Here is a 230,686-nt window from a genome sequence, read left to right as displayed (position 1 = left end):
CGGTCATCATCGCTTCATCAACTGCCAGACGACCGGCGGTATCGATGATCACAACTGTATTACCATTCTGTTTAGCCTGTGCGATTGCATTCTGGGCGATCTTTACAGCGTCCTTGTTCTCAGGTTCGCTATATACCTCCACCCCAATTTGCTCACCCAGTACTTTCAGCTGATCGATCGCCGCAGGGCGGTAGATGTCAGCCGCCACCAACAGTGGCTTTTTACCCTTCTTAGATTTGAGGAAGTTGGCCAGCTTACCGGAGAAAGTGGTTTTACCAGAACCCTGTAAACCTGCGATCAGGATCACAGAAGGGTTAGCCTTGATATCCAGCTCCACTTCGGTACCACCCATCAGTTCTGCCAGCTCGTCTTTCACGATTTTCACCATGAGCTGACCAGGAGAAATGGCAGTAATTACCTTTTCACCCAGCGCCTTTTCCCTTACCCTGTCGGTAAAGTCTTTCGCGATCTTGTAGTTAACGTCCGCATCGACCAGCGCACGGCGGATCTCCTTTACGGTACTGGCAACATTTATTTCACTGATACGGCCTTCACCTTTCAACTGCTTGAAGGCGGAGTCGAGCCGCTCTGATAATGATTCAAACATCAGAAACCTGTTTTTAAATAAGCCGGGAAATAGCTTAAGGGTTGCAAAAATAATAAAAAGGTAGCGAAAAGAAATGGGTGTAAGCGCCCGGGCGGACGAAAATAGTCAATAAGCAGGCAATCTTACCGTTCCTACCAGCATGATCCGGCTATAACCGGTAGATAACCCGCAGATATCCCGCCTCTTTATAGATGCGGGTTATCTGCGGGTTATAGGCGGGATATCTGCGGGTTATCTGCGGAATATCCCCGAAGAAGCGCCGTAGTAGCGGTATAGCGCAGACGCCCCTGGGGATTCCAGGCCTGGTAAGGCTATAAACAGGCATAAAAAAAGGATAATACCAACCGGTATTATCCTTTTTCAATATGATAGTGGGTAAATGTTAGTTCCCCAGGTAGTTTCTCAGCAATTTGCTACGGCTGGTAGTTCTCAGCTTGGTGATCGCCTTATCCTTGATCTGGCGAACCCTTTCGCGGGTCAGACCGAACTTCTCTCCTATATCTTCCAGTGACATCGGATGCTCTACTGCGATACCGAAGTACAGCATGATCACATCTTTCTGGCGATCAGTGAGTGTAGATAAAGAGCGTTCTATTTCGCGGCGCAGTGAATCGTGGTGATCCAATTCTTCATCAGCGCTGCTTGCGTTTGGATTTTCCAGTACATCCAGCAGAGAGTTGTCTTCTCCGTCGATGAAAGGCGCATCCATTGATACGTGACGGGCTGCAACACCAAGGGTGGCTTCTACTTCCTCTGTATTAATTTCGAGAATAGTAGCCAGTTCATCCGGCGACGGTTCTCTTTCAAATTCCTGTTCGAGTTGAGAGTATGCTTTGCTGATCTTATTGCTCAGGCCAACCTTATTCAGCGGGAGACGAACGATGCGGCTTTGTTCTGCCAATGCCTGCAGAATAGATTGACGAATCCACCATACGGCATAAGAGATAAATTTAAAACCACGTGTTTCATCAAAACGCTGTGCAGCCTTGATAAGACCGAGGTTGCCCTCATTAATCAGATCACTCAGGGATAAACCCTGGTTCTGATATTGCTTGGCAACAGATACAACGAAGCGCAGGTTGGCTTTTGTAAGCTTCTCCAGTGCTCTCTGATCTCCTTGCTTAATGCGGATAGCCAGGTTCACTTCTTCCTCCGGCGTGATTAAGTCTACCTTCCCAATTTCCTGCAAGTATTTTTCCAGGGATTGAGACTCACGGTTAGTGATGGACTTAGTGATTTTGAGTTGGCGCATTGACATAAAGACTCGGAACAGTTACAGGTGAATAAAACGTTACCTTTTTGATGAATGCCAGACAAAAATAAGTTTTTTTAGATAGTAGCCAAAATAAATGTTTACTTGTTGAATCATTTTTAAGCAAAAACGTTTCACCATTCACAACGTACATGTGAGACGGCTGAAATGCTCATCTGACAATAAATTGCTGTGAAAGAAGTGCTGCGAAATGCTAATGTATCGTTAATTTTTATAATAGAATTGTTATTTATAAAGTGTGAAAAGATTTGAGTAATTATTAAAAAAAAATGCAAAATAATTTTGACAGAATAAATAATTTTCTATAATTGCAGCCAGATGATATTGATTTACTAATTACTTTGAGCGATGTCTAAGAAAGTGCAATATGAGTTGGAATACCCCGTACGGTGCTCACCCAGTATCCTATATGAATTCTTGTCTACACCTGCCGGATTACAGGAGTGGTTTGCGGATAAAGTAGATTACAGGGACAACGTATTTTCCTTCTCCTGGAATGGATCCGTGGAAGAAGCAGAAGTGCTGGAACAGGAAGAAGATGAATTTATTCGTTTACATTGGAAACATGCGCCCAAAGAAGAATTCTTTGAATTTCGCATTGCCATATCCGAAGTAACAAACGAAACCATCCTGGTTGTAAAGGATTTTGCAGAGAAAAAAGAAATAGCTGATCAGAGCCAACTCTGGGATTATCAGGTAAAAGACCTGTTCCATCGCATTGGCAACTAAACACCACCAACCGTTTCACAAGCCGCACAATAACTGTATAAGTAGTGTGTAATCTTCCACTACACCAGGTATTAGCCCTTCCCAGTTCTCCAGTGGCAAGGGCTTCGCGATCTTTATAAATGGAAGCCGGTGTATAAGCATTTCAAATTCTGATGCCGGCAAAGCTGCTATCAACCTGAAATTCCCGTTTTCAAAATCGTGATGCCAGGGATCGTCCTCTCTTACATAGATCTGAAACTGAGCGGCAGCTAACGCTTGCCTGCCAGCTATGATTGTCTGTGCATAACGCTGTTTCAACTCTCCACTGAGATGCAGCGTGGCGATAAAGTAATGCCCCCACCAGAACATGGTCCGGAACGCAAAAATGTCCCCGCGACTGAAATAACGTGGATAATCCAGCATGATATAAGGTAAATCCTTGTAACGCTCTCCTTTGCTTAGCTTACCTGTCCCATCTCCGGGAAAACTGATTTCCTGTAGTGGAAGTGCTGCCTGCAATGCAACATGCAGCTCCCCCAGCAGACTCATCACCTTCTGTAAAATGTTGTTCTTGAGATAAATCCAATCGGGATTTGTTATAAGTGCCTGTTCCTCAACAGTCAGGATTGCCTTGTTCATAGGTACAAAGATAAATTTAACCTTATTTTAAACGCCGATATTCGGCGCTATCGGAAATCATGTTAAATTTGCCAATTCTAAATGCCCGTTTGAAAGCTGTATGCCCTTGCATCGGCCCTGATTATGGTCATTTTTGCAGTGAAAAAAGGGTACTATCTTTCCCACTGACCGTGACACAAGATCGAACAACAGTACTAATAAACAGCACCTTAACGTTAGAGCAGGAGTGAAAAAACTGGATAAGCTAATTATAAAGACCTTTCTGGGCCCCTTCGTGGCTACCTTCTTTGTCACCTTGTTCGTATTGGTCATGCAGTTCCTCTGGAAGTACATTGATGACCTCGTCGGCAAGGGGCTGGATACTCCCGTGATCATCGAACTGATCACTTATACCAGCGCTAACCTGGTATCGCTGGCCCTCCCGCTGGCTGTACTCCTGTCTTCAATCATGACGTTCGGGAACCTGGGTGAAAGCTTCGAGCTCGTTGCCATCAAATCGTCAGGCATCTCCCTCCTCCGCTTTATGCGCCCCGTGCTATACTGCTGTGTTACAATCGCCGTGCTGGCTTTCCTCTTCAATAACTACGTGATGCCCGTAGCCAACCTGCGCGCCAAATCACTCCTCTACGATATTACGAACTCCAAACCAGCCTTCAATATCAAGGCCGGTGTGTTCTATACCGATATTCCTGACTATACCATCAAAGTTGCCAGCAAGGAAAAGGATAACAAAACCATTCACCAGGTAATGATCATCGATCATGGCCCGGGCGGCGGCGACAAGTTAATCCTCGCTAAAAAGGGCGAAATGGTATTGTCAAACGACAAACGCTTCCTATACTTTATCCTGGAAGATGGCTGGCGCTACGAAGAACGGGGTAACCGTAACTTTAACGAACCCGGCGATCTGATCAGGCTGGGTTTCAACCAGTACAAAAAAGCATTTGACCTGAGCTCTTTTGCCTTCAGCCGCCTGGATATGGGCCTTTTTGCTTCTAACCAGCAGATGCTGAATGTAAGGCAACTGGATAAAGCCATCGATTCTCTGAGGGACCAGGAAAAGCTCTTTACCCGCACTGTGAACGTGTATATCACCAGCCGCTATCCTTTCGGACAATGGAAAGATACCGGATGGCTGGCCACCGCCCCTCCTCCTCCCGGCAATCCGGCGCACTTCAGGGACATCATTCCTGAAGATGCCAGACGCTATGTAATGGAGAGGACCGAACAAAGCATCCGTGATGGACAGAGTAACCTGGAAGGCCCTTCCAAGGAGTTCGAAGACAAACACAATACACTGATCCTGCATAAGGTGGAATGGCAGCGTAAATTTACCCTTGCTGCCTCCTGTATCGTCATGTTCCTGATCGGTGCTCCGCTGGGTTCTATCATCCGTAAGGGTGGTCTGGGTACCCCGCTCATCTTTGCCGTGGCATTCTTTGTGATCTTCAATATATTCTTTATGACGGGCGAGAAAATGGCTCGTAAAGACGTAATGGCTACCTGGAGTGGCATGTGGTTGTCCAACATCGTGTTGATGCCCATTGCCATCTTCCTGATTGTAAAAGCCATGAACGATTCCAACCTGTTCAATAAAGAGTTCTATGTGAGGATTTTCAACAGTATTAAAAAGTTCTTTAAGAGATATTCATTCAAACCTACAACCTGAGTAGTTTCACTATTCAAAACTGCGAACTATAGGTATCCAATGCCAGCTGACAAGTTGAGCGTATGAACAACATATGCACTGCCTGCCTGGGGGGGATACCATGTCATGGTCACTCGCAGGACTATAATATTGGAACTGCAAAGTATACCTGCAACGTTAAAATTCAAATAAATTGAAAACGCTTGTTACACTGTTCGGCAAGAACGCATGGTTCTTTACTCCTTTCCTGTTATGGGTAATAACAGGAGCAGTTCTACAACTCTTCTTCTTCACGCATGAAGAGCTATTTCTGGCTATCAACAGCTTTCACGCGCCCTGGGCAGACGTAGTCATGTCCGGTCTCACCTATGTCGGCGATGGCATCACCTTTGCCATTATGCTCGTAGTGATCCTGGCGCTGCGCAAGTACCGCCTGTTCTTCAATGCGGGCTGCATCCTGCTATTGGTGACGATCCTGGTACAAACTGCCAAACATTACTTCAACGCTCCCAGACCTATTAGATACTTCGAAAATCCAGCCATCATCCATACCGTAAAATGGGTCACCGTTCACGGCGGATGCAGCTTCCCTTCCGGTCATACGACCACTGCCTTTGCCATGTTCTGCTTCCTCTCCCTGATCACCCGCAATAAGATGATGGGACTGGTGTTCGTCATGCTGGCATTTGCAGCTGCCTGGTCCAGGATTTACCTGGCGCAGCACTTCTTTGTTGATGTGTATGTAGGTAGTATTATCGGTACATGCAGCAGCGTATTGCTTTACATCGTATTCGATAAAACAAAGAGAAATAGACCTGCCGAAATTATTCCCGAAGCGGCTATTGGTCTTAGTTGATTTGTTATTTTTGTTGATTTGTTAACCAGGAAGAGTACAGGAGTCTTAACAGATCAATCTAAATTAACGGAATGAAATACCTGCTTATCGCCATCGCGGCTGCTATCCTATTCGTCCCTTTTCTGGGGCATGTGCACTTGTTTGACTGGGACGAGATCAACTTTGCGGAAGCAGCAAGGGAGATGCTGGTAACACACAATTACTCTCAGGTACAGATCGACTTTGCTCCTTTCTGGGAGAAGCCGCCATTGTTTATATGGATGCAAGCCTTTAGTATGGCCATTTTTGGCGTCAATGAGTTTGCCGCACGTTTTCCGAATGCCGTTGTTGGTATTGCTACGCTCGTGACGCTTTTCAGCATCGGGAAAAAACTGGTTGATGAAAAAATGGGATTATGGTGGGCACTGGCTTATGCCGGTTCCTGGTTACCTCATTTCTATTTCAAGTCAGGGATTATTGATCCTACTTTCAACTACTTTATTTTCTTAGCTATTTACTGTGTATTCCGGGTGCCCTATGCGGCCAGGCCGAACCGGGTCGCCATATTAGGTGGTATATGCCTGGGATTGGCGGTGCTTACAAAAGGACCTGTAGCGATATTGGTGAGCCTGCTGTCGTTTATCGTATACTGGATTGCAAAGAAAGGGAAAACAGGCATTAAACTGCCGCAACTGGGCCTGATCACGCTGTCTGCCTTTATCACAACAGCATTGTGGTTTGGGTACGAACTGATCGTCCATGGCTGGTGGTTTATGAATGAATTTGTGACGTATCAGATCCGTTTGCTTACGACCCCCGATGCAGGGCATGGAGGTAATTTCTTCTATCACTGGTTTGTATTGCTGGTGGGATGTTTTCCTGCAAGTATTTTCCTGTTCAGTTATCTCAGGGGAAGGAAGAACCGGTCGATATATAATGGCGCACAAGGCGCTGAGGTGAGGGATTTCAAAACATGGATGTGGGTATTGTTCTGGGTAGTGCTCATCCTGTTCTCTATCGTAGAAACGAAGATTGTGCATTACTCTTCATTGTGCTATTTCCCATTGAGCTTCCTGGCAGCCTGGCAGATTTATAGAATTGCAGAAGGCAAGGTGATACTGAGAGCCTGGAACATTGTGCTGATGTTGCTGATTGGGATGCTGATCGCTACGGCCATTACGCTATTGCCGGTAGTAGGTGTCTATAAGCAACAGTTGATATCAGCGATTGGAGATAAGCTTGCCAAAGCGAATCTGCAGGCAGATATACCTTTCTCTTTGTGGGAAAGTGCATATGGTGCCGTGTATCTGTTGCTTGTAATAGTGAGTGCAATTTTGTTGTTCAATAAGAAAGTGAAGGCCGGAATGGTGATGTTGTTTGTAAGTACAATCTGTGCAATACAGATTACGGTTGTGCATTTTACGCCGAAGATTGAAGGATTCTCACAGCGGGCTGCGATAGAGTTCTTCGAGTCATTTCAGGGGAAGGATGATTATGTGCAGGTGTTGAGTTACCATAGTTATGCCCATTTGTTTTACACGAAAAAATTGCCGGCAACTAATAAGAATTATTATAACCAGGAGTGGTTGGTGAACGGGCCGGTGGATAAGCCAACGTATTTTGTCTGCCGGGTTACGGACAGTGAAAAGTGGAGAGCGAATCCAAACCTGGAGGTGATCGGGGAGAAAAATGGGTTTGTCTTCTTCAAACGAAAATAAATAAGCAATAAAAAAGGGTCTGCCTGGGGCAGACCCTTTTTTATTGCTGTGAAAAATGAAAGCCGGCTTTCATTTTTCATTTGCTTGCTATTACAACTATTTTACTGCCGCAGCATACAATTTATCTACTTCATTCCAATTGATCACGTTCCAGAATGCACTGATGTAATCAGGACGCACATTATGATACTTCAGGTAATATGCATGCTCCCATACATCCAATGCAAGGATAGGTGTACCTGTCTCTTTCACGATCCCTTTCATTAACGGGTTATCCTGATTCGGCGTCGATATCACCTGCAGCTTTTTACCAGGTGTAACAATGAGCCATGCCCAGCCAGAACCGAATACTGTTTTTGCAGCCGTATTAAACGCATCCTGGAATTTTTCCCATGACCCGAAAGACGCTGTTACAGCCGCTTTCAGTTTGTCAGACGGAGTTGTTTTGGTAGGTGAAAGCAATGTCCAGAACAGTGAGTGGTTATAGTGTCCGCCACCATTGTTACGAACTGCTTTATCATCTGCTTTTACAGTCGCCAGTATTTCATCCAGCGTCAGGCTTTCATACTTCGTACCTTTTACAGCATCGTTCAGATTTTTCACATAGGCGCCATGATGTTTATCATGGTGAATTTCCATTGTTGTCTTGTCAATGTTTGGTTCAAGCGCATCAAAAGCATAAGGCAACGCAGGCACAGTAAAAGGAGCTTTTGGACTATTTCCGTTCGAATTGTTCTTTCCTTTCAATGAAGCAGCACTCACCATACCGGCAGGATTGCCCACAGCAGCGACAACGCTGGCAAGGCCGGCTAACTTAATAAATTCTCTTTTATTCATATACCAGGTATTAAAAATTATGATGAAGAATGTAGTTCAATTTACGACGACATTAGTGATGCCACAAATACTACACCAATTATTAAAAAAATTTAATTAATGACTACTCACAGGCACTTCGTATTTCACGGTTTATTCCTAAAATAACGCCTATAAATCACATTGTTTTGAAATTAATTGTTATTTTACCATAGCTTTCATGTGAAACTTTAGCAAATTTTTTTATTTGATCATTAAAACTATTTGTCCCGAAACTACATGATGACGAACTAATATATGTAGTACGCTAACTAACTAAGCCTTAAAAGGCTGCAACCTTATGCCGATACATATCTCTACACTTAGGGCGGGTGCTGATGCAATATTATTTTTTTTAACTATACAATTCATATTCCAATTTATACCGTTCATTGTTCATACATTTTTTTATGCCAGGCAAAATGAGAGAATTAGAAGAACATATTAAACAACAACGACAAGAAACAGATAATTATACACCGGTCTTTTACAGATTGGGAAAAGCCGAAGAATATAAAGCCCTTACCAGCTTATTAAGCAGCAACCCCCACATCCGCGTTTATGATCACATCGTATCACAGTTAAAAGAACTCATTAAGATCAGCCACCCAACGAAGCGTTTAACACCTGAAGAATATGACCAACATTTAGCCGCGTACGTTGGAGAAAAGGTACTTGAAGAAATTGGCGTATGGGTATATTATCCATGGGCAGACAGGGTCGTGCATATAGTAGATGAGGAAGATTTTATTGCATTGCGCACAAGCCGTAATCAACATAAGATCATGGCAGATGAAATTGCAAAACTGCGTACAAAAAAGATCGGCGTTATTGGCCTTTCGGTAGGTAGTAGTATCGCACTGACCCTTGCAATGGAACGTGTGTGTGGAGAACTGAGACTAGCTGATTTTGACAAAATAGAACTAACCAATATGAACCGTATTCGTACGGGAATACATAATATACAGGTATCTAAGGCTGTGGTGGCAGCCAGGGAAATAGCAGAACTGGATCCTTTTATCAAAGTAAAATGTTATCTGGATGGTGCTACTGAGCAGAACCTGGACGACTTTTTTACTGCTGAAGGGAACCTGGATGTGCTGGTAGAAGAATGTGATGGCATAGATATTAAGATATTGAGCCGGGTAAAGGCCAAAGCCTTGCAAATACCGGTAGTAATGGACACCAATGACAGAGGAATGGTGGATGTAGAACGTTTTGACCTTGAACCTGACAGGCCTCTGCTGCATGGTTTTATCCCTGCCGATCTGGACCTGGAACGCTTAAAGGGTTTAACTGACGCTGAGAAATTACCCATCTTCCGCCCGATGGTTGCCCTGGATGACATGTCTGCCAGGATGAAATATTCCCTAGGCGAAATTGGTAAAACGATTACCACCTGGCCCCAGCTGGCTTCCTCCGTTGTACTGGGAGGCGCAGCGGTGACAGACACCTGCAGGCGTATACTGCTGGATCAATACAAAAGTTCCGGCAGGTATTATGTAGACTTCGAGCAAATATTTGTTTAAATCAAGCTGGTTAGAACATGCTGCCATTACATTCTATGCAACCGAATGCAATGAGGGCATGTTTTCACTATGTTCCTATTACCGATGCTATTATTAAAGAGTACCCACATGCAAAATCATGATTACAGTAAGGGCATTTAGAGCACCAGACGATCCTGAAGCCTGCCTGAGGTTTTACAACGGCCATCTCCGGCTGTTGGAGATCTACTTTGGAATCGCCAAGATCACTTCCGGCAATGCGGACTGGATGCAACATGAAAATAGTATTGTAATTATTGTGGAAGATGAATCACGTACCAAAACGTATGGTGGTGCCAGAGTTCAGCTGGCAGACGGTGTCATTCCCCTTCCTATCGAAACAGCGATCGGTAAGTACGACAGCAAGATCTACGACATGGTCAGACCCGGCAGTGCTGAGATCTGTGCCATGTGGAATTCCAAAGAAGTAGCAGGTATGGGCATCGGTAGCCAGGTACTGGCCAGGGCAGGTGTTGTACTTGCCTCGCAGCTACCGATCGACAATTTCCACGTATTATGCGCTCCCATCACCACCCGTATCGGGAAAAGAGTAGGATTTATGATTGACGAATCCCTCGGCGATAAAGGCACCTTTTTCTATCCCAAAGACGACTTCGTGGCCACTGCCATGGTGATTAACGACGTCAACTCCCTGGAACATGCAGATCCCAAAGAACGTGAGCTCATCTATGATCTGAGGGAAACACTCATTCAAACCAAAACGGAAGTGGGGCCTAAAGGCTCATACGAGGTCAGCTATCATCTGGAAATACCCGATTATCAATATACCAAAGTGCAGAGTGAAAGGTGAATTTTCTATAAATTTATCGCATGTTCCGGATTATTACCTTATGGTTACTCGCCCTATTATGCTATGTGCATACACAGGCTGCCAGTCCCTTCGTATACGAAGATGGCATGCCCCTGACGCGCATAGGCAAGTACCTTGAATTATACACTGACAAATCTAACAAGCTTGGAATAGGGGAAATTCAACAGGTTTCCTTTACTTCACCGGGAGAAAATGTGCCTAACCTGCAGATCACTCCCTATACCCACTGGGCAAGATTCCGCATTGAAAATCCGGGAGCTGCCCGCAAGCTGCTCCTGGAAGTAGAATATCCCACTATCGACGATATTACCCTCTTTGAACTAATGCCCGACGGTAAATTCAAGGCCACCAGGCTGGGGGAATTCACCGAGTTTCACAACAGGATATTCGATCACCAGAACTATATATTCCCACTGGTATTCCAGGCACACAGTACGCATCTTTACTACCTGCGTATCAAAGCAGGAGAGCAACTACAGCTGCCTATCTATATTGGTACCAAGGAACAGATTACGACAAAAAACAGCTCCCGGGGCCTCATCTTCGGGTTGTATGTCGGGGTCATTCTCGCCATGTCGTTCTATAACCTCTTTATCTTCCTGTCTACCAAGGATAACAGTTACCTGACCTATGTAGCGTACAACATTTTTGTGGGGCTTACACAGGCAACCCTGCAGGGCTTTGCCTTCCGTTTTCTCTGGCCTTCATGGCCCTGGCTGGAAATGCATGCCTCTGTACTGGTTCCCATCTTCAACGGACTCACTGCGTTGCTGTTCGTACAGCAGTTCCTGCAAACGAAACAAAATTACAAGCGGGGCCACAATCTCATTAACTACCTCATCTATGCATACATGGTCACCTTTATTCCGGCATTGCTGGACTGGTATACCATTGCACAGATCTGGGTACAGCTGGTGGTATCAGTCGCTGCCGTGATCGTATTTATCGTACCGCTCAAAATGAGCCGGATGGGGTATAGCTCTGCCCGTTTCTTCCTGCTGGCCTGGTCAGTGTTCCTGCTTAGTGTGATCGTTTTCGTATTGCGCAACATGAATGTGCTGCCATATAACGACTTTACCTATTACGCCCTGCAGATAGGTTCAGGTATGGAAGCCCTGCTCCTTTCCTTCGCACTGGCACATAAGATCAATGTATTCAGGGCCGAAGCCCTGCAGGCATCCCAGGAAAATGAACGCCTGGTAAGAGAACAGAATATTATCCTGGAAGATAAAGTACATAAACGTACGGAAGAGTTGCAAACCACCAACGAAGAACTGAATGTAGCCATGAAAAACCTGAAGGACGCCCAGACACAACTGGTAGAAAGAGAGAAAATGGCGTCGCTGGGTCAGCTTACGGCAGGTATCGCCCATGAGATCAACAACCCGATCAACTTCGTTACCTCGAACATCAAGCCGCTAAAACTGGATATCGCAGATATCAGGACACTCCTTGACAAGTACGACGGACTGGCTACTGCAACCGATGTAAAAGCAGAACTACAGGACATTGCAACATTCAAACAGGAAATAGATATCGACTATATACACGAAGAAATAGCCTCCCTGATCAAAGGCATTGAAGATGGTGCTTCCCGTACGGCTGAGATTGTCAAAGGATTGCGTACCTTCAGCCGCCTGGACGAAAGTGACGTGAAGTCAGTAGACCTCCATGAAGGGCTGGATAGCACGCTGGTACTGCTTAAGAACAACATTCCACCGAATGTAAGGGTGGTGAAACACTATGGTACCCTACCCAAGATTGAATGCTATGCGGGCAAAATGAACCAGGTGTTCATGAACATTCTGACCAATGCCTTGAATGCGATTAAAACCCACTCAGATGGCAGGGAAGAAAGTGTAATCATCACCACCTGGCAGGAAGACGAAATGGCCGTGATCAGTATCAAAGATACCGGTCCGGGCATGACCGAAAAGGTAAAGGAAAAGATCTTCGACCCGTTCTTTACCACCAAAGATGTTGGGGAGGGTACAGGCCTGGGGCTTTCTATCGTATTTAGTATCATCGAAAAACATCAGGGACGGATATTGGTAAATACTGCTCCGGGGGAAGGTGCGGAATTTATTATATATTTACCAATGAAGATAGCCGTTATGGCCTAGTGCCATATTCCAATGGAGCCCCAGACAGGAATAGCCCTACAATCGAAACCTTATCGTTTTTTTATAAAACATTAGTGGATGAAAGAAAACCGTATTAGGATTCTCTACATTGACGACGAAGTACACAACCTAAATGCTTTTAAAGCCAGCTTCCGCCGCAGCTATGAAATCTATACTGCAAATTCCGCCCAGGAGGGTAAGCAGTTACTGAAAGGCATCGATGTTCACATTATCATCGCTGACCAGAAGATGCCCGTATCTACCGGTGTTGAATTCTTTAATGAAATCAAAGATACCCTGCCCGACCCCATGCGTATCCTGCTCACCGGCTATACCGATGTAGAAGACATTATCGATGCGATCAACAAAGGGCATATCTTCTCTTATATCAAGAAACCCTGGGATGAGCATGAACTGCACAAGACCATTCAGAATGCATACGAAATATATGCCACCCGCAAACAGCTGAAAGAAAAGATCATCGAACTGGAAAAAATTAATGATGAGCTCAATCGTTTTATATATTCCACTTCTCATGACCTTCGCTCTCCGCTCATGTCTGTATTGGGTATCATCAATCTGAGCAGGCTGGATAACTCTGTTACTGACCCCAATGGCTATCTGAATATGATCGAAGTCTGTATTCAGAAACTGGATGGTTTTATTCAAAAGATTATTGAATATTATCGCAACTCAAGGTTGGATGTGGAGTATGAGAAGATTAATTTTGATCATCTGCTACATGAATGTATCTCACAGTTCAAACATCAGAATACAGCAATAGAGTTCCAGGTAGCAGTAGACCAGCCGGTGGATTTCAAGGGTGATACTTTCCGTATCAGTGTGATCTTAAATAACCTTATTTCGAACGCTGTTAAATATCAGAAGCCGGATGAGGTGCACCCTAAAGTGAACCTGGCCGTAAAAGTAGAGCCACACAAAGCAACACTGGTGATATCAGATAATGGAATTGGTATATTGAGTGAACACCTGAACAACATCTTCAAGATGTTCTTCAGATCTAAAAATAACAACAAGCCGGGTAGCGGCATTGGCCTTTATATAGTGAAAGAAGCGCTGAATAAGATAGGCGGTACAATCAATGTAGAATCCAAGTATGGAGAAGGTACACAATTTGAAATAAGCATTCCGAACAGAAATGATTTCGATTCCTGATTTACGTGTGATTTTGATAGATGACAATGAAGTGGACCTTCTATTGCATGAAAAGCTGATTGCTATCCAGCAAATCAGCCGGACAGTGCTTGCTTTTAATAATGCCAATAAAGCGCTTGAGTTTCTGTCGTCGAATATAACTTTACCTCGTATCCCTCCTACTATCATATTGTTGGATATACAAATGCCGGAAATGGATGGGTTTGATTTTCTGGAGGCTTTTGATAGCTATCCCGCCAAGATCAAATCGCAGTGCCATGTGATCATGGTATCCTCTTCGCTTGATTATAGTGACATCAGCCGTACCTATGCGAACCCGATGGTGGTGAAACTACTGAAGAAACCTTTGCTGGCTAAAGAGTTGACCAGTGCAGTGGCAGAGATATTCAGGGACTTTTCGTAAGCCTACTTATCCATTATCAGTTTTCTATGTGCACGCCCCCAGTTGCCCAGTTCAGAGATCACGGCGAACAGTGATTCTCCATGGGGTGTGATCTTATATTCTACTACAGGCGGAAAGGCATCATATTCCGTTCGTGAAATCACTCTGTTGGCTTCGAGGCTTTTCAGCTCTTTAGAGAGGGTTCTGTCTGTAATGGGGCTCAGCTCTTTGGCAAGCTGACTGAAACGACGGGGACCAAAGGACAAATGAATGAGGAGCTGGAGTTTCCACCGGCCGCTGAGTACCTCAAGAGCATCTTTTACAGGGATGATGTGTTTATTGCATGTTTCTTTGGTTCGTACGCTCATGATACAAAAATACAACATATTACTATCCTGAAGGAAAGCGCTATCCGGGAATATAGTATCGCCAGCCGCACAGGTATTCTGGATAATTTCGGGTTAAAATTAAATGAAAGCATCATGAGAATATTACATTTGATCACCAGCCCGAGAAGGACCGAGTCGTATAGTGTACAATTAGGAAATGCCATTGTTGATAAACTGACAGCCGCACACCCCGGTAGTACTGTAGTGGTTCGTGACCTGGCAGCAGCACCTTTTCCTCACCTGGAAGAAGCGCATATTCAGTCTTTCTTTACCCCCGATGAAAACAGATCTGCTGAACAGGTACGTGCAATTGCACATTCTGACGAAGCGATTGCAGAACTGCAGGCCGCTGACGTTATTGTCATTGGCGCACCGATGTACAACTTCGGCATCACTTCTAACCTGAAATCATGGTTGGATCACATTGCAAGAAAAGGCAAGACTTTTAATTATGGAGCCAATGGTCCTGAAGGACTGATAAAAGGAAAGAAGGTATACCTGGCTATTTCTACAGGAGGAATTTACTCGGAAGGCGCCATGAAGATCTATGACTATACTGAAAATTACATGAGAGCTGTATTAGGCTTTATGGGCATGACAGATGTGACTGTCGTAAGAGCCGAAGGGCTGTCTGTACCCGGAGTACAGGATACGGCGATGGAAAAAGCATACGAAGCGATCACTGTATAAGACATTCTCCCATATATTCAGAAACGGCATCCGTTACCGGGTGCCGTTTTTATTTTTCAATCAAAATACGAAATACAGTAAATAATCACCCCACCCACATTTCCATAATCCACTATATTTCAACACATTAACTCCCGGCATACAGATTGGCTTCCCAGCGCAAAACATTCACAACATGAAACCATCTTCTAATCTACTTGCCCCGGAAAACCACGCACTTGTACTTATTGACTTTGAAGGGCAAATGGGCTTCGCCACCAAAAGCATCGCGCTGAGCGAACTGAGAACCAACGCCGCCATCGTAGCCGGCGCATCCAGGATTTTCAACGTTCCCACGATCGTTACCACGGTTGCAGAAAACTCCTTCTCCGGCCCTGTATTCCCTGAAATAGAACAATTCTATCCACAGGCTACCAGCGGCTACATTGACCGTACCAGTATGAATACCTGGGAAGATGCTGCCGCCTACAAAGCAATCAAAGCTACTAACCAGCAAAAGATCGTACTTGCCGGCCTCTGGACCAGCGTATGTATCGTAGGCCCGGCCCTTTCTGCGCTGGATGAGGGACATATTGTATACGTGATCACTGATGCCTGTGGCGATGTAAGCACCGAAGCACATGAACGCGCTGTGCAGCGAATGGTACATGCCGGTGTGAAACCTATCACTTCTATCCAATACCTGCTTGAACTGCAGCGCGACTGGGCAAGACAGGAAACTTACGGCCCGGTTACTGACCTCATGAAAAAATACGGTGGTGCATATGGCATCGGTATTCACTATGCCCACAACATGCTCCAACATCACTAAGATGCTACAGTTCCTGAAAGTTTGTATCACCGCTACCATTGCAGCCATCCTGCTGTTGCTTTCTACCCTTGCCTACGGGCAGGGGTTTAAGCTCATGCGCTTTGACGAAAAATACGATTCGTCCAGCAAGGGAATCAAGTATATCCCTCTTGGCCATGGTAACAGCTATCTTTCTTTCGGTGGCGAGGCCCGGGTTGAATACGTGGACTTTCACAACGAAGACTGGGGCCAGCAAAGCATTGGTCACAATTCGTTCTGGCTCCAGCGCTATGATGTACATGCAGACCTGCATCTTACTTCCTACCTCAGGTTATTCACACAGCTTCGCAGCGGCTGGGAAAACGGCCGTAAGAATGGTCCCCGTCCCATTGATGAGGATAAACTGAATGTGCAGAATCTTTTTGTCGATGTCATGCCGTTGAAAAATTTCACTATCCGCATTGGCCGGCAGGAGCTGGACTACGGTAGTGGCAGACTGATCTCTGTACGCGAAGGCCCTAACCTGCGGCAGTACTTTACAGGTGGAAAGATCATGTATGCAACTTCCCGGTTATCAGTAGATGCCTTCGTAATGGCTACAGATGTAGTGAATACAGGTGTGTTTGACAATACACTCAGCAAGCAGGTGAGCTTCTGGGGCGTATATGGTAAATACATTATTCCCCGTATGGGAAATGTAGATGCTTATTACCTGGGCATCCGCCGGGATTCTGCCCGGTTTGAAGAAGGCATTGGCAAAGAGATCAGGCATACGGTCGGTGGCCGTTTCTGGAAATATGGCGGTGGATTCATTTATAACCTGGAAGCAGCTTACCAGTTTGGCACATTTGGAACAGGTGACATCCGTGCATGGACTGCATCTGCAGACCTGGGGTATATGTTTGAATCAGTAAAGGGCCATCCAACGATCAACCTCCGCCACGATTACATATCGGGTGATCGCCGGCAGGGAGACGGGCAATTGCAAACCTTTAATCCACTCTTTCCCAAAGGCGGCTATTTTGGATTTAGTCCGCAGATAGGTCCTGTCAACCTGATTGATCTGCATCCTTACAGTAACATGTCTTTAGGCGAGCATTTCACTGTACAGGCAGATGCTGTATTTAACTGGCGCTACTCCTTACAGGATGGTATTTATCGCCCCAGTGGCAGTTATAAGATGGCAGGACTGCCAAGTAACAAAAGGTATATTGGTACTGCATGGCTGGCCAGCGTAGTGTACACACTCAATAAAAATTTCTCCATCAATACAGGGATTCAATATTTCAAAACCGGTGCGCTGGTGGAAGACCTCATTCCAGATCACAAGGATGGGATCTTTATCAATACACGTGTCGCATTCAAATTTTAATCAACATGAAACGCACAATAGTTGTAACCGCATTATTACTCGCACACATTTTTGTTCATGCACAGCAAACGACTGCTGTCGGCACTTCCAAAGTATGGGGCAAAGTAGATGGTGTAACCATCGAAGGATTGGTACAAGGCCCGTCTGCAGCTGTGGCTGACTTACAGATCGCCTGCGTATTTGAATATACAGAAGGCGATATTTTCAACGCGCCCCCTGCCCTGCCAGCAGCGCTCAATGGCATGGTACACCTGGATGAAGCTACCAATGGGCTTATTACCGAAATTCGTAAGTCCGGCCAGTTTGCAGGCCATGCCCTGGAAACAATTCTTATTACGCCACCAGCAGGCAAGATCAAAGCTAAAAAACTCCTGTTGATTGGTCTGGGCGATCGCAATCAGTTTTCTCCCGAACTGATGACGAAAGTGGGTAGTGTTGCTATGCGTGAAGCGCTGTCACTGAATGTAGCTTCGCTCTCTTTTGCAAGTGACCTGAAAGATGCAGGCATAGACTCTCCAACTGCCCTGGTAGCAGAAAATGTAACCAAGGGAATGCTCCAGGCCTACAAGGTAGCGGAATACCTGAAAGGCAAGCATTATGCAACTTTTAAACCACTGGGCAAAGTGATACTGCTGGCAGGGCCGGCATTTTTTACGGTAGCAGGACAAGGTATCCAGGATGCGATTCAATCATTCCAGTAATATGAAAGCAGACCTCATTTTATACAACGGGAAAATATATCCCGGCGACCATACCGCTGTCGCCATCCTGGATGGAAAGTTCGTAGCTGTAGGTAAGGATGCCGACATCCTGAATACTTATAGCGGCACTGCCATCAACCTGAAACAGAAGCGTGTAATTCCGGGCCTGATTGACTCTCACATTCACCTGATCAGAGGAGGGTTAAATTATAACCTTGAACTGAGATGGGATGGCGTTCCTTCACTTGCGGATGCGCTTCGCATGTTGAAACAACAGGTAGCGGTCACGCCAACCCCTCAATGGGTAAGAGTGGTAGGAGGATGGACCGAGCAACAGTTTGCAGAAAAAAGAATGCCTACACTGGCGGAGATCAATGCCATTGCGCCTGATACACCGGTTTTCATACTCCATTTATATGACCGTGCATTGCTGAATGCTGCGGCATTAAGAGCTGTGGGATTTACCAAAGACACCCAGGCTCCTCCCGGAGGCCAGATTGAAAAAGACAGCAACGGGAATCCTACAGGTATGATCCTCGCCACACCGAATGCGCTCATTCTTTATGCAACACTGGGCAAGGGGCCTAAGTTGTCATACGAGTACCAGGTGAACTCTACCCGTCACTTTATGACAGAGTTAAACCGTTTTGGCGTAACGAGTGTAATTGATGCAGGAGGTGGATCGCAGAACTATCCGGAGGACTACCAGGTGATAGAAGAACTACACCAGAAGGATCAGCTGACGGTACGCATTGCCTACAACCTGTTCACACAGCGGCCGGGCAGGGAGTACGAAGATTTTGAGCACTGGTCTGCATTGGTACAGCCACATCAGGGCGATAACATGTATCGTCATAATGGTGCCGGAGAAATGCTGGTATTCTCTGCTGCCGACTTTGAAAATTTCCTGGAGCCCAGGCCAACATTGCATGAGAACATGGAGGCGGAGCTGGAAAAGGTAGTACGGCTGCTGGTAGAAAAACGCTGGCCTTTCCGGATTCATGCTACATACAATGAGAGCATCACACGATTCCTGGATGTATTTGAGAAAGTAAACAGGGACATACCTTTTGACGGGTTGCCGTGGATATTTGACCATGCAGAGACCATTGATGTGAAAAACATCGCGCGGGTAAAAGCGCTGGGCGGTGGTATTGCCATTCAAAGCCGCATGGCATTCCAGGGGGAATATTTTGTAGATCGCTATGGTAAGGAAGCGGGTGCCCATACACCGCCTATCCGCAGGATGCTCGAAATGGAGGTACCTGTAGGTGCGGGTACAGATGCCACAAGAGTGAGCAGTTACAATCCATGGATAGCGCTGTATTGGTTAGTAACAGGAAATACAGTCGGTGGCTTACAGTTAAACGAAGGCCTGCCACGCGCTACTGCTATGGAGTTGTACACACGTGGTAGTGCATGGTTCAGCAGTGAGCAACAGATCAAAGGCAGTATACAGGCAGGCATGCTGGCAGATATAGCGGTGCTGGACCAGGACTTCTTCACCATTCCCGAAGCAGCTATCCGGCATATAGAGTCAGTGCTCACGATTGTAGGTGGCAGGATTGTGTATGCAAAGGATGATTTTGGCAGCCTGGCGCCGCCCCGGATTCCTGTATTGCCTGACTGGTCGCCGGTAAACACGTTTGGAGGATATGTAAAAAGCGATCTGCATGTCTGTGCAGGTAGCTGTAATGTACATGGTCATGACCACGACGTAGCCCGCCAGAGCCATGTACCTGTTGATAACTACACAGCATTCTGGGGAGTGCTGGGATGTTCCTGTTTTGCATTTTAAATCATTTATATGCTTCGCTATATATTATACTCAGATCTGGGCAGTACGCTCAATAATGCAGCTATGCTGGGTTTCCGGGTATTGCTTGCCCTGGAGCTGTTCAGGGTGCATGGCATGAAAAAGTTCAGGGTGGAAAACGGGCAGCGTGAGCATGTACCTAATCCGCTTGGACTGCCTGACAAATTAAACGGGTTGGTAGCCACTTTTGCAGATACAGTGGTTCCATTCTTACTGATGCTGGGTGTAGGTACCCGGTTGGTGATACTCCCTACGATCGGGGTGACTGCCATCGGTTATTTCGTTGTGCACAGAAAGGATAGCCTGGAGGTAAGAGATGTACCCTATGTATATACACTGTGCCTGTTATTCATCCTGCTGATAGGTGCCGGCCGTTTCTCCATTGACTATTTATTACTCTCAAAATTATAATTACATGAAAGCATCCATCGGGATCAAAGAAAATTATCTGGGTGAGGTAGCCCATTCATTAGGGAAGATCTTAGCTGATGAATTTGTACTGTATACAAAGACCCGCAAAGCACACTGGTGTGTAACCGGCGCTGATTTCCATAGCAAGCACCTCTTCTTCGAAGCGCAATACGGACAGCTGGAAGAGATCGTAGATGCAGTAGCAGAAAGGATCAGGAGTCTTGGTCATTTTCCACCTGCAACATTGAAAGAGTACCTGGCACTGACACACCTCACAGAGCAAAGCAGGGAGAAAAATGATAGTACTGGTTTTATCAAAGAACTGCTGGCAGATCATGAGAGCATTCTCATTCACCTGAGAGAAAACATCAATGGTTATGCACAGGCATTTCACGATGCCGGCACCAGTGATTATATCACAGGACTGATGGAAACACATGAGAAAATGGCCTGGATGCTGAGAGCACACCTAGAACAATAGTTGACTATGGAAGAACCAAAACATAATATCCACTGGGTTACATTTTTGCTGGCATGGGTAGCTGGTTTCTGTGACACGGTCACTTTCATATCAGGAGGATCGATCTTCTCGGCGCACGTGACCGGCAACTTTATCACGTTTGCTGCACAGATGGTGTCAACCGCCAGTAAGAGCAGTGACTGGCTGAAGCTCATTACCTTCCCTACATTTGTGGCAGCGGTGATGGCTGGTGGCTGGCTGGCCAGGGTACTGGACAGAAAGTACAGGATACTGCTGGTGGAAAGCCTGGTGCTGATAACAACAGGGGTAGCGGCCATGTTCCTGCCACTGATGGGTTCCTTTATGCTATATTTGCTGGTATTCATGGTAGTGCTGGCAATGGGCCTGCAGAATGCCTTTGGAAAACTCTTTGCCAAAGAAACGCATGGTCCGACCACGATGATGACAGGCAATGTGACACAGGCAGCCCTTGACCTGGGCAATCTGCTGCGCACGGGCTTTAACGAGCCTGCCGCCCTGCAAAGTCTGCGAAATGTCTCTATCTTAATAGGAGGCTTTTTGCTGGGTTGCCTGATGGGTGGCATTATGGCCAGGTACCTGGGCTTAACATCGATTATAGCGCCGGGAGTGGCCATTTGTATCTGTTATCTGATGAGGGAAGCCCTACCACGCAAACAGCTGGTATAATATGAGGCATGATCTTTACATAAAGGGAGTGGCCACTTTGGTGGCCCTCCTGTTTTTTATTACTTCCTTTGGACAGGACACCGCGAGAGTAGGTCAACTGTACCGGGAGGGGCAGCGCCTGCTGCTGAAAACGGGATATGAAAAAGAAGATATGGATTCTGCCTGGGTCATTGCCAGACAGATAGATGCCTATAGCCGTAGTACACACTACCAGATGGGGATAGGGATCGCGAAACTCCTGACCGCCAAGATACTCAACGAATCCCACAGAGATGACGGCCGTCGGGAAGTGAGCCAGGAGGCATTGGCTATCCTGAACCAATATGGCACCCCCACCTTACAGGCAGAAGCGCTGATTGAAGTGGGCGGTACTTACCACAATAAGCCTGCTGACATGGAGAAGAAGATATTTTACTACAAAGCAGGCGCACAACGGTACCTTGACATAAAAAATTATTTTTCAGCAGGGAGTATGCTGGAATACACGGGTGAGCTGTATACCATCAGCGGTGAATACAAACAGGCATTGAAGACGATGGATTCTGCACTGATATTGTATAAATTAACAGGGTATAAACGGCTGCATTATATATATAGCCTGATGGGCTCCGCGTATATGTTCATGAATGATTTCCCGAATGCACTCCGGTATAATATCATGGCAATAGAAACGGGAGAGAAACTCCACGAAACAAGCATCATCATGAGCCCTATTTACAACCGACTGGGCATGATTTATTTTTCCATTGACGATTATCCACCGGCAATGGACTACTTTAACCGCGGGCTCAAAATTGCGTATCTGAATCGTGATACACCAAGCATTCAGACGATACAAATGAACCTGGCCTATATTTACCGCAAGACGGGCAAGTATGATATAGCACTGGATACTATCCGTGCGGCGGAAAAGTTTTATACACATGCGGACAGCGATGACTCTTCGGAAGTTGCAACAAGATACCTGTATATCTACCTCGACAAACAAGATTATGAAGGTGCTGCCCCTTACTTTAAAAGATTGCTGTCGTTATACAACCGTCACCCCAACTCCCCTTCAGCCGCACAGTTCTCCCGGCTGGCCCTTGCTTCGTACCTGCAGCGTACAGGCCATGTGAAGGAAAGCATTCCTTATTTAGTGGCAGCCGAGGAAGAGACAAAGAAGCGGGAAGAGCAAATTACCAGAAAGGTAATGTTGTACCATTTATTCTATCGTGCAGACTCCGCCATGGGCAATGTACAGTCAGCACTGTTACATTTCAGGCAATATAAAGTATTCTCGGATTCGCTGACAAATATCCAGAAATCCAGGCAGCTGGCTAGTTTACAGCTGCAGTTTGAAGGTGCTAAAAAGGACCAGGACATCCAGTTGCTCAAGCAGAAAAGCGCCTTGCAGGAAGCATCGCTACAGAAGGAAAGGATCTTCAGGAATGTCATCTTTGCCGGAGTATGTACATTGTTGTTCATACTGGCACTGACTTATAACCGTAGCCGCCTGAAGCAACGCAGTAACCTGCAACTGCAACAAAAACAGGAGGAGATCAATCACCAGAACGAGTTGCTGAAAAAGCTGCTGGTAGAAAAGGAATGGCTGCTGAAAGAGATCCATCACCGGGTGAAGAATAACCTGCAGATAGTGATCAGTCTACTGAACTCGCAATCTATCTATCTCGATAACCAGGATGCCATAGATGCGATCAGGAACAGTCAGCACCGCATGCATGCCATGTCGCTGATTCACCAGAAGCTGTACCAGACGGATAACTTAGCGACGATTGATATGAGCTGGTATATCCGTGAACTGGTCGCATATATGAGGGAAAGTTTCCCGACAGAGACCGCCATTACCTTCAAGCTGCAAATAGCGCCATTAGAGCTGGATGTAGCCCAGGCTGTACCATTGGGACTCATATTGAACGAAGCGGTCAGCAATGCGATTAAATACGCCTTTAAAGGCCGGCAAGAGGGTATCATCAGTATTACCCTGATCACGATCGACGATCTACGCAGGGAACTGTGTATTTTTGATAATGGGAACGGATTACCCCCACAGTGGAATACAGAAGAAAACAGTACCCTGGGTATGAGCCTGATGCGGGGGCTGAGTGAGCAACTGGACGGTACTTTTGAAGTAAAGAGCCGGCAGGGGACCATCATCAGGGTAATTTTCCCTGCTGCGCAAAAAGAAATGATATGAAGATACTGATCGTAGAGGATGAGTTTATAGTGGCCAATGACCTGCGCCTGATGCTGCAGAAAGCGGGATATACGGTGGTGGGCATTGCCAGCAGCGTCGTACAGGCACGCAAGCTGATAGAGAGCAAACAACCTGACTGGATACTGATCGATATTATACTCAAAGGAGATCTGACAGGCATTGACCTGGCCAGGGAGCTGATGACACAACGCACACCTTTCCTGTTTATTTCGGCCAATACGAACCAGGAGATCCTGGAGGCTGCAAAGACTACCAATCCTTATGGGTTCCTGGTTAAGCCGTTCAGGGAAAAGGATCTGCTGGTGATGCTGGATATTGCTTTTTTCCGGCATGAAATGGAGGCAAAGCAGCAACAGCCGGCGATGTTACCGGATACCGGTATGGTAGGACGGAGTACGGCATTTGCGAATGTACTGGATCATATCAGCAAGGTAGCACCCGGCAATACTTCTGTGCTCATTACGGGTGAGAGTGGAACAGGGAAAGAGCGGGTGGCAGCCGCTATACACCGGGCATCTTCGCGGAGTCAACAGCCTATGGTGACAGTGAATTGTGCCGCATTGCCACTTTCGCTGGTAGAATCGGAGCTGTTTGGCTACGAGAGGGGCGCCTTTACAGGTGCCAATCAACAGCGGATCGGGAAGTTTGAACAGGCAAACGGAGGGACGGTCTTTCTCGATGAGATAGGCGAACTACCACTGGAAGCACAGGTAAAACTATTGCGGGTATTGCAACAACGGGAAGTGGAGCGGTTGGGTGGACAGGCCATCATTCCGATCGATGTACGGATCATTACAGCTACCAACAGGAATTTAGAGAAAGAAGTGGCGGAGGGCAGGTTCAGGCTGGACCTGTATTACAGGCTAAATGTATTCCCGATAGAAGTTCCCCCGCTGCGGGACAGGAAAGATGATATAGAACCGCTGGCTTATCACTTTTTAGAAAAGTTTGGAAAAACGGTGACTAAGATCAGCCCATCGGTAATGCGGCAGATGAAGGAGTATGCGTGGCCGGGGAATATCAGGGAACTGGAGCACCTGATAGAAAGACAGGTATTGCTGGCAGAGGGGCCGGAAATTACATCTATCGATCTGCGATCGCAGCCCGATATTACGCCGGTGGCTTCTTCGGAGACAATCAAGACGATGGAGGAAATGGAAAAGGAACATATCATCAGGGCGCTGAAGGCCAGCCAGGGAAAGGTAAGCGGTGCAGGAGGGGCGGCAGCAGCGTTGGGAATAGCTGCGCAGACCCTGTTTGCAAAAATGAAGAAATTTGGTATTAAGCAAACTTACCAATGATGATTATTCTACACCAGGGATGTATACTTTGCCGGTAGATAAATTCATGAATCCCTTTTTGCCATCAGGCATTACTACCTGTGCCATTTCCAAAGAGAGCATATGGCTGTTATAAATATTCACCTTATCTCCATTCGGCAATCCCATACCAATATTCTCCCTGACCACTTTTATATCAGCGAACATGGGTTTCTTAATTTCCTTCAGGCTATACCTGCTTATAAGCCCGGATAACTGTTTTTGTACGGTCTGGTAATACAGGGTACTCATCGCGCCAGGATCGTTCGTTGATGCAAAATTGATCTGATCGTAGGTGACCGGTACAAGTACTTTTCCGTCATAATTGATGATGCCACATCTATCCCCGTTCTTTGCCATCAGGTAATAGTCGCTGTACATGCTGCATAAATCTGAGTAGCCGGTGACAGCCACTTTCTTGTTATTCATTCCTTCGGGCCACACATTCCAGCACTGTTCTCCTGTTTTTTCAAATTTCAGCAGCCTGGCTTTTGTTTGTATTATACCCGCATCGATATCGGTTATTACACCCGGTACAGCTGCCAGCTGGTCAGGATGTTTCACCGCCATTGTATTTCCTTTGGTATCATAGCATTCATCTTTTCTATCCTTTGTGATCACTTTGATCACCGGTGTATTATAATCCCAGCACAGGTCCAGTTTAGTAAAACGGGCGGGGAGGATGAGCTTACCTGTCAGGCCGTTTACAAGTCCATACCCGGCATCTTCTGTATAAATTTTCAGTAGTGGCTGGGTGGTATCTTTCAGGAATTCGGCATCATCGTATTTGTAACCGAGCAGCATTTTACCATCCCGAACATGATATACGCCCGCTTTTTGCTGCGCATTCCTGACCACGATGAGCGGTTCCTTGCAGTAGCTGGCACCGTTTATCTGGCTGAAAGCAGGACTGGCTTTCCCGGAGCGCAGGCAGATAGCCTGGTCGTTCGTGACAGCAATATCGGGGTGAATAACGGTAAGGGAGTTGTATTTACAGGGGAGTACCTGCTTTCCTTTTGTGTTGGTGAGTCCCCATTTATCGCCTTTAGCCAGCGCGATATAAGGGTATAGGTTCAATTTGACGGAATCGTATTCGGGAGCGACCACGATTTCCTTTTTTTCATTGGTGACACCCCAGTGTTTATTGTAATAGCGAACCAGTGTTTGCTGTGCACTTGCACATGAACAGACGAGTAGGCACAGGAATAGCGTGAAAAATTGCATAGGGTGGTGGTATAGGATTATGCCGCGAAATTAGTGGTTTCCCGCTTTCATCTCATTATTTTATTTTATAATTCGTTCCTGGTTTTCATTTATCTTGTTTCGACTGATAATAAATGGTTTACAGCAGATGCCCCGCGTTATTTTTGTGTTAGTATGTGGCAGTGGACTTGTAAAAGCCCCTTTGAATCACTATATTTGTAACAGTAGAAATTGTGAATAATTTGAAAAGCAAATCGATAAAGGGGATAATAGGGTTACTGCTGATAACAGTGTTTACTGTTGGCGCAGGTGATTTCATTTTTAATTTGTACAAATATTACAAGTCCTATAATATCGAGAATGCCAGTGAAAACGCACCTTTCGGGGACTTTGGGGATACCTGTGTCAAAAAAGGCAGCAAAAAGCTTTTCTCTTATTATGAGGACGGACTGAGCTTTTATATTGTAACAAGAGCACTCCCCCTATCTGTACATTGGGGTACCTATAGCTTTAGTATTTTTAAAGAACCGCTGAGGGATGTGCTTACCCCTCCTCCTCTCCTGTTTTCCTGATAGAATCTGATCCAGCTTCGTTATCGTCATAACACACCAGTGTATATAGTAATACTACATCAACATCAATTCATTACTAGAATAAACTGTGTTTATGAAGAAGAAGAAGCATGCGGATGCTCCGTCGCCCTGGCAAAGGTTGGTGAGGTTACTATATCATGAAAGGACCTCCATTAATTACATTTTTGTCTATGCCATATTAATAGGCATTATTGGTCTCACGCTGCCGTTGGGGACTACAGCGGTCTATAACCTGTTGTCAAACGGGTCTATGTATAGTTCTACCTATATTTTGATAGGGGTAGTACTGACAGGTATTGTCATTGGTGGGGCTTTACTGATCGGGCAACTCACACTGGTTGAATTCCTGGAGCAGAAGATCTTCGCCAAAGCGGCTATGGAATTTGCATATCGCCTGCCGCGCATTAAACAAGAAGAATTAACAGGTGAACATCCACCGGAACTGGTGAATCGCTTTTTTGATATCCTGACTATTCAGAAAGGCCTGACCAAACTGCTGGTGGATATCGTAGCGGCGTCTGTCCAGATATTTTTCAGTGCGATTCTCCTATCCTTTTACCATCCCGTATTTATGGCGGTAGGGCTCTTTGCCATCTTCGCGATTGCGTTGGTGTTGGTACTTTATTTCAGGCATGGTGTGAATACCAGTATTGACGAATCGGGTTATAAATATGAGCTGGTGGCGCACCTGGAAGACGTTTCTGCTGATCTTGAGAAATACCGTGGCAAGCCGGAGATGATGGATAAGGTGTGTAAAACTACCGATGAGATCACCGCTAAATATCTCATGGCACGTAACGATCACTTTAGTGTACTGAAAAAATTCTTTATCAGTTCTGTCGCCCTGCGTACCATCCTGATGGGTGGCCTGCTGCTGATGGGTTCATTCTTCGTGGTGGAAAGACAAATGACCTTCGGCCAGTTTGTGGCTGCAGAAGTGATCGTAGTACAGATCAGTTATGCAATTGAAAAACTCATGACGAGTCTGAACACAGTATTTGATATGGTGACCGGCGCTGAAAAGCTGGCGGTAGTTACTGATCTTGAAATAGAGGAGGGCAAATAAAATGGGACATTCAACACACGACAAAGCACATCATAAGCACATAGAATCTTTCTCTCACCGGTCGCAGGATGAACTCATCAAGGTAAAAGGATCCCGCACACTGGGCAGGATCATGAGCGTATGCCTCATTATATTCTTTTTCATCCTGCTATTGCCCTGGCGGCAGACAATCCCAGGCAGAGGTACTGTAACAGCACTGACACCTGAAGACCGTCCGCAGACCGTGCAAAACCAGATTGGTGGCCGTATAGAACACTGGGCGGTACGTGAAGGTCAGGAAGTAAAAAAGGGGGATACGATCCTGGTGATTTCAGAAACCAGCCAATCGTACTTTGACCCGGAATTACCTGTACGACTGGAAGAACAACTGGAAGCTAAGAAGAATAGTGAAACCGCTGCTATCCAGAAGATGGAAGCGACAAATGCACAGATACAGGCAATGAACAAAGGATTGCAGTACCAGTTGTCCGCAGCAGAAAACAAAGTACGGCAGTCCGAAAACTATGTAAGGAGTGACAGTGCTGACCTGGTGGCTGTACAGAACTATTATGAAACATCGAAAGCACGGCTGGAACGTTATGAAGCGGGTTACAAGAATGGCCTCTTTTCGCTCACTGATATTGAAACCCGCCGTTTGAAACTGCAGGAAGACAATGCAAAGGTGATTGGGCAGCAAAACAAGCTGAATAACTCTAAACAGGCATTATTAAATGCACTGATTGACCTGGATAATATCAGGGCAAAGTACCAGGAGTCACTGGCTAAAGCACAGTCAGACATGAGTTCTGCGTTGTCAAGCAGGGCTAGTGTAAAGGGAGAAATTGCCAAACTGCGGAATGACATTTCGAATATTACCATACGCCGCGGGTTGTATGTAGTACGTGCGCCACAGGACGGATACGTGGTAAAAACGCTGAAAGCCGGTATTGGTGAGAATATCAAAGAAGGGGAATCTATTGCAACACTGCAGCCACTGCACCCGCAGGTAGCTGCTGAATTGTATGTGAATGCTATGGATGTACCGCTGATCCTCGATACAAGCGATGTAAGACTTCAGTTTGAAGGATGGCCTTCTGTACAGTTTTCCGGATGGCCTTCTGTAGCTGTGGGCACCTTTGCAGGTAAGGTATGGGCGATTGACAGGATCAGTAGTAATGGTGGAAAATACCGTTTGCTGATCAAGCCGACTATTCCCGTTCCTGTTAATGATGAAGCATGGCCGGTACAACTCAGACAGGGTTCTGGAGTATATGGTCGTATTATTCTCAGGTCTGTACCGCTGTGGTACGAGATCTGGCGCCAACTGAATGGTTTCCCGCCAAGTCTGGAGAAGGAGCCTTCTACCAAGGATTCAAATAGTAAGAAATGATGATGAAGAAATTAAGCTATTTTTTAATCGCCGGCCTGCTCCTGTTTCCGGGGCCCTGTGCTTTTGCACAAGCTGCTGATACAGCCAGGGTCTTTTCGCTGGGGGATCTGGAGGACCTGGTCTTCATGAATCATCCTATCGTAAAACAGGCGGCGTTATTAAGCGATGCGGCGAAGGCCAACGTGATGCAATCAAAAGGAGAGTTTGACCCTACATTGAAGTCTGCATTCGGGCGTAAATTATTTGGTGAGACGACCTACTATAATAACTGGCATAATGAGCTGAAAGTGCCTTTGTACATAGCCGGTGCAGATTTGAAAGTAGGATATGACCGCTATACAGGTGTGTATACCAATCCTGAAACCAGGACGACCGATGCGGGTTTGATGGCCGTAGGTCTGAACATTCCGATAGGTGCTGGACTGCTTATTGATGCAAGACGCAGTACCCTCTGGCAGGCGAAAGCGATGTTGAACTATGCGGAAGCGGACAAGGTGAAACAGATCAACAGCGTATGGTTTGGTGCGGTAAAAGATTACTGGAACTGGTATTATGCATACAGGGAATACACCCTTATCAAAGAAGGGGTAGACCTTGCCCTGAAGCGTTTCAAGGCCTTGACCAACCAGGCATTGCTGGGGGATAAACCAGGGCTGGATACGATTGAGGCCAGCATCACTGTGCAGGACAGGCAGATCCAGCTGGCGAAAAGTGAGATAGAAGTGAAGAATGCGATGCTGGTGCTTTCGAACCATTTATGGAATGAGAAAGGGACACCGCTTGAACTGCCTAAAGATGCGATTCCACAGGAAACCTCTCAGCAACTACAATTGCCGGACCGCATACTCCTCGATTCTTTGCTGGGTGTTGCGGATATGCATCCTGAAATGGTGAAGCTGCGTGCAAAGGGAGAACAACTGGATATAGAACGGAGGTTTGCACAGGAGAAACTGAAGCCGAAGATCAATATCAATGGTTCGTTGCTGAGCAGGCGTACTGATTTTGGTTCATATATACCGGATTATTACGACTTCAACTGGAGCAATTACAAGATCGGGGTTGACTTTGCCTTTCCGTTATTTCTACGTGCAGAGCGGGGGAAGCTGAAACAGGTAAAGTTCAAACAGCAGCAGGTGACTTACGATCTGATGCAGTCCGGCCGTGAGATCAACAATAACATTACCGCATCCTTTAATAGTCTGACAGCCTATCAATCGCAGCTGGCGGTGCAGATCCAAAGTATTAATAACCAGCAGGCATTACTTACCGGTGAATTGCAGAAGTTTGACCTGGGGGAGAGTACGCTATTCCTGATCAATAGCAGGGAGAGTAAGCTGATAGATATGAAGATCAAGCGGGAAAGTATTATATCGGGGTATCAGCAAAAACTGGCTGAATTATATTATAAGGCCGGAACAAGGCAACAACTATAAAGAAAAAAGACCGTCTCAATAAAGACGGTCTTTTTGTTTGTGGATGATTGAGATCATAATTGGTGGACGGAGCCGGGTGTACTTTTGGGCCAAATCCCGATACATGAAGTTTACACTTTGGGTGACACTGACAATCTTATTTTTTATTTATTCATGCTACGTTTATATCTGTAGCGGTGCTGAAAAATCACCTGTTCAGCCGTCTGCCAGTGCCCTTGCCGGGTGGCAGGTATGGCAAAACAAGAATTGCCACACCTGTCACCAGTTATATGGCCTTGGCGGATACATGGGACCTGACCTCACGAATATTGCATCCGACGCTGGTAAGGGAAGTGATGCTTACCTGAAGGCATTCATGAAGAATGGCACAGACAAAATGCCCAACCTGCATCTTACGGAGGAAGAAATGACCTGTTTGATATCGTTTCTACGATGGGTAGACAAAAGCGGCAAAAGCCGTGTAGCAAAGGAATCAGTACACTGGACAGGAACTTATATTTTTTAGCTGTTTATGATAGACTTACAACGATTATTTCTCCGGTTTGCGCTGGCGCTGCTGCTGCTCACCGTTATTGCCGGCGTGCTGGCGTCATTCGCATTCTTATTACCTGCATGCTTTAATACAATTTTACCTTTCCACGAACTGCGTCCTGTACATGCCTCAGCGGCTTTGTTCTGGATCATAACAGGTGCAGCCTGCTGTGTAAGTTACTTCAGTGGAAGGCATAGCAAGGCGTTTATGGTGTTGTGGATGGTGACCATTGTCGTGATCTTTGCGAATTACTGCTTTCATCATTACGGGGGGCGGGAGTACTGGGAGTTTCCTGCCTACCTGAACCTGCCGCTATTGGCAGCGTGGTTATGCTTTATGGCTGTGTTCCTGAAACGGCTGCCTGCGGGAGCGCCCGTTTACTACTGGATGTGGTCAACAGGCGTCTTCTTTTTCCTCCTCACTTTCCTGGAGCAGCAACTCTGGCATATATCATGGTTCCGGGTGTCATTTCTGAGAGAAGTCACTGTGCAATGGAAAGCGAATGGTGCGATGGTAGGTGCCTGGAACCAGATGATCAATGGATTATCAGTATACCTGTTGGTTGCGATCAGCGGTGATGCAGGACTGGCCCAAAAGAAAAAGACATGGTTCCTGTACTTCCTGGGATTATTTAACCTGATGTTCAACTGGGGGCACCATGTGTATAATGTGCCTAACAGCAACTGGATGCGTGGGGTAGCTTATGGGGTGAGTATGACGGAGTGGGTGATTATTATCCTGATCATCAGGGACTTCAGTAATTCTTTATCAACGGGGAGGAAGTTCCGGCATCTGGTGGTATACCGGTTTATAAGAACGGCCGAGTTGTGGGTAGCCGCTAATTTGCTATTGGCATTGCTGATGAGTATTCCGGCTATCAACAGGTACACCCATGGTACGCATATTACAGTTGCACATGCTATGGGGACAACTATCGGCATTAATACCATGCTATTGCTGGCTGCATTTGGATATATACTGGATGTGGATAGTTTGCCGGAGCGGACCCGCAGATGGTTGCGGGTGGCAATTAGTGTGAATACGGTGAGTCTGGCAGTATTCTGGGTGGCGCTGATTGTAGCTGGCCTGGTGAAGGGCTATCTCATGACAGATCATCCGGAGAATAGCTTTGCTGTGGTGATGATGGCGATACGCCCTTACCTGGAGGTATTTACGGTGGCGGGGGTCGGAGTGATGATTGCCCTGGGAGTAATATGTATTATTTTTTTAAAGTATTCCGGGCGGAGGCGGGAAGTGTAAAAGGGTAAATATCAATGGAATAACGTCTGTTTGTCCTCCATTAAAGTGTGATCTTCTTCAGATCACTGTGTAATATTATGGACATTAGTTACCTTTGTGCCTCGCATTTAAAAAGAAAATTGTTATGAGCCGTTATAATGAATATCTCAAGGAGATAGAAGAAAGAAAAGGTCTGGGACTACATCCGAAGCCGATAGATGGAGCCGAATTGCTGAGTGAAATCATCGCACAAATTAAAGATCTCGGAAATGTAAACAGAAAAGATTCTCTCAATTTCTTCATTTATAACGTGTTGCCGGGAACCACTCCCGCTGCTGGTGTGAAAGCTCAGTTTTTAAAGGAAATCGCCCTGGGTACCTCCAAAGTTGAAGAAATTACGCCTGCTTTTGCATTTGAGTTGTTGTCTCACATGAAGGGAGGACCTTCAATTGAAGTGTTGCTGGATCTGGCGCTGGGCGAGGATGCTGCCATCGCGAAAGCTGCAGCAGATGTATTGAAAACGCAGGTGTTCCTGTATGACGCTGACACAGACCGTCTGAAAGAAGCATTTAAAAACGAAAATCCAATTGCCAGGGATATTCTGGAAAGTTATGCTAAGGCTGAATTTTTCACCAAACTGGCTGACGTTCCGGAAGAAATCAAGATCGTTACTTTCATCGCTGGTGAAGGTGATATATCTACTGACTTACTCTCTCCGGGTAACCAGGCACACTCCAGGTCTGACCGTGAGCTGCATGGTTTATGTATGATCACACCTCAGGCACAGGCGGAGATCAAAGCGCTACAGGCACAACATCCTGACAAGAGCGTGATGCTGATTGCTGATAAAGGTACCATGGGTGTGGGTTCATCCAGAATGTCCGGTGTAAATAATGTGGCATTGTGGACAGGCAGACAGGCAAGTCCATATGTTCCATTTGTGAATATTGCGCCAATCGTAGGTGGTACAAACGGTATCTCACCTATCTTCCTCACAACTGTAGACGTAACCGGTGGTATCGGTATTGACCTGAAGAACTGGGTGAAGAAAGTAGATGCAAATGGTAAACTGGTTCGCAACGAAGCGGGTGAACACATCCTCGAGGAAGTGTATTCTGTTGCTACCGGTACTGTACTCACGATCAACACGAAGAAGAAGAAACTATATAATGGCGATAAAGAACTGATTGACATTTCCAAGGCGCTGACGCCTCAGAAAATGGAGTTCATTAAAGCCGGTGGATCTTATGCGATCGTATTCGGTAAGAAGATCCAGACGGTGGCTGCTAAGATCCTTGGTATTGAACCAACTCCTGTATTTGCACAGCCTAAAGAAATCTCTCACGAAGGTCAGGGTCTGACTGCGGTAGAAAAGATCTTTAACAAAAATGCAGTTGGTATCACTCCAGGCAAAGTATTACATGCTGGTTCAGATGTTCGCGTAGAAGTGAACATTGTAGGTTCTCAGGATACCACTGGTCTGATGACTGCGCAGGAACTGGAATCGATGGCGGCCACTACGATTTCTCCGATTGTAGATGGTGCTTACCAGTCTGGTTGTCACACCGCATCAGTATGGGATAAGAAAGCGCAGACAAACATTCCAAAGCTCATGAAGTTCATGAATGAATTTGGCTTGATCACAGCGCGTGACCCGAAAGGCGAATATCATTCCATGACGGATGTAATTCACAAGGTACTGAACGATATTACGGTAGATGAGTGGGCGATCATCATTGGTGGTGACTCTCACACAAGAATGTCCAAAGGTGTAGCGTTTGGTGCTGACTCAGGTACCGTGGCGCTGGCACTGGCTACCGGTGAGGCATCTATGCCGATTCCGGAATCAGTGAAAGTAACCTTCAAAGGTGAAATGAAGAGCTATATGGACTTCCGTGATGTAGTACATGCTACACAGGCACAGATGCTGCAGAAATTTGCCGGTGAGAATGTGTTCCAGGGTAGAGTGATTGAAGTACATATCGGTACCCTGCCAGCAGACCAGGCATTCACCTTTACCGACTGGACTGCAGAAATGAAAGCGAAAGCTTCCATCTGTATTTCAGAAGATGATACCCTGATCAAATCACTGGAAATTGCGAAGGGCAGGATCCAGATCATGATAGAAAAAGGTATGGATAACAGCAAGCAGGTATTGCAAGGTCTGATCAACAAGGCTGATAAGAGGATCGCTGAGATTAAATCCGGAGAGAAACCTGCTTTGGCTCCTGATGCAAATGCTAAATACTATGCGGAAGTAGTTGTAGACCTGGATGCAATCGCAGAACCGATGATTGCGGATCCGGATGTAAACAACGAAGATGTATCCAAGAGATATACACACGATACCATCCGCGGCCTGTCTTACTACGGTGACAGCAAGAAAGTGGATCTTGGTTTCGTGGGTTCATGTATGGTGCACAAGGGCGATTTAAAGATCGTGTCCCAGATGCTCCGTAACCTGGAAAAACAACAGGGTAAAGTTGAGTTCAATGCACCACTGGTAGTGGCAGCGCCTACCTACAATATCATCGATGAACTGAAGGCAGAAGGTGACTGGGAGATCCTGCAGAAGTATTCTGGTTTTGAGTTCAACGATGCGGCTCCGAAGGCAACAGCGCGTACAGAATATGAAAATATGATGTACCTGGAGCGTCCGGGTTGTAACCTGTGTATGGGTAACCAGGAGAAAGCGGCGAAGGGAGATACGGTGATGGCGACATCTACACGTTTGTTCCAGGGTAGAGTGGTGGAAGATTCTGATCGTAAAAAAGGCGAGTCATTGCTGGCGTCAACGCCGGTAGTAGTGTTGTCTTCTATATTAGGAAGGATTCCGAATATAGAAGAGTACAAGACTGCTGTGGAAGGTATTGATCTGACAAAGTTTGCGCCTCCTGTGAAGAATCTGGCGACAGTAGGTAAGGATAGTCTGGCTTACTAAGGAAATTAGATATATCATGAGAAAGGCTTCACAGGTAGTGAAGCCTTTCTCATATTGGGTAGTTTCCTGAGACTTTGTCCCTACTCCCGCGCGGCCAATAACCCTGTCACCTCGTCACTCATCCCCATGGCAGAGAATCCACCATCATGATAAAGGCATTGCATGGTGACTTTACGGGTGTAATCGGAAAAAAGTGTGATAATATAAGCGGCACATTCCTCTACTGAAGGGTTTCCAAGAGGAGACATTATATCAGAAAAATGGCTCAGCTGATCAAAACCAGGTACCCCCTTTGCTGCCGTGGAAGGCGTGGGCCCCTGGCATATTGTGTTCACCCGGGCAGCATGTGTTTTGCCCAACCGGTAACCGAAACTGCGTGCGATCGACTCCAGTACACTTTTGGCCTGCGCCATATCGCCATAATCCGGAAAGGTGCGCACAGACGCCATAAAAGTAATTGCCAGTAAGGATGCATAACGGTTGAGCACATCTTTTTTAACAGCTACCTGCATGATACGATGAAAAGAAAGTGCCGATATATCAATCGTGCGGATCAGGTCAGGATAGTTTAGATCATCATAGGCTCTCTTCTTCCGCATATTAGGACTCATGGCAATAGCATGCAATATAAAATCTACTTTGCCGCCCAATTGCGCCACACAATAATCGTACAGTGCTTCCAGATCGTCCGTGTTCGTTGCATCGGCAATACAAAAACCTGCACCAATAGAATCGGCCAGCTGGCGTACTGTGCCCATTTTGGTGGCAGCGGCCGTATTGGTCAATATCAACTGTGCGCCCGCCGCTTTTGCCTGCTGCGCTACCGCCCACGCTATAGATTGTTCATTCAGTACGCCGAAAATAATACCGTTTTTACCCGCCAATAGTTGATGCTGCATGCTGCCAGAATTTGTTACAATAAATATTAATACGCCCACTTCATATACAGTCCGCCCCAGGCAAAGCCCCCGCCAAAAGAAACGAAAAGTATCTTATCCCCTTTTTTGAGCTGCGATTCATATTCAAAAAGAGACAATGGCATAGACGCATTGGAGGTATTTCCATATTTATGAATGGTGAACATGAGTTTTTCTTCTGGTATCTGTAACCGCTCTGCAGTAGCCTGTATAATGCGTTTATTGGCCTGGTGCGATACTACCCAGTCAATATCAGCTACCGTCAGCCCGTTACGTTCCAGGATAATAGCACCCGCTTCTACCATTTTGTTCACTGCAAACTTGTATACAGGTACTCCATTCTGAAACATAAAATGCTTTTTGCCGGTCACTGTTTCGACGGAAGCGGGTAACATACTGCCGCCCGCAGGCACATGCAGATAATCTACGCCTTCACCATCAGAACGCATATAAGCATCCTGTATGCCATTGCCTTCTGCATTCGCTTCCAGTAAAACAACTCCGGCGCCATCGCCAAATAGTATACAGGTTTCACGATCGGTATAATCCACCAGGCTAGACATTTTATCTACCCCAACTAACAGCACCCGTTTATACTGGCCGCTCTCGATATACATGGCAGCGGTTTGCATTGAGAATAAAAAGCTGGAACAACCCGCCTGCAGATCCATCGCAAACGCGTTGACAGCACCGATCGCCTTGCTGATAATATTGGATGTACCGGGATAATGCACATAGTCTGGCGTTACCGTCGCCACAAGTACCATGTCAATACTCTGCGGATCAATACATGTCTTTTCCAGTAATCGCGCAGCAGCATGTATACCCATATAGGAGCAGCCAACACCAGGTTCTTTTAGTATCCGCCTTTCCTGTATGCCTGTCCGGGTAACGATCCATTCATTGGATGTATCTACCATCTTCTCCAGGTCGCTATTTGACAGTATAAAATCAGGTGTATAGCCTTCGACACCCACAATGGCTGCTTTAATTTTAGGGTTCATATATTATTTTAATTCAGTTAAAAACATTACATGTTGCGCCGGTACTCTCCGCCACAACGATACATTACCTCAGAAAGCTGACCGAGTGTACAAACATTACTAACGTCCATCAGGCACTCGAAAATGTTGCCATTCTCCTGTATGGTCTTTGCCAGCTTTGCCAGTGCAGCGGGTGCACGGTCTGCATGCGTGGCTATAAATGCCTTATTTTGCTGCACCACCTGCTCTTTCTCTTCACCGGTGATACGCACCACATCTTCCTGCGGGTAGGCGATCTGCCCTGCGGCATTCACAAAAGTGTTCACTCCAACAATCGGTAATGCACCATTATGTTTCAGCATTTCATAATGCATGGACTGCTCCTGTATACGACTACGCTGGTACATTGTTTCCATAGCAGATAAGACACCACCACGCCTGGCGATATGTTCCATTTCCTGGATGACCGCCTCCTCTACCTGGTTCGTCAGCTTTTCTATGATAAATGAACCCTGAAGAGGGTTCTGATTTTTACTTAGCCCAAATTCTTTATCGATGATCTTTTGAATGGCCAGTGCTTTACGGACAGTCGTTTCTGTAGGTAATGAGATGGCCTCGTCGTTGGCATTCGTATGCAGGGAATTACAGTTATCATTGATAGCATAGAGGGCCTGCAAAGTGGTTCTGATATCGTTAAAATCCACATCCTGTGACTGTAAAGAACGCCCCGAGGTCTGAATATGATATTTCAGTTTTTGCGAACGCTCACCGGCATTATACTTACACTTCAGCACCTTGGCCCAGATACGGCGGGCCACCCTTCCTAATACTGCGTACTCCGGATCAATCCCATTGGAAAAGAAAAAGGAGAAGTTAGGCGCAAAATCATCAATTTTCATCCCCCGTGAAAGATAGTACTCGATGTAGCTGAATGCATTTGCCAATGTAAACGCGATCTGTGTTACAGGATTCGCGCCGGCTTCCGCGATATGATAGCCGGAAACAGAAACAGAATAAAAATGTTTTACTTTTTGTTCAATGAAGTACGCCTGTATATCTGCCATTAATTTCAGGGAGTACTGTGTGGAAAAGATGCAGGTGTTCTGCGCCTGGTCTTCCTTCAGAATATCACATTGCACCGTTCCCCGTACCGACTTTAAAGTGTCCTGTTTTATCTGCGCATAGATCTCTGGCGGCAACACATCCTGACCACTTACACCTAGTAAAAGTAACCCCAACCCATCATTACCTGCCGGCAAAGCAGCATCGTATGCCGGCCGCGGATGTCCCGATGCCTTGTACATATTTGCAATCATTGCCGACACTTCTGCAGTCATACCCCTGCTACGAATATAAAGCTCACATTGCTGGTCTATTGCCGCATTCAGAAAGAATGCCAGGATCATCGGCGATGGACCATTGATCGTCAGGTTAACAGAAGTAGTGTGATAATTTGCCAGGTTAAAACCTGAATAGAGAATTTTGGTATCATCAATCGTCGATACACTCACCCCCGTACTGCCGATCTTTCCGAAAATATCCGGCCGGTGATCCGGATCACAACCATACAAGGTAACTGCATCATGTGCAGTAGACAGTCTTTTGCTTTCCATTCCCTGCGTGAGGTAATGGAAGCGCCGGTTGGATCTAACAGCACCTCCTTCTCCAGCCGTGAGCCGTGTAGGCTCCTCTCCCTCCCTCTTCATGGGAAATACACCAGCGGTAAAAGGGAAATAACCTGGCCGGTTTTCCTGCAGACTCCAGCGCACGATGTCGCCCCAATTGGTATAAGCTGGAAGTACTACCTTGGGTAAATGCAAATGACTTAAAGTGGTGACATACATCTGGTAGGACATCGTCTTACCACTGACCTCAAACTGTGCTTCTTCCTGTTGATACAACTTTACAAGCGAATGCCAGCTATCCAGTATCTCCCTGACAGATGGGTCCAGCTGCGATGAAATACGCGAAATGGTGGCTTCCAGTTGTTTCAGTACAATACTTTTTTCTTCACCTTCCTGTTGGATAAGTGCTGCGGCTCCCTGCAACTGAAATAACTGTTCTGCCACGCCTACCTGTGTATTCACCATATCGTTGTAATCGCGCAAAATATGTACGATCTCATCCAGATAAGCGCTACGAGCCGGTGGAATGATCTGCTGCTTCATGGCCCGCTGCGTCTGCAACCCATCATGGTGATCCACAAAAAAACCCGTTTTCCGGTGAACCAACTCCAGCAACAGCCGGTACAAATGCGTTACACCTTCATCATTGAACACCGCGGCATTGGTACTCACTACCGGCAACTGCTCATCTTCTACGTTTGTCAATTGATGATTATACCGATACTGCCTGCGTACCTGCATCAATGTATCCGTTATATTTCCTTTATCTGCTTTATTAATAGCAATAGCATCTGCATAATCAAGCATATTGATCTTTTCCAGTTGGGAAGAGGCCCCGAAGTCTGTCGTCATCACATAAAGGCTCACATCAACATAAGCAGTAATTCCCATATCTGCCTGTCCCATACCGGGCGTCTCGACTATAATGAGATCGAACCCCGCTGCCTTACATAGGGCTAACGTCAGCGGCAGACTTTCACTGAACGCCTGCTGTGCTCCGCGGGTGGCCAGCGACCGGATAAAGACCCGCTCACTGGCAGCCGTATTGATACGTATACGATCTCCCAACAATCCACCGCCTGTCTTTTTGCGGGATGGATCAACACATATTACGGCCACTTCTTTATCGGGGTATTGCTGCAGGAAACGACGTAACAACTCATCGATCAGTGAAGATTTACCGGCACCTCCTGTTCCGGTAATTCCTATTACAGGAGCAGTCTGGATGGTTCCTTTCAGGGATGCCTGTAAAGTATCATGTGTCGACTGCATATCAACGGCCAGTGTTAATACACTGCCGAGTACCCGGTCGTTTCGCTGCCCCACCATAGTCTCTATTTCCTTTGTTGACGGACAGCTCCGGTGTTGGCACCGGCCCAGCATATCCTGAATCATACCTTCCAACCCCATTGTTCTGCCATCCTCGGGAGAATACAGGCGGGCAATGCCATACTCATGTAACAATTCCATTTCAGCAGGCAGAATAGTGCCACCCCCTCCACCGAATATCCGGATATGACCGGCCTGCTGCTCCTGCAGCAGATCATACATATACTTGAAGAATTCAAGGTGCCCGCCCTGGTAAGAAGTGATTGCAATAGCCTGTGCATCCTCCTGGATGGCGCAACGCACTATTTCCTGTACACTCCGGCTGTGGCCAAGATGTATCACCTCCGCTCCGGCAGCCTGCAACAAGCGCCGGATCAGGTTGACAGCTACATCATGACCGTCAAACAAAGCAGTGGCAGTGACTACGCGGAACGGCGCAGTCAATCCTGTAACAGGTGCTGTAGGTAGTTCAAAGGAAGACGATAAGACAACTACTGTATCATCGCTATCCTGTTGGTTGACAAATCTTTCTGCGTTTGACATGGGGCATTTTTTTTCAAGGTGATGAACTTAACAATGATAAAGGCAGCCACCCAACTGATGGCCGGCACCTGCACTAAGTAGTAGTATGACAGCGCCTTCCGGGAGATGGCGTTCCAACAGACCGTCCAGTAATAAGGGGATAGACAAAGAAGCCATCAACAGGCTATCGTCGCCTCCCGGTATAATAACATGTGCAGGTACCTGGAGCATTTGCCGAAGGGATGCAATAAATGCGGCACCGGGAAATGGTGGAACAATGGCATACAGATCGCTGATGGCGATACCCTCCTGCTTCAGTAGTGCCATCACCAGGTTCTGTAAGGGTTGCAGCAAAAGTTCCTGCCTGTCTGCCTGCTCTTTCCTGAATACCTGGCTATGCTTTCCTTTCAACTTTACCCAGGTATAAACATCGTTTGCTAACACCGGGTCATTATGGAACATAAAAGCACCGAACCCTTTCCTGCTGCCTGCTACAGATTGTAATAAGACAGCGGCACCTCCTTCCTGCACGTTTAATAAAGGAGCTCCTTTCACCTCGGCATTATTCTCCATTTCTCCAGTGGTTAACAAGGCATAACTGGTTTTCCCTGTCTTCAAAAACTCAGTTGCCATAAAACAGGCTTGCAGCCATGCCAGGTCACTATTAAAAATATCGAAACAAAGTGTCCGGCTACCGTCTTTCACCTCGTTATTCATTGCATTGACAGACAGTGCTCCTGCAATTATTGTAGAAATAGCAGGTTCATACAAATGTTCATCCCGGTATATTCCTCCATAAATAAGCAGGCCTATATCACTTTTATTGAAATCCGTCTGTTGCTGCAAACACTGGTCCGCTGCCGCGGTAGCCATATTGATTGCTGATGCAGGTCCGATACCGGGTCGGGAAAGCGCTCTGCTGACGATTTGCACGCCACTACCTTCGGTGCGGAATACGGGAACAGCGGATACCGCTGCACGCTTGATCACCTTTTTACCGGTGTGCCAATAATCCCTTACCCGTTCAGGCAAGGTATCAAAACCATATAATGCCGTACCAATGTTCAATCCTGACCCGCTGATAAACAGTACAGCCCTGTCATCATTCTGAATTTTACCGTCCAGGATACTGTCTTGTATAGCCATCCAGTGAGTGGTTGTTGCTGTATTTCCCCTGTGCCGGATATTGTCTATCGTATTTTCTTTATTGGCGAAATCGTTGTTCAGCAAACGGTTCACCTGCCGCATCGTATTTGTAGTAGTAGTACTTGACGCCTGGTGCATGATCAGGAAATCTATTGTATCGGCTCCCCAGCCGTTACGTTGTAAAGTATTCCATGCATGCCTGGATGCTTCCAGATGCCCTGCCTCTGCCATACGAATGGCATTTGTCTTCAGTAACAAACCGCCATCTTCCTGCTCCGTACGTTTGACCACACACAGATCACTATACCCACCCATTGTAAACATATCAATGGCTGCGAAACCGGTACTACCGGCAGGAGCCGCCTCCAATATCATGGCAAGCCCTGAATCACCCACCGTAAGCGCAGAAATACTCAAATCCATATAATCTATGATCTCCTGCTGGGCAGTACTTGTAAGATGTGTCAGGTACTCACCGCTTACCAGCATTACCCGCTTTGCTGTATTATTCCGGATCAGCGTCTCTGCCATCAATATGGCTGTAAAAACACCGGCGCAGGCATTTGATATATCCATCGTCAGTGCCTGTCCGCACCCCATGCGCCGGGCCAGCCGTATCGCCATACCAGGTTCTACTACCAACTCGCGTGGATGATCCATACGAAATACATTGCAGGAGATCAGCACATCTATCTCTTCCGGTACATACCTCGACATATTGAAACAATGTTCCATCGCCTTTACAGCCATACCAAATGCACATTCATCCTCCACAGTCTCCCTGCGGGAATGAATGCCGGTGAGCCGCTGCATTGGAAAACGGATTGTATTTACACAACCATCCAATATCTCTGCAGTACTCACCACCTTCTCAGGCAGGAAACAGGCAAAACTTTCAATATGAACAGCTGCCTGCTTCATCTCCTGCACTTCGGCGGCCACACCATCCGACAGATCATTTACTGAAAGCACAAGATTGTCTGCAGGCATCGCTACAGCATGGACCCCTTGCATGACCGATACCTTCCGGGCCAGCTCACGGATCGTCGGGAACTCAAATAATTGTTCAGGCTTGATCAACATTGCATAAGCTGTGGCTTTCGTACACACATTGATACATTGTAAAGAAGCGCCACCCAGTTCAAAGAAATTATCGTTTACACCAATATGCGACAATCCCAAAACCTCCTGCCAGATGTCCTGTAGTATTGTTTCCTCCTGCGTTGCAGGCGGCTCGTATAGTTGCTCTGTTGCAGTTTCCAACTCACGTTCCTGCAAGGCCATCCGATCGGTTTTCCCATTCGGCGTTAGTGGAAAGGCAGTCACCACCGACCATTGTGTAGGCACCATATAAGCGGGCACGAGGCGCAGCAACGACTCTTTGATAGCAGCAGTCTCAATACCAGGACTGTTAAGGATCACATAAGCCCGTAAACGGTATAATCCTATCTGATCTTTCACGGCTACAACAACTGCTTCTTTCACACCTGCCACCTGGGAAAGATGGTACTCTATTTCTCCCGGCTCGATACGGTGTCCGTTCACCTTGATCTGGAAATCTGTCCTTCCGGCGAAAACGATGTTGCCGTCAGGTTGATATCGTGCCTTATCGCCGGTTTTGTACAACCGCTCACCGGGTAGAAAAGGATGAACAATAAATCGCTCAGCCGTCAGCTCCGGCCGATTGTAATAATCAATGGCCAATCCTTTGCCGCCTATATACAGTTCCCCGTTCACGCCAATGGGTACGGGCTGTAACGCCTCGTTAAAGATGTAACAGGTAGTATTCGCAATAGGCATTCCCAGCGGCACGGTCGTTGAATCGCCGGGCAGCACACGATATATCGTTGACCAGATGGTTGTTTCAGTAGGTCCATACATATTCCAGACCTCTGCAGCTTTGCCAGATAACCACCCGGCCAGTGAACGGGGGAAGGCTTCGCCCCCACACAGTGCTTTCAGCTGCCTGCTACCTTCCCATCCTGCATCCTGCAGAATACGCCAGGTAGCAGGTGTGGCCTGCATGATTGTAATCTCCTGCAACGTCAGACAGTCTATCAGCGAAGCGGCATTGTTCACTACCTCCCTTCCTGCAATCACCACCGTAGCGCCGGCCAGCAAAGGAGCGTATAGCTCAAGACCGGCAATATCAAATGAAAGAGAAGTGACCGCCAGCAATCGGTCTGATTGATTGATGCCCGGACAGGCAATTATACTATACAGGAAATTTACGAGCGCAGTATGCGCGATACGTACGCCCTTGGGCCGCCCGGTAGACCCGGAAGTATAGATCATATATACCGGATCTGTAGCATCTCCTGCCTGCACAGGCGCAGTAAGTGGCTGCTCCGCCAAACGGGCAGACTCGTTGTCAGGACTAATCAGCTGTATATGATCTTTACCGGCAAAAAGGTCTTCCAGCCGTTGCTGGGTGATGACATAGCGGATACCGGCATCTTCTAATAAATAGGCTCTCCTTTCTGCAGGATAAACAGGATCGATAGGTACATATACCCCACCGGCTTTCATCACCGCCAGCAAGGCCACTAACATATTGCCACTACGCTCCATACAAATGGCAACAGTGGTTCCACGCGAAATGCCATTGCTCAGTAAGAGGTGCGCCAGCCGGTTCGCATCCTGCTCCAATTGTGTGTAGGTCCAGGCACGCAAGGCATCTCTGACAGCGATCGCTTCAGGATGTAATAATACCTGCGATGCAAATAACTTGTCAAAGCGGCCTTCCGGCAATGCCTTAGCCGTATCATTCCATCCGAACAGCAGTTGCTGCCGGGCAGGTGCGTCCACAAGCTGAATATCCCGTAACAATATTACGGGAGTTGCACTTACCTGTTCCAGCACATAATTGAAATACTGCGACATCCGCTGTATGGTCTCGCGACGGAAAATGTCTGTATTATATTCCCACACGAGATGGAAATTGCCCTGATCTGCTTTAACAGATAAGGTAATGTCGAATTTGGAAAAGAATCCCTCTGTATCGTACATCTCCGTTTGAAGCCCCTCCCATTGAATGGACTCGTTACCAAAACTATGCAGACTGAACATCACCTGGAATAAGGGATGATGCCCGGCTACCCTGCTCTGTGGCAACACTTCCAGGATCTTCTCCAACGCCACATCCTGGTGCGCCATAGCTTCCTGCACCGTTCGTCCCGACGCAGCAACCAATGATCGGAAATCCATCTCCGGCAACAATTTTGACCGCAATGGTAAGGTGTTCACAAAAAGACCGATGATTCCTTCGAACTCCTGCCGCGACCTGTTTGCCATAGGGCTGCCCACTACGATGTCTGCCTGGCCGGTATAGTGATAAAGCAATACATTAAATGCTGACAGGAGTACCAGATAGGGTGTTGTATGCAGTTCGCCACATAATGCCATCAACTTTCCAGCCAGTGGGGCTGTAAGCGATATCCTTACAGCATCTCCTGAAAATGTCTGTACAACCGGGCGAATATGATCTACCGGTAACTCCAGCAAAGCGGGCGCCGTTTGTAACTGGCTTTCCCAATATGCCAGTTGTTGTAACAGGGTAGTATCAGCAATCTGCTGCTGCCACAGTACATAATCAGCATACTGTAGGGGAAGCTCCGCCAACACCGGCTTCTGCCCGTTAACAAAGGTTTGATACACCACAGATAATTCACGGATAAATATCTGCAACGACCACCCATCCGCGATAAGATGATGCATACAGAATAGCACATAGTGGTCGTTAGGTGCCACTGCCGCACAAGTGATACGGAACAGCGGAGGCACCTCCAGGTTGAAAGGACGCTGTATTTCCTCCTTCATCAGGGCCTGCAAAGCCTGGCTATCGCCGACAGGTAAGGTAGTAAAGGTAATGACAGGCACTACATCGGGATGCACGATCTGGAGTATCTCTTCTTCCTTCTCAAAGGCAGTGCGCAGGCTTTCATGCCTGGCAGCAAGAAAGTGAATACTCTTCCTGAATATATCCATCTGGAATATCCCTTTTATATGTAGTGTTCCCAGGATATTGTAGGCGGCACTGGCGCCCTGAAATTGCGATAATATCCATAGTCTCCGCTGCGCTCCAGATACCGGAAATGCAAAAACATCTTGTGCTGTTATAATATTTTCCATGAGTATAACTGAAATGGGTTCAATGTTTCTTAGTTAAGCTCCGTCTGAATTGCTCACGGTCTGCCCGCATTGGCGCAATGGTTCTTGCAACAGGCTGCTGCTCTGCAGACATTTGCTTTCGGTTTTCGATATATTGGCTGATGGCGTAGATCGTTGGGTTACGAATAAAATCGGGCAACAGAATATCCACGCCTGTGCTGGCGGTCAATTGCGCACAAAGCCGCCCTGCCATTAAAGAATGCCCCCCCCTGGCGAAGAAATTATCGTGTATACCGGAAGGAGCAGATAATAAACGCTCCCATGCTTCCGCCACCAGTTCCTGCATGGGCGTATGCGGTTGTGCATCCGTATGCGACAGTGCATCCTGCGCCTTTGCCAGGGCAGACAATGCAGCCAGATCTATCTTCCCATTCGTGTTTAGGGGCAATTCCTGCAAACAGTAGTAGCTGGCAGGTATCATATAATGGGGTAATGATAAAGAAAGAAAATCATGTAGTTCCATACCTGATAAGGAGGCATCAGCCGTTAGCACAAAAGCACGTAAACTGCTCACTCCTGCCTCGTCTGTAAACAACTGGACAGTACTATGCTGTACTTTGGGATGATCATTTAAGGCGGCAACAATCTCCCCGGGTTCAACACGATATCCCCGGAACTTAATCTGCTGATCCTTTCTACCCACAAAATGGATGTTACCATCCGGCCGCCAGCATGCGATATCACCGGTAGCATAAAGCATTTGCTGCCCGTTCCAGGGTGCAGCAATAAATGGTGTAGTTGTGAGGGTTTCGGCAGATAAATATCCAACACTCACCCCCAGGCCACCAATGTAAAGCTCTCCGCAAACACCAATGGGTACAGGCAGCAGGCAATCATCCAGCACGTACAGCTGCACGTTGGTCAGCGGCCGGCCGATAGGTAATTGCGACATATCTTTCCCACAACGATCTACCGGATAAAAGGTGGAGAAGGTTGTGCACTCTGTAGGACCATACACATGTACCATCGATCCCGGCCGCTTACAATAAGGGAAGGCCTTTTGTACATGTGCAAGTGAGACCGTTTCCCCACCGAAAAACAGATAATCAAAACCGGCTACAAAACCCGGATCATGATCAACCAGTTTATTGAAAAATGCTGTCGTCCAAAAAGCAATGTTGACGTGGTTTGTCCGGATAAATTCCTTGAAGGCGTCCACCTTAAATAACTCATCTTCTGTGGGGACAAACAATGCGGCGCCATTTAACAATGCGCCGAATATTTCAAAAGTACTGCCGTCAAATACATAATTGGAGGTTAACAGACACCGGTCTTCCGCAGTAATATCCACATAACGGTTACTCTTCACCAGGTTCACAATGCTCCTGTGTTTCACGAGCACGCCCTTGGGGCGTCCGGTAGAACCGGATGTATACATGATATAAGCCAGATCATCAGCGTCATTGCTCACAGGCGCAAGCACACCATCCAATGACCAGACCGCCGACTGCCGGCGTACGTCTATACAATCGATATGTTGCGCCACCACATTATCAGGCAATTCCACATCATGGATCAGCCAACGGCAATCTGCAGTTTGCAACATATACCGGATCCTGTCAACAGGAAATGCAGCATCTACCGGCACATAGGCAGCTCCCGCCTTCAATACTCCCAGTATACTGATGATCATCCCTGCATCCCGCTTCAGTAATAAACCTATACGCATGCCCCGGCGCACACCACATGTCTGCAAATGCGCCGCCAGTTGAGACGACCGTTTATCCAGTTCTTCATAAGTATAAGTATGCCCCCCAGCATATAAAACCACCCGCTCCTTACAGGCAGCAACATTAGCCTGGAATACACTGATCAGCGACCAGCTGCCGGCATAGGTGCCAGTGGTTTCATTCCACGTCTGCAATTTTTGCATTTCTGCAGGTAAGATGTGCTTAAGTTGGTCCAGTCTTAATTCCGGTAGTAGCACCGACTGCTCCAGATAGTATTGGAAGAGGTCACAGAGCGACTGTATAACATTCTGATCATATTTATGCGCCCTGTACTTACAGCATCCCAGCAGTTGTGTACCATCATCCCGCATTTCAAACGTAATATCAAAAGCATCTTCCTGCGAGGGCACATGATATTGGGAAAATGCCAGGCCTCCTGACTGCTGCTGTTGTAAGCGTTCAGGCAATGCTGCACTATGTGAAAGATAATTGAATACGACTGGCACCAGGCTATCAATGTCTCCCTTCTCTTTTGCTTCAGGTAGTGCTGCGATTGCAGCAAAAGGATAATCCTTATGCAGGTAAGCCTGCGAAAAAGTCTGCACAGAGCGCTTCAGATGTGCCGCAAAAGAAGCCGTATTATCGGTCTCCATACAGACAGGCAATAAGTTCACAAAATATCCAACTGTACCTGCATATGCTTTATTCTCCCTGCCGGATACGGGTATGCCGATCGTAGTACGACCTGCCCGGGTATATCGCGATACTGTAATCTGTAGTACTGCCAGTAACCAGGAAAAAACAGTTACGCCCTGTCTGCGGGCACTTTCTTTCAACAGCGGATATAGGGAAGCGGGAACATTACATCCCAGCTCCTGTGAAATGGATGTTCCTGTTGTTTGTATTGCATATCCAACCAGCGAAGGGATCTCCGGCATAGCTTCAACCTGGGATGCCCAAAAATGTCGTAACGTTTCTCCCTTCGGGCTGGTAAGCAACTGCCGCTCCTGCAGGGCATACAGACCAAACGGTGTGGGCGTTGTCATCCCTACCGGTAACCCAGCCTTCCCGGTAGCTTGCAGGTACGCCTGCAACAACTCGCTGAGAATAACACTGGTAGCACCATCATCGTAAATAATATGGTGGATGGAAAATAGAAAGATAGCGGTATCCGGAGCCAGGGTAAACAGACAACAGCGACTCACCACACCGCCCTCCAGGTCAAAAGGCTGACGATAGGCCGCTGTTACTATTTCATGTACTTCAGCAGCTGAAAAACCGTACAGTTCCTTTATTTCAAAAGCTGGTAAGATCACCCTGGGCCTGCACACCGGTTCACTCCCAGACAAAAAGAAGGTTGCACCCAATATGGGATGACGCTGATAGATCTTTTCCAACGCAGTTTGCAAAGCAGCAACATCCAGCGGAGTAGTGATATGTAGGGCAAAACCGGTATTATAGGCAGTAGCAGCCTTATTGATCTGATAGAGATACCAAAGTGCTGACTGCCCCATGGTAAGTGGCCAATCCTGTGAAGCCGCTGCCTCCCGCTGTTCCAGTAATGTCTTCAACAATGCCCTTTTTTCATCGGCAGACAGTGCTTCAATAGATGATTGAGATGGTACATTCATAATTTCCGTCTTATACAATTATCGTTGCTTAGTGTCCTAACATATTTTTTAGTAATGCTTCCACTTTATCGTCTGTTATGCCTTCCACGTCTCCGGCAGTGATATGCCCGATAGCAGCTACATCTATCGCTGGCTTCTCCAGTTGCTGACATAACGCTTTGGCAAGTACAACAAGAGAAGCACCCTGCAGCACCTCTGCAATGTGTATGGTACACCCTGTATCATCCGCCACCTGTTGTTGCAAACGTACGGCCATCAGGGAGTCTAATCCCTGCGATACCAGCGGCTGATCTGAGTACAACTGTGATGAAGAAAGCCCGGTGATGGCGACCATCTTTTCCCGCAGATATTGCAACATCCAATTATAAGCCGCCCGATGGTCTTCAAAGAACGGAAGCGCTATGCGCCGGCTGCCGGCAGATAGATTGGTATTGCCCACGCCTGCCTGCAACACCTTATTAAGCGCCTGCGTGTCAGCGGCAATTACCAATGGTGTTTTCATGGATGGATTTCGAAGTAAAGCTGCAAGCGCACTAAATGCCGCTTCAGGACTAATAATACCTACGCCGTTGGCAGCCAGTAACTGCTTATAGGCAGGTGACAGCCTGGTGGTCATCCCGATTTCCCATGGCCCCCAGCAGATGCTCAGTCCAGACAGGGACCTGGCCCGGCGGTACCGCACCAGTGCATCAAGTGCCGCATTAGCTGCGGCATAACTACCTTGTCCGGATATGCCAAGAGAAGAAGCAGAAGAAGAGAACATCACAAAATAATCCAATGCCAACGACTGGGTATGCTTGTGCAGATGCCAGGCAGCAGCAGCTTTGACAGCTAATACCGACTGGAACCGTGCAGCATCCTGCCGGTATAGCAGATCATCATCCGTTATACCAGCCACATGGAAAATACCTTTTAACACAGGCCCCTGAGATGTATGAAGTGATTGTAACAACCTGCAGACCTGGCCTTCATCGGAAACATCTGCCTGGTATACTGTTACAGCTACACCATTCTGCCGATATCGCTGTAATGATAGCTGCTGTTCCGGGGTAGTATAGCCATTCCGGCTCACCAACAATAGATGCCGGGCTCCCTGCGCTATCATCCATTCCAATAATTGCTGTCCGATAGCGCCACTGGCGCCCGTTACAAGGTACATTGCTGCGGCATCGAATAAGGCGGCATCACCTGCAGATGACAATACTGCAGGTACAAATACCGGTTGCCAGCAAGCCGATTCTTTTATCTGGATTTCAGTTTCTTTCGTATGTAAAATCGCATAGCCCCACTGCTCCCACTCTGCCGTACTTACAGTAACCGGCAAAGAGATATGCCGTACCTGGCACAATGCCAGTTCATGATTCATAACCCGGCAGATGGCGGCAGCCACAGCGCTTACCATATCACCACTACCCTCATCTCCGGAAGTGCAAAGCACCACTTCCAATTTGGGTATATCAAGTTCATTCAACTGTATAGTAAGGCTCTTCAAATATTGCGCGGTACTGGTAATACCATCATAACCATCCACCACACCCTGCAAATGCAAAAGGTTCATATCAATCAATCCTGTCACTTCTCCGAAGACTGTACTGATATCCTGCAACAATTCTTTCAGCTGTCCGGTCTTACCATCTTTCAGCTTATAAATGCTTTCCCCTGCAGGGCCCGGATGATAAGATACCTGTACAAAAGCAAGTCCCTGCGCAGATAAAGCAGCTGCAGCTGCACTATGCCCGCCTGGTTCAAGCAATACCCAGCATTGCTGTAGCAGGGTAGTCTTTGCCACCGGCATCTCAGGGACAACTGGTTCCCATTGTTTATCATAGACCGGTAATGCCGATACTTTTTCTTCCACGGGTACTGCCGGCCAGTAGCGTTGACGCTGAAATGAATATACAGGCATATCTTCCAGTACCGCGACAGGTACATGCTCATACACTGACTGCCAGTGGATAGGATATCCACATTCATACAAATGCCCGGTGAGGGACATTACCTCAGCAGCAGACCGCACAGGCCAGGCAGCAGCCGTTGCCGGCTGCTCCTGACCGATATTTATCCATAGTTGATCATTCGTAAGCGTGTGAGCAGAGATCTTTTCTTCCTGCGGGAAAGAGGGGGCCAGCCAGTAATCTGGCCGCTGCAATAGTGTGGTCAGTTCCCCTCCTATACCCCTAACAGGAAACAGTACTTCAGCAGATAGCTGTGAAGCCAGCCTGTCTATTAGTTCAGGGTTCACTGATCCATTGGTATGAGCGTCGATTATTTGTAATACCGCAGCAGGTGACAATATCCCGGCAACGGCCGCGGCGGTATAACGTCCATCATTTACCGCATAAATCTGTTCAGGTGTCAATCCCCAGGAGAGTAACAAATTTGCCAGTGCATATTCAAGTACAAAGGTGCTACGGCGATTGAATATAGTGGTAGCTACCGGCGACATATCAGGCAATGACTCATCGGGATGATCAACAAGCAACAAGGAGAAATACCTGTCTGCTAAAACCCTGAAAGCGGCCAGTTCGGCATATAACCTGCGATAATGGACCGCCTGCCTGCTGTCGTAGCCTGACAGTAATAGCACAGGCTGCCTTTTGACCGGCAATGGCGCAACAACTTCTTCTGCAAGGAATGCTGTTAGCTGCGACACAAACCCATCAGGCTGAGTGGCCGTAAATGCCTTGCGATACTCCCGGTCCGGATTAAGTCGCTGCAATGCTTTACCAAACACCGATATAGATACCTGCAGTGGCTGCTGTAGCCGTTCCAGGCATTGCTGTACCTGCTCTCTTAATGCCTCCGGCGTATGTGCGGAGAAGGTTAATAATGTGGAGACAGACTCCTCCTCACCGGGAGATGGTAACGCAACCGGAGGTACAGCCTCCAGGATGGCGTGTGCATTAGTACCGCTGAAGCCAAAGGAACTTACGGCAGCTAATCGGGCGTGCGCATTTTCTTCCCAGTCCTGCCGGCTTAAAGGCACTTCCATTGATCCTACAGACCAGGCAATATGAGGATTGGGATCATGGAGATGTAAATGCGCGGGAATAATACCATGTTTAAGGGTCAGCACCGTTTTGATGAGACCTGCAATACCCGCTGCGGCCTCAAGATGCCCTATGTTTGTTTTTACAGTACTTGTATACAGGGGTTTCTGCCGGCCGGGAGTGGTGCCATATACAGCAGCCATCGCTGACCACTCAATGGGATCTCCCAGGGAGGTGCCGGTGCCGTGTGCTTCGATATAACCGATATGAGCCGGATCAACCCCGGCATCAGCTATTGCAGCACGCATCAGTCTTTGCTGTGTAATACTGTCCGGCACGGTGAAGCCACTGCCACCACCATTGTGGTTAACGGCACTACCCAGCAATAAAGCATGTATACGATCATGATTGCGGATAGCATCTGATAAGGTTTTGATGATCACGGTGCCACATCCTTCTCCTCTACCATAACCGTCGGCCGAAGCATCAAAGGCTTTACATCTGCCATCTTTAGACAGCATCCGCGTTTGAGATACTGCTATCGTATTAAAGGGCAGCAACTGCAGGTTCACGCCACCCACCACGGCTTGCCTGCATTCTCCCTGCCGTACACTTTTACACGCCAGATGCAATGCAACCAGCGAAGAGGAACAAGCCGTGTCTACAGCCAGACAGGGGCCCTTAAATCCGAATTGATAGGCCACTCTGCCGGGAATAGCATTGAGCACATTCCCTGTGCTGAAATAAGGCAAAGTACGGGCGTCTGTAACTGCTGTTTTCAATAACTCTACATATTCGGTACCGGATACACCTACAAACACCCCTGTGTCCGGCGCTGATCCGGGCAAAAAACCGGCATCCTCAAAAGCCCGCCATGTTGTTTCCAGCATCAGGCGCTGCTGAGGATCCATCGCCAACGCCTCTACAGGAGAAATACCAAAAAAGGCAGCATCAAACAGATCTACATCTGCCAGGAAAGCACCTTCCATGGTATAGGTCTTACCGGGTGTACCAGGTATAGCATCATAGTAATCCTGCACACGCCAGCGTGCAGCAGGTACCTGGGTAACAGCGTCTGTGCCGGCAAGTAACTGCTGCCAGAAATCTTTCAGATTATGGCCACCCGGGAAACGAGCCGCCATTCCAACTATCGCCAGCGGCTCGAGCAGCCGCAATTCCGCCTCCCTGTACTGTTGTAATTGCTGCAATGCGGCCTTCAGCATAGATAGTGTTTCCTGCTCCATGTATTTTAATTTAGGGGCTGTTCTAAAATTTCAATCTTCGAACTGATCTGTGCAATCAACAGATCAACCGGATGATTGCTATTACGGATAGTCCGCAGCGCTGGCGGTTGGGGAGGTAGCTCTGCCAGCACCTGTTGAGGCACAGGCGCTGCTGCGCCAGTCTGTCTTACCTGCTGAAGCAGGTAAGTACTTAGTTTTGATAAAGTAGGCTGTTCAAAAATGCCGGTCACCTTTATTGGCACCCCTAACTGTTGCCTGATGCGATCTGCCAGCTGTATAGCCGACAGCGAATCCATGCCTATGTCAAAAAGGCTTTTGTGCAGGTCAGGTAATTGCCTATCCTGGTACACCAGCAGATTCGCCACTTCTTTTTGCAACAATTGTTGTAAAGCCGTTGTAGCGGCCGAAAGTGGCAGGGTTTTCAATTCGTGTATCAAAGGAGCCGGGGTCGCAGTGGTGCTCAGTTCACGGGGTTCATCCATTGGCAACAGGTCAAAAAGAGCGGCCTGTCCTGCTGAAGCAAACAATTCGCGTAAACGCGGCCATACAGCATTTACAACTAAAGGCATCATATGATTACTGCCCAGGATAGTATTAAGCACATGCATATCCTGCCAGGCAGGGAAAGCTGTGACGCCGATACTTTCCAATAGTGCAGCGTCTTCATTGGAGGTTAAACCACCACCAAACCAGGGTCCCCAACGCACACTGACTGCCTGACAACCTTGTGTGCGCCAGGAAAGCAGCAGTGCTTCCATCCATTGATTGGCGGCCGTATAATGAGATTGCCCACGCCCACCCCAGGCAGCGGCAATAGAAGAAAAAGCAATAAAAAAGTCGGGAGGAACCGCTTTCAGCTGTTCATACAACCACCAGGTACCGGCTATCTTTGGGCCACAGACCTCTTCCAGTGTAGATGCCTGCATGGCAGCAATAGTCGTCAACCCGCCGGCTCCGGCCGCATGCACGACGCCACTGATCCGCTTAACAGCAGCAAGTGTCTGAATCTCCTGTATCAGCGCAGTGACCTCCTCTCCTGATGTAACATCTGCTTTCACCACCCAGACATGTACACCCTGCTGTTGTAACAACGTCGCTAACGTGCGACCTTCATTACTCCAGGTTCCCTGACGGCTGCTGATGAATATCTTTCGCGCACCATTTTCTGCCAGCCATTTTACAGCCTTCAGTCCAAGATACCCCATACCGCCGGTTACCAGGTAGGCCCCTCCGGGATCCATTACTATAGATGTAGGCTGTGAAAGAGATTTGACCGCTTGTACCCTTGGTACCCACCAGCTGCTGTTGCGATATGCGATCAGGGGCTCCCCTGTGTCTGACAGGAACCGGGAAAGCACTGCCTGCCATTCGGGCTCTGGCAACACCTCATTCAGTTCCAGTATACCATGCAGCAGACCACGCTGCTCCAATGCCATACATTTACAGAAGCCTGTCACGCCGGCCTGATGCCAGGCGTCACCAGCTGCATCCGTAACAATTGCCAGCCGCACGTTGGTAGACGTACTGATCAACTCCTGCATCAATAATCGTAGTGTATGCAGCTGAAACATTGCAAACGCCGGTGTGGGCATCGCAGATTGCAACGCTGCAAAGTATTGGCCTGTACTGTGATATATCACCGATAATGGCTGACCGTTTACCATAAAAGCTGCCCTCAGTTGCTGCCAGTGAGCGTTGCTGGTGGGATTCATGGTATACACATTTTCCTCATGGCGCCAATCTTCGCCAAAGTAGACAAAGAAGTCCTCCCCGCCTGCCTGGGCAGATAACTTTTGCCACCGCAGCTGTAAAGCCACGTCCTGTAAGAAAATGATCCTTCTGGTGGCTGAGGGTTGCACCACTTTCTGCTCCTGCGCAAAAGGTATCCAGGTATAATCAAACAGGTACTTTTCCATTCTTTGATGATCAGCTGCGCCATTTCCGTTGTTCGCCACTTTTTTGTGACTTACTCCGGGCAGCATATCAATCCAGTAGCGTTGCCGTTTAAACGGCATGAGAGGCAACACGACTTTTTTATAATTACACCCGCTGTAAATAACCTGCCATGATAATGTGTCTCCCTTCACATAACGGCCGGCGAGCAATAACGCCTGCTTCTCCTGCTCTGCAGATGATATTTCCGGCCATTGCCGGAAGAAGATATCCGTTTGTATACCCGTAACAGTTCCTGCTGCCTGTATCATTTTTTCATTGTGCAGCTCAATGGCGGCGGCCGTAGAAAGGGAAGAGAGAAGATCCTGTAACGCTTGTAAGTTGCTGACCATACATACAGTACGGCACTGAAAGTGCTGACGTCCGGTATTAGAAGTGAAGGCAATATCGTGCAATAACAAATCTGTGTGAGCAATACAATGGTCCCTTAAATCCAGTATTTTTTGTAGTAAAGCAGTGATGTCCCTTGCGCTGATGGTGACCAGGTGAAATGCCAGATCAAGTGGAGTAGCGACAGTAGCCGCAGGAGCTTCTTCCAGCACCAGGTGGACGTTCGTACCACTGAGTCCGAATGCGCTGACACCAGCAGCCAATGGCGAGGGCCCATCCAGTGGGGTAGCCTGAACAGGTACTTTCAAAGCTGCATCAGACCAGTCAAACTGGGGGTTAGGCGCTGTAAAGTGTATATTCGGAGGCAATATCCGATGCTGCAGCGCCATCGAGGCTTTTATAAGACCAGTTACTCCTGCTGCGGCCTCCAGGTGCCCTATATTTGATTTCACAGCACCGATCCACAAGGGCTGATCATCAGCGGCCCTGCCGAATACGGCCTGCAATGCGTCTAATTCAATCGGATCTCCTAAAGGTGTACCTGTGCCGTGTGCCTCTATAAAGGAGATCTGCTCCGGCAGGACTGCGGCGGCCTGCAAAGCGTCACGCACCAGTTCTTCCTGCGCCAGGCCATTAGGCACCGTAATACCACTACTCTTACCATCATGGTTCACAGCTCCACCCCTGATTACCGCCATAATACGATCACCGTCTGCCAATGCAGCGTCCAGCTTCTTCAATACAACGATCCCCGTTCCTTCAGCCCGCACAAAACCATCTGCATCCGCACTGAAAGTGCGGCAAGAACCACTGGTGGATAAAGCGCCTGTTCGGGACAGGTAAATGCTCATTAACGGCGACAGCATTAGCTGTACACCTCCTGCCAGTGCCAGCTCACACTCCCCGTTACGCAAACTCTGGCATGCCATGTGTATGGCCAGCAGAGAAGAGGAGCAGGCAGTATCCATTGCAACAGAAGGCCCTCTCAGACCCAGCAGATGAGAAATGCGACCAGGTGTAAAACAATGCCCATTGCCTATTCCATAATAAGCATTTACATTATACAACCCAGTAAGCCCGGTGGTTAGATAAGCATAGTCATGCTGCCCCATCCCCATAAAAACACCTGTACGACGGGCAACAAGACTATCAGGGGCAATACCTGCATCCTCCAGCGCATGCCAGGCAGTTTGCAGGGCCAGGCGCTGTTGGGGGTCCATCATGATTGCCTCCAGGGGAGAGATATTGAAAAATTCATTGTCAAATTTGTCTACATCATGTACGAATCCTGCTTTGGTATTATACATTTTACCTGCCGCCGCAGGATTCGGGTCATATACCTCACGGCTATCCCAACGGGCATCACGGATCTCAGTCACGGCATCCTTCTTCTGCATCAACAGTTCCCACAGCGCAGCAGGATGTTCTACTCCTCCGGGCAAATGACAGCCCGCTCCGATAATAGCTATCGGCATACCAGTCGCTGCTTTCAACTGGCTGATCTCTGCTTCCAGCGTATAAATGGCCGTCAGGGCCCTTTTTACCAAAGAAGAATCTTTTTTGTCTGTACTATTTGCCATAGGATCAGATATTTTTTGCATGCAATAGGTCTTCTAATAAAATAAGTGCCTCCTCTTCAGACATGGCTTCCACCTCGTGAAGTTTCGGCACCTTTACAGTAAAGACAGGAGGATGAGGGGGACGCATACGCTTCGTAACGCGCTGCTCGGCTTTACCAGCAATGAAAGCAGCCAGTTTGCTGACTGTGTTATAATTGTAAACAGCTGCCACTGAGAAATTCACCTGCAATGACCGATGCAGCCGCTGTTGCAAACTGACGGTCATGACCGAATCCATACCCAACGCAAAGAAGGTGTCTTCCGTATTCACGGGATGCTGCGTATTGGTCACCAGTATCTCCTTCAGTTCGCGCAGGATGATCTGCCTGATCTTAGCTTCCAGCGCCTCCTCTGTATCCACCTGCAATCGCTCCATCAGTGTACCGGAAGGAGTCACAGCGGTTTTTCCCTGTTGTTGCCAACCTTCCTGCAGATATTGGAAGAACGGCGTTTTCGGCGCCCATTCGGCTGCCACTGCTGCATCAAAGTGAATCACTGCCGGATGAGGAATCTTTACCCCCAACGCCAGATCCAGCACTGAGTAGTTAAGTGCTGCAGAAGTTTTATGCAGTATTTCAACACCTCCCAATTTATGTACAGCGGCATTTTTGGCCATTCCCTCCCCTTCCCACGGTCCCCAGTTGACACTGATTGCCGGCCAGCCCTGCGCTATACGCCAGTCTGCAAATGCATCCATAAAAGCATTCGCACCTGCATAGTTCACCTGGTAGGGCGCTCCTAACAATGCCGCAAGAGAAGAGAAACATATAAAATATGCTGGCTGATGGTGCAGGCTCAATGCATGTAAATGCAGTGTACCAGTTATTTTGGGGGCAAATACCTGCTCCAGGTCATCAGGAGACAACTGGAACAACGGCATATCTTTTAGCATACCCGCCAGGTGCACAATGCCCTGCAAAGGTCTGCCTGTCTCACGTAAGTTCTGTTCTAATGTCTCCACCACGCCATGGCGGGTAATATCCGCACAACACCAACGCACACTGCCATCTGCCGTATGTATGAGCGCCTGCAGCTGCTCCAGCTGATCAGCAACGGGCATTCCGCGGCTTACCAGCAGAAAATGTCTTACACCGCAACTGGTTAACCAGGCAACCAGGTCTTTTATCAAACTACTATTCGCACCTGTGATCAACCAACATGCGTTCTTATCTCCTTTTACCCCGGGTGTCAATTGCACGGGCATTTTCTTTTGCCGTAAACGAGCCACCCAGCGTTCGCCATCTACATAAGCAACTTCGGTTTCAGCTGCAACCGTATCAGCCAGTTCCGTTGTGAAGATCTTTTCCCATGCTGGTACCTGTTCTACATTGATCATACAGTTGCGACAATGGATCTCCGGCAGCTCATGCTGGGCTGCCCGTAACATGCCATGCAGCACCGCCAGTGACGGGGATATGTTTAAACCCGGTTTTACCATTTCAACGAATGGAGTTACCAGCAATAGTCTTGTAGTATCTGCCTGAAAAGAACATTGACTGATGGCTGTCAGTAATTTTGATAAACGTAATGCGGCTAGCTGCAAAAAGCCATTAACTGCCGCCGGATCATCATCCATGACAGGGACAGCGTTCATGGCCACCAACAATGTACAGGGCACTTTTCCCGATCCTGTTAACTGCTGTAAAAATCCATTATATCCTTCTTTATCCAGCGTTTCCAGTGAATATAACTCATGGTCTGCCCCCTCTGATAAAGCCATCAGGGCGTCGGGTACCACCAGGCATACGCTATCGGCATCGATCCCACCCTGCTGTAACAGCTGCACCGGCAACGGCTGATCTGTGAAGATTATCAGCAACTGCTCCCGGTGTTTTGCCTTTGGAATGGCTGCCACCGGCGATAACTCCCAGGTCTTTGTAAAAAGCACTTCCCCTGCCTTTGCGACCGGCGCCTGTATAGCCGGCAATGATTGAGCGATAGCTCCCCTGTTGGTATCCAGCCAATGACGCACCTTCCGGAATGGATACACAGGCAATGCACACCGGTTAAAAGAACCCGGCGGATATAACTTTGTTTTGTCCAGGGGATACCCTGCGGCGTGAAGCTCACCTAAGCTGCGTAGCAGATCAATACGATTGTCTGACCCCTTGATGATGCCGGATAACAATAACAGCTGACCACCGGCGGGAGATTGCCGGGCAAGCGCGGTTAACACAGGATGCGGCCCGATTTCACAACATATATCAAAGGACCCGGCAATGCCTGCTATACCCTGTGAAAAAAGGACAGGCGCCAGGATGTGCTGCACCCAGTAATCAGGTGTGCATATATTTTCATCTGCCCACGTACCTGTCACGTTAGACAATAGGGGGATACGTGGCATATTAAATTTTATCTGGTTAATGCTTTCCCGGAATGGCGCCATCGCTGGCTGCATCAACGGAGAATGAAATGCATGGGAAACTTTTAGTTGTACAGTACGAATACCTTGCGCAGCCAGTAATCTCAGGGGTTCAGTCAGCGCCTGCTGATGTCCGGAAATAACCAGCTGCTGGGGTGCATTAAAACTTGCTACTGTTACTTCACCGGCAAATGGCTGCAGGATAGGTAACACAACGTCGGCGAGGGCTGATACGGCCCACATCTGTCCACCTGCCGGCAAAGCCTGCATGAAACGACCACGATAGGCAATCAACAACAAGGCGTCTTCCAGGCTAAACACACCGGCTATATGTGCGGCAGCGATCTCACCTACACTATGTCCCATCACTGCCTGTGGTACCACTCCCCGGGACGCCCATAATCGGGCAAGACTGATTTCGAAAGCCACCAGCAGAGGCTGTGTGATAGCGGTATGATGGATCCGTTCCTGGTCCTTTTCCTCATATAACAACTTTGTCAGTGACAAACCTATCATTGGTTCCAGCAAACGGCTGCATTGGTCAAATGAAAGCCGGAATACCTCTTCTGTTTCATATAACTGCCGCCCCATCTGTTCATACTGCGCTCCCTGCCCGGTAAACAGGAAACACAAACGGGGAACTGATGATGCCCATTTTTTGGATACAGGTGACTCTTCGGGAAGCTCCAGGTACTCCTGCAACTTTTCCTGCAATTCGGTAATATTGGTGGCAATAAATGTTCTACAATAAGCTAATCGTTCTCTTCCCTGCCATAACGATCCTGCCAGGTCCCTCAAACTTACCTTGGGTTGTTGCCGCAGGCAGGTTTGTAAAAGTTTAACCTGCTCCCGCAACACCTGCTGGTCTGCCGCACTTAGTACAACCAGGAGGGGTTCATTTTCATCTGCCGGCACAGCTACCGTGGGTAACCTTCCCTCCAATATAACATGTGCATTCGTGCCGCCAAAACCGAAAGAACTGACACCGGCATACAAGGGTTTGCCGGATGCAGGCAATGGAGTCAGCACCTGGGGTATCACACAGCGCTCTCCGGGATCGGTGATCTTGTGATTAAGTGCCTGTAAATGTAAATGAGGAACTGCGACCTGGTGACGTAAACACAATAAGGCTTTGAGCAACCCGGCAATTCCAGCCGCGGCTTCCAGGTGACCGATATTTGTTTTCACCGCGCCGGCATAAAAAGGATACTTTGGATCACGATCTGCAGTGTACACTTTCAGGAGTGTATTCATCTCAATAGGATCTCCCAGGGATGTGCCAGTGCCATGTGCTTCTACCAGATTTACCTGCAGGGGGGTAATGCCAGCATCAGCAAGTGCAGCCCTGATCACAGCTTCCTGTGCAGGACCGTTAGGTGCGGTAAGACCATTACTTCTGCCATCCTGGTTAATAGCCGTTCCACGAATAACACCATAGATCGTGTCTCCATCGCTGACGGCAGCAGAAAGTGGTTTCAATAACAAAACCGCCGCTCCTTCTCCACGTACGTAACCATTTGCACCATCATCAAATGTTTTACAAATACCATCAGGAGATAACATACCTGCCCGAGCAAATACAATTGAAAGATCGGGCGATGCCATAACATTTACACCCGCCGCCAATGCCAGTTTGCATTCGCCCTGCCGCAGGCTTTTGCAAGCCTGGTGGATGGCTACCAGCGAGGAAGAACAGGCTGTATCAATCGCAAGACTGGGCCCTCTGAAGTCATAGTAATAAGACAAACGGTTAGCAGCAATACTGCCTGCATTGCCAGTACCGTAATAACTGTCCAGGTCTTTGGTGCCTACATGCAGCCGGGAGTAGTCGGCAGCACTGATACCAACAAAAACACCGACCTGCTGACCTGCCAGAATGGATGGGATGATACCGGCATGCTCGAATGCCTGCCAGGATATTTCCAGTAACAATCTTTGCTGCGGGTCCATCTTTCTTGCCTCCGGATCTGTAATACCAAAGAAAGCTGCATCGAAATGAGTGATATCTTCCAGGAACCCGCCAACGCTCACCATCTCTCCTACTTCGCGCCGATCATCTTCCGATAGTAACCATCGCTCATCCGGCACTTTTGAAATTGCAGACCTTCCGTTCTGCAGCAACTCCCAGTAAGCGTCAATACCATCTGCGCCCGGCAGCCTGCAACCCATTCCTATAATAGCGACTGGCCCATCAGGAAGATGATCAGACAATGTGTCGGATACAGAAGCGGAATGAGTAAGTTCCATGCCAGCCAGCGCAGCTGCCAAAGCAGAAATGTTGGGATAGTCATACACCATCGTAGGTATCACAGCCAGTCCCGCACTTTGTTCCAGGGCAGCTGCAACCTGTACAGCACCCATAGAATCAAGACCAAGCTGTTCGAAAGTATCACGTTCCCCGATGTTCTGAATAGGTATGCCTGCGTATGCAGCGATCGCTTCTTTCAACAACTCTACAATGATGCTATAGCTGATCGTTGTTTCTTTTGCGGTCAGCGCAGGTTCAGGAGCAGCGACAGCATTTTTTATGCTCTTTCCTTCCCGCCATGCGGCCACTACCTCGAGGCCATTGTCAGATAGAAATGCCTGCCTGCAGGCATTGCGCTGTATTTTACCACTGGACGTTCTTAATAAAGCGCCCTTTCGTATCAACACGATGGCAGCGGGAGGAATATCAAAATGGGCAATAATGGCTGCCCGTACAGCCTGAATAGCAGGCGTCGTATCGGTATGGTTACTGAACTGCCTTTTCAGCTCATAAACAACAACGAGTTTTTCCACGCCGGCTTCCGTTACAGAAAACGCAGCACCTGACCCGGATTCCAGCATTTCGTGTGCATGACCTGCAACCCGCTCCACATCCTGCGGATATATATTCCTTCCACGGATGATGATCAGTTCTTTCTTACGACCGGTTACATATAAGGCCCCATCTTTCATAAACCCGAGATCGCCCGTTCGCAGGAATGGACCGCGGCCATCTTTTAAACATGCGTGAAAAGTAGCGGCAGTCATCTCTTCATTATTCCAATATCCACGGGCTACATGTGGGCCCTGTACCCATATCTCTCCCACCTGCTCTTCCGGCAATGTTTCTTCATCCTGAATGTGGGTGATTATCACTTCCTGAAATACCGGTCTGCCACAACTAACAAGTTGTACGCGCTGGGTGGTTTCCGCCGCAGGAGCTCTCAGAACATGTTTTTCCAGCAGCACAGCATCGGCAGTATAAAGTACGGGAGGGTTGGCAGGTTTAAGACCAGAGATGATCAGGGTAGCTTCCGCCATACCGTAACAGGGTTTGAATGCGGCCTTGTTGAATCCCACCGGACCAAAGGTATCTGCAAAACGCGCCAGGGTATCAGCGCTAAGCGTTTCAGCGCCATTGAAAGCCATTTGCCAGGAACTAAGATCCAGCTGCGCGAGCTGTTCCGGCAAAATTCGTTTCACACACTCTTCGTATGCAAAATTAGGTCCGCCGCTAAAATCGCCCTGGTAACGGGAAATAGCCTGCAGCCAGCGGAAAGGTTTTTGTAAAAAATCAAAAGGAGAAAGCAGATAGGCATTACCGCCTGCATAAAGGGCATATAACAGGTTCCCGATCAATCCCATATCATGATAAAGTGGCAACCAGTTGATCAATGTTGGTGCTGTCACTCGTCCGCAGAATTCGTGAATCATTTCTTCGTTGGCCAGCAATTGCTGATGTGTAAGGACAACACCTTTGGGCTGCCCTGTAGAACCGGAAGTATATTGCAGAAAGGCAATGTCATCTTCAGCAATGTCTGCCGGCTGCCATAATAAGTGTTGTTCCTTCTGCACAGTATCAGTTGCGATCCATCTGATTCCGCCGTATGCTGTATTCACAAACTGGCTTCTGGTATCTTCAGCAATCGCCGTTGTTGAAAGGATGACCGCCGGCTGCGCATCTTTAATGATGGCAGCGATACGATCAATTGAACGGTTCTTCCGCGGCGGATATAATGGCACAGCAATAACACCGGCGTACAGGCAGGCAAAAAAAGCAATCACATAATCGGCGCTGGTAGGGTAGAACAATAAAGCACGTTCTCCCTTCAGGGACTGCATTTTCAGTTGCGTGCCCAGCGCAATTACCCGCTGTATAAAGGCCTGGTAAGTAAATGATTCTTTCACATCACACGAAGCATCCAGGAAACTATACAACAGTTGGTCAGCGCAGTTTTCCGCTCGCCTGGACAGGAGATTCACTAGTGTTTTCAAAGCGTAACAATTTATTCCACTTTGGGAGTGTCAAACAATCATACTTCTGTAAATAAGACACGGGCATCTACAGAAAAGTATGTGATATCAAACAGTTATTTTTTTCAAGCAGCAGTGCGCAATACCGGTGGGACAGACAATCTTCTCAGATAACGAAAATGCGAACCGATCGCCCCCCATAAAGAAAATGATTTATAGGCCAGGCCATATTCCCTGGCGGTGGCACTTACAATACGGGTAATTGCCGGGTAATGACAGTGGCAAATACCGGGATACAGATGATGAGCTACGTGTGTATTAAAGCCACCAAAAAGATAGGTAGCCAATTTACTGTGTGGAGAGAAATCAATGGTAACCGCCAACTCGTGGTTCTTCTGGTAATCATGTATGTAGCCGTCTTCATCAAATTCGGGAAAAATTGATTCATCGATCTGGTGATTCAAAACCCCTATACAGGTAAAGAATATGCTACCGATCGCATGCATCAGCAGGAAGCCCAGTAATACCTCCCACCAGGCCACATCCAGTACAAGCATTGGGATTACCAACATATAAAACACATAAAACAGCTTATAAGCGTACAATGCCACAAAAGCTTTACGCGGATGATTTACCGGAAAGATATTTCCCATTCGCTGCCGTTTAAACAACTGAAAATCTCCTGAAAACACCAGGTTAATACTGAATAGCAGATAGAGGAATGGGGCATACCATACCTGGTAATAATGCATTCTACGATACGGTTGTTTCTCTGATAAGCGGATAAGGGAAAAATCATCCACGATGACATCTACCCCCTCAATACTGGTAAATGTATGATGCACTTTGTTATGCAGGTACTCAAAGATGTATGCATTCATGCCGATCAACTCCAAAGAGGTGAGCAGCCATTTGTTGACATGTTTATTCTTACTAAAAGCCTTGTGGGCAGCTGTATGCGCTATATTCAGAAAGATACTGGGAAAGGAAATACCCATTACTACCGTGAATAATAACATATATCCCCGGGAAAACTGATTACTGATAATAGCAGTATAGGCACCGAAGTACAACAACAAAAACAAAATGGTAACGATGATCAATTCCGGGTTTGCAAAAGGGGATAATTGGGTTTCGCGAAAATAGTTCTGCACGCGTTTATCCAATTCCTGACTGAAATCCGAATGGGTACCATAGAGAAAACGAATCTTCTTCATTAAGGCGCGTTATGGGGTATTGTAAAATGTTGTGTCTAATATTTGGGCTTTCGGGTTAAATTCATTCAGTGTTATGGAATACTGATCTCTTTCTGCGTTGATTCTAAAATTAGATTTTTAAAAAGTCATTTCCAAATTAAATATACCAGTAAATGATATGTGATAAGTAAAATTATTATCAGGATCATATTGCAAAAGAGGCAGCCGCTACACGGGGTACATCTAGTTTATTCAGCTGCAGCCATCTGTTCCAGCGTTGCGCCAGTTGTGCATATTGCTGCCTGAGTGTTGTCAGGTATGGTTCATATTTTTCATCAACAGCTGTGAACACTAATAGTACACCTTGCCGCTCATAGGGCAACCTGCTGTTTTGCGCTACAGCTATCGCGTCCATAGCTGCCAGATTGGTGATAATATCTTCAGCGATGTGACAGATATCCCATATTGTAGTCATCAACTTTACGTTATGAACAAAAGAAAGCCACCCAATGAAAGAATTATTATTCATATCTACTTTTACCGGACGAATATGTTGCTCATAAAAAAACCAGATATCTATATGGTCCGGGCTGGTTAACAAAGGCACACCGTCTCTGCCATTCAGCGCTTCCCCCTGGTAGGCATTGAACATCCGCAAAAGCAAAGCCCCCAGCGAATGACGATGTCTGTGTGGCATTGCTGCTAATAAAGTGTCGTCTCCCTGCTGTGCAGCAGTAAACAATTCTTTTGTAGCAAGGATCACACCCGCCTGCCGATGCCCCGCGTTTGAGCTGGCATAAAGCCGGTTAAGATAAATTCTGCCTATCAGGAAACTACTTATACTACTGCAGATTATAGCAGTTATTATGGTGGTCAACATGGAGATGAGGTTAATGGTTATATCATATTCGCATTCGTAGTCTAAAGTAAGCGTATTAATTTAATTCCAGATTATTTTTTTTATTTTAGTACACTAATAAGTTTAACCCTTAACTCCAAAAAAAGATACGTATATGGAAACCGCACTGGTAAAATGGGGATCTTTCATCCTTTCGCTTTCACTGTTAATCGTATTGCACGAGATGGGACACTTTGTACCTGCCAAAGCATTCAAGACAAGGGTGAGTAAATTTTATCTCTTCTTTGACTTTTTGTTCCCCGTATCAGGATGGCTTAAATTTTCCCTGCTGAAATTCAAAAGAGGGGAAACGGAATATGGCATTGGCTGGTTTCCTTTGGGAGGATATGTACAGATAGAAGGAATGGTGGATGAACAAATGAATACAGAACAGCTGCAACAACCGCCACAGCCCTGGGAATTCAGATCCAAACCTGCATGGCAGAGACTTATTATCATGGCCGGCGGAATCCTCGTTAATCTTTTGGTTGGCATATTGATCTATACTATGATCGCCTGGTACTGGGGGAAACAAACCCTTCCTGCACATCAGCTGACCTATGGCATTTCAGCAGGTACAATTGCCAGGGAATCTGGTCTTCGTGATGGAGATCAGATCATATCGCTGGATAAAGAACCGGTGCAGGACTTTAATACGATCACCAAAAGCATCATACTGGGAGAAGCGCATAGCATGCAGGTACTTCGTGACGGACAACAACTGGATATTGCCTTTTCTCCTTCTCTACCAAGGGAACTGATCCACGCAAAAGGGCAGAATTTTATAGCGCCCCGTATACCAGCGGTGACGGGGACAATAACTGCGAAAAGTATTGCGGAAAAAAGTGGCCTGCTTCCTGGCGATAAAATATTGTCCGTTAACGGCATTCCTGTCACCTACTATCATGAATTTCAGCAACAATTGCAAAACACCAAAGAAAAAACATTACAACTACAGGTATCAAGAAAGGGGCAATCCCGGGAGATCCGTATTCCTGTAGTAGCTGACCAGGATTATGGCATTTCTTCACCTAACCTGCAATCAATATTTACATACGACGTCAGGACCTATTCACTTTCAGCCGCCCTGGCAGAAGGCACCAGGATGGGGATCAATGCACTCAGTGACTACATCCGCCAAATAAAAATGATGTTCTCTGGTGATATTAAATTATCTGAGAGCCTGGGTGGATTTGGCTCCATTGCCAGCCTGTTTCCTTCCAGCTGGAATTGGCTGAGCTTTTGGCGCATTACTGCGTTTCTTTCTTTTATACTTGCCTTTATGAACTTACTTCCCATCCCTGGACTGGACGGTGGGCATATTATGTTCCTACTGTATGAAATGTTCTCCGGCCGGCAGCCACATATCAAAGTGATGGAATATTCCCAGCTCGCGGGTATGTTGTTAATCTTCGGCCTGCTTTTGTACTCAAATGGCCTGGACATTCTGCGTGCACTTAAAATCACATTCTGAGACTGCGGTCAAAAATCCATTCACTATGACATCCCCAGCACCACGCCATTACTATCTCGACTGGATTAAAATACTCTGCATATTATTGCTGGTGCCTTATCATGCAGCAATGATCTTTGGCCCGGCCCATTTTGGTATCAAGAATGATCTCATTTTTTCAGGCTACAACATCTTCAATGAACTAATAGGCATGTGGTATTTCTCTGTGCTGATGTTTATATCAGGGTCAGCAGCAACGTTTGCACTTCGATACCGCAGCGCGGGACAATATCTCCTGTCGCGCTTTACACGTCTGCTCTTACCACTAGTCTTCGGTATGCTCGTGGTCATTCCCCCACAAGTCTATGTAGAGCGATTACAAAAACACCAGATACAACCAGGTTATCTTGCATTTTATAAACACCTGGCAGATGGCATCTATCCTTCAGGCAATCTTACCTGGGCACAACTTTGGTACGTAGCTTACCTGTTCGTCATTTCCCTGCTCTTGCTGCCAGTTTGCCTCTATATCAGGAACCGGGCACATTTCGGAGAAAGGGTTTTCTGCTATATCAGCCATGCGCCTTATCTTTTAATTGGATGGGCCCTACCACTAATGCTGGTGGAATACTTTCTGAGGGCTTATTTCCCATTTGGCAATCAGAATCTCGTGAGTGACTGGGCCAATGTACTGCATCTTAGTATCGTATTCCTTTACGGATTTATTATCATGCGCTCTCCCCCACTACAGGCTGCGGTATTGCGCTGCCGTCAGCCAGCATTCATACTGGCAATAGCAGGCGTACTTAGTTATTATATCCCTTATATACTGGGATATTTCTCTCCGCATCAGCAATCTGCTGATGTTATACGCCTGCTGGACGTATGGAGAGGGTTCAATGCCTGGTGCTGGACACTGGCTATTATAGGATATGCCAGTACTTATCTGACTACCATCAATCCTACACTTCAATATGCTTCCAAAGCTTTTTTATCTGTATACATATTACATCAGACGATCCTGCTGAGTGCTGCCTATTTTGTAGTACAATGGACCTTACCGGCATTTTTCAAATTTATTATACTGACAATAGTGACCTACACAATTACCTTACTCATCTATCATTATCTGATCCTGCCGAGCAAATCAATACGCATGCTCTTCGGTGGTTGACCCGATGTAACAGTACCAAATAAATTTTTCTGCTATTGGTATATCCAGTATCTTTCAGAATTGACGTTGTCAACCCATCATTTTTATTCCTAGCGGGAATGATGTTACACTTCAACATTAATTTCGTATTCCAGTATGAACACTATTCAATCCTACGAGGATCTACAAAAAATTTATCAGGGCCGTTTAGATACCCTATTAAATAAGCAACGTCTAATCAGTTTTACCCGCCTGCTTTCAATCATTTTCAGCGGTGTAGCGCTTTATTACTACTTTAAAGAAGATCAGTACTGGCTGTTGGGTGCTGCTGGTATTTTTCTTGTGCTATTCTTTCTGCTTGTCAAACAATTTGGTAAGAATAAAGAACGTGTTGATCATCTGCGCCTGCTTATTAAGATCAACAAAGACGAAATTGCTTATGTAGAACAAGGCATACTGAACTTTGAAGCCGGTGAAGAATTCATTGACCCCGAACACGCTTACACATTCGACCTCGATGTCTTTGGCAGCAACTCTCTTTTCCAACATATGAACCGCACAGGTACGCTCATTGGGAAACAGGCGCTAGCCCAACGTTTCATTCATCAGCAGGTAACCGGTATTCACGAAGAACAGGCTGCTGTAGCAGAACTGGCAGATCATATTGAATGGCGCCAGCATTTTACGGCTTTCGGCAGACTGCATGTCTCCACAGAAAAAGACCGGCGGAGTTTTAATGATTGGTTGAATGCGCCGCAATTTTATCTAAAGAAAAAGATAAACGTTATTCTATTTTATCTACTGCCAGCTATCACACTGGCAACCCTCCTTATAATGCTCCTTACCACACACAAGGAATATTATTTCACCTTCCTCACATTTTTTCTACTGAACCTGCTACTCGTTGGCCTGAACCTGAAACGTTTTAAAAAAGAATATCTTGCTCTCGAAGGAGTAAGTAAAATATTCAATACTTATAGCCATCTTCTCAAAGCGATTGAAAGCGAATCATTCCAGTCTTCCCGTTTACAAGCATTGAGACAAAGTATTTTTACAGAACATACTTCTGCCGGGAAGGCCATTAGCCAGCTTGCCCGTGTATTGAGCAAGTTCGATTCCCAACAGAACATTTTTGGTAGTCTCCTGCTGAATGGCTTATTGCTGGATGCGTTGCATACTATGTTGTCTTTGGAAAAATGGCGTTCACGTTATGCACAAAATGTTCCGCTGTGGATGGAAGTGATTGCCACCTGGGATAGCCTGAACTCATTGGCCAATTTCTATTGCAACAACAGGTCTTTCGTATTTCCGCAACTGAGTAATAAACCCATGCTGGAAATAAAAGATGCCGGTCACCCGCTGATCCGGAAAGATAAGCGTGTTTACAATGATATAAGCTTCCAGGAAGGGAAGTTTACCATCCTCACCGGCTCGAATATGTCCGGCAAAAGCACCTTTCTGCGTACCATTGGCGTCAATCTGCTGCTGGCGAGGATGGGCGCACCATTATGTGCCAGCTCCTGTACCCTTTACCCTTTTGAAATATTTGTCAGCATGAAGATTAACGACTCGCTGCAGAACAGTGAATCGCTTTTCTTTGCAGAGCTCAGAAGGCTGAGACGTATTATAGACCAGGTAGAAACAAGACAACCCACTTTTGTAATCCTCGATGAAATATTACGCGGCACCAATTCAAACGATAAACACCGTGGCACAAGTAGCCTGATCCGCAAACTGGCTGCATTTAAAGTATATGGTATTATTGCCACACATGACCTTACAATCAGTGAAATGGTAATGGAATATCCTCTCTTTCTGCGCAATCAATGTTTTGAAGTAGAAATAGATGACAAACGCCTGCATTTCGACTATAAATTAAAAGATGGTATTTGCCAGAAAATGAGCGCTGTTTATCTCATGGAGCAAATGAACATCATATGAGGGGACACATTGTAAAATAGGAATCTTGCGATAAATGGCAGTCCTGGTAAATTGTAGTATGACTCCGGATCATATACACTATTGACGGGATATTCAAAGGAAATAAAAAAGGGACAAGCCTTACAATTTCAGACTTGTCCCATGAGTGGAGAATACCGGAGTCGAACCGGTGACCTCTTGCATGCCATGCAAGCGCTCTAGCCAACTGAGCTAATTCCCCTGCTATCGAGGTTGCAAATGTAAAATATTTCTGGAATCTGCCAACTTTTTTTTGTGATTACAGTTCCTGACCCGAAAAAACGTATGCTCATGTTGATTCTTATCTCCTACCGGCCCCAAAGCGAAGCAATCATGAAATTAAAAGGCTCAGTTCACAACCAGGGAGAAAAGATAGCCGCCATGCATGAATGGTGTACAAAATGGGATTCTTCTTTATATCCACCTTTTTTGTAAATGAATGTCAACTACCGGAAATATATAGTGTAGCAGATTTAAAATATTTCATTTTAAACCCGGGTAATAAAAGGAAGCAATCTAAAACGAAATAATTATGACACGAATCGCCCGGTGGATTTGTTTATGGCTGATGATATTTTTCATTAAAGATGCTGCAGGCCAGTTAAAATTTAGAATTAATGGACATATCAACAATTCAACAGACACTAAAACAAAAAACAGCAAATTTCTATAGTCGCATGATTGCCTCCAGGGAATCAAAAGTCAACGAACCATCATCGAAATACATGGCAGATAACATCTTCCCTGCCACTGTTGCTGTGGATACTTCACTCAAACAGGTAATGCCTGACAAAGCATTCTTTTAAAAGCAACAGTATACCCTTGTGGAATTCTGGGCCAGCTGGTGTGGCCCCTGCAGAAGAGTAAATGAACGCCTAAAAGGGATGACACCACTGCTGCAAAGGAAAGACGTGGCACTGGTCGGCTTTTCACTGGATCTGGCGGCGGAAGCATGGAAGATCGCCGTGATAAACGACAAAATGCCCTGGTTTCAGGTTAGTGATCTGAAAGGTACCAGCTCCCCGTTAGCTGAATTCCTGCAACTCAGTGCGATTCCTGCAAATGTGCTGGTAGACCGGGATGGAAAAATTGTACGTGTCAATATTTATGACAAAGAGCTGGACGATTTTCTGAAAAGCGTTCGCTGATAGTATGAAACCTGTTAGTGATATGGCATGACTGGTATATTACCAGCCAATGCCATAATCTTCTCCATGGTTGCTGCTACCGCCCCACAGACTACCATGGTCCCTATCAAGGAAAATAGCGTTTACAGGACCACTGGTACGTTCGCCGTAAGTAGGTTTGTACCCCATCTTAATAAGTGAGGTGCGCACGCTGTCAGGGGTATTTTTGTTAAGCAGGATCTCTCCCGGATGCGGCACACGATCTTTAACCTGGGTACCGCCCAGGGATAACCATAACTGGTTGGTATTGATATTTGCAGCTTCAGTAGCCTGCTGCACTGTCATGCCAAATTCTACAATATCCAGAAAGAACTGTAAGAGGTTCTGATCCTGTGTATCGCCACCCTGTACTGCAAAAGACAAAAATGGTTTGCCATCTTTCAGTGCCATACTAGGGGTGAGTGTTACACGTGGACGCTTGCCGGGCGCCACTACATTGAAAGGACATACCGCAGAATCCAACACAAAGGACTGCATACGCTGGCTCATACCTACCCCTGTATGCCCTGCGATACAAGCTGGTGTCCAACCACCGCTGGGCGTTACAGATACTACCCAGCCTTCTTCATCAGCTGCTTCCACGCTGGTGGTACCTCTCCATAACCTATCCATATAGGTGCTATCGTTCATTGCCATCATCTGGTCAGTAGCCGGGATATGCAGCAGCGCTGCTGCATCGTGTTTAGGCAGGAAACCCTGGTTGAGATGAATGGATGTATCCGTCAGTGCATTGTGTACGTTTAATAAGGCCGTAAATGGATTCTTTTTGCCTTCATAGGCATATGGATCACCCGGACTTAATCCAGGCTCATTTTGAGCCGGATTAATCAGTTTTGCCCTATCTTTTGCATATGCTTTACTCAGCAATCCATCCATGGGCAGGTTGTGTGAAAAAGCAGGGTCCCCATAATAGAAATCACGATCTGCAAATGCAAGGCTCATGGTCTGATAAAGCGTATTGATATATTGCGATGAATTGTAGCCCATGCTTTTAAGATCGAAGTTCTCCAGTATGTTCAGGCTTTGCAGCATGGCAGGGCCCTGTGTCCAGGCTTGTAATTTGTATACTTCTATACCGCGGTAATTCACATGCAACGGTTCTTCTTCCACAGGCTTCCATGTAGCCAGATCATTCATCGTGATCAAACCGCCCTGCTCCTGGCAACCTCTTACAAATTCCTTTGCAATGTCACCTTTATAAAAACGATCGTAAGCGGCCATAATAGCTTCTTTACGGCTTTTGTGATTGCGAAGTGCCTCTTGTTCTGCTTCTACCATTTTGGTCAATGTAGCCAGCAGGTCTTTCTGTACAAAGATCTCACCTGCATCCGGTGCTTCTCTCTTTTCACCGGGATGTGTCAGGAAAACGGCTTTGCTATATGGCCAGCCTTTGATCCTTTCTTTTGCACGTTCAATACTGTTGGCCGTCTGTGCTTCTATTGGATAACCTGCAGCCATTTCCATAGCAGGTGCCAGGACTTCTTTCAGACTGAGTTTACCATAGTTTGCCAGCATGAGGCAAAGTCCTCCTGGCGTACCTGGAGTAACAGCTGCCAGTGGGCCATATTCAGGCGGGAAGTTGTATCCCTTGCTTTTGAAGAATGCAGGGGTGGCACCGGTAGGCGCTACACCCAATGAATTGATGGCAATGACTTTCTTTGTTTTAGGATTATAGATGAGGGCTTGTGTTTCACCACCCCAACTCAATACATCCCACATGGTACAGGTAGCGGCCAGCATAGCACAGGCAGCATCTACTGCATTACCTCCCTTCTGAAAGATCATAGACCCTGCGGTAGCAGCCAATGGTTTGCCGGTAACAGCCATCCAATGTTTTCCATGTAAGGGGGGTTTTTGAGTTTGCTGTGCCATCATTGGCGAAGCCATAGCCAGGAGGCATACCAGGAGGTAGATTCGTTTCATAAGCAAATGCGATTTAGACAGTAGGATGCCAAGGTAATAAAAGAAAAAAAACGATCCTATTGCTTTTGGACCTGCGGTATAAAAGCAATAGGATCGGGCAGCAGCTGAAAAAGCCGTTAAAAGAAGAACTGTTCAGAAACGACCTTTCCGTCTTTCACTTCATAGACGCAGATCTCCGCCATATTCATTCTCCCCTGTCCTCTCATATCCACATCCATGTCGATCGTGAAGGAAATAGCATTTGCGACCACCAGTGGATCAGATACTTTGATACTATGTACCGCATCTAATCCATCCATAAAAAACTTAATCTTTTTCTGCAGCGCTGGCAGTCCTTTGGTTTCCTTTGCAAAATTGGGTGTAGCATAAGGTTCAATGCTCACCGCATCATCAGCATACAATTCAGTTTGTGCCTGCTCGAACTTTCCTTCAGCGCAATACGCTACCAGTTTGGTGGCAATCTCTTGTGTAGTCATAACGAATGGGGTTTAATGAATATAAAGCTAAGATAATAATATTACCCTTGTCATAAATGACCCGCTTGGCGGTTCTATTGGATAACAGGGCTATTGATATGCAATGCAGCCGCAGTGATATCCCTTAATTTGCTACAACTAACCCAAAATTTTTTCTCACAATCACACATTAAATACGATAACGATGTCCAACCAATATCCCCCTGGGCTGCACTTCGGGATCCCTGAAAAAATGCAGCCACATATCCGCATATCCACACATCTGCCGGAACAATTCAAGCAATATCTGCTATCACCTACCTCTGCTACCACTTATATAGAAGCACCTTTCGGCAGTTACATTACGCAGGAAATCAAGGGAGCAGACTGGCTAATCAGCTGGCAACAATGTTTTATCCGGGAAAAGGTACGGTTACGGCCCTCTACCCCCACGCCTATGCTGGCTATGTATTGCATTTTGAAAGGCAATATCTCCTGCCGGCTACAGGGACAGGGTAAAATAATGCTGATTGAAAAAGAGTTCGGGATATACTACGTCCCGTCTCACTCTCAGAACACTGCAGACCTGCGATCGGGTAATTATGAGATGATCTGCATTTCCTTTTCGCCTTCTTTTTTCAGCAGGTTCATTTCCCGGCATCCGTCATTTGATGAAATTTATCAGCAACAACAAAAACAGGCGCGCAGAGGTACAACACTTCCCGCTATCAGGATGGATGCAACGGATCTGAAATTACTGAACGACCTGCGGCGTTGCCCATTGGAGGAGTCAGAAAAAACGGCTTTTGTGGAAGAGAAGCTGGAAACACTGCTTACCCAGTATTTCAATGCCCTTACCCCTAAATACCTGCAGAATGGGGAACAGGCAGGTAAGCTGAAACAGGTATGCCTGTACATTCAGCATCACTATCACCAGCACCTGGCCATAGCAGATCTGAGCAAGAAGGCAGATATGCACATCAACACTTTTGAACGGGCTTTCAAAGAGCTATTAGGGGTTAGCCCCAGAGGGTATATCGAACACCTGCGGATGAAAAAAGCGGCTACGCTACTATCGCAGACTACACTTAGCATCAAAGAAATCAGTTATAACACCGGCTACAGAGGGGCGAACTACTTCACAGCGGTGTTCAGGAAACGGTATCGCTGCTCTCCAAGAGAATATCGTAAAAACCGCTTATCTTGAGGATACCTTAAGTAAAGTGGAATAAATGGACGAGCAATTATCAGCCAGACTTATACAGATCAGAAGACAGATTCATGCCAACCCGGAACTGGGTTATCAGGAGGAAAAGACATCTCAGCTGGTAAAGCAGGAGCTTGACCGGCTAGGCATATCTTATACTACAGGGGCAGCCCGTGGTACAGGTGTGATTGGCAGCCTGCGTAAAGGCGAGGGGCCTGTTGTAGCGATCCGTGCAGATATGGATGCCCTGCCTATGCAGGAAGAGACGGGATTACCTTTTGCCTCTGGCATTGCCGGTAAAATGCATTCCTGTGGACATGACCTGCATACGACTATGCTGATAGGTGCGGCAGCACTGTTAAAAGATACAGACTTCCAGGGTACGGTGAAGTTCCTGTTTCAGCCCTCAGAAGAAGGTCCTAATGGCGATCCGGAAGGCAAAACAGGCGCACACCGGCTGGTGGAAGAAGGATACCTGGACGATGTACAGGCAGCGCTGGGACTGCATGTGGACCCATCATTGCCCGTTGGTCAGATCACTTATGCACTGGGACCAGCACTGGCATGTACCGGTTTCTTCTCTATCAAGGTATTAGGCAAGGCAGCCCATGCAGGCGCAGCCCCACAACTGGGTGTAGATGCTGTAGCTGTAGCTGCTCAACTGATCACTTCTGCACAAATGATTGTAGCAAGACATACAGCGCCTACGGAAACGGCAGTATTGTCGTTTACCAAGATCAATGGTGGGGTGGCGCCCAATGTGATTGCTGACAGGGTGGTGCTGGAAGGTACCATCCGTTCACTGGACCTGGACACCTACAACGACATTATCAGCCGGCTCGATAAGATCATAACCGGCCTGATGGCTGCGTTTGATGCAAAGATCACGTTCGACCTTTATTATAACCTGCCAAGTGTGCTAAACGATGGGCAGGTACATAGCAAGCTGGTTCAAAGTCTGGATACCGTATTCGGTGCGGGCAACAGCAGGCAGGTAATTCCCCTGCTGGCGGGAGAAGACTTTGCACATTACTCCAGGAAAGTGCCGTCCATGTTTTACCTGTTGGGAGCACAGGATCCGGCCTGTGGTGGATACTACCTGCACCATCCAAAGGTCATTTTCAATGAAGGAGCTATTGCCTATGGGGCAAAATTCCTTGCGACGGGGGCAGTAGGATTATTGAATAATTACAGGTAATTATTGTCTTTTTAAATGACGGGCAAGCCGGGTGTTGAAATAGTATACCTAATTTTGCTCCTGCAATGGAACAAAAACACCTTGGAAAAGCAGACACCGCTTTCATGGCGGCCTGTACCGGATTGATCGTCGCCAATATATATTATTGCCAACCCCTGATCGTTTTGATCGCCAAAGAATGGGGACTAAAAGAAAGCGCCGCCGGGCGTGTCACCTACCTCACCCAGATCGGATATGCGCTGGGGTTATTGCTCCTGGTACCGCTGGGAGATATCCTTGAACGTAAGAAACAGATCCTGATTACCACCCTGGTGGCGATAGGTGCCTTATTGCTGGCGGCTACCGCACAGAACTTCTATGTATTACAGGCAGCGAGTCTGCTGATCGGCATATCATCTGTGGTACCTCAGTTGATATTACCGCTGGCGGCTCACCTTGCACCGGATCATAAACGGGGCAGCATCATTGGTGCCATCATGGGTGGTTTGCTGGTAGGCATTTTGGCTTCCCGTTCCGTGAGTGGTACGGTGGGTGCGTTATCCGGCTGGAGAGAAATGTATTATATCGCGGCCGGTATTTGTACAGTGCTGCTGGTGCTAATGTATTTCCGGTTCCCAGTAAGTCAGCCGACATTGAAGAGTAATTACGGAGAATTAATGCGTACCGTAGCCCATTATGCCCGTACACATCCCCGGTTGCGGGAGGCTTCGGTGATGAATGCTTTATCATTTGCGGTATTGAGTGCTTTCTGGGTAACGATGGTCTTATTCCTTTCCGATGCGCCTTTTAACTATACGTCGGCACAGATCGGCATGTTCGGAATAGCGGGGGCGGCAGGTGCGCTGGCGGCACCGCTGGTAGGGAAGCTGAGTGATGGCAGGGATCCGAGAAGGAATATCATCATTGGACTGGTACTGGAACTACTTAGTTTTGGTGCATTTTACTTTACTGGTAGCAATATAATATTACTTTTAGTCGGAATTGTGTTGGTAGATGTGGGGCATCAGTCTATCATGGTGACTAACCAGACCATTATATACGCATTAAAACCGGAGGCGAGGAACAGGTTTAACACGGTGTATATGACAACGACATTTATAGGAGGAGCCGGGGGGTCAGCGATTGGGTTATTCCTCTGGAACAATGGACAGTGGCCGTTAGTATGTGCGGGCTGTACAGGAATAGTAGTAATAAATATGATGTTGTTTTACCTGTTCAGACCGTCGTCAGTCAAAAAGGCACTGATTTAACTACAGACATTTTTTTTAAATTCATAAAAAACAATACCTTTGCCGTCCTTTCCACAGCATGTCAAGGCAGGGGAAAGTAGTTCTTAACACGTTAGAGTGTATGCGGGTGTGGTGAAATTGGTAGACACGCCAGACTTAGGATCTGGTGCTTCACGGCATGGGGGTTCGAGTCCCTCCACCCGCACTTTTTTTATACAATTCGGCATACAGCTTATAAAAAATATTGCCATTTAGGCACTAAGTCACAAAGTAACTCCCACATAGCTGCCATTCCTTCGTGCCTTCGTGACTTCATGGCAGAACTTTCAATTCAGGAATTATTATTGCTTCATACAAGAACATTTATTAAAATTAATTATGGCAACCGTTACCAGAGAAAACATCGGTTTATTGAATGATAAGATCACTGTGAAAGTGAGCCAGGAAGATTATCTTCCCAATTATGACAAAGCAGTAAAGCAGCTCAGCAAAACCGCCAATATACCTGGCTTCCGTAAAGGAATGGTGCCAGCAGGAATGGTGAAAAAAATGCACGGTCAGGCCATTTTCGCGGATGAAGTACTGAAAACTGTAGAGAAGGAACTCACTGGCTACCTGCAGAATGAGAAAGTTGAGATCTTCGCTCAGCCTTTGCCTCTGGAGAAGGAACCTAAAAATTTCGATCATAACAATCCTACCGAATATAACTTCGATTTTGAAATCGGCCTGAAACCTGCTTTTGAGGTAACTCCGCTGCAGGATGGTAAAACAACCCTGAGCCGTTATAAGATTAAAGTGACCAGCGAAATGCTGGACAAGGAAGTTGACAACCTGCTCGAAAGAGGTGGTAAGAATGTAGAAACTGATAAAGTATCTTCCGAAAATGATTTCCTGACTGTTAAGTTCGAAGAGAGCGATGAGGCAGGTAACGTACTGGAAGGCGGTATTCAGAAAGAAAATGCCATTAAATTAAAGCAGTTCTCTGCTCCTATTCAGGAACAGCTGAAGGGTAAAGGAAAGGGCGATAGCATCGTATTCTTCCTGGCTACTTCATTTGATGCAGCTGCTTTACATGATATTCTGCACGATCTGGGTTTCCATGGTCATAATGATGCAGACGCACAACGTTACTTCAAACTGACCCTGGAGAAAGTTGAAGTAATTGAAAAGAGGGAACTGAATGAAGAGTTCTTCAAAGAAGTATTCCCTAAGGATGAGGTAACCACAGAAGAAGCCTTCCGTGAGAAACTGAAATCCGAAATAGAAAAGTACTGGGATTCCGAGAGCCGTAACCACCTGCACAACGAACTGTTCGAGGTGCTGGTACACGAAACTCCTATTGAACTGCCCAAAGAATTTCTGAAACGCTGGCTGCAGCAGGGTGGCGAAAAGCCAAAGACTGCTGAAGAAGCCGAGAAAGAGTATCCTGGATTTGATCATCAGTTGCGCTGGACTTTGATCAGCGACAAACTGATCCGCGAAAATAAACTGGACGTATCCTTTGATGAACTGAAGGAAAGCGCCAAACAGAAAGTAATGGGCTATTTTGGTGGTGCGGCTGCTGCAGATGGTGCAGAATGGCTGGATAGCTACCTGGAGCGCCTGCTGCAGGATGAAAAATTCGTAGATCAGACTTATCGTGAGATGGTGACTCAAAAACTGTTTGATTGGGCAGAACAAAAGGTAAATGTGAAGGAAGAGGAAGTAACAGCCGAAGAATTTGCTAAATTACCTAATAAACATCACCATCATGAACATTAATAACGAATTCAGGAAATATGCCATCCAGCATAGAGGGATCAGTAGCCTGGTAGTAGATAGCTATACCCGTCACCAGATCAATGCCTTAACTCCCAATATCATCGAGGAGCGCCCGATGAACATGGCGATTATGGACGTGTTTTCCCGTTTGATGATGGACCGCATCATCTTCATGGGCGATCCGGTAAACGACTATGTAGCTAATATTATCACAGCACAATTGCTGTTCCTTGAGTCTACCGACCGTACCCGCGATATACAGATGTATATCAATAGTCCTGGTGGTAGCGTATATGCTGGCTTAGGTATCTATGACACCATGCAGATCATCGCTCCGGATGTAGCGACAATCTGTACAGGTATGGCTGCTTCTTTCGGAGCCGTACTGCTGGTGGCAGGAACCAAAGGCAAACGTACAGCGCTGAAACACGCACGTGTAATGATTCACCAGCCTCATGGCGGTGCAGAAGGACAGACCTCAGATATTGAGATCACTGCCCGCGAGTTCGTAAAGCTGAAAAAAGAGCTGAACGAGATCATTGCCGGCCATTGCGGTCAGCCTGTAAAGAAAGTTGAAAAGGATTCTGATCGTGACTACTGGATGACTGCCGATGAAGCAAAAGAATACGGTATCATCGATGACGTACTCACCAGAAACCCTAGAAAGCAACAGCTGCTCGACGGTACTACGCCTCAGTAATTAGTTTTAAATTCTAATAAGAAGCAAAATTTAGAAAGAGAAACCGTGCTTCACTGTCGGTTTTTCTTTTTAACTTTTGCTTCTCTATTTAAATGCTACCCTTTCCCCCTTTTAATTGTACCTTTGTAAGCTATGAAAGAGTCCAAAATACGTTGTTCATTCTGTAACCGTTCCAAAGACGAAGTACAGATTTTGATAGCTGGTGCAGATGGCCATATTTGTGAGAACTGTGTGGCAAACGCACAGGAAATCATAGAACAGGAATTGTTTCAACAACAGGGGAAAAAAGCCCCCTCCCACTTTGTTCCTAAAGTGGCCAAACCCCAGGAGATCAAGAAATTCCTCGATGAATATGTGATCGGACAGGATGATGCAAAAAAAATACTGGCAGTAGCTGTTTATAACCACTATAAAAGGCTAAACCAACAGGTAGGGGACGACGATGTGGAAATTGAGAAGTCGAATATCATTATGGTAGGTGAGACCGGTACGGGTAAAACCCTGCTGGCTAAATCTATCGCCCGCCTGCTGAATGTTCCGTTCACCATCGTGGATGCAACCGTATTTACCGAAGCCGGGTATGTAGGGGAAGATGTGGAAAGCATCCTGACCCGCCTGCTGCAGGTATGTAACTACGATGTAGAGGCTGCAGAAAGAGGAATTGTCTATATTGACGAGATCGACAAAATTGCCCGTAAGAGCGATAATCCTTCCATCACCCGCGACGTGAGTGGTGAAGGTGTGCAGCAGGGTCTGCTGAAACTGCTGGAAGGAACCGAAGCATTAGTACCTCCACAAGGTGGTCGTAAACACCCTGAGCAGAAGCTGATCAAAGTGAATACACAGAATATCCTGTTCATTTGTGGTGGTGCCTTTGACGGTGTTGATAAAATCATCAGCCGCAGGGTGCAGACTCATTCCATCGGGTTTACTGTGAATAAAGAGAAAGAGGAAGAGAACAAGAAACATATACTCCGTTACATCAACTCCCAGGACTTAAAGGCCTTTGGCCTGATTCCTGAATTGCTGGGACGCTTGCCAGTGGTAACTTATCTGAACTCTCTGGACAATGAAGCACTGAAAGCGATCCTGACAGAGCCTAAAAATGCACTGGTGAAACAATACAAGAAACTGTTCAAAGTAGAAGGTATTGACCTGATCATTGAAGATGATGCAGTGGATTATATCGTCGAAAAGGCAATGGAGTATAAATTAGGTGCCCGTGGCCTTCGTTCTATCTGCGAGGTGGTATTAAGCGATGCAATGTTTAACCTGCCTTCTTCGAATGAAAGTTCTTTCATACTCACAAGAGCTTATGCAGAAGAAAAACTGGATAAATCAACATTGGTGCAATTGAAAGTTGCCTAATTGAAAATAATAAAGCAAGATCCCTTCTGCCAGTGGTAGAAGGGATTTTGCTTTATGGAAGGTTCCCCCCGGGAGGTGCGGATTTTTCATTACCTTTAAACAAATAGCAATAAATGGACCTCTTAAAAGAACTGAAAGAAAGAGCCGGTCTTACCAACGAACAGGCCATTAAGACCTTTGAGATACTGAAAGAGTATGTAGGTGGTAAGGTGCCCGTATTCCTGGCAGGTACTGTCGAGAAATGGTTTAATGACATCGAAAAGAAAGCCGAAGCAGCTGGTAAAGAAGAAAAAGACAACGACTTCCTGGAACACTAAGCAACAGACATTGGCACAATAAAAAAGGCTTCCTCTAAGAGGAAGCCTTTTTCTTTTGGTTGCGTAAAAGTTGTTTCGATTGTCTTTTCTTTTTGTAGGAGGTTGATAAATTGGTAAAGAGTGATGAATTAACCCAAATTTAACGTTCTTAATTCAAAAATCCAGCACCTTATTTAGCTTTTACTCACTTTTTTATCAAAAAGTTTAGACAGTATCAATACATTAAAATTTTAGCACATAGTTAAAAACCTTACAAATAATATTCTAACTCAAAAACAGCACTGATAGAATCTTGTTTAAAAGATATATTTTGTTGACAAAAAGTTTGAACTCTGTTCACTTACGATCTCATTTAAGAGGTTTTTGTTCTCTTCCGTCTGTTTTGTAGCTACCATTGTACGAATAGAGAATGCTCTCAAAGCATCCGGAACACTCAATGTTCCTTCAGCAGAATCCTTCCTTCCTGTGAATGGGAAAATATCTGGTCCGCGCTGACATTGACAATTCAGATTTACCCTGCTTACCTGGTTTACCAGCGGATCGATCAGCGAAGCCAGTTCGTCGGCATCATTGCTGAAGAGACTTACCTGCTGCCCATGATCTGATGCTATCAGGTAGTCGATCGGTGTTTCTATGTCGTCAAACGGCAGGATTGGAATGACTGGGCCGAATTGTTCTTCCCTGTACAGCTTCATTTTATCATTTACCGGGTATAACACTGCCGGATATACAAAAGATTCGAATGTAGTACCTCCGTTTTCGTTCATCACCTTTGCACCATTCGCTATTGCATCTGCAATGCATTCCTGCAGATAAGCGGGTTTCTGTGGCTCAGGGAGGGGCGTAAGGAAAACGTCTTTCTCCCATGGCATCCCGATTTTGAGTTTACTTACTGCGGCACTGAATTTCTCAATGAATGCATCGGCGACCTGCTTATGTACATAAATGATCTTTATAGCCGTACAGCGCTGCCCGTTAAAAGAAAGTGAGCCTAACACACATTCTTTTACAGCGAGGTCTAAATCCGCCTTATCTGTGATTATAGCAGCATTCTTTGCATCCAGCCCCAGGATCGCACGCAGGCGGTTTACTTTCGGGTGCATCTTCTTCAGCTGATTTGCCACTTTACTGCTACCGATCAGGGTGAGTACGTTGATCTTGCCGGACTCCATGAGCGGCGCTATGATCACATTTCCACGGCCATAAATAGTATTAACTACCCCTTTGGGGAAACAGTCTGCAAAGGCTTCCAGCAATGGATAGTGCAATAAAGTACCATGCTTGGGAGGTTTGAACAGCAGGGTATTGCCCATGATCAGTGCGGGAATCAGGGTCGTGAAGGTCTCATTCAGCGGATAGTTGAATGGTCCCATACACAATACCACGCCTAATGGAGAACGGCGTATCTGGCCTATAATGCCCTGTTCAATTTCAAAGCGGCTGGAATTGCGGTCAAGATCTTTCAGCGCATCGATCGTGGCATTGATGTACTCGATGGTACGGTCAAATTCCTTTACAGAGTCTGCAAAGGACTTCCCGATTTCCCACATGATCAGTTTTACAATCTCATCTTTCCTGGCGATCATTTTGCCTGTGAACTTATCCATGCAGGCAATTCTTTCGGAAACAGGCATGGTTGGCCATTCTCCACGGCCATCATTGTACGCGAGTACGGCTGCATCAAGGGCTGCAAGGGCTTCCGCCTGGCCGCACAGCGGATAGGAGCCAATTACTTTTCTTTTGAGGCCTTCTGGGGTCTGCACAGCTACCGGGGAAAGAACGGTATGGACATCGCCGTTCCAGGGTTTCATTTCACCGCCGGAGAGGTATTCACGCTGATGAATCTCTTCCGGTAGCAGGAAATTCGCCGGGATGGCGTCTGCCGTCGGGAACATCTGATGTAAGTGTTCTTCAAAGGTCATGACATAATGGTTTATATAGATGAAAGATAATAAATAGGTTATAAAAAAAAGACTGATCGCACTTCACCAGTGGATCAGTCTTATACTGCTTTTGTATGCTGAAAGTAGCCAGGACAGGAAAGGTCCGCCTGTGGCCGGCCTTCAGGAGTGATACGATTACTTTACTTCAGGGCTTCACGGGCAATGACGAGCTTCTGGATTTCGGAAGTTCCCTCTCCTATTGTACATAACTTCGCATCTCTGTAAAACTTCTCTACAGGAAAGTCTTTGGTATATCCATAGCCACCGAATACCTGCACTGCTTCGTTGGCCGTTTTTACGGCTACCTCCGAGGCATAGTATTTGGCCATGGCGGCATGCTGTGTTACCTTCTGGCCTTTGCTTTTGCCCGAGGCAGCCTGCATGGTGAGCAGTTCAGCTGCCATGATCTCTGTAGCCATATCAGCCAGTTTGAAGGAGATACCCTGGAAGCTGGCAATAGGCTTATCGAACTGATGGCGTTCCTGTGCGTACTGAAGGGCTGCTTCGTACGCGCCTTTGGCGATACCCAGGGAAAGTGCGGCAATGGAGATACGTCCTCCATCCAGTACTTTCATAGACTGAATGAATCCTTCTCCCTCATTGCCCAGCATATTTGCGGCTGGAATACGGCAATTGTCGAAGATCATTTCTGCGGTTTCCGAGGCACGCATGCCCAGTTTGTTTTCTTTTTTACCACCGCTGAAGCCTGGTGTACCTCTTTCTACAATAAAGGCCGTCATACCATGGCTATCCCGCACATTGCCGGTACGGGCAATGACTACGGCCACGTCTCCACTTTTACCATGTGTGATCCAGCATTTGGTGCCATTCAGTACCCATTCGTCTCCATCTTTCTTTGCTACGCACTTCATGTTCATGGCATCGGAGCCGGTATTGGGCTCAGTGAGGCCCCAGGCGCCCAGCCATTCGCCGCTGGCCAGTTTTGGGAGGTAGTGTTTCTTTTGTTCTTCAGATCCAAATTGTAAAATATGGCCGGTGCAAAGGGAGTTGTGCGCGGCTACACTCAGGCCGATGGCGCCGCAGAAGCGACTGATTTCGCTGACTACGGTAACGTACTCGAGGTATCCGAGGCCACTGCCGCCGTATTCCTGTGGTACTAATACCCCCATTAAGCCTAATTCGCCAAGTTGTTTAAAAAGTGGGGTCGGGAAAGTTTGGGTTTCATCCCATTCCATAACGTGCGGTTGAATGTGCGCTTTTCCGAAATCCCGGATCACCTGCGTGATCTGCTGCTGCATTTCTGTTGGTTCGAAGTTCATATCGGGGGTTTTGCTGTTTTGATGTAATGTTCAATTTTACGATAAATACTATCATCCACCAATGGTATGCCAAGAAGGTCAGATGGCTGGCTAAAAGGCCCGTTGTTATTGCGATACAGCACAATTAACCGCGCCAGTTTGTACCTTATGTAAGGATGTTGGGCCAAAGTTTGTTCATCTGCGGTGTTGAGGTCCAGTTTTTTTAGAGAAACTGCATTCAATCGCAGGTAAGGTTGAATTTTGTTAAATGTGCTGTCTGGGAGGCCGTAAGTTTCCCTGATCTGGGCGATGGCATAAAAACCACCTAATTTATCTCTAAAGCGGATAATTCGTGCAGCCAGCACAGGTCCTATTCCTTTCAATGACTCCCAGGCGGCAGAATCAGCCTTGTTTATGTCGATGGTGATCACTGATTGCCGCGGGCGCGAAAAAGTAATATGTTGCTTAGACGTATGTTGCTTAGGCGTATCTTTCTTTAATGCGGCCTGAAAATCGGCAATGTCCCGTGCGAAGCAGGTATCTGTTCCTGTTTTTAGCGGGAAATAATGGTTGACGATAGCCGGGGTATACATACTGATTATCGTAAGGAGCATCAACACGATGATGCCTCTTCGTTCAAGCGCTGTAAAGTGCGAGAATGGGTGTTTCATAGGTTAACAAACTTGCTATCCCAATTTAAACGAAAAAAACGCCTTTACCTATAGCAAAAGCGTTTTTTCAACTGCGACCTGCAGCCGGTATCAGAGATCGATCTCCAGGCCGTCGTATGCCAGTGCCATCCCGGCAGGAAGCTCTTGTGATACTTCGGCATGCAATCCCATCTGGTGACTGATATGCGTAAAGTATACCTGGGGTATTTTTAATTCCTGGGCGAGGGCAATCGCCTCTTCCAGCGTGAAATGAGAGATATGTTTCTCCTTACGCAGGGCATTAACTACCATAATGCGGGAACCAATGATCTTTTCTTTTTCTTCAGGTGCAATGAAATTCGCATCAGTTATGTATGTGAAGTCGCCAAAACGGAAACCCAGCACGGGCATCTTATGGTGCATGACGTTGATAGGAATAAATGTCAACCCATTTACATCAAATGGCTCACTACCGATGGTGCGAAGGTTCAGTTCCGGAATGCCCGGATACTTATGCTCTGCAAATGCGTATGCAAATTCACGTATGATACCTTCCTGCGTTAATGAAGTTGCAAAAATATCGATCGCTCTCTGCTGAAAATAATTAAAGGCACGGATGTCGTCCATACCGGCTATATGATCTTTGTGAGAGTGGGTTACCAATACAGCTTCCAGGTGTTTTACTTCTGCTCTCAGCATCTGGTAGCGGAAGTCAGGGGTGGTATCGATAACGATATTGCCTGCGGGTGTATCAGATATGAGAATACTACTGCGCAGTCGCTTATCATGCTTATCGGTGGAAGTACATACCCGACAGCCACAAGCAATGACGGGTACGCCCTGAGAGGTGCCTGTTCCTAAGAAAGTTACTTTCAATTCTCTGATGGTTGTTCTGGTGAAGTAGGAGTGGATTCTTCGTCGGCCGCATCAGCAGCGGTATTCCTGTTTTCCACAATCTGTTTGTAGAGCTTGAGGGATTCAGGGGTTAGCACACTTTCATCCAGTTCCATCGAACCCAGGATATCCAGCAGCGTATTGATACGGCCTTCCAGGTTCAGAAATTTATTAACCACCACGACCTTTTTATGTTCGAGTACACAATAGCCTGAGTTGAACGTTCCTTTTTCAAAACGTAACTCATACTTAGCCTCTCCAAAGATCTTTTCGAGACGGGTCAGGTTATTGGGTGTCACTTTGAAGTTCATGGTACAAAAATAAGATTATTTACTCACCAACCTTGCCAGTGGTACAATGACCTCCTCCAGCGAAATACCACCGTGCTGAAAGGTGTTGCGATAGAAGTTTACAAAGTAGTTGTAATTATTAGGATAGCAGAGGTAGCCGTCTTCTTTGGCAAAGATGTACGAGGAGTTGACATTCGGTTTGGGTAAGCCTGCTTCGCGGGGATCTCTGAAGGCCAGCACGTCTCTGGCGTCATAGTTCAGATTACGGCCATGTTTATAGCGCAGGTTCGTTGTAGTTTGCTTATCTCCGATCACTTTTACCGGTGTTTTTACCCTCACGTTGCCATGGTCTGTCGCGATGATAAGGTTAATCTTACGGTCTGCCACTTTGCGCAGCGCCTGGTGCAATGGTGAATGTTCGAACCAGCTGGCAGTAATAGAGCGATAAGAAGTTTCATCACCAGCCAGTTCTTTCAGCACTTCCATTTCAGTACGTGCATGGCTGAGCATATCCACAAAGTTATATACAATCACATTCAGCGGATAGGCCAACAGGTTGTGAATGTTATTCACCAGGTGCTGACCATCATTATGAGTGGTCACCTTGGTATAGGAGAAACGGGTATCCAGTTTCAGGCGTTTCAGCTGATCGGCAAAGAATTCTTCTTCGTGCAGGTTCTTCCCTCCGTCTTCATCATCGTTTTTCCATTGCTGTGGAAAACGGCTTTCAATATCGATGGGTAGCAGCCCTGCAAAGATGGCATTACGGCTATATTGAGTAGAGGTAGGGAGTATACTGTAAAAGGTATCTTCGGTGACCAGCCTGAAGGAATCCAGGAAGATGGGAAGAATGGCTTTCCACTGATCCAGGCGCAGGTTATCTATGATAATGAAGAAGTTAGGCACTTCATTATCAAGCTGCGGCACCACTTTCTCTTTAAATACAGAGTGCGACATAACCGGGGCATCCTTGGCTTTGGGGCTTACCCAACTGGCATAGTTGCGGGAGATGAACTTGGCAAATTCTGTATTTGCTTCAGCCTTTTGTGTATTTAAGACCTCCATCATCTCAGGATTGTTGGTCTTAGCCATTTCCATTTCCCAGTAAACCAGCTTTTTATAAAGGTCCATCCACTCATTATAATCCGGTCCCGAGTTCAGGGCCATGAATAAAGAGCGGAAGTCCTGCTGGTAGGCGATCGTGGTTTTCTCGGCCACAAGTCGCTTATTATCAATTATTTTTTTTAGCGAGAGGAGTACCTGGTTGGGATTCACTGGTTTAATGAGGTAGTCGGTGATCTGGGAGCCGATGGCTTCGTCCATAACATTTTCCGCCTCATTTTTGGTGATCATGACTACAGGTATCTGTTGATCTATCTCCTTTATCCTGGCGAGGGTTTCGAGTCCGGTAATACCGGGCATAGACTCATCCAGCAACACGACATCGATCACCTGTTCCTTCAGGAATTCCAGGGCATCGTACCCATTGGTAAGGGCAGACACTTTGTATCCTTTATTTTCCAGGAACATGATTTGTGATTTCAGTAATTCTATTTCGTCATCTACCCAGAGTATATTTATTTGACTCATGCAAGTAATAGTTAGGAGTAAGATAAATTAGTTTCAGCCGGCAACTATTTAGCCAATATACCATTCTCTACTGTCAAAAAATGTTCCCTATGTGGGATATTGGCACAATAAATTGTTAAATAACAGTTGATTTGGTGATAGTTGTCCAAATATTATCAATTTTTGCAATAAAAATAGGAAAATCGAAGAAGATATAGGGGAAGGAGGATCGGAAGGCGTCTTATACATTAGAAAAAGTTAAAGATAATAATTCCTTAACGTAGCTTTGCCCAAGCTAAAGGGTAACGGTAAAAATGGCAGAACGCAAGAGAAAAATTGTAAATGATCCGGTGTATGGCTTCATCACGATAGATCATCCGCTGATCTTTGCCTTGATTTCCCATCCTTATTACCAGCGTTTGCGCCGTATTCATCAGATGGCGCTGGCACATCTGGTCTATCCGGGAGCAATGCATACCCGTTTTCATCACAGTATGGGCGCTTATCACCTGATGAGTTGTGCATTGTCTGAGTTGAAGGGGAAAGGGGTAGAAATTACGGATGAAGAGGAGATTGCTGCTAAGATGGCTATTCTTCTGCATGATATAGGTCACGGGCCTTATTCTCATGCCCTGGAAAACGGAATTATTGAAGGGGTTTCCCACGAGAAAATCAGCCAGTGGCTGATGGAGGAATTGAATAAGGAGCTGAACGGAGCTTTGAGTCTGACAATAGAAATCTTCAACGGACGTTATCATAAAACGTTTCTGCATCAACTGGTGTCGAGCCAGCTGGATGTGGATAGGATGGATTACCTGAACCGCGACAGCTTTTATACGGGTGTTTCTGAGGGAGTAATTGGTTATGACCGTATTATAAAGATGCTGACTGTGCAACGGAATGAGCTGATGGTGGAAGAAAAGGGAATTTATTCTATAGAGAAGTTCATTGTGGCGCGGCGGTTGATGTATTGGCAGGTTTATCTGCACAAGACAGTACTGAGTGCAGAGAATATGCTGGTCAAAATACTGAAGCGAGCTAAGGAACTGGCACTTAAGGGAGTATCATTATATGCCTCACCGGCATTAACATATTTCCTGTACCATACTATCACGGCTGCCAACTTCGAACAGGAGCCAGCCTGCCTGCAACAGTTTTGTCTGCTGGATGACTATGATATTTTAAGCGCGATTAAGGTATGGTCCACGCATACGGATCCTGTCCTTTCCTTGTTATGTAAATGGTTGACAAACAGGAATTTATTTAAATGCCTGCTCAGCAATGAGGCTTTTGATACCTCGGCCATAACTTTATTGAAAACACAGGTACAAGAAAGATATGGCATTTCTGGCCATGATCTAGATTACTTTGTCTTCACAGGAACAGCCAGTTTAAGCGCGTACAACATTAATAATGAGAGGATTAACATCCTTTTTAAGGACGGGACAGTCAAAGATATTTCGTCTATAGATAATGCATTGGTTAGTCATACACTGGCTATACCCGTAAAAAAATTCTACATTTGTCATCCAAAAATCTAAGCAACACAGGATTATGAATGATAGATTGTAGATAATGTATAACTAAATGGCTGTCAACTAAATCATAAAACTGGTACCGCCTGGATAACTATATTAATTATTAACTATGCAGTTTAGCGCATTACAATTGGCTACCATGTTAGATGGTAAGCTGGAAGGCAACCCGGACGTAAAAGTGAATAACATCGCCAAAATCGAAGAGGCTGGTGAAGGGATGCTCAGTTTTATAGCCAATCCCAAATATGAAGAATTCATCTACACGACCAATGCTTCCATACTCATTGTGAACGAGAGCCTGGTTACAGAGCGTCCGGTAAAGTCTACCCTGATCAGGGTAAAAGATGCCTACAGTGCTTTCGCCCAGCTTCTGGAACAATATAAGCAGCTGGTAGGTAACAAAACCGGTATTCAACAGCCATCTTTTGTGCCTGCTTCTGTAAAAACAGGTAGTAATGTATTTATTGGTGCATTTGCCTATCTGGGTGAAAATGTCGTACTGGGCAATAACGTGAAGATCTATCCGGGTGTATACCTGGGTGATAACGTGGTTGTAGGCGATGACACTGTAATATTCCCGGGTGTGAAGGTGTACGAGAACTGTGTGTTAGGCAAGCGGGTCATCCTGCATGCAAACTGCGTACTCGGTGGCGACGGCTTCGGCTTTGCACCTCAGCCTGATGGTAAATACAAAAAAGTACCTCAGATCGGTAACGTCGTGATTCATGACGATGTAGAGATCGGTGCGAATACGACTATCGACAGAGCGACCATGGGATCTACAATTATCCGCCAGGGGGTAAAACTGGATAACCTGATCCAGATCGCTCACAACGTGGATATCGATACAAATACTGTAATCGCAGCACAGACCGGTATCTCTGGTAGTACCAAGATCGGAAAGAACTGCGTGATCGGTGGTCAGGTAGGGCTGGTAGGTCATATCCAACTGGCAGATGGCACCAAGATCAATGCCCAGAGCGGTCTCTCCAAATCTATCACAGAGTCTAATACAGCTCTGATGGGATCTCCTGCTTTTGACTACAAAAGTTCATTAAAAAGTCAGGCAATTTTTAGAAATTTGCCGGACCTTGAAAAACGGGTTAAAGAGCTGGAAGACATGGTAAAACAATTACTTTCTGTAAGAGAAGGTGTTTAATATTCCTGTAATTACCTGCACCACACACAATTGCAGACCATTCCAGCGAGAAGACAAAAGATAAATTAGTTAATTAACATGATGGATAATCAACAGTCGTCCAATCAACACACGATAAAAAGTCCTGTTACTATATCGGGTGTAGGTTTGCACACAGGTGCCAGCGTAAATATGACCCTCAAACCTGGCAATCCTGGATCGGGTATTAAGTTCAGACGTATTGATCTGCCCAACCAGCCTGTAGTAAAGGCGGATGTAGATTATGTAGTAGATACTTCCAGAAGCACCACCCTGGAACACAATGGCGCAAGAGTAAATACAATCGAACATATTATGGCAGCACTGGTAGGTACCGGTGTTGACAACGTTGAAATAGATATTGATGGTCCTGAAGTACCTATCATGGACGGTAGCGCTATGCCTTTTATCGAGATCATCGAACAGGCAGGTGTAGCTGAACAGGATGCGAAGAAGGTATATTATACAATCGATACCAACATTACCTACTACGACGACAAGAAGAACGTGGAAATGGTAGCACTGCCTGCAGTGGATTACCGTGTCACCTGTATGATCGACTTCAATTCTCCTGTACTGGGTACACAGCATGCGAACCTGAACAGCCTCGCTGATTTCAGATCTGAAATCGCTTCCTGCCGTACTTTTGTTTTCCTGCATGAGCTGGAGTACCTGATCAACAATAACCTGATTAAAGGTGGTGATATCAATAACGCAATCGTAATCGTTGATAAACCTGTAAGTGAAGAGGAACTGGCACGCCTGGCAACCGTATTCCAACGCAAGAATATCAGTGTAGAACAGCGTGAAGGTATCCTGAATAATATCAAGCTGCGTTTCCCTAATGAACCTGCACGTCACAAACTGCTGGACATCCTGGGCGACCTGGCACTGGTGGGATATCCTATCAAGGCGCATATCATCGCCAACCGTCCGGGCCATGCTTCTAACGTCGAGTTCGCCCGCCGTCTGAAACAATACATTAAGAAGAACAAGCACATTAAAGATGTGCCTGTATATGATCCTAATAAACCGGCTATATTTGATCTTCCACGTATAGAGCGGACCCTGCCACATCGCTTCCCCATGCTATTGGTAGACAAGATCATTGATCTGACTGATACACAGGTAGTGGGTATCAAGAACGTAACTTTCAACGAGCCTTTCTTCCAGGGCCACTTCCCGAACAATCCGGTAATGCCGGGTGTATTACAGGTAGAGGCATTGGCACAATGTGGAGGTATCCTCGCCCTGAATACAGTTCCTGATCCTGAAAACTACGACACATATTTTATCAAGATCGACAACTGTAAGTTCAAGCAAAAGGTTGTTCCGGGTGATACGATGATCCTGAAAATGGAGCTGCTCAGCCCTATCAGAAGAGGTATCGTAGAAATGCGGGGAACTGTGTTTGTAGGAAATAAGATCGTTACAGAAGGCGATCTGACTGCTCAAATCATTAAAACTAGAGACGCCAAAAAATAGCAATGATCCATCCGCTTACTTACATCCACCCCGACGCGAAGGTGGCACCAAATGTTAAAATTGATCCTTTCACCGTTATCCACAAAAATGTAGAGATCGGTGATGGCACCTGGATCGGGTCGAATGTCACTATCATGGAAGGGGCAAGGATTGGAAAGAACTGCCGTATCTTCCCAGGCTCCGTTATATCCGCTATACCACAGGACCTCAAATTTGACGGAGAAGACACCACCACCATTATTGGAGATAATACCACTATCCGTGAGTACGTAACCATCAACAGAGGTACCAAAGACAAATGGAAAACCGTGATCGGTTCCAACTGTCTGATCATGGCATACAGCCATATCGCCCACGACTGTGAGGTAGGTAACTACTGTGTATTTTCCAACAATACAACCCTGGCCGGTCACATCACTGTCGGTGATCACGTAGTACTGGCAGGTATGGTGGCAGTGCAGCAGTTCTGTAAGATCGGTGCACATGCTTTCGTTACCGGTGGTTCACTGGTAAGAAAAGATGTACCTCCTTATGTAAAAGCCGCTCGTGAGCCATTGTCTTATGTTGGTGTGAACTCTATCGGTTTAAAAAGAAGAGGTTTCTCCCTGGAGAAGATCAACCATATCCTGGACCTTTACCGCGTGATCTTCGTGAAAGGCTACAAGCTGTCAAAAGCTGTAAGCATCATCGAAGCTGAATATCCTGCCACGGATGAAAGGGATGAAATCCTTTCCTTTATCCGTGAGTCCGGCCGTGGTATCATGAAGGGCTATACCTCTCTCTCCAGTGACGAATGAAAATAAATTTTTATGGGCAATACCATATGTGCAAAGCATATGGTATTGCCTTTTCTATAAATAACGAGGACGAATGAAAATAACGCTGGACCAGACCGGAAAACGCTTTAACTACGATTGGATCTTTCGTCGGGTCAATGCTACCTTTGAAGCTGGACAACGTTACGCCATTCTTGGACCTAACGGTTCAGGTAAGTCTACATTATTACAGGTTGTGAGCGGGCACCTGCTGCACAACGAAGGCACCGTCACTTACCAATATTCCAATGCCCCATTACCCCCTGATCAGTTTTTCAACTACTGCGCCATCGCAGCTCCATACCTGGAACTGATCGAAGAATTTACCCTCGCAGAAAGCATCAGTTTCCACTTACAATTTAAGCAGTTCATACCGGGTATCACACCGCAAAAAGCAGCGGAAACAGTAGGTCTGGCTACTTCTATGCGTAAACAGGTCAAGCACTTTTCTTCAGGGATGAAGCAAAGACTGAAACTGGCGCTGGCTATCTTCTCGGATGTGCCTGTATTATTGCTGGATGAACCCTGCACCAACCTGGATGCAGCCGGCGTAAAACTCTACCAGGACCTGATTACAACATATGCAAATAATCGTATGATCATTGTCAGCTCCAATGATGAGCAGGAGTATTTTATGTGTGAACAGCGCATGAGTATCTTGGACTACAAATGATGTGGGGATTAGTGCTTTAATCGTATATTGAACCCCATAATACGAGATGCATATGCAAAAGACTGCCAGTAAGAAAGTAATTAACGGGTGGGCCATGTATGACTGGGCTAACTCTGTTTACAATCTGGTAATTACAACTACCTTTTTCCCTATCTATTTTACAAGCGCCACAAAAGCTGCCTTTGGCAGTGACCGCATTCCTTTCTTCGGAAAATACTTTATCAACTCTGCCCTATATGACTACGCCATGGCAGCAGCATTTCTGATTGCTGCGATCGCCTCCCCTATATTGTCTTCTATTGCAGACACCCGGGGGAATAAAAAGCGTTATCTCATGATGTTCACCTGGCTGGGAGGCATCAGCTGTAGTGCGCTGTACCTGTTCAGAGGTGGCAACGTAGAATACGGGGTTATATTCTTTATTCTCGCGACCCTCGGCTATTGCGGCGGGTTAGTGTTCTATAACTCCTATCTGCCTGAGATCGCAGCAGAAGAAGACCGCGACCGGGTAAGTGCCAAAGGCTTCGCCATGGGCTATATCGGCAGCGTACTGTTGCAACTGATCGGTTTTGCCCTCGTAACAATCAAGCCATTTGGTATCTCTGATGGTCAGGCAGTACTCATCACTTTCCTGCTGGTAGGTGTATGGTGGATAGGTTTTGCACAGATCACCTTTATACGGCTGCCCGCATCTAAAGGCACCATTAGTAACCATAGTGCAGGAGCACTGACAGAAGGTTTTACCGAGCTGCGTAAAGTGTATGCCCAGGTAAAAACAATGCCGGTACTGAAGCGTTTTCTGAGGGCATTTTTCTTTTACAGCATGGGAGTGCAGACAGTGATGATGGCAGCGACGATCTTTGGTTCACAGGAACTTCACCTGGAATCATCTGTCCTTATCAGTGTCGTGGTCGTTATTCAGGTCGTAGCGATCGCAGGTGCTTCAGGTATGGCATGGCTTTCAGGCAAGTTTGGTAACCTCCCTGTATTAATTGGGGTCATATTCGTATGGATAGGCATTTGCTTTGCGGGTTACCGTATGCAGACAGCTACTGATTTCTATATACTGGCCACAGCTGTAGGCCTGGTCATGGGAGGCGTTCAGTCCCTGAGTCGCTCCACCTACGCCAAGCTGATGCCTGAAACAGAAGATACCGCGTCATTCTTCAGTTACTATGATGTGACAGAAAAGCTTTCTATCGTGATTGGTATGATCACCTTCGGGGTCATCCACGAGGCAACAGGTAGTATGCGTAATTCGGTGATTGCACTGGCTGTTTTCTTTTTGATTGGCCTCGCATGGCTGTTTTCCGCACGGAGAAAGCAAAAGGAACTGCAATAGAAATTTCAATTGTATGAAACTATATACCGTAGACACAGGCTATTTTAAACTGGATGGGGGAGCTATGTTCGGCGTAGTTCCCAAGAGTATCTGGCATAAACTAAATGCACCAGACGAAAACAATTTATGCACCTGGGCAATGCGCTGCCTGCTCATTGAAGACGGCAAGCGCCTGATCCTCGTAGATACGGGTATTGGTGACAAACAGGATGCGAAATGGTTCGGCCATTACCACCTGCATGGCGACGCAACCCTGGATAGCTCCCTGGCCAAACTGGGTTTCCATAAAGACGATATCACAGATGTGTTCATGACCCATCTGCACTTTGACCATTGCGGAGGTTCCATCATCAGGCAAGGCGACAAGCTGTTGCCAGCATTCAAAAATGCAACCTACTGGAGCAATGAAGATCACTGGAAATGGGCCACTGAACCCAACGACAGGGAGAAAGCTTCATTCCTGAAAGAGAATATCCTGCCAATGCAGGAAAGCGGTCAGCTGAAATTTGTAGAAGTAAAAGATGGTGTATCCTTTACCGACAATATCAACATCCGTTTTGTAAACGGACATACGGATGCACAGATGCTACCACAGATCAAATACAAGGACCAAACCATCCTCTATATGGCGGACCTGCTTCCCAGCATCGGACACATTCCGCTGCCATACGTAATGGCATACGACATGTTCCCGCTGACAACCCTTCAGGAAAAGAAAACCTACCTGACAGAGGCACTGGAGCAGCAATATGTATTGTATTTAGAGCACGATCCGGCTGTAGAATGCGTAGTGCTGCAACAAACCGAGAAAGGTATCAGGGCAGGTGAGACCTTCCCCCTGTCTGCCCTGTAGTATATGTCATCTTGGCACAATATGGACCTGCTGCATACATTTTGTATTGTATAGACCATGGCAACACACCTGACAATAGATAATAAATTGAAAAAGCTGATTGTTGTAGGCGACAGGGTACTGGTAAAACCATTGACCCCTAACGAACGCACAGAAAGCGGGCTTTATTTGCCCCCCGGCATGCAGGAAAAGGAAAAGGTACAATCTGGATATGTGATCAAAACCGGTCCTGGTTATGCCATTCCATTGCCCTCTGAGGAAGATGATGCCTGGAAAGGAGAGGAAGAGAAAGTGAAGTATATTCCTTTGCAGGCAAAGGAAGGTGATCTGGCTATCTTCCTGCTCAATGGTTCTACAGAAGTGTCCTACCAGGGCGAAAAATATTTCATCGTACCGCAGAGCGCGATACTGATGCTCGAAAGAGAAGAAGACCTTTAAATGCTTTTTTTTCATAAATTTTAAAGGGGCCTGTATCAGAATTGATACAGGCCCCTTTTTTTATACTCATCTTCAAATTCCCGCTTTTATGCATGTTTATCCGGGAGCCTGCCGGAAACAGCTACCTTTATCCTATTTTTAAGGACGTAGTTTATTTAAACCAGATCCTGACGTATGTGATATTCCCGACATTATTTTACCATTGATACAACCTGTTTTTCTATCTTCAGAGAAATTTTATACCCCATGGCTGATAAAGAAGCATTCCTGTCGCAAATCCAAAACGGATACACCTTCAAGGGTGAACGATTTAAACTCGGTTGTGCCATGCTGAATGGCGATGTCGTAAGTGGAGCGGATGTATTCCTGCCATTAAAAACGATGAACAGACATGGATTGATAGCCGGCGCCACGGGTACGGGGAAAACCAAAACCCTGCAGGTAATTGCAGAAGGGCTGAGTGATGCCAGCGTACCCGTACTGCTCATGGATATCAAAGGTGACCTGAGTGGCGTAGCGGCTGCCGGCACCAACAGTGAGAGAATTAAAGAACGTTATGAGAAAATCGGGGGCAGCTGGTCGCCTGCCGGGTATCCGGTAGAACTGTTGTCGCTTAGTAATGAAAAAGGCGCGCGCCTGAGAGCCACGGTAAGTGAATTTGGTCCTATTCTTCTCTCCAGAATCCTTGAATTAAATGATACGCAGGAAGGACTGGTGTCCATGATTTTTAAATATTGTGATGATAGCAAACTGCCTCTGCTGGACCTGAAAGATTTCAAGAAAGTATTGCAGTATGTGAGCGATGAAGGTAAGGCTGAACTCGAAAAAGATTATGGTAAGATCTCTACCACTTCAGCAGGCACCATCCTGAGAAAAGTAATCGCATTAGAGCAACAGGGCGCCGACAAGTTCTTTGGAGAAATCTCTTTTGAAGTAGATGACCTGTTGCGCATCAGCGACGATGGCAGAGGTGTGATCTCTATCGTAAGAGTCGCAGATATTCAGGATAAGCCGAAATTGTTTTCCACATTTATGCTTAGCCTGCTGGCAGAACTCTATGCTACACTGCCGGAAGAAGGAGATCTGGAAAAACCTAAACTGGTACTGTTCATAGACGAGGCACACCTGGTATTCCAGGAAGCGAGTGCTGCACTGTTACAACAGATTGAAACGATCATTAAACTGATCCGTTCAAAAGGAGTTGGTATCTTCTTCTGCACCCAAAACCCCATGGATGTGCCTCCTGCTATACTGGGACAATTGGGTATGAAAGTACAGCACGCATTACGTGCATTTACTGCCAACGACCGTAAGACGATCAAACAAACAGCTGAAAACTATCCGCTGTCTGATTTCTATAAAACAGATGAATTGCTCACACAGATTGGCATTGGTGAAGCATTATTTACCTGTCTGAATGAGAAGGGTATTCCAACTCCACTGGCGGCAACAATGCTGGTAACACCCCGCTCCCGGATGGATGTACTCTCCGATGCGGAGATGGATGCATTGGTAAGCAGCAGCAAGATCGCCAGGAAGTACAATCAGGAAATCGATAATGAAAGTGCATACGAGATCCTGACTGCCAAACTGCAGGAGGCGGCAGATAAGAGTGTGCCTGCTGCTACCAGAACAAACGGCAATAAAAAACAACCGGAAGAAAAGAGTATGTTGGATAGTGTGTTAAGCAGTCCTGTGGCCAAACAGGTAGGTCGTACCGTGATGACTGAGATCACCAGAGGGTTACTGGGTGCATTAGGCTTAGGCGGAAAAAGTAGCAAAAAAAGAAGTAGCTGGTTTTAATTAAAATCTAGGATATGGAGAAAATTATCAAAGCAGGGATCTGTTCCTATGGTATGTCCGGACATATCTTTCATGCGCCATTTATTCACACACATCCGGGGTTTACCTTGTATGCTGTAGTGGAAAGAAGTAAACACCTCGCAAGACAGCGCTATCCTGATGTGAAAGTATATACCAGTGTAGAAGATATGATCAGGGACCCCGAACTGGAGCTGATCGTAGTCAATACACCGAACTATACACATTATGATTACACGAAAGCCGCACTGGAAGCAGGGAAGAATGTGATAGTAGAAAAGCCATTTACCGTGCATGCGGCTGAAGGACAAGCATTGGCGGACCTGGCAGCATCTAAAGGATTGCTGCTGAGCGTGTATCATAACAGACGCTTTGATAGTGACTTTAAGATTGTAAAACAGGTACTGGACAGTGGTGATCTGGGGGATGTGCTGGAAGCAGAGATTCATTATGATCGCTACAGGGAAGAACTGAGTTATAAAAAACACAAGGAAGAGAAACTGCCAGGAACAGGTGGACTGTATGATCTAGGTTCACACCTGGTAGATCAGTCGCTGCTGCTGTTTGGTATGCCGGATGCTATCTGGGCAGATATCAGGACGATCAGGAAAGATTCACTGGTAGATGATTACTTTGAACTGGTGTATTTCTATGAGCACCTGCGCGTACGATTGAAGTGCAGCTATATTACCAGAGAGCCGATTCCTTCTTACCAGTTTCACGGGCGTAAAGGCTCTTTTATTAAGACAAAAGCCGATACGCAGGAGACCATGTTACAACAGGGACTAATGCCTGGCGCACCAGGATGGGGTATAGAGGGCATCCATGAGTGGGGATTGCTGCATACTGAGCGGAATGGCAAAGTGGTGAGGGAGTATCTTCCGTCTCCTAAAGGCGATTACACCGAGTATTACGATGGGATATATAATGCGCTGATCAGTAAAGGACCTAATCCTGTACCTGCAGCCGATGCAGTGAATGTGATAAAAATCATTGAAGCAGCGTTTGAGAGCAGTCATGCAAAGAAAGTTATATCACTTAAGTAGTAAATAAGAACGCTTTTACTTCAGGTAAAAGCGTTCTTATTTATCTGAAAGCAGGCCTTACTACTTTGTGCGTAAACGGCCTTCTTCATCCCGTATAATTATTTCTTCACTGATCAGGTATTGGGTCACCTCCATTAATTCTGCTTCATCCACCTCTTTTAGCTTATCCTGGACCACTTCCCATTCAACTGGCATACTTGTCAGCGCTGCTAATAATAATCCCGAAATCGCCTTAAAATCCACCGGCTTTTTCTTCTGCTCAATACACACATCACAAATTCCGCAGGGTGGCGCATTTTTTTCTCCAAAATATGCTACCAGCAACTGCGTACGGCACTGCTTTTTATTCTTCACATACTCCAGCATTGCGTCCAGCCTGTCCTGATATGCTTTCATTCTTGCCTTTACTCTTTCCGTATCTATCCTTAAATGCTGTGTAGACACCCGCTGCTCTACAAATGATAACTGTGGTACCGTTTTACGCTGCTTGTACCTGATAATTCCCCGTTGATGCAGCTGCTGCAATCCCTGTATTACTTCGGGTTCCTTCAAACGCAGTATGCGCATGAGCTGCTTTTCATATACAGGCACCGGATTATCAAAGACCCCTTCGTAAGTACGTAATAATGTTTGTACAAGTCCCGACAACGCCGGTTGTGCGGCATCAAATGCGAACAACGTCTGCCTGTTTACAATGAATTCCACCATAGATGGCATAAACACGCTTTCACTCAGCTGCAAAATACCCTCCTGCTCAAGAATGCGCAAGGCACTATAGGCAATCGTTATATTCAGTTCAAATTTCTGTACGAAGTCATTGATGTCAAAATCAAAATATACCCCCTCTCCTCCTCCTACCGGCACCTGCAAATAATTCACTAGCGCCTGATAAACACCCTTCACCTGATCCAGCCCCGGAAACTGCAGGTTCACCATTTCCTTCATCCTATCCAGCTCAGAAGAATGATAGAGCAGCACGGCATACGCTTTCTGTTCATCTCTTCCTCCTCTACCCGCTTCCTGATAATATGCCTCCAGGCTTTCAGGTGCATCTGCATGAATCACCACCCGCACATCCGGTTTATCGATGCCCATCCCGAATGCATTGGTACATACCATTACCCTGATCCTGCCCTGAATCCACAATTCCTGGCGGGCCGTACGCTCTTCTCCTGTCAATCCCGCATGATAATAGCTGGCAGAAATTCCATGCTGCTCCAACATATCCGCCAGTTCACGGGTCCCCTTTCTGTTGCGGCAATAGATAATCGCACTACCGGGTACGCGCTGTAATATGTGTAATAACTTTGGTTGCTTATCGCCTTCTTCAATTACGGTATAGGAAAGATTACTGCGTACAAAGCTCTTGCTGAAGATAGCTGGCTTTCGCATGCGCAGCTTTTCACAGATATCCTGCTGTACTTTTGGCGTAGCCGATGCAGTAAGTGCTAATACCGGTACTCCCGGAAACTGTGTTCTGATCTCCGCAATTTCCAGATAAGCCGGGCGAAAGTCGTATCCCCACTGTGAAATACAGTGCGCCTCATCTATCGCCAGCAAGGTTACTGGCAGTCCATCACAATACTCCAGGAAACGACGACTTTGCAACCGCTCAGGAGAAACATAAAGAAATTTATAAGCACCGCGACGCGCTTCTTCCAATAGCTTCTCTACATCCTGATAATACATACCTGCATAGATAGCCGCGGCAGGAATATTACGGCTACGCAGATTCGCTACCTGGTCTTTCATCAATGCAATGAGCGGCGTTACCACCAGGCAGAGCCCTTCTTTCATCAATGCCGGTACCTGAAAGCAGACAGACTTTCCGCCCCCCGTAGGCATCAGCGCAAGCGTATCCTGCCCATTGCAGACGGACTGAATAATGTCTTCCTGCAAAGGACGGAATTGCGCATAGCCCCAGTATGTTTTCAGTATTTCTGTAGGAGTCGTCACGCTGTAAATGTAACTATATTACTCTCTTGTATCGCAGACGTACAGAATTAGCGGCCAGTACGATATCAGATATCGCCATCACACCTGCGCCGGATATAGGGCTCAGTACCCCAAAGGCCGCAAAAGGAATGGCGATCACATTGTACAGGAATGCCCAGAAAAGATTCTGCTGTATAGTGAGGAAGGTATGTTTACCCAACCCTAACGCCAGTGGCAGGGAAGATAATTGACTATTCAATAAGATCACATTTGCACTCTGCATAGCAATGTGTGTAGCATCGCTCAATGAAATACCAATGGTAGCCCTGGCCAGTGCCGGCGCATCATTGATACCATCACCTACCATGGCCACCGGTGCCTCTTTCATGAGACTATCGATCTTCTCCAGTTTCTGTTCCGGTGTCTGACTGGAAAAAACTTCTTTGATACCCGTCAACGCTGCCAGTTCACGACATTTCCGTTCTGTATCACCACTCAGCAGTACCGGGGTAATGCCTCTGCTTTGCAGCATAGATACCATCCGGGCAGCATCAGGTCTTACTTCATCTATCAGGTCTATCCAGCCGGCCAACTGACCATTCTTTAACAGGTACAGGTTGTGGCTGTCATCAGCAGTAGTATGTTTTGCCATTTCAAATGACCCTAGCTGCCATTCATTGCCAGCCATATCTTTTGCCTGCATACCACGCCCTTTGATTTCCCTGATCTGTGTCAACTTCACTTCTCCTTCCTTTTTCCAGATACTGACCAATGAACGCGCAATGGGGTGAGAAGAGAACTTTTCAAGGCTGTACACCGTCTGGGCGAATTCCTTTTCGGACATGCCTTCGTAGTGGTAGTTGCCAAGTTTCAGTTTGCCGGTAGTGAGGGTGCCTGTCTTATCCAGCACCACATATTTTATATCCTTAAAAGCTTCCAGTGTCTGAGCACCTTTGATGAGAATACCATTTTTCGCAGCCCTGCCCAGGCCGACCATTACCGCTGCCGGTGTAGCAAGGCCCATGGCACATGGACAGGCGATCACCAGTACCGCAATACTTCTCATAATCGCAGCACCGATGGTGATATGACCAAATATCGCCCATCCTGCGAAAGTCAACACCGCAATCCCTAATACCAGTGGTACAAAGACGGCGCTGATCTTATCGGCTAGTTTCTGCATGGGAGGTTTATTGCCCTGTGCCTGTTTTACAAGGTCGATTATATAGGAGAGTACGGTATCTTTCCCGGTAGCAGTGATGAACATTTTAATACTCCCTTCTTCCAGAATGGTACCACCAATGGCTTTATCTTTTTCACCTTTACGTACCGGTGTGCTTTCACCAGTGATCATAGACTCGTTGATGAGGCCACTACCCCAGAAGATAGTTCCATCCATAGGGATCATATCACCTGTATTCACGAGTACTTTGTCTCCGGTACGCAGCGCCTGGTTATCCACAATATGAACATGCTCGTGATCATCATGTTCTTCAATACGACGCGCAGTTGTTACCTGCATTTTTGCAAGGGCTGTAATAGCAGTGGTGGTCTGTTTTACAGAACGCTCTTCCAGCAGGTTGCCCAGAAATACCAGGGTGATGATGGCCGCCGCCGTTTCGTAAAACATATAGTCAGGTCCCAGATGCAGAATGGTGCCTGTGAGGCTATAACCATAAGCGGCAATAGCACCGAGTGCAATCAGTACGTCCATGTTCGCCATTCCATTGGTCAGCGAGCGAATAGCGCTCCGGCCAAAATGCCACATTCCGACCAGAAAAACAGGTGTAGACAGGCACAGCTGAACAACAGGATCATGAAGCCATGCCCAGTGTACCCACATATGTAATAACAGGGGAGCAGTAAAGACGGCGCAGAAAATAAACTTAAACGATAGTGAACGCAGAAAAGCTGTTTTTGGCTGAGGTTGATCAGGCAATACCACCTGGTAGCCCAGCTGGTCAATGCCCGAGAGGATGTCTTTGGTGTTCGTATTCACTCCTTCCGGCAGGGTAAAACTCAATTCCTCTGTGGCAAAACTTACATTCACATCCTGCATACCCTTGTGCTGAAGATATTTGGATACCGTCAAAGCACAACTGGTACAGTTCATTCCTTTAACTTTACAACTGATCGTTTCCATTAGTGACTGATTAACGTTACAAAGGTATCTACCGTCGATTCATGCGAATAAAATATTAATGCAACGGAGTGGCACGGCAATATGAAAGTAACAGAAAATCAATTATTTCTGCAAGTCTTTTATTAATGCAACGCAGTATCAACCAATAGATTACAGTTATTTAATTACATTTACGGGATGGAATGGACCTTTACTATAGCGGAGCTACCTGAAGTAGCCCAAAGTTTCTGGGCAGCATACGGCGGGCAACAGATTTTTACCCTCACGGGTGCCATGGGGGCCGGCAAAACTACTTTTGTAAAGGCACTCTGTGCTGCGAAAGGCGTGGAGGATACGACTGCCAGTCCCACCTTCTCCATTATCAACCAGTACACCTACCGTACTAATGACGGTGCAACACGTAATATTTACCACCTGGACTTGTATCGGCTGCGGGATGAGGAAGAGGCCATAGGCGCGGGAGTAGAGGATACCCTCTATCAGGATGGGGCTATTTGCTTTGTCGAATGGCCGGATATCATAGAGAACCTGCTACCGGAAGATACCATTCGATTGCAACTGACTGTGCTGCCTGATCAGCGGAGACAGTTGCGGGTAGGGTAAGCAATCGTTTTTCATTTAAAGTTGCTTTGAACAAATAACGTATCTTTGGTTACAAGGAAAAATTCACCCGGATCAATTTTGACAACTATATGGAGCAAAGGCAAAAACCTGTTGTGAGTGCTGGCTTTACATATTCACCGCTGGAAGAAACGTTGGATATTCCGCAGAAAAATTCCCGTTTATTTATAGGTATTCCAAAAGAGACGTCCTTCCAGGAAAACCGCATAGCCCTGACACCGGATGCGGTAAGTATACTGGCCAGCAATGGTCATCATATCGTGGTAGAACATAAAGCAGGCGATGGCTCTCATTTTTATGACACAGATTTTTCAGAAGCCGGCGCCGAAATATTATACGACAAGAAAGAAGTATACAAAGCGGAGATCATTGTAAAATCAGCCCCACTCAACGATGAGGAAATAGAGCTGCTGCATCCTCACCAGATCGTGATCTCTCCCATCCACCTGGCCGCCCTCAAAATAGAGCAGGTACAGAAGATGATGGAGAAACGGATTACCCTGCTCTCGTTCGAGAATCTCAAAGACGATGCGGGTACCTACCCTATTGTAAGGGCAATGAGCGAAATAGCCGGAGGTGCAGTCATGCTGCTGGCCAGCCAGTACCTGAGCAATAGCAATAAAGGTAAAGGTATCCTGCTCGGTGGCGTCACAGGCATCCCTCCTACCAAAGTGGTGATTATCGGGGCTGGCATCGTGGGCGAATTTGCTGCCCGCACAGCTATGGCCCTGGGTTCCTCTGTAAAAGTATTCGACAATAATATCTACAAACTGAAACGCCTGCAGAACAACATCGGCGTACGGGTATTTACCTCCGTTATACAACCTAAAGTACTGGCAGAACAACTGCGGAATGCAGATGTTGCCGTCGGCGCATTATCTTCCCAGAATGGCCGTACACCTATTGTAGTAACGGAATCTATGGTAAGCAATATGAAAGCCGGGTCAGTCATTGTGGATGTAAGTATAGACAGGGGTGGTTGTTTTGAAACCTCTGAAATCACCAGCCATGAGAATCCCGTGTTCAAAAAGTATGATGTAGTACACTATTGTGTGCCTAATATTCCATCGGGTTTTGCACGTACCGCCTCAGAAGCAATCAGTAATGTGCTGATGCCGCTACTGCTGGAAGCTGCAGATGACGGTGGATTTGAGAACCTGGTGTGGATAAAGAGAGGAGTAAGGAATGGGATTTATCTATATAAAGGAGCACTGACCAATTATCACCTGAGTGAAAAGTTCAAACTAAAATATACTGACCTGGAATTGCTACTGGCAGTGAAGGGGTAACATAAAAAAGCTTCTGCAGTGGCAGAAGCTTTTTTATTTATTGTAATCTTTCATGAATTGATACCCGGCCCTTGTTAGGCAACCCTCCTGCTTCAAACCAAAAACACAGCCCCGTATCGGAAACTTATCCTACGGTGAGATTATATCCCATAAACATAGCAGCCAGGATAGCTCCGCCTACCAGTATACGATATACCCCCCAAACACGGAATCCGTATTTTTTCAGTACGCCGATAAAAAATTTGATAGCCAACAAGGCTACAATGAAAGCAATGACAAATCCGATAGCCAGCAGCTGGAAGTTGCCGGTATTGCTTGCCAGTATATCTTTACTCTTATACAGATCATAACACGTAGCTGCGAACATAGTCGGTACTGCCAGGAAGAACGAGAATTCAGCGGCAGCATTGCGGGTCAGTTTCTGCTGCATACCCCCAATAATGGAAGCAGCACTGCGGCTCACACCAGGGATCAGTGCCAGGCATTGGAAAAACCCGATGCGGATGGCCCTGAAGTTGCTCACCTGCTCGTCCTTATCAATGGTGGGGTTGGTAAACCAGTTGTCTACAAACAACAATACAATCCCTCCCAGGAACAAGCTGGCTGCTACGACCATCGGAGAACCCATCAGGTCCTTGATCTTGTGGTGAAACAGGAAGCCCAGAATCAGCGCAGGAATGGTGGCCAGTATCAGTTTAATATAAAAAGGGATGCGGTTCCTGTCGAATACAAAGAATTTCTTCCAATACAAAACAACGACAGCTAATATTGCCCCCAGCTGTATAACGATCTCAAACAGTTTCGTGAAGTCATCGTCTCCAATACCCAGTATAGCACTGGTAATAACCATGTGGCCGGTAGACGAAATAGGTAAGAATTCGGTTAGTCCTTCAACGATGGCAATGATAATGGCATCCAGAATGCTCATGGGAATAGCAGATTTATCCGTTTTAAATAAAAAAAAAGCGATGAATTAGTATCATCGCCTGAATTATAAAGAGTTGCAGGTATTATTGCTTTGGTCTACGCATTATTGCATAAATCTCTACCGCCAGGCCCAGCAAAATTACGATAGGCGCCAGCGTAATGCGCTGAAAACTATACACTTCCTCTGGTTTGAACTTGGTAGCATCGTTATTGTAACCACCTGTCATCAGCAGGAAGCCGATCACAGTAATCACCAGGCCCGCTATCATGAACTTATAGTTATCTTTTGCGAAAACAGGACGGCTATCAATCACTGCTTTGTCAGCTTGTTTTGTTTCTTTAATCATATGATGTAGAAAATTATCAATCAATATAAATCATCCAGTTTCAGCTTCAGGTATTTCATTACCGAGCGATGTGTGCTCACCAGTGAGATAAAGATCCCTATTACAATCATACCTATAAACAGGACAGATGTCATAAAGTAGTCTCTCATTGTACTGAGCTCTGGAAGTAACTGGTCTGCAAAATAGAGAATCCCAATCAAACCGGCAATAGCCAATATGGCACTCAAGGCACCATTGATTATACTGCGGAGGTCGAAAGGCTTGGCAATGAACCACCGGGTAGCCCCTACCATCTGCATCGTTTTGATCAGGAAGCGGTTGCTGAACATAGCCAGACGTATTGTATTGTCTATCAGCACGATCACTACAATTGCCAGCATTACGGAGATCCCCAGGATCACAAACCCGATCTTACGAACATTCTCATTCAGCTTGGATACGAGTCCTCTCTGGTAAGAGATCTCCCTCACTATGGGCTGCTGCCCCAGATTTGCCTCTATCACTGACAGGCTGTCCGGATTTACATACCGGGCATTGCCTTTTACATTTATGCTGGCATATAATGGGTTATATTGCAGCAAGGTGATAAAATCTTCCCCGAACTCCTTTTTAAAGCGCTCAGCCGCCATATCTTTAGATACGTACTCGATCGACTTTACATAAGGCCTGCCGGCAATTGAATCACGAAGGGCGATTGCCTGCTCTTCCTTTACATTGTCCCTAAGGATCACCTGAATTTCAATGCTTTCTTTAAAATATTCACTGAGCTTGTTGGCATGGATGACTATAAGCCCCAAAGTTCCCAGCAGGAACAGTACCAGTGCCACTCCAATGATGGAATACAGATAAGAAGGTTTGGATTTTCTAGATGATGATTTCCCGGGTTGCTGCGCCATTAAACTACCGTTTATAGGCGAAAATAATAAAAATTAGCAGTTATGTTTACTTTTGTCATCCTTTAACGTTATTTTAAGTCAACAGGGCGTAGCGTTACGTCCGGTTAATTCAACAATTATATGGAATATAATTTTAGGGCTATTGAGAAAAAGTGGCAGGATTCCTGGAGCAATTCGAAAGCTTACAGGGTTAGCATCAATAGCCAAAAGCCCAAGTGCTATGTGCTTGATATGTTTCCTTATCCGTCAGGAGCAGGCCTCCATGTAGGCCATCCGCTAGGGTATATTTCGTCTGACATCTATGCTCGTTATAAAAGACTAAAAGGCTTTAATGTACTACATCCCATGGGTTGGGACGCCTTTGGTCTGCCAGCAGAACAGTATGCCCTGGAAACAGGTCAGCACCCTGCTGTAACTACTGCCGTAAATATCGCTTCCTTCCGTAAACAACTGGATAACATCGGTTTCTGCTTCGACTGGGAAAGAGAAGTGAATACCAGCAGTGCTGATTACTATAAATGGACACAATGGCTTTTCCTGCAACTGTTCGACAGTTGGTTTGACCGTAGTGCCCAGAAAGCTAAACGTATACCGGAACTGATCGCCATCTTCGAAAAAGAAGGGAACGAAAAACATGAATGCCCCGGCGATCGTGCCCTCTCCTTCTCTGCTGAAGACTGGAAAGGTTATGATGAAGCCCATCAACGTGAGATCCTCATGCACTACCGTATCGCCTTCCTCGCTTATGCAGAGGTGAACTGGTGTGCAGCACTGGGTACTGTACTGGCAAACGATGAGGTAGTGAATGGTGTGAGTGAACGTGGTGGCCACCCGGTAGTAAAGAAGAAAATGCGCCAGTGGTTCCTCCGTATCACAGAGTACGCTAACCGCCTGCTCGAAGGCCTGGAAACCGTAAACTATAGCGAAGCCATGAAGGAAATGCAGCGTAACTGGATCGGTAAGAGCCAGGGTGCTGAGATCACCTTCAAATTCGACGGCAACGACAGTCAGGGCTTAAGAGTCTATACCACACGGCCTGATACCATCTTTGGAGTTGACTTTATGGTAGTGGCTCCTGAACACGAGCTGGTAGCGCAGATAACTACACCTGAAAACAAAGCTGCAGTAGATAAATACCTGGATTACGTACAGAGCCGCTCCGAGCGTGAGCGTATGGCCGAAGTGAAACAAATCACAGGTTGCTTTACAGGTGCTTATGTACTGAACCCATTCAATGGCAAAAAGATCCCGGTATGGATCTCGGAATACGTGCTGGCAGGTTATGGTACAGGTGCAATTATGGCGGTACCTTGTGGCGACCAGCGCGACTTTGGCTTTGCCAAGCATTTTAATATTCCTATCACAAATATCATCGGCGAAGCTTTCAACGGTGCAGAAGCAAATCCAACCAAGGATGCCGTATTACAGAACAGCGATTTCCTCAATGGCGTGCCAATGAGAGAAGCAATGGAGCTGGTGGCTGATAAGGTAGAAGCAATGGGTATCGGTAAAAAGCAGACTAACTTCAGAATGCGCGATGCAGGTTTTAGCCGTCAGCGTTACTGGGGTGAACCATTCCCGATCGTTTACAAAAATGGTATCCCATACGCTGTAGACGAGAGCGAACTGCCTGTTGAACTCCCACATGTAGACACGTATAAACCAGGCGAAGATGGTGAAGGCCCGCTGGCTAACATCACTGACTGGGTGAATATAGATGCAAACACCAGGCGTGAAACCAATACCATGCCCGGTTATGCAGGCAGTAGCTGGTACTTCCTGCGCTATGCTGATCCTTCCAATAAAGAAGAATTTGCAAGTCGCGTAGCTACAGACTACTGGAACCAGGTGGATGTATACATCGGTGGTACAGAGCATGCAGTAGGTCACCTGCTGTATTCCCGCCTGTGGACGAAAGTATTGTTTGATCTGGGTTATATTGGTTTTGATGAGCCTTACAGGAAGCTGATCAACCAGGGTATGATTCAGGGTTCCTCAAGATTCGTAAAACGCTTACGGTTTATCCACAGCGATCACCATGTAGGTGCTGATGAAATTGAACCAATCACACTGCCGGATAACAAACAGGTGTATATCTCCAGCAGCTACGGCGATCTCAAGATCAGGGAGATCATTGAACTGATCAGAACACAGGATGCATCTTTAGCTGAATTCCTGGATTCTATGCACGTAAACCATGTGGTAGAAAGCTTTATTCACGTAGACGTCAATTTTGTGGATGGCGTAGTACTGGATATTGATGCTGCCAGAAAATGGAAAGCAGATTTCGAAAATGCGATCTTCCTCCTGCAGGACGGCCAGTTCACCTGCAAATCCGAAGTAGAGAAAATGAGTAAAAGCAAGTACAATACCGTCAACCCGGATGTACTCGTTGAAAAATACGGCGCCGATACCTTCCGCATGTATGAAATGTTCCTCGGTCCCGTTGAACAATCAAAACCATGGGATACTAAAGGTATCGAAGGCGTTCACCGCTTCCTCAAAAAACTCTGGCGTCTCTTTGCTGACGAACAAAAAGGCCTGATCGTAAAAGATGGCGAAGCAACACCTGAAGAATTGAAAGTGTTACACAAAACCATTCAGAAGATCGATAACGATACTGAAAACTTCTCTTACAATACCGCTGTAAGCCAGTTCATGATCTGTGTGAATGAACTGAGCAGCCTGAAATGCAATAAACGCAGTGTGCTTGAACCAGTGCTGATCCTGCTCACACCTTATGCTCCGCATGTCGCTGAAGAGCTGTGGCACCTCCTGGGCAATACAACCAGTATCCTCGATGCACCATACCCTGTATTCGAAGAAAAGTATGTAAAAGAAGACGCATTCAACTACCCTATCGCTGTAAATGGTAAAACCCGTACTGAACTGGGCTTTCCATTGGATGCAGACAATGCCGCCATCGAACAGGCTGTACTCTCCAACGAGATCGTACAGAAATGGATCGAAGGGAAGCCTGTCAAGAAGGTAGTGATCGTGAAAGGAAGAATGATCAATATTGTTGTTTAATAAATCAAGGCTGGCGCAATGCCAGCCTTCTTTTTTACTATGTTAACCGAAATCTTACAACGTCATCAGCCATTTCAGCCAGTCGTATTATTTGATCCTGCAAAGGATCACCTGTATCCTATGGACTTTACTGCCGCCAATACAGACCTGACGCCTGATATACTGGACAATGAGTTACTTTTCAGTGACTATATCACTCAGCTACTGGCTAAACACAACGCTGCCTTTGGCATAGGCGGCTATGGGGAACACAGAACTATCTACTCCCGCAGCACCCATTTCGATACAGAAGGCGAACCTCGCCGTTTACACCTGGGCATAGACATCTGGGGCCCCGTGGGGACACCGGTTTATGCACCGCTCAACGGCACGATCCATAGTTTTCAGTTCAATGATCAGATGGGAGATTACGGGGCTACTATTATTCTAAAACACGTGTTGGATGGTGTACCTTTTCACACCCTGTACGGGCACCTGAGTGTAGCTGATCTGGAAGGATTAAAAGTGGATGCACCTGTTCCTGCAGGACAGATAATAGCCCATTTCGGACCGCTGAGTGAGAATGGCCATTGGCCTCCTCACCTTCACTTCCAGCTCATCACAGATATGGAAGGGAAGGTGGGAGACTATCCTGGCGTATGTCGTTATAGTGAAAGAGCGAAATATATGGCTAACTGCCCGGATCCTAACCTGATCCTAGCGTTTTAATGCTGCGATCCTGGTAGGCGTATCTGTACCCGCTACTATACTACGCGCACTGATAGCAATAGCCTGTATAGTACTCGTGATGTTCTTAATATCCAGGGTACTGACTTCATCTCCTACACTATGATACAGTTTATCCGAATCAATCTGGTCTGTAGAAATAGTATGTGCAGGTACCCCCTGCCTGGCCAGTGTAGCATTGTCTGAACGGAAGAACAGATCCTGTTCAGGATAAGGATCAGGATAGAAACGGAAGATCGAATGTTGCAGGTTCTTCTCAAGAATCTTTCCAAAATCAGAACGCTCGTACCCGGTGATAAATGCACTGTTCTTACCGAACTTCGATTCCTTGCCGATCATCTCGATGTTGAACATCGCTACCACCTTGTCGGGGTTCTGCCGCTTAGAGAAATACCGGGAACCATAACCTCCTATCTCCTCAGCCGTAAATGCAACAAAGATGAGCGATCTGGCGGGAGGATGCTGCTTATAATATTTTGCCAGCATAATCACCGCTGTTACCCCACTGGCATCATCATCAGCGCCATTTGCAATGCTGTCGGTACTAACAGGTTTCACAATCCCCAGATGGTCATAGTGCCCTGAAAAGATCACATATTCATCCGGCTTTGTCTTTCCTTTGATCATACCTGCAATATTGCTCAGGTATAGCGGAGTGACCTGCTGACTGGCTTTTACATCCCAGGTTTTGAAATCTGCATCTCCTGCCTGTTTAAGTACTAACACGACCGAACACATACTATCGAGATGCTTACTTCCCTTTTCCTGTATAGTCCCGTAAAATTTATTGAAGTCCTCGGTATGTGCGGTATCAACCCACACAAGGGTATTCTTTTTTGCCTCTCTCAGCTTTCTCACGAAGTCATAAAATTGCTCACCGGCAGGTAATGTTTGCACATCTACATCACTTTGCTGATTCCAGTCAATCGACGGAGCTACGCCGAGCAGGATAATTCTTTCTGCCCCGATCACGCTATTCCCAACGTGGCCCTGACGTAGACCGGGCGTAGTATTAAAACGATGGAATGCCTGGCGGAAATTAGTAGCGCCCGGTAGTGGCCGAAGCCCCGCCCTGGTGAACTCCTTTTCCAGGAACTGGGCCGCCTTTTCTATACCAGGTTCAAATGTTTTACGTCCCTGCATATCATCAGCTGCAAGGGTGGTGATTATTCGTTTCACTTCCTGTTCCTTAATATCCTGTGCCCGTAAAGTAAGGGAAGATATACTCATCAGGAGGGTTAAAATGCGCGCGTGTTTCATATTGGGCTGTTGCTAATTATCAAATATAACCGAAAATTCGAAGCTGCCACCGGCGATTTTTTGGTAACTTTCACCCCGATATGTCGAATCCGATTAGACCAGATGAAACCCGCCAAAGTGCGGCAGAAAAAGAGTTTGAAAACAGTATTCGCCCCCGGGAGATCATCGATTTCTCCGGCCAGGACCAGATTATTGAGAACCTCAAGATCTTTATCAAGGCCGCCAAACTGCGGGGGGAAGCCCTTGATCATGTGCTCTTTCACGGCCCTCCCGGATTAGGTAAGACAACGCTGTCGCGCATTGTCGCCAACGAAATGGGTGTGAACATCCGTGAAACCTCCGGCCCGGTGATCGAGAAACCCGGTGACCTGGCAGGCCTGCTCACCAACCTTGAGCCCAAAGATGTGCTGTTCATCGACGAAATTCACCGGCTCAGTACAGTGGTGGAAGAGTATCTCTATTCTGCCATGGAAGACTACCGTATTGACATCATGATCGATACCGGTCCAAGTGCCCGCGCCATCCAGATCTCATTACATCCGTTTACATTGATAGGGGCAACTACCCGCTCAGGATTGCTGACCGCCCCCCTTCTCTCCCGCTTTGGTATCAAGTCAAGGCTGGAATACTACACCGCAACCACCCTGCAAAAGATCATCTGGCGTGCCGCCGGCCTGCTGGACACAAAGATCACCAGCGAAGCTGCCATGGAAATAGCACGGAGATCCAGAGGGACTCCCCGTATTGCCAATGGTTTATTAAGAAGGGTGAGAGACTTTGCACAGGTAGTGGGTAATGGTACCATCGATCTTGACATTGCCAAATTCAGCCTGAAAGCACTCAACGTAGATGAATACGGCCTCGACGAAATGGATAACCGCATCCTGCAGGTAATTATAGAAAACTTTAAAGGCGGTCCCGTAGGTATCACCACCATCGCGACTGCTGTAGGTGAAGAAGCAGGCACACTGGAAGAAGTGTATGAACCATTCCTCATACAGGAAGGGTTTATTAAGCGTACACCGCGTGGAAGAGAAGTAACAGAGAAAGCTTACGTACACCTGGGTAAAACACCAAGAGGTGGAGCGAATAGTGGTCTGCTTTTCTAAAATAACGACTTACATCCGTATTAAAATACTAAAGGGCTGACCATTGTATCGCTGGTCAGCCCTTCCTCCTCAAAACGGTGATCAGGGAGTTTGCTTAGTCTTTAACCATTCTGTCATTCAAAAAATACTCCCCCCTCGTACCAATCATTCTTTACCAATATATATAACTACTACATCACATAATAGGTGTACACGGGCGGTGTCTCCGGTACATGGTTGTCATTCAGCATCTGCCTCAGATCCCTTTCAATAGTACGGGCAATGGTTGTCATTGGCGTATCTGTTGGTTTGTTATCAAACGGATCCTGCAGATGTATAGCCATTTTTTCAATCAGCAGAAAGGATGCTGCGATAGCACCAACCAAAGGCACTGCGACCCAGCCAAAGAACTCTATCACGCCAAATGGCAGCAACATGATAAAGAAGTTCAATGCAAAATGAATGTACAAGCTGTAGGTTGAAGGAAATACGGTGTTTTTAATACGCTCACATTTACCCATCGCATCACTGAACTTATTCAATGTAGAATCGATCTGCACCTGCTGATAAGCATTGATCCAGTCGCGTTGCAATGCAATCTGCAGATCTTTCGCATGCAGCTCCAGCAAGGCCATGGGCACATTTGCAAAGCGTGCTACATACGCCACTTCCCTCTTTGGGATCAATCGCTCCAATCCCTCGGTGGCAGACAATCCCCTCAGTTGCTGACCCAGTGCATAACACCATGCCATCTGGCGGCGTATCATTCTTTCCCGTAAGCGCTCAGCTTCCTCGGGGAATTCTGTGCTATTAATGAACGTCAGCACCTCCCGCGTAAAAGATCGGGAATCGTTCACAATAGCACCCCACACAGTGCGGGCTTCCCACCAGCGGTCATAAGCCTGGTTAGACCTAAACGCCAGCAGCAGGGAGATAACTGTACCCATAATCATGGGTACAGACAATGGTATGTTGATGGTTTTTTCCAGGTTGAACCGGTCATGTATTAATACTATCACAAGTGTGTATAATAATACTAACGCGATCTCATACTTGATTTTGCCAAACACATATCTAAACGGTATATTTTTTTTGAGTAGCATAATACCAGATTTAAAAAGTGATTTACAAATAGCGCTCCCCCCTCCGTCGAGGGAAAGAGCACTACTCAAACAGACACATCTATATTTCAAATAGTTCGGACATTGCCGACACCAGCGTGCGCTCTTTCTTCTTCAGCGATACATGGTGTACGGGGTAGTTGCTCTTCCTGATCAGTGCTGCCGGGTCATAACTGTTAGGTGATGCCTTGCGGAAATTAAAATCAGCCGGACATACGATTGCATCAATATTGTGGTACAACAAAAAGTTGCGGAACACCCCATTGCTGCGGCCTATCAGGAACTCGGTTTTCAGCGACCGGATAGCTGAGCCATATTTGTTCTTTAATATTTCACTCGCCTCTTTATAATCGTCAGTAATCAAATCATAGTGTGAGGATCTTCTTGACAGCATCATCAGATCCATAATTGAACCCGGCATATGCAACGCGTGCATCATCACAATATTCAAAGGTTCCCCCGCCCCAAAGCGCTCTACAACATGATGAACTACACGAAGAGACCTGATGGAAAAATCTGTAGGAATCAAAATATGTTTCATATGCTTTGATTTATAACACAAAGCTATTTCCACGAGATTAGGAACCCGTAAGCAGGAGATAAAAGAGAATTAAAAATGTGGTAAGAATCTGGTAAAATGGGGTAAGAAACCGGTAAGAATCAGGCTACAGGCAGGGTGATCCGTATCTCTGTACCCTTGCCCTGCTGGCTGTTTACAATGATATTGCCCCCATGCAGGCGAATAATATTCCGGGATAATGGCAGCCCTATTCCATACCCTTTATAACCACTCGTGTTAGAAGCACGAAAGAATGGATCATATATAAATGGTAGTTCGGATGCAGGGATACCAATACCCTGATCCTGAATCAATAAAATGATATTACTATCTGTAGCAGCCAGGGCGATACTGACAGGTCGGTTATCAGAGTACTTGCAGGCATTCTGTACAATATTGCTGAACGCAAGATGTAATAACTGCGCATCCGCCAGTATAAAGAGCTTTGCCTCATCCTCCGGCAGCATGGAATAATCTATTTCTACCTGATTATTAGGATTGATCTGATCAATTGTATCTTTTACTGAGAAGATCAGCTCATCCACACGGATGCGTTCGCGGTGGTATCCTTTACCGCCAAAACCAGTCTGGGCAAGGCGTAACAGGCTCTTCGTAATATGCTCCAGGCGCTCGGCTTCTCCTAGTATCACCTGGATGGACTGCCGGTATTCCTCATCTGTACGCTGCTTATTCAATGCCAGTTCTGCTTCTCCTATGATAGCCGTGAGCGGCGTTCCCAACTCGTGAGAGGCATTGCTGACAAAGTTGTTCTGTGTTTCGAAAGCCGTCTCCAGCCTGTCCAGCATATTGTTGAAGGTCTGCGCCAGTTCAAACATTTCATCATTACTATCTGGTGGATCCAGTCGCAGATGCAGGTTATGCGCCCTTATATTCTTCACCTGCGATGTCATCACACGCACAGGTTGCAAAATGTATCTTGAAAAAAAGAAACCAGCAGCTAATACCAATATACCCGCAGTGCCCAGGCAAATAGTCAATACCCGCTTCAGGTCGGCCATATAGCGGCTGCCAAAATCATTGCGGGCAGAAACGATGACGATATAGCGGTCAGGATCAGTACCGAATGCCACACCGGTATAGAAAATATCCCCTTTGCGGTAATTTGCTTTTCCCTGTAACTGTACCATTTCAAAGAAAGACCTGGGTAACGATGCCAGGGATGCGGGCTTGTTGAAATGCCCCTCTTTATCCAGTTTCAGGAAATATTCCTTTTCGTGCGGCATCCTTTCCAGGTGTTCATTGCGGATTTCCGTATAGGTAGCACTGTTATCCCGGTCTTTGATCAGGGTAGCACGTGCAGCAACAATGGCGCGTATCTCAATGCGTTTATAAAAATCTGTAAAGGAGTATTGGTTGGCGAGAAAATAAGCACCTCCTGCAATCAGCAGGATGATGAAAACTGTCAGTGCAGTGAACAGGATCAATATCTTGACGCGTATACTCATGCTTCTTCTTTCAGCATATAACCCATTCCAACCACTGTCTGAATAAGGGCTGGCAGGCCTTTTCGGTTTACTTTCTTACGGAGATAATTTACATATACATCCACCACCTTGGTGTTCATATTAAAGTCTATGCCCCATACATTTTCCAGGATCTCCATTCTCGACAATACGCGACGGGGATTGCGCAGAAAATATTCCAGCAGGCGATATTCTGTAGCTGTCAGGGTAATGCTTTCCCCGCAACGACTGGCACTTTTCGTATCTGTATTTAGTTCCAGATCGGCCAGTTTAAGCAGATTGGCTGCAGGTGGAGCAGTGGTGGAGGTACTGGTACTGTCTGGCTGCCTTCTCAGCAGGGACCGGATCCTGGCCAGTAATTCAGCTTGTTTGAAGGGCTTGATCAGGTAATCATCTGCCCCGCTATCCAGTCCGGATACTACATTTTCTGTAGAACCCAGTGCCGTCAGCATCAGGATAGGTGTCTTATTTTGTTGGGTGCGCAGTTCCTTACATACGGCAATTCCACTCATACCCGGCAGCATTACATCCAGGATGATGAGCTGAAAAGGGTGGTCCATGGACATTTGCAGACCAGTGGGGCCATCCATGGCTACAGTCACATCATAACCTGCTTCAGTAAGGTATCGGTGAATGAAGGATACAACTGCCGGTTCGTCCTCTATTAACAATAATTTCATGCGCTATAAAAATAAGGCTGACTGAAAAGATACGAATCTTTTCAGTCAGCCCCAGAGCTATTTTAGAATCTTAGTCTTTCACCACCAGGCGGAAGCCGTTACCATGAATGTTCACGATCTCGATATTCGGATCTTCCTTCAGGTACTTACGCAGTTTGGCAATATAAACGTCCATACTACGACCATTGAAGTAAGTATCGCTGCCCCATATCTTTTTCAGTGCCAGTTCCCGCGGCAGCAGGTCATTCTTATGCTCGCACAGCATGCGTAACAGTTCGTTCTCTTTTGGAGAGAGGGTATGTGTTTCCCCATCACGGGTCAGGGTGCGCAGGCGGGCATTGAACTCGTAGCGACCTATTTTAAACTCATGCTGCTCTTCCTCTTTGCTGTTCAGTTCCTGATTTCTTTTCAGGATCGCTTTGATCTTCAACAGGAGCAATTCACTGTCAAATGGCTTGGCAATATAGTCATCAGCACCCAGCTTATAACCCTGGATGATGTCTTCTTTCATTGTTTTGGCAGAGAGGAAGAATAAAGGAATATCCGGATCTACATCACGAATTTCCTCGGCCAGTTTAAAACCATCCATATTAGGCATCATGATATCCAGGAGGCAAATGTCAAATTTCTCCCTTCTGAAAGCAGCCAGTGCCAGGATACCGTCGCGGCACAGCTCCACGTCATAATCGTTCAGTTCAAGGTAATTTTTGAGCACCATACCCAGGTTGGTATCATCTTCTGCCAGTAATATCTTTGGTTTACGTTCTTCCATATATAATAAAGTATTAATGTACAAACAAATATAGTTAGTCAGATGTTCACATAAAGTTAAAATAAGCCTAAAGGCAATTATTTTGAGATGAGAGAGGAAAATGGATAGCGGATATTCTTGTATGAAATCATATCTACCTTAATACTGCCCACCGAAATAGGGCTGTCAATACGGAGGGGAATTTTGTTGCCATCGTCACTCACCCACACACTCATTTTCTCTCCGCCTTCGAACATAGAACCTTGCAGGAGCAGGGGCGCAAAGCGGATAGCCCGGAATTTCCCGAACTTGGTTTCTACAGTTTCCTTACCTATATAGCGCACATAAATGTTGTACACCTTATCATCGAGGAACATATTGAAAGGGATCTTATCGCCTGGTTTATATTTATTGAAATCAATATTGCGGGCGTAGTAGATGGCACTGATCACGTCCTGTATACAGCCCGGTACCTTGAAGCTGCCCTTGGTACTAACGGCGGTATGTTGTGCCTGATAGAAGCTTACATCATTGTGGAGCCGGTACCCGCCTTCCTCCACATCGCGGAGGAATTTCACAGGCATCATATCGGCCGTATCTATAAAGCTCTGGTATCTGTCGCGGACTTTGAAGAACCAGTCGTAGGTTCTGTAAGTTTTCCCTTCGGCGGTGATATGATAGACATCCTTGCCGTTATACTTTTCAAGATTACAGTTGAAAGTGGCTTCACCCGCACCAATAAAAACTTTTCCAAGGGTATAGAAAACTTTGAACGTGATACTCTCGCCGGCTTTAAAGCTGGTATTGGTGATACCGCAAAAATCATTTTGGGCATACAGGGGGCGGATAGTGGCCAGACTTAAAACAACTATGAGTAGAATAAACCTCATCGATGGAGCTATTTTTCCTTAAAAATCTTAATTCCCAGCAATAGCACACTTCCTAATACGGCCGGCAGCACGAGGTTTACCAGCCAGATAATGACCGTTGCCGCTATGATAGCAGGACTGTTCATACTGAGGAATCCCATGAAATACAGGCTTACTTTGCCTCTCAGGCCCAGTTCTGCAATAGCAATGGTAGGAACCATGGCCATTACAAGATAAATGACAGCGTTCATCAAAAATCCTTGCCACCACAGCATTTCAACGCCCAGTGTGTCAAGCAAAATCAAATACTGTGCCGAGAAGACCACATAGCGTAAGGCCGAAAGGAGCAATAAATGTTCGAGGTCTGTGTTGGAGTAACGAACAATAATTTGCACAAAGATCCGGGCCTTCCTCAACAATGGTATTCTTTCAAAGATTGATAGAATGATCTGTAGCCGAAAATATAACAATATGACCAAGCCACAAATTATCAGGAGGACTCCAAACGATATTTTTTCCCATACAGTGTAGCCCGTACTGTGCTCAGGCCTTACTGGCGTGAAGTTCGCCACAAAATAAGCAAAGCCTGTTAACCCAAAAATAATAGTAACTATCAGCTGGCTGAAGCTACCTACCATTGTGGCCGCAATGGCTTTTAACTTGCTTCTGTTATTGCTTACATAGAGTACCCGTCCGCCATATTCCCCGATCCTGTTAGGTGTATTAATGGAAAACGAGACACCGGAAAGTATCGCACTAAACGCCCGGAGGAAAGACATAGGCTGGAGAGGTTTGATGAGCATCTGCCACTTGCGCGCCTCCAGTCCCCAGTTGGCCAGCATGCCTATCAATACCAACAGCATGGCCACAACGCCTTTATGCTCAAGGGTATCTATCATTTGCTGAAGAGAACTCTTTAAATTAGGTTGGTGGAGCAACTGACTATAAATGGACCAGGCTAACCAGGTAAAAAGGACTGCTCCCAGCAGGTAATTGAGAATTATTTTGGTATTTTTGTTCAGACATCAAGATTTTGGCAAAAATAAACTGTGGTTGGCAAACAAGTCAAAAATAATTCTCGGCATTGACCCGGGTACACTGGTGATGGGCTACGGACTCATTCTGGTGGAAGGAACTAAGGCCAGCCTGCTGGAAATGGATGTGTTAAAACTGTCCCGTCACAAAGATCACTACGAAAGGCTGCAATTGATACACGCCCGTGTAAATGAACTGATACGCTTGCATAAACCGGTTTCCTGCGCAATCGAGGCCCCTTTCTTTGGTAAGAACGTACAGAGTATGCTCAAGCTGGGTAGAGCACAGGGTGTGGCCATTGCCACAGCCATGCAGGCCGGTGTACCAGTGACAGAGTATTCGCCCAAAAAGGTAAAGCAATCCATCACCGGCAATGGGAATGCGGATAAAGAACAAATCTGGCAAATGCTCCAAAGGATACTGAAATTCTCTGAACGCCCTGATTATCTGGATGCTACAGATGCCCTCGCAGTGGCTGTCTGCCATTTTTTCCAGGAATCCAGCGTATTGCCAGATACCAGTAAAGCAAAGGGCTGGGACGCATTTCTGCAGAAAAATCCAGGTCGGATCGTCGGTTAATTAAAAGCAGAGAGCATAGAGGTTTTTCCAGAAGTTAATAAATTGTATTTACTTTGAATCAAATTCTTCATAACTCGCTCCCCCTGATGATACATGGAGCTATACGCCATATAACTATGGTATTTTATATAATCAGCATCAAGCTATGAAAGCAAGAATCCTATTGGTGGAAGATGATCAAAATGTTGGTGCGGTAACAAAGAAGCGATTAGAAGAAGCAGGCTACGATGTGGTACATAGCACAGACGGACAAATGGCCTGGGAGCAGTTCCAGTTACGAACCTTTGACATATGTTTACTGGATGTAGTAATGCCCAAAAAAGACGGCTTCACACTGGCAGAACAAATCCGGAGGAAAAACGACTTCATTCCCATTCTCTTTCTGACCTCGAAAGCGATGGATGAAGATAAAATTAAAGGATTTAAGACCGGCGCTGACGACTATATTACCAAACCATTCAGCATGCAGGAACTCCTGCTTCGCATTGAAGTATTCCTGAAAAGAACAAAAAGTGCCGTAAACAATACGACAGAGAAACGTACGCAGTACAATATCGGCAATCTCACCTTTGACTATAACGATCTCATTCTTCGTGAAAAAAACGGAGAGGTTTCCAGCACACTTACACAAAAAGAAGCTGACCTGCTCAAGTACCTTTGCGATAATGCGAACAAAACACTGAAACGGGAAGAAATCCTTTTCCACGTCTGGGGCAAAGATGACTACTTCCTGGGCCGTAGTATGGACGTGTTCATTACCAAGCTAAGGAAACACTTCAGAACAGATCCCTCTGTGAAACTGGAAACCCTCCATGGTGTCGGCTTCCGTTTTAACGTGCCAGGACAGCTGTAATCTGCTCCTGCACCGCCTTAAACTCAGCTTCTGACAGCTTGAGCTTAGGTCGCTGAAAGTTCATATCATCAATAGAATTAATAGGTATCAGATGCATGTGTGCATGCGGTACTTCCAAACCAACCACACTCACACCTACACGATTGCATGGAAATGCATGCTCAATTGCCTTTGCAATAGGCTTGGCAAATAACAACCACTCACCCAGCAAATCGTCTGTCACATCAAAAAAATGATCAATCTCCACTTTCGGAACGATCAATGTATGCCCTTTCACCAATGGGAAAATATCCAGAAAGGCATAAAAACTATCATTCTCAGCTATCTTGTAGCTGGGAATTTCACCAGCAATGATTTTCGTAAAAACAGATGACATATTTCGGGTTTTTAAAGTGCTCCTAAAGGTAAAAAAAAAGCCTTCCGCATGACACGGAAGGCCCTGATATCTTCAGAGGGATAATTATATTGTGATATTATCTACCTTGAACTTAATTATACCATTAGGAGTAGAGATCTCTGCTACCTCACCTACCACCTTGCCCAGCAAGCCCTTCCCAATGGGAGAAGTCACTGAGATCTTATTCGCTTTCAGATCCGCCTCTTTCTCCGACACCAATTGATAGGTCACAGTCTTCTTAGTACCTACATTTGTAATAGTTACCTTACATAAAATAGATACTTTGGAGGTATCAATGGAATCCGCCTCTACTACTCTGGCAGTAGCGATGGCATTCTCTAGCGTAGCCAGCTTGGCTTCGTGCAAACCCTGCGCCTCCTTTGCTGCGTCATACTCAGCATTTTCCTTTAGGTCACCTTTTTCCCGTGCTTCCGCAATCGCCCTCGCAATCTCTGCCCGCCCCTTTGTCTTGAGGAAGTTGAGCTCTTCACGCATCTGGTCCAGGGTCTCTTTGGTAACGTAGTTAATACCAGACATAACGTTATTTAGTTTAAGAATAAAGAAAAAAAATCAACGCCCCCGTTTGCACAGAAGCGTTGTAAATTTGTATTAAAGCAAATATAACGAAAAAATGCTTAATCCCCTAAAGAATGTCACATATACAGTATTCCTAATGCATGAATCTGCCTGCCCAAAATTGTAAGCATTCCTAATGATAATTTCTCCCTGCGACCCTATATCACATGCAACTTCTCTAACACTATCCTGGCCATGTTTATACTTGCCTCATGGGTATATCCTGCTATATGCGGAGTCATCACCACATTCGGAAAGTTCAGTAGCCGCTGCAGCTGATCCCTCTCTTCCTGACTGTAAGTTGACAACTTCTCATTCTCCTGTACATCCAGCGCCGCACCCCTCAGTAAACCCTCGTCCAATGCCTGGATCAGATCCTGCGTATGCACCAGCTTCCCCCTCGCCGCATTCAGGAACCATACCGGCCGGTGAAAAGATCTGAAAAAAGACAGGTTTGCCAGGTACTTCGTTTCTGCCGTCAAGGGCAAATGCAGACTCACTATCTCCGCCTCCTCATATAACTGCTCCATCGTCGCCTCCTGCACATGATCGTTGCTGAAACCGGTTTTATATTTATCGTAAGCCAGGATCCTCGGCTCAAACCCTCTCAGCTTACGCGCATAAGCACTACCCGTATTACCATACCCAATAATACCTACCGTACGGCCTCCTATTTCAAAGCCCCTGTTTCCATCCCGCTCATATATACCCTGCCGCAGCTCCAGGTTGCTCTTCAGCACATTGTTCATCATACACAACAACATCCCTACCATCTGCTCTCCTACCGCTTCCCTGTTACCTTCCGGACTGCTGGCACAATGTATCCCCTTACTCTCCGCATATGCCACATCAATCAATTCCATCCCGCTACCCAGCCTGCCAATCCATTGCAATTGCGTTGCCCGGTCTATCACCGGCTGATCTATCTTCATGCGGGTGGTCACGATCAATCCTACATATTCGTGAATAACTCCCAATAGCTCTTCGTATGTGATGGCAGGTTGGTAACTCACCTCAAATTCCTTCTCTTCCAACCTGTCCATTAAATAATTGTGCGCCTTAGCTGTAATTAATACTTTCCTGCTCATATCATCTTGTGGGATAATGCAACAAAATCTGCTACGGTCAACTCTTCTGCCCGTTTGGTAAAAAAGCTGTCCTGTAGTACTTCCTTTTCAAATAGCGGTTTTAACGGATTTCTCAACTGCTTGCGACGCTGCCCGAAGGCAGTTTTTACCAGGTTGAAGAACCTGCGCTCATTCCTGATGTCATAAGCCTCTTCCAGCCTGTGCAGGCGAATCACTGCTGATTTCACCTTCGGAGGCGGATTGAAACATGTCTCACTTACTTCAAACAGGTACTCTACCCTGTAATAAGCCTGGATAAGCACACTCAATATGCCATAATCCTTGTTGCCATGCTTCGCAGCTATACGCTGTGCCACCTCTTTCTGGAACATCCCTACCACACAAGGTACCTGGTCCTTCCAGTCCAGTATCCGGAACATGATCTGGGTAGAAATATTGTACGGGAAGTTACCAATGACATTGAATGTCCCCTCAAAAGGAGGCTTCACATCCAGGAAACTCTCATTAATGAGCTTCCCCTGAATGGCCGGGTAAGTCTTCTGAAGATATTCTACCTTTTCAGTATCCAGTTCTACCGCCCTGAAAGAAGTGTCTGGCAGTTCAAGGAGATATTTGGTAATGGCGCCCGCACCAGGGCCCACTTCCAGTACTTGCTGATTCGGAATTACAGGTAGTGAATCAACTATCTTTCTACAGATGTTCTCGTCCTTGAGAAAGTGCTGCCCAAGCGATTTTTTAAGTGTATACATGATCAGATGTCAAAATTACGGAAATCAGTTTGAATAAGTTCCCCCCTTCCCTTCCGCAACCGGCTTTAAAAATTGACAGAGAGTCACTACCTAATTCTTGTTATATTTGCCCATTATTCTCAAAAACGCATGAGTAGCAACGCCCATACAAACAAGCCGGTAATTGGTATCACCGTTGGTGATATCAACAGCATTGGCGCCGAATTAATCATCAAGACCTTTGCAGATAACAGAATGCTGGAGTTTTGTACCCCGGTGATATTTGCTTCCAACAAGACGATCAACTTCTACCGCAAGTTGATGAATGAGAACAACTTCAACTACCAGAGCCTGAAAGAATTCTCCCGCCTGAACCACAAACAGGTGAATGTGTTCAACTGCTGGGAAGAAGAAGTACAGATCACACCAGGTATACTGAATGAAACCGGTGGTAAATATGCTGCCCGTTCACTGGAAGTAGCCATCGAATGCCTGAAAAACGGAGATATCGATGGTCTGGTTACAGCTCCCATTCACAAAAAGAACATCCAGAGCGAGCAGTTCCATTACACAGGTCACACCCCTTACCTCAGAGATGCCTTTGAAGCAAGAGATGTACTCATGTTCATGACTGCCGATAATATGCGGGTAGGTCTGCTCACAGAGCATGTACCTGTCAAAGACATCGCAAAATATGTTACACGCGAAAACATCCTGGCTAAACTGGTCATGATGAAAGATAGCCTGATCAGGGATTTCGGTATCGACAAACCACGCATCGCGGTACTGGGCCTTAACCCACACGCTGGTGACGATGGACTGATCGGTGAAGAAGAACTGAGAGAGATCATCCCGGCTATCAACCAGGCGAAGAACAATGGTATCCTCTGCTTCGGCCCATATAGCGCTGATGCCTTCTTTGCAAGGAACATGCACAGCACTTTCGATGGCGTACTGGCTATGTACCACGATCAGGGACTGATTCCATTCAAATCGCTGGCTACCGGCGAAGGTATCAACTTCACCGCAGGTCTGCCTGTTGTACGTACCTCTCCCGATCACGGTACTGCATTTGACATCGCAGGTAAAAACCTGGCAGATCATTTCTCCTTCCGTCAGGCAATCTTCACCTGCCTGGACATCATCGAGAAGAGAGAAACTTACGACGAGAACACCCAGAACCCGCTTAAGAAAATAGAACTGGCTTCTGAATAAATAAGTTCACCGCATTATAAAAAGAGCCTTCCGTACCACGGGAGGCCTTTTTTATATATGAAAGGCCGCTATCTCCAGCAACCCCTCTCCCCTGCCCCTGAACCACTTATTATAACCATGCAGTAAGTATTCTGTTGCCTGCATATCATACACACCCGCTATCTCCGCTTCCAGTAATGAGAGCAGGTTGAGCACCTTCTTACGACTATAGACCATATTGTTTTCCATCACTTCCGATAGTGCCCTCGCAAGTGATATATACGAGGCCGGCATCTCTTCCTCAGGTAATGCATAATCCATGATCACTGCATTATTCCGCACCCTGGAACAGAAACACCGCATCACGTTCAGAAATTGCTCTTCAGGAATATAATGCATAATACCCTCAAACACGATGAGCGTGGGTTCCTTGGGCTGGTAACCCGCAGCTATCAGCATTTTCATCATTTGCGCCGTGTGCGTGATGTCTGCATGAAGAGTGTGCAGGCGCACATCATTGTAAGATACAGCCGCATAGAGCGCTTGTTTCTCCTGCATATGACAGATATCTATCTCATAGATACTGGTAAGCTGCTCCGGAAAATATTCCGCAATCTGAAGCCCCAAAGGATCGAGGCCTGCAGCCAGTATGCATACCTGCTGGTGTGGATGTGCGATCATCAGCTGTTTGATCAGGTAACGCACCATTTGCTTACGAAGAAGGAGGATCTCACTGAAAAGTGGGGTGATACTGGTAAGGGCCGCTACAGGCTTTTCTACAGCACTGAAATCGATACGTGACAGGTAATCATACCCCCAGCCGTCTGTATACAGGCTTTTCACTACGGAGAGTAGTAAAGCCGCGGAAGAAGCCACGGGGAGTTTATTTTCCAGGGGTTTCATGGGGATCAGTTTTTAAGGTTAACGTGTGTTTTAAAGTTAACGGTAAAGACTGAAATACAATGGCATCTATTGAACCGGCGCAATGCCGGTTCAATAGAAATGTGGCTATTTTGATAATAGTTGTTTAGTATAAGCTTCCCCCCAGTTTGGCGCAATCTCACTTGCTGGCTTAAAAGTTGCAAACTTCTTCAACGCCAGCTCAAACTTCTCTTTCGCTTTTTCTTTACTACCACCAAACTGCTCCGGCGTGTAATACAACGACTGGCCCTGTAACAAGTCTACTCTGGGATTATCCTTATTAATCTGTCCTGCTTCTGACAGCAAAGTGGCTGCCTCGGCGCCATACTGCATTCCCCTCGTCATCGGATCCACTCCAATACGCGCTGTAGCTATCAGCGATTTCACACAATAAATTTCATCATTCTTCGGACTCAGTGATTCCGCTTTCTCAATCGCCGCCTGCGCCTTATCATCTATCGCATCTACCTTGCTCTTATCCTTCTCACTCAGTGCATTCATCACATAGCAATAGGCAGCATAGTAATACGGCAACCATTGTGTCTTCTCAGCAGCAGCAATACGTTCAAAGGTGTTTGCAATTTCCTGCATCTTCTCCGGCGCACGGTTCGCCGGATCATCTAACTGTGCGATCTGTTTGCTCATGGCTGTCTGATATTGCGCACTCTGTGCAAACGTCATCGAAAATGTAGTAACTAAAAGGCAGAAGGAGAGAACAAAAGTTTTCATCATATTCAAGGTTTAATTTTTTATAAATTATCAATGGTTTCCTGGCGTCTGTCTATACCAAAGCTCATAAACATACCCAGGTAAATGAAACGGGGAATATTCGGTGTAATCGCTTCCCGGCGCATAGCATCTGTTGAATAATGATATCCATACACCTGTTTGAAATTACCTACGTTATTCACCGATAGAACTAAGATGGTAAAGGCCTTGCGAATAGCAGTCAGATAACTGACACTCAACCCGACTGAATTATAATCGATGGTTTTTTGCGACATAAACTGGTTGACAGGCAGATTAGGATTGTAATAAGGACGGCCTGTTGCAAAGCTATATGTCAAACCGATATTAGTAGTGATTGATGAAATATAATATTTGGTCACTACACTGAAAGTATGCCTGGCGGCGAAGTCCGGCTGTACTTCGTATGGATAGGTGAGATAATTACGCTTGGTATCGAGGTAAGAATAAGATACCCAGTAATCAAGATTCTTCACACTTTTGCGGTCACGCCAGAAGAGCTCAATACCCTTTGCATAACCCGTACCGTTAGTCGCTGTATCCGGACTTGTTTTTACCAGGTGGTGATACTTTTTGTAGTACGCCTCCACACGCAGGGTGTAGTTGTTTGCTACCCGCTGAAAACTTGCAATGTAATGTGTCGCCTTCATGTAACCCAGGTCTGGCTTGAATCGCAGGTACTGCGGCTCTGGCTTCTGATAGTAGTCACCATATGCTAATGAAAGCTGGCTGGCCTGATCCAACTTGTAAGCCAGTGATACACGCGGTGCAAAATTCATCTTCTCCAGCTTCGATGAATATTCCATACGACCACCTACACGGCCTACGAACTGCGGCGTAAAATAGATATCACCTTCTGCAAATGCAGCAGTATAATTATCTGCATAATTTACATGATAATCGTTGTATGCAGCATTCTCCACTGCATACTGGTACTCTCCACCAAAGCGCAGTGCGGAGTAGTTACCAATGTTCTTTGTGAGCATAATTCTACTCTGCGCCAGCTGAGACAGGTTGTGAATTTTCAGCGGATCAGGATTCTTAGGCATCGTATCCAAAGTGATCCTGTCTGTATTTGTACTGAATGATATGCCTGCATTGATCTTCCAGTCATTACCTAACAATTCTTTATAGCTCAGATTTGTATACACGTTCTGGTTCTTCATTTCAAACAACTCTTTCGCACCTGCATATTCAAAGCTGGGACGAATACTACCCATATGTGTCCAGTTACTATAACCATAGAACTTAAGCATACCTGTAGCAGATGTCTTCCGTCTGAAGTTGGCAGAAGTACCTATGATCTCCGGGTTTACACTCGGTTCAAACTTAGGTTTGATCACATTCAGATAAGGACCCAGGTTTGTATAATCCGCTTCTATACCAAAAGATCCTTTCTTATCTTTTGACAGTTCATCCAGTCCCCCGTTAATGCCAATGGGTGATACACCCAACGAATAGGAAGAACGTTCGGGCAGGTCCTGCGATTCCAGTACCAGGGCAGAAGATAAACCCTGTCCGTACTGAGCGGAGTAACCACCACTGCTAAAGGTTGTACCCTTGAAAAGAAAGGGCGAAAAACGGCCTCTTCCCGGCATATCAGGTAAACCTGAATAAAAAGGATTTCTCACCAGTAATCCGTCTATAAATGTCTGTGTTTCGTAACCGGTACCACCACGTACAAAAAGACCTTCCCGGTCATTTGTCTGCTGTGTGCCAGGCAGTGTTTTCAGGGCACTCACAATGTCGCCCATAGCACCACCGGTAGTCACGATGTCGAGTGGTTTCAGTACCGTGTTATTCTTCTCGCTGCTGGCTTCAATGCTACCTGCGGAGATAGTCACTATCTTGAGCTGACTGATGTCGTTTCTCAGGATAATATTCAGGGTAACGGCACCTGAAAGATTTACTTTCTGCTCCTGTGTCTGATAGTTGGTTAAACTGAAAATAACGGATTGCTCGCCGCTTGCATCTGTCGTAAAAGAGAAGGTGCCATCAGCAGCACTGGTCCCTCCGTCGTAAGAGTCCTTAATGGAGATATTCACTCCCTGCAATGGATGGTTCTTTTTGTCAGTGATCTTCCCGCTGATTTTGGTTTGTGCCTGAAGAACGGTTGACGATAAGCCTGAAAAAAGCAACACGAAGTACAACTTATACATAGGGGGGTATTGAATTTTTAACAAATCTACATTGGGGCCGGGGCGCTATCAATCCTTAAAAGGCAAATGTAGGGGGTATTGCCGGTAAAAGTGGGTGATTGATCGGTAAAATTTCACCGGGGGTTGCCGGCTTTCAATTGGACATCATCAGTTCCCACCCCCGGCATTCATATCCTGAAAAGAACAAATTCCTGCTAAAAAGAAAAGCCCCTCCGGTAAGGAGAGGCTTCTCATAATATGTTACCTTGACAGGCCTATGCAAATCTTGGTTTCAGTTCACTTGCAAGTGCAACCATTTTCTTCAGGCCATCTTCTGGCAGGTTACCCTTCTTGAACTCACCCAGTACTTCTGGCAGACGCACTTCCATTTCATGCAGGAATGCTTCTTCAAATGCTTTCACATTTCTAACCGGAACTTCACGCAGCAAACCGTTCGTACCCAGATAGATCATAGCTACCTGTTTTTCTACTGTGTACGGAGCGAACTGAGGTTGTTTCAGGATTTCCACGTTACGGGCACCCTTATCAAGTACCTGCTTGGTAGCAGCATCCAGGTCACCACCGAACTTAGAGAACGCTTCCATTTCACGGTATTGCGCCTGGTCCAGTTTCAGGGTACCAGATACCTTCTTCATGGATTTGATCTGAGCGTTACCACCCACACGGCTTACGGAGATACCTACGTTGATAGCCGGACGGATACCCGCGTTGAACAGGTTAGATTCCAGGAAGATCTGACCGTCAGTGATGGAGATTACGTTGGTTGGGATGTACGCAGATACGTCACCCGCCTGCGTTTCGATGATTGGCAATGCTGTCAGGGAACCACCACCTTTTACCAGGTGTTTGATTGATTCTGGCAGGTCGTTCATCTGCTGAGCGATCTCATCTTTGCTGATGATCTTCGCAGCACGCTCCAGGAGACGGCTATGCAGGTAGAATACGTCACCAGGATAAGCTTCACGACCAGGAGGACGACGGAGCAGCAGGGACACCTCACGGTAAGCAACCGCCTGTTTAGACAGATCATCGTATACGATCAGTGCAGGACGACCGCTATCGCGGAAGAACTCACCGATAGCAGCACCAGCGAATGGCGCATAGAACTGCAGTGGAGCAGGATCAGCAGCAGAAGCAGCCACGATAGTGGTATAAGCCATCGCACCAGCATCCTGCAGCGTCTTCATTACACCTGCGATAGTAGAAGCTTTCTGACCGATCGCTACATAAATACAATATACTGGTTTACCAGCTTCGTAAAATTCTTTCTGGTTGATGATGGTATCGATACAGATAGCTGTTTTACCAGTCTGACGGTCACCGATTACCAGCTCACGCTGACCACGACCTACAGGGATCATCGCATCGATCGCTTTGATACCGGTCTGCAGCGGTTCTTTTACCGGCTCACGGAACAATACACCTGGTGCTTTACGCTCCAGCGGCATTTCATACAGTTCGCCTGTGATTGGGCCTTTACCATCGATAGGAGCACCCAGGGTATTTACTACACGACCTACCATGCCTTCACCTACTTTAATAGAGGCGATCTTACCGGTACGACGTACTTTGTTACCTTCTTTAATCTCACCCGATTCACCCATCAATACCACACCCACGTTATCTTCTTCCAGGTTCAGTGCGATTGCCTGAACGCCATTTTCAAATTCTACCAGTTCACCGGAACGTACGTTGTTCAAACCATAAACACGTGCGATACCGTCTCCCACCTGCAATACTGTACCTACCTCTTCGAGGTCAGCAGCAGCATTGAAGTTGCTTAATTGCTGGCGTAATATCGCCGAAATTTCATCTGGTTTTATCTCCACCATAGTGATATACTTTTAGAAAGAGTCGTTAAATAAATTGATGTATAACGACAACAGCTTTGCGTGTACGCAGCGGCTGCTGTAAATTGTTTATTTCAGTTCAGGTACGTAGATGTTGCCTGCAAATTGCTTTTTGATGTCGTTCAGGTCACGCAGCACTGATGCATCGAACAGCTTATCTTCAGTTTCCAGTACAAATCCACCGATCAGGTCAGCGTTTACCGCTGTTTCCAGTTCGATCTTCTTGTCGGAACCTGCTTCTGCTTTCTGCCTGATCACGTTCAGTACAGCTGCATCTACCGGTACAGCTGTGGTGATCTTCACCTTGCTGATACCTTTCAGTGTATTATACTGGCGCAGATACTCAACAGCGATCTCTGGCAGATTGCCTTCCCTACCTTTGATTACCAGCAACTTCACGAAAGCAGAAGTGATGGTACTCACACGGCTGTCCAGAATGGCAGCGAGGATCTGTTGTTTCTTTTCAGGCTTGATGATGGGACTTTTCAGCAAATTCACCACATCAGGATTTGTTTTGGAAAGCTGCTGCAGGAAGAGCATATCTGCCTGTACAGCCTCCAGCTGTCCTTTTTCAGAGGACAGATCTATCAAAGATTTTGCATACCTGGATGCTAAACGGGGATTCCGCATATTGATAACTATTATGCAGATGAGCTGATGTGCGAATGTCTGAACACACCACGTGCGGGTGATAGCCGTCAGGCCTTCATCCGCACATCAGGCCATCACTTAGTTTAATTTAATTTCTCCTGCCAGTTCTTTAATGTAGCCTTCCTGTGCGGTTTTATCCGACAGTTCCTTGCGCAGAACTTTCTCAGCTACTTCAATCACCAGTTTACCAACCTGGTTCTTAACGTCAGTCAGGGCAGCCATTTTCTGGTTGTCGATAGCAGTGTAGGCTTCGCTGATGATCTTCTTCGCTTCTGCCTGTGCTTGCGTCTTGGCTTCTGCAATGATATGATCCTTCGCGTCTTTAGCTTCTTTCAGGATTTTGCTCCTTTCAGCTTTAGCTTCAGCCAGTACATGCTCATGTTCAGCTTTCATCTGAGCCATTTCCTCTTTCACTCTTTCAGCAGCTGCGATAGAGTCAGCGATTGAGGTTTCTCTTTCCTTCAGGGTAGAGAGGATTGGTTTCCATGCAAACTTTTTCAGGATAACGAAAAGAATGAGGAATATAATTAATGAGAAGGTAAACAAGCCTAACGCGGGCTGCAACAGATCCATGATTATTAGAATTTATTTGGTTCGCATTATTTTTTCTTTGCTGATGATGCCAGTGTACCAATGCAATACACAAACATTTTTACCGGTATACTGCCAGATCAGCGAAACTGTCTTCGTAAGAAGAGATTACTGCATCCATTGCCCTGTGCGCCGGATGCAGTAATAAGTTTTGGCCTTACAGCACTACTGCCAGCAGACCTGCGATAACGCCGAACAGGGCAACACCCTCAACCAGCGCAGCAGCCAGGATCATGTTAGCACGGATGTCATTTGCAGCTTCAGGCTGACGAGCGATAGATTCCAGCGCGCTCTTACCGATGTTACCTACACCGATACCAGCTGCGATAGCAGCGATACCAGCACCAACAGCACCACCAGCTTTAGCCAGACCAGCAGCTGAAGCAGCTGCTTCAGCGCCAGCTTGCAATAAAACAGTTAAAATAGCCATGATAAATGTGTATTTATTGTTTAATACGAATTTTGATTCTTAGTGATGTTTCGCTTCGTGGTGGTGATCATCATGACCACCTTCCATTGCCTGACCGATGAATACAGCTGTCAGATTCGCGAAGATGAACGCCTGGATAAAAGCCACCAGCAATTCCAGCATCATCATAACGATGTTGAAGATAATCGTAATTGGCGCAAAACCGAAACCAGCAACCGGCTGCAGTGAACCAAAGATGAATACCAGCGAGATAATGCTCAGGATGATAATGTGACCCGCCAGGATGTTCGCAAAAAGACGAATCATCAGGGATACCGGCTTAGTGAAGATACCGATGATTTCCACTGGCACCAGAATTGGTTTTACCCATCCCGGAACCGGAGGATTCAGGGTATGTGCCCAGAAATGCTTATTAGAGCTGAACATCGTAGCCAGGAAGCTAATCAGTGCCAGCGCAGCTGTTACCGCCAGATTACCGGTTACGTTCGCACCACCCGGTAACAGACCTAACAGGTTGTTGATCAGAATAAAGAAGAAAATAGTGAGTATGAAAGGAGTGTATCTTTCATATGCACCAGGAATATTTGGCTTGGCTACCTCGTCACGCATAAAGATGATCACAGGCTCCAGCAGGCTTTGCATACCCTTTGGCGCTTGTTTGGAACCTCTTACTGTATAAGCTTTCGCTACACTTGTCATAATCCAGATTAGCAGAATAGCACCAATCAGCATGGAAGTCAGATTCTTCGTCACTGACCAGTCGTAGATCACTTCGTCAGTTGGGTTGTCGTTTGCATCTACTGCAATGACCTTACCCGGAACGTATTTGTTAGCATCCAGCCCCTTCTCTTCCAGATAGTGCTCAGTCACCAGGCGGTAACCGTCATGCGATGCATGACCATGGTGGAATTGCGAGCTCGAGAAAGTGGAGAGCCCTCTTTCCTTGCTATAAATAATAACAGGTAAAGGGATAGTTACAGGAGTGCCTGCAATGTCCAACAGATGCCAGTCATGCGCATCCTTAACGTGGCCAAGGATCACTTCTTTGGCATTAAACCCTTTCTTTTCATGAGGCTCGCCCTCAGTCGGGTTTGCAAACGTACTATACCCACTCATGCAGAAAACCGCAATAAGTGCTACCAGCTTAAGTTTTAACAGTTTGGAGGAAATCACCGCTTTCTGAAATTTTGCGCAAAGATAGGCAGAAATATAATTAAACAAAGAGGACAACGAAAAAAGCAAAGTGGGATAAACAATGTCATATTACATATTAATGCAATAATAGGTTGTTTATCCCACTTTCGTCATACCGTTTATCCTATTTAAAGGAAATATATTTTTGTTCTGCGTTGACTATCAAGTTGAAAAAATCTTTCATCCCACCAACCTCTGACGCCGGTATGTTGTCGATGATGTTCGTCAGGAAGCGCCTGTTTATGATCAGTTTGCCCGGTGCCACCCGCTGGTAAGTGAGCTCATACTGCATGTCCCTGAACTTCGCCTTTACATCCGAAGGTACCTGGTCGAACACCTTCCCCGCAGGCAACTCCAGTTCCATTACACTTGTATAATGATCCGCATTTTCATACTGCCAGTACTCAAACGGATATTGGCGGGGCTCATTGCTGAATACATCACTGGTGGCTATCACATCCATAAATGGGGGCTTGATCATATTGATATCACCTACCCCAATCACTTCATTCTTAACACTATACGCCGTCCCAACCATCACCGAGTCCGCCAGGTTATCCAGGTTCGCCACATCAAAACTATCCAGGCTCACCGGGTTCTTATAATGACTGGCCGCACTCTGTTGCAACGCCTTTCTCATCTCCTCCACATCCTTGCCCGCAAAACGGGATCGCATCCCTGACGCTACCTCTCCCGTTACTGTCAGGATCGTCTTTACCTGCAGGTCTGTTGCACCTACCTGTATTTTAGTCTGCCGGTGTAAGCTCACATCAGTCTTCACATCCGGCTTCAACAGGCCGATCGTCTCCTTCGTATCATAATTAAATGGAATATTCAGCACCTGTGCCCCCACATCATTCTGCGGCAGCGCCCCGTAAGGTAACTGGTTATCTGTCAGCTCCAGGTAACGATAACTGTCCCCGTCCTTAAACCGGGCTATACAGTGGTTGAACTCCATAGACGGCAATACCATACTCTCCTGCCCGTTCCGACGGGTACTCAGCAATACCAGGTTGGCATCCAACCCCACCTTGCGGGCCAGCGATACAAACAGGGTGCTCACATCCTTACAGTCACCCAAACGGGTATTCAGGGTCTTACTCGCCCGCTGAGGTATATATGCCCCCTGCCTGAAGGCCACCGAACTGTAACTGATATTCTGCTCTATAAACTCATAGATCCGCTTTGCCTTCTCATTGTTGCTTAGCTTATTCGCTTCCCCGTTAGGAAAGATCTTCTGCAACGTTTTCAGTACATCGAAATTCTCTTTGGATTGCTGCCGGGTTACATCACTATACCACTCTGCTATCACATCCCAGGATTTCACGGTAGATACATGCAACACCTTGCCGACATCAGCCAGTGACGGACTGTAAGACTCTTCTTTAAATGCTGGCACATGCTTCATCTCCCATGTATACATATGGAAATCTTCGTGCTGGCTCTCTACGGGCTTCACGTCATCGGCATGCTTCATCACATAATTAATGCTGAGCGGAGCCGCCACCATCAGGCTATAGCGCGCCAGGCCTGTAGGCACCGATGCCTGGAAGTAGAACTTATCCCAGTATTCCCGCCCCAGACGACCAATGCCAAAGTTGCTCACCTTGTAATTGTAGTAGATCACATCCCCCGGCTCCAGGCGGGTAAACACCATATCATTGTCATAAGTTTCTGCTGTGATCTTGGTACCATTGGCTTTTACCACCTCAGCCTTGATGATCGTCAGATCAGCATACGTAGAATTATACGGTATTGAGATCTCTTTCCATTGGTCAATTGCATCCTTCTTGTTGATATAAATCGCCGTATTTGTCACCTGTTCACTCGCCCCTTCTGCATAGAGTACCACATTCTGTTCATCAAATATGTAGTAGAAACTCTTTGTAGTATCCTGCGGTGCTTTCAGGTCTTTGCTGATCGCAGCGTAATAATCCATCTTCGGGAAAAAGCTGAATACATCGGGTTTATTCTCCAGCTCCCGGATCTTCTCCCTGTAAGTAGTACCCCCCGCATTCAGCGCCAGTGCCTGTTTGTAGTACGCCAGTGCCTTTTCTTTGTCACCCTTTTGCAGATAACATGTTGCTATTGTACCCAGTGGATTTGAATCGTAAGGACTAATCGCATGCTCCGTTTCCAGATAGTGAATGGCAGAGTCATATTGCTGTGCGGCAAAGAAATGAGAGATAATGGGTGAATACACATACATCTCGTAAGGGGCTGTCTGGATTATATCCCGCAAGGTGGCCAACCCTTTCTCCGGCTCATTCTGCTGGAAATAGTCTTCCGCCAGCTGTTCCTGCACTTTCGGGTTGTTATGACCTGCTGCGTATTTCTCCAGGATCCTGATCGCTTCCGCCGGATTCCGCACCATCTTCTGGTTATAGGCGTACATACCAAGGGCAATATCATTGTTATCCGGGTATAACTCATACGCCTTCTTCAGCAACGTCACCATACTATCTACATGTTGCAGGTTGGCATGCAGGTACATCTTCTTGCTCACGGTCCAGACACTCGGACCTTCGCGTGCCTCCAGCCTGTTCACGATTTCCAGCGCATCACTCCATTTTTTTTCATCTTCCAGTTCTGACTCATGCCCCTGCATCACAAGCGTATTGTCAGGGTCTATCTGTTTCAGCATTTCTACCAGTGCAGAAATATCTGTTCTGTCATATTTTGAAGACAGGCATTCCAGGTACTGATAGGCCAGCAGCGGATCGCCGGGGTTCTTTTCAAAGAATTTAAACAGTGCATCTTTCGATTTATCAAACTGCTGGTTACGGTTATACACCTTGGCAAGCAGTATAGCGTAGATAGGATCGTTGGGATATTTCTCTGCCTGCTTTTTGAAATAAGCTTCTGCAAAGTGCGGCAACAGTTCAGGCACATCCATACTTTTATCTACAGGATAAGTCTCTACCTTGTCTGACGTCGTAATCCCTTTCAGTGTTTCATATTTATCGTCTGTAAGCCGCACAATGAAATTGGCACCCGGATTCGTAAATCCTATCTGCACCAGCACCCGGTTGTATCCTTTCTTCAGGTGTATCCGCACATTGAATTTATCCAGCTCTGTAGAGATCTCGTCTTCTTCTGCAATGAGGAGTTTATCATTCATCCATACCTTCAGACTTCCATTGCCACCCAGGCAAAGGATCGCATCCTGATCGGCAGCAGCGTTTACAAATGTCTGTGCATAACCTACCGAGTTGGCCGCAGGAAATAAAGTACCTACGAACATCCACCCTGCATTATCAGTAACGACAGGCCTGAACCAGTCAATATGTGTATTGTTGTAAGAGGTAAAACCTTTACCGGTTTCCGGTTGCTTCAATGGACCATAATCTTTATTAAATCCACTTCCGCTGATGTTGTCGAAAGAACCGACGAACTGCCAGTTGTCCAATGCACCGATCTGGCTATATAATACGGCAGATTCCTTCATCTGCCGGGCCATCAGGTGATGTAATCCTTTGTAATACCTGGCCGCCGCATGCAGCGAACCATTGAAACGGGGATCAGCAATCACCGTGTTCAGGTTATCCAGTTGCTTACCTTTCTTGATACCATACGCGCCAAAGATGCCGTCGGAAAACCATAAAGCGTAGGTATACGGGTTCAGGTCAGAGATGACTGTAAACGGCGAAGGATATTTTTCAAGAAATATATCGCCGCGCCCATCATAGCCTTCCAGCAGCATGAGGGCAGCGTAAGCGTTTTGCTTGTGAGCAGGGTCACTCTTCAATACTTTCCGGAACAATTCATATGCGTGTACCTTATCGTTTTTATGTAGCGCTTCCCACGCTTTCTCATAATCACCTGCATGGGTTCGGGTGGTAACAGCTACGAAAGCAATACAGCATAACAGCACTCTCATAGTACTTCTTCTCATAAATAGGTAGGGGAGTTTAAGTATACTAAAAATAACAAAAAAAGGGGTCAGCGTTTTATTCATTTTCGGCCATCCGCAGGCATTAGCTGTCAGGGTAAAACAATCACATCAGCTGTTGGGTGCGGGTTAGACAAATGATCTGCCAGTTGCAAAATGATCAATTCTTTAAATAGCATCCGGTTGTTTGAACTGCATGCTATGTAACTTAAAATAGAAACCTTCCAGCTTCAACAATTCCTCATGCGACCCCATTTCTTTCACCACACCCTTATCCAGCACAATAATCTTGTCAGCCTTGCTGATGGTAGACAAACGGTGTGCTATGACAATAGAGGTGCGGTCAGCTATCAACTTGTCAATCGCGTGCTGGATCAGCATTTCAGACTCAGTATCTACTGACGATGTGGCCTCATCCAGGATCAGGATCGCAGGGTCGTATAATAAAGCCCTTACAAATGATATCAGCTGACGTTGTCCCAGCGAAAGAGTACTTCCCCTTTCCATCACCTGATAATCATATCCTCCCGGCAATTGCATAATGAAATCATGCATACCAATGAGACGGGCAGCCTGTTCTACATGCTCCCTTGAAATATCGGGATTACGGAGCGTAATATTTTCATATATAGAACCCGCAAAGAGAAACACATCCTGCAGTACAACCCCAATCTTACTGCGCAAAGACTGCAAAGTATACTCCCGGATGTCTTTTCCATCAATACGGATGCTACCCTGCTGAATCTCATACAGCCTGTTTAGTATACTGATTATTGTCGTCTTTCCGGAACCGGTATGCCCTACTATCGCAATGGTTTCACCTGGCGCTGCATGGAAGTTAATATCCTTCAATACATAATCTTTCTCCTTATAGGCAAAATAGACATGATCGAACGTAATAGCCCCCTTCATTTTCGCGGCACTTTCCTGCCCGTTGTCCGGAATATAGTCGTCGCTGTCCATGATCTTGAACACACGTTCACTGGCCACCATCCCCATTTGCAGGGTATTGAACTTATCAGCCAGCATACGGAGCGGGCGAAACAGCATATTCAGGTACATGATAAATGCAATCATAATACCCTGCGTCACCTCGTAATTCAGGACCTTATTCGCTCCCCACCAAACCATCAACCCCAGCGAAATAGCCAGGATTATCTCCACAACCGGGAAGAATACAGAGTAAGCAAAAATTGCATCGATATTCGCCTGCCTGTGCTCTTTATTGATCTGTTTAAAACGCGCAAACTCTCTTTTTTCTGCTGAGAATGCCTGTACGATTACAATACCTGTCAGGTGTTCCTGCACGTAGGCATTCAGTGCTGCCACTGCATTGCGTACCCTGAAAAATGACTTATTCACACTTTCCTTGAATATATAAGTAGCAATGATCAGGATAGGAAACGGAGACAGGCTGATCAAGGTAAGGCGCCAATCTTCATAGAACATTACTCCCAGGATCGCAACAATCATCAGCATATCTGCGATGATGGAGATAAGTCCTTCAGAAAATACGTCGTTGATGGCTTCAATATCGTTAATAGTGCGGGTGGTCAGGGTGCCAATGGGGGTTTTGTCGAAGAAGGCGAGGTTGAGATGTACGATCTTTTTATAAACTGCTACCCGCATATCTTTCACCACCGATTGCCCCAGCCAGTTGGTGAGGTACGAAAAGTAGAACCGAAAGACCGTTTCCAGCAGCAATAACCCAACCTGGATGACGGAGATGTAAATCAACATCTGCATCATCTGATTAGCAATGTATTTATCGACCGTAAGCTGGATCAGATAAGGCCGCATGGGCGAGATCACTGCCAGCAATACTGTCAATAACATTGATATCACAAAGGAGCGTCTGTAAGGAACTGTAAAACTGAATATGCGCCTTAATAGACTTACATCGAATACTTTCTTCTTTTCCGCTGATTTTTCCACCCTAATATCGCTTTACAGTCAGCAAACCTACAGCTTTTTACCCAATATTCTACCAGGCCCCTATCCGGCAAGGTCAGTTTCGGCTGGCACTGAAACTACCCGCCGATCCCAACAAAAAAGCTCCTGCCTGAGGCAGGAGCTTTTTTGTTGACTATTATTGAATCAGCTATAATTTCTCGTCTTTCATTATCTGCTTGTAGGCCTTGATAAAGATAGCTCCCAGGTTCTTGTGCGGCGGCACGTAATCACTGAACAACTCCCTGTTCCGCGCATCTCCTGCAAACTTCCTGCCCAACACACTCCACATCTCAACCCAGTCCACATTCCGGCCTAATCTCAGTGTCTCATCCAGCTGCCTGATAATCGGCTCGTTTACAAACCTGGTACCTACCTGCTTGGAAGAGATAATATGTGCTTCCGGTGACTTCTCCAATACGATCGCCAGGTTATGATACCCGCCACAAGAACCTAACACTACGATCTTAGCCGTCGCCTGCAGGTTATCCAGTGTTGTATTTACATGATAACTATGGCCCCTGTGAATAAATACCGTCGGGTGTATATCATTCTCATCCAGGTACTCACTCAGCTTCGCTATAGCCTCCTTATCATCCGGCTCTTCCAATGGCAGGTTGGCATAGATCGTAATTGGCTTGCCCTTGATAGAAGTAATAGTCGTCCAGTATTTATTCTTGCTCACTCTCCATTCGCCGGACGGGAAGTTACCCATAAAGCTCACATAAGAATCGTGACCATCTTTATCACCATAGAAGAATACCTGCTGGATAATTCTGCCGCTGTCATTCAGGAGACTGTTGAAAGTGACATAATTGATCGGAGGCAGTTGCAGCTTCGCTGCCATTTCAGTGGCTTTGGAAGAATCACTGACTTTCTCTGTTTCGGTATCGAACAGGCTACCCAGCAGTTCATAGATCACCGTACCTCTTCTATCCTTCTTCTTTGACATATAAGCATAGTTCTTAGCTACCTCTTCCCGCAGGAAGGCCAGCAGCTTTGGATCCCTGATGCTACCAAAGGAATTCGCCACATCCACGGCATCTTCCAGGTCTTCTGTCTTTTCCAGGCTGCTTACATATTTTTTCATCAGGTAGTTGGCATTGGCCGGATCCATAGACTTTAGAAAGTTGTCCAGGGTATTGTAACCAGCCGCCATGGCAATGAATTTCTTAAAACGGTCAAATTCTACCAGCATCAGCAAACTATCACCACGAGGTGGTTTCATGCGAGCCATCATCTGGTCGTACAAGCCCGCGTTGTTATGGTTCGTATAGCTGGAAGTATATAATTCTTCCTGGCCATTTACGATCAGGTAATACAGTTCTTCGGGGGTGAAGTTCTTTACGATAGCAAAGCGAACAGTGGCAGGCTCTTCATGCAGGTCATCCACCTCGCGGATATAGCGGAGTGACTTGGCTTGCAGGTTCTCCATCATCGCTTTCAGTCCCAGTACATGCTCCCCGTTATTACGACGGTGTTGCAGTGCGATGGCACTTTTCACCAGTTGCTTGAAGTAGAGGTCGTCGTTACTCACAATCGTAGTAAGCTTATCGACCGTAGTTGTACCCGCCATCAGCTCATCGATGAAAGGCAGGATCAGTGTCGGCTGACTGGTTTTGCCGATCGCAACGATCTGCTGTACTATAGGATCCGGGTTCTTCCGGATAGCAGCGGCTACCGGAGTGTACGATGTAGCAAATGTCAATACCTGGTTCGGATATTTGCGGGCAACCGCAGCAATCACGGAATCAGTAACAGGGTACTCCAGGTAACCGGAGATCTCTGACATGACTGTTTCCAGGTGATTGAAAGCATATTTTGCAAAGAGCACTTCCCTGGCATCTTTGTAACCAGGATTGTCTTTGAACACGTCGATCATTTTTTCGCCTGCGTCGAAGGAAAGGTTCTGCAGGTAAGGCTTGATAGACTGACCTTTAATATCAGCGGCCATCATATCCTTGTAAGCTTGTACCATAACAGGTGCCTCTTCGGCCTGTATTTTATGATAAGCCCGTTTCACATTATAATCATGCAGCATCACATATAACCCTGACAGGTACTTGATCTTCAACCGGTGATCGAGCGAAGAATCCAGTTCTATCTGGGTTTGCATATCATCCACCTGCTTAATCAGGGCATTGGTCACCTGGAGATTGATCGTCTGATCATCCGACACCTTCACCAGGTCATCTGCTTTGCCATCAAATTTTAGTGCTGCTGCCTGTTCTTTGTCGATATTATCATGGAATCCGATACGTCCGATAGGGATGTCTATCTTCTGAGTACTTTGTGCATGAACCAGACTACCTTGAAAGGCAATCATTAACAGGACTATTATAATTTTTTTCATTAATACAACTATGCTTAATATGGCTAGTATAGCAAATTTACTACCAATTTCCTACAATCCGGAGCAGGCACACTGAAACACTTACTGAACGGGCGTTCCGGCATCTTCGTTTATTTAGTACCTTCACCCCGGAAATCCGCTTTATTTTATGCAAAACTTCATCAGCGATCTTTCTGGCAACGAATTCCCCGCCAGTGAAAAGATCAACTGCAGAAATGTTCGTAAATCCGTTATGGACCTGATTCGTAAAGATCATCCGGAGCTCAGTGGCAAATCGAAGATCTCTCTCTCTGAACTGAATAAATACAGGCAACACTATTTCGAGCACCTTTTTGCCAAAGAAATAGGCGAGCTCACCGAAATGGAGAAAACCGTCATCGAAAAGCTCCGGGACCATGATACACTTACGGACAAACTGGATGACGGCGATGGTAGCCAGCTCACCTTTGGCCAGCGGGTAGCCGATAAGATCGCCGATTTCGGCGGTAGCTGGACCTTCATTATCTCCTTCCTGGTCTTTATACTCATCTGGATGGCGGCCAATATTTTCTGGCTGGCCAACAAAGGCTTTGACCCCTACCCTTTTATCCTCCTCAATCTCATCCTCTCCTGCCTGGCAGCCCTGCAGGCCCCGGTGATCATGATGAGCCAGAACAGGCAGGAAGAAAAAGACAGGCTCCGGGCAAAGAATGATTATATGATCAACCTGAAGTCCGAACTGGAAGTCAGGATCCTGCATGAAAAAATTGATCACCTGATCATCCATCAGCAACAGGATATGATGGAAATGCAGCAAACCCAGATCGAAATGCTGTCCGAAGTGTCGCAGGCTATTAAAAAGTTTAATGCGGAAGGAAACGGCAATCACCGGGAAAGTACTGCCAACCATAAAAAAACTGACTAGGCCGCCCACCAAAACAGTTGAAAATGACGTAAATTCATATGTCTATATTTCCCCGTATACCGGCTGTTATTGAGCCATAGGTTTGAATTAACAATTAGATAATATTAACTTTTCATTAATAGCGGGGCCGGCGATATAATTTTGTGCCGTCTAAAAAATGTCAAATTATATGATGGAACAAGCGGTAGCAGGCAAGATCTTAGTGGTGGATGATGAGCTCGATATTCTTGAGATTATCAGTTATAATCTTAAGTCTGCCGGGTATGATACAGTAACTGCCAAAGACGGAATTGAGGCGATCCAGAAGGCAAAAGTGTTCCGTCCGGACCTGATTATGCTGGACATTATGATGCCCAATAAAAACGGCATCGACACTTGTCGCGAGATCAGAAAAATCCCTGAATTTAAAGACACCATGGTGCTCTTCCTGACCGCACTCAACGATGAGAAATCGGAGGTAGATGGACTCAACATGGGGGCTGACGATTATATTGCAAAACCTATCAAACCCAAGTTGCTCGTAAGCCGCATCAATGCATTGTTCCGCCGTCTGCACAAGACCGAAGAAATGCAGGTACAACTGGGCGATCTGATTATCGACAGAGAGAAATTTACAGTTACCTATAAAGGACAGGAAATCATACTGGCGAAGAAAGAATTTGAATTATTGCAACTGCTGGCATCCAAACCCGGCCGCGTATTCCTTCGCAACGAGATCCTTAACCAGGTATGGGGTACAGAAGTCATCGTAGGCGACCGTACCATCGATGTACACATCCGTAAGATCCGCCAGAAAATTGGTATCGATCTCATTACCACCGTGAAAGGTGTAGGATACAAATTCGAAATGTAATATTCAGTTTAATTGTGTTGATAAAGGCCCGGGGCCGAACCTGGCCGGACAGTCGTTGTAATCACAGATCAAAGGCTACAACAGCTATCCGGAGGTATTCCTTTGTATGGCAAGTGAAAAAAATGGGGTAATTTCCCGGTATTACAATCATTACTCATTGTGGAGTATGTTCAAAGCCAAAAACCTTTCCCCGCAAAAACTGGCGGGTTTTACTGCACTCATTCTCGCAACGGTCATTACGTTGGGGACTGTGATAATAGATAGCGACTGGAAGGTCATCGTCACCGCGTTTGTCCTGACCTTTCTCACGTCTTACTACCTCTATCTGTATACCTTACAGAACTTTATTTACCGGAAGATTAAGCTGATCTACAAATTCATTTATCAGACGAAAGCCTCCAAGCGGGAAGAGTTTTTCAACAAAAATATCCTCCCCCTGAAGACGATCGAGGAAGTGAGTGAAGATGTGGAAAAGTGGGCCAGTCAAAAGAAAGAAGAGCTGGATAACCTGCGCAGAAACGAAGCCTACCGCAAGGAATTCCTGCTGAACCTGAGCCATGAGCTCAAGACACCCATCTTTGCTGTACAGGGATATATCCATACCCTGCTGGATGGTGCCATGGATGATCCAAAAGTGAATAAGCTGTTCCTGAAGAATTCTACCAAGAATATCGAGCGCCTTTGCCGCCTGATCGATGACCTGGATGAGATCTCCAAACTGGAAAGCGGAGAGATGACCATCAATGCAGAAAACTTTGTAATCCAGGATCTTATCAAAGACGTATTTGATACCCTGTCCCTAAAGGCCAATACCAAGGGGATCAAGTTCAATGTAAAGAAAGGATGTGAAGCCCCGATCCATGTACTGGCAGATAAAGAAAAGGTGAGACAGGTGTTGATTAACCTGATTGACAACTCTATCAAATACGGCCGTACTGATGGCCACACTGTAGCAAGCATCTATATTATGGATGATAAGCGGGTACTGGTGGAAATTTCTGATGATGGCATCGGTATTGCTGAAGAGCATCTGCCACGTGTATTTGAGCGTTTCTACCGTACCGATAGAGCACGTTCCAGGGATATTGGCGGCACCGGTCTGGGATTGGCAATCGTGAAGCATATAGTGGAAGCACATGGCCAGACGATCAATATCCGCAGCAAACCGGAGATCGGTAGTACGTTCGGCTTTACACTGGAATCAGGAGAGTAATACACAACTAAACATACAATCAAACAAAAAGCTTTCGCCTCCGGCGAAAGCTTTTTGTTTTTTATACCCGGTTATATCCAGCCATGCGGCTGGTAGGAATACTAAAACCTGTATTGTATTCTACATGTAAACACATTATCCTTTACATCGGCTGTATACCCCTCCAGCGACGTCGCTTCATTCCTCACCCAGTCATAGAACAACATCACCTTGGTATTGGCATTAAAGTAATGTACATACCCCGCACCGAACGTATCATAGCGGATATCTGCTTTTGATAACCCCGCATCCGGATCACCAATCTGCTTTCCCTTTACATCCCGGTTAGGGTCATACCAGTCATATTTCAACACCAGCAAGTCCTGTGGATTGCCCAGGTTCTGCAAAAAATAAAAATAAGCACCATCAAAATTACGGATATACAACGGCGCATTCTGTGTACCAATCATAGGGATGGCAGCCGGCGTTTCCGTTGTACCAGCCGTCGCTGTCTGTACCCCCCGGATGTATTCTCCCCTCAGCTCTGTATACCCTCTTTTACTGCCATTAGGGATCTTCAGCTGCATATCTGCCCCGTAATAATGACGTGGCGCGATCCTGCCGATGTTACTCATGGCTGAATCCACTTTGAAGTTGCCCCCGCTATTGATCCTGTAAATATTGTTTGTGAACTGCTCCATTCCCCCATACAGGCATGAAATACTACCAGACAGGCGCCAGTTGGCCGCATTCAATTGCTGTGGCTTAACAGACAAACGGGCGATCAGGTCCTTGTGACTATCAAAATCAGCGGTAGCGGTAAGTCCCTGTCCATTAAAAAAACCTGCATCCAGCCGCAGAAAACGAAGCGGATGATTGGCACGGCGGGGCTCAAAAGTGACCATTGCGCCAAGATCTCTTTCTGTTTTCATCAGGATTTGTGTCATACGACCACGCTCCGGGGTCTCACGATCACTGGATGACAGGTTGATCTCATACCCGAAAGGACGGGCAAACATACCTGTGGTGATGGAAAAAATATCCCAGCGGTTTTCAAAAAGACGACCAAAGAAGTCCCTGATGAAAACACCTTTTTCCGTGCCATCGAACTGGAATGCAAACTGAACGACCGGCATATTGTCCTTGTTATAATGCTGGTAATCCAGGCGGAAACGGCCACGACGCAGCATAAAACGATTGTTTACATGGTCCGCAAAGTTGCCACCCGCATAAGATTCGATGCCCTTTGCCTGGGCGTATTGAAATTGAGGCTGGATGTAGCCGCTAAACCGTACGGCGTCGTATTTGTGGTATAATGAGATCATACCTTTGCCAAGTTCTGTGGTGGTATCGATCATGTCCATAAGGAACTGAGCCTTTACCAGGGAGGAAAGGAGGAGGAACACACCGACAATCGGCAGGATCTTAAGCCGCATTCAGGAAGAAATTTGCGGCAAAGAAAATGAAAATTAACAATAACTTAAAATAAGCAATCCCTGAGATCTTTCCGGCGGAAAAAATCTCAGGGATCACGGCAGGCTAACCAAAGGCTACCCTGCCTGTCGCGAAAAGATTTAGAACTGCAAATATATCGGCAACATCGTCTGCGAACTCTTCACCTGTGCCAGGAGCCAGATAAACACTACCATAATTACCACATTCCCTACCACAGGTACTTTCCCCAGGAGATTCTCCGCCCCTAACTCCATTTTCTTCGGGAAGAAATGCAGCACAAAACCCATCAGCATCACCCAGAACACGGCTGTATACCCATTATACAGCTCCAGCCACACCTCCGGCTGAAAATCATATACCACCTGGTGCAACAACGACCACGCATCTGCAAAAGTCGAAGCCTTAAAGAATACCCAGCAGAAACACACAAAGTTGAACGTCACAATCACTCCTAACACCTTCAGTACACCTCCCAGCAACCCGGAAGGTCCGCCGCCTTTCTTCTTCAGGTAATCGATTCTCACCTTATCTACCGCCAGCGCGGTTCCATGCAAACCGCCCCAGAATATAAAATTCCAGCTTGCTCCATGCCAGAACCCACCAATCAACATCGTCAACGCCAGGTTCACATACTGCCTTACCTTTCCCTTACGGTTACCCCCCAAAGGAATATACAGGTAATCTCTCAGCCAGCTGGACAACGAAATATGCCACCTGCGCCAGAACTCCGTAATACTACTACTCTGGTAAGGAGAATCGAAATTCGGCGGGATCTTAAACCCGGTCCAGCGGGCAATGCCCAACGCCATATCTGAATATCCTGAAAAGTCACAATAAATGATCAGCGCATAGCCATAAACTCCCAGCAAACACTCTAACCCCGTATGCTTGGCAGGATCATCAAAAATATACTGAACAAAGTTCTGGTTGATAAAATCCGAGATCACCACTTTCTTGAACAAACCACTCACAATCAGGTACATCCCCTTCCCTATATCCTCTCTATCCAATACATATGGCTTCTCGATCTGCGGGATAAAATCTGCCGCTCTCACAATTGGTCCCATCATCAGCTTAGGGAAGAATGAGAGGAAGAACAGGTAGTCCATGAAGTCATCCACCGGCTTGAACTCCCGCTTATATACATCCACTGTATAACTCAGGTTCTCGAATGTATAGAAGGAAATACCGATCGGCAACAGCAACTTCAGCGGATGGATATGCCCCAGCTGCAGGTCATTGATCATCCCGATAAAGAAATCCGTGTACTTAAAGTAAAACAGCAATCCCAGGTTCAGCACGATACTTAATATGAGCAACCGCTTCCTGAATCCCGGCTTCTCCGACTTGTAAATCCACCTGGACAGGTTGAAATCGACCACAGCCGACAGCAATACCAATCCTACATACATGCCGCAGGCCATGTAAAAGAAATACAGGGAGAACACAGTGAACACAGCAACCCTGGCCCGTTTATTATGGCTGGCAGCCAGGTAAAACAGCAGGAACACTGCAAAATAGTACATGAAAAAGGCACTGTTGAACAGGATAGGATTCTCCTTGTTATACGTCAGTAGACTTATGATTTTATTCAGCTCTATCGTCATCTTCATTCACGTTGTAATGTGCGGTAGCGTACTTTTTATATTTTAAATAACTCTGATGCAATGCTTCGTACAGCAATTTCCCCTGCAACTGGTATCCACGTACATTGAAGTGGATATGATCCGGCGACCATCCGCCCGCGAATTCAGATTCCCTGAACCTGTTCTCCGCATTAAAGTTCCAGCATGCAATCCCCTTCTCTTTACAGTAACTCATGATCTGTTGGGTCACAACCGCTATATAAGGATTCGGGTAATAGGAGATCTTATAAAAGGTTTTGTATTTCTTTCCGACCTTTTTCTTAAATGCCCGCTTGCTCACTTTCTTACACTCCGGTGGCGTCGTCAGGAGGATACTTGCTCCCGGCTGGTACCGGCGGATCACTGACACTGTGCTGTCGATCTGGTCCCTGAAACTGGCCGCATTCAATGCACTGTAAGCCTCATTTGTACCCAGCGAAATGATCACCAGCTGTGGTTTCATTACGTCCATCTCCGCTACCAGGGTATTACTGGCATCGTTGTACTGACTGTACATAGCACCATTGATACCTACTGCATTGTACAATACGCCCGGTTTGCCATTGAACAACAGGGCACCATAAAAATGAAACGGCTGACTGCCTTTATCATCCCAGCGAACCTGGAAGTTCTGTACCGGCGACTCAAAGTTCAGTGTGGCTACTTTCACAGTAGAACTGGCATTTCTGAACGGAGGGCCGAAAATATTGATATCTGCACCGGGAGATACAACCGTCGCTTCTTCAGGACCCGCGTCGTAAAAGAGCTCCGCCTGGCTGATATTGTTCTCAGGACTATCTTCCCGCCTGTTATATGCCAGTGCCGGTGAAGACTGTGTAGAGCTGAGTACAATGGCACCCGGCCCTAATACCGAAGGTTTGTATTTGTCTATAATGCGGTCAGCAGACCATCTTGCCGTACTATTCCAGCGGTAATCGCTGGGCCCATTGGTGTTAGCCAGGTTCCAGGGAAATACCCATCCCCGGCCAGCATCTCCGAAATCCCGCTGTAGCAGGGAGGCGGTTGCCTCGGGGAAAAAACCAGCCTGGATATGAGAATCACCCAGGTGCAGTATGGATACAACCATACTATCAGACCTGTCCAGCGAAGCAAAGAACTTAAAGAGTGCGGAATCCTGCGCAATACGGTTCGCCTGACCAGAAGCCAGGCTAACGGTTAACGTCAATATTCCTGCAAAGAATGTTGTTTTATTGATTTTCCACCTGCTTAAATTCATCCATCATAGCTTTATACAGCAGCGCCGCTACTTTGGCTGCTCCCTGTCTGTTAAAATGCGTATGGTCCTTCTGGGCTAACACCGGATCACCATCTACCCACTTTGCCATGGTACCTTCACCCCCCATCGCAGCATACAGGTTCCAGTAAGCAGTACCATGCTGCTTAGCCAGCTCATGCTGATCTTTGAGTAATGCCATTACACCCGGCGCAGTCACCCAGTCACCACCATTTTTATATGATTTGTCAGCTGTACTTACCACCAGGAATGAAGTGCCAGGCATGTCCATTCTCAGGGAATCAATTACCTTCTTCATCGGTTTTGCGTACCAGCTGTAGTCAGTTAACTTCGGTTTGAACAATATATTAGCACCGTACTGGAGAATCACAAGGTCATAAGGATGTTCATTCTGCATCTCCTGTACCAGCGTCTTTGACAACTTGCCTAATTCAATACCGCTGATTCCGCGGAATGAAAAGTTATCTACATACACACCACTATCGCCTTCAAAAGACACGCCATAAAAAGGCGTTGTACTACCACCCGCCCATTTAATCGTCACATTATTTTGTGTAGGGTCCTGGGACCATACAAAACGGTTCACGATATTCTGTTCCTTCAGGGTATATGCCTTATCGTTGATTGTGATATTTGCATTGCCCGCAGGACCATAGAATAACGTAACACGTTCAAATTTGTCAAGGCCTTTCTTTTTAACAGGGGTATAGCGTACATAACTGTTGGCGCCCGGTATAAAGGTATGCCCGGAGATACCGAGCCTGATATCGGCAGGAGGTTGTTGTTTGTAGCTATAGTCTTTCCAGTCTTTGGAAAAAGTATGGGTAATGGTGGTTCTGAAACCTGCTACCACCGAAGTGATGGGTACGAAGCCCACACCACTGCCGCCGAATGCCTTCTGCAGGCTATCCCGCAGGTCTTCCGTGAGCAGGTCTCCTTCAATCATAGAATCGCCAAAGTAGGCAATACGCACTTTCTTACGCTTACCCTGCTTCAACTGTGCCAACGCATCGAGGAAATGCCGGAGCCCGGCAGCTGCCGTATCGGCAGATGGTGGCAGGTGATAACTGATAATGCCTTTATAATTAGTGAAATCAAGATGTCTGTCAGGATCGGGTACATCTGCCAGTTCTGTAGCAAGTGTAGAATCAGCAGCCAGGTCAGCAGCTGTTTCAGAAGAATCTTCGTCGGGAATCTGGGGAATCATAGAACTATCCACCGGAGTATCGTCATCCTGCTGCTTTCTCAGGGAATCGGGCCGCAGATCCGCCAGCATATCCAGCGAGCGGGTTTTAAAACCGGCATAAGTAACAACGTTATCGAACTGGGATAAAGCCACCAGACACACTAAAGCCCCCGTAATGATATAAAAAGGATAGGCAGATTTGTTTTTGCCAGACATGAATTACTCTGATTATTGGATTGGTCTCAAAATCTACTAAAGATAGCGCTATTCCATAACATAATTAAACGCATCTACCTGTGGCAGATGCGTTTAATTATATGCTTTTTACAGTTATTTCTTCGAATAAGCCATTTGCTCATCCAGCTTGTACAGCTTATACCTGCTGATCATTCCTCCAACTCTTCTCTCCCACTCACGTCCTGCTGCGGAATACCCGCTGTTGTTCATGTGCTTCAGCCAGTCTTTATATTTAGCATCCCCCTTCATTTTGGAGTAATACCGCTTTTTCATGACCATTTTGGCAAAATACTGGAAAGAAGCATCGTCAGATGCAAACTCCCTGTACCGTGACCGGTAGGTCACTCCTTTCTTCTTATGGAGCTTGTTGCTGCCCACAATACCGAAGTGATTGTGCAGCAACCGGGCATTTTTGCTGGTTCCCATCCCTGATTCCAGCATCGCAATCCCTAAAATCACACTGGCAGGGATACCGGTCTCATTCATAAGTGCAATCGCCGTTTCCTGGTACTTCGTAACATAACGGTTCCTGCTTTGGGAATACGCACTGTTGCCAAACAGTAAGATCATGCATAGCACTGCACAAAACCAACCTCTGCTGAACATCTTGTTCAATGTCATGGCAGTAATTTTTCTTGTACTGAATAATTTGTGTTTTGTCAATCTCATCCTTATCAGGCGCCAGAAACATTCCTTCTTACCGGCAATATAGTTTAAAAGTTTTTACAATGTGATTATTAAATATCAAAATCTTGTAGGAATGAGGGGCCACATTTACATAAGTCTTTGGGATTCAGTAAATATTGTGCCTCCGTTAGTTTGCGGAAATCCCCCTTGAAACCGCATTTTCACAGTATCAAGGGGGATTTCAGTTGCTTAAATGCATGCTGCCATTGGCAAATACCATGCCATTACTTCAGGGCGATCTGCAGTTCGTCCAGTTGCTTCTGGTCGATTGCACTCGGTGCATCCAGCATCACATCGCGACCCGAGTTGTTCTTCGGGAAGGCGATAAAGTCACGGATGCTCTCACTACCACCCAGTAAAGCACAAAGCCTGTCAAAGCCCCATGCCATACCACCATGTGGCGGTGCGCCATATTCGAAAGCTCCCAGCAGGAAGCCGAACTTATGATTGAATTCTTCTTCGTCCATGCCCAGCGCTGCAAACATCTTTTCCTGCAGGTCACGCTGGAAGATACGGATTGAGCCACCACCTACTTCTGTACCGTTCAGTACGATATCGTATGCGTTGGCCTTGATATCAGCATATTTAGACAAATCGTTCATCCAGCTGATCTGTTCCGGCTTCGGAGATGTAAACGGATGGTGCTTAGCTACCCAGCGTTTATCTTCCTCGTCATATTCAAAGAGCGGGAAGTCTACCACCCACAACGGCGCATATACATCTTTATTGCGCAGGCCCAGGCGTTCACCCATTTCCAGGCGCAGTTCGCTCATTGCCTTGCGGGTACGCTCTTCCTTGCCAGCCAGCACCAGGATGAGATCTCCAGGTTGTGCACCGGTTTTCTCTGCCCAACCTTTCAGCTTGCTTTCGTCAAAGAACTTATCCACAGAACTTTTGATCGAACCATCTGCTCCATAACGGGCGTAGATCAGTCCGGTCATTCCGATTTGCGGACGCTTTACCCATTCAGTCAGCTCATCCAGCTGCTTGCGGGTGTATTCAGCACAGCCTTTTGCACAGATCGCTACTACCAGCTCTGCTTCGTCAAATACTTTGAAGCCATTGCCTTTTACAGTATCGTTCATGTTCACCAGTTTCATGTCGAAACGGATGTCCGGCTTGTCATTACCATAAAACTCCATTGCATGGTCGTAAGTCATACGAGGAAATGCTTCTTTAAACTCGATGCCTTTGATCTCCTTAAAGATATATTTCAGCATATCCTCAAAGTTGCTCAGGATATCTTCCTGGTCTACGAAGCTCATCTCACAATCGATCTGGGTGAATTCCGGCTGACGGTCAGCACGGAGATCCTCATCTCTGAAGCACTTTACGATCTGGTAATACCTGTCGTAGCCACTTACCATCAGCAGCTGCTTGAAGGTTTGTGGAGACTGTGGAAGCGCATAGAACTCGTTCGGGTTCATACGGCTTGGTACCACGAAGTCGCGGGCGCCCTCTGGTGTAGACTTGATCAGGAAAGGTGTTTCAATATCCATGAAACCCCTGCTGTCCAGGAAGTTACGTGCGGCCCTATTCACACGATAACGCAGCTCCAGGTTCTGACGAACGATGTTTCTGCGCAAATCGAGGTAGCGATATTTCATACGCAGCTCGTCTCCACCATCTGTATCATCCTGGATGGTGAATGGAGGCGTTTGTGCTTTATTGAGGATGGTAAATTTGCCCACAGTGATTTCAATGTCACCGGTAGGGATATTTTTATTTTTATTAGAACGCTCAGTGACGGTACCTTCTACCTGGAGCACGAACTCGCGGCCCAGGGGCTGCTCGTCCAGTTGTGGATTGAGGGCCTCGCCAAACAACAATTGCGTGATACCATAGCGGTCACGCAGATCCACGAAAGTAATGCTTCCGAATTTCCTGACTGTCTGTACCCAACCGGCCAGTGTTACAGGTGTGCCAATGTTTTCCAGTCGTAACTCGCCACAGGTGTGCGTTCTGTACATATACTATACCTTATGTGTTGCTCTTAAATATCTTTTCAACCGACCCGGCAGTTTTCCGGGTAGGTCGGCAAAGATAACGTTTGCTGCCAGCATTTCTAACCTTTGTACCTGTTAAAAAACCGTTTAATATCGGTTTCCTGCCACAGTGGGGCATTACGCAGCAAATGAGCCGTCATTTGGGCCGCCATGGCAGGTGCCAGGCTGGAGCCTTTGGTGCCCAGGCCATTAAATAAACCAAGAGACGGCATTTCAGGGTGCATTCCCAACATCGGCCGGCGATCTGTGCCACTGGGCCGTACTGCCGCCTGGTGATCCAGTACCTCATAAGGTACCTTTAATAACTGCTGAAGCCCGCTTTCCAGAAAAGCCCGCTTTTCAGCAGTAGGGTTTTCATCCGGGTAATCCCAGGCAAATGTTGCACCTACCCAGTAGATGTCGCGCTGCCCTGGCACCGGTACCATAGATATACTTCTTTTTACAATGTCTGCTGTTTCAAACCCCGGCACCCTTACTGTCAGCACCTCTCCCTTGTTCAACAGGAAAGGGATTGTACTGAACCAGGGATTGTGAGGCGTCTGGGCCCCATCACAGAAAATGAGCGCCCGGGCATGGATGTCGCCATATGTCACGCTGGTTGACTTCGCCTGTAGTTTCGAATGCTGGAACCGTTCTTCCAGCAGGGAATGATGCTTTTTCAGGTATTCTCTCCAGATCGGCAGCAACTGTTGCAACAATACAGTTCCCCCCCTAATAATAGCAGCACCAAAAGGCTGGTCCAGCCACTGATCATAATGGGCAATGGCCGCGTCTGACGGCAGTCGCATATAGTCCAACCCTGTCGTTCTGTCAAAGAACGCCGTTCTCAGCTGCTCTGATGGCAATACCGTCCACAGATCCCTTTCCTTGTATACAGGTAAACCCAGCAATCCTTCCATCTCACGATAGGTGCGTAAGGCAACCGGGTAGATTTCATCATACAACCATGCCACGGTAAAACGTCTGCCCGATACCGGGTTCACCACACCTGCTGCCACACGGGAAGAACTATTTTCCTTGTACTCGTCTATAACGAGTACAGAAGCTCCAGCCTGCATCAGGCTGTAACTTAGCATCGTACCTGCGATGCCCTGACCGACTACCAGATAATCTACATTCATTTGATATGCAAAATAATGCGAAAATCTGTAGAGACGGATGATAACGGTCAATGGAATAAATGACTTATTCTGCCCGCAGACTCTTCACAGGATTCATGAGCGCCGCCTTAATTGATTGAAAACTAATGGTCACTAAAGAAATGATCATCGCCGTCATACCCGCCACCATGAATACCCACCAATGGATATCTACCCTGTAAGCATACTGTTGCAGCCAGGTTGACATGGCATACCATGCCAGCGGAAATGCGAGTAACACAGCAATACCCACAAGTTTCAAAAAGTCTTTGGATAACAATGTCATGATACTTCCCACGCTCGCACCCAATACCTTGCGAATACCCACTTCCCGTGTACGGCGCTCTGCCATATAGGTAGCCAGTCCAAATAATCCCATACAGGAAATGATGATTGCGATAATGGCAAATACTGTTGACAATCTATTTACCAGCATTTCACTGTTAAAAAGACTGTTAAACTGATCTTCCAGCAGCACGTAATCAAACGGATAGGCAGGATTATCTTTTACCATCACCGCTCCTATTTTGCTTAATGCCCGCTCATGAAGTACATCCGCCTTCATACGGACGTAAAGGATATTGCTGGCTTCAGGGAAACAAAAGAATACCAGCGGATCGGGCGAACCATACATATTGCCATACATGTAATCCTTCACCACCCCTACAATCGTGAAGTGACGCTCATTACCTGCCATGTCCCATGGTATTTTCAATTCCTTGCCAATAACACTGCCACTACTTATGAGCTTTGCCAATGATGCTGTGATCACCACACTTCCACTGTCTCCCTCACGGAAATCTCTTCCTTCCTTTATCTGCATCTTCATGGTCGACAGGTATTCCGCACTGATAAAGCGGGTTGAAATCAGTACTTTTTGTGTTGCTGGCTTTCCCTCCCAGAATATTTCATCCGTATTATTACCGCCATCGATCACCGGGTGATCTGCCATCGCCACACTTTCTACTACACCGGTATTCATCAGGTCCTGCCTGATCGAAGGATAGCTTTTCACGACATTCGATGTAATATTCATACCCACTATATTACTTCTGTCAAACCCCATATTCCGTCCTTTCACATGACTGATCTGCTGATAGATGATGATTGTACTGATGATCAATACAATCGATATTGTAAACTGCAGGATCACCAATCCTTTCCTGATCCAGGCAGCACTGCCGGAAGTACGCTTACTCCCTTTTAACACCGCCACCGGATTGAAAGAAGAAAGATATAATGCAGGATAACTACCCGCCACCAATCCACAAATGAGTATAATGCCTGCCAGTACTCCAATATGCAAGGGTTTAAGAATATGCATTTCCAATTCTTTCCCTAACATCAGGTTACAATAGGGCAATAAAGTCCAGATGAGTACCACCGCCAATACACATGCAATAGCCGATGTGAGCATGGCTTCTCCCATAAACCGTAGTATCAGTCCCTCTTTGGAAGCACCCATTACTTTTCTGACACCCACTTCTTTTGCTCGTTTTTCGCTACTGGCCGTAGCAAGATTCATAAAGTTGATGCATGCAATAAAGAGTATGATCCATGCAATCAACGTAAACATTCTCACATACTGGATCCTGCCACCAGCAGGCTTCCCGTTATCAAAATTACCATAGAGGCGCCACCTGTTCATGCTAAACAAAAAGATATGATTCAGTGCAGATGGTGCATGCCGCTGCACAAAATTATACAACTGCTTATTGATCGCCTCCACATTTGCATTGGGTGCCAGCTCTACTACCGTGGTCAATGAATTGGAACCCCAATTTGCCAGGTAAGGATTGGCCTTTTCCATTATTTCAAATGGCGCTATCCACTCCGGTTTAAAGGTGACATTCGAAGGCCAGTCTTTGACTACCCCACTCACTACATACACTTCCTTTTTATCCATCATCAGCGTTTTCCCGATCACATTTTTTTCATCCCCAAAGCACTTCTTTGCCATCTTTTCTGTGATCACGATGGAATGCAGTTCTTTAAAAGTACCACCTGCTACAAATGGTATAGTCAACATATCAAAGACAGCGGGATCAGCATACCGGCCATCGGAATATACAGACTGATCTCCATGACTCATCAATGCAGGAGCAGCACCCTCCGTCATACGGAAAGCATTCACTACACCCGGTATGTCAGTTTTCATAGCAGGTGCCAATGGGCCTGCCGATGACCAGAATGTAGGCATATAACTATCATATTGCCAGTTGGACAACACCGCGTATAATCGGTCCTTCTTCTGATTCACGCTATCAAATTGTACTTCATCTTCTACCCACAAAAAGATGACACCGGCACAGACAATACCGATAGCTAATCCGAAAATGTTGAGGATGCTGTACTTTTTAAGGAAACGCTTGATCATAACTTTATTTATAGTGGTATAGCGCTGTAGCCGGCACTGGTCCTGAATCAGGACTTGTCGGCGCCACCCATTCTATACCGGGTGCAGAACCTTTGTAAGTCACTTTTAATGGATAATAACCTTTCTGTAACGGCACGATAAAACTCTGTTTATCGAAAGCCACATTGCCAATTGAAATATTTATACTGTCTTCTGTATTGACAAAGAAGATGTAATAACCATCTGTATCGATTTTAATGCCACCACTCAGTTGCCCCTGCAATGTATCCAGTCCACCAGCTTTCGCCTTCTTAGGCAGTGATACAGCCGGCAATGTATTGCCTACTTTAAAAGTACCGCGCACAGTATCACTGTATTCATCTCTCACACAAACAGACTTGATCACAAACTGCTCAGTGATAGTGAGATCCAGCTTACCGGTTATGCGTGGAGAAGCTGATGTTGGTACCGTTCCATCTGTAGTATAATGCCAGTCAGATCTTTCATCAGGCCAGATGTAAAGAGGAAATGATTTATCCTTCAGCACAATCCCCGTCATCGGATGGTATCTTGGCGGATCAGTTGTATATCCTGCCCAGGTAAATTTCAACCCATCGAATACGGTTTTAAAGATCATACTATTATGCGTTTCTCCTGCATAAGGCGTTACCTTCCAATGTAGTGATGCCGGCGCTTTTGCCTTAAAAATGGAATCCAGCTGACAGACACCCATCTCACGTAATGCGGCTCCTTCTCTGCCGGTGATGTACAGTGATGCATGTACATTGCTCATACCCGCCAGTTTATCGCCAGTTTCTTTGAGCAGTATACCATTGTCCCACCACATAGCCGGGTCAGAAATCAGGTACGACTGGAACAACAGCGGATCCTGCAGAAAAACATACATCCCGAACAAACCAGCCAGCGAAGAGCCCACATATACCCTGTTGTCAGCTCGTGCAGGGTATTTTTTCTCAATGTAAGGCATCAGTTCAGTCTTCATAAATGCGAGGAATTTATCGGCGCCACCTGAGCGGGGATTGCCCGGCAAACGGCTGGGTGTAAAGTCCCGGTCACGAAATCCCATATGCTTCATGCTGACTACAATACATGGAGGTATAAACTGGATCTGTACGAAACGTTGCATGTGTGCAACAATGTCATTATTCCACTCGCCATCCGTCACATAGATCACTTCATATTTTTTCCCGGAAGCGGGATCATAATCATCTGGTAATTCGACCTCTATCTGACGCTCTTCTTTCAGATTGTCAGAGTACAGGGAGTCTTTGATGACCTTCATCTGCTGCGCGGTAGCATTGACCGTCAGCAGTATGACAAGGATAATACAGATAGTTTGCTTCATGACCGGAAATCTTGGTGTGGACTAAAAAAGTGCCACATTGTGATGAAATTGATTCTCAACAGTTTAGACAATCCTGGTATTTAAATATTGTCCGATTTTGATACAAGGGATGTTCACTAACGAAAAATGGCTGTCTTTACTTTAATAAAGACAGCCGTGGGGTAAAAAGGTTGCAAATAAAAAATAAAGCTTCCACCCGCAGGCAGAAGCTTTATTTTTTATTTGCTAAGTATGTAACAGTTATTCAGTCACCTTCACACGAATGCCTTCGCTGTGTGCACTAAACTCAGGTGCATACATACATTGTGCTGTACTGATACCATTACTGAAGTTACCGTCGTGGGTGACGAACATGCTGTATTCAAACACATAAGTACCTTTGGGTAAACGGCTAAAGAAGAAGTTAGTAGAAGCATCCTTTGTGCTCTGGTAATAACTTACCCCGTTCTGCCAGCCACTCTGACTAATTACATTGGTAGGCTCAAAACATGCAGCCCGCATGTCTTTCAGGTGTACGTATTCCATATCACGATCTACTTTCATTACAATACGTGCTTTTACCTTATCACCTACTTTCAGCTGATTGCCATCCTGAATAGCGGTCAATACCGGACCATTGTCATTTGTCTTCTCAATAAAGAGTTCTTTCTGCAGCGTCATGGGCGTAGCAGCAGCCGTGATCTTGTCCAGCTGCTCAAAGTATTGCCAGTATATAGCGCCCCATGAAGGCTGACCATTACTACCGGCTACTTTCACTTCTATTTTACCCATTGCTGGTTTTACATCTTCATTGTTGAATTGCTTCTTGAAATAGCCGGTACCCGCTTCTTTCTTTTCTTCCTTCACAGTAGTGTTACCCAACTGGATGGTAACAGCAGGATTTGCAGAGAGCCAGTTGCCACCGCCCAGGAGCATCGCATAACAAGCATCTGCAGTTGCTTTGGTCGTATGCCAGTTGTTGGTTTGTTTATTCTTCAGCAACCATGTCTTCATATCCGCTACAGCAACTGAATCCTGTCCAACTTTGTGGAACGCTTCAATCAGCATAGCCTGTGTTTCGATAGGTGCCTGGTACCACCAGTAACCTGCCGTTACATTCTTCCAGTACATACCCATTTCCTGGTTGTTAGTAGCGTTTTCTTTCAATGAGCGGATGATGTTCTTATCATTCAGCACGATCGCCAGCATTGCCTGGGTATAGGTCGTTTGCTGCAACCAGAATTTCTTAGCCTGTGCCAGGTAGAAGTTGTAAGATTCTTTGTACTTATCTTCCACTGGCTTGTTCAGCAGGCTACGCATGTACAGGTAGTGCGATTCGATGTAACCAATATGCTGCTTGCTCAGGTCTGCTTTATTACGTTTCAGCTCACGATACCAATCATCCATCTTCTTGTCTACATAAGCTAATCCTTTATTCACAATAGCGTCCGCATTCTTATCATTGGTAACACCTACCTGCTGCAGGCGGCCTACCCCAGCCAGGATATACTGCGTAATGAACTGATCTTCCCACATACCATTGAACCATGGGAAAGCACCGTTGGGCAGTTGCTTCTCACGCAGCTGAGACAAAGCTTTTGCCTGTTCAGCACTCATCCTGTTCAAATCGAACAGCAGGGCGATATTCCGTTTCTGTTCAGCTTCGTTCTGTGCAGCCAGTACCCATGGTGTTTCCTGCAACAATACACTTTTCAGCTCTTCATTCTTTTGCAGGTTACTTTGCAGTGCTGCTGTATCAGTAGTCTTCCATTTTTCGAACATGCTTTTTACACCAGGCAGCTTATTCACAATGTGAGTAGCCAGTGCATTGGCATAATAACGATTGAATACCTGTTCGGAACAATCATATGGGAACTCCATCAGGTAAGGCAATGCCTGTACTGCATACCAGGTAGGATTGCCGGTATATTCAACGGTGAGTGCATGTTGCTGTAACGTTTCAGAAGCATCACTCTTCAGTAATTTTTCGAACGTAAATTCTTTTTTACCATCCCCGCGCATAGCCAGTGGCAGTGTCTCTGTGACCAACATCGCATTTGTCAATACCGGTATCGCGTTTTCTTCTCCATCGCTGAACTGACCGGCAGTAGCCACTACGCGGTACAACAGGGTGCTGCTAAATTTGTATGGGATCTCTAACGGGAAAGTAACAGCTGTACTTTGTCCTTTCTGCACCGTAAAGTGCTGTGCAGGATATACATTCTGGAACCAGCCATCTACAGGTTTCATGGTAGTGGCATCAAGCAGTTCAAGACGCGCTTCCCCAGTCAATGCACTGTCAGCCAGGTTACTGATCTTGGCAGAGAAGATGATCTTATCACCTTCCCTCACAAAGCGGGGTGCATTTGGCTGCACCATCAGTGGCTTTTGTGTCATGACACTGCTTTCAGCGTAACCGAATGCAGCATCTTTTGTATGAGCTAGGCTCATAAAGCGCCAACGGGTCAGGGCTTCAGGCACTGTAAAGCTAAAAGTGATATTACCTTTTTCATCGGTGCGCAGGTCCGGGAAGAAGAAAGCAGTTTCATTGAAGTTGGTACGGGGCGCTACTTTTTCCTGTGGTTTTGCCGTTGAACTGTCCTGTGACTGGGCAACAATACCACTGGCTTTTCCAGCCAGCATATCGTTCATAGGCGGAGCGGGTGCGGCTTCGGCCATTACAGCCATCGGAGCTGCTGCCGCTGCCGGCTTTGCTAACTCTTTTTTCGACCTGTCTGCCACGGCACTTCCTCTTAACCTTATATAACGCCCATTATACCCTGCTCCATAACCAGTCACTTTCACGGGTTGTACACCATTCGCATCTCCAAAATCAATCACAGTAATACCATTATCAATCGCATTAAACCAGTTCAGCGCATCATAGGTAACCACACGATTATCATAAGATGATTTATCTGTGATAAAGGTATAAACCGCTGCATCTTCGCGCTTAAAGTTGGTATGCCCATCCCAGGGTGAAAGCTCCGGTGTACCCGGATAAATATTCGGAACAGTCCACTGGTTTGCCCTGAATGCATCCAGCGATGCATCGTACATAGCAGCCAGCAACTCAGCACCTATCTTATCGCGTTTTTCACCTTTGATCGTTACCCGCCACTCTTCTTTTGCACCAGGCAGGATCTTATCACGATGCGACTGAATGGTTACATCCAGTTCTTTATTGCTCCATGGCACAACAATAGTTCTCGCCTCTGTATAAACACGGTTTTCTTTTACAAAGACATATTGCACATTCACATTTCCTCTATCAGCTTCCTTTATATCATATTTCCGGTCAGTCACACCATCATTGATCGTGAACGCATTGTTCGCAGGGTCAGCCTGGTTAGAAACGGTTGTTTCAATAATATGCAGATCCGGTGCAGATGAACCCAGCAGGAAATGAGCAGTTTCACCTGGTTTCATCATGTCTGCATTAGCATAAGACCAGTTGTATACAGGATAGGAAACGGTTTTTGCATTCCCATCCACCAGTTCAAAAGTTTTCTTTTGAATAACTTTCTCGCCAAATTTATCAGTTGTACTTACTTCCAGTTCATACCATCCCGCAGGCAGCGATGTAGCGGCCAACTGCACCTGTGTAGCCGGGTTAGTTCTGAGCTGTTTGTTCACGATGGCATTGCCTCTTTTCCAGGTATTCTGATCATCTTCATCATTGTAAATATCATGCGGAAATGCCTTTTCAAACGCTTCGCGGGAGAGAATAAACTGATCAGGTTTATCCCAGTATCGCTCACGTACCAAGCGACCCGGATGCTGTAATGGTTTCAGCGTAATAGCTACATCAGCAGCTTCAAATACACCATTCAGGTTTTCTGTAGAGATATTTACTTTCTGCAAGTCCTTTGCCACCACACGATCACTCAGTCCAATACCAATTTCCATTGCCTGGTATCCTACACTCACGCGCTGGTTACCTGAACGGGTTTCACCATTTACATCCGTAATATCTGCTTCGATGAAATAAGTAAAGACAGGTTTCTGCGATGCAGCAATATTCAGGTCGGGCAGCGCAGGGAAGTTTACCGCGAAGCTACCATCTGCCGCTGTTTCAGTTGTACCCGTTGCAATCTGTCGTGCAGGACTATAAACCGGCGCTTTTCTGAACATCCACCAGTATGGGAAACGAGCCTGTCTCATCACACGGTAGGTCACCTTTGCACCATCAATATTATTCCCCGCATAAGCCAACGCTTTTCCTTTCACTTTGATGGTATCATTCAGGCGGTAAGTACCATGCAGCGTATCAAATTCCACGTAGAATTTAGGACGCTTGTATTCTTCCACACTAAATGAGATACTGCCTGCATGCTTATCTTCATCAATACGGAATTCGCCATTCAACTGGTTTTCCGGCAACCTGAATTTACCTGAATAAGAACCATATTCATTGGTGGTCATTTCCATTGAATCTACCTGCTGACCGTTACTGCTGATCAGTCGTACGGTAACTTTATAGTTGGGAAGAACATTCCTGTCAGCCGCAACTTTTCCGCGGCCTATTACCAGCCCTTTAAAGTATACCAGCTGGCCCGGACGGTAAATACCCCTGTCCGTAAAGAGGAAGGTCTGGTGATCGGGAGTATCCTGGGTGTTATGATAATAATCGTAGTGGTACACGTAGTTATCATCATCAGGCGCCAGGGTATCAGCATTCATGATCAGCTCATACCTGTTGTTACTGTACTGTGTTTCCGATTTCAACGCTACACCACCATCGTTTTGGGAGACAGCAGACTGAGTCGCCTTGAACTTACCATTGTTCTGTTGGGTATACACGTTGAATTTCACCCCCTGCAACGGCGCACCTGTTTTCCTGTGCAGTATATACAGGTCTTTCCCATTTTTGATATCAAAAGAGGAACGGGCGATGTAACTTAAGTTAGATACATGAATGAACTGCAACGAAATGATATTCTCTTCTTTAGTAAAGGTATTGTTCATACTACCCACCAACATATACAGCCCTAACGGCAACGCATCTATTTTTGCTTCTGCGGTATGTTCACGATAGTCATCTGTACCTGGTAAAGCTACGTCCCACGTACGGTCTGCTTTTTTACCCAGAATGAGGTTCCAGTATTTCTTATTCCGCTCTTCATATCCCTCATTTGATTCCAGCTGTGCTTTTAATTTAGCACGGAAGCTTTCATCGATCTTAGCGATGCGGAAGTACATTTTATTTACATTCTTATAGCTGATCAGGGCACGGAAAGGTTCATCCGGCAGGTTCACCTGTTCGGTGGTCAGCTGCATTGATTTGGACTGAATAGACTGCAACAGGGATTTGCAGTTGGCAGCACCGATAGAAGCAGGAGCCTGTTTGATAGCCTGCTCACATAAAGCAACCGCCTTTTTCATAGCAGCAGACGGTGTCAGGTCTCCATTATTTTCCTTACCATTACCTATTTCACGATAGTAATTTGCCACCAGGTAGATTACCTGTGTTACTTCCTTCTCTCCTGCATAAGCTTGTTGCATGGCCTCCAGCTGTTTGATATACAGCTGTTGTTTGTCAGGCATAACAGCTACGCTGTTCATGTATGCTATGCGTTCCAGGTCTATATCCAGCAGGGCAGTTTTGCTGCCCTGTGAGTGAATGCGAAGCAGGTCCTGTATCAGTAAGAGTGCTTTGTACTGATAATAGGTCGTATCTGGCGTCGCAAAGTGATGACTGGCAAAGGTAGCAGCGGGTGCAAAAGCAGCAGGATCCAGCAGTTCAAACTGTTTGGCCTGCCTGTAATTGAATTCCCCTGATTTGAAATAATCCAGCGCACGGTGGGCGAGCAGGTCGTAAAGTGTAGGACGCAGCTGATCGTTGTTCTCGCCTTTCGTGAGGATGACGGCATAATCTTTCACATTCACTTTCCTGAGCAGGTCAGCATCTTTCAGAGAACTGTTGTAGGCAGCTGCAATTTCCTTATTGAGCCTGTCCAGCGTCCATGTGCTGATGTCAGTGGAAGTATCATTTTCTATAGCGGTACGGCTATAGATTCTACTCCTGTTATTATCCAGGTAGTGATAGAGGAGTTCCGCCCGCATACTTTGCAGGATGGCGCGGATAGTAGGGGTAAACACAACATTTTGTTCATCGACCACCTTGAGGTTATCGTCGGTAGCTGGATTCTCTTCTTTAATGTTTACGTACTTAATGCGAAAGATCAGTGTTTTCAGCAGCTGACCTTCGTTCTTCTGTTGCAGTGCATTCTTATAGATTACATTGACTTCTTCCAGGGCTGATTTGGGGAGGCCTTTGTTATCTAACTCCTGGACTTTCTTCCAGTGGTTGTCATAGTTAAACTGAGCCATGGTACTTGTTGTACTAATGAAAAATAGAATAAAAATAGCTACGATCAGGCGCATGTTTGGATAGCTTTTATATTAAAAACTGATTTAAGACCGGTAGTGACACACTTTGATATTTCAAAGCCCCCTGCAGGCAGACGTTCATATGTCTGAGCGGGAATTATTAAACGTTGTCACTACGGTTTCCGTTACAAATAGGATGCAGATATGGGGTCCTATTCCATAATGGAAGGTAAAGAATATAGGTTAGCGCAAAAAAAATCCTCCTGCTGGCTAAAGCCCGACAGGAGGATAATTATTATACAGTTTCTTTATTATTAAGCTTTTACAGCTTTCAGCACTTCAGCCATCGTTTTACCAATGTTTGCAGGGCTTTCTACTACGTGTACACCGCACTCAGCCATGATCTTCATCTTGGCAGCAGCAGTATCGTCAGCACCACCGATGATTGCACCGGCGTGACCCATACGACGGCCCGGAGGCGCTGTCTGGCCCGCGATGAAACCAACTACTGGTTTAGTACCGTGTTCTTTAATCCATTTTGCAGCATCCGCTTCCATGCTACCACCAATCTCACCAATCATGATGATACCTACAGTTTCAGGATCGTTCATCAGCAGTTCAACCGCCTCTTTGGTAGGTGTACCAATGATTGGGTCGCCACCGATACCGATAGCTGTAGATACGCCCAGACCAGCTTTTACAACCTGGTCAGCAGCTTCGTATGTCAGGGTACCGGATTTGGATACGATACCGATGTTACCTTTTTTGAAGATAAAACCTGGCATGATGCCTACTTTAGCTTCTTCAGCAGTGATTACACCAGGGCAGTTCGGACCGATCAGGCGGGAAGAACGACCTACCAGGAAGTTCTTTGCACGGATCATATCCTGTACAGGAATACCTTCGGTGATACAAACGATCAGTTCAATACCTGCTTCAGCAGCTTCCATAATAGCATCTGCAGCGAAGCCCGGTGGTACAAAAATGATGGATACATTGGCGCCGGTTGCTTGTACGGCATCATTTACCGTATTAAAAACCGGACGATCCAGGTGCTTGGTGCCGCCTTTCCCCGGCGTAACGCCGCCTACTACCTGCGTGCCATACTCTATCATCTGTGTGGCATGGAATGTGCCTTCTGTACCGGTGAAACCCTGTACAATCACTTTGCTGTTCTTATTAACTAAAACACTCATCGCGCTTGGTTTATGTGTTTGTAATGTTATTGGCAAAAATAACCCCCTAATCCCATATTCCCAATCAATAATTTACTGATTGTGGTCGTCTTCACGTTTTTTTAATGTCGGTCGTCATGTTTTGGGGACTTTTTAGTCCTTCTTCAGTTTATTCCGCCAGTCCTTTTCCTGGAACATCTCCATCTGCCTCATCTCCTTTGCATCACGCAGGAAGTCCGATGCAAAAATAAAGTCGTTCAACTTCTCATCCTTACTGAAAATGATGTCTTTATTACTACCTTCCCACTGTTTCCTGCCCTGGTACATATACACAATATGGTCACCACTCTCCATCACCGTATTCATATCGTGTGTATTTATGACCGTGGTCATGTTGAATTCATGCGTAATTTCCTTAATCAGCTTATCGATCAGCAAAGAAGTTTGCGGATCCAGGCCCGAGTTCGGCTCATCGCAAAATAAGTATTTGGGATTCAAAACGATAGCACGTGCAATACCGACCCTTTTCTTCATACCACCACTGATCTCTGCCGGGAATTTCTTAGCAGCGTCCTTTAGCTGTACCCTCTCCAGGCACTCCATCACACGGGCTTTCTTCTCTTTTACAGAGCTTTTGGAGAACATATCGAGCGGGAACATCACGTTCTGCTCTACGGTCATACTATCAAATAGTGCAGAACCCTGAAAAAGCATTCCAATCTGGCGGCGCACATTCTTCCGTTCCTGTTCAGGCATATTGGTAAAGTCCTGTCCATCGTACAGGATCTTCCCCCCGTCTATTTCCATCAGCCCGACCATGCACTTCATCATTACCGTCTTGCCACTACCACTGGAGCCAATGATTAGGTTCACCTTGCCCGTCTCCATGACCGCCGACACATCTGGCAGGATCACCTTTTCTCCGAATGCTTTCTTTATATTAACTAATTCGATCATGTACGCTATATTAATTTTGCAGCAGTATCGCAGCCAGTATGTAGTCCATAAATAAAATCAATACACAGGTCACTACCACAGCACGGGTACTTGCCTTACCTATTTCAAGCGCACCGCCCTGCACATTATACCCGTAGTAGGATGGTACACTGGCTATAATGAAGGCAAATACGAATGACTTGAAGAGTGCAAAGAAGATGTTATAAGGCTTCCATTCCTGTCTCAACCCCTGCCAGAACTGGTCTGCAGAGAGAATCCCCCCCATTTCACCTGCCTTGAGGCCACCCCAGATCCCGAGGAAACCGGCGATACAGATGAGACAGGGAATCATGATCAGGGAAGCAAGGATCTTAGGCATAATGAGGTATCCACGGGTGTTGATCCCCATGATCTCCTGCGCATCAATCTGTTCAGATACACGCATATTACCCAGCTCAGATGCTATTTTGGAACCTACTACACCTGCCAGTACGATACAGGTCAACGTAGGGGCAAACTCCAGGATAATTGTGTCTCTTACTACCTGTGCTATTGTAGCTTTGGGGATGATCGGGCTTACCAGCTGGTAAGCAATCTGTACGGTGGTTACAGCTCCCATAAAGAGAGAGATGATGAATACGATACCTAATGAACCGATACCTATATCCACACACTGCCGCATGAACTCTTTCCAATACATCTTCATGTTTTCCGGGCGGGAAAACATTCCTTTTAGCATTAGCAGGTAGCTTCCGAAATGATGAAAGAATCTAAATTCCATAACGGGCCAAAGATAGTGTATCCATTTAAATAAAAATTAAATCATTAACGACTGAGAAAACAGCGAAAAAACCGCTTCCGTCTTCGGCAGAAGCGGTTTTTTCAGCAAAATATCTTTCCTTCCCGGCGATCCTCTTTATTACGGATGAAGGAAGCATCTTCGTTCCCTGCCGGTAATCGTATGACCGGCGGCTGGCTGAAGCGCCCCCTCCTGCCGGCACGCTATTGCCGGTCGCATCCCAGTCTGCTATTTCAAACTTTTTACCAGTAACCGTTTTAAACTCCGTTCAATGATCTCCCCCATTGTCTTACACCTTGCAAACACCGGATCATCATAGTACTGTGCCAGTTCCTCTCCCAGCTGCGTGATCTTTTCAGGAAACGAGACCTTATCTGTCATAATCACATCCCGCAGGTCCTTGATCCTGTGCCTGTGCGCCTTGATCCTACGGGCGATCAGCGACCGCTCTTCCTGCTGGTACTGCTTTACCACCTCCGCATTCAAATGCTTGATAGCCAGATCCACGAATACCCTGTTCTCTTTAAAGTACTGCGGCATATACAAAGTCCGCTTTCCTTCGTAAAACTGCTGGTCAAAATCAATCGCCCTGATCCGGAACTGCACATCATCAAAATCCGGGGTGATGTCAAATACAAAATTGTACGACCGCATATCCCCCAGCAAACGCACAAAACACCGTTCATTGAACTTCACAAACTCCTTGGCTATACGCTTGGGGTTGAACTCCGGCCGCTGCAAATAATGCGCTATGAACTGGTCGCCCGGTACCCCGGCAATATGCTCCTCTACCAGGGTATTACCATCTACAATGTAACTCATCCAGTAAGGAGACAAAATATGTTCCAGCTCAAGACCATAAATGCGTGATGCATCTGCTGTCTTAATATAAAAATAATCGTAAACTTCGTTGTAAGTGTTGACAATCCTGATCCTGAAAGGATGCGAATTTCCAAATGTGCAGTAATCGATCCGCTCTACCTGCAAATGTTCTTCGGCAGCCTGGTCACCACCCGCCTTGAGTATAGAGTAGATCCTTTTCAGTCCCGCCTTCAGCGGACCATACATACTATCAGGATAAAATACAGATTCCCATAAGGTATCATTTCCTTCTTTGTCATACACAGGAATGGAGGAATCATAGTAACGGAGCTCCTGGTAAGATATCGGCAATCGAATCTCCCGCTCGTACAATTTGAGGTACCCGCGAAATGCAGGATTCAGTGGAAAGAAGGTCTTTTTCCGGGAGATGTGCTGCATGCTTTTTTCTATAAAGATACTGATCTCTGCCCGTGGACCGTATGCGTCACTCATTTAGTATTCCAAAACCAGCCGGGGCCATCTTTTAAAATACTACATGACGCCATCCACCAACAGAGATCAGTAAATTATATTATTTGCAACACTTATGCTGCGCTTCTACCACAGCAATATTCACCATGTTCACTATCTGTCTTACAGTACTGCCCAACTGCAGGATATGCACCGGTTTCTTGATACCCAGCAGGATAGGTCCGATAGCATCAAACCCGGCTACTTCCTGCAACAGGTTGTAGGCTACGTTGCCCGCAGTGAGGTTAGGGAAGATCAGGGTGTTCACTTCCTGGTCTATCAGCTCACTGAACGGATAGCTATCCCGCAGGATCTCCTTGTTAAACGCCATCGCAGCCTGGATTTCACCATCTACGATCAGTGATGGTTCTCTCATCTTCACGATCTCTCTTGCTTTAGCTACCAGCTGCGCCTCAGGGGTCGGACTGGAACCAAAGTTGGAATAAGATACCATAGCAATGCGCGGTGTGATATTGAATTGTCTTACTTCCTCGGCTACCAGCAGCGTGATTTCGGCCAGCTCTTCGGCAGTAGGATTAAAGTTCACCGTAGTATCTGCCAGGAACAGCGGACCACGCTTGGTATTGATGATATACATACCTGCCACGCGCTTTACATTAGGTGCTGTACCTATCACATGTAATGCAGGGCGGATCGTATCAGGATAGTTACGTGTCAGACCAGAGATCAGCGCATCCGCTTCACCTGTTTCCACCATCATACAACCAAAATAGTTACGCTCACGCATGACTTTCTTCGCTTCGTACAGGTTAAATCCTTTACGCTGGCGTTTCTGGAAGAACAATTCTCCATACTGGTGACGTTTCTCTGTCATCTCATCGCTCTTAGGATCGATGATCACCGTATCTTCCAGTTCGATACCATTTTCTGCTGCCAGGTTCCTGATCCGTTGTTCATTACCCAGCAGGATCGGATAGGCAATACCTTCATCTCTCACCACCTGTGATGCTTTCAGTACCTTCAGGTTGTCTGCTTCTGCAAACACCACTTTACGCGGATCCTGACGAGCTTTGGTACCAATCACGCGGAAGAGCTGGTTATCCAGTCCGAGACGCTTATTCAGTACAGTCGTATATTCCTCCCAGTTGGTGATCGGCTGCTGGGCAACACCGCTTTCCATCGCTGCTTTTGCCACCGCCGGTGCTACATGACTGAGCAGGCGTGGGTCCAGTGGTTTTGGAATGATATAACGGGGACCGAAATAGATATTCTTTTCGTTGTAAGCCAGGTTCACGATATCAGGTACCGGTTCCTTGGCCAGTTCTGCCAGCGCATTGACCGCAGCGAGTTTCATAGCCTCATTGATCTGCGTAGCACGTACATCCAGTGCACCACGGAAAATGTATGGGAAACCCAATACGTTATTTACCTGGTTAGGATGATCGGAACGACCTGTTGCCATGATCACATCAGGGCGTGAAGCGATTGCCAGGTCGTAGGCGATTTCCGGATCAGGATTTGCCATTGCAAATACCACCGGGTTGCTGGCCATAGACTTGATCATCTCGGGAGTTACCACATTCCCTACAGATAAACCGACAAATACATCGGCCCCGTTCAGGGCTTCTGCCAGGGTTGTTACTTTAGAGGTAGTGGCAAACTGCCTGTGCAGATCAGATAACCCTTCACGGGAAGTGTTGATCACACCATCCTTGTCAAACATCACGATGTTCTCCTTGCTCGCCCCCAGCGCTACGTACAGTTTTACGCAGGCCATCGCGGCTGCACCGGCACCGTTGAAAACGATCTTCACCTTCGTGATATCCTTCTTTACCAGGTCCATCGCATTCAACAGGGCTGCACTGGAAATGATCGCTGTACCATGCTGGTCATCATGCATGATAGGGATCTTCAGTTCTTTTTTCAGGCGATCTTCGATCTCAAAACACTCCGGACTCTTGATGTCTTCCAGGTTAATACCCCCGAATGTAGGTTCCATGGCTTTCACCACGTTTACAAATTCATCTACATTCTTGGTATTCAATTCAATATCAAACACATCAATATCTGCGAATATCTTGAACAATACCGCCTTTCCTTCCATCACAGGCTTACCGGCTTCAGGCCCGATATCACCCAGACCAAGTACCGCGGTGCCATTGCTGATTACCGCTACCAGGTTGCCCTTGGCCGTGTATTTATAAACATTTTCTACGTCTTTGTGAATTTCTTTGCAAGGCTCTGCTACTCCGGGAGAATAAGCGAGGGATAGGTCCCATTGCGTTTTGGTGTTTTTAGTAGGTATTACTTCGATTTTTCCAGGCCGGCCTAAAGCATGATAGTCTAAAGCATCCTGCTTGTTCTGTTTCTTTGCCATAATTCAATAAGAGATTGTTCTTGGGCGTGCAATATACAAAGTATTGAAAGAAAGGATGCCGTAATATGTCAGTATTATATGTAATGATGACACTTTTAACAGTACGATTATACCGGTTGGTATATTAAATGACTGAATGGGGATTGAATGATACGATTGTGCAATTTATACAACATTCAATCGCCGCAAAAGAGGCCGTGCGCAGGCCCTGGTGACCCTTAGCCTGGTTAATGGCTGGTCGGTAGCGCTTCTTCGGAGATATCCCGCAGATAACCCGCAGATAACCCGCCTATAAGCCGCCCATAACCCGCATCTATAAAGAGGCGGGATATTTGCGGGATATCCCCGGAATAAACGCCGGACACCAGGCCTACCCGGTACTTTTCACCGTGAAGCGGGGAGGTCTGGCCGTCATAAATAAAATATTTACTTATTTTTACCACGTATTAATTTGCCTGAATAACATGATACAACGCATTCAAAGTCTTTACCTTCTGTTAGCTGCCGGGGCTGCTGTAGGAACATGGTTCCTGGATATTTTCAAAGTGACCCTGAGTGATGATCAGGTTCCTAAATATTTCAATGCCCAGTCTAATTTTATGGTGTTTGTTGTCTACATGCTGATTGTAGCACTTTCCGTGTTCTGTATTTTCCTTTTCAAAAACCGGAAACTGCAATTCAGGCTGACTGTATTGGATATTTTCCTGGCGCTGGCAGCGATTGCTTTGCAGTACTTTAAAGTGCAGGATTTTGTGAATGCATTTCAGCAGGCAGGCAAGACCATTGCATCGTCTACATACCTGCCGGGGGCATTTTTGCCAGTGCTGATCCTGATCTTCCTGATCATGGCAGCCAGGGGGATATATAAGGATGAGAAGCTGATTAAGTCTCTCGATAGACTGAGATAACATCCCGGTCCACTGAGATCAAATAAAAAAGCCTGTATCTTACTTCGATACAGGCTTTTTATTTGAAAATGGTTTTCGTTCCCATAAGGGAATCCCGCCATTCAGGAATGCTTTATTGTTTACCTGGTGATTCAGGTATCATTTTTTTCATCTGAGAGCATTACTTTTTTGATCATCCATTCGTTTCCGATTATAAGTACTGTCCTGTGTAGCTTTCTTTCACGTTTTTGAGTCCATCCGGCAAGCCTGCGTACAGCAGCTGGCCCCCACCGGCGCCGCCTTCAGGCCCCAGGTCTATTACCCAGTCAGCACTTTTGATGACGTCGGTATTGTGCTCTATGACCAATACGGAATGACCCTGGTCAATCAGTGCATTGAAGGAACCCAACAGTTTCTTAATGTCGTGGAAGTGCAGGCCGGTAGTCGGTTCATCGAATATAAAGAGGATGTGGCCCTGTGCCTTGCCCTTACCCAGGAAGGAAGCCAGCTTTACACGCTGAGCCTCACCACCACTCAGGGTATCGCTGCTCTGTCCCAGTTTTACATAGCCTAACCCCACATCGCTGAGCGGGCGGATCTTGTTCACTACATCCTTCTCATCTTTGAAGAAATCCAATGCCTCATCTACGCCCATTTCCAGGACATCGTAGATGTTCTTACCCTTGTAGGTTACTTCCAGTACTTCATCTTTGAATTTGCGTCCACCACAGCTTTCGCATTGCAGGTGTACGTCTGCCAGGAACTGCATTTCCACTATTACCTCTCCTTCACCTTTACATGCATCGCAACGCCCGCCATCTACGTTGAAAGAGAAATGCTTGGGCTGAAAACCACGCATTTTGCTCAATGGCTGACGGGAGAAGAGGTCACGGATCTCATCGTATGCTTTGATATAAGTAACAGGGTTGGAACGGGAGGATTTACCGATCGGGTTCTGGTCAATCATTTCAATCTGGGTAATGTCGTCCAGTGCACCTTTCAGTGCACGATGCTGGCCTACCTTTTCTGCAAATTCACCTTTCAGTTTCATGAGGGCCGGGTACAGGATCTGCTTTACCAGTGTTGTCTTACCGGAACCACTCACCCCGCTCACTACACACAATACTTCCAGCGGGAAATCCACATCGATGTTCTTCAGGTTGTTTTGCCTGCAGCCTTCCAGGGTGATGGATTTCTTCCACTTACGTGTACGTGCGGGTGGTTGTATAGACAGCTGACCGCTCAGGTATTTTCCGGTCAGGCTTTTTGTATCTTTTAAAATGCTTGGATAGTCGCCTGCAAAGATCACTTCTCCACCCAGGTGGCTGGCCAGTGGTCCCATGTCTATGATATAGTCGGCCTGTTCCATCATCTGCTCATCATGTTCTACCACGACTACGGTATTGCCGAGGTCACGCAGCTCCTTGAGTACACGGATCAGGCGGTGGGTATCCCGGGCATGGAGGCCAATGCTGGGTTCATCGAGGATGTACATGGAGTTGGTCAGGTTACTACCCAGGGAGCGGGTCAGCTGTATACGCTGGCTTTCTCCACCACTGAGCGTATTCGCTACACGGTTCAGGGTCAGGTAACCAAGTCCTACGTCCAGCAGTGTTTTAACACGGTGGTGAATTTCCAGCAGGATGCGTTTACCTACCTGTTGGTCGTATTCATTGAGTTGCAGTTGTTCGAACCAGCCATACAGGTTTTCGACCGGCATTTCTACCAGCTGGGCGATGTTGCAGCCATTTATTTTGATGTACAGCGCTTCCTTGCGGAGACGCCCTCCTCCACATTCCGGGCAGATAGTACGGCCGCGGTAGCGGGATTGCAGTACACGATATTGTACTTTGTACAGGTTCTGCTCCACCATTTTGAAGAACTCATTGAGCCCATAGAAGTGCTCATTACCCGTCCAGAGCAGGTTGTATTGCTCTTCCGTCAGGTCGGTAACAGGTTTATGAATAGGGAAGTTGAACTTGCGGGCAGCTTTGATGAGGGCTTCCTTGTATTCACCCATCTTTTCACCTCTCCAGGGAGCGATAGCGCCTTCGAATACACTCAGGCGTTTGTCGGGAATGACCAGGTCGGCATCGATTCCCAGTGTTTGTCCAAAGCCTTCACACACGGGACATGCACCATATGGATTGTTGAAGGAGAAGAGGTTGGGTACAGGTTCTTCGAATTGCAGTCCATCCAGTTCAAAACGATTGGAGAAGTGCTGTATGTCGCTGCCATCAATCTCTACAAGACAGTCGCCCTCGCTTTCGTAAAAGGCTGTCTGCACAGAATCTGCAATACGGTGCAGGTCATCTTCTTCAAAGTCCTTTGCAACCAGGCGGTCTATGAGGAGGTAAGTTTCTTTGGGCAGCGCCGGTTTTTTCTCTTCCAGCAATTCTTCGATGCGCAGCAGTTTTCCGCCCTCTTTGTCTTTGCCATAGAGGCGGGAGAAGCCTTTCTGCATCAGGATCTGCAGTTCTTCTTTCACATCTCTTTTTGCATGGCGGCGGAAGTTGACGAGGATCTGGATCCTGGTGCCCGCAGGACGGGTTTTAATATAGTCGGTGACGTCACTTACTTCATGCTTCTTTACCAGTTCACCTGAAACAGGCGAATAGGTTTTGCCGATACGGGCAAAGAGAAGGCGGAGATAGTCGTAGAGCTCTGTCATGGAACCAACGGTAGAACGCGGGGTACGGGTAATCACCTTTTGTTCAATGGCGATGGCCGGACAGATACCTTTTATATAGTCTACATCTGGTTTATTCATGCGCATGAGGAACTGGCGGGCATATGCGGAAAGACTTTCTGCATAGCGGCGCTGGCCTTCAGCGTAGAGGGTATCCATGGTCAGGGAGGATTTGCCTGAACCAGATACGCCGGTAACGACTACGAGTTTGTTGCGGGGAATGCCTACACTAACGTTTTTGAGGTTGTGAACCCTCGCTCCTTTTATATATATCTGATCCTGCGTACTGATAGGGGCATCGTCAGCGATAATTTCCGGTTTCTTTGATTTTGTAGCCATATTCCAGCGAGTTGTTATTTTGCCAAAAATTTTAGCATTACGAAGGTAAGGGATTTGGGACAAATGATAAATCTTCAGTTCGTTAGTGCCCTGTTGTCGTTAATTTATCACCCCGATTGCGTGCCTGTAAAGGTCGTCAAAGGCTGACTGTGAAGGGGTTTTCCAATGGTCTTTGTCCATTGCTGCAGGGATGTCTGCACCGGCGGGGAACGGAAAAAATAAGAGATTATTTTTCTTTTTGTAACAGAAATTCATTTTTCTACCTGATACTCAATATTAATTCTGTCAATCGTGCCAAATCACTGCTATCAGGGGGTTGTTTTATTCAACTTTAACATTATATTTGCATAGAACCAAGATCGTGAGAATTGGTCGCCAATAACTATCACTCTTAAAACTTCCTATTATAGCATAAACTCTACACTATTTTACCTACAACAGACTTGAATAAGTCGGTTTCTTTATTATAAACCCGCTATTGTAGACGTTTATGCAAATAATGTACAAACTCAGCGACGAGCAATTAATTACCCTGTTCAAAAAGGGTCATGCCTCTGCATTGGAAGAACTGGTGCAAAGACATAAAGACAAGCTCTATACCTCCATCTTTTTATTAGTCAAGGATTCCTTCCTGGCTGAAGATATTTTTCAGGACACTTTCATTAAGATCATCGATACAATCCGGGCAGAACGTTACACAGAAAAAGGTAAGTTCCTCCCCTGGGCCATGCGTATTGCACACAACCTGTGTGTGGATTACTTCCGTAAAATCAAGCGGACGCCGATCATCAAAACCAGCGACGATAAGGACATCTTCAACGTACTGAGCTTTAGCGAGAGCAGTGCCGAAGAGAAACTGATCACCCGCCAGAGTCATGACCGTGTACGTCGTATGCTGGATATGCTGCCTGAAGAGCAACGGGAGGTGATCATCCTGCGTCATTATGCGGATCTTAGTTTTAAAGAAATCGCCGATCTCACGCAGGTGAGTATTAATACTGCATTGGGCCGTATGCGTTATGGCCTGATAAATCTCCGGAAGATGATGACGGAGAAACAAATATGTTTGTAATCCTTTTTTGCTTGCCATCAACGGGCGACCGGTTTTTATGATCGATCGCCCGTTCTTATTGCCATCAGGGCATTGCCCGGCGGGTGTGCATGCACCAGGTGGCGCCTGTGAAAGCGACGAATGGGTTAGTCCCGAAGGCGTTTCCATCCATCCTACATATTTTCAAAGATCATAGCGGCTCCCTGTCCTACCCCCACACACATGGTGGTCAAACCGTATTTCACGCCCTGCCTGTGTTTCATTTCATGCCCCAGGGTGCCTACTATCCTTGCACCTGTACATCCCAGGGGATGTCCCATCGCAATCGATCCTCCATTCACATTGATCTTCGACTGATCCAGTCCTAAGTCCTGTATACAAGCCAAAGCCTGTACAGCAAAGGCTTCATTCAGTTCTATCAGGTCCAGCTGGTGTGCAGTGATCCCTGCCCTTTTCAGGGCTTTCTCAGTAGCCGGCACGGGGCCGATTCCCATGATAGCCGGGTCTACACCCGCTACTGCCATAGATTTCACCTGCATCAAAGGGGTCAGGTTATACTGCTTCAATGCCCGCTCAGAAACTATCAATACCAGTGCGGCACCATCATTGATCCCTGCACTGTTCCCTGCCGTTACACTACCATCTTTGGCAAAAGCAGGCCGCAACCCTGCCAGTTTTTCCATAGACGTTTCACGGGGGTGTTCATCCTGACTGATCACCACCTGTTCCTGTTTATTGGGAGTAATCGGTACGGGGATAATCTCTCTTGGCCAGATACCGGCATCCAGTGCGGCTTTGTATTTTACCTGGCTAAGTAGTGCAAATTCATCCTGGGCTTCCCGGGAAATCTTCCAGCGGTTAGCAATATTTTCCGCTGTTTCGCCCATAGAATAAGGATGGTACATCTCTGCCAGCTTCCTGTTGGTAAAGCGCCAGCCTATGGTAGAATCCACAATTTCTGTTTTACGGCTGTAGGCAGCTTCTGGTTTAGGCATTACCAGCGGCGCCCGGGTCATACTTTCGACCCCACCAGCCAGATACACATCCCCTTCACCGCACATAATGGCCCTGGCGGCGTCCATTACAGCCTGCATGCCGGAGGCACAGAGCCTGTTGACGGTATTGCCGGCTACAGATACCGGCAATCCTGCCAGCAAAGCTGCCATCCGGGCCACATCCCGGTTATCTTCACCTGCCTGGTTGGTAGCCCCGGCTATCACATCTTCAATGCTGGCGGGGTCCACGGCAGGATTTCTTTCCATGATCGATCTGATAAGGAGGGCCAGCATATCGTCAGGCCTGATAGTGCTCAAAACCCCGCCATAGCGGCCGATTGGGGTACGCACTGCGTCTACTATATAAGCAGCTTGCATTGCTTGAAGGATTGCTTTGGTTAATAAAAGGTTGTAAATGTAGGGGATTTTTGGAGGATTAAATTTACGTACCTTTGTACATTAATACCGACTGCCGTAAGGCAGACATTATCTCAAATAAAGGGTCAGGAATGAAATCGGGCAAAACGAATATCCGGCAGCTGAGTCTGCCGGAGTTACAGGAATACTTCGGGTCTATAGGGGAAAAGCCCTTCCGGGCCAAACAGGTGTATGAGTGGCTGTGGCTCAAACATGCAACCAGTTTTGACGGCATGACCAATCTCTCCAGAGAGCTACGCGCCAAACTGGAAGAATACTTCACTTTACCTGCCGTACAGGTGGACACCACCCAACATAGCAACGACGGCACCATCAAAAGTCGCTTCAAATTACATGACGGTCACCTTGTAGAAGGCGTGCTGATACCTACTGACACCAGGCAAACTGCCTGCGTATCTTCACAGGTGGGATGCAGCCTGAGCTGTAAATTCTGTGCTACCGGGTACATGGATCGTAAGCGCAACCTCGAATTTGACGAGATCTTTGATGAGGTAGCCCTGCTAAACGACCAGGCGATGGGGGCTTATGGTAAAAAACTGAGCAATATCGTATTTATGGGCATGGGCGAGCCCCTGCTGAACTATAAAAACGTACTGGCAAGTATCGAGCGCATTACCAGTCCGGATGGATTGGGGATGTCTCCCAAGCGAATTACGGTATCTACCGCAGGCGTAGCCAAAATGATCCGGCAATTGGGTGATGATAAGGTGAAATTCAACCTTGCCCTGTCCCTGCATGCAGCGAACGATGAGAAGCGCAGCCAGATCATGCCTATCAACGAGACGAATAACCTCAAAGTACTGATAGAGGCGCTTAACTACTTCTACAAACAAACACAGAACCAGATCTCATTTGAATATATACTGTTCAAAGACTTCAACGACTCCCTGAAGGATGCCGATGAACTGATCCGCATCTACAGACAGGTGCCGGCCGATCTGGTGAACATCATAGAATACAATCCCATCTCCAATGCCCGCTTCCAGAAACCGGAAGAAGAAGTGGCAGATGCTTTTATGGAATACCTGGGTAAACACCGGGTCAATGCCCGTCTCCGCCGCAGCCGTGGTAAAGATATTGATGCGGCTTGTGGTCAGCTGGCAAATAAAGGCTGATCTCCTCTTCTAACATTTAAAAAACGAAACTGACAGATGAAGAAAAATACACCTGCTAAAAAAGGATTCGCTCCTTTTAAGGAAAATAAGAACAGGGCAAAGGGAGATGATTCCCGCCCCGCAAAACGTACTGCTGGCGGACGTCCGCCACGCAAAGACAATGATAGTGAAGGATTCCGTCCACGCAAAGATGATGGAGAAGGTTTCCGTGGCCGGAAGAATGATGGCGAAGGATTCCGTGGCAGGAAGAGTGATGGTGAAGGTTTCCGTGGCCGTAAAAGCGAGGATGGTGAAGGTTTCCGCCCGCGTAAAACCGACGGTGAAGGATTCCGTGGCCGTAAAAGTGAGGATGGTGAAAGTTTCCGCCCGCGTAAAACCGACGGTGAAGGATTCCGTGGCCGTAAAAGTGAGGATGGTGAAGGTTTCCGCCCGCGTAAAACCGACGGTGAAGGATTCCGTGGCCGTAAAAGTGAGGATGGTGAAGGTTTCCGCCCGCGTAAAACCGAACGTCGCCCTGCCGGCAAAGATGAAAACGGCGATCCACTGCCGGCATTCAAAAAGAAAGAACAGACTGACGGCGAGGACGCTACCCGCCGTACCAGAATAAAACCAGCACAGAAAACGGCGAATGGCAGAACGCCATTCAAACCCGGCGCGAAGCGTGACCGTGATGACAGTGCCTTTCATGGTACTGAACGCAGTGGTAAAAAAGGTAAAGACGAACGCGAAACGCCAAGTGGCTTTAACCGTAAAAAATATTTCGACAGCACGAACGAACGTTTCGCGGCCAAACAGGATCGTAAAACTGCTGCCAGGAAAGCCCGCAAAGGCGATTCAGCCGGTGGTTTCAGCAAGAAAGGCGACAGAGATGAAAACACCGTTTCCATCGAAGGTGAAATGCCGCTGAACAAGTACATCGCCCATTGTGGCCTGTGCTCCCGTCGTAAGGCTGTTGACTATGTAAAAGAAGGTAAGATCACCGTAAATGGTACAGTTATTACTGAACCTGCATTTAAAGTAACCAGGAAAGACGAAGTAACCATCCTTGGTAAAAAGATGCACATCCAGAAAAACCTGGTGTACATCCTCCTGAACAAACCCAAAGGCTACATCACCACTACTGACGATCCTGAGGGACGTAAAACAGTGATGGAACTGATCCAGGATGCTACCGAAGAAGAGCGGGTATACCCTGTAGGCCGCCTGGACCGCAATACATCTGGCCTGCTGTTGCTGACCAACGATGGAGAACTGGCACAGAAACTCTCCCACCCTAAGCATAACATCCGCAAGATCTATCATGTAGGGCTGAACAAACCATTGACCAAGGCACACTTCGAGCAGATCCTTGCAGGGGTGACACTGGAAGACGGGGTTGCTCACGTAGATGTACTGGGATATGTGGATAATGCAGACAAAACCCAGATCGGTATTGAGATTCACAGTGGTAAAAACCGTATTGTTCGCCGCATTTTCGAACACCTGGAGTACGAGGTAGAGAAACTGGATCGGGTGACCTATGCAGGATTGACCAAAAAGAATATCAACAGGGGCCATTGGCGCTACCTGACAGAGAAAGAAATTATCCTGCTTAAGCACTTCAAATAATTGAACGGAGGCGATGGGCTTCTTTTCAGCCCGTCAGCACTCCCTATTTGAATGAAATTTATCCCGCTTAAGCAATTGAACAAACTATGCGCATTAACGAACTGATTATAAAAGAAACGCCGGACTATGTAGTGCTCAACAAACCGGCAGGCGTGCTTACCATTCCGGACAGGCACGACAACCAGCTGTCCTCTATTCAGGGGCTGCTGAAAAAGCACTATGGTAATATCTTTACCGTACACAGACTGGATAAGGACACCAGTGGGGTGATCCTCTTTGCTAAAAACGAGGCCGCTCATAAGTATTATTCCCAGGCATTCGAAGGCAGAAACGTACAGAAGTTCTACCTGGGACTGGTGAATGGTCAGCTGATACCAGCCACCGGCACCATCGAAGAAGCCATTGCAGAGCACCCGATTACAAAGGGTAAAATGGTGACCAACAAGAAAGGAAAACATGCCCATACTGATTACGAAGTACTGGAAGCATTTGGCCTCTACAGCCTTGTGAAACTCCAGATCCATACCGGTCGTACGCACCAGATCCGTGTTCACATGAAACACATAGGCCATCCGATTGCGGTGGATGAGATGTATGGTACGAATACCCCTGTATTGCTGTCTGCTATCAAAAAGTCGTATAAGCTGGGTAAGCATGATGTAGAAGAACGCCCATTGCTGAGCAGGTTAGCATTACATTCATTCCAGCTGCATTTTACGGATCAGCAGGGAGAAAAACAGGTAGTAGAGGCGCCACTGGCAAAGGATATTCAGGCGGTGGTGACACAGCTGCGTAAGAATAGCAGCGGGTATGTGCCAAAACTGATTTTATAAGTATTTTGATTTTAAAATATTGAGGCTGCTCTGATAAGGGCGGCCTTTTTTATTTGTTGATGTATAGCAGTGGATTGGAGGAATATACAGCGAATTTCATCGGGCCGGAAATTGCAGGGAACTTATCAGGCACACCGTAAAGAATGATCATGGTCGATATGACCGGGCTTTGAAGCCTTCTTATTAACCGAAGCGAGTGTAAGGATGTAAACGATTGATCTTCAGGAGCATAAAAAAAACGGGGAAAAATCCCCGTTTCGTAAAAATCAAAAACCAACCATTAAAAATTCTTATCAATAAAAACCTGTCCCACAGCGTGGGCAGGTTTTAAAAGTTGCTTATTTACCAGTCTGCCTTATTTATTTGGCTGAGGTGTTGTTCTCAGATAAGGCTTGATGATCTTGTGGCCTTTCGGGAAACGCGCAGGAATATCCTCGGTTTTCACAGCGGCTGTTACGATCACATCTTCACCATCCTGCCAGTTTGCCGGGGTAGCTACCTGGTAGTTAGCCGTCAGCTGCAGGGAGTCAATTACGCGCAATACTTCATGGAAGTTTCTTCCTGTAGAAGCCGGGTAAGTGATGATGAGTTTTACCTTTTTGTCGGGCCCGATGATAAACAGGGATCTGACAGTGAAGGTTTCAGAAGCATTTGGGTGGATCATATCGTACAGGTCAGACACTTTTCTGTCTTCGTCTGCGATGATAGGGAACTCCACTTTGGTGTTCTGGGTTTCATTTATATCGTTGATCCAGCCGAGATGTTTATCTACAGGATCAACGCTGAGTGCAAGCACTTTAACGTTACGTTTGGCGAATTCATCTTTCAACGCCGCTGTTCTACCTAATTCGGTAGTACATACCGGGGTGTAATCCGCAGGGTGAGAGAATAATACTCCCCAGCTATCACCCAGGAACTCATAAAAATCAATATCTCCTATCGATGTCTTTGCCTGAAAGTTTGGTGCTATATCTCCGAGTCTTAAGCTCATATCTTACTCTTTTTTACGGTTACGCTTTCAAAAATAGTTATTTCCTACAAATATTATAGACTTTGCTGTTAAATTTTTGAAAATAAAGCTGTGCGGAACTTTTTACAGGATAGACGGTAGATTCTGGAAAGTGGTGATCGGGTAGATCAGAATGTGTAGGGGCTTGCTGTTGGCTGTTTTTCAGGGATGCTGAAGAGGTTGGAGAAGAAATGGAAGTAACCGGGAAGCATTGGCAATGTGGTGGACGCTGAAGAGGCCGGAGAAGAGTTGGAAGTACCCGGGGAAGCATTGGCAATGTGGTGGACGCTGAAGAGGTCGGAGAAGAGCTGGAAGTACCCGGGGAAGCATCGGCAATGTAGTGGACGCTGAAGAGATCGGAGAAGAAATGGAAGTAACCGGGGAAGCATCGGCAATGTGGTGGACGCTGAAGAGGCCGGAGAAGAGTTGAAAGTACCCGGAGGATTTCTGGCCAACATCGCGAGGGTGCTGAAGAGGCCGGAACTTTCCTGCTCGCACTACACCGTGATTTTTAGGGAAATGCACCCCGGAAACTGCAAAAATGTGCCCGGCCATATCTAACTGCAAAAATCCCTGCCTGGAAACAGGCAGGGCTGAGGTCATAACAAACAACTGAGAACAAAGGTATTAGGGATAACACGCTTGAACGTTTGCAACAAAAATCATAGGGGCGGGATTCGGGTTTTTCGAGGATAGTTTGAATAAGCTTATATCGTCCTTTCTTTCCAGGCATAATAGGCAAGGGTAAACTTCATATCATCTGCCAGATCCGCTTTCTGACGGGCGCCATCCTCGTCGAAATCCAGTTCCAGATAGCCCAGATACAGCTCATAACTCATGTACAACATGTCAAGGCACTGTCCTATCTTCTTTTCATACTGGTTATTCTTAACGGGGATGGCCGGGGTTACCTGCTCAATATAATAGCATTCACCGTCAGTATATTCAACCCACGTACCCTGATCACGAAAACCAGGTCGGGTTAACAAAAAATTCATATTGTCAAACACAACAGCACTGCCCAGTTCTGCCTCCAGGTCGATTATTTCCGGTATCTGCTGCATATCTTCCAGCTTCTTCACAATTGTCATCTGCACAGCATCATTCCTGTCCTGCACGTAGCGCAACATGGTATTGAGCACTTCGTAAGTAGTCACAAAGTCGCAACGGGTCCAGTTATCACCCTGCTGCAAATACCCCCATATAGTGATATAGTTTGAATCATCCAAGATGATCTGTCCTACTGATATAGCGGGGTATGTATTTACTGAAGACGTTGTTTTTAACTGTTTCATATACATCTTGTGTTATTGACAATACAAAAGTAGCAGCACTACGCGCAGAGGATTTGCGTACCGATAAAATCAATTTCATTAATTTTAGCACCTAAATAATTTTGCATGCCGAAGAATAAGGATGCTGTTTCTCGTTATCGCTGGATCGATGAGCGGTTGCGAAATAAACGTCTGAAAAAACCCACCCTCGATGATCTTATAGAGTTTGTCTCCCGAAAAATGGACAAAAGCATTTCCGTCCGTACCATACAAAAGGATATACAGGATATGCGCCATGATCCGGAATTGAATTACCATGCCCCTATTGTATATGACAGGGCGAGTGGTACGTATGCATATGAAGATGAGACCTACTCTATCAATAACATTCCTATCGAGGAAGCCGACCTGGAAGGCCTGGAGATTGCCATTGGCATACTCGAACAGTTTCGCAGCCTGCCTGTAATTGAGCAGTTTGAAGATGCGATCCTGAAAATTGCTGCAAGCCTGAAACAAAACCGTGAAGTATTAGAGCACAAAGGGCTTATCCGTTTTTCGCGTGCTACCCAATATAAAGGGGCATCTCATATCCCTTCGATTGTAGATGCTATTAAAAACCTGGATGTGATCAGGATCTCGTACCAGAGCTTTGACCGCAACGAACCAAAGGAGCATTGGGTAGAGCCTTATCACGTGCGGGAATATCAATCCCGTTTCTACCTGGTGGGTAAAAGCCAGAAAGCAAAAGGCGGCACACTGCTCACTTTTGCGCTGGATCGCATCCTTGACCTGTGGCCGACTGACAAGAAATTTGATGAGAAGAATTTTGATGACGCCAGCTATTTTCAACATGCCATCGGGGTGACTGTACCACAGGGTGAACCGGAAAAAGTAATCCTTTCCTTTACGCCTCACCAGGGTAAATACATTAAGACACAGGCTATCCATCCTTCACAACAGGTTGAATCAGATACCGAAGAAGAATGCCGGGTGTCTATCAATGTTGTGATCAATCATGAACTCACCATGCTGCTGCTGAGTTATGGCGCGAATGTAAAGGTTATACAGCCAGCCCCACTCGCAGAGAAAATTGCAGCAGAAGCAAAGGCAATGTTAGAACGTTATTAAATTAAAACCATGGCACAAAACTTCCAGCTTTCCGGCAATATCATAGACATTCCTGCACAACGTATCTATCCTGGTACGATACAGGTAACTGATGGAAAGATCAGCAGTATCAGCGAAGATCAGGGCACTTATCAGCAGTATATTTTACCCGGATTTGTAGATGCACATGTACATGTTGAAAGCGCTATGCTTACACCTTCTGAATTTGCGAGACTGGCTGTAGTGCATGGTACGGTTGCAACGGTATCTGACCCGCACGAGATAGCGAATGTACTGGGTGTGCAAGGTGTGAAGTACATGCTGGAGAATGGGAAGACAGTGCCTTTCAAATTCTGTTTTGGTGCGCCATCCTGTGTGCCGGCTACAATATTTGAAACGGCAGGTGCGACAGTGACTGTAAAAGATGTTGAAGAATTGCTGGCATTGCCTGAGGTGTTATATCTCACGGAGATGATGAACTTTCCGGGTGTGCTGCACCACGATCCGGATGTATTGGCAAAGATTGCAGCTGCCCAAAAAGTGAATAAGCCTGTAGATGGCCATGCACCAGGGCTGAGAGGAGACGCAGCCAGGCAATATATTGATGCAGGCATCAGTACAGATCATGAATGTTTTACTGCAGAAGAAGCATTGGATAAGCTGCAGTATGGAATGAAAATTCTCATCAGGGAAGGAAGCGCGGCAAGGAACTTTGAAGCATTGGTTGGATTGCTGCATGCACATTCAGCACGCATGATGTTTTGCAGCGATGATAAACACCCGGACAACCTGGTGGAAGGGCATATCAATGTGCTGGTAAGGAGAGCGTTGGCGCATGGTATAGATCTCTTCAAAGTATTGCAGGCAGCGTGTATTAATCCGGTGGAGCACTATAAAATTCCAGCGGGATTATTGAGAGTAGGTGATCCGGCAGATTTCATTGTAACGAATGATATTCAGCAATTCGATATCCAGGCGACTTATATAAATGGAACATTGGTGGCGAAAGACGGTCAAACGCTGATTACTGCACCGGTGGCACCGGTGATCAACAATTTTGATTGTAATCCTGTATCAGTTGATGATCTGCGTATAGTAGCGGATGGCAGTACTGCGACTGTAAAGGTGATAGAAGCACTGGATGGTCAGCTGATCACAAATACATTGGTAGAAGAGTTGCCAGTGGTGAATGGCGCATTGTATAGTGATGTAGAGAAGGATGTATTGAAGCTGGTAGTAGTGAACAGGTATCATCCGGCACCGATTGCGCTGGCCTTCATCAGGCGATTTGGATTTAAGCGTGGGGCCATCGCGTCTTCTGTGGCACATGATAGTCATAATATTATTGCAGTGGGTGTAGACGATGAGAGTATTGTACAGGCAATCAATGCGGTGATAGCAACAAAGGGAGGTGTGAGTGTGGTGGATAATGGGGAAGCCAGGGTGTTACCTCTGCCGGTGGCCGGGTTGATGAGCAACCTGGATGGGTATGCAGTGGCGGAACAGTATAGCCAGTTGGATAAAGCGGCAAAGGGATTAGGCAGTGAGCTGGGGGCACCGTTTATGACGTTGTCATTTATGGCACTGCTGGTAATACCGCATCTGAAGCTGAGCGATAAAGGATTATTTGATGGAGATGCATTTAAATTTACGGATGTTATCACTGGGTGATAACATCCGTAAATTTACTTTTAGTTGCTCCAGAGTGCTCCACCTACACTATCTCTATCTGCGCCGGTTACCGAAGCGAATGCATTCGTTTCCTGCCTCCAGCGTAACGCACCTAATAACGCAATCATTAATGCAGTTCTGAACGTCAGCGTCCGGGCATCCGGTTGTGTTACGTTCATTCCCAATTCTTTTATAGCTGCTACCAGGAAGCTGTTATGCGCACCACCACCTGTAAGCAGTATCTCTCCTCCTTCTCCACCTATTTGCTTTATTGCATTTGCTACCTGTGCAGCGATATGTTTTGTGTAAGTATTCAGTTTACCCTGTGTAGACAACTGGTGTCCCTGTATCATTGGCAGGACGGTAGTAGTTCCGAATTTATTTGTCAGCGTCTTCGGGTAAGGCTGTGCATAATAAGCCAATCCATTCAGTGCATCCAGCAACTTCTCGTCAGTCACCCCACCGGCGGCCAGTTTTCCATCCTCATCATACGCACGACCCAATGTCTCTGCCAGGCTATCCAGCACGTAATTGCAGGGGCAAATATCAAAGGCTACCAGTTCTCCCTCTTTCTGTGCAGAAATAGTCGCATTCTCGCCCAGGTTGACCCGGTAAGCTGCATTGGGGAACAACAGCTGTTCCGCTACCGGTAGTAGTGGTGCTCCTTTGCCGCCCAGTGCAATATCCATTGCCCGCAGGTCACTGATCACAGACAAGCCGGTTACTGCTGTGATAGCCGCCCCATCTCCCAATTGTGCCGTCATCTTCTGAGAAGGCATGTGAAATACGGTATGACCATGTGTCGTCACAAAATGTACCTGGTGATCAAATCCATGCGTTGCAATAAAGTCCTTTACTGCATGCCCGATATAATGTCCGTATTCACTATGTAGCAGAAAATAATCTCTTGCAGGCAGATTGGCCGCATTTGATAATTTTTCTTTCCAGTCTTCTGTATATGCCTTACGCTCAGCGCCTTTGATCTCGTAACTCCACTTGCCCCTCACCTCTGTCAAAGCGACAAACACCAGGTCCAGCCCATCGAGAGAGCTGCCTGAAGTAACTCCTATTACATTGTATACCATGCCCTAAAATTTGTGCAAATCTATACGATATTTTTTTCCCGGGGATTATGGAATCAATACCATGACCAGCATCATGTACCGGAATAAACCATTTGACTATGCTAAAATACCTATTCCTGTTGCTGGCAGGGCTGATTTCTTTTAACACGCAGGCCCAGCGTAAACTGACCGGAATTGTCACCGATACCGATACTCACCAACCCATGGCCGGTGTCACGGTGAAAGTAAAAGGCGCTACCACCGGCTGCACGACCGACACCGCAGGGAAATATGAACTGCTGCTACCATCAGGAGATCAAACACTGGTATTTAGTATGATTGGTTACAATACAAAAGAATTACCGCTCTTCAGAAAAACACTGGAACTTAATAAGTCTGCATCTTACAATATCGAACTGCAAGCAAGCCAGCAGCAGTTAGACGAGGTAATCATTATGGGCTACACTATCTCTAAAAGATATGCTGCCACCGGCTGCGTTTCAACCATAAAAAGCGAGGATATCGAAGAATATGCTCCCATATCGGGCAACCGTTTCATGAACGTGGAAGCACACCCACTCAGCACTTTTGCTGCCGATGTAGACAGGGCGTCTTACTCCAATGTACGCCGGTTTCTCGATGACGACAAGCTCCCTCCCGCCGATGCGGTCAGAGTGGAAGAATTGATCAACTACTTTGACTACCAATACAAGCCGCCTACTGGTAATGATCCGGTAGCCATTTATACAGATATGATCAGGTGCCCCTGGGAACCGCGTCATCAGCTGGTAAGGATTGGTGTAAAAGCGATGGAAGTTTCCAACGAAAAACTCCCGCCTGCCAACCTGGTCTTTCTTATTGACGTGTCGGGTTCTATGGATAACCCCAACAAGCTGCCACTTGTCATCCAGTCGCTGAAGGCCCTGACACAGCAACTTCGGCCTATTGATCACGTAGCCATTGTGGTATACGCAGGTGCAGCGGGACTTGTATTACCGTCTACACCCGGTAGTGAAAAGATCACCATCATGGATGCACTGGACAAGCTGGAAGCTGGCGGCTCTACTGCCGGCGGTGACGGCATACAACTGGCCTACAACACAGCTGCCGCTAATTTTCTTAAAGAGGGGAACAACCGTGTGATACTGGCTACCGATGGCGACTTCAATGTCGGTATTTCCAGTGAACAGGGCCTGGAAGAACTTATTTCGAAAGAGAAAGAAAAAGGCATTTTTCTCACCGTATTGGGCTTTGGTATGGGTAACCTGAAGGATAATAAACTGGAAACGCTGGCCGACAAGGGAAATGGTAACTATGCCTACATTGATACTTACGAAGAAGCCCGCCGCACACTGGTAACAACATTTGGGGGCACCCTTTATACCGTGGCCAAAGATGTAAAACTACAGGTTGAATTTAACCCCCATTTTATAGGTGCTTATCGCCTGATCGGGTACGAAAACAGGTTAATAAAAACTGAAGACTTTAACGATGATAAAAAGGATGGTGGTGAAATGGGGGCAGGCCACACTGTGACTGCTTTGTACGAGTTAGCTCCTCCTGAGGATGATCACCTGCCCTATTCCCTGAAAATGGACCAGTCAGACAGGATGATGACTTACTGGAACGAAGACGCGCTGACAGTGAACCTGCGATACAAAAAGCCCCAGTCCAACAGTAGCAGGGTGTTTTCAAAAAGTATGCGCTGGAATGTGACAAACATGAGCAGGGTACCGGACGACTTTAAAATGGCCACTGCTGTCGCCGCTTTCGGCATGTTGCTGCGCAACTCCGAATACAAGGGCAACGCAACCTATGCCCAGGTAATATCCCTGGCAGAGAGCGCCAGGGGCGCAGATAAAGATGGTTACCGGGCGGCATTTATTCAACTGGTCAAAAAAGCCCAGTTACTGGATCATGGAACGCCGGCTTATTCCAATGTCATGGCAGGTAATGACGAAAATTAGCCGGCCTTTCGTCCTGCTGTTAACCAAAATATTGTACTGAAAGGGGGACTTTTTTTAAGCTCGAAAGTGCGCCTGATACCTATCGGGGCCGATGATTTTCCATCGGCCCCTTCTTTTAGCAAGCAAATGATTTTCCTTCATAACTCCCCCGCTACCTTCTTTTTTGGATTGAAAAAAGTGGTAATTTGCAGCCATGATAGTAAATCTGAGTAGTACCAATTCATTAGTAGGAGAATGGCTGAGTGAGATCAGGAGCATGGAAATTCAAACTGATAGAATGCGTTTCAGAAGGAATATGGAACGGGTGGGTGAAGTCGCTGCCTACGAGATCAGCAAAACATTGGAATACGAGGAAAGGGAAGTGCAAACTCCTTTGGGAATTGCCAATTGTCGTGTACTGAAACAACAGCCCGTGCTGGCTACCATCCTGAGAGCAGGTTTAGCACTGCACCAGGGTTTGGTTCATTACTTTGACAAAGCCGACCATGCATTTATATCGGCCTACCGTAAACACAATCATGACGGATCGTTCGACATCAACCTGGAATACGTGTCCAGCCCCGTAATCGAAGACCAGGTAGTGATCATTTCAGATCCTATGCTGGCTACAGGTGCATCGCTGGTTAAAACGATCGAACACCTGCAGAACATTGGTACACCTAAGCATATTCACCTGGTAGTCGCAATTGCGTGCACAGTGGGTATCGAATATGTACAACGACATGCGAACAATAACCTGACTATATGGGCCGGAGATATTGACGATGAGCTCACCGCCAAGGGATACATTGTACCTGGACTGGGTGATGCAGGTGACCTCGCATTCGGAAATAAGCTACAAAACTAATTTCTTACTAAAAATAGTAAAAGGAGAATGACCGGATCTCCGAAAACAGGTCCGGTCAGCATTGATTCAAACGGCTCCAGGAAAGAATTCCGGGCTTTTTGTCCGGACGTGCAGCAATACAGCCAAACTCAGTAACTACCACGTTCGACCGGGTAGTTTTCAAGGGAAAAATAAAGTTAATAAACCAATAATTCTGAACCTTTTAGAGGTTTCTCAGCGTTAAAGTTATATAATTTTAATTTGAGATATGACGAGCTTTGCGTACCTTCACATGTAGGCACGAGAAACCCTATACATAAGTATTGCTCTATGAAAAAAGTGTTGCTGTTTTTAACGATCACCCTTTATCTGATGAACCCCGCCAGGGCGCAGGATCCCCATTTTACGCAGTTTTTCGCATCACCTATGACGCTGAATCCTGCAATGACGGGTCTGTTTTCTGGCGACTACAGAGTATCCGGTAACTACCGTGAACAATGGCGAAGCATATCTACTCCTTTCACTACAGGTACTGCGGCAATAGACTTTGGCATTCTCAAGAATGTTATTTCTTACACTGATATCTGGGGTGTAGGTCTGATGGCTATGTATGACAGGACTGGCGGTGGCGCACTCACCTCTACCTACCTGAGCTTTAGTACCGCCTATCACAAAGGTCTGGATCCGGAAGGGAACCATACCCTGGCTGTAGGTGTACAGGCCACATATGTATCCAAACGCCTGGATCAAAGCAAACTGGTATTCGAAAATCAGATCGACAACAATGGTTATAACCCATCTATACCCAGTGGCGAAACCATTGCTAACCCGAACATCTCTTATCTGGATCCTAACATCGGTATCCTGTATAACGGTCTGGTCGGTGAATCTTCCAATATTTACGCAGGTGTCTCCTTATACCATATCACACAGCCAACTGAAACGTTCATGCAACAGAACAACAACAGGCTGACATCACGCGTAACTGTTCATGGAGGTGGTTCATTCCCTGTAAACGGTACGAACCGTATTCACGCATCTGCCCTGTACATGAAACAGAGTACTGCGAGTGAGTTCACCTTTGGTGGCGCGTATGGTTTTGACCTGAGCGGCGGTATGGAAGAAAATCCAACTGTATTCTACCTGGGTAGCTGGTACCGTCTGAAAGATGCGATCAACCCATATGTAGGTATGGAAATCGGTGGTTTCACCGTTGGTCTGACTTACGATATGAACGTATCTACCCTGAAACCTGCTTCTAACTACCGCGGTGGTCTGGAGCTGTCAGTGATCTACATCCATAGAAGGAATGATAGTAACAAGTACAAAACGATGTGTCCAAGATTCTAAGTCTGACATAAACCAATATAAAGAGACCTGCCTGGTGTAAACGGGCAGGTTTTTTCTTTTCAGGCAAGGTCCGCTTCATCACTATTTTCAGGGATTTTATCCCAAAAAGCTCCGCTATTTCCCGCTGGGCCTATTTTTTCAAGGTTTTTACGGTGATTTTTAGTTATTTACAATCCGATCAATGCGAAAAATGTTATAACTAATTCAAAAACTCGAGCATTTTGTTTTCATTCAGAGAAGTACTGGCGGCCGTACAGGCTTATGGGAAAGCACATCAGTTTATCATGCAGCACAAGTTATGGAAATGGATACTGATACCAGGTATCGTGTACTGCATACTCTTCATGACGGGAATCTATTTTGTTTGGGGATATTCGGGGGACTTCGTGGAATATCTTTTTAGCCTGCTTCCGGTAAAAGTCTGGATCCAGGATCTCGAAAGCAGCTGGATCAGTTTTTTCTTTATCCTGCTTGGCCTCTCCATTCGTATCATGATCCTGCTACTTTATTTTTCTTACTACAAATACCTCTTCCTGATACTCGGGTCTCCGCTCTTTTCGTACTTGTCGGAAAAAACAGAAGCACTCATGGAGAGGAAAGAATTTCCTTTCAGCTGGCAGCAATTTCTGAAAGATATGGTCCGGGGCATCCGTATGTCATTGCGCAATAGTCTGAACCAGACCCTGTGTGTGATTGCCCTGATCATCCTGTCGTTTATACCGGTAGTTGGCTGGATCACGCCACTGTTTGCCTTCTTTATTGAAGCGTATTTCTATGGTTTTTCGATGGTAGATTACAGCTGTGAAAGACACCGGCTCAACACGAAACAAAGTATTCAATTTATACGCGCGCACAGAGGTATTGCCCTCGGCAATGGTATGGTGTTTTATTTAATGATGTTCATACCTGTGTTAGGATGGATCATGGCTCCTTCCTACGCGGTAATTGCTGCAACTATTCACTTATCTGATAAACGCCTGTTACATGGAGCAACCTGGTAAAGTATACCTGATCCCGACAGTGCTGAGCCCCGACGCTTTGCACACTATTCCGTCTTATATTACGGCGGCTGTTCAAAAGATCAGTGTATTCTTTGTGGAGAATGAACGTACCGCCAGAAGGTACCTTAAAGCACTGGATAGAAGTATTAATATCGATAACCTGCAGATCCTGCTCATGCAGGGGGCCAATGGCATCCAGCTTTCCGATACCGAACAGGCGAAGAAATTCCTGCTGGAAGGAAAGGACATCGGTATTATGAGTGAAGCGGGTTGTCCTGCCATTGCAGATCCCGGACACCGCATTGTACTGGCTGCACATAGTGTCGATGCCCCTGTTATACCCATGGTAGGGCCCAATTCGATGTTGATGGCTTTGATCGCATCAGGCATGAATGGGCAGAACTTCCAGTTTGTAGGCTACCTGCCGGTAAAACCAGGTGAACGTGTAAAAGCGATTAAAGAACTGGAAGTGGAATCGACCAGGAAACACCAGACACAGATGTTCATCGAAACTCCTTACCGCAATAATCATTTATTGAGAGATATCCTGGCTACCTGTAAGGATACTACACTGGTATGTGTGGCCGCGGATATTACCGGGCCGGAGGAATTTATTAAAACAAAGACTGTCAAAGAATGGAAGCAGCAACTGCCTGAGTTGCACAAGCGACCGGCGATTTTCCTGCTACTGGCACAATAAAATAAAGCGGCTTGAGTCTCGTACAATACTGAACTCAAGCCGCTTATATTTAAGCACCTGTCTAACCTTCCCGGTTCCCTGAAAGATAATACAGGTCCCTTTTATCCGGTTATCTGATGCAAACAGGTATTCTTCTTATAAAATTCTCCCGGGGCGTTTGACGGGTTTTACATCTTCTTTCCAACACAGCCTGGAACTGCCCTCATGCTTACACCTGCTAATAAACGGGATCTTTAACAGATATCACACTATCCACGATAAAATTGCTGAATCCACGCCAGGGCAAAGCCCCAAGGTATTCCTTGTAATGCAGCTCCACAAACTTACCACTACTCCGCATCAACTGTTCCGCCACTCTGTCGCTGGTCACTGAAAAACGAAATTCATTGGATTGCAGGGCACCCGGCTGTCTGGAGCGATAGCCACTCTGTATCAGTCTGCCTTCATAAGTCTTGAAGACATACCCTTTCTCTACAAAATAGTTTAGCTCACCGGCTTTTACGCCACGGCCAAACACGAAATAATACCTGTATCCTGCTACACCCGCTATCAGCAACACCACCACTGCAATTACAGTAAAAAGGAACCTGCCCATAGTATGTTTTTTTGTTAAAGTCCGTATTGATCTATCATGTACAATAAACCAGCCATGCTGAATGCACCCAGTTCCAGTTCACGTTTGTTCACAGCAGAGAATACATCGTTCGCCGCATGGTGCAGGTCGAAATATCTTTGTGAATCCGGTAGCAGTTCCCCCATTGGGATGCCCATTGCCTCTGCTATCTGGCCAACATCTACACCACCGCCTACTTCTGTAAAATCAGTCACTTCATAAGGACGGAATAAAGGTGCCCAGGACTGGATCTTTGCTCTCTTTTCCGCGGGCATGGTAAATGCAAATCCACGGGGGGTAAATCCACCTGCATCACTCTCTAATGCGAAGATATGCTGTTCGTTTTTCGCTTTGGCTACTTCTGCATATTTTTTCCCACCGCGCGTACCGTTTTCTTCGTTAGCGAATAATACCACTCTCAGGGTGTGCTTAGGACGAATACCCAACGCCTTGAACGTTCTCAGTATCTCAATTGCCTGTACACAACCGGTGCCATCGTCATGCGCACCTTCGTTTACATCCCATGAATCCAGGTGGCCGCCTACGGTGATGATCTGTTCAGGATGTTCACTACCTCTCAGTTCAGCGATCACATTGTGACCAATGGTGTCAGGCAGCATCCTGGCATTGGTGCGGAGGTACACTTTCATGTCCTTATCATTTTTCAGCCGGTTGCTCAGCAGGTCTGCATGCTCCAGGCCAATGGCTACAGCCGGAATCTTTGGATAGGCTTCGTCGTAACTCATTGCGCCGGTATGGGGGTAGTTGTTGGCACCATGTGACATAGAGCGTACAATCACCGCAACAGCGCCATATTTAGCCGCAGCGCTGGCACCATGCCCCCTGTATTTCACGGCATCACCATATGCTTCGAAAGTGTGGATGAAGGTGGGATTAAAATGATAGTTATAAAACACGATCTTTCCTTTTACCTGGTCCTTCTTTGCATCCAGGTCTTCGAAAGAACTGACTTCTACAACAGGGGCAGTAACGCCGGCAGGACCGCTGCCTACAGAGTTACCAAGGGCCAGTACAGCCAGTGGCGGAATAAAATCGCGGCGACGGCTGATGATACGTGCTTCTTCTTTGGCACCCCTTACCCAGTGAGGCACCATACATTCCTGCAGGTAAACGGTATCAGCACCGGCTTCTTTCAGGGTCTCTACCCCCCATTTCTCGGCTTTGACCATGCCAGGGGAACCTGCCAGGCGGCCACCTACCTCAGTAGTCAATACTTTCAGGTTGGCATATGCCTTACTGTTGGTCAGGATTTCATTGGCAATACGGCGGAACGCCAGAGAATTATCCTCTTTCTGTTGTGCTAGCGCCGGCAATGTGCAGCTAAGCAATACCGGCAAAATGTATCTTCTCATAGACATATATACACAGTCAATTTAAGGGCTAAAACTAATCATTACTACCTGTTAATTCAAAATTAACATGGATAGGTGGTGATGGAGGAACCCTACCGGGCAGTGTTTGGTCAAAGCCTTCCTCACAGCCATATATAACGCACAGCTGCGGCTGCCGGCAATGGAAATTTACCCCCGGATGACTCCATTACGTATAGATAAGCGGTGGTGTAAATGAAGGAAATTCCCCTTTTTGGACGCCTGCAACCACCGTTAATCCCAAATTCCCGATATGTCATGCTAAAATGTTATAATTTTGTGTACCTGTAATAATGTAAGCCGTGTTCTGCAAGAAGCGATCTGCATTCGGTGTTATCCATTCTAAAAAAATAAACATGCGTATAGGAATAGTATGTTACCCTACTTATGGGGGTAGTGGCGTACTGGCAACGGAACTTGGAAAAGCCCTGGCGGATAAGGGGCATATGGTACATTTTATCACGTATCAGCAACCTGTAAGATTGAATGCCTTCCATGCCAATATATATTATCATGAGGTGCAGGTACCGACCTACCCTCTTTTTGACTTCCCTCCTTATGAATCAGCATTGAGTAGTACGATGGTGGATGTTATTCTCAACCAGCAGCTGGATCTGCTGCATGTGCATTATGCTATTCCCCATGCGTCTACTGCTTACCTCGCTAAGCAGATCGTAAGTAAGACTGGCAGAATTGTGCCATTTATCACCACCCTGCATGGTACGGATATCACCCTGGTAGGTAAGGATAAGACTTATGCCCCTGTAGTCACTTTCTCTATTAATGAGTCTGATGCTATTACGGCGGTTTCTAATAACCTGAGAGAGGAAACCTATAAGTCCTTCCAGATCGAAAAAGACATTGAAGTTATTTACAATTTTGTTGATACTGAGCGGTTTAAGCGCAGAGAGGCGGAACTGAAACACTTCAGGGATGCCATTGCACCCAATGGAGAGAAGGTGTTACTGCATGTGTCGAACTTCCGTAAGGTGAAGAGAGTGCCGGATGTGATCAAGGTGTTTGCCCAGGTAAGGGAACAGGTACCGGCTAAGTTGCTGTTGGTAGGTGATGGTCCGGACAGACCGACCATTGAGTGTATGTGCAGGGAGATGGGACTGTGCAGTGATGTAAGATTTGTAGGGAAGCAGGAGCAGCTGGAAGATGTAATGTCTATTTCTGATTTATTCCTTTTGCCTTCGGATTATGAGAGTTTTGGTCTGGCGGCGCTGGAAGCGATGGCAGCAGAGGTACCGGTGATATCTTCCAATGCCGGTGGATTACCAGAGGTAAATATACATGGAGAGACAGGCTATTTGAGCCCGGTGGGTGATGTGAATAGTATGGCGAAGCATGCGATAGAGTTGCTGACGGATGAGCAGAAGCTGGCGAGGGTAAGAAAGGGCGCTTTGGAGCAGGCGCAGCGTTTTCACATCAATAATGTGATCCCGCAATATGAGGCGTTGTATGAAGAGGTGATCAATAAGACATTGGTTTTAAGATAAAGTAAAAAGGGTGAAAAGCTAAGCTCTTCACCCTTTTTAGAAATTGAGAAGGCGCGCTGAAACAGCGCGCCTTCTCAATTTTGATATAATTGTTTTCTTTTAGCTTCGTTGCGGATCTTATTTTCTACGGATCCAGGATTCAGGGTTTTGTCTGACAACCCCTTTATAGATCTGCAACTCTACTTCCCCGAGATTTTCGAGTTCATTTGTGCCTGCTGTACCGATCACCTGTCCTGTTGTCACTTTATCACCAGACTTGACGTTGACAGATTGCAGCCTTGCATAGTTGGTAAAGTACTGACCATGCCGGATAATCACCAGAGAACCTCCGCCGGGTATCACCGCTACCTTTCTCACCTCTCCGGTAAAGATTGCTTTCACGGGTGCGCCTTTGGCGGTACCAATGATCACGCCGTCATTCTCTACTGTGATCCTTTCCATTACGGCGTGTTGCTGGCGGCCGAAGTGTCCTATCACATTGCCGGATGCTACCGGCCATGGTAATTTTCCCCTGTTATTTTCAAAGCTCTCAGACAATGCCAGTGCTTCCGGTGTTGCTTCCAGCACGTTCTCTGTACGTACGGGCTTATCTTCTACCGGGGCTGGCGGCGGAGTTTTCACCACTTCGGGTTTAGGTTCCGGAGCCGCTGGTTTAGGTGTAGCAGGTTCATTCTTAGCCGTATTATTTTCCGCTGCCTTATTGGCGGCCGCTGCTGCGGCGGCCGCAGCGGCGGCTTTACGGGCAGCTTCTTCCCGGCGTTTCTTCTCCTCTGCTGCTTTACGTTTTGCCAGTGCTTCCTCTTCTGCCTTCTTCCTTTCCAGCTCTATCTCACGACGGATTACCGCCTGGATAGCAGCCTGCACTTTCTGTGCATCCTTTTTATTCTTATTGATATCTGCTACCAGTTCTTTTTCCCGTCCTTTCAGATTAGTGAGTACATCATCCTTTTCCTTTTTATCGGCTTCCAGGATGGTACGTTGTTCCTGTTCTGTTTTCAGGGTACCGGAACGTTTCTCTTTCTGCTGACGGAGACTCTCAATCTTCTTGTTCAGCAATACCTGTGTAGACAGGATATTGTCTGCCTGCCGGCGACGATAATCACGATATTGTTTCAGGTATTGATAACGCTTGATGGCGTCGTTGAAAGTCTGTGCAGAGAAGATAAAATTCAGCATGTCGTAAGTGCTGCGGTTCTTATAGGCATATACGACCAGTTGTGCGTATTGTGACTTCAGTGTATCCAGATCTTTCTCCAGGGTCTTGATGTCACGATAGGCGGTATTGATATCTCCGTTGATGAAGTTAATTTCTTCGTTGATACTATTGATGAGGCGAGAACGCAGCGTAATCTTCTCTTTCAGCGCCCGCAGCTGGCTGAGGCTTTCCCTTGTGGATTTTTTGGTTTCCTTCAGGGCCTGATTGGCTTCATCGATTTCCCTCTGCAGCTCTCTTTTCTTATGCTCAAGTTCTTCCCGCGATTGCGTGGGCGCCTGTGCGTGGAGCAAGGCCGGTAATAATCCGATTGCTAATACTAGTGGGAGAAACTTCTTCAGATTCAGCATGATGGTTTTAAAGATAACTGCAAAATGGCAATTTACAAATTTCATGTTCAATACAGCACATCACCCACTATTCCTTTGAATAAGCTGCAGGAATTGTGAATGGGAAGCTGACAGGCTGGTCGAAGTCAACCTTGTTAAAATCCATGTTGATCTTCGTTACACCTTTTGCTTCTACAAAAACGCGGCGACGGGTTGCAAACTTATGTCCACCCATTGTTTTGTATTCACCGTATGTCAGTTCGCAGGAGCGTCCTTTTTCCTTGTCCTTATCCATTACCTTGCTCTGCTGCAATACATAGTCATCTGCAAATACATTGAACAGACTTGTAAATAGGTCGCTTTCACAACTGAACGAGACAACAGCCGGGGTTTTAACTACCTGGAAGATAGAATCTGTGAGGAAGACCGGATTGCCGATAAACATATCCTGGAGTGTCTTGAAGTCGAACGGGATATTGAGGAGATCCTGTGCGTTTTTCATATCGCGCAGGTATACTTTTTTATCCATTTTATTCACAGCCCTGAGGCTATCCGGGGTGATAATGGCACGTGCCACCTCACCAATGATGGGAGCGGATACCGAGATCCAGATAATGCTATCCTTCTTCATACGGATATTGGCCGTCAATTCAGGAGGAGACTTGGTATCTGATTCATAGTCCACCTTCAGTTTAGCTGAAAAGGTGTTGTATTTGATGACGTTGCTGTGGATTTTGTTCAGCAGGTCTTTATTGAATGCAGTTGCTGCTGCGTTGGTGGCGCTATCAGTGACTACTGTATGTTTTGAAGTGTCTGTAACAGGAAAAGACGTACCGGCTATGTGACGGCTATGCCTGCATGAAAACAATCCCGTGCTTACAATACCTAATGCTATAAGTGCTAATGTTTGCTTCATCATGATCTTTTGTTATCCCTTATTCACGTTCTGTTGCCAGTATGTACCGTTTCTCTGCAATTTTGCGGGCAAGGTCTACGGAGTTAGCCCCTTTTTCTTTTGCCAGGCGCCAATATTCCAGGGCTTTGTCCACATCGTGGAGGTTAAAAAGTATATCGCCATAGTGCTCCAGCATACCTGGATTTTCTTTTGCCTGCGGCGATTGCAGGGCTTTTTCCATCCATTGTTTTGCCAGTTCGTATCTGCCCATTCTGAACATTACCCAGGCATATGTATCCATGTAATTGATGCTTGCCGGATCCAGCTCCATTGAACGGCGGGACATCGATTCTGCTTTTGTCAATTGTTCCCCTCTCAGTGACAGGTAATAGCTGTAGTTGTTCAACACCGTGGCATCATTAGGTTTCAGCAACAGAGAACGGTCGTAACTGCTGTCTGAATCTTCGTGCTGCCCTGTAGCGTGGTATGCATCTCCCAGCAGGGAATATACATCTGCCCTCATACTCTTATCTACATTACCGTTTATTAAAGCCTCATTGAGTGCTTCAATGGTTGCCGGATAATTCTGTAGCAAAAAGTTCGCCACCCCTTGAAAATAGTGGCCCATAAATTCCTTTGGGAACCGCTGAGCAACCAGGTTGCTCACTTTCAGCAAGTTAGCCGCATCATCCTTCCGGCTATAGATCCACATTAACTGGTACCATACACTATAACGTGTGGAATCGAGTGCCACAGCTCTTTTGTAATCATAGAGCGCACTATCCAGCATATTTGCCTGCGAGTACATATCTGCCTGTAGCGCGTAAGCTTTTGCTTCATCAGGGTGTGCTTCTATAACTAACTGGGAAAGTATTAATCCTTCCCGGAGTTTAGAGGTATCGGTTCCCTGCATTTGCAGGTAGGGATATACGTATGATACTTTTTCGTCAATGTTGTAGTCAGGGTTGGCAAAAGCGCGGGTAAGGTAGTTCCAGTACTGGGCATGGTCTCCATCCTTTTTGGCGTTGTTTGCCAGTGCGATCAGTGCTCTGGGATTTGCGGAGTCCAGTGCAAGACTGCTTTTGTACAGGGCGATGGCCTCTTCCTTCCGGTCATTGGCATTATAAATGTCTGCCAGCAGCAGGTAATATCTTACTTCGCCGGGGTACTGATTGATCAGTTTGTGAATCTCTTCTGCGGCATCGTCTACCCTATCCAGCTTGAGCAGCAACCTTTCTTTCTGGATGGCCAGTTCTTCCACCAGTCCTACTTTCTTTTCCAGTTCATTGAAAACAGCGAGCGCTGCTTCCGGTTGTTCTGCTTTGGTGAGGAACATCCCTTTGTTGTAGAGATATTCATCATTATCAGGGTATTGAATGGCCAGCTTGCCATATACAGCAGATGCGCTGTCAAATTGCCCCGCCAGGCCAAAAGCATCGGCCAGGGTAATCTGAAACCACTTGTTGGTGGTGTCCATGCCAGCTGCTTTCTTTGCAAAACCCAGTGCATACCCTGGATTGCGCACCTCCATGAACAGTCTTGACAGCTCATAATAAGCGGTAGGATTCGTTCTGATGAGGCGGAGGTAATCGGAGAACTGGGTAATAGCGGTACGGTAGTCGCCTAAGATCTTGGAGCGTTCGGCAGCAAAGAACAAGCTATCGGCACGCTGCTGTAAGATAGTAGGGTCTTTGATATAAACAGTAGTTGCTCTTGTGGTAGCAGGTTTACTGCTTTTGCAGGCACTTAAAAAGCCGACTCCCAACAATAAAAACAGCAACGCCCCTGCAAAACGACTAAAGTCTGGCAAGTGGGTTGCGAATTGTGTGGCAGTTTCATTCTTTTTAAGCGACCTGTGCATATTATGATTTTCCGGTATGTCCAAAGCCGCCGGCACCCCGGTCAGTTTCGGTGAGCAGCGCTACGGCTTCCAGGTTGGCCTGGATATAAGGAGCGATCACCATTTGGGCGATCCTTTCGCCTGGGGCTACTACCTGTGGCTCGTTGGACAAATTGATCAGGATTATTTTAATTTCCCCTCTGTAATCGGCATCTATTGTACCAGGTGTATTCAGGATAGTCAGGCCCTGTTTGAAGGCCAGACCACTGCGGGGTCTAATCTGTGCTTCATAACCACCTGGCAGTTCCATGAACAGACCTGTAGGCACCAGGACCCTTTCGAGGGGTTGCAGGGTGATGGCTGTTTCAAGGTTTGCTCTCAGGTCCATGCCTGCCGCATCGGCAGTGGCATATGAAGGAAGTGGATTCGCAGATTTGTTAATTATTTTGACTGTAATAGCTGCCATTGAACAAAGATATTACTAATTATCTGGTTTTAACGAGTGTAAGGCACTTCCTCCTTCTCCAGCAACACCGTTGCATAGGCAACGACGCCTTCTTCACGGCCTACAAATCCCAGCTTCTCTGTGGTGGTAGCTTTGATAGATACGTCTTCGGTAGTCAGTTTCAGGATGTTGGCGATCACTTCCTGCATCTGGGGTACATAAGGTTTGATCTTAGGTGCCTGCAGGCAGAGTGTGCTATCGATATTGACCACCTGGTAACCTTTCTCGGCCACCAGCTGTTGGGTGCGTTGTAAGAGGATTTTGCTGTCTATACCTTTATAAGCGTTGTCTGTATCCGGGAAGTGAACACCGATATCGCCCAAGCTGGCGGCTCCCAGCATAGCATCGCAAATAGCGTGCAGTAGCACATCGGCATCGCTGTGGCCCAGGGCTCCTTTATGGTGAGGTACCAATATACCTCCCAGCCAAAAATCTCTTCCTTCCGTTAATTGGTGAAAATCAACGCCTAATCCAATTCTCAGTTTTGCCATAGTTGTCGTTAATATAAGTGGTTCTGGGTGCAAATTAAAAATCCCCCGGAAATATCCGAGGGATTTATATATTTTAAAAAAATATTAACTATTTCAATATCAGCTATCTTACCATGTAGCCTCATTATGATCAGCTTTGAAACCAAGGTCAAACACCAGCGAGAAGCGGAGTGTGTTGGACAATGGGTTACGCTGGATACCATTTCCTGAAGGAACCAGGTAAGAGAAGTTCAGCCCGAACATATTGTATTTTACACCGATACCAGCAGTTACATACTTGCGGTTACCTTTGTTTTTGTTTTCATAAAAGTAGCCGGTGCGAACAAAGAACTGGTCGTTGTAGGAATATTCACCACCCGCTGACACGCTTATTTCCTGCAGTTCTTCAGACATACCACCCGGAGCATCGCCAAATGAGGAAAAGATACCGGCAATTACGCTCTTGTTCCTGTAATCACCATTGCTATCTGGTGTAGGCACCAGCAGTTTGTTGATATCCAGGGCAAGCATGATCTTGTTCATCTGGTCCAGGCCAAAGGTGTACGAAGTACCCAGGCCCATGTTGGTAGGGATGAAGTCCTTATTGGTGGCAGAGGATGTATAAGAGATCTTGGTACCGATGTTAGTAAAGGCGGCACCGACATTCCAGGTATTTTTCACCCCGTCGTCCTTTTCAAAATCTTTGGTATAGAACAGGGACAGGTCGGTAGCGAAGGCTGTACCTGGCTTGATCACCTGGCCATTCACATCACCACTGGCGAGATTGGAGTAAATATAGCGGGCTGCGATAGCAACAGAGAAGTTGTCAGACAGCTTACGGGAATAGCCTGCATCCAGGGCATACTCACGAGGGCGGAAATCAGACGTTGGGGTACCGTTAATATCGGTAAAGTTGATAGTACCGAGTGAAAAATAACGCAGTGAACCAGAAACGGTCTGGAACTCATCCAGCTGATAATAACCTGCTAAATTCGCAAGGAATACGTCATTCACCAGTTCTTTCAACCAGGGAGTGTAGGTAACAGAGATGGCTGATCTTGTAGTGGCAAAAGGCAGTTTAGCCTGGTTCCAATAAATAGAGTTCGCATCAGGAGACGTGGCAACACCGACATCACCCATCGCACCGGCCCTTGCATCAGGAGAGATGCGCAGAAACGGCACCGCTGTATTGATGGTGTTGGTACGACCATCAAGCTGGCCGGTGGTAATTTGTGCTGCGGTTGATAAGCTGAGAAACATGCAACAGGTGAAAATTACATTTTTTAGTGTTGCCGTCTTGTTCATGCAGTTATACATGCAATAGTGTTTAGAACGAAATGTAAAAATAATTCCAAATTTAGAATAAATCTTAAACAGGGGCCTGGCTAGGGATTTGCGAATCTAGTCTATTCTTTTGATGCATAGGTCAATGTAAGATCACTTTTCCACCTAAAATCTTCCTGTTGCCATTAGCATTTACCATAATGTTATAGAAATAGATCCCAGGCGGCATCTTGGCTCCGGCATCGTTCCTGCCGTCCCAATTCGCCCCTAGATAACGGCTACCTGCAGCATTTATTGTATGCCGGATAGTTTTTATTTGTTGCCCTGCCAGCGTGAAGATTTTGATGGTTATATCAAGCTCCTCACCCTGCTGATTATGCTCAATCGTAAAGGTTGTCTGGTCATGAAATGGGTTTGGATAGCAACCGGCATTCTGAATGAGTACCTGCGACGACCGGACCACTCTGAACCTTACTATGTAAGTACTGGAATTGTTATAGGTATCCCATACTTTGATTGTTAGTGTATGCCCCCCCTCAGACAATCCATATAGCGGGTAAGTGATTGATCCCGACTGATAACTGTCTGGCGAAGCGGCAAAAAAGTTGTTCAGTATATAATACTGGTTATTATCTCCATCAAGGGTGGCTACTATATCATGCCCAATACCATTTCCCGTAGTATTTATGCCATGAAGGTCGTAAAGCTGTAGGTATAACACCGGGTTTTCACTGGTAATATCTCCGTTGACAAATCCACTGCCATTGAGATAGCCACTAATCGCAGGACCTTGCGTATCCATATCCGTTTCCGTAGCACTGCCTGCAACCTGGAACGCAGTATACATTCCTCCTGCCGTAGTTATGCTATCTGTGCCGAAATAACTGATACTTCCTGCCCCTGTGGTATAATCAATATCCAGCGGGACGATAAAGGTACCGGAAATCTGACCATTTTCTATCGTTTGCTGCCCACTAAATAAAACATGATGCTGCAGGTAAAAACTTGTTTTCGTACTTCCGGCATCATTACCCAGGGTATATTGCGCCGCAGGTTTGTCGTATATAGTGGTGTACATCCTACCCCTGTAATCATTGACTGTATTGCCCTGCGCATCTTCTATATGTGCCTTGAATGTATATTTTCCCATAGCCTTCATCGTGTCGGCTACCTGCCCGTTTGCATCCAACAGCGAATCTGTTACAACATGATATTGTGGGAACGCGAGTGTCAATGCAGGATCTCCCAGGAGCTGGAACTTTCTGTTATTGGGAATATCACTGTAAGTGCTGTAAGTCAGGTTCTTGGCTTCCATCGCAGCAGTACCAAGGGTAGGCATTTTACCATCGATTCCAGGTGTCAGGAGTTTAGTCAGATAGTTGGCGTTCAATACCTTGTTCGATGCTGCAAACACAGCCCTTGTAGTTGTCATCAGTGCGATACCACCTCCGTTCTCCTGTAGCAAAACCTGCTCTCCCAGTGAATTGTAGGCAGGATTATCAAAAGGCGCAAAGTCGCAGGTAGCAGTGATGAACAATGGCAATTTAGTGCTGTTCTTCCAGGAAGAAAGTGAGGAAGCATCCATCACCACTTCTTCTGCCAAGCGGGAATAATTGCCGTGACCTGTGTAATTCCAGATCAGGGTACCTTCATACATATCTTCGGCAATGGCTGTATTCACTGCAGGATAACGACTTCCACCCGCATCAGCTACTTTGGGATAAGCATCCAGGTAAATCTTGTTAATCCTGCCAGCAGGCCAGTTTTGCGCGGTGATGGCACTCATACTTTCTGCATCCTGTAAGTGGAGGTTGTCATCTCCGTCATCTGCTACAAAAGTGATATGCTGTTGCCAGCGGCCGTACCTGGCAGCGTCGTGGTAATTAATAATCTTATTGACTACAATATCTGCTTCAGTCATATTTTTTACCGGCAGGCGCCCCACCCCTGCTACCATTTGATTTGCCATGCCTGCATCGTTGATATCATCTGCATCAGAAAGAAAACCAAAGTAATCATCAGAAGGATAAGCATAAATAGGATCTATCGACACAGCAGATTGCCAGGTAGGCACCAGATTAGTGTTGCCGTTAATACGATATTTATAATCATATGATGCATCACCGAAGAGCAATACATATTGCAGCCCTCCCCTGTCGTACACCATTTTAATAAAGTCACGGATGGCGGTAGGATCAGGACTTCCTGCACCAAATTCTGTAAAGATCTGCGAAACATCTGCTACCTGTACAGACAGTCCGTCGTGCGACGTATGCCAGCTGGCCAGCCGCCGGGCAGCAGCGGACAAAGTATTGGTAGTAATGATCAGCATATTCACGCCGCTGCTACTATGCAGGTCCTGATTAGCGACTGTACCCATATAGGCAGGCGTCAGCAATCCCTGATTTTCGAATGCCACATATTCATGTAGTGAAGCCGATGCACGGGAAAATGATAAGGTGTTGCCATTCAGACTTGTGGTGATCTGTATTGGCGTTATAGGATCTGTGATATCCCATATCCGGGTCGCTGCACTGGCGTTTTGCAACAGAAATTTTGGTGTTTGCCCTATACTTGCGGCATCTCTGAAAAAAAGTGGCGTATGGTTCGTTAACTCTAATGGCATGCGTGCATTCAGGTTGATATAATCCAACCACCCGGTTGCACCACTTGCTCCCGGCGTAAATGTATATGTCACCGGGAAACTGGTCCCTGCAGGAGCCGTTGTAAAAGTGCCTGACGTGGTAGTGGCAAATGCTTCGAATATATTGCCGGTGATAGCACCCAGGCTTAGGGAGCCCGCGGGAGTACCATTGACTGAAATGGTTAAGGTACTCCCGCCGCCGCTGCGTGCACCTACCCTGGTATTGATACTTAATGAGGCTGGTACAAAAGGTAAAGTAAAGGGAATGGTCCTTGTGGACCGGGTGGCACTAAAAACCGGCCCCCACCATTGTTTGCCACTCTGCAGCAGATTCAGGCTATCATTCTCATAATAGTCGTGATAATCAAAATACTGCACAGTGGTGGTAGGTTCCGGGGTCGCAGCATCAGTAATAATGCGCTTCCCACCGCTGCCGACCTGCAGAAAGTAATAGGCGGTATCGCTATAGAGATTGAGTGTATGTGCATAGGTACTTCCCTGGTAACTCCAGCTATGAGGTCCCGGCGCATAAAACAGCAGGTAATCATCTATTGCCATTAAAGCTACTTCCGGAAGATCATCGTACCGGGGGCTGCTGACAGCTTCGGGAAGCATACGGCCACCGGTGCCATACAGGCGAATTGCAGCCGAAGTATTGATACCCATGCTGTTCAGCAGGGTCTTGTCGATTTTATATATTCCTTCCCTGGGAATGGCCAGTTTATACCATGTGCCGGTAGCGAGCACGGAATGATCTGCATGGGGTACTGTACGGCCTGCTGCATACCCTGGCAACAGCCAGGTCACTGTACTTAACAGTATGTAACACAGTCCATAAAATTTCATGCAGGGAATTTGCGCAAACATAATAAAATTACTCTATATTTATTCCCTGAATCGACCAACCAGTAGACGCTGGAAAAGGAAAAATTGCTTACCATATCACAGCATATCCTGAAAACCGTATATTAGTATACTAAAAGGGAAAACCTGGTGAACAAGCATATCGGGGGACGCAGATAATATTAAATTAATACGTATACTATCCCGCTCCTGAAAACACAAAGTATTGATTTAAAGGATTATAAGTAGAACTATAAGGCAAACGCTTACAGATTAATTATTTTTACTATAAAATAAAAAGTGCTAGTTTTGCGTTTACCTAAAATATCAAATAATAAAGTTGAATCGCATGCATAGATTAACCTCTGTCTCATTCCTCTTAGGCGCCAGCGTCATGCTGTCAATGACTGCCTGTAATAAGAATGGCGGCGGGGCCTTCAGTAAAAAGAAGGAGAAATCCACCGCTACCGGCTGGAACTATAACGACCCGAAAATGGGTGGTTTCAGTGTGGCAAAAAATAAAGATCAGCAAACTGGCCCTGGTCTTGTATTCGTACAGGGTGGTACCTTTGCCATGGGTGCGACCGAACAGGACGTAATGGCTGACTGGAATAACATTCCACGTCGTATCACTGTATCATCTTTTTATATTGATGAATCAGAGGTAGCCAACATACACTATCGCGAGTACCTGTATTGGTTGCGTCGCATGTACAATGAGTCTTTCCCTCAGGTAGTTCGTCAGGCATTGCCAGATACCCTGGTATGGCGTAGCGAGCTGGCTTACAACGAGCCACTGGTAGAATACTACTTCCGTCACCCTGCCTACAACGATTATCCGGTAGTAGGTGTGAACTGGAAACAAGCTGTTGACTATTGTAAATGGCGTTCTAACCGTGTGAATGAGAAGTTGCTGATTGAAAAAGGACTGCTGTCTAAAACAGATATGAACAATCAGGCTGATGATAATACTTTCGATACCAAGGCTTACACAGCTGGTCTGTACGAAGGTATTCCCGGCAAGATGTCAAAATCCACCAAGGAACAATTCAGGAACGCGGATGGTTCTCCACGTACTGCACAGTTCGAGGATGGTGTAATGTTACCGAACTACCGTCTCCCAACAGAAGCTGAGTGGGAATATGCAGCACTCGGTTACATCGGCCAGAACCCTGGTCCTTCCAAGAAAGAAGGTAAACGTGGTGAGGAGTTGATCATGAACAAACAGGTTTATTCCTGGGGTACTAACAACAGCGGTTTGAGAGATATCCGCCGTGGTGCATGGCAAGGTCAGTTCCTGGCTAACTTCAAGCGTGGTTCTGGTGATAACATGGGTATGGCCGGTGGTCTGAATGACCGTGCGTCTATCCCTGGTCCGATCACTGCTTACTTCCCGAACACTTTTGGTATCTATAATATGTCTGGTAACGTGAGCGAGTGGGTACTTGACGTGTATCGTCCGCTGAACCCAATCGACGGTGATGACTTCAACTACTTCCGTGGTAACAAGTTCCAGACTACTTATATGAATGGCGAAAATGAGCCTGAAAAGGATAGCCTGGGTCACCTGAAAATGCGTGATGTAACCGATGAGGAAAGTGCTAACCGTCTGAACTACCAGAAAGGTGATGTGATCAACTACCTGGATGGTGATACCTTGTCACAGGTTGAGTATGGTTATGGTGTTACTTCCCTGATCAATGACAAGTCTCACGTAGTGAAGGGTGGTAGCTGGAATGACCGCGCTTATTGGCTGTCTCCGGGTACACGTCGTTACATGCAGGAAGATATGGCGACTAACACTGTTGGTTTCCGTTGTGCAATGGACCGTGTAGGTAGCCCTGAAGGTAATAAGTTTAAGACAGGTAACCTGTTTAAGAAGCAACGTCAGAAGAGATAGTTCTGACTTACAGATAAAATAAAAGAGGCGCGGTTATACAACCGCGCCTCTTTTATTTGGGTGGTACCTGCAAAGAAGCAGGCATCTGAATCCTTATCTTATTTCCAGATCTCCAGGATCTCTTCCGTGTGATTCTTGGTATCCGGTTTAGAAATGATCTTGTCAATCACCCCATTTTCATTGATCAGGAAAGTTGTGCGATGAGTGCCATCATATACTTTACCCATGAATTTTTTCTCGCCCCACACACCATACTGTTCTACAATCTTTCTATCCTCATCCGCCAATAGAGGAAACGGCAGGTCATACTTCTCGGCAAACTTCTGGTGGCTCTTTTCGCCGTCTGTACTCACTCCTACTACCGCATATCCCTTCTTCAGCAGATCAGTATAATTATCACGCAGGTTACAAGCCTGTGCTGTACAACCCGGTGTCATGTCCTTGGGATAGAAATACAGTATTACTTTCTTCCCTTTCAGATCAGACAGGGACACTTTGTTCCCCGACTGATCTACCCCTTTAAATATGGGAGCTTTATCTCCTTCTTTCAAGTTTGTCATCTTGTAAATTTAAATGTGTACACCGATGCATTACCGGCTAAATCTGTAACAGTTAATGTGAGTGTATGGTTGCCCGCAGAGCAATGATTATCGAAATCATATGTCAGCACATTGCTACGCCGGGAGAACATGAGCCACTTGCCGTCCAGTTCTGCACGGTAACTTTTGATGCCGTTTGCATCGCTCATGGCAAAGGACAATTTTGAAGCCTTAGACAGGTTTGCACCGTTTTTTAATCCCCCCAGGAGGGTGATCTTAGGCGCGATTGTATCTACTGCCAGGCGGAAGGTACCAAACTCCCTGAACTTACCAACGTACCAGCCATTGTCGATGGTCGTACCTGTAATGGTCTCGCCCAGTCCCTCTCTTACCATCACGACTTTATTAGCCAGGTTGGCCGGCAAAGGTTTTTCCGGTTTCAGGCGGAGACTAAAGGGAGTATGCACCGGTACGAGAGGAGTATGCAGCCGGTAGGCCGGGAATCCATTCTTACCATCCAGCTCTGCGTAATTGAAACAGATCTTGTCGTAGAGCGCGGTTTCATCCAGGTAAAACTCTACCTGGTTATTTTCAAAGATATTTCTTGACTCAGCATACATCGTATTGGCACAGGAAGATTCCTTATCCGGCTCACCACTCTGCTGCAGGGTAACCTTTACAACGCTGGTATTGCCATAGGCATCCTTTACCTGTAGTTTTACAGGGTGTGGTTTACCATCGGAAACATCCAGTACGCCATCTCCCTGCAGATCTTTGTAGATGCTCAGCTTATTGCCCGGTAGGGTAAATAACAGCTGGATCCATGGACCACCACTCTTTTTGGTCTTGTAGTCCACATGGGCATTGATGTACAGTGACTCATCAAAACCAATATTGTCGATAGTGAAGCTGGTATTAGGCACATCCTCGTCGAACAGTACCACCTGATAGATACCATAGGTGTTGGGGGCAGTAGGACTCATTTTATCCACCGCCGTCAGGCCTAAACCTACGCTGGCTGCTTTTACTTTTACAATTGGCTGGGTAGTCACATATTCACTGCCAACTTTCTTAACAGGCAGTATAACAGGAGACTGGTCGTAGATGCTCCTTTCCATATCGTAAATTGCAATGCGGGATACGACAGGTGCGGTAGCATCTGCTATGTCAAAACCGAATAATAATGGATTCAGGCCATGTTCTGTCTGGGTATTCCTCACTTCAAAGTGCACGTGTGGGCCGGCAGAACCACCGGTATTACCGCTCCATGCAATGAGATCGCCTTTCTTTACGGGGAACTTACCGGCAGGGATCTTCAGATCCTGCACCCAGCTTTCTGCGGAATACTGCTGTTGCTTCACGTATTCTTCCAGTGCAGGGAAGAAACGATTCAGGTGACCATATACGGTGGTATACCCATTCGGGTGGGTAATGTATACCACATTGCCGTAACCAGTGTGCGATACACCGATACGGCTTACGTACCCTTCTGCGGCGGCATGTACCAGCAGGTTTTCCCTTTGCTGGGTTTTGATGTCAAGACCTGCATGGAAGTGATTAGGGCGGAGTTCGCCAAAATTACCTGCCAGTTGGATAGGTATATCCAGTGGATTGCGGAAGTACCCACGAGGATAGTTTTTCTCTGGTAATTGCGCATGCAACAGCTGCGGCAAGAGGATACAAAGTCCAAGGATTCGTTTGATCATGTTACAAAAATAAGGATAAGCATGAAACGAGCACGATTACCTTATATTTGTAATACATGACTCCTGCTTTCAACGGCGATAAAATCAGGCAACTATTGATCCACATAGCCGGCTGCGTTACCTTCCTGGCGCTGCCGATTGTCTTTTCGCCGGATGCCAGCAATCTTTATGATCTGCTCCGGTTCCCCCCGGCCATGAGGGACTTCATTCTATATGTGCTGTTGTTATTGTTCTTTTATTTCAACTATTTCTGGCTCATCCCTACCTTCTACTTTCGCAGAAAGTATGTAAGCTTCTTTGCACTTGCCATTCTTTGTTTCGGGTTGATTGTATTGCTCCCCAATGCACTGATAGCAGGCGATAATGTATTTCATCCACAGCCACCGGGAATGCGGGTGCTCCCGCCCGGCTTCGGTCATTTCGACGACCGTCCTGCACCACAGAAACTTTCTTTACTGATAGACATGGGACACCAGATCTTTCTATTTCTGGCGGTCTTCTTTTTCTCTCTCATCCTGAAGATCCGGGATCGCTGGAAACAGGCGGAACAGGAGAAACTGAATGCTGAACTGTCTTACCTGAAGGCACAGATCAATCCACATTTTCTTTTCAATGTACTCAATAGCATTTACTCGCTGGCTGTTGTAAAATCGGATGAAACACCAACCGCCGTTATTAAACTATCCGGCATGATGCGATATGTGCTGAATGATGCCGGTCATCACCTGGTGCCCCTTTCCAGGGAGATTGATTACATACAGGACTACATTGAATTGCAGCGAATCAGGTTTGGCGCTTCCCTACCCCTGACATTTGTGTTGAATGGCTCGCCTTCCGGCCAGTTGATTGCACCTTTGATCCTCATTTCATTTGTAGAAAATGCTTTTAAATATGGTGTGAATGCATCGGAAGATGCAGCGATTAAGATCGATATCAGCATAGAAGAACAATCCTTACAATTCCATGTATTCAACAAAAAAGTTACCTTCAGTGATATCCCTGCTGCCAGCAGCGGATTGGGGATAGAGAATACAAGGAAACGACTGGAGCTGTTGTATCCCGGCAGGCATACGCTGGATATTGCTGATACCACCGGTCACTTTTCCGTATCACTCTCATTGCAACTCTTATGATCATACAAGCTATAGCCATAGATGATGAATTACCGGCACTTACACTGATCTCGAACTTCTGCGAGCGGATCGATATTGTCCGCCTGCAAAAGACGTTTAACAAACCGGAAGAAGCCTTGCAATACATTTCCCAATCACCTGTAGATCTATTATTCCTAGATATCAATATGCCGGCTATTCCGGGGACTGACCTGTACAAATCTATTACCCGGCAGCCGATGGTAATATTCACGACAGCACATAGTGAGTATGCAGTGGAAGGTTTTAACCTGAATGCGGTAGATTACCTGCTGAAGCCCTTCACTTTTGAGCGCTTTCAACAGGCGGTACAAAAGGCACAGGCACAGCTGCAATACCAGCAAAGCCTGCAAAAGAATGATCAGCAGCAACTGGTATTACGCGTGGATTATGGATTAACAAGAATTGAGCTGAAGGATATATTGTTTATAGAAGGACTGGATGATTATCTGAAAATTCATTTGCATCGTCAACCACCGCTTGTGATTCGTATGACAATGAAAGTGATGTTGGAAAAACTGCCGGCACCTGCTTTTGTAAGGGTACACCGATCGTATATCGTACCATTGTCAAAGATTGACCAGGTCAGGAATAAAACTATACTGATTGGTACGCAGGAAATACCGATTGGCAGCAGTTATGAAGCAAACTTTCACATGCAGTTTAAATAGAAAAAGGCGCATCGGGTGATGCGCCTTTTTCAGTTCATGCAAGCTGTATATCGCTTATTTAGTTTCTCCTATTTTATGAGGCTTAGGATATTTAAATATAATACTTGACAGAATTGGTAATGCAAAGATGCTTACGGTAATAACAGAGGTTGCCCAGTCAGCTTCATGGCTACCCAGGAAGGTGGCAAAAGCATTACCTTCAAAGAAGTGCTCATATACTGCCAGCAGCAATTTGATACCCAGTACACCAATTACGAGGAAGGCAGCCGTTTCCAGGAAAGGATATTTCTCCATCAGTCTTACGAAACCCTGTGCTACAAATCGCATAGCCAGGATACCGATGAAAACACCGGTCCATACCAGTATGATGTTTTTGCTGAATGCAACAGCGGCAAACACGTTATCGAGGGAAAAGGCCAGGTCCATTACTTCCACCACAGCTACAGTTGCCCAGAATGGGCCCATCCAGCCGATCGTATGTTTGTAAAACCAGTTTTGTGTTTTATCTACAGCTTCCGGCTCTTCATTGCTTTCAGCCTGTTTCTTCTTAGCAGCCTTTTCTTTAAAATAGTTAATTGTCAGGTATACCAGGTACAAACCACCTAATGGCTTCAGCCACCAGAACTGAATGAGGTATGCGGCAAATGCCAGGCAGATACCACGGAATACATAAGCACCGATGATACCATATTTTAATGCTCTGTCACGGTCTTTCTGGGGGAGGTCCATTACCATGGTTGCCAGTACTGCAGCGTTATCCACGGACAACAGGCTTTCGATAATGATAAGGTTCCCGATAACTAATAAGGAAGGGATGGGATTATTAATGATCTCCTGGATAAATTCAGTCATGTTGCAAGTCGGTTTAAGTTTCGCTTTTTTAGGTTTGTAAAACTAACTGGTTTCTGCCAGCTGTACAAGTGTTCCAAAAAAATCGCTGACACCTGCGTGGCACCAGCGATCCTTCTGAATAATTATATGATCCGGCTTTTATCTAGCCGGCATAACGGTCTACATATTCCTGCAGGCCTCCGCGCTGGCCGGCACCAACGGCTTCGAAGCGCCACTTGTTCTCTCTCTTGTAGATACGGCCGAACTCTACTGCCGTTTCTATAGAGAAGTCTTCGCCCAGTTCATAGCGCAGGATTTCCTGGTTGGTGTTTGCATCGTAGATCCTGATGAAACTGTTACGTACCTGTCCGAAGTTTTGTTTACGCCCCGCAGCATCGTGGATGGTTACTACCACACACAATTCTTTGATTGCAGGATTGATGACGGAGAGGTCAACTGTCAGGGTCTCATCATCGCCATCACCGGCGCCTGTACGATTATCGCCGGAGTGTTTCACGGCTTTATCCGGCGATTCCAGGTTATTGTAAAATACAAAATATTCATCGGCAGGAATCTTCCTGTTATCTCCCAGCATGAATACAGAAGCATCCAGGTCAAACTCGGCCCCGGAGTGTGATTCATTTACATCCCAGCCCAGTCCGATGGTGAATTTCGGTAATGCCAGGTCTGCTCTTTCACCTTTTTGCAGATTGATTGCCATAGTTGCATTTTATTTTGCATGATCAAAAGCCGCCAGTTGCAATAGCTGATCCAGCGGCTGTTTATCAAAAGTTGTCAATGAGGCCGTCATTCCGGCGTTGGCAGCGCCCTGCACATCTGCCAGCGGATTGTCGCCCAGGTGCCAGATCTGGGTTGGAGACAATGCAGCTCCGTGCAGATACCGGGCTTTTTCCAGTAGTTGTGCAAAGAACCGGGGAGCCGGTTTGGAATGGCCTGATTCATCTGAATATAACTGGAAGGAGAAATAATGTTCCCATCCCAGTTGTTGCATCATTTTGCGCAATGCGGTTCCCTGTATAAAACCGGTATTGCTCAACAGGCTGATCGTACGGCCGGTAGCCCTGATACTATCAAAAAGTGCACCCAGATTATTGTACAACGGAACAGGCGGATAGCGGAACCATAGTTCTTCCAGTGCAGCATAACAACCTGATAGTTGTTTCTCAGAGATGTCCTTTACCTCTCTGCCCAGTTTATGGAGGCATAACAGGTAAATTTCAAAGGTGTGCACGTTCCGGCCTGTCACTTCATTCATATTATTGACCAGCACATCTATCTCCCGCATGGCAGCTTCCACGGCAGCCGGGGAATGCTCGTCCAGCCGGAAATAGTCACGGAAACCTTTCGCCCGCAATTGCTTATATGCAGGATTGGAGCGGATCAATGTCATCCATACGTCCAGGGAGATGTGCCTGATGTTTTCAATCGCGATCAATACACATAATTTTTCAGGATCTCCACAAAGCTATCGTTGGGTTTAGGTTCACCCAGGGCCCTGAATTTCCAGGTACCGTCTTTGCGATATACTTCGGCGAAGATCATACCCTGCATATTATTATACGCTGCATCGCCGGAGAGGCTAAAGCGGGCAATTTCCTTTCCATTTTTGTCTACTGCGCGGATGAAGGCATTTTCTACCATCCCGAAATGCTGGTTGCGCTGGCGTCCCTGATAGATAGTAACCAGGAAAAGGATCCTTTCGTACTTCTGATCGAGGCTATCCAGTTTTACGATGATCTGTTCATCATCTCCTTCGCCTGCGCCGGTCCGGTTATCGCCGGTGAGCCAGATATGGCCGGAGGGGTGTTGCTGGCTGTTGAAGAAGATCACATCGCCCTGGTGGAGGCTGATATTGCGGCCATCGCCTGTCCTGACTGTTTTGCCCAGATCTGCTACTTTACCGTTCTTGTCGAGGAGAAATGCGATTGCATCCAGGTCATATTCTGCTTCTTTGCTACCGCCTAATAATTTACCCAGAAAGCCACCGCCGCCGGATTTGCGGATGTCCCATCCCAGGCCTATTGTTACGGTAGAGAGGTCGAAGCTTTCTCCTTTGTCATTCTTGCGCAGGTCAATGGTTTGTCCCTTAACTAAATTGATTGCCATTTTAATTCATGGGTTGATGATGATACAATGTGCCCGTGAATATAAAGTATTCGCAGGTATTTTACGGTTAAGCACTGATTCATTTTAGAATTTTAAAAGTCATCTGTGCCCGCTATCGGTCGTTGATGCACATGGCATCGGCGATGGATGGCGGCTTTTAGCGAATTAAATACAAAGGAGTCAATAACTATGTTTATGTAACGTTAAAATGGGGGGATACAAATTATTAATTTCCGTACTTTAGCCCCGCCAAACCGGAAAACCTAATGTCAATCATAGTCAAACAACTCAGCAAAGTCTACGGAGAGCAACAGGCAGTCAGCGATATTTCCTTTACGCTGGGTAAGGGAGAGGTAGTTGGTTTTCTGGGCCCCAATGGTGCAGGTAAAAGTACAACCATGAAAATGCTCACTGGTTATGTACCTATCACCAGTGGCGAAGCAACCGTATGCGGGTTTAATGTTGCCACACATCCCCTGGAAGTGCGCAAGCGGGTAGGATATCTGCCTGAAGCCAATCCTTTGTACCTGGATATGTATGTCCGGGAGTTCCTGGGTTTTATGGCACAGGTGCATAATCTGGGTAGTAACAGCCAGCGCAGAATTGACGATATAATTGCCCTGACGGGATTGACACCGGAGGTGAGTAAAAAAATACAGTCACTTTCCAAAGGATACAAGCAACGCGTAGGCCTGGCGCAGGCATTGATACATGATCCGGAGGTATTGATCCTTGACGAGCCTACGAACGGGTTTGACCCCAATCAGCTGGATGTGATCAGGGATGTGGTAAGAAACCTGGGAAAAGAAAAGACCATTGTACTCAGTACCCACATCATGCAGGAGGTAGAAGCCATGTGTAACAGGGTCATCATTATTAACAAGGGGAAAATAGTGGCGGATGATTCTCTGGCCAATCTGCAACAAGGTGGGGACGATAATGGTTATATACAGGTGAGCTTTGGTGGCCAGGGACCGGATGAGCCAGAGCTACTGTCAATTGGTGGTGTGACACATGTCAGGCAGACGGATGCCCAAAGCTGGCAATTGTATACCAATGATCTGGAGGCTGTGCGAAAAAACCTACTACAATTTGCTTTGATAAATAACCGGAACATACTTTCTTTGCAAAGCAATTCTCAAAGTCTGGAAACTATCTTCAGGGAATTGACGAATAAAATTTAAAACAACTTATAACAATGAGTACCATTTCAGCAATCCATGCCAGGCAAATTCTTGATAGCCGTGGTAATCCGACAGTAGAGGTAGATGTAACAACAGAAGACGGTAACTTTGGCCGTGCCGCTGTACCTTCAGGTGCTTCCACTGGTAAGCACGAAGCGGTAGAGCTGCGTGACAACGACAAATCGGTTTATATGGGTAAAGGCGTTTTGCAGGCAGTAGCCAACATAAACGACATTATCGCTGAAGAACTGATAGGATGGGAAGTATCTGACCAGGCCGGTATCGACAAATACCTGATCGAACTGGATGGTACTGAAAATAAAGGTAAACTGGGAGCAAACGCTACCCTGGCTGTTTCTATGGCTGTAGCAAAAGCTGCTGCTGAGCAGGCTGAACTGCCTTTGTACCGTTACCTGGGTGGTGTTGCCGCTGTTACCCTGCCAGTTCCTCTGATGAACATCATCAACGGTGGTGTTCACGCTGACAATAAAATTGATTTCCAGGAGTTTATGATCGTTCCTTTCGGCGCACCTTCTTTCTCTGAAGCACTGCGTTGGGGTACCGAAGTATTCCACCACCTGAAGTCTGTACTGAAGAAGAAAGGTTACAGCACAAACGTAGGTGATGAAGGTGGTTTTGCACCGGATATCCAGAGTAACGAAGAAGCGATCGAAACTGTACTGCAGGCGATCGAAGCGGCTGGTTACAAGCCAGGAGAGCAGATCGGTATCGCACTGGATGCTGCAAGCAGCGAAATGTTCAACGACGCTGACAAAACTTACAAATTCTACAAGAGCTCCGGCAAAGTAATCAGCAGCGATGAAATGGTTGCTTTCTGGGCTGAGTGGTGCAAAAAATATCCAATCGTTTCTATCGAAGACGGTATGGCAGAAGATGATTGGGCTGGTTGGAAAAAACTGACTGAAGCTGTAGGTGATAAAGTACAGCTGGTTGGTGACGATCTGTTCGTAACTAACGTAAAACGTCTGAAAACCGGTATCGATGAGTCAATTGCTAACAGCATCCTGATCAAGGTAAACCAGATCGGTACTGTTACTGAAACTATTGACGCTGTAAACATGGCGCACAAAGCTGGTTTCACTTCTATCATGTCTCACCGTTCCGGCGAAACTGAAGACGTAACCATCGCTGACCTGGCAGTTGCACTGAACTGCGGTCAGATTAAGACCGGTTCTGCTTCCCGTACCGACCGTATGGCGAAATACAACCAGTTACTGCGTATCGAAGAAGAATTGGATACTACCGCTTATTTTCCGGGAAAATCCATTAAATTTGGTAAGAAGTAATCTTAATTTATTTCACAACTGGAGTTCGTGCAAGTGAATATTACAAGTGAATATTAATTTAATTGCCGAGTTTTCATTAGTGGTCAATATTCCGGGTTTTGATTTACATCAAAACCCGGTTTTTTTTGATATGGCATGAATTCTGTACCTTTCCGTCCGATATGTTATCTAAGATCAAGTCTATAAAAATACCAGCGTACATGCGAAATAAATATTTCGTATCGGCAGCGGCATTTGTAATATGGCTGGCATTTATCGATAGCAAAAACTTCATCTCCCAGTATGAACTCACATCAGAAGTGAATAAACTGGAAGACCAGAAGTCTTTCTTTATGGAAGAAATTATTAAAACCCGCAAGGAACAGGAAGAATTGTTGTCCAGTCCTGACAAACTGGAGAAGTTTGCCCGTGAGAAATACCTGATGAAGAAAGACGACGAGGACCTTTTTATCTTCACTGAAGAAGAATAACAGCCCCAGCTATTCAAACCCGCCATTATCGTGCATTTCTACTTTACCGCCCATCCTTTACTTACCTTATGTTTCGAAATATTTCGTTTATTTTGACAATACATTTTGCATAATCTCCGTTATACTGTTATGAATTAATCATTTGTATTAAAACTTATTTGCATGGGGAATTCTACACATCTATTTTCTACCTTTCTTTCTGTTACTGATAGCGCAAATAAATTGCACAAAATGGATAATCAAGATCCCGAACTTTCCCGCGAAGAACAACTTTGTCTGAACCAAACCCGCAAAGCGCTGGACACTATTATTTACTCACCCAGACCGGAGACTATCAGAGCGATTGCAGAATACGCGAAGAAGACCCAGCCGATTAAATAAAGGCCCTTTCAGCACGTTTATTTTTGAGACTTTTTTTGCCCTACCTTTACAGGTATGACAAAGAAAGAGCGGTTTGCCTTTGTACTCAATTATTTCGAGCAACATGCTCCCAATGCGGAGACAGAGCTGCTCTACGACAATCCTTATCAATTACTGGTGGCTGTGATCCTGTCTGCGCAATGCACAGATAAGCGGGTCAATATGACCACTCCGGCTATCTTTAAAAAGTACCCGGATGCGGAGAGCCTGAGTCATGCAACGTTTGATGACCTGTTTCCATTGATCCGCAGCATCAGCTATCCCAATAACAAGACGAAACACCTGATCGGGATGGCGCAGATGCTCATGGAAGACTTCAATGGGGAGATCCCTGATTCCGTATCAGAACTGGTGAAACTGCCAGGGGTGGGACGTAAAACAGCCAATGTTATTACTTCTGTTATACATCATCAGCCTAATATGGCTGTTGATACACATGTGTTTCGTGTGTCTGCACGTATAGGCCTTACAACGAATGCCAGGACGCCTTTACAGACGGAGCTGCAATTACTGAAATATATTCCTGAAGAAAAAGTACATATAGCACACCACTGGCTCATCCTGCATGGCCGGTACATCTGTGTGGCCAGGAGCCCCAGGTGCGGTGAATGTGGCATCAGACCTGCCTGTAAGTATTATAAAACGCTGATTAAAGGGCAATAAACTACGTATGCAAAATCCTTTTCTTTCTGCTGAATGGCGCAATCTGCTTATGATCAATTTCCAGGCAGATCCTGCTGTGCTGCAAAGATACCTGCCTTATCGTACGGAACTGGATACGTGGAATGACACACATTATGTGAGCCTGGTGGGATTTATGTTTAAGAATACCCGGGTACGTGGGCTGTCTATTCCGTTTCACAGGCACTTTGAAGAGGTGAACCTGCGATTTTATGTGCGCTATAAAGCGGGTAACGAGTGGAAAAGAGGTGTCGTTTTTATCAAAGAACTGGTGCCGAAATACGCCATTACATTTGTCGCGAATACGATTTATAAGGAAAAGTATGCCACGCATCCTATGCGGCACAGGTGGGAGATAACAGCGGAAGAAATGGATGTGAGTTATGAGTGGAAGGTAGGTAGGCACTGGAACCATTTGACTGCAAAAGTAGATAAAGCGCCACAGGCGATTGCGGCTGACAGTGAAGCGGCATTCATTACAGATCATTACTGGGGCTATACCCATATGGGTGTGGATAAGACCGGGGAATACCAGGTGACACATCCACAGTGGAGAATACATCGTATGATCGGGTATAGTTATCACGTGGATACTGCAGCACTTTATGGAGAGGCGTTTGTACCCACGCTGAGTCAGCAACCAATATCGGCATTGCTGGCTGAAGGGTCAGCAATTACAGTGCTGCCCAAAAGAATTCTATCATAGTATTTGCCAGCCTTCACCAGCCGTCTGACATTAAAAACGAGCTTCTGTCACAAACGGAAGCTCGTTTTTTATTTGCTGGTTGGAATTTCGATTTTATTTTACTTATCTTATACGGGCAAAATATCGTCATCGTTAAGTTTAAAATCGTTATGAAAGCAAGTACCAGTATCCGGCTATCCGTTATGATGTTCCTTGAGTTTTTTATCTGGGGGTCATGGTTTGTTACATTAGGAACATATTTAAGCGCGAACCTTCATGCATCTGGTGTCGCCACTGCTAATGTATTCTCGACCCAATCATACGGTGCAATTATCGCTCCTTTTATCATCGGTATGATCGCCGATAAATTCTTTAATGCGGAGCGTATTCTGGGCGTACTGCACCTTGCAGGTGCTGTATTGATGTTCCAGATGTTCCGGGCAGAAGATGTAAGCGTTTTTTATCCGTACGTATTTGCTTACATGGTGCTCTTCATGCCTACACTCGCACTGGTCAATTCAGTTTCATTCCGCCAGATGAATAACCCTGAAAAGGAATTCTCTGTCATTCGTATGTTTGGTACAATCGGCTGGATTATAGCTGGTGTACTCGTTTCTGTAATGGCATGGGATAGTCCGGACGGCGTTACTGCAGGTTTGTTGAAAAACACCTTTGCCATGGCAGGTATCGCCTCTTTAGTTTTAGGTGTTTATAGTTTTAGTCTGCCCAAAACGCCACCGGTAAAAGACAAAAATCAGAAAGAAAGCATTGGTGAAATTTTAGGTCTCGACGCCATCCGCTTGCTTAAGAATGGCAACTTCTTAGTGTTCTTTATCTCTTCTATTCTGATTTGTATTCCATTGGCTTTTTATTATCAGAATGCACACCGCTTCTTCGAAGAAATGAAAATGCCGAATGTAACTTTGATGATGACCATCGGGCAGCTTTCAGAAACATTCCTGATCCTGCTGATTCCTGTATTCTTCAAGAAATATGGTTTCAAAAAGACCATTATGGCAGGTATGCTGGCATGGGCTATCCGCTATGCATTGTTCGCCTATGGAGATGCCAACGGCCTGTTGTTCATGCTGATCATTGGTATCGCCCTGCATGGTATCTGTTATGACTTCTTCTTCGTATCTGGTCAGATCTATACTGATCAGCAGGCAGGTGAAAAATATAAAAGTGCGGCACAGGGTCTGATCACACTGGCTACCTATGGTGTAGGGATGCTGATCGGGTTCTGGGTAGCAGGTCTCATTTCTGACCACTACAAGGATCTGCCATTAGCAGAATCATGGCGTCATATATGGATCATTCCTGCAGTGATTGCACTGGCAGTATGTCTCCTTTTCCTCTCACTGTTCAAGGATAAACAAACCAAATCAGCTCTGTAAATATGCAACGTATTTCCATGTTAGGCTCAGGCTTCATAGGCCGCTTCTATGCAGATTCCCTGCAGGGGCAGCGTAGCCGGGATAAGATTGTAAGTATTTATTCCCGCAGGGAAGAGAGTGCACAAAAGTTCGCAGCAGACTATCAGGTACCTCACTGGACTACTGATATGGAGGCATCTATTGCCCACCCTGATGTGGATGTTGTATGCATCTCTCTGCCTAATAACCTTCACGAGGCTGCGGTATTGCTTTGTTGTAAACACAAAAAAGGCGTCATCTGTACCAAGCCATTGGGCCGTAATGCAGAGGAAGCCAAACGTATGCTGGAAGCCGTAGAAAAGGCAGGCATCTTCAATGGTTACCTCGAAGACCTGGTATATACACCCAAGTTCCTGAAAGCACTGGATAGTGTAAAGAACGGGGCCCTGGGCAGGATACTCTGGGCTAAGTCCAGAGAAACACATCCCGGCCCCCACAGTGAATGGTTCTGGGATAAGGAACAGGCAGGAGGCGGTTGTATCCTGGACCTGGGTTGTCACTGTGTAGAGATAGCCAGATCATTTATCGGTAAAGATATCAAACCTGTAGAGGTCATGTGCTGGGCCGATACACAGGTAAAACCTATTGATGCCGAAGACCATGCTATTGGACTGGTAAAATACGAAAATGGTGCAATCGGTCAGTTCGAAGTAAGCTGGACATTCAGAGGTGGCCTGGACCTGCGCGATGAAGTGATGGGTACGGAAGGCACAATCTGGATCAACAACTTCCTGCGTACTGGTTTTGATATGTTCAGCACCGGTAAGGGCGCAGACTATGTAGCTGAAAAAGCGGAGAGCAACAGCGGCTGGTTATTCCCTGTAGGTGATGAACTGAATGACCTTGGCTACAACCATATGTTCACCGATATGTTCACGGCAATAGAGCAGAACAGGGCTCCACAGGAATCATTCTACGATGGCTACGTGGTAAATGCTGTGCTGGACGCCGCCTATCGCAGTGCTGCTTCCAGACAATGGGAACCGGTAAAACTGGAAATCTGGCGTGGCCGTGAAAATGTAGGAAAAGATCGATCACAGCAGGATTATGATGCACAGTACTATCTTGTCAAAGAAGAAATGACACATTATGGTGCAAAGAAAGTGATCCTGAAAGATAAGGTCAGTGGTCAGATCATAGAGAAAGTAATCGGGTAAGTTTTAGATTAGACTATAGATTCAATTTCAGCCTGAGGGTAGCGCAAGCTATCCTCAGCTTATTTTAACTACCAGGGCTTTTCCAAATGCCTGTGGAATCTCTACCTGCACCAATGTCCCTTTTTCGTATTTATACACGTTTTTTTTGCCCTCTGGTAGTGTCAGCTCATATAATCCATCTCCCAGTGATCTGAGCGGCAGGAAGGCCCCCTGTAGCTCCGAGAATATACTTGTGATGTGATGCGGTTCGAAGAAGTATAATTCCGCTACGGTGTGTATAATGTCGGTATTGTTGAGGACTGAGCGTTCTCCGTTGTGATTAATGCTATAACTCTTTCCATCTCTTTTGGTAATGCTGTATTTATTGTCGCCATCTTTCCCGGAGGTACGTTTCGCATTGGCGGAAACCAGGATATTGTTATCGTAATCACAGTCTATGTTGAGATTGAATTTGGCGAGCGGCTTCATATCCACATTACTCTGGATGGCAATTTTTCTGCCGGTTCCCGTTACTTTCTGTACAGCTGTGATATTGCCGATTACGTGGCTGCCATAGCGAATTTCGTAGCTATGCGTCTGCGCGGCTAGTTGTAAGGAGATGCAGGAAAGCAGGAAATACAGTACAAGGCTTTTCATAAAAAACATTTGGCGATAAATGAATGTACAAAAAAAATCCTGCCCCGGAGGACAGGATCTTTTACCTATATATTAGTTAGTTGATTATCATGCCTGCAGCAGCTCCTTGATCTTCACAATCAGTTCTCCTTTTGTGATAGGTACACCCATGATCTTATTGTAACCCTGTGCATCGATCAGGAATTGCTCACGGATGATCTTGATGAGCTGACCATTGTTGATCTCAGGAATCAGCACTTTATCATAGTTGTGCAGGATCTCACCAAGGTTTTTAGGGAAAGGACGCAGGTAGCGGATGTGTGCATGCGCTACTTCGTGGCCTTCTGCCAGCAGTTCCAGTACGGCGCTCTTGATAGCACCATAGGTAGAACCCCAGCCCAGTACCAGTACTTTTCCTTTTTCAGGCCCCAGTTCTATTGTCTGAGGGGGAATATGATCTGCGATCTTATCTACTTTCTCCTGACGGATGCGCACCATTACCTGGTGGTTTTCAGGGTCGTAGCTCACATTTCCGGTAATATTCTGTTTCTCCAGACCGCCGATACGGTGTTCCAGTCCCGGAGTACCTGGAACTGCCCATGGGCGTACCAGATTCTCATCACGGTGGTAAGGGAGGTAGTTTTCCTCTCCTTCTTCCAGTGCTTTCTTGAACTTCACCTCGATCGGTTTCAGGTCGTCGGATTTAGGGAAACGCCAGGGTTCGGCACCATTTGCGATATAACCATCACTCAGCAGGATCACCGGTGTCATATGAGCGATGGAGAGACGGAATGCTTCGTAAGCAACCTCGAAACAATCAGATGGTGTAGATGCAGAGATCACTGGCAGCGGACACTCACCGTTACGACCATAATATGCCTGTAAAAGGTCAGACTGTTCTGTTTTGGTAGGAAGACCAGTAGAAGGACCGCCACGCTGAATATTGACAATCAGCAGGGGAATTTCCAGCATCACTGCCAGGCCGATGGCTTCACCTTTCAATGCCATACCCGGACCGGAGGTAGTAGTAACCCCCATGTGACCGCCGTAAGACGCACCAATAGCTGATGTGATACCTGCGATTTCATCTTCCGCCTGGAAGGTGCGGATACCGAAATTTTTGTACCGGCTCAGCTCATGCAGGATATCAGATGCAGGTGTGATGGGATAAGTACCCAGGAAGATCGGCAGGTTGGCCTTCTGACTGGCTGCGATAAGGCCGTAAGACAAGGCGGTATTACCTGTAATGCTCCGGTAAGTGCCGGGCTCCATTCTTGCTTTTTCCACGCGGTAGCGGGTGGTAAAGGCTTCTACAGTATCGCCCAGATTGTACCCGGCTTTCAGCGCTTTCAGGTTGCTATCTAAGATTTCGGGTTTCTTGCCGAATTTTTCGTTGAGGAAGTTTTCGGTGCTTTCCAGGCTACGGTCGTACAACCAGTAAAGGAAGCCGAGCACGAACATATTCTTTGCCCTATCCTTTTCTTTCATACCGAGGGAGCTTTCCTTAAGCGCTTCACGCGTCATCTTGGTCACGTCCATGGTATGGAGCTGGTAGTTTACCAGGGAACCGTCTTCAAGCGGGTTTACGCCATCAGGATAGTTAGCCAGGCGCAGGTTTTTTGCATCAAAACCGTCAGTATTTGCGATGATGATACCGCCTTTTTTCAGGGATTTCAGGTTGGCTTTCAGCGCAGCTGCATTCATCGCCACCAGTACATCACAGGCATCACCAGGGGTAAATATACGGTTGGAGGAGAAGTGGAGCTGGAATCCGCTCACACCGGCCAGTGTACCCTGAGGGGCACGAATTTCGGCCGGGAAGTCAGGGAAAGTGCTGAGGTCATTACCGACCAGGGCTGTATTATTGGAGAACTGCGTTCCCGTCAATTGCATACCATCACCACTATCCCCAGCGAACTTGATCACGACATCCTCTATCTGTTGAACCGAAGTATTTGACATTTAAGATCTTATTTAACGACTGATATTTTTTCAGGCTGTAAATTTAACGATTCGGATAGTAGTATTTACTGTTTTAAATCATATACTTCCGGAATGGCTGAATTTTAGCAAAAGTACACAAAGTCAGTAGACTTTATCTTTCCTGCGGCATAGCTAATAGTTATGAGCCATAACTTTAAGTAATAGTCCCCTTAAGCAGTCAGTTTTTGGACACCCTCTTTGGATAGAAGGTGATGTCCTGGTTCAGGAGTTTAACAACGAATTCGCATTTGGATGACGATATTTATGAGTGAAAATCGTAATTTAGCTACAAATAATATTTAATACATCATGGCATTATTCCAACCCAATAATCCCGTCCTGAATGAGAAGACATTTAGGGAAGCTGCCCTGAAATCTACAGACAACTCAATGACTGTGAAGGGTACTGCCAATAAGACTGCTTTTTTATTAGCCCTGGTAATCTGTGCTGCTGTTTACTCATGGGGTGTACTGGCAAGAGAAGGTAATTATATTCCGTTCCTGGCTATCGGCGGTATCGGAGGCTTTATACTGGCTATTATCATTTCTTTCAAAAAAGAATGGGCGCCTTTCCTGTCACCGGCTTATGCATTGGCAGAAGGTTTGTTCCTCGGTGTAATTTCGGCTATGTATGCCGGTTTGTATGAGGGTATCGTATTGCAGGCTGTTGGTCTGACTTTCGGTACTGCTGTTGCAATGCTGGTGCTTTATAGGACAGGGGTATTACGCGCAACTGAAAAGTTCCGTGCAATTATTTATACGGCCACTGCAGGTATTGCAGTGTTCTATCTGATCGCATTTGTACTACGCTTTTTCAGTGTAGATATTCCTTTCCTGCATGAAGGCAGCATGGTAGGTATTATCTTTTCACTGGTAGTAGTAGCGATTGCCGCGCTGAACCTTATCCTGAACTTTGATATGATTGAACAGGGTGCGGCACAGGGTATGCCTAAATACTTTGAGTGGTATGCTGCATTTGGTCTGCTGGTGGTGCTTGTTTGGCTGTACCTGGAGATTCTGAGACTGCTGTCTAAGTTGAACAGAAGATAATTTATTCTGAATAAACAAAACAAGAGCTCCTGCCTTAGGCGGGAGCTTTTTGTTTTAGGTAATCACTAAGGCATCCAACCTGCCGGCATAATTTCCCGAGTGCCTTTAGCAGCCTCTGGTGACGACTTAAAGTAATGTTAAACCATTTTTGACATTCCCCCGTTGGCATACTAATTGATTTTATGTACACATAACCATATCAATTGAACGACCATGAAAAAGTTAATGTTAGTCCTTGCTGTTGCCGTGACAGGTGCGTTTGCCTTCAGGACAAGTGACGAAGGAAGTATCTCAGGAAAGATAACTCCTGCAGATGGTGCAACAACAGCATGGGCAATTATGGGAACAGATACGTTGAAGGCAACTGTGAACGACGGAACATTTTCTATTCAACAAGCCAGGGCAGGTACATATACAGTACTTGTTACAGCCAAAAGTCCGTTCCAGGATGTGACAATAGCAAATGTGAGAGTGCAGGACGGCAAAGCAACGGATCTGGGAGAAATTAAACTGACAGAAAAATAATTCAAGATAGCAATAGTTGGTTTTCATAGGGGTTAATCAAAAAGCCGGTTCCATACTTCTGTATGGCCGGCTCCATTTTTTTTAAGGGGGCGCCTGCCCCCTTTTTATTTTTCCTTCACATAGGGGTACAGGCTGTGACAACCGTTATCTATAATATCACAGCAAATTAATTGTCACATATGCAAGCTGTACTCAGGACATTTTCCAGTACTGCCCCATCCTATACAAGTGGGAACAAGGACAAAGATTACTTTTGTACCATGCCGGAAAATGCTGCATTGCAAAAATTATTACAGGAGAATGAGCAGTTGTTTATGGAAACACTGTTCAGGAACTGGTTTCCTTTAGTATGCAAGACGATCTACCGCATTGTTCAGGACACTGCCACTGCTGAAGACCTTGCACAGGATGTATTTATTAAGATCTGGAATCGCCGGGCTGAACTACGGGAAGTCTACTTTAAGGCTTACCTGCACAAAGCTGCGATCAATATGGCATTGGATTATGTTGATAAACAAAAGCGCAGAGGCATACACATGGAACTAGGTGAACAACATGAACCAGTACGGGTGGAGCATCCTGGCGCGGGCATGAACCTCCGGCAGACCACACACCATATTCAGCAGGCCGTAGACCGGCTGCCGGAAAAATGTAGAGAGATCTTTATACTAAGCCGATATGAAGAACTATCCTACAAGGAGATTGCTACTACGCTGAATATCTCTGTAAAAACAGTGGAAAATCAGATGGTGACAGCTCTAAAAAAATTACGTATCTCCCTGCAGGACTATTTGCAGGTAACTATCCTGTTTATAGCAGGAGCGGCGCTTTATCCTTTACTTTTACAATGTTGACAAGTATGTCTGAGCAATTTGAAAATATTGATACGCTGATCGTGCGCTCGCTGGAGAATTCGCTCTCCCCTTCTGAGCAAACCTTGCTGCAAACGTGGCTGGACGAAGATGCAACACATCGTCGTTACTTCAATGAGATCAGGCGCACGTGGACAATAACCGGTGAACATGATACCACCTTTATTCCTGACACAGCAGCCAATTGGCAACGGTTCAGAGAGCGGGTGTATACAGGTGAAGTACCTGCAATGAAGGTAGTGAGCAACAAAAAATTATACCTGCGAATTGCCGCCAGTATAACAGGTATTGCAGTTGCTACCCTGCTCTACTTTACACTGCGTGGCCCCAGTGAAATAACCGAACTTACAGCAGCCAATGAGAAGAAGACGATCATCCTGCCTGATGGAAGTAAAGTATATATGAATCAGAACAGCCGTTTACGTTATGACAAACAACTGGCGGGGCATGAAAGAGCCATTCATCTGGAAGGAGAAGCTTTCTTTGAAGTTGCTACCAAACCCGGAAGACCGTTTATGGTGTATGCCAATGAAACGCAAACGCAGGTATTGGGGACTTCTTTTGACGTAAGGGCATATGCTGCCACACCTGTGGAAATAGCAGTAGTAACCGGGAAAGTTGCAGTATCACATGACACACATAAACTGGTAGTGACACCAGGTAGAAAAGTGACCTTTGCAGCCGGAAAGCAACCTGAAGAAAATGCGAATAACGATGCAAATATTATTGCCTGGAAAGAGAATCGGTTTGCGTTTGAAAATATGCAGGTGCATGATATTGTTCAGACATTGGAACAGTACTATGGCATCAGGATCATTGTAATGGACCATGGTATAGATACAATGCACCCAAGGATCGTATACGATACAATTCCACCATTACAGGATATTTTAAATCTACTGAATGAAGTAACTACATCGGTCAGCATGAAAGAAGGAAATACTTATAAAATATATAAGAAATAAAAAAAGAGGAAGGTGATCACCTTCCTCTTTTTTATTAGTGTTAAGATCATTCCGATCAGGCACCACCCAGTTTGCACTTCTGCAGTACTTCCCAGGATTTACCATTATGACGGAGGAAATACAGGTTATTCACTTTGAATGAAGCCTTATATTCCTTGTTTTCGTATTCAGGCCATGCCTTTTCGAACTGTGCATCTTCGAGGTCTTTGAATGCCACGGTAACGTGAGGAGTGAAACCTGTACGAGCCAGCATAGTACTAAAACCAAACTCCTTACGCAGGAAGTTGATCAGCTGTCTGTGCAGGGCGCTCATTGTTTCGCTCTTCTCAACATTGATGAACAGTACGCGGTTCTGCTTGTTCGGGAATGTACCAAAACCATTCAGGGACACTTCGAATGGTGCCTGAGTTTTAGCAAATTCAGCCAGTTCATCGCAGAATGCTTTTTCCAGTGCCGGATCAGCGGTGAAAGGAACCTGGAGTGTGATATGCGGCAATACTTTCAGCGCATATACAGGACCAAAGTTTTCAGCGAAATCCTGCTTTATTTTGATGATCTCTTTACCTACTTCAGCTGTAGGGAGTAATGCGATAAAGTAGATCTTGTTATCTGGTTTAGGAGTGAAAGGACGTCTTTGTCCGCCACCACCTGGTCTTGGGCCTCCTCTGAAGCCGCCACCACCACCGCCGCCACGATTGAATCCACCACCGCCGCCGCCGCGATTGTAACCACCGCCGCCACCGCCGCGATCGTATCCACCACCGCCGCCGCCGCGATTGTAACCACCGC

177 protein-coding genes, 2 tRNA genes and 1 pseudogene (1 of these 180 cut by a window edge) are annotated in these 230,686 nt (G+C 46.4%); 87 read left to right on the top strand and 93 right to left on the bottom strand.

All coding sequences use genetic code 11. The annotated features are described in order from the left end of the window. Both ffh and ABDW33_RS04560 read right to left on the bottom strand, forming a co-directional pair. Positions 1-607, bottom strand: partial view of a signal recognition particle protein gene (gene ffh / locus ABDW33_RS04565; RefSeq protein WP_343688879.1) — the 5' end (the start) only. It extends 719 nt beyond the left edge of the window; 607 of the gene's 1,326 nt are visible here — the first part of the coding sequence; it begins with the start codon at positions 605-607; its stop codon lies off the left edge, out of view. A 382-nt stretch (positions 608-989) separates the two neighbouring features. After that, the gene (locus ABDW33_RS04560) at positions 990-1,859 is read right to left on the bottom strand and encodes an RNA polymerase sigma factor RpoD/SigA (protein WP_116857015.1); all 870 of its coding nucleotides are present in this window, start codon (positions 1,857-1,859) and stop codon (positions 990-992) included. A 369-nt stretch (positions 1,860-2,228) separates the two neighbouring features. On the opposite strand from ABDW33_RS04560, the gene ABDW33_RS04555 reads away from it, so the two are divergent. Then, entirely contained in the window at positions 2,229-2,609 is a 381-nt protein-coding gene (locus tag ABDW33_RS04555) for an START-like domain-containing protein (RefSeq protein WP_116857014.1), read from the top strand. Positions 2,610-2,624: 15 nt separating this feature from the next. Here the strand turns inward: ABDW33_RS04555 and ABDW33_RS04550 are convergent, their stop codons facing one another. Continuing rightward, the gene (locus ABDW33_RS04550) at positions 2,625-3,227 is read right to left on the bottom strand and encodes a hypothetical protein (RefSeq protein WP_343688878.1); all 603 of its coding nucleotides are present in this window, start codon (positions 3,225-3,227) and stop codon (positions 2,625-2,627) included. A 226-nt stretch (positions 3,228-3,453) separates the two neighbouring features. Here ABDW33_RS04550 and ABDW33_RS04545 point away from each other — a divergent pair, with 226 nt between their 5' ends. From ABDW33_RS04545 to ABDW33_RS04535, 3 genes are all read left to right on the top strand, one after another. Further along, positions 3,454-4,896, top strand: coding sequence for an LptF/LptG family permease (locus ABDW33_RS04545; protein ID WP_343688877.1), 1,443 nt, complete (start codon positions 3,454-3,456; stop codon positions 4,894-4,896). A 172-nt stretch (positions 4,897-5,068) separates the two neighbouring features. Further along, on the top strand, positions 5,069-5,731 hold the full coding sequence (locus ABDW33_RS04540) for a phosphatase PAP2 family protein (RefSeq protein WP_343688876.1): 663 nt from the start codon (positions 5,069-5,071) through the stop codon (positions 5,729-5,731). Between the two features lie 71 nt (positions 5,732-5,802). After that, entirely contained in the window at positions 5,803-7,428 is a 1,626-nt protein-coding gene (locus ABDW33_RS04535; RefSeq protein WP_343688875.1) for a glycosyltransferase family 39 protein, read from the top strand. 96 nt (positions 7,429-7,524) lie between these two features. Here ABDW33_RS04535 and ABDW33_RS04530 read toward each other — a convergent pair whose 3' ends face one another. Then, the gene (locus ABDW33_RS04530) at positions 7,525-8,265 is read right to left on the bottom strand and encodes a superoxide dismutase (protein WP_343688874.1); all 741 of its coding nucleotides are present in this window, start codon (positions 8,263-8,265) and stop codon (positions 7,525-7,527) included. A gap of 440 nt (positions 8,266-8,705) precedes the next feature. Here ABDW33_RS04530 and ABDW33_RS04525 point away from each other — a divergent pair, with 440 nt between their 5' ends. From ABDW33_RS04525 to ABDW33_RS04505, 5 genes are all read left to right on the top strand, one after another. Further along, a complete protein-coding gene (locus tag ABDW33_RS04525; protein WP_343688873.1) occupies positions 8,706-9,812 on the top strand; it encodes an Rv1355c family protein in 1,107 nt (368 codons plus the stop codon). A gap of 118 nt (positions 9,813-9,930) precedes the next feature. After that, the gene (locus tag ABDW33_RS04520; RefSeq protein WP_343688872.1) at positions 9,931-10,641 is read left to right on the top strand and encodes a hypothetical protein; all 711 of its coding nucleotides are present in this window, start codon (positions 9,931-9,933) and stop codon (positions 10,639-10,641) included. Between the two features lie 20 nt (positions 10,642-10,661). Beyond that, on the top strand, positions 10,662-12,785 hold the full coding sequence (locus tag ABDW33_RS04515) for a 7TM diverse intracellular signaling domain-containing protein (RefSeq protein WP_343688871.1): 2,124 nt from the start codon (positions 10,662-10,664) through the stop codon (positions 12,783-12,785). A 78-nt stretch (positions 12,786-12,863) separates the two neighbouring features. Then, a complete protein-coding gene (locus ABDW33_RS04510; protein WP_343688870.1) occupies positions 12,864-13,961 on the top strand; it encodes a hybrid sensor histidine kinase/response regulator in 1,098 nt (365 codons plus the stop codon). Then, the gene (locus tag ABDW33_RS04505; protein ID WP_343688869.1) at positions 13,945-14,364 is read left to right on the top strand and encodes a response regulator; all 420 of its coding nucleotides are present in this window, start codon (positions 13,945-13,947) and stop codon (positions 14,362-14,364) included. Before ABDW33_RS04510 ends, ABDW33_RS04505 begins: the two co-directional genes overlap by 17 nt. Before the next feature lie 2 nt (positions 14,365-14,366). Here the strand turns inward: ABDW33_RS04505 and ABDW33_RS04500 are convergent, their stop codons facing one another. Next, positions 14,367-14,711: a helix-turn-helix domain-containing protein gene (locus ABDW33_RS04500; protein ID WP_343688868.1), complete on the bottom strand. Its 345-nt coding sequence runs from the start codon at positions 14,709-14,711 to the stop codon at positions 14,367-14,369. Between the two features lie 114 nt (positions 14,712-14,825). Between ABDW33_RS04500 and ABDW33_RS04495 the strand changes: the two genes are divergently transcribed. The 10 genes from ABDW33_RS04495 to ABDW33_RS04450 all read left to right on the top strand — a co-directional run bounded on the left by ABDW33_RS04495 (position 14,826) and on the right by ABDW33_RS04450 (position 25,199). After that, on the top strand, positions 14,826-15,422 hold the full coding sequence (locus ABDW33_RS04495; RefSeq protein WP_343688867.1) for an NAD(P)H-dependent oxidoreductase: 597 nt from the start codon (positions 14,826-14,828) through the stop codon (positions 15,420-15,422). 175 nt (positions 15,423-15,597) lie between these two features. Continuing rightward, the gene (locus tag ABDW33_RS04490; RefSeq protein WP_343688866.1) at positions 15,598-16,233 is read left to right on the top strand and encodes a hydrolase; all 636 of its coding nucleotides are present in this window, start codon (positions 15,598-15,600) and stop codon (positions 16,231-16,233) included. 1 nt (position 16,234) lies between these two features. Beyond that, complete coding sequence (locus ABDW33_RS04485; RefSeq protein ID WP_343688865.1) at positions 16,235-17,584, top strand: alginate export family protein; 1,350 nt, start codon at positions 16,235-16,237, stop codon at positions 17,582-17,584. A gap of 5 nt (positions 17,585-17,589) precedes the next feature. Continuing rightward, a complete protein-coding gene (locus tag ABDW33_RS04480; protein ID WP_343688864.1) occupies positions 17,590-18,285 on the top strand; it encodes a M17 family peptidase N-terminal domain-containing protein in 696 nt (231 codons plus the stop codon). Position 18,286: 1 nt separating this feature from the next. Continuing rightward, positions 18,287-20,083, top strand: coding sequence for an amidohydrolase (locus tag ABDW33_RS04475; protein WP_343688863.1), 1,797 nt, complete (start codon positions 18,287-18,289; stop codon positions 20,081-20,083). A 9-nt stretch (positions 20,084-20,092) separates the two neighbouring features. Next, positions 20,093-20,512 (top strand): DoxX family protein, encoded by a 420-nt coding sequence (locus tag ABDW33_RS04470; RefSeq protein ID WP_343688862.1) that lies wholly within the window; start codon positions 20,093-20,095, stop codon positions 20,510-20,512. Between the two features lie 4 nt (positions 20,513-20,516). Further along, on the top strand, positions 20,517-20,993 hold the full coding sequence (locus tag ABDW33_RS04465; RefSeq protein WP_343688861.1) for a DNA starvation/stationary phase protection protein: 477 nt from the start codon (positions 20,517-20,519) through the stop codon (positions 20,991-20,993). Between the two features lie 6 nt (positions 20,994-20,999). Then, positions 21,000-21,680, top strand: coding sequence for a YoaK family protein (locus ABDW33_RS04460; protein ID WP_343688860.1), 681 nt, complete (start codon positions 21,000-21,002; stop codon positions 21,678-21,680). 1 nt (position 21,681) lies between these two features. Then, complete coding sequence (locus ABDW33_RS04455) at positions 21,682-23,877, top strand: histidine kinase dimerization/phosphoacceptor domain -containing protein (protein ID WP_343688859.1); 2,196 nt, start codon at positions 21,682-21,684, stop codon at positions 23,875-23,877. Next, complete coding sequence (locus ABDW33_RS04450; RefSeq protein ID WP_343688858.1) at positions 23,874-25,199, top strand: sigma-54 dependent transcriptional regulator; 1,326 nt, start codon at positions 23,874-23,876, stop codon at positions 25,197-25,199. The genes ABDW33_RS04455 and ABDW33_RS04450 overlap by 4 nt, the downstream gene beginning before the upstream one ends. Before the next feature lie 3 nt (positions 25,200-25,202). Here ABDW33_RS04450 and ABDW33_RS04445 read toward each other — a convergent pair whose 3' ends face one another. Beyond that, positions 25,203-26,441, bottom strand: coding sequence for a WG repeat-containing protein (locus tag ABDW33_RS04445; protein ID WP_343688857.1), 1,239 nt, complete (start codon positions 26,439-26,441; stop codon positions 25,203-25,205). 645 nt (positions 26,442-27,086) lie between these two features. Here ABDW33_RS04445 and ABDW33_RS04440 point away from each other — a divergent pair. From ABDW33_RS04440 to ABDW33_RS04415, 6 genes are all read left to right on the top strand, one after another. Beyond that, positions 27,087-28,079, top strand: a complete 993-nt coding sequence (locus ABDW33_RS04440) for an ABC transporter transmembrane domain-containing protein (protein ID WP_343688856.1) — start codon at positions 27,087-27,089, stop codon at positions 28,077-28,079. 1 nt (position 28,080) lies between these two features. Then, entirely contained in the window at positions 28,081-29,448 is a 1,368-nt protein-coding gene (locus ABDW33_RS04435) for a biotin/lipoyl-binding protein (RefSeq protein WP_343688855.1), read from the top strand. Then, positions 29,445-30,881, top strand: a complete 1,437-nt coding sequence (locus tag ABDW33_RS04430; RefSeq protein ID WP_343688854.1) for a TolC family protein — start codon at positions 29,445-29,447, stop codon at positions 30,879-30,881. Before ABDW33_RS04435 ends, ABDW33_RS04430 begins: the two co-directional genes overlap by 4 nt. Positions 30,882-30,984: 103 nt before the next feature. Next, complete coding sequence (locus ABDW33_RS04425) at positions 30,985-31,386, top strand: cytochrome c (RefSeq protein ID WP_343688853.1); 402 nt, start codon at positions 30,985-30,987, stop codon at positions 31,384-31,386. Between the two features lie 6 nt (positions 31,387-31,392). Beyond that, positions 31,393-32,673, top strand: coding sequence for a cbb3-type cytochrome c oxidase subunit I (locus tag ABDW33_RS04420; protein WP_343688852.1), 1,281 nt, complete (start codon positions 31,393-31,395; stop codon positions 32,671-32,673). Positions 32,674-32,797: 124 nt separating this feature from the next. Then, a complete protein-coding gene (locus ABDW33_RS04415; protein WP_343688851.1) occupies positions 32,798-35,593 on the top strand; it encodes a bifunctional aconitate hydratase 2/2-methylisocitrate dehydratase in 2,796 nt (931 codons plus the stop codon). Between the two features lie 80 nt (positions 35,594-35,673). On the opposite strand, the gene ABDW33_RS04410 is transcribed toward ABDW33_RS04415, so the two are convergent. The 10 genes from ABDW33_RS04410 to ABDW33_RS04365 form a co-directional block, all read right to left on the bottom strand. Beyond that, positions 35,674-36,492 (bottom strand): SDR family oxidoreductase, encoded by an 819-nt coding sequence (locus ABDW33_RS04410; RefSeq protein ID WP_343688850.1) that lies wholly within the window; start codon positions 36,490-36,492, stop codon positions 35,674-35,676. A gap of 26 nt (positions 36,493-36,518) precedes the next feature. Next, positions 36,519-37,514, bottom strand: a complete 996-nt coding sequence (locus ABDW33_RS04405) for a beta-ketoacyl-ACP synthase III (protein ID WP_343688849.1) — start codon at positions 37,512-37,514, stop codon at positions 36,519-36,521. A gap of 26 nt (positions 37,515-37,540) precedes the next feature. Beyond that, positions 37,541-40,990 (bottom strand): methylmalonyl-CoA mutase family protein, encoded by a 3,450-nt coding sequence (locus tag ABDW33_RS04400; protein WP_343688848.1) that lies wholly within the window; start codon positions 40,988-40,990, stop codon positions 37,541-37,543. Between the two features lie 27 nt (positions 40,991-41,017). After that, a complete protein-coding gene (locus ABDW33_RS04395; RefSeq protein WP_343688847.1) occupies positions 41,018-46,246 on the bottom strand; it encodes an amino acid adenylation domain-containing protein in 5,229 nt (1,742 codons plus the stop codon). Between the two features lie 19 nt (positions 46,247-46,265). After that, complete coding sequence (locus ABDW33_RS04390) at positions 46,266-49,586, bottom strand: amino acid adenylation domain-containing protein (RefSeq protein ID WP_343688846.1); 3,321 nt, start codon at positions 49,584-49,586, stop codon at positions 46,266-46,268. A 28-nt stretch (positions 49,587-49,614) separates the two neighbouring features. Continuing rightward, positions 49,615-53,820 carry an SDR family NAD(P)-dependent oxidoreductase gene (locus ABDW33_RS04385; RefSeq protein ID WP_343688845.1) on the bottom strand — a complete coding sequence of 1,402 codons (4,206 nt, stop codon included), beginning with the start codon at positions 53,818-53,820 and terminating at the stop codon, positions 49,615-49,617. 5 nt (positions 53,821-53,825) lie between these two features. Then, positions 53,826-57,683: an SDR family NAD(P)-dependent oxidoreductase gene (locus tag ABDW33_RS04380; RefSeq protein WP_343688844.1), complete on the bottom strand. Its 3,858-nt coding sequence runs from the start codon at positions 57,681-57,683 to the stop codon at positions 53,826-53,828. A 4-nt stretch (positions 57,684-57,687) separates the two neighbouring features. Then, positions 57,688-64,326 carry an SDR family NAD(P)-dependent oxidoreductase gene (locus ABDW33_RS04375; protein WP_343688843.1) on the bottom strand — a complete coding sequence of 2,213 codons (6,639 nt, stop codon included), beginning with the start codon at positions 64,324-64,326 and terminating at the stop codon, positions 57,688-57,690. A 104-nt stretch (positions 64,327-64,430) separates the two neighbouring features. After that, positions 64,431-65,522 carry a fatty acid desaturase gene (locus ABDW33_RS04370; RefSeq protein WP_343688842.1) on the bottom strand — a complete coding sequence of 364 codons (1,092 nt, stop codon included), beginning with the start codon at positions 65,520-65,522 and terminating at the stop codon, positions 64,431-64,433. A gap of 184 nt (positions 65,523-65,706) precedes the next feature. Then, positions 65,707-66,381, bottom strand: a complete 675-nt coding sequence (locus ABDW33_RS04365) for a hypothetical protein (RefSeq protein ID WP_343688841.1) — start codon at positions 66,379-66,381, stop codon at positions 65,707-65,709. Positions 66,382-66,514: 133 nt separating this feature from the next. Between ABDW33_RS04365 and rseP the strand changes: the two genes are divergently transcribed. The 3 genes from rseP to ABDW33_RS04350 all read left to right on the top strand — a co-directional run bounded on the left by rseP (position 66,515) and on the right by ABDW33_RS04350 (position 70,946). Beyond that, a complete protein-coding gene (gene rseP / locus ABDW33_RS04360; protein ID WP_343688840.1) occupies positions 66,515-67,873 on the top strand; it encodes an RIP metalloprotease RseP in 1,359 nt (452 codons plus the stop codon). A 25-nt stretch (positions 67,874-67,898) separates the two neighbouring features. Further along, positions 67,899-69,026, top strand: a complete 1,128-nt coding sequence (locus ABDW33_RS04355; RefSeq protein ID WP_343688839.1) for an acyltransferase family protein — start codon at positions 67,899-67,901, stop codon at positions 69,024-69,026. A 135-nt stretch (positions 69,027-69,161) separates the two neighbouring features. After that, positions 69,162-70,946: a DNA mismatch repair protein MutS gene (locus ABDW33_RS04350; protein ID WP_343688838.1), complete on the top strand. Its 1,785-nt coding sequence runs from the start codon at positions 69,162-69,164 to the stop codon at positions 70,944-70,946. A gap of 146 nt (positions 70,947-71,092) precedes the next feature. Here the strand turns inward: ABDW33_RS04350 and ABDW33_RS04345 are convergent. Then, positions 71,093-71,166: transfer RNA gene (locus tag ABDW33_RS04345), tRNA-Ala, on the bottom strand. Positions 71,167-71,581: 415 nt separating this feature from the next. Here ABDW33_RS04345 and ABDW33_RS04340 point away from each other — a divergent pair. After that, on the top strand, positions 71,582-71,770 hold the full coding sequence (locus ABDW33_RS04340; protein ID WP_343688837.1) for a hypothetical protein: 189 nt from the start codon (positions 71,582-71,584) through the stop codon (positions 71,768-71,770). Between the two features lie 15 nt (positions 71,771-71,785). Beyond that, positions 71,786-72,112 (top strand): annotated as a pseudogene (locus ABDW33_RS04335) (thioredoxin family protein); the annotation flags it as partial. A 39-nt stretch (positions 72,113-72,151) separates the two neighbouring features. On the opposite strand, the gene ABDW33_RS04330 reads toward ABDW33_RS04335, so the two are convergent. Then, positions 72,152-74,074 (bottom strand): gamma-glutamyltransferase, encoded by a 1,923-nt coding sequence (locus ABDW33_RS04330; RefSeq protein WP_343688836.1) that lies wholly within the window; start codon positions 74,072-74,074, stop codon positions 72,152-72,154. Positions 74,075-74,190: 116 nt separating this feature from the next. Then, a complete protein-coding gene (locus tag ABDW33_RS04325) occupies positions 74,191-74,550 on the bottom strand; it encodes a SnoaL-like domain-containing protein (RefSeq protein WP_343688835.1) in 360 nt (119 codons plus the stop codon). A 184-nt stretch (positions 74,551-74,734) separates the two neighbouring features. Here ABDW33_RS04325 and ABDW33_RS04320 point away from each other — a divergent pair, with 184 nt between their 5' ends. The 8 genes from ABDW33_RS04320 (at position 74,735) to ABDW33_RS04285 (ending at position 82,309) form a co-directional block, all read left to right on the top strand. Next, complete coding sequence (locus ABDW33_RS04320; RefSeq protein ID WP_343688834.1) at positions 74,735-75,736, top strand: AraC family transcriptional regulator; 1,002 nt, start codon at positions 74,735-74,737, stop codon at positions 75,734-75,736. Between the two features lie 25 nt (positions 75,737-75,761). Further along, a complete protein-coding gene (locus tag ABDW33_RS04315) occupies positions 75,762-76,934 on the top strand; it encodes a M20 family metallopeptidase (RefSeq protein WP_343688833.1) in 1,173 nt (390 codons plus the stop codon). Positions 76,935-76,999: 65 nt separating this feature from the next. Continuing rightward, positions 77,000-78,184 (top strand): MFS transporter, encoded by a 1,185-nt coding sequence (locus tag ABDW33_RS04310; protein WP_343688832.1) that lies wholly within the window; start codon positions 77,000-77,002, stop codon positions 78,182-78,184. 102 nt (positions 78,185-78,286) lie between these two features. After that, positions 78,287-78,368 (top strand) — tRNA-Leu (locus ABDW33_RS04305). 173 nt (positions 78,369-78,541) lie between these two features. After that, positions 78,542-79,924 (top strand): trigger factor, encoded by a 1,383-nt coding sequence (gene tig / locus ABDW33_RS04300; protein ID WP_343688831.1) that lies wholly within the window; start codon positions 78,542-78,544, stop codon positions 79,922-79,924. After that, positions 79,914-80,624, top strand: coding sequence for an ATP-dependent Clp endopeptidase proteolytic subunit ClpP (clpP, locus tag ABDW33_RS04295; RefSeq protein ID WP_343688830.1), 711 nt, complete (start codon positions 79,914-79,916; stop codon positions 80,622-80,624). Before tig ends, clpP begins: the two co-directional genes overlap by 11 nt. A 132-nt stretch (positions 80,625-80,756) precedes the next feature. Continuing rightward, on the top strand, positions 80,757-81,992 hold the full coding sequence (clpX, locus tag ABDW33_RS04290; protein WP_343688829.1) for an ATP-dependent Clp protease ATP-binding subunit ClpX: 1,236 nt from the start codon (positions 80,757-80,759) through the stop codon (positions 81,990-81,992). 113 nt (positions 81,993-82,105) lie between these two features. Beyond that, positions 82,106-82,309 carry a hypothetical protein gene (locus ABDW33_RS04285; protein ID WP_146970726.1) on the top strand — a complete coding sequence of 68 codons (204 nt, stop codon included), beginning with the start codon at positions 82,106-82,108 and terminating at the stop codon, positions 82,307-82,309. A 296-nt stretch (positions 82,310-82,605) separates the two neighbouring features. Here ABDW33_RS04285 and ABDW33_RS04280 read toward each other — a convergent pair whose 3' ends face one another. From ABDW33_RS04280 to ABDW33_RS04255, 6 genes are all read right to left on the bottom strand, one after another. Then, positions 82,606-84,231: an NADP-dependent glyceraldehyde-3-phosphate dehydrogenase gene (locus ABDW33_RS04280; RefSeq protein ID WP_343688828.1), complete on the bottom strand. Its 1,626-nt coding sequence runs from the start codon at positions 84,229-84,231 to the stop codon at positions 82,606-82,608. A gap of 161 nt (positions 84,232-84,392) precedes the next feature. Then, the gene (locus ABDW33_RS04275) at positions 84,393-85,532 is read right to left on the bottom strand and encodes an acyl-CoA dehydrogenase family protein (protein ID WP_343688827.1); all 1,140 of its coding nucleotides are present in this window, start codon (positions 85,530-85,532) and stop codon (positions 84,393-84,395) included. Next, positions 85,529-86,182: a helix-hairpin-helix domain-containing protein gene (locus ABDW33_RS04270; RefSeq protein ID WP_343688826.1), complete on the bottom strand. Its 654-nt coding sequence runs from the start codon at positions 86,180-86,182 to the stop codon at positions 85,529-85,531. Before ABDW33_RS04270 ends, ABDW33_RS04275 begins: the two co-directional genes overlap by 4 nt. Positions 86,183-86,272: 90 nt before the next feature. Then, positions 86,273-87,037 carry an MBL fold metallo-hydrolase gene (locus tag ABDW33_RS04265; RefSeq protein WP_343688825.1) on the bottom strand — a complete coding sequence of 255 codons (765 nt, stop codon included), beginning with the start codon at positions 87,035-87,037 and terminating at the stop codon, positions 86,273-86,275. Further along, positions 87,034-87,366, bottom strand: coding sequence for a hypothetical protein (locus ABDW33_RS04260; RefSeq protein WP_343688824.1), 333 nt, complete (start codon positions 87,364-87,366; stop codon positions 87,034-87,036). The genes ABDW33_RS04265 and ABDW33_RS04260 overlap by 4 nt, the downstream gene beginning before the upstream one ends. 15 nt (positions 87,367-87,381) lie before the next feature. Further along, a complete protein-coding gene (locus ABDW33_RS04255) occupies positions 87,382-88,935 on the bottom strand; it encodes a response regulator (RefSeq protein WP_343688823.1) in 1,554 nt (517 codons plus the stop codon). A 293-nt stretch (positions 88,936-89,228) separates the two neighbouring features. Here ABDW33_RS04255 and ABDW33_RS04250 point away from each other — a divergent pair, with 293 nt between their 5' ends. From ABDW33_RS04250 to ABDW33_RS04205, 10 genes are all read left to right on the top strand, one after another. Then, positions 89,229-90,455, top strand: coding sequence for an HD domain-containing protein (locus ABDW33_RS04250; protein ID WP_343688822.1), 1,227 nt, complete (start codon positions 89,229-89,231; stop codon positions 90,453-90,455). A gap of 106 nt (positions 90,456-90,561) precedes the next feature. Continuing rightward, on the top strand, positions 90,562-91,611 hold the full coding sequence (lpxD, locus tag ABDW33_RS04245) for a UDP-3-O-(3-hydroxymyristoyl)glucosamine N-acyltransferase (RefSeq protein WP_183288878.1): 1,050 nt from the start codon (positions 90,562-90,564) through the stop codon (positions 91,609-91,611). 78 nt (positions 91,612-91,689) lie between these two features. Further along, positions 91,690-93,114 carry a bifunctional UDP-3-O-[3-hydroxymyristoyl] N-acetylglucosamine deacetylase/3-hydroxyacyl-ACP dehydratase gene (locus ABDW33_RS04240; protein WP_343688821.1) on the top strand — a complete coding sequence of 475 codons (1,425 nt, stop codon included), beginning with the start codon at positions 91,690-91,692 and terminating at the stop codon, positions 93,112-93,114. Between the two features lie 2 nt (positions 93,115-93,116). Beyond that, on the top strand, positions 93,117-93,911 hold the full coding sequence (gene lpxA, locus ABDW33_RS04235; protein ID WP_343688820.1) for an acyl-ACP--UDP-N-acetylglucosamine O-acyltransferase: 795 nt from the start codon (positions 93,117-93,119) through the stop codon (positions 93,909-93,911). Between the two features lie 73 nt (positions 93,912-93,984). Next, positions 93,985-94,602 (top strand): ATP-binding cassette domain-containing protein, encoded by a 618-nt coding sequence (locus tag ABDW33_RS04230; RefSeq protein WP_343688819.1) that lies wholly within the window; start codon positions 93,985-93,987, stop codon positions 94,600-94,602. Between the two features lie 52 nt (positions 94,603-94,654). Then, positions 94,655-95,944, top strand: coding sequence for an MFS transporter (locus tag ABDW33_RS04225; RefSeq protein ID WP_343688818.1), 1,290 nt, complete (start codon positions 94,655-94,657; stop codon positions 95,942-95,944). Positions 95,945-95,957: 13 nt separating this feature from the next. Continuing rightward, positions 95,958-96,797, top strand: a complete 840-nt coding sequence (locus ABDW33_RS04220; RefSeq protein WP_343688817.1) for an MBL fold metallo-hydrolase — start codon at positions 95,958-95,960, stop codon at positions 96,795-96,797. Between the two features lie 57 nt (positions 96,798-96,854). Further along, positions 96,855-97,235 carry a co-chaperone GroES family protein gene (locus ABDW33_RS04215; protein ID WP_343688816.1) on the top strand — a complete coding sequence of 127 codons (381 nt, stop codon included), beginning with the start codon at positions 96,855-96,857 and terminating at the stop codon, positions 97,233-97,235. A gap of 246 nt (positions 97,236-97,481) precedes the next feature. After that, a complete protein-coding gene (locus ABDW33_RS04210) occupies positions 97,482-99,038 on the top strand; it encodes a helicase HerA-like domain-containing protein (protein WP_343688815.1) in 1,557 nt (518 codons plus the stop codon). A 14-nt stretch (positions 99,039-99,052) separates the two neighbouring features. After that, a complete protein-coding gene (locus ABDW33_RS04205) occupies positions 99,053-100,102 on the top strand; it encodes a Gfo/Idh/MocA family oxidoreductase (protein ID WP_343688814.1) in 1,050 nt (349 codons plus the stop codon). A 60-nt stretch (positions 100,103-100,162) separates the two neighbouring features. Here ABDW33_RS04205 and ABDW33_RS04200 read toward each other — a convergent pair whose 3' ends face one another. After that, positions 100,163-102,058, bottom strand: a complete 1,896-nt coding sequence (locus tag ABDW33_RS04200; RefSeq protein ID WP_343688813.1) for an ATP-dependent DNA helicase RecQ — start codon at positions 102,056-102,058, stop codon at positions 100,163-100,165. A 13-nt stretch (positions 102,059-102,071) separates the two neighbouring features. Beyond that, positions 102,072-104,180, bottom strand: a complete 2,109-nt coding sequence (locus ABDW33_RS04195) for a cation-translocating P-type ATPase (RefSeq protein ID WP_343688812.1) — start codon at positions 104,178-104,180, stop codon at positions 102,072-102,074. 177 nt (positions 104,181-104,357) lie between these two features. Between ABDW33_RS04195 and tsaE the strand changes: the two genes are divergently transcribed. Beyond that, a complete protein-coding gene (gene tsaE, locus ABDW33_RS04190) occupies positions 104,358-104,783 on the top strand; it encodes a tRNA (adenosine(37)-N6)-threonylcarbamoyltransferase complex ATPase subunit type 1 TsaE (protein ID WP_343688811.1) in 426 nt (141 codons plus the stop codon). Positions 104,784-104,872: 89 nt separating this feature from the next. Beyond that, a complete protein-coding gene (locus tag ABDW33_RS04185) occupies positions 104,873-106,090 on the top strand; it encodes an alanine dehydrogenase (protein WP_116853562.1) in 1,218 nt (405 codons plus the stop codon). A gap of 124 nt (positions 106,091-106,214) precedes the next feature. Here the strand turns inward: ABDW33_RS04185 and ABDW33_RS04180 are convergent, their stop codons facing one another. The 3 genes from ABDW33_RS04180 to ABDW33_RS04170 form a co-directional block, all read right to left on the bottom strand. Beyond that, on the bottom strand, positions 106,215-107,018 hold the full coding sequence (locus ABDW33_RS04180; protein ID WP_343688810.1) for an undecaprenyl-diphosphate phosphatase: 804 nt from the start codon (positions 107,016-107,018) through the stop codon (positions 106,215-106,217). Between the two features lie 82 nt (positions 107,019-107,100). Continuing rightward, positions 107,101-107,364 carry a DUF3098 domain-containing protein gene (locus ABDW33_RS04175; protein WP_343688809.1) on the bottom strand — a complete coding sequence of 88 codons (264 nt, stop codon included), beginning with the start codon at positions 107,362-107,364 and terminating at the stop codon, positions 107,101-107,103. A 20-nt stretch (positions 107,365-107,384) separates the two neighbouring features. Further along, the gene (locus tag ABDW33_RS04170; protein ID WP_343688808.1) at positions 107,385-108,260 is read right to left on the bottom strand and encodes a permease-like cell division protein FtsX; all 876 of its coding nucleotides are present in this window, start codon (positions 108,258-108,260) and stop codon (positions 107,385-107,387) included. Positions 108,261-108,380: 120 nt separating this feature from the next. Between ABDW33_RS04170 and ABDW33_RS04165 the strand changes: the two genes are divergently transcribed. Next, positions 108,381-111,290 carry a class I tRNA ligase family protein gene (locus tag ABDW33_RS04165; protein ID WP_343688807.1) on the top strand — a complete coding sequence of 970 codons (2,910 nt, stop codon included), beginning with the start codon at positions 108,381-108,383 and terminating at the stop codon, positions 111,288-111,290. A gap of 39 nt (positions 111,291-111,329) precedes the next feature. Further along, positions 111,330-111,998: a peptidoglycan DD-metalloendopeptidase family protein gene (locus ABDW33_RS04160; RefSeq protein WP_343688806.1), complete on the top strand. Its 669-nt coding sequence runs from the start codon at positions 111,330-111,332 to the stop codon at positions 111,996-111,998. Here ABDW33_RS04160 and ABDW33_RS04155 read toward each other — a convergent pair. Continuing rightward, entirely contained in the window at positions 111,987-113,276 is a 1,290-nt protein-coding gene (locus ABDW33_RS04155) for a M20/M25/M40 family metallo-hydrolase (RefSeq protein ID WP_343688805.1), read from the bottom strand. The two genes, ABDW33_RS04160 and ABDW33_RS04155, sit on opposite strands and share 12 nt — an antisense overlap. Before the next feature lie 80 nt (positions 113,277-113,356). On the opposite strand from ABDW33_RS04155, the gene ruvB reads away from it, so the two are divergent. Further along, on the top strand, positions 113,357-114,385 hold the full coding sequence (ruvB, locus tag ABDW33_RS04150; protein WP_343688804.1) for a Holliday junction branch migration DNA helicase RuvB: 1,029 nt from the start codon (positions 113,357-113,359) through the stop codon (positions 114,383-114,385). Between the two features lie 170 nt (positions 114,386-114,555). Here the strand turns inward: ruvB and ABDW33_RS04145 are convergent, their stop codons facing one another. From ABDW33_RS04145 to ABDW33_RS04115, 7 genes are all read right to left on the bottom strand, one after another. Continuing rightward, positions 114,556-115,467 (bottom strand): bestrophin family ion channel, encoded by a 912-nt coding sequence (locus tag ABDW33_RS04145; RefSeq protein WP_343688803.1) that lies wholly within the window; start codon positions 115,465-115,467, stop codon positions 114,556-114,558. A gap of 79 nt (positions 115,468-115,546) precedes the next feature. After that, a complete protein-coding gene (locus ABDW33_RS04140; RefSeq protein ID WP_343688802.1) occupies positions 115,547-116,026 on the bottom strand; it encodes a hypothetical protein in 480 nt (159 codons plus the stop codon). 119 nt (positions 116,027-116,145) lie between these two features. After that, complete coding sequence (locus ABDW33_RS04135; protein ID WP_343688801.1) at positions 116,146-117,510, bottom strand: ATP-binding protein; 1,365 nt, start codon at positions 117,508-117,510, stop codon at positions 116,146-116,148. Continuing rightward, positions 117,507-118,208, bottom strand: coding sequence for a response regulator transcription factor (locus ABDW33_RS04130; RefSeq protein WP_343688800.1), 702 nt, complete (start codon positions 118,206-118,208; stop codon positions 117,507-117,509). The genes ABDW33_RS04135 and ABDW33_RS04130 overlap by 4 nt, the downstream gene beginning before the upstream one ends. Positions 118,209-118,278: 70 nt before the next feature. Next, complete coding sequence (locus ABDW33_RS04125; RefSeq protein ID WP_072364009.1) at positions 118,279-118,980, bottom strand: response regulator transcription factor; 702 nt, start codon at positions 118,978-118,980, stop codon at positions 118,279-118,281. Positions 118,981-119,057: 77 nt separating this feature from the next. Further along, a complete protein-coding gene (locus ABDW33_RS04120; RefSeq protein ID WP_343688799.1) occupies positions 119,058-119,849 on the bottom strand; it encodes a DUF3108 domain-containing protein in 792 nt (263 codons plus the stop codon). Between the two features lie 8 nt (positions 119,850-119,857). Further along, the gene (locus tag ABDW33_RS04115) at positions 119,858-120,814 is read right to left on the bottom strand and encodes a lysylphosphatidylglycerol synthase domain-containing protein (protein ID WP_343688959.1); all 957 of its coding nucleotides are present in this window, start codon (positions 120,812-120,814) and stop codon (positions 119,858-119,860) included. A 67-nt stretch (positions 120,815-120,881) separates the two neighbouring features. On the opposite strand from ABDW33_RS04115, the gene ruvC reads away from it, so the two are divergent. After that, complete coding sequence (gene ruvC / locus ABDW33_RS04110) at positions 120,882-121,442, top strand: crossover junction endodeoxyribonuclease RuvC (RefSeq protein ID WP_343688798.1); 561 nt, start codon at positions 120,882-120,884, stop codon at positions 121,440-121,442. Between the two features lie 145 nt (positions 121,443-121,587). Next, positions 121,588-122,295 carry a response regulator transcription factor gene (locus ABDW33_RS04105; RefSeq protein WP_343688797.1) on the top strand — a complete coding sequence of 236 codons (708 nt, stop codon included), beginning with the start codon at positions 121,588-121,590 and terminating at the stop codon, positions 122,293-122,295. Here ABDW33_RS04105 and ABDW33_RS04100 read toward each other — a convergent pair. From ABDW33_RS04100 to rsmA, 4 genes are all read right to left on the bottom strand, one after another. Next, entirely contained in the window at positions 122,273-122,671 is a 399-nt protein-coding gene (locus ABDW33_RS04100; protein WP_343688796.1) for an HIT family protein, read from the bottom strand. The genes ABDW33_RS04105 and ABDW33_RS04100 overlap by 23 nt on opposite strands. Positions 122,672-122,755: 84 nt before the next feature. Continuing rightward, entirely contained in the window at positions 122,756-123,229 is a 474-nt protein-coding gene (gene greA / locus ABDW33_RS04095) for a transcription elongation factor GreA (protein WP_343688795.1), read from the bottom strand. 197 nt (positions 123,230-123,426) lie between these two features. Next, positions 123,427-124,356 carry an NAD(P)-dependent oxidoreductase gene (locus ABDW33_RS04090; protein WP_343688794.1) on the bottom strand — a complete coding sequence of 310 codons (930 nt, stop codon included), beginning with the start codon at positions 124,354-124,356 and terminating at the stop codon, positions 123,427-123,429. After that, a complete protein-coding gene (gene rsmA, locus ABDW33_RS04085) occupies positions 124,353-125,105 on the bottom strand; it encodes a 16S rRNA (adenine(1518)-N(6)/adenine(1519)-N(6))-dimethyltransferase RsmA (RefSeq protein ID WP_343688793.1) in 753 nt (250 codons plus the stop codon). The genes ABDW33_RS04090 and rsmA overlap by 4 nt, the downstream gene beginning before the upstream one ends. Positions 125,106-125,234: 129 nt before the next feature. On the opposite strand from rsmA, the gene pdxA reads away from it, so the two are divergent. Next, a complete protein-coding gene (gene pdxA, locus ABDW33_RS04080; RefSeq protein ID WP_343688792.1) occupies positions 125,235-126,299 on the top strand; it encodes a 4-hydroxythreonine-4-phosphate dehydrogenase PdxA in 1,065 nt (354 codons plus the stop codon). Between the two features lie 51 nt (positions 126,300-126,350). Here pdxA and ABDW33_RS04075 read toward each other — a convergent pair whose 3' ends face one another. The 11 genes from ABDW33_RS04075 to ABDW33_RS04025 form a co-directional block, all read right to left on the bottom strand. After that, positions 126,351-127,181, bottom strand: a complete 831-nt coding sequence (locus ABDW33_RS04075; protein ID WP_343688791.1) for a class I SAM-dependent methyltransferase — start codon at positions 127,179-127,181, stop codon at positions 126,351-126,353. Positions 127,182-127,286: 105 nt separating this feature from the next. Then, positions 127,287-127,931 (bottom strand): hypothetical protein, encoded by a 645-nt coding sequence (locus ABDW33_RS04070; protein ID WP_343688790.1) that lies wholly within the window; start codon positions 127,929-127,931, stop codon positions 127,287-127,289. Between the two features lie 17 nt (positions 127,932-127,948). Continuing rightward, the gene (locus ABDW33_RS04065; protein WP_343688789.1) at positions 127,949-130,105 is read right to left on the bottom strand and encodes a TonB-dependent receptor; all 2,157 of its coding nucleotides are present in this window, start codon (positions 130,103-130,105) and stop codon (positions 127,949-127,951) included. A 254-nt stretch (positions 130,106-130,359) separates the two neighbouring features. Then, complete coding sequence (gene atpA, locus ABDW33_RS04060) at positions 130,360-131,937, bottom strand: F0F1 ATP synthase subunit alpha (protein WP_343688788.1); 1,578 nt, start codon at positions 131,935-131,937, stop codon at positions 130,360-130,362. Positions 131,938-132,024: 87 nt separating this feature from the next. Continuing rightward, positions 132,025-132,585, bottom strand: coding sequence for an ATP synthase F1 subunit delta (gene atpH / locus ABDW33_RS04055; protein WP_343688787.1), 561 nt, complete (start codon positions 132,583-132,585; stop codon positions 132,025-132,027). Between the two features lie 99 nt (positions 132,586-132,684). Next, entirely contained in the window at positions 132,685-133,179 is a 495-nt protein-coding gene (atpF, locus tag ABDW33_RS04050) for a F0F1 ATP synthase subunit B (RefSeq protein WP_343688786.1), read from the bottom strand. Positions 133,180-133,354: 175 nt separating this feature from the next. Further along, positions 133,355-133,627, bottom strand: a complete 273-nt coding sequence (atpE, locus tag ABDW33_RS04045; RefSeq protein ID WP_072364032.1) for an ATP synthase F0 subunit C — start codon at positions 133,625-133,627, stop codon at positions 133,355-133,357. Positions 133,628-133,666: 39 nt separating this feature from the next. Further along, entirely contained in the window at positions 133,667-134,743 is a 1,077-nt protein-coding gene (gene atpB, locus ABDW33_RS04040; protein WP_343688785.1) for a F0F1 ATP synthase subunit A, read from the bottom strand. Positions 134,744-134,945: 202 nt separating this feature from the next. Beyond that, positions 134,946-138,716 (bottom strand): DUF3857 domain-containing protein, encoded by a 3,771-nt coding sequence (locus ABDW33_RS04035; protein WP_343688784.1) that lies wholly within the window; start codon positions 138,714-138,716, stop codon positions 134,946-134,948. 165 nt (positions 138,717-138,881) lie between these two features. Continuing rightward, positions 138,882-140,648, bottom strand: coding sequence for an ABC transporter ATP-binding protein (locus tag ABDW33_RS04030; RefSeq protein ID WP_343688783.1), 1,767 nt, complete (start codon positions 140,646-140,648; stop codon positions 138,882-138,884). Positions 140,649-140,814: 166 nt separating this feature from the next. Further along, positions 140,815-142,989 carry a hypothetical protein gene (locus ABDW33_RS04025; protein ID WP_343688782.1) on the bottom strand — a complete coding sequence of 725 codons (2,175 nt, stop codon included), beginning with the start codon at positions 142,987-142,989 and terminating at the stop codon, positions 140,815-140,817. A gap of 175 nt (positions 142,990-143,164) precedes the next feature. On the opposite strand from ABDW33_RS04025, the gene ABDW33_RS04020 reads away from it, so the two are divergent. From ABDW33_RS04020 to ABDW33_RS04010, 3 genes are all read left to right on the top strand, one after another. Further along, positions 143,165-143,920, top strand: coding sequence for a DUF1003 domain-containing protein (locus tag ABDW33_RS04020; RefSeq protein WP_343688781.1), 756 nt, complete (start codon positions 143,165-143,167; stop codon positions 143,918-143,920). 169 nt (positions 143,921-144,089) lie between these two features. Further along, a complete protein-coding gene (locus ABDW33_RS04015; RefSeq protein ID WP_116853531.1) occupies positions 144,090-144,773 on the top strand; it encodes a response regulator transcription factor in 684 nt (227 codons plus the stop codon). Between the two features lie 106 nt (positions 144,774-144,879). Beyond that, positions 144,880-145,986, top strand: coding sequence for an ATP-binding protein (locus ABDW33_RS04010; RefSeq protein WP_343688780.1), 1,107 nt, complete (start codon positions 144,880-144,882; stop codon positions 145,984-145,986). Between the two features lie 101 nt (positions 145,987-146,087). Here ABDW33_RS04010 and ABDW33_RS04005 read toward each other — a convergent pair whose 3' ends face one another. The 16 genes from ABDW33_RS04005 to ABDW33_RS03930 all read right to left on the bottom strand — a co-directional run bounded on the left by ABDW33_RS04005 (position 146,088) and on the right by ABDW33_RS03930 (position 172,612). Then, positions 146,088-147,401 (bottom strand): porin, encoded by a 1,314-nt coding sequence (locus ABDW33_RS04005; protein WP_343688779.1) that lies wholly within the window; start codon positions 147,399-147,401, stop codon positions 146,088-146,090. A gap of 138 nt (positions 147,402-147,539) precedes the next feature. After that, on the bottom strand, positions 147,540-149,033 hold the full coding sequence (locus ABDW33_RS04000) for an MBOAT family O-acyltransferase (protein WP_343688778.1): 1,494 nt from the start codon (positions 149,031-149,033) through the stop codon (positions 147,540-147,542). Further along, the gene (locus tag ABDW33_RS03995; protein ID WP_343688777.1) at positions 149,008-150,282 is read right to left on the bottom strand and encodes a GDSL-type esterase/lipase family protein; all 1,275 of its coding nucleotides are present in this window, start codon (positions 150,280-150,282) and stop codon (positions 149,008-149,010) included. The genes ABDW33_RS04000 and ABDW33_RS03995 overlap by 26 nt, the downstream gene beginning before the upstream one ends. Continuing rightward, positions 150,254-151,702 carry a hypothetical protein gene (locus tag ABDW33_RS03990; RefSeq protein ID WP_343688776.1) on the bottom strand — a complete coding sequence of 483 codons (1,449 nt, stop codon included), beginning with the start codon at positions 151,700-151,702 and terminating at the stop codon, positions 150,254-150,256. Before ABDW33_RS03990 ends, ABDW33_RS03995 begins: the two co-directional genes overlap by 29 nt. 114 nt (positions 151,703-151,816) lie before the next feature. Next, the gene (locus tag ABDW33_RS03985; protein ID WP_343688775.1) at positions 151,817-152,344 is read right to left on the bottom strand and encodes a glucosaminidase domain-containing protein; all 528 of its coding nucleotides are present in this window, start codon (positions 152,342-152,344) and stop codon (positions 151,817-151,819) included. A gap of 290 nt (positions 152,345-152,634) precedes the next feature. Further along, on the bottom strand, positions 152,635-154,380 hold the full coding sequence (aspS, locus tag ABDW33_RS03980) for an aspartate--tRNA ligase (protein WP_343688774.1): 1,746 nt from the start codon (positions 154,378-154,380) through the stop codon (positions 152,635-152,637). A 95-nt stretch (positions 154,381-154,475) separates the two neighbouring features. Continuing rightward, entirely contained in the window at positions 154,476-155,537 is a 1,062-nt protein-coding gene (locus tag ABDW33_RS03975; protein ID WP_343688773.1) for an FAD-binding oxidoreductase, read from the bottom strand. Positions 155,538-155,601: 64 nt separating this feature from the next. Continuing rightward, positions 155,602-157,932 (bottom strand): ABC transporter permease, encoded by a 2,331-nt coding sequence (locus tag ABDW33_RS03970; RefSeq protein WP_343688772.1) that lies wholly within the window; start codon positions 157,930-157,932, stop codon positions 155,602-155,604. Between the two features lie 4 nt (positions 157,933-157,936). Continuing rightward, positions 157,937-159,277, bottom strand: coding sequence for an alpha/beta hydrolase-fold protein (locus ABDW33_RS03965; RefSeq protein ID WP_343688771.1), 1,341 nt, complete (start codon positions 159,275-159,277; stop codon positions 157,937-157,939). 240 nt (positions 159,278-159,517) lie between these two features. Beyond that, positions 159,518-165,643 carry an alpha-2-macroglobulin family protein gene (locus ABDW33_RS03960; protein ID WP_343688770.1) on the bottom strand — a complete coding sequence of 2,042 codons (6,126 nt, stop codon included), beginning with the start codon at positions 165,641-165,643 and terminating at the stop codon, positions 159,518-159,520. Positions 165,644-165,903: 260 nt separating this feature from the next. After that, positions 165,904-166,785 carry a succinate--CoA ligase subunit alpha gene (gene sucD, locus ABDW33_RS03955; protein ID WP_343688769.1) on the bottom strand — a complete coding sequence of 294 codons (882 nt, stop codon included), beginning with the start codon at positions 166,783-166,785 and terminating at the stop codon, positions 165,904-165,906. Positions 166,786-166,917: 132 nt separating this feature from the next. After that, complete coding sequence (locus ABDW33_RS03950) at positions 166,918-167,721, bottom strand: ATP-binding cassette domain-containing protein (RefSeq protein WP_343688768.1); 804 nt, start codon at positions 167,719-167,721, stop codon at positions 166,918-166,920. A 10-nt stretch (positions 167,722-167,731) separates the two neighbouring features. After that, the gene (locus ABDW33_RS03945; protein WP_343688767.1) at positions 167,732-168,481 is read right to left on the bottom strand and encodes an ABC transporter permease; all 750 of its coding nucleotides are present in this window, start codon (positions 168,479-168,481) and stop codon (positions 167,732-167,734) included. Positions 168,482-168,727: 246 nt separating this feature from the next. Further along, the gene (locus tag ABDW33_RS03940) at positions 168,728-169,813 is read right to left on the bottom strand and encodes a hypothetical protein (RefSeq protein ID WP_343688766.1); all 1,086 of its coding nucleotides are present in this window, start codon (positions 169,811-169,813) and stop codon (positions 168,728-168,730) included. Positions 169,814-169,892: 79 nt separating this feature from the next. Further along, positions 169,893-172,169 (bottom strand): NADP-dependent malic enzyme, encoded by a 2,277-nt coding sequence (locus ABDW33_RS03935; RefSeq protein WP_343688765.1) that lies wholly within the window; start codon positions 172,167-172,169, stop codon positions 169,893-169,895. Between the two features lie 227 nt (positions 172,170-172,396). Then, positions 172,397-172,612, bottom strand: coding sequence for a hypothetical protein (locus tag ABDW33_RS03930; protein WP_343688764.1), 216 nt, complete (start codon positions 172,610-172,612; stop codon positions 172,397-172,399). Between the two features lie 21 nt (positions 172,613-172,633). Here ABDW33_RS03930 and ABDW33_RS03925 point away from each other — a divergent pair, with 21 nt between their 5' ends. Beyond that, positions 172,634-173,077 carry a DUF4293 domain-containing protein gene (locus ABDW33_RS03925; RefSeq protein WP_343688763.1) on the top strand — a complete coding sequence of 148 codons (444 nt, stop codon included), beginning with the start codon at positions 172,634-172,636 and terminating at the stop codon, positions 173,075-173,077. A gap of 190 nt (positions 173,078-173,267) precedes the next feature. Here ABDW33_RS03925 and uvrA read toward each other — a convergent pair whose 3' ends face one another. Then, positions 173,268-176,084: an excinuclease ABC subunit UvrA gene (uvrA, locus tag ABDW33_RS03920; protein WP_343688762.1), complete on the bottom strand. Its 2,817-nt coding sequence runs from the start codon at positions 176,082-176,084 to the stop codon at positions 173,268-173,270. Between the two features lie 499 nt (positions 176,085-176,583). Between uvrA and ABDW33_RS03915 the strand changes: the two genes are divergently transcribed. After that, entirely contained in the window at positions 176,584-177,156 is a 573-nt protein-coding gene (locus ABDW33_RS03915) for a sigma-70 family RNA polymerase sigma factor (RefSeq protein WP_146970795.1), read from the top strand. Positions 177,157-177,308: 152 nt separating this feature from the next. Here the strand turns inward: ABDW33_RS03915 and ABDW33_RS03910 are convergent, their stop codons facing one another. Then, positions 177,309-178,508 (bottom strand): acetyl-CoA C-acyltransferase, encoded by a 1,200-nt coding sequence (locus ABDW33_RS03910; RefSeq protein ID WP_343688761.1) that lies wholly within the window; start codon positions 178,506-178,508, stop codon positions 177,309-177,311. 131 nt (positions 178,509-178,639) lie between these two features. Between ABDW33_RS03910 and rlmN the strand changes: the two genes are divergently transcribed. The 3 genes from rlmN to ABDW33_RS03895 all read left to right on the top strand — a co-directional run bounded on the left by rlmN (position 178,640) and on the right by ABDW33_RS03895 (position 182,124). Beyond that, entirely contained in the window at positions 178,640-179,683 is a 1,044-nt protein-coding gene (gene rlmN, locus ABDW33_RS03905) for a 23S rRNA (adenine(2503)-C(2))-methyltransferase RlmN (RefSeq protein WP_343688760.1), read from the top strand. Between the two features lie 36 nt (positions 179,684-179,719). Next, positions 179,720-181,291 (top strand): pseudouridine synthase, encoded by a 1,572-nt coding sequence (locus ABDW33_RS03900; protein WP_343688759.1) that lies wholly within the window; start codon positions 179,720-179,722, stop codon positions 181,289-181,291. A gap of 86 nt (positions 181,292-181,377) precedes the next feature. Then, positions 181,378-182,124: an RluA family pseudouridine synthase gene (locus ABDW33_RS03895; RefSeq protein ID WP_343688758.1), complete on the top strand. Its 747-nt coding sequence runs from the start codon at positions 181,378-181,380 to the stop codon at positions 182,122-182,124. Between the two features lie 355 nt (positions 182,125-182,479). Here ABDW33_RS03895 and ABDW33_RS03890 read toward each other — a convergent pair whose 3' ends face one another. The 3 genes from ABDW33_RS03890 to ABDW33_RS03880 all read right to left on the bottom strand — a co-directional run bounded on the left by ABDW33_RS03890 (position 182,480) and on the right by ABDW33_RS03880 (position 184,428). Then, the gene (locus tag ABDW33_RS03890; protein ID WP_183288938.1) at positions 182,480-183,115 is read right to left on the bottom strand and encodes a peroxiredoxin; all 636 of its coding nucleotides are present in this window, start codon (positions 183,113-183,115) and stop codon (positions 182,480-182,482) included. Between the two features lie 146 nt (positions 183,116-183,261). Continuing rightward, entirely contained in the window at positions 183,262-183,591 is a 330-nt protein-coding gene (locus tag ABDW33_RS03885) for a hypothetical protein (RefSeq protein WP_343688757.1), read from the bottom strand. 249 nt (positions 183,592-183,840) lie between these two features. Then, on the bottom strand, positions 183,841-184,428 hold the full coding sequence (locus ABDW33_RS03880) for a hypothetical protein (RefSeq protein WP_343688756.1): 588 nt from the start codon (positions 184,426-184,428) through the stop codon (positions 183,841-183,843). Positions 184,429-184,533: 105 nt separating this feature from the next. Here ABDW33_RS03880 and ABDW33_RS03875 point away from each other — a divergent pair, with 105 nt between their 5' ends. Together ABDW33_RS03875 and ade are read left to right on the top strand one after the other, a co-directional pair. After that, complete coding sequence (locus tag ABDW33_RS03875; protein WP_343688755.1) at positions 184,534-185,535, top strand: WYL domain-containing protein; 1,002 nt, start codon at positions 184,534-184,536, stop codon at positions 185,533-185,535. A gap of 9 nt (positions 185,536-185,544) precedes the next feature. After that, entirely contained in the window at positions 185,545-187,185 is a 1,641-nt protein-coding gene (ade, locus tag ABDW33_RS03870) for an adenine deaminase (protein ID WP_343688754.1), read from the top strand. A 20-nt stretch (positions 187,186-187,205) separates the two neighbouring features. Here ade and ABDW33_RS03865 read toward each other — a convergent pair whose 3' ends face one another. Next, positions 187,206-188,270, bottom strand: coding sequence for an anhydro-N-acetylmuramic acid kinase (locus tag ABDW33_RS03865; protein WP_343688753.1), 1,065 nt, complete (start codon positions 188,268-188,270; stop codon positions 187,206-187,208). Between the two features lie 98 nt (positions 188,271-188,368). Here ABDW33_RS03865 and ABDW33_RS03860 point away from each other — a divergent pair, with 98 nt between their 5' ends. From ABDW33_RS03860 to ABDW33_RS03840, 5 genes are all read left to right on the top strand, one after another. After that, the gene (locus tag ABDW33_RS03860; protein ID WP_343688752.1) at positions 188,369-190,216 is read left to right on the top strand and encodes a von Willebrand factor type A domain-containing protein; all 1,848 of its coding nucleotides are present in this window, start codon (positions 188,369-188,371) and stop codon (positions 190,214-190,216) included. A 193-nt stretch (positions 190,217-190,409) separates the two neighbouring features. Next, positions 190,410-191,063 (top strand): uracil phosphoribosyltransferase, encoded by a 654-nt coding sequence (gene upp, locus ABDW33_RS03855; RefSeq protein ID WP_343688751.1) that lies wholly within the window; start codon positions 190,410-190,412, stop codon positions 191,061-191,063. A gap of 309 nt (positions 191,064-191,372) precedes the next feature. Beyond that, positions 191,373-192,392: a PorP/SprF family type IX secretion system membrane protein gene (locus tag ABDW33_RS03850; protein WP_343688750.1), complete on the top strand. Its 1,020-nt coding sequence runs from the start codon at positions 191,373-191,375 to the stop codon at positions 192,390-192,392. A gap of 221 nt (positions 192,393-192,613) precedes the next feature. Further along, positions 192,614-193,393: an EI24 domain-containing protein gene (locus ABDW33_RS03845; RefSeq protein WP_343688749.1), complete on the top strand. Its 780-nt coding sequence runs from the start codon at positions 192,614-192,616 to the stop codon at positions 193,391-193,393. Beyond that, positions 193,377-194,093, top strand: coding sequence for an SAM-dependent methyltransferase (locus ABDW33_RS03840; protein WP_343688748.1), 717 nt, complete (start codon positions 193,377-193,379; stop codon positions 194,091-194,093). The genes ABDW33_RS03845 and ABDW33_RS03840 overlap by 17 nt, the downstream gene beginning before the upstream one ends. 217 nt (positions 194,094-194,310) lie before the next feature. On the opposite strand, the gene ABDW33_RS03835 is transcribed toward ABDW33_RS03840, so the two are convergent. Together ABDW33_RS03835 and ABDW33_RS03830 are read right to left on the bottom strand one after the other, a co-directional pair. Then, entirely contained in the window at positions 194,311-194,688 is a 378-nt protein-coding gene (locus tag ABDW33_RS03835; protein WP_343688747.1) for a hypothetical protein, read from the bottom strand. Positions 194,689-194,702: 14 nt separating this feature from the next. Further along, positions 194,703-196,079, bottom strand: a complete 1,377-nt coding sequence (locus tag ABDW33_RS03830; RefSeq protein ID WP_343688746.1) for a M20/M25/M40 family metallo-hydrolase — start codon at positions 196,077-196,079, stop codon at positions 194,703-194,705. Between the two features lie 374 nt (positions 196,080-196,453). Here ABDW33_RS03830 and bshA point away from each other — a divergent pair, with 374 nt between their 5' ends. Then, entirely contained in the window at positions 196,454-197,599 is a 1,146-nt protein-coding gene (gene bshA, locus ABDW33_RS03825; RefSeq protein WP_343688745.1) for an N-acetyl-alpha-D-glucosaminyl L-malate synthase BshA, read from the top strand. Between the two features lie 117 nt (positions 197,600-197,716). On the opposite strand, the gene ABDW33_RS03820 is transcribed toward bshA, so the two are convergent. From ABDW33_RS03820 to porU, 7 genes are all read right to left on the bottom strand, one after another. Then, positions 197,717-199,207 carry a peptidoglycan DD-metalloendopeptidase family protein gene (locus tag ABDW33_RS03820; protein WP_343688744.1) on the bottom strand — a complete coding sequence of 497 codons (1,491 nt, stop codon included), beginning with the start codon at positions 199,205-199,207 and terminating at the stop codon, positions 197,717-197,719. A 22-nt stretch (positions 199,208-199,229) separates the two neighbouring features. Further along, entirely contained in the window at positions 199,230-200,060 is an 831-nt protein-coding gene (locus tag ABDW33_RS03815) for a DUF4292 domain-containing protein (protein ID WP_343688743.1), read from the bottom strand. A 16-nt stretch (positions 200,061-200,076) separates the two neighbouring features. Beyond that, a complete protein-coding gene (locus ABDW33_RS03810) occupies positions 200,077-201,897 on the bottom strand; it encodes a tetratricopeptide repeat protein (protein WP_343688742.1) in 1,821 nt (606 codons plus the stop codon). A gap of 1 nt (position 201,898) precedes the next feature. Then, a complete protein-coding gene (gene dut / locus ABDW33_RS03805) occupies positions 201,899-202,342 on the bottom strand; it encodes a dUTP diphosphatase (protein ID WP_343688741.1) in 444 nt (147 codons plus the stop codon). A 29-nt stretch (positions 202,343-202,371) separates the two neighbouring features. After that, complete coding sequence (gene ispF / locus ABDW33_RS03800; protein ID WP_343688740.1) at positions 202,372-202,872, bottom strand: 2-C-methyl-D-erythritol 2,4-cyclodiphosphate synthase; 501 nt, start codon at positions 202,870-202,872, stop codon at positions 202,372-202,374. A 108-nt stretch (positions 202,873-202,980) separates the two neighbouring features. Continuing rightward, a complete protein-coding gene (porV, locus tag ABDW33_RS03795; protein ID WP_343688739.1) occupies positions 202,981-204,111 on the bottom strand; it encodes a type IX secretion system outer membrane channel protein PorV in 1,131 nt (376 codons plus the stop codon). 166 nt (positions 204,112-204,277) lie between these two features. Then, complete coding sequence (gene porU / locus ABDW33_RS03790; RefSeq protein WP_343688738.1) at positions 204,278-207,625, bottom strand: type IX secretion system sortase PorU; 3,348 nt, start codon at positions 207,623-207,625, stop codon at positions 204,278-204,280. Between the two features lie 346 nt (positions 207,626-207,971). Here porU and ABDW33_RS03785 point away from each other — a divergent pair, with 346 nt between their 5' ends. Then, the gene (locus tag ABDW33_RS03785; RefSeq protein ID WP_343688737.1) at positions 207,972-209,522 is read left to right on the top strand and encodes an SUMF1/EgtB/PvdO family nonheme iron enzyme; all 1,551 of its coding nucleotides are present in this window, start codon (positions 207,972-207,974) and stop codon (positions 209,520-209,522) included. A gap of 98 nt (positions 209,523-209,620) precedes the next feature. Here the strand turns inward: ABDW33_RS03785 and bcp are convergent, their stop codons facing one another. Further along, the gene (gene bcp, locus ABDW33_RS03780) at positions 209,621-210,082 is read right to left on the bottom strand and encodes a thioredoxin-dependent thiol peroxidase (protein ID WP_343688736.1); all 462 of its coding nucleotides are present in this window, start codon (positions 210,080-210,082) and stop codon (positions 209,621-209,623) included. Next, on the bottom strand, positions 210,079-211,767 hold the full coding sequence (locus ABDW33_RS03775) for a peptidoglycan DD-metalloendopeptidase family protein (protein ID WP_343688735.1): 1,689 nt from the start codon (positions 211,765-211,767) through the stop codon (positions 210,079-210,081). Before ABDW33_RS03775 ends, bcp begins: the two co-directional genes overlap by 4 nt. 56 nt (positions 211,768-211,823) lie before the next feature. Between ABDW33_RS03775 and ABDW33_RS03770 the strand changes: the two genes are divergently transcribed. Continuing rightward, positions 211,824-212,900, top strand: a complete 1,077-nt coding sequence (locus tag ABDW33_RS03770) for a sensor histidine kinase (protein ID WP_343688734.1) — start codon at positions 211,824-211,826, stop codon at positions 212,898-212,900. Beyond that, a complete protein-coding gene (locus ABDW33_RS03765) occupies positions 212,897-213,589 on the top strand; it encodes a LytTR family DNA-binding domain-containing protein (RefSeq protein ID WP_343688733.1) in 693 nt (230 codons plus the stop codon). The genes ABDW33_RS03770 and ABDW33_RS03765 overlap by 4 nt, the downstream gene beginning before the upstream one ends. 54 nt (positions 213,590-213,643) lie before the next feature. On the opposite strand, the gene ABDW33_RS03760 is transcribed toward ABDW33_RS03765, so the two are convergent. The 4 genes from ABDW33_RS03760 to ABDW33_RS03745 all read right to left on the bottom strand — a co-directional run bounded on the left by ABDW33_RS03760 (position 213,644) and on the right by ABDW33_RS03745 (position 216,547). After that, positions 213,644-214,441 carry a TerC family protein gene (locus ABDW33_RS03760; RefSeq protein ID WP_343688732.1) on the bottom strand — a complete coding sequence of 266 codons (798 nt, stop codon included), beginning with the start codon at positions 214,439-214,441 and terminating at the stop codon, positions 213,644-213,646. A 142-nt stretch (positions 214,442-214,583) separates the two neighbouring features. After that, on the bottom strand, positions 214,584-215,141 hold the full coding sequence (locus ABDW33_RS03755; RefSeq protein WP_343688731.1) for a TerD family protein: 558 nt from the start codon (positions 215,139-215,141) through the stop codon (positions 214,584-214,586). 9 nt (positions 215,142-215,150) lie between these two features. Next, positions 215,151-215,876, bottom strand: a complete 726-nt coding sequence (locus ABDW33_RS03750) for an HAD family hydrolase (RefSeq protein ID WP_343688730.1) — start codon at positions 215,874-215,876, stop codon at positions 215,151-215,153. Then, a complete protein-coding gene (locus ABDW33_RS03745; RefSeq protein ID WP_343688729.1) occupies positions 215,873-216,547 on the bottom strand; it encodes a TerD family protein in 675 nt (224 codons plus the stop codon). Before ABDW33_RS03745 ends, ABDW33_RS03750 begins: the two co-directional genes overlap by 4 nt. 266 nt (positions 216,548-216,813) lie before the next feature. On the opposite strand from ABDW33_RS03745, the gene ABDW33_RS03740 reads away from it, so the two are divergent. From ABDW33_RS03740 to ABDW33_RS03705, 8 genes are all read left to right on the top strand, one after another. Then, positions 216,814-217,731 carry an ATP-binding cassette domain-containing protein gene (locus tag ABDW33_RS03740; RefSeq protein WP_343688728.1) on the top strand — a complete coding sequence of 306 codons (918 nt, stop codon included), beginning with the start codon at positions 216,814-216,816 and terminating at the stop codon, positions 217,729-217,731. A gap of 14 nt (positions 217,732-217,745) precedes the next feature. Continuing rightward, positions 217,746-219,038: a phosphopyruvate hydratase gene (gene eno / locus ABDW33_RS03735; RefSeq protein WP_116853480.1), complete on the top strand. Its 1,293-nt coding sequence runs from the start codon at positions 217,746-217,748 to the stop codon at positions 219,036-219,038. A gap of 200 nt (positions 219,039-219,238) precedes the next feature. Next, a complete protein-coding gene (locus ABDW33_RS03730; protein ID WP_343688727.1) occupies positions 219,239-219,508 on the top strand; it encodes a septum formation initiator family protein in 270 nt (89 codons plus the stop codon). Between the two features lie 231 nt (positions 219,509-219,739). After that, on the top strand, positions 219,740-219,889 hold the full coding sequence (locus ABDW33_RS03725) for a hypothetical protein (RefSeq protein ID WP_343688726.1): 150 nt from the start codon (positions 219,740-219,742) through the stop codon (positions 219,887-219,889). 54 nt (positions 219,890-219,943) lie between these two features. Next, positions 219,944-220,591: an endonuclease III gene (gene nth, locus ABDW33_RS03720; protein ID WP_343688725.1), complete on the top strand. Its 648-nt coding sequence runs from the start codon at positions 219,944-219,946 to the stop codon at positions 220,589-220,591. Positions 220,592-220,598: 7 nt separating this feature from the next. Continuing rightward, the gene (locus ABDW33_RS03715; protein ID WP_343688724.1) at positions 220,599-221,315 is read left to right on the top strand and encodes a DUF2071 domain-containing protein; all 717 of its coding nucleotides are present in this window, start codon (positions 220,599-220,601) and stop codon (positions 221,313-221,315) included. 149 nt (positions 221,316-221,464) lie between these two features. Then, the gene (locus ABDW33_RS03710; protein ID WP_343688723.1) at positions 221,465-222,691 is read left to right on the top strand and encodes a nucleoside permease; all 1,227 of its coding nucleotides are present in this window, start codon (positions 221,465-221,467) and stop codon (positions 222,689-222,691) included. Between the two features lie 2 nt (positions 222,692-222,693). Continuing rightward, the gene (locus ABDW33_RS03705) at positions 222,694-223,887 is read left to right on the top strand and encodes a Gfo/Idh/MocA family oxidoreductase (protein WP_343688722.1); all 1,194 of its coding nucleotides are present in this window, start codon (positions 222,694-222,696) and stop codon (positions 223,885-223,887) included. Between the two features lie 54 nt (positions 223,888-223,941). On the opposite strand, the gene ABDW33_RS03700 is transcribed toward ABDW33_RS03705, so the two are convergent. Both ABDW33_RS03700 and ABDW33_RS03695 read right to left on the bottom strand, forming a co-directional pair. Next, positions 223,942-224,523 (bottom strand): DUF6134 family protein, encoded by a 582-nt coding sequence (locus tag ABDW33_RS03700; RefSeq protein ID WP_343688721.1) that lies wholly within the window; start codon positions 224,521-224,523, stop codon positions 223,942-223,944. 87 nt (positions 224,524-224,610) lie between these two features. Then, positions 224,611-226,464 (bottom strand): 2-oxoacid:acceptor oxidoreductase subunit alpha, encoded by a 1,854-nt coding sequence (locus ABDW33_RS03695; protein ID WP_343688720.1) that lies wholly within the window; start codon positions 226,462-226,464, stop codon positions 224,611-224,613. A gap of 330 nt (positions 226,465-226,794) precedes the next feature. On the opposite strand from ABDW33_RS03695, the gene ABDW33_RS03690 reads away from it, so the two are divergent. From ABDW33_RS03690 to ABDW33_RS03675, 4 genes are all read left to right on the top strand, one after another. Continuing rightward, a complete protein-coding gene (locus ABDW33_RS03690; RefSeq protein WP_343688719.1) occupies positions 226,795-227,535 on the top strand; it encodes a Bax inhibitor-1/YccA family protein in 741 nt (246 codons plus the stop codon). A gap of 213 nt (positions 227,536-227,748) precedes the next feature. Beyond that, positions 227,749-228,060: a carboxypeptidase regulatory-like domain-containing protein gene (locus ABDW33_RS03685; protein WP_343688718.1), complete on the top strand. Its 312-nt coding sequence runs from the start codon at positions 227,749-227,751 to the stop codon at positions 228,058-228,060. 179 nt (positions 228,061-228,239) lie between these two features. Then, a complete protein-coding gene (locus ABDW33_RS03680; RefSeq protein ID WP_343688717.1) occupies positions 228,240-228,914 on the top strand; it encodes an RNA polymerase sigma-70 factor in 675 nt (224 codons plus the stop codon). 5 nt (positions 228,915-228,919) lie between these two features. Further along, positions 228,920-229,897, top strand: a complete 978-nt coding sequence (locus tag ABDW33_RS03675; RefSeq protein ID WP_343688716.1) for a FecR domain-containing protein — start codon at positions 228,920-228,922, stop codon at positions 229,895-229,897. Positions 229,898-229,952: 55 nt separating this feature from the next. On the opposite strand, the gene thpR is transcribed toward ABDW33_RS03675, so the two are convergent. Continuing rightward, on the bottom strand, positions 229,953-230,686 hold a 734-nt coding region (thpR, locus tag ABDW33_RS03670), incomplete at its 5' end, for an RNA 2',3'-cyclic phosphodiesterase (RefSeq protein WP_343688715.1).

This window comes from Chitinophaga sp., assembly GCF_039596155.1.
Classification (GTDB): Bacteria; Bacteroidota; Bacteroidia; order Chitinophagales; family Chitinophagaceae; genus Chitinophaga.
The sequence above is the reverse complement of the archived record's forward strand: the minus strand, read 5'-3'. Positions and strand labels throughout refer to the sequence as shown.

What these genes read in the sequence shown, in the direction of transcription:
- ABDW33_RS04560 (WP_116857015.1), bottom strand. Translation starts at nt 1,859, where the DNA reads ATGCGCCAACTCAAAATCACTAAGTCCATCACTAACCGTGAGTCTCAA.
- ABDW33_RS04555 (WP_116857014.1), top strand. Translation starts at nt 2,229, where the DNA reads ATGTCTAAGAAAGTGCAATATGAGTTGGAATACCCCGTACGGTGCTCA.
- ABDW33_RS04550 (WP_343688878.1), bottom strand. Translation starts at nt 3,227, where the DNA reads ATGAACAAGGCAATCCTGACTGTTGAGGAACAGGCACTTATAACAAAT.
- ABDW33_RS04535 (WP_343688875.1), top strand. Translation starts at nt 5,803, where the DNA reads ATGAAATACCTGCTTATCGCCATCGCGGCTGCTATCCTATTCGTCCCT.
- ABDW33_RS04530 (WP_343688874.1), bottom strand. Translation starts at nt 8,265, where the DNA reads ATGAATAAAAGAGAATTTATTAAGTTAGCCGGCCTTGCCAGCGTTGTC.
- ABDW33_RS04525 (WP_343688873.1), top strand. Translation starts at nt 8,706, where the DNA reads ATGAGAGAATTAGAAGAACATATTAAACAACAACGACAAGAAACAGAT.
- ABDW33_RS04520 (WP_343688872.1), top strand. Translation starts at nt 9,931, where the DNA reads ATGATTACAGTAAGGGCATTTAGAGCACCAGACGATCCTGAAGCCTGC.
- ABDW33_RS04515 (WP_343688871.1), top strand. Translation starts at nt 10,662, where the DNA reads ATGTTCCGGATTATTACCTTATGGTTACTCGCCCTATTATGCTATGTG.
- ABDW33_RS04510 (WP_343688870.1), top strand. Translation starts at nt 12,864, where the DNA reads ATGAAAGAAAACCGTATTAGGATTCTCTACATTGACGACGAAGTACAC.
- ABDW33_RS04505 (WP_343688869.1), top strand. Translation starts at nt 13,945, where the DNA reads ATGATTTCGATTCCTGATTTACGTGTGATTTTGATAGATGACAATGAA.
- ABDW33_RS04500 (WP_343688868.1), bottom strand. Translation starts at nt 14,711, where the DNA reads ATGAGCGTACGAACCAAAGAAACATGCAATAAACACATCATCCCTGTA.
- ABDW33_RS04495 (WP_343688867.1), top strand. Translation starts at nt 14,826, where the DNA reads ATGAGAATATTACATTTGATCACCAGCCCGAGAAGGACCGAGTCGTAT.
- ABDW33_RS04490 (WP_343688866.1), top strand. Translation starts at nt 15,598, where the DNA reads ATGAAACCATCTTCTAATCTACTTGCCCCGGAAAACCACGCACTTGTA.
- ABDW33_RS04485 (WP_343688865.1), top strand. Translation starts at nt 16,235, where the DNA reads ATGCTACAGTTCCTGAAAGTTTGTATCACCGCTACCATTGCAGCCATC.
- ABDW33_RS04480 (WP_343688864.1), top strand. Translation starts at nt 17,590, where the DNA reads ATGAAACGCACAATAGTTGTAACCGCATTATTACTCGCACACATTTTT.
- ABDW33_RS04475 (WP_343688863.1), top strand. Translation starts at nt 18,287, where the DNA reads ATGAAAGCAGACCTCATTTTATACAACGGGAAAATATATCCCGGCGAC.
- ABDW33_RS04470 (WP_343688862.1), top strand. Translation starts at nt 20,093, where the DNA reads ATGCTTCGCTATATATTATACTCAGATCTGGGCAGTACGCTCAATAAT.
- ABDW33_RS04465 (WP_343688861.1), top strand. Translation starts at nt 20,517, where the DNA reads ATGAAAGCATCCATCGGGATCAAAGAAAATTATCTGGGTGAGGTAGCC.
- ABDW33_RS04460 (WP_343688860.1), top strand. Translation starts at nt 21,000, where the DNA reads ATGGAAGAACCAAAACATAATATCCACTGGGTTACATTTTTGCTGGCA.
- ABDW33_RS04455 (WP_343688859.1), top strand. Translation starts at nt 21,682, where the DNA reads ATGAGGCATGATCTTTACATAAAGGGAGTGGCCACTTTGGTGGCCCTC.
- ABDW33_RS04450 (WP_343688858.1), top strand. Translation starts at nt 23,874, where the DNA reads ATGAAGATACTGATCGTAGAGGATGAGTTTATAGTGGCCAATGACCTG.
- ABDW33_RS04445 (WP_343688857.1), bottom strand. Translation starts at nt 26,441, where the DNA reads ATGCAATTTTTCACGCTATTCCTGTGCCTACTCGTCTGTTCATGTGCA.
- ABDW33_RS04440 (WP_343688856.1), top strand. Translation starts at nt 27,087, where the DNA reads ATGAAGAAGAAGAAGCATGCGGATGCTCCGTCGCCCTGGCAAAGGTTG.
- ABDW33_RS04435 (WP_343688855.1), top strand. Translation starts at nt 28,081, where the DNA reads ATGGGACATTCAACACACGACAAAGCACATCATAAGCACATAGAATCT.
- ABDW33_RS04430 (WP_343688854.1), top strand. Translation starts at nt 29,445, where the DNA reads ATGATGATGAAGAAATTAAGCTATTTTTTAATCGCCGGCCTGCTCCTG.
- ABDW33_RS04425 (WP_343688853.1), top strand. Translation starts at nt 30,985, where the DNA reads ATGAAGTTTACACTTTGGGTGACACTGACAATCTTATTTTTTATTTAT.
- ABDW33_RS04420 (WP_343688852.1), top strand. Translation starts at nt 31,393, where the DNA reads ATGATAGACTTACAACGATTATTTCTCCGGTTTGCGCTGGCGCTGCTG.
- ABDW33_RS04415 (WP_343688851.1), top strand. Translation starts at nt 32,798, where the DNA reads ATGAGCCGTTATAATGAATATCTCAAGGAGATAGAAGAAAGAAAAGGT.
- ABDW33_RS04410 (WP_343688850.1), bottom strand. Translation starts at nt 36,492, where the DNA reads ATGCAGCATCAACTATTGGCGGGTAAAAACGGTATTATTTTCGGCGTA.
- ABDW33_RS04405 (WP_343688849.1), bottom strand. Translation starts at nt 37,514, where the DNA reads ATGAACCCTAAAATTAAAGCAGCCATTGTGGGTGTCGAAGGCTATACA.
- ABDW33_RS04400 (WP_343688848.1), bottom strand. Translation starts at nt 40,990, where the DNA reads ATGTCAAACGCAGAAAGATTTGTCAACCAACAGGATAGCGATGATACA.
- ABDW33_RS04395 (WP_343688847.1), bottom strand. Translation starts at nt 46,246, where the DNA reads ATGGAAAATATTATAACAGCACAAGATGTTTTTGCATTTCCGGTATCT.
- ABDW33_RS04390 (WP_343688846.1), bottom strand. Translation starts at nt 49,586, where the DNA reads ATGAATGTACCATCTCAATCATCTATTGAAGCACTGTCTGCCGATGAA.
- ABDW33_RS04385 (WP_343688845.1), bottom strand. Translation starts at nt 53,820, where the DNA reads ATGGAGCAGGAAACACTATCTATGCTGAAGGCCGCATTGCAGCAATTA.
- ABDW33_RS04380 (WP_343688844.1), bottom strand. Translation starts at nt 57,683, where the DNA reads ATGGCAAATAGTACAGACAAAAAAGATTCTTCTTTGGTAAAAAGGGCC.
- ABDW33_RS04370 (WP_343688842.1), bottom strand. Translation starts at nt 65,522, where the DNA reads ATGAAGAAGATTCGTTTTCTCTATGGTACCCATTCGGATTTCAGTCAG.
- ABDW33_RS04365 (WP_343688841.1), bottom strand. Translation starts at nt 66,381, where the DNA reads ATGTTGACCACCATAATAACTGCTATAATCTGCAGTAGTATAAGTAGT.
- rseP (WP_343688840.1), top strand. Translation starts at nt 66,515, where the DNA reads ATGGAAACCGCACTGGTAAAATGGGGATCTTTCATCCTTTCGCTTTCA.
- ABDW33_RS04355 (WP_343688839.1), top strand. Translation starts at nt 67,899, where the DNA reads ATGACATCCCCAGCACCACGCCATTACTATCTCGACTGGATTAAAATA.
- ABDW33_RS04350 (WP_343688838.1), top strand. Translation starts at nt 69,162, where the DNA reads ATGAACACTATTCAATCCTACGAGGATCTACAAAAAATTTATCAGGGC.
- ABDW33_RS04340 (WP_343688837.1), top strand. Translation starts at nt 71,582, where the DNA reads ATGGACATATCAACAATTCAACAGACACTAAAACAAAAAACAGCAAAT.
- ABDW33_RS04330 (WP_343688836.1), bottom strand. Translation starts at nt 74,074, where the DNA reads ATGAAACGAATCTACCTCCTGGTATGCCTCCTGGCTATGGCTTCGCCA.
- ABDW33_RS04325 (WP_343688835.1), bottom strand. Translation starts at nt 74,550, where the DNA reads ATGACTACACAAGAGATTGCCACCAAACTGGTAGCGTATTGCGCTGAA.
- ABDW33_RS04320 (WP_343688834.1), top strand. Translation starts at nt 74,735, where the DNA reads ATGTCCAACCAATATCCCCCTGGGCTGCACTTCGGGATCCCTGAAAAA.
- ABDW33_RS04315 (WP_343688833.1), top strand. Translation starts at nt 75,762, where the DNA reads ATGGACGAGCAATTATCAGCCAGACTTATACAGATCAGAAGACAGATT.
- ABDW33_RS04310 (WP_343688832.1), top strand. Translation starts at nt 77,000, where the DNA reads ATGGAACAAAAACACCTTGGAAAAGCAGACACCGCTTTCATGGCGGCC.
- tig (WP_343688831.1), top strand. Translation starts at nt 78,542, where the DNA reads ATGGCAACCGTTACCAGAGAAAACATCGGTTTATTGAATGATAAGATC.
- clpP (WP_343688830.1), top strand. Translation starts at nt 79,914, where the DNA reads ATGAACATTAATAACGAATTCAGGAAATATGCCATCCAGCATAGAGGG.
- clpX (WP_343688829.1), top strand. Translation starts at nt 80,757, where the DNA reads ATGAAAGAGTCCAAAATACGTTGTTCATTCTGTAACCGTTCCAAAGAC.
- ABDW33_RS04285 (WP_146970726.1), top strand. Translation starts at nt 82,106, where the DNA reads ATGGACCTCTTAAAAGAACTGAAAGAAAGAGCCGGTCTTACCAACGAA.
- ABDW33_RS04280 (WP_343688828.1), bottom strand. Translation starts at nt 84,231, where the DNA reads ATGACCTTTGAAGAACACTTACATCAGATGTTCCCGACGGCAGACGCC.
- ABDW33_RS04275 (WP_343688827.1), bottom strand. Translation starts at nt 85,532, where the DNA reads ATGAACTTCGAACCAACAGAAATGCAGCAGCAGATCACGCAGGTGATC.
- ABDW33_RS04270 (WP_343688826.1), bottom strand. Translation starts at nt 86,182, where the DNA reads ATGAAACACCCATTCTCGCACTTTACAGCGCTTGAACGAAGAGGCATC.
- ABDW33_RS04260 (WP_343688824.1), bottom strand. Translation starts at nt 87,366, where the DNA reads ATGAACTTCAAAGTGACACCCAATAACCTGACCCGTCTCGAAAAGATC.
- ABDW33_RS04255 (WP_343688823.1), bottom strand. Translation starts at nt 88,935, where the DNA reads ATGAGTCAAATAAATATACTCTGGGTAGATGACGAAATAGAATTACTG.
- ABDW33_RS04250 (WP_343688822.1), top strand. Translation starts at nt 89,229, where the DNA reads ATGGCAGAACGCAAGAGAAAAATTGTAAATGATCCGGTGTATGGCTTC.
- lpxD (WP_183288878.1), top strand. Translation starts at nt 90,562, where the DNA reads ATGCAGTTTAGCGCATTACAATTGGCTACCATGTTAGATGGTAAGCTG.
- ABDW33_RS04240 (WP_343688821.1), top strand. Translation starts at nt 91,690, where the DNA reads ATGATGGATAATCAACAGTCGTCCAATCAACACACGATAAAAAGTCCT.
- lpxA (WP_343688820.1), top strand. Translation starts at nt 93,117, where the DNA reads ATGATCCATCCGCTTACTTACATCCACCCCGACGCGAAGGTGGCACCA.
- ABDW33_RS04230 (WP_343688819.1), top strand. Translation starts at nt 93,985, where the DNA reads ATGAAAATAACGCTGGACCAGACCGGAAAACGCTTTAACTACGATTGG.
- ABDW33_RS04225 (WP_343688818.1), top strand. Translation starts at nt 94,655, where the DNA reads ATGCAAAAGACTGCCAGTAAGAAAGTAATTAACGGGTGGGCCATGTAT.
- ABDW33_RS04220 (WP_343688817.1), top strand. Translation starts at nt 95,958, where the DNA reads ATGAAACTATATACCGTAGACACAGGCTATTTTAAACTGGATGGGGGA.
- ABDW33_RS04215 (WP_343688816.1), top strand. Translation starts at nt 96,855, where the DNA reads ATGGCAACACACCTGACAATAGATAATAAATTGAAAAAGCTGATTGTT.
- ABDW33_RS04210 (WP_343688815.1), top strand. Translation starts at nt 97,482, where the DNA reads ATGGCTGATAAAGAAGCATTCCTGTCGCAAATCCAAAACGGATACACC.
- ABDW33_RS04205 (WP_343688814.1), top strand. Translation starts at nt 99,053, where the DNA reads ATGGAGAAAATTATCAAAGCAGGGATCTGTTCCTATGGTATGTCCGGA.
- ABDW33_RS04195 (WP_343688812.1), bottom strand. Translation starts at nt 104,180, where the DNA reads ATGGAAACGATCAGTTGTAAAGTTAAAGGAATGAACTGTACCAGTTGT.
- tsaE (WP_343688811.1), top strand. Translation starts at nt 104,358, where the DNA reads ATGGAATGGACCTTTACTATAGCGGAGCTACCTGAAGTAGCCCAAAGT.
- ABDW33_RS04185 (WP_116853562.1), top strand. Translation starts at nt 104,873, where the DNA reads ATGGAGCAAAGGCAAAAACCTGTTGTGAGTGCTGGCTTTACATATTCA.
- ABDW33_RS04180 (WP_343688810.1), bottom strand. Translation starts at nt 107,018, where the DNA reads ATGAGCATTCTGGATGCCATTATCATTGCCATCGTTGAAGGACTAACC.
- ABDW33_RS04175 (WP_343688809.1), bottom strand. Translation starts at nt 107,364, where the DNA reads ATGATTAAAGAAACAAAACAAGCTGACAAAGCAGTGATTGATAGCCGT.
- ABDW33_RS04170 (WP_343688808.1), bottom strand. Translation starts at nt 108,260, where the DNA reads ATGGCGCAGCAACCCGGGAAATCATCATCTAGAAAATCCAAACCTTCT.
- ABDW33_RS04165 (WP_343688807.1), top strand. Translation starts at nt 108,381, where the DNA reads ATGGAATATAATTTTAGGGCTATTGAGAAAAAGTGGCAGGATTCCTGG.
- ABDW33_RS04160 (WP_343688806.1), top strand. Translation starts at nt 111,330, where the DNA reads ATGTTAACCGAAATCTTACAACGTCATCAGCCATTTCAGCCAGTCGTA.
- ABDW33_RS04155 (WP_343688805.1), bottom strand. Translation starts at nt 113,276, where the DNA reads ATGAAACACGCGCGCATTTTAACCCTCCTGATGAGTATATCTTCCCTT.
- ruvB (WP_343688804.1), top strand. Translation starts at nt 113,357, where the DNA reads ATGTCGAATCCGATTAGACCAGATGAAACCCGCCAAAGTGCGGCAGAA.
- ABDW33_RS04145 (WP_343688803.1), bottom strand. Translation starts at nt 115,467, where the DNA reads ATGCTACTCAAAAAAAATATACCGTTTAGATATGTGTTTGGCAAAATC.
- ABDW33_RS04140 (WP_343688802.1), bottom strand. Translation starts at nt 116,026, where the DNA reads ATGAAACATATTTTGATTCCTACAGATTTTTCCATCAGGTCTCTTCGT.
- ABDW33_RS04135 (WP_343688801.1), bottom strand. Translation starts at nt 117,510, where the DNA reads ATGAGTATACGCGTCAAGATATTGATCCTGTTCACTGCACTGACAGTT.
- ABDW33_RS04130 (WP_343688800.1), bottom strand. Translation starts at nt 118,208, where the DNA reads ATGAAATTATTGTTAATAGAGGACGAACCGGCAGTTGTATCCTTCATT.
- ABDW33_RS04125 (WP_072364009.1), bottom strand. Translation starts at nt 118,980, where the DNA reads ATGGAAGAACGTAAACCAAAGATATTACTGGCAGAAGATGATACCAAC.
- ABDW33_RS04120 (WP_343688799.1), bottom strand. Translation starts at nt 119,849, where the DNA reads ATGAGGTTTATTCTACTCATAGTTGTTTTAAGTCTGGCCACTATCCGC.
- ABDW33_RS04105 (WP_343688797.1), top strand. Translation starts at nt 121,588, where the DNA reads ATGAAAGCAAGAATCCTATTGGTGGAAGATGATCAAAATGTTGGTGCG.
- ABDW33_RS04100 (WP_343688796.1), bottom strand. Translation starts at nt 122,671, where the DNA reads ATGTCATCTGTTTTTACGAAAATCATTGCTGGTGAAATTCCCAGCTAC.
- greA (WP_343688795.1), bottom strand. Translation starts at nt 123,229, where the DNA reads ATGTCTGGTATTAACTACGTTACCAAAGAGACCCTGGACCAGATGCGT.
- ABDW33_RS04090 (WP_343688794.1), bottom strand. Translation starts at nt 124,356, where the DNA reads ATGAGCAGGAAAGTATTAATTACAGCTAAGGCGCACAATTATTTAATG.
- rsmA (WP_343688793.1), bottom strand. Translation starts at nt 125,105, where the DNA reads ATGTATACACTTAAAAAATCGCTTGGGCAGCACTTTCTCAAGGACGAG.
- pdxA (WP_343688792.1), top strand. Translation starts at nt 125,235, where the DNA reads ATGAGTAGCAACGCCCATACAAACAAGCCGGTAATTGGTATCACCGTT.
- ABDW33_RS04075 (WP_343688791.1), bottom strand. Translation starts at nt 127,181, where the DNA reads ATGAAACCCCTGGAAAATAAACTCCCCGTGGCTTCTTCCGCGGCTTTA.
- ABDW33_RS04070 (WP_343688790.1), bottom strand. Translation starts at nt 127,931, where the DNA reads ATGATGAAAACTTTTGTTCTCTCCTTCTGCCTTTTAGTTACTACATTT.
- ABDW33_RS04065 (WP_343688789.1), bottom strand. Translation starts at nt 130,105, where the DNA reads ATGTATAAGTTGTACTTCGTGTTGCTTTTTTCAGGCTTATCGTCAACC.
- atpA (WP_343688788.1), bottom strand. Translation starts at nt 131,937, where the DNA reads ATGGTGGAGATAAAACCAGATGAAATTTCGGCGATATTACGCCAGCAA.
- atpH (WP_343688787.1), bottom strand. Translation starts at nt 132,585, where the DNA reads ATGCGGAATCCCCGTTTAGCATCCAGGTATGCAAAATCTTTGATAGAT.
- atpF (WP_343688786.1), bottom strand. Translation starts at nt 133,179, where the DNA reads ATGGATCTGTTGCAGCCCGCGTTAGGCTTGTTTACCTTCTCATTAATT.
- atpE (WP_072364032.1), bottom strand. Translation starts at nt 133,627, where the DNA reads ATGGCTATTTTAACTGTTTTATTGCAAGCTGGCGCTGAAGCAGCTGCT.
- atpB (WP_343688785.1), bottom strand. Translation starts at nt 134,743, where the DNA reads ATGAGTGGGTATAGTACGTTTGCAAACCCGACTGAGGGCGAGCCTCAT.
- ABDW33_RS04035 (WP_343688784.1), bottom strand. Translation starts at nt 138,716, where the DNA reads ATGAGAAGAAGTACTATGAGAGTGCTGTTATGCTGTATTGCTTTCGTA.
- ABDW33_RS04025 (WP_343688782.1), bottom strand. Translation starts at nt 142,989, where the DNA reads ATGATTGCCTTTCAAGGTAGTCTGGTTCATGCACAAAGTACTCAGAAG.
- ABDW33_RS04020 (WP_343688781.1), top strand. Translation starts at nt 143,165, where the DNA reads ATGCAAAACTTCATCAGCGATCTTTCTGGCAACGAATTCCCCGCCAGT.
- ABDW33_RS04015 (WP_116853531.1), top strand. Translation starts at nt 144,090, where the DNA reads ATGATGGAACAAGCGGTAGCAGGCAAGATCTTAGTGGTGGATGATGAG.
- ABDW33_RS04010 (WP_343688780.1), top strand. Translation starts at nt 144,880, where the DNA reads ATGGCAAGTGAAAAAAATGGGGTAATTTCCCGGTATTACAATCATTAC.
- ABDW33_RS04005 (WP_343688779.1), bottom strand. Translation starts at nt 147,401, where the DNA reads ATGCGGCTTAAGATCCTGCCGATTGTCGGTGTGTTCCTCCTCCTTTCC.
- ABDW33_RS04000 (WP_343688778.1), bottom strand. Translation starts at nt 149,033, where the DNA reads ATGAAGATGACGATAGAGCTGAATAAAATCATAAGTCTACTGACGTAT.
- ABDW33_RS03995 (WP_343688777.1), bottom strand. Translation starts at nt 150,282, where the DNA reads ATGAATTTAAGCAGGTGGAAAATCAATAAAACAACATTCTTTGCAGGA.
- ABDW33_RS03990 (WP_343688776.1), bottom strand. Translation starts at nt 151,702, where the DNA reads ATGTCTGGCAAAAACAAATCTGCCTATCCTTTTTATATCATTACGGGG.
- ABDW33_RS03985 (WP_343688775.1), bottom strand. Translation starts at nt 152,344, where the DNA reads ATGACATTGAACAAGATGTTCAGCAGAGGTTGGTTTTGTGCAGTGCTA.
- aspS (WP_343688774.1), bottom strand. Translation starts at nt 154,380, where the DNA reads ATGTACAGAACGCACACCTGTGGCGAGTTACGACTGGAAAACATTGGC.
- ABDW33_RS03975 (WP_343688773.1), bottom strand. Translation starts at nt 155,537, where the DNA reads ATGAATGTAGATTATCTGGTAGTCGGTCAGGGCATCGCAGGTACGATG.
- ABDW33_RS03970 (WP_343688772.1), bottom strand. Translation starts at nt 157,932, where the DNA reads ATGATCAAGCGTTTCCTTAAAAAGTACAGCATCCTCAACATTTTCGGA.
- ABDW33_RS03965 (WP_343688771.1), bottom strand. Translation starts at nt 159,277, where the DNA reads ATGAAGCAAACTATCTGTATTATCCTTGTCATACTGCTGACGGTCAAT.
- ABDW33_RS03960 (WP_343688770.1), bottom strand. Translation starts at nt 165,643, where the DNA reads ATGCGCCTGATCGTAGCTATTTTTATTCTATTTTTCATTAGTACAACA.
- sucD (WP_343688769.1), bottom strand. Translation starts at nt 166,785, where the DNA reads ATGAGTGTTTTAGTTAATAAGAACAGCAAAGTGATTGTACAGGGTTTC.
- ABDW33_RS03950 (WP_343688768.1), bottom strand. Translation starts at nt 167,721, where the DNA reads ATGATCGAATTAGTTAATATAAAGAAAGCATTCGGAGAAAAGGTGATC.
- ABDW33_RS03945 (WP_343688767.1), bottom strand. Translation starts at nt 168,481, where the DNA reads ATGGAATTTAGATTCTTTCATCATTTCGGAAGCTACCTGCTAATGCTA.
- ABDW33_RS03940 (WP_343688766.1), bottom strand. Translation starts at nt 169,813, where the DNA reads ATGAGTGACGCATACGGTCCACGGGCAGAGATCAGTATCTTTATAGAA.
- ABDW33_RS03935 (WP_343688765.1), bottom strand. Translation starts at nt 172,169, where the DNA reads ATGGCAAAGAAACAGAACAAGCAGGATGCTTTAGACTATCATGCTTTA.
- ABDW33_RS03925 (WP_343688763.1), top strand. Translation starts at nt 172,634, where the DNA reads ATGATACAACGCATTCAAAGTCTTTACCTTCTGTTAGCTGCCGGGGCT.
- uvrA (WP_343688762.1), bottom strand. Translation starts at nt 176,084, where the DNA reads ATGGCTACAAAATCAAAGAAACCGGAAATTATCGCTGACGATGCCCCT.
- ABDW33_RS03915 (WP_146970795.1), top strand. Translation starts at nt 176,584, where the DNA reads ATGTACAAACTCAGCGACGAGCAATTAATTACCCTGTTCAAAAAGGGT.
- ABDW33_RS03910 (WP_343688761.1), bottom strand. Translation starts at nt 178,508, where the DNA reads ATGCAAGCTGCTTATATAGTAGACGCAGTGCGTACCCCAATCGGCCGC.
- rlmN (WP_343688760.1), top strand. Translation starts at nt 178,640, where the DNA reads ATGAAATCGGGCAAAACGAATATCCGGCAGCTGAGTCTGCCGGAGTTA.
- ABDW33_RS03900 (WP_343688759.1), top strand. Translation starts at nt 179,720, where the DNA reads ATGAAGAAAAATACACCTGCTAAAAAAGGATTCGCTCCTTTTAAGGAA.
- ABDW33_RS03895 (WP_343688758.1), top strand. Translation starts at nt 181,378, where the DNA reads ATGCGCATTAACGAACTGATTATAAAAGAAACGCCGGACTATGTAGTG.
- ABDW33_RS03890 (WP_183288938.1), bottom strand. Translation starts at nt 183,115, where the DNA reads ATGAGCTTAAGACTCGGAGATATAGCACCAAACTTTCAGGCAAAGACA.
- ABDW33_RS03885 (WP_343688757.1), bottom strand. Translation starts at nt 183,591, where the DNA reads ATGTTGGCCAGAAATCCTCCGGGTACTTTCAACTCTTCTCCGGCCTCT.
- ABDW33_RS03880 (WP_343688756.1), bottom strand. Translation starts at nt 184,428, where the DNA reads ATGAAACAGTTAAAAACAACGTCTTCAGTAAATACATACCCCGCTATA.
- ABDW33_RS03875 (WP_343688755.1), top strand. Translation starts at nt 184,534, where the DNA reads ATGCCGAAGAATAAGGATGCTGTTTCTCGTTATCGCTGGATCGATGAG.
- ade (WP_343688754.1), top strand. Translation starts at nt 185,545, where the DNA reads ATGGCACAAAACTTCCAGCTTTCCGGCAATATCATAGACATTCCTGCA.
- ABDW33_RS03865 (WP_343688753.1), bottom strand. Translation starts at nt 188,270, where the DNA reads ATGGTATACAATGTAATAGGAGTTACTTCAGGCAGCTCTCTCGATGGG.
- ABDW33_RS03860 (WP_343688752.1), top strand. Translation starts at nt 188,369, where the DNA reads ATGCTAAAATACCTATTCCTGTTGCTGGCAGGGCTGATTTCTTTTAAC.
- upp (WP_343688751.1), top strand. Translation starts at nt 190,410, where the DNA reads ATGATAGTAAATCTGAGTAGTACCAATTCATTAGTAGGAGAATGGCTG.
- ABDW33_RS03850 (WP_343688750.1), top strand. Translation starts at nt 191,373, where the DNA reads ATGAAAAAAGTGTTGCTGTTTTTAACGATCACCCTTTATCTGATGAAC.
- ABDW33_RS03840 (WP_343688748.1), top strand. Translation starts at nt 193,377, where the DNA reads ATGGAGCAACCTGGTAAAGTATACCTGATCCCGACAGTGCTGAGCCCC.
- ABDW33_RS03835 (WP_343688747.1), bottom strand. Translation starts at nt 194,688, where the DNA reads ATGGGCAGGTTCCTTTTTACTGTAATTGCAGTGGTGGTGTTGCTGATA.
- ABDW33_RS03830 (WP_343688746.1), bottom strand. Translation starts at nt 196,079, where the DNA reads ATGAGAAGATACATTTTGCCGGTATTGCTTAGCTGCACATTGCCGGCG.
- bshA (WP_343688745.1), top strand. Translation starts at nt 196,454, where the DNA reads ATGCGTATAGGAATAGTATGTTACCCTACTTATGGGGGTAGTGGCGTA.
- ABDW33_RS03820 (WP_343688744.1), bottom strand. Translation starts at nt 199,207, where the DNA reads ATGAAATTTGTAAATTGCCATTTTGCAGTTATCTTTAAAACCATCATG.
- ABDW33_RS03815 (WP_343688743.1), bottom strand. Translation starts at nt 200,060, where the DNA reads ATGATGAAGCAAACATTAGCACTTATAGCATTAGGTATTGTAAGCACG.
- ABDW33_RS03810 (WP_343688742.1), bottom strand. Translation starts at nt 201,897, where the DNA reads ATGCACAGGTCGCTTAAAAAGAATGAAACTGCCACACAATTCGCAACC.
- dut (WP_343688741.1), bottom strand. Translation starts at nt 202,342, where the DNA reads ATGGCAGCTATTACAGTCAAAATAATTAACAAATCTGCGAATCCACTT.
- ispF (WP_343688740.1), bottom strand. Translation starts at nt 202,872, where the DNA reads ATGGCAAAACTGAGAATTGGATTAGGCGTTGATTTTCACCAATTAACG.
- porV (WP_343688739.1), bottom strand. Translation starts at nt 204,111, where the DNA reads ATGTTTCTCAGCTTATCAACCGCAGCACAAATTACCACCGGCCAGCTT.
- porU (WP_343688738.1), bottom strand. Translation starts at nt 207,625, where the DNA reads ATGAAATTTTATGGACTGTGTTACATACTGTTAAGTACAGTGACCTGG.
- ABDW33_RS03785 (WP_343688737.1), top strand. Translation starts at nt 207,972, where the DNA reads ATGCATAGATTAACCTCTGTCTCATTCCTCTTAGGCGCCAGCGTCATG.
- bcp (WP_343688736.1), bottom strand. Translation starts at nt 210,082, where the DNA reads ATGACAAACTTGAAAGAAGGAGATAAAGCTCCCATATTTAAAGGGGTA.
- ABDW33_RS03775 (WP_343688735.1), bottom strand. Translation starts at nt 211,767, where the DNA reads ATGATCAAACGAATCCTTGGACTTTGTATCCTCTTGCCGCAGCTGTTG.
- ABDW33_RS03770 (WP_343688734.1), top strand. Translation starts at nt 211,824, where the DNA reads ATGACTCCTGCTTTCAACGGCGATAAAATCAGGCAACTATTGATCCAC.
- ABDW33_RS03765 (WP_343688733.1), top strand. Translation starts at nt 212,897, where the DNA reads ATGATCATACAAGCTATAGCCATAGATGATGAATTACCGGCACTTACA.
- ABDW33_RS03760 (WP_343688732.1), bottom strand. Translation starts at nt 214,441, where the DNA reads ATGACTGAATTTATCCAGGAGATCATTAATAATCCCATCCCTTCCTTA.
- ABDW33_RS03755 (WP_343688731.1), bottom strand. Translation starts at nt 215,141, where the DNA reads ATGGCAATCAATCTGCAAAAAGGTGAAAGAGCAGACCTGGCATTACCG.
- ABDW33_RS03745 (WP_343688729.1), bottom strand. Translation starts at nt 216,547, where the DNA reads ATGGCAATCAATTTAGTTAAGGGACAAACCATTGACCTGCGCAAGAAT.
- ABDW33_RS03740 (WP_343688728.1), top strand. Translation starts at nt 216,814, where the DNA reads ATGTCAATCATAGTCAAACAACTCAGCAAAGTCTACGGAGAGCAACAG.
- eno (WP_116853480.1), top strand. Translation starts at nt 217,746, where the DNA reads ATGAGTACCATTTCAGCAATCCATGCCAGGCAAATTCTTGATAGCCGT.
- ABDW33_RS03730 (WP_343688727.1), top strand. Translation starts at nt 219,239, where the DNA reads ATGCGAAATAAATATTTCGTATCGGCAGCGGCATTTGTAATATGGCTG.
- ABDW33_RS03725 (WP_343688726.1), top strand. Translation starts at nt 219,740, where the DNA reads ATGGATAATCAAGATCCCGAACTTTCCCGCGAAGAACAACTTTGTCTG.
- nth (WP_343688725.1), top strand. Translation starts at nt 219,944, where the DNA reads ATGACAAAGAAAGAGCGGTTTGCCTTTGTACTCAATTATTTCGAGCAA.
- ABDW33_RS03715 (WP_343688724.1), top strand. Translation starts at nt 220,599, where the DNA reads ATGCAAAATCCTTTTCTTTCTGCTGAATGGCGCAATCTGCTTATGATC.
- ABDW33_RS03710 (WP_343688723.1), top strand. Translation starts at nt 221,465, where the DNA reads ATGAAAGCAAGTACCAGTATCCGGCTATCCGTTATGATGTTCCTTGAG.
- ABDW33_RS03705 (WP_343688722.1), top strand. Translation starts at nt 222,694, where the DNA reads ATGCAACGTATTTCCATGTTAGGCTCAGGCTTCATAGGCCGCTTCTAT.
- ABDW33_RS03700 (WP_343688721.1), bottom strand. Translation starts at nt 224,523, where the DNA reads ATGAAAAGCCTTGTACTGTATTTCCTGCTTTCCTGCATCTCCTTACAA.
- ABDW33_RS03695 (WP_343688720.1), bottom strand. Translation starts at nt 226,464, where the DNA reads ATGTCAAATACTTCGGTTCAACAGATAGAGGATGTCGTGATCAAGTTC.
- ABDW33_RS03690 (WP_343688719.1), top strand. Translation starts at nt 226,795, where the DNA reads ATGGCATTATTCCAACCCAATAATCCCGTCCTGAATGAGAAGACATTT.
- ABDW33_RS03685 (WP_343688718.1), top strand. Translation starts at nt 227,749, where the DNA reads ATGAAAAAGTTAATGTTAGTCCTTGCTGTTGCCGTGACAGGTGCGTTT.
- ABDW33_RS03680 (WP_343688717.1), top strand. Translation starts at nt 228,240, where the DNA reads ATGCAAGCTGTACTCAGGACATTTTCCAGTACTGCCCCATCCTATACA.
- ABDW33_RS03675 (WP_343688716.1), top strand. Translation starts at nt 228,920, where the DNA reads ATGTCTGAGCAATTTGAAAATATTGATACGCTGATCGTGCGCTCGCTG.